The following is a 199,539-nucleotide window of genomic DNA, read 5'->3' on the forward strand; positions in this document are numbered from 1 at the left end:
AGTCAGTCGCCGCGCTGGAAAAGTGCATTGACTGGTTTTATGAGCACAACAAGGATTTGGATCTGAGTAGTTGGCAATATGCGGATACGCCCATGGCCTGGGAAGATCGGGTGCTGCCCAATTTCCGGATGATCTCCGAGGGCATACGGGAGGGTATCGAAATGCATAAAAAAGGTGATTCCGATTACATTTGCGATATATCAAACAATATGATGTCGCTGTCCAAGGATATGGATGTCATGGGTGATCTGTGGTTTGACTATATCCCGAAAGATCTGGCTTACAGTTGTGGCAAGCCCGAGTACGAAGCAAGGCAAATGGCAAGGAACATTTATTACACTGTCGGCGAGTACTGGCGCCCGGGCTCCATTCTGAAAGAAACCGTTACCGGCCCCATCGACGAACAGGACCTGCTCCGTTACCTCAGGCCCGGGGAAAGTCCGGACTGAGCACGGTCTGGAAACAACTCTATAGCACAGGGTGTTTGCACCGATAGGGACGAAGCATGGCTTCATCGCACTCACAAGGACGTGAACACGACACTCATACTCAGCCGCAGGCCGCACCAAAGCCCGTGCTTTCACTTTGCCACTTAACAGAAGGATCTGAGCATGTCACCGGAAATGAAAGCCACCCTGCTCAAACGGAAGTTTTCGAGCATCGAATACATGGAAGAGATGGAACGCCTGTGGAACCAGTCGGTCGCCGCGCTGGAAAAGTGCATTGACTGGTTTTATACGCACAACAGGGACACGGATCTGAGTAGTTGGCAATATGCGGATACGCCCATGGCCTGGGAAGATCGGGTGCTGCCCAATTTTCATCGTCTCTCAGAATCGATTCGCCGCGGAATAGAGAATGCCCGCAAGGGCAATACCGATACCATTCAGAGCGTAACAGGCAGCATGATGGGGTTGTCAAAAGACATGGATGTCATGGGAGACCTGTGGTTTGACTATATCCCGAAAGATCTGGCTTACAGTTGTGGCAAGCCCGAGTACGAAGCAAAGCAAATGGCAAGGAACATTTATTACACTGTCGGCGAGTACTGGCGCCCGGGCTCCATTCTGAAAGAAACCGTTACCGGCCCCATCGACGAACAGGACCTGCTCCGTTACCTCAGGCCCGGGGAAAGTCCGGACTGAGCGCGGCCTGGAAACAACTCTTTTGCAAACGGCGAATCACCAGGACGTAACCATGACACTCATACTCAGCCGTAGGCCGCACCAAAGCCCGTGCTTTCACTTTGCCACTTAACAGAAGGATCTGAGCATGTCACCGGAAATGAAAGCCACCCTGCTCAAACGGAAGTTTTCGAGCATCGAATACATGGAAGAGATGGAACGCCTGTGGAACCAGTCAGTCGCCGCGCTGGAAAAGTGCATTGACTGGTTTTATGAGCACAACAAGGATTTGGATCTGAGCCGTTGGCAATATGCGGATACGCCCATGGCCTGGGAAGATCGGGTGCTGCCCAATTTTCATCGTCTCTCAGAATCGATTCGCCGCGGAATAGAGAATGCCCGCAAGGGCAATACCGATACCATTCAGAGCGTAACAGGCAGCATGATGGGGTTGTCAAAAGACATGGATGTCATGGGAGACCTGTGGTTTGACTATATCCCGAAAGATCTGGCTTACAGTTGTGGCAAGCCCGAGTACGAAGCAAAGCAGATGGCAAGGAACATTTATTACACTGTCGGCGAGTATTGGCGCCCGGGGGAAATCACGGATGAAGAGGTTACCGGCCCCATCGACGAACAGGACCTGCTCCGTTACCTCAGGCCCGGGGAAAGTCCGGATTGAGCGCGGCCTGGAAGCAACTCTTTTGCAAACGGCGAATCACAAGGACGTGAATATGTCACTTGACTCAGCCGCAGGCAACACCAGAGCCTGCGAATCGGTGAAACTGGGGGTGGAAAACAATCAGGAAATCAATCAGGAGCCGCAGGCAACACCAGAGCCTGCGAATCGGTGAAACGATACAGATCAGGGTACTCAAGGTTGAGGGTGACCTCGTGACTCCGGGCATAGAGGCAGACTGATCTTACCCAGCAATAGTGGACACCTCATTAAGCGAGTACACTACGCTACAGAGGTGAACCATGGCAAGAAAGAACACACAAGGCAAATCAACACGCAAGCGCTACTCCGAGGACTTCAAGAAGGAGGCGCTGGCGTTGGCTGACAGCGTTGGCATCAGTGCGGCAGCCAAAGACCTGGGATTGCACGAATCACAGCTGTATAACTGGCGCAGCAAGGCCAGGCAGGCCCAGGGCCAGAGCGAGGCCGAACAGCAGCTCGCCGCGGAAAACGCCCGCCTCAAGCGGCAACTGGCACAACAGGCAGAGGAGCTGGCCATTTTAAAAAAGGCGGCGGCGTACTTCGCCAAGAGCCTGAAGTGAAGTACGTGTTCATGCAGGCACATGAAGGAGAGTTCCGCCTGAAAACGATGAGCCGTGTTCTGTGTGTTTCACGCAGTGGCTATTACGCCTGGCGCCGCAGGCAGGTGGCACGCTCTGCGCGTCAGCAGCGCCGTGAAGCAACAGATCAGGCCGTCAGTGAGGCCTTCTGGCAGAAAAAGGGACGTTATGGTGTTCCCGGCTGGTGGCAGAAATGGCCGAAAACGGACATGCCCTGAATCGCAAGACCATCGCAAAGAGCCTGCAGCGACAGGGCTTGCGTGCCAGAGCTGCCAGGAAGTTCAAAGCGACCACACAGTCGAAACACAATCTGCCGGTTGCCCCGAATCTTCTGGAGCAGAAATTTGAGGCGACGGCACCCAACCAAAAGTGGGTGGGTGACATCACATACCTGTGGACGGACGAAGGATGGCTGTATCTGGCAGTTGTGATTGACCTGTTCAGCCGGATGGTTGTGGGCTGGAGCATGTCTGAGCGCATGACAGCCGACCTTGTCTGTAATGCGCTTGGTATGGCGCTGTGGCGCAGGGGCATGCCCGAAGGCATGATCGTTCATTCCGACCGGGGAAGCCAGTATTGCTCCCGTGATTACCAGAAGCTGATCAGGGTGCACAATCTCAGGTGCAGCATGAGTGCGAAAGGCAACTGTTACGACAACGCCTGTGCCGAAAGCTTCTTCCATTCCCTGAAAGTGGAAGCCATACACGGGGAGCAATTCAGAACCCGAGAACAGATGCGAAGGGCTGTGTTTGAATACATTGAGGTGGATTACAATCGGGATCGCAGACACAGCGCCAACGGCAATCTGAGCCCGGCAAAATTTGAGGCACTTAAAGTCGCTTAGTTGAGTGTCCGTTGTTGGTGGGTAGGATCAGACTGCCCCGTCCCGGTTCACAGGGAAGAGTGTTTGACGGCAAGCCGGATTGGTAGGGACGGCTTCTCGGCGACTGAATCGGGGCGTACAGTCCGGCAAACCGGTTCCACGCAAAATACATGCTGAAGGACTAAGACATGGACTGGAGCAGGATTCAAATTCTACCCGAGTGGCCGCTGATAGAGCCTGAAAACACACCCGCAGGCTATACATTGTTAGGAGAGTATTTGTTTCCTAACTGGGGGAGGGACGCTATCCATTTCGTTTTTTCTATCATAATCATCATCTCGTTTTGATCAAGAAACATCCTCTGCAAATTATTGACCCCTTTAAAGGTGGGGCGCCACGAACGGAGGTGGTACATAATCAGCTGGAGTTCCCCATCCAGGCAACTCGTTGGTTCGTCGAGGCTATCCGACGCTGCTTTCTGCCGCCGGACGATCCCCGTGCCATGAAGCCTGGCGCCATGGCCTTTCTGGAAAAGGTCAATGGGGAATGGCTGCACTTGACTCGCGGTTTTCACTGCGGAGGGCATAACATCCCCGGGTATTCCTTCTCAAATGTCAGCAGGCTTGAACACGATGAGCAGCCCATGATGAAGCAATCTCTTGAAATCGGCGACCCGGAAATCTTTGATCGTATCGATGGCAAGCCCGTCATCAGCCCGGACAAGTTTGCCGGCTTTATGGAGCGTATTGCCGAGCGCTACGAGTCGGGCGAATTCGGCCCGCCGGTCCCCATGAAAATAGAGGACAGCATGTGGTGAACCGGAGCCCGTGCTTTCATGTTGCCACTTAACAGAAGGATCTGAGCATGTCACCGGAAATGAAAGCCACCCTGCTCAAACGGAAGTTTTCGAGCATCGAATACATGGAAGAGATGGAACGCCTGTGGAACCAGTCAGTCGCTGCGCTGGAAAAGTGCATTGACTGGTTTTATGAGCACAACAAGGACATGGATCTGAGTAGTTGGCAATATGCGGATACGCCCATGGCCTGGGAAGATCGGGTGCTGCCCAATTTCCGAATGATCTCCGAGGGCATACGGGAGGGTATCGAAGAATACCAGAAGGGTGACCCGGGCTATATCAGATCCATTGCCAACAATATCATGGCCTTGTCCAAGGATATGGATGTCATGGGTGACCTGTGGTTTGACTATATCCCGAAAGATCTGGCTTACAGTTGTGGCAAGCCCGAGTACGAAGCAAAGCAAATGGCAAGGAACATTTATTACACTGTCGGCGAGTACTGGCGCCCGGGCTCCATTCTGAAAGAAACCGTTACCGGCCCCATCGACGAACAGGACCTGCTCCGTTACCTCAGGCCCGGGGAAAGTCCGGATTGAGCGCGGCCTGGAAACAACTCTATGGATCTGACCTTGCCTGATTCCGGGACTCACGATAGGAGCGGTAATAACCAGTACCATACCGGCAACGGGCTGACCCTCAACCGTATTGCGGAGTCGGGTAGTCAATAGGGTGCAGTGGAAAGCGGATGCGGCTGCGAGCGGCCGGCTCGGACACCTCTCCGGAACGCTGCCTGGACATGCTGACCCGCATTCAGAAGCACCGGATTACGGTGAATGGAAAGCTGCTGACCGGCGTGACTACGCTGGATGCAACACAACTTGAATTCTTAAAGAGCCTCAAGGTGCCGAAGCCTGCGGCCTGAACCTGGTCATAAAACGCTCAATATAGTGAGGCGTTTGAAATTCAACACTCAATAAAACAACAGGTTACGAATTTTTATGTCGAACTCGGGCAAACAGGACGAAATAAGTACGGAGTTATTGAATACTTGCTTTATGACGCCAAGCCTAAGTCCATTGGCGAGATGGAGAAAACGGGTGTGGTTAAGAAATATGTATTAAAGGGTAATATGGATGAATAATGAAACAATAGAGACTTTAGCACCCATCCCTTTGCTTGATCTTGAGGCTCTCCCACATGACAGCCACATGATCGGTGAATATTCTCTGCCTAATTACAACAAGGGCCGTCAGCCATTAAAGTTCATTATCTACAAGCGTTGGCTCGTCATTGCGGCATTATTTGAATTTTCACTTGTTCCTCATGGTGAAAAATTAGAACGTGACTTCGTTGATCACTTTCAAGTGGAATTCCCCATTCAGGCTGCCCGGTGGTTTGTAGAAGCCATTCGCCGCTGTTTTTTGCCGCCGGGCGATCCCCGTGCCATGAAGCCCGGTGCCATGGCCATCCTGGAGAAGGTCAATGGTGAGTGGTTGCACCTGACGCGCGGCTTTCACAGTGGCGGCCACAACATTCCCGGCTATTCCTTCTCAAATGTCAGCAGGCTTGAACACGATGAGCAGCCCATGATGAAGCAATCTCTTGAAATCGGTGACCCGGAAATCTTTGACCGTATCGATGGCAAGCCCGTCATCAGCCCGGACAAGTTCGCCGGCTTTATGGAGCGTATTGCCGAGCGCTACGAGTCGGGCGAATTCGGCCCGCCGGTTCCCGTAAAAATAGAGGACAGCATGTGGTGAACCGGAGCCCATGCATTGACCTTGCAGCTCAACAGAAGGACCTGGCCATGTCTGATCCCGGGATTCACGATCAGAGCGATAATAACCAGTACCATACCGGCAGCGGGCTGACCCTCAACCGTATTGCGGAGTCGGGTAGTCAATCCGGTGCGGTGAAAACACCGAACTTCGAGCGCCACGAAATCAACCTCAGGCTGGCGTCTCCCCATTTTTTCAGAAGGCGCCATTCAACCTTTTGACTTTAAAGGGAAAAACGTGATGTGGTAACGGAATCGGGGTTTCCCTCCAGGTACAATGTGATTGCCTATAAGTCACTGAACCCAAAGGAAAACCCCGATGCCTTACCATGCCACAGATCGGACAAAATGGAAAGCCCGCCTCTGCAGCCTGATTGACCAGGCACCTGAACAGATCACACGGCCTGTGAGAAAACTCATGGCAGAGGTCACTTTCGGCATCCTCACTTCCGGTTCCCTCACGCAGGCAGAGATTGCCCGCACACTCAATGAGCCATGCAGACTGCACCATACCCAGAAGCGCATCTCCCGCATGCTGGCCGGACACAGTGAAGTGGCCTGGGCCGCAGAGCAGGTGCAGCTTGCGCACGTCAGCCGGCACGTCACGCAGGACATGATCCTGGCCATTGATCCGGGCGATCTGAACCGTGACGGCGCACCGAAAAGTGAATGGCGGGGCCGCGTCAGGGACGGCGATACCGGAGAAATTGTCGGCGGATATCCGCTGATGACTGTGGTGGCACGGGATGTCCGGCGCGGGAAGACGCTGCCGTTGCTGACCCGCCTGAACACCCCGCAGCGCACGGCATTCAGAAGCGAGAACCATGACATTCTCTCGGTGATGGATGAAGTGAGCCGGCATATCCGGAAGGATCTGCTCTGGGTGATAGACCGGGGAGGCGACCGGGGCATCCTGTGGGATGCCTGGATCCGGTGTGAGCGACAGGTGCTGGTCAGAGCGGCCAATCAGCGCTACTGGTGCTGGCGGGACCGTCATAAAACAGCGCAGCAGATTGCCCGTGAACTGCCGCTGAAGCACCAAGGGCAGCTCAGACGGGGAGCCCCCGCGTCAGGTTCGGTATCACCCGGGTGATGCTGCGAGAGCATCCGGACAGCCCCTTGTGGATGATTGTCGTCCGCCATGACCGGCCGGAACCTCTGGTGCTGGTTACCACGCGTCCGGTGCGCGGAAGGCGACAGGGAGAACGCATGATCCATGCCTACATGGACCGCTGGGCCTGCGAGGAAGGCTACCGCTTTACCAAGCAGGGCTTTGCGCTGGAGTCTGTGCCGGCACGGCGCTTCACCACACTTCAGAATCTGGTTGCGCTGGCGAGTCTGGCCTGGGGACTGCTTGCCGTCTGGCAGGACCGGGATAGCTGTCTGATCAGAAGTTCACGCCGTCAAAAGCCAGACAAGGCGCTTAAGTTCCCGTTCTACAGCCTGCTCAAGGGATGGCAGAACCTGTTCAGAGGTGCACGGGTGCTGTTCTGGCCACTTTGGCGCAAACGAAAACCACGAAGTCTGATTGATGACTTGTTTGCCCGAAATGGTTCTCTCGCCACGGGGCCGGGGTAAAAAATGGGGAGACGCCAGAACCTCAGGACCTTCCGCGAAGCGGGAGCCATTGAAATCATGGAGATCAAGCCCTGATGAGCCTCTTGCAACCCAAGTATCCACTGAAGGATCCTTTGCCCAAGATTGAAGACCCGGATCATTTGCCGGAGGGGGCCAGGCTGCTTGCGATCTTTGAGGAACAGCCTGACAAATACTATTACTACTTTGTCCAGCGCGGTGACAAGCTGCTTTTCCTGGATGTACGCAAGAATACGCCCCTGGGATTGCTTGTTCATCAGAAAGTATTCCCACTCAGAGTGTTGTCCTGGTTTCCGAAAGCGCTGGAGGCGTTTGGCAAGCCTCCTGCGGAAGGCGGTCTGCATGCCGGAGCGATGATGGCGCCGGCAGAAGATGTGGACGGTGAGATGCTTGCAGTGGGTAGTACTATTGATGGCTATGACATCACTAACTTCTCCAGAAGTACCAGCACCCATTACTATAATCCGGCTTCGATCGCATTAACTTGGGAACAACTCTATGAGATGGGCTTGCTGGAACTCTGGAAATCGCTGGGTGAGAAATACGAAAAGGGCGATCTGTAGCACAGGATACCTGCACCGGGAAGGATGAAGCATGGTTTCATTGCGCTTACAAGGACATGACCATGACACTCATACTCAGCCGCAGGCGGTACCAAAGCCCTTGCTTTCACTTTGCCACTTAACAGAAGGATCTGAGCATGTCACCGGAAATGAAAGCCACCCTGCTCAAACGGAAGTTTTCGAGCATCGAATACATGGAAGAGATGGAACGCCTGTGGAACCAGTCAGTCGCTGCGCTGGAAAAGTGCATTGACTGGTTTTATGAGCACAACAAGGATTTGGATCTGAGCCGTTGGCAATATGCGGATACGCCCATGGCCTGGGAAGATCGGGTGCTACCCAATTTCCGGATGATCTCCGAAGGCATACGGGAGGGTATCGAAATGCATAAAAAAGGTGATTCCGATTACATTTGCGATATATCAAACAATATGATGTCGCTGTCCAAGGATATGGATGTCATGGGTGACCTGTGGTTTGACTATATCCCGAAAGATCTGGCTTATACAGTTGGCATACCAAAGAGTCAGGCCCGCCAAATGGCCAAGAATATCTATTACACCGTAGGCGAGTACTGGCGCCCGGGCTCCATTCTGAAAGAAACCGTTACCGGCCCCATCGACGAACAGGACCTGCTCCGTTACCTCAGGCCCGGGGAAAGTCCGGATTGAGCATGGTCTGGAAACAACTCTATAGCACAGGGTGTTTGCACCGATAGGGACGAAGCATGGCTTCATCGCACTCACAAGGACGTGAACACGACACTCATACTCAGCCGCAGGCCGCACCAAAGCCCGTGCTTTGATGTTGCCACTTAACAGAAGGATCTGACCATGTCACCGGAAATGAAAGCCACCCTGCTCAAACGAAAGTTTTCGAGCATCGAATATATGGAAGAGATGGAACGCCTGTGGAACCAGTCAGTCGCCGCGCTGGAAAAGTGCATTGACTGGTTTTATGAGCACAACAAGGATTTGGATCTGTGTAGTTGGCAATATGCGGATACGCCCATGGCCTGGGAAGATCGGGTGCTGCCCAATTTCCGGATGATCTCCGAGGGCATACGGGAGGGTATCGAAATGCATAAAAAAGGTGATTCCGATTACATTTGCGATATATCAAACAATAGGATGTCGCTGTCCAAGGATATGGATGTCATGGGAGACCTGTGGGTATTCCCCCCGAAAAAAAGCGGTGTTCATAAGTGGAATTTTCCAGTAACTTACAGACAGGAGATTCCACATGCGTAAATCACGATTCACAGACAGCCAGATCATCAGCATCCTGAAACAGGTAGAGGCCGGGACATCGGTTCCTGAGCTGTGCAGAGAGCATGGGATGAGCAGCGCCACGTTCTACAAGTGGCGCTCAAAATACGGTGGTATGGACGCGTCCATGATGAAGCGCCTGAAGGAGCTTGAGGCTGAAAACGCCCGGCTCAAGAAGATGTATGCCGAAGAGCGCCTCAAGGCCGAGTTGCGCAAGGATGCCCTGGAGGGAAAGTTGTAAGGCCATCTCACCGCAAGGAGATGGCCAGACGCGTCGTCAGGGAGCGAGGCATCAGTATCCGCCTGGCCTGCGAAGTCTTCGGCATCAGCGAAACATGCTACCGCTACAAACCGGTTCTGAGCTCAGAGAACGCAGAGATCGCCCATTGGTTGCTCAGGCTCACTGCCGATGAGCAGAACTGGGGATTTGGCCTGTGTTTCTTTTACCTGCGCAATGTCAAGGGGTTCAGATGGAACCACAAGCGCGTCTACCGGATATACAAGGAACTGGAGCTGAACATGCGCATCAGACCGCGCCTGAGAATCGTGAGGCAAAAGCCGGAACCGCTGGCCGAGCCTGAACGCGTCAATCAGGTCTGGTCCATGGACTTCATGCACCATGAGCTTGAAAACAGGCGTAAATTCAGGCTCCTGAATGTCATTGATGACTACAACCGGGAAGGGCTGGCAATTGAAGTGGACTTCTCACTGCCATCAGAGCGTGTGACACGAGTTCTGGATCAGGTCATCGAATGGCGGGGCAAGCCTGAGAAAATCCGGTGTGACAATGGCCCGGAATACATCAGCCAGACAATCATGGAGTGGGCAGAGAAACGCGGAATAGAGCTGATGCATACTCAGCCGGGGAATCCGCAGCAGAATGCATATGTCGAGCGCTACAACCGCACCGTCCGCTATGACTGGCTGAATCGGCATCTGTTTGAAACACTCGAAGAGGTACAGGACTTCGCGACCAAGTGGCTATGGAAGTACAATAACGAGCGGCCGAATATGGCCCTTGGCGGTGTACCGCCCCGATACAAGCTGCATAAGGCAGCCTGACTCCACTTTTGCGCACCTCTAAAAATGGGGGGAATACCTGTGGTTTGACTATATCCCGAAAGATCTGGCTTATACAGTTGGCATACCAAAGAGTCAGGCCCGCCAAATGGCCAAGAATATCTATTACACCGTAGGCGAGTACTGGCGCCCGGGGGAAATCACGGATGAAGAGGTTACCGGCCCCATCGACGAACAGGACCTGCTCCGTTACCTCAGGCCCGGGGAAAGTCCGGACTGAGCACGGTCTGGAAACAACTCCGATCAAAAAAGCAATTTTGACGTTCCTGAAATTTACCGAAATGATTCAGGATGTAAGGCTCTGGCTTCAGACCCTTATCATAACGGAAGTATTTTTTTTAAGACACGAATAGAGCCATATCGGGGTTAGAGGCTGAGCTCCAAGGCTTACTAGTTGGGCCGATAAAACGGGAGCCTAAAAATATCGAGTTCTTTGATTCTAATGGTAATCTGTGGGATGTGAAAATGCCTCAAACTACTATCCCTGATAGGCCTCATTTTAAATTCAAGATTAGCCAAGTGGGCAAATCTATAAAAGCTGAGCTGACGAGGAAAGGCAATCCATCAGGAACATATCCTGCCCAACTTGCTTCTTGATCAGTTCAAATAAGAGTAATTCTGAATGCAACGTATCTTAATGAAGCAGACTACTCATCTCTAAAAAATTGGTTGAGAAATAATCTATCTGATGATGAACTGTCTAGAATAATTGAAGTTATTACCTTGGATTAGGAATCTTTTATATGTCTGATAAAGAGATACTAAGCAATCAAAGGCTGCAAGAGCTGGTTGCGGATCATGAGATGTATATAAAGTTAGCGGGGCGGAAGGGTAGTCAACTGGATTTTTCTGATCTGGTTTTAAAAGGGATTATATTTGATGGCATGGATTTGTCTGGTGTTCACTTTGTGGGCTCATGCATTGAACAGAGTAGTTTTTGCGGTGTCAATTTGTCAGACTGTGTTTTTCATGATGCCGTTATAAAAAACTGCAATTTTCAGAATTCATTGATAGCGAAGGCTGAATTTTATGAGGCGGCAGTCCTCGGCTGTACATTTGATGTGGCGCACTTGAACCAGGTTGAATTTATAGACTGTATGATTAAAAATTGTAGCTTCAGAAAAGCGAATATAATTTATTCTGTATTTGTAGATAATGAAATGAATAATAATGATTTTTCTGGTGCTAATTTTGATGGGGTGGATATCAATAGTTTAAGGTGATCCTTTGGGGTTTTCTGAAAAAGCCCATGAGAATAATACTTTTAAATGGAGCGATATTCGGAGGGCACAATTTTCAATATAAGGAACCTCTGAAAAATTCCCCGAATCTGGGATAATACGCCATCAGTTACCGAAACGGCCAGGAGAACCCGATGGATTACCAGCCCACCTTCGCGGAGTTTTTCAGAGGTTCCTTAGGTGATGTTGTCTGAAACTAGCATTTTAATTGATAAATTGAAAGACGTCAGAGATTCGATTATCAGTCGACATGATTTTTCGGTGTGGCTTGAGCAGAATAAATTACAGCTTCAAAAGTCTGTCTCCAGATGGCAATACCTGAAGTTAAGGCGAGGAGACGGTAGTGCCTTGGTTGATGTTTTAATACAGTTGACAGAGCCATGTGAGAAGTGTGCCCATATATATCGTCCCGGTGTTTTCTCGAATGCAGGAGATTTTGATGTTTGTAACGATATGTTAGAAAAAAGCATGGCTGACATAATTCTTGTAAGTATCGATAAGCCACATTATATTTTCGGTGCTGTACCACAATGCGTGATGTGCGAGTATTTCAAGTGTCGGAAGTGTGGAAGTATATGGGAGCTGGCTATCCCAGATAGAGAGTTTGCAGGAAGTTGGACCAGGGTTGGTTAGATGGACATAGTTAGAGTAAATGAGAAGTTTCCTTATAGTGAATGCAAGCCTGGAGGTGTGCTTTCTTCGAGTGTTATAGGAAAGTCATTCAATTATGACGCTCTTAGGCCATTTGAAGGGTTGAGTGCTGCCAGTGGAATTGACATAGCCAAACTGGCAGATTTGTTAGGGTTTGAAGTAAAGACGCTGGCAGGTTTTAGTCTTTATTCTGGAAGCAAGCCCGGTTTAGAACCGTATTGCTTTCTTGATGATGAGAGTAAAGAGCTGTACGTTTTTTCAATTGGTGAATACCAGCCGGGCCGGATGCTATGTGTTCTGGATGCGCTCATTCGAATATGAATGAGCCTTTATCTCCAACTAAAGATAGATGCTATAGCTTCGAGGTATTTTTTTCAGAGTCGTGGAATGACGCAAAGGGAAATTGATCTGCTTGTCAGTCGAATGCAGATGCACGATAAGGTCGGCAATAACCAGTATTACACCGGCAATGGGTTGACCAAGAACCTGATTGCAGAGTCGGACAGTCAATATGGTGTGGTGGAAACACTGAACTTCGAGCGCGGCGAAATCAACCTCAGGACCTTCCGCGAAGCGGGAGCCACTGAAATCATGGAGATCGAGCCCTGATGAGCCTCTTGCAACCCAAGTATCCACTGAAGGATCCTTTGCCCAAGATTGAAGACCCAGATCATTTGCCGGAGGGGGCCAGGCTGCTTGCGATCTTTGAGGAACAGCCTGACAAATACTATTACTACTTTGTCCAGCGCGGTGACAAGCTGCTTTTCCTGGATGTACGCAAGAATACGCCCCTGGGATTGCTTGTTCATCAGAAAGTATTCCCACTCAGAGTGTTGTCCTGGTTTCCGAAAGCGCTGGAGGCGTTTCGCAAGCCTCCTGCGGAAGGCGGTCTGCATGCCGGAGCGATGATGGCACCGGCAGAGGATGTGGACGGTGAAATGCTTGCAGTGGGAAGCACCACAAGTGGATATGACATCACCAACTTCTCCAGGAGTTCCAGTCCTGAACACTATGACCCGGAAAGGGTGTCTCTGACGTGGGAGCAACTGTACGAAATGGGTCTGCTTGAACTCTGGAAATCGCTGGGTGAGAAATACGAAAAAGGCGAGCTATAGCACAGGATGCTTGAACCGGAAGTGACGCACATGGCTTCATCGCACTCACAAGGACGTGAACATGACACGCATACTCAGTCGCAGGCGACGCCAGAGCCTGCGAATCGGTGAAACGATACGGATAGGGTACTCAAGGTTGAGGGTGACCTCGTGACTCCGGACATAGAGGCAGACTGCTCCGTTCCGGTTCACAGGGAAGCGTGTTTGACGGCAAGCCGGATCGGTAGGGACGGTTTCTCTGCAGCGGAATCGGGGCGTACAGTCCGGCAAACCGGTTCCATGCAAAAATACATGCTGAAGGATTAAACATGGATTGGAGCAGGATCGAAACATTGTCCGAGTGGCAGTTGATAGAACCCGATGCACCGCCGGAAGAATATGTCTATCTGGGGCAATATTCTTTGCCCAACTATTGGCAAGGGAATTTTCCTTTTAAATTTTTCTATTATGACCATCACTTGGTTATTGGAAAGAAACACCTTGCCGAAATACCGGATTTCGACGATTTGAGTATTATCCGAAAGACCGTTATTCACAGTCAGCTCGAATTTCCCATCCAAGCCGCCCGCTGGTTTGTGGACGCGATTCAACGATGTTTCCTGCCCCCGGATGACCCGCGCGCCATGAAGTCCGGTGCGATGGCCTTTCTGGAGAAGGTCAATGGTGAGTGGTTGCACCTGACGCGCGGCTTTCACAGTGGCGGGCATAATATCCCCGGGTATTCGTTTGCCAACGCAAGCCGGCGTAGTCATAAGAAAAGCCTTCCCAAAAAACAATCTCTTGAAATCGGCGACCCGGAAATCTTTGGCCGTATCGATGGCAAGCCCGTCATCAGCCCGGACAAGTTTGCCGGCTTTATGGAGCGTATTGCCGAGCGCTACGAGTCGGGCGAATTCGGCCCGCCGGTCCCCATGAAAATCGAGGACAGCATGTGGTGAACCGGAGCCCGTGCTTTCATGTTGCCACTTAACAGAAGGATCTGAGCATGTCACCGGAAATGAAAGCCACCCTGCTCAAACGGAAGTTTTCGAGCATCGAATACATGGAAGAGATGGAACGCCTGTGGAACCAGTCAGTCGCCGCGCTGGAAAAGTGCATTGACTGGTTTTATACGCACAACAAGGATTTGGATCTGAGTAGTTGGCAATATGCGGATACGCCCATGGCCTGGGAAGATCGGGTGCTGCCAAATTTCCGGATGATCTCCGAGGGCATACGGGAGGGTATCGAAGAATACCAGAAGGGTGACCCGGGCTATATCAGATCCATTGCCAACAATATCATGGCCTTGTCCAAGGATATGGATGTCATGGGTGACCTGTGGTTTGACTATATCCCGAAAGATCTGGCTTATACAGTTGGCATACCAAAGAGTCAGGCCCGCCAAATGGCCAAGAATATCTATTACACCGTAGGCGAGTACTGGCGCCCGGGGGAAATCACGGATGAAGAGGTTACCGGCCCCATCGACGAACAGGACCTGCTCCGTTACCTCAGGCCCGGGGAAAGTCCGGACTGAGCGCGGCCTGGAAACAACTCTTTTGCAAACGGCGAATCACAAGGACGTGCATAGGTCACCTGACTCAACTGCAGGCAACGCCAGAGCCTGAGATTCCTTGTGTCTCCGCGCATGGATTAGTCCTGCTGCTTGTCTCGGCTAGTCTGTATGACCAATTTGAGGGAGCAATCCACGTCGTTAAAATCGCACACGGAGTTTGTTAGTCGCTGAACTGAAGGCGGCTTGACCGTGGCAGATGATATCTGGCCATGATTTCGTAGCAAGGAACAGGAGTTGGCTAGTATGAAAAAAACAATGATTCCACTCGTACTGACGGGGTTGATTTCAGGTTCAGCAATCGCTTCCGGAACTGGAGCAGAGTGGGGCTATACGGGTGGAAATGGGCCTGATAATTGGGATAAGTTGTCGTCAGCATATGAGATGTGTGGGAAGGGAAGGAATCAGTCACCAGTCAATCTGACGGATATGATTGAGGGAGATTTGCCACCTCTTGAGCTCAGATACCAGCGTGATGGGCGTGAGATCGTTAACAACGGGCACACCATACAGATCAACTACGCTCCGGGAAGCACGTTATCGGTAGCAGGCAAGGCCTATGAGCTCAAGCAGCTACATTTCCATGCCCCGAGCGAGAATCAGATTGGCGGGAAATCTTTTCCCATGGAAGCACACTTCGTTCATGCTGATGCGGCGGGCAATCTGGCGGTATTGGCTCTCATGGTCGAAGAAGGATATGAAAACAAGGCGCTGAAAAATGCGTGGTCTCATATGCCGGAAAAAGCAGGTGAAAACCATGCATTGAGCAAGCCGTTCAATGCAAGCGAATTGCTGCCTTCATATGATGATGACGAGCTGGAGTACTATCGCTTCAATGGCTCGCTCACGACACCACCGTGTTCGGAGGGTGTGGTATGGATGGTTCTCAAGGAAACTGTACAAGCTTCTGCCGATCAGATTGAAAAGTTTGCTCACATCATGCATCACCCCAATAACCGTCCTGTCCAGCCAATAAATGCTCGCGTCATCGTTCAATGAGCGGGTAAAACTCGCGCCCGGTCCGCCAATCCACTACTATCTTCATCAGAAGTGGAAAACAAGGCGGACATGGGCGAAGCGTTTGTATGGCGTAGTCCGGCCGGAATCTGGCTGGGGATGAATCAGAGTGCACCCGTTGGGCAACCCCAGCGGGTGGAACGCTATGCCGGGCTCACCCTGCCGCCGGGTATTCCCGTCACCCATGAAACACTGCCCCGCATTGCCCGCGATGGCCTGGACATCATCATCGGCAGGCCCGCCCGCTGCTGGGGCGCAAGTATGGGAGCCAATGAGGCCGGCGTAGCGGGCAGCGTCATCCGGGCGGACAATCGTTGGCATTTCCGTTCGTCGCTGCTCAAGGAAGACCTGCTCCGGCTCGCCCTCATGCAGGCGACTTCCGCCAAGGCTGCCGTCGGACTCGTGAGTCTCTATGTGGAGCGCTTTGCCCGCAGTGGCCGGCGGAGCATGGAGCCGGCCGTCTTTACCTTCGCGGACGGGGAGGCCATCTGGGTGATGGAGACCCGGGGCCGGGCCTGGTGGGCTCAGTCCGTGGGGCATTTTACCGCACTGACCGGTGCGCCGGCCTGGTCAGGCGACGCGAGGCTGCACTCGGCCAACGCCGACGAGGCGTCCCGGCCAGCGTGTCTGCCCGCAGCCATGGAGCGTCGTCAGCGCGCACTGGCCAGGGGGCTGGCCCATGTCATCAATCACCATGAAACGGGTGACTTCACGCTTCTGGCCAACATCCTGCGCGGAGACATCTCCGAACACTGGCAGCACCAGGACGATGCCATCTGTCGCCATGGCAGCCTGTGGCACCGGGAAACGGCCAACTCGTTTCTCGCATTGCTCACACCCGGCGAACGCCCTCAACTCTGGTTCACCGGATCCAGCCGGCCCTGCATCTCGTTGTTCAAGCCTGTCAGCTGGGATGCGGAACCCTGGTTCAGCCGCCACATGCACTTCTGGGAAAACTGGCGCAAGGCGGTCAGGCTGGCTCAGCGCTCGCCCGTGATCCGGGAACGGCTGATCCGGCTCCATGCAGAACTGGAAGGCCAGTGGCCCCGGTTCCTGCAGGAGGATATCAACGTGGTGATCCGGCTTGAGCAGTGGTGGAATGCGGTGATCCAGATCCTGAAACAGGCGCCGTAGTACCGGAATACTACCCGCCTGCTGTTTCCGGAGCGTAGGCTGTGTTGGCTCACACAACAAGGAGAAAGATCATGAGCCAGCACATTCTGATTCTCACCGGTGACTACGCCGAAGATTATGAACTGATGGTGCCCTTTCAGGCGCTGCAGGCCTGTGGCTACCGGGTGACGGCCGTGTGCCCCGACAAAAAGTCCGGTGACACCGTCATGACGGCTATCCATGACTTTGAAGGTGCCCAGACCTATTCCGAAAAACCCGGCCACCGCTTTACCCTCAATGGGGACTTCGACCGCGCAGACGAACCGGAATTTGACGCACTGCTGCTGCCGGGCGGACGCGCTCCCGAGTATCTGCGGCTGAACCCCGTCGTGTTGTCCAGGGTTCAGGCATTTGCCCGGGCCGGCAAACCCATTGCAGCCATCTGTCATGGTGCCCAGATTCTGACGGCGGCGGATGTCATCCGTGGCCGGCGCATTTCAGCCTATCCGGCCTGTGCGCCGGAGGTGCAGCAGGCCGGTGCAGAGTATGCACAGATCGGGATCGACGAAGCCGTGACCGATGGTCAGTTCGTCACTGCGCCCGCCTGGCCGGCACACCCCGCGTGGCTCGCCCAGTTCATGGCACTGCTGCGTCAGCGGGCGTAACGGGCAGCGTGTCCGGGGGCTGGCGACCCGCCCAGCAGGTGCAGATGACCCGCAGCAGCGAGGCAAAGTTGTCCGGCTCCCGGCCTTCATCCAGTATTTCGTCGTAAAGCTCGGTGATGAAGCGGGGTGTGGTGTACCCCTGAGCTTCGGCGATACGGTCGAGAATCTGCCAGTAGAGCATTTCCAGCGCAATGCTGGTGACATGGCCGTGGATGCGAAGGGAGCGACGCTCCCGCCGGTAAAGACGTTCGGGTGTGGATGAATAAATATGACACATGAGACACCTCCCTGTGCCAGCATGCGCCCCTTGTTCCGATTCCGAAATCAGACTTTGGTGGGAAGGTGCTGCTGAACCCATTGCATCAGCTGCGGTTCAGGCAGTGCACCGGCAATCCGGGCCACTTCACGTCCCTTGTGGAAGAGGGCAAGTGTCGGAATGCTGCGAATGCCGAGCCGGGCTGAAAGGGCCTGGGCCGTTTCGGTGTTGACCTTCGCCAGCCGTACCCTTGGTTCGAGCTTGCCCGCGGCCGCTGAGAATATCGGCGCAAACATGCGGCACGGCCCGCACCATGAGGCCCAGAAATCCACCAGAACGGGCAGATCCTGTTCCTGCACGAAGCGGTCGAAACGTGCTTCCGTCAGTTCGACCGGCTGCCCGGCAAAGAGCGGTTGTTTGCATTGTCCGCACTTGGGGCCGTCACCGAGCCGGCTGGCAGGCACCCGGTTCCTGGCGTCACAGTGTGGACAGATGATCATCAGGTTGTCAGTCATGAGTGTGCATCCCCGTCAGGTTCAGATGTATACCTATATGGGGATGCAATTATAAAAGCCAAGCCCTGGTCAGCGCTGATACACATAGGTGCCCGGCGCATCACAGATGGGCGGATAGCCGGCTTCCGTGTTGCCCAGGGGCGGAGGTGCCACCCTCTTGCTGTCGCTGTGGCGGGCAATCCAGTCCTGCCAAGCCAGCCACCAGGACCCCTCGTGCCGTTCCGCAATGGTTTTCCACTCTTCCGGACTGTAGGTGCGGTCCCCACTGTGACGTGTATGAATCAGGTAATCCCGGTTGGGGTGGCCCGGTTCGCTGATGATGCCGGCGTTGTGTCCGCCCTTGGCAAGACAGAACGTCACCTCCGGTGAACTGGTCAGACGACGGATCTTGAACACGCTGGGCCAGGGGGCCACGTGATCCTTGGTGGCACCGACTGCGAAGATGGGCAGACGCAGGTCACGCAGGAAAATGGGCCGTCCGTCCACATCGTAGCGGCCTTCTGCCAGATCATTGTTCAGAAACAGCCGGCGCAGATACTGGCTGTGCATGGTGTAGGGCATGCGCGTGCTGTCGGCGTTCCAGGCCATCAGGTCGTTGAGTTGCGGGCGCTCTCCCTTCATGTACTCGTTGATGAGGCGTGACCAGAGCAAGTCCTTGGATCGCAGCATCATGAAGGCGCCGGACATCTGTTTGGCATCCAGATAGCCCTGTTCCCACATGATGTCTTCCAGGAAGGTGAGCTGACTCTCGTTGATGAAGAGCATCAGCTCGCCGGCTTCCTTGAAGTCGGTCTGTGCGGCGATCAGCGTCATCGTGGCGAGACGCTCGTCCCGCTCCCGGGCCATGGTGGCCGCGGCGATACTGAGCATGGTACCGCCCAGACAGTAACCTGCAGCGTGAATCTTGCGGTCGGGCACGATGGCATTGATGGCCTTGATCGCATCCATCACGCCCATTTCCCGATAATCGTCCATGGAAAGATCCCGGTCATCCGGGCCCGGATTGAACCAGGAGATCATGAACACCGTATGCCCCTGCTCCACCAGCCACCGCACCAGGGAATTGTGTGGCGAGAGATCCAAAATGTAGTATTTCATGATCCAGGCGGGCACGATCAGAATGGGCTCCGCGAACACCTTGTCCGTGGCCGGACTGTACTGAATCAATTCCATGATCCGGTTGCGGTAGACCACCTTGCCCGGTGTGACGGCCAGATTTTCGCCCACCTTGTAGGCTTCGGCCCCGACCGGCGGTTCATTGTTGATCGTCCGGCGCACGTCTTCCAGCCAGTTCTGGAAACCCTGAACGAAATTGCGCCCTCCGGTCTTGCGGACGGTTTCGATCACCTCCGGGTTGAGCCAGGGCAGGTTGGTGGGGGAAAACATGTCGAGTATCTGGCGTGCGCCGAACTCCACCATGTTCTCGTTCCGCGGGGAAACCCCGGGAATCCGGGTCGTGGCATAGTGCCACCACTGTTCCTGCATCAGGAACATCTGCTGAATCAGGCTGAAGGGCAGCTTCTGCCAGTCGGGATGACGAAACCGGTAGTCCTGCGGCAACGGGGTGTAGGGTGGTTTGACGTCCTTGCCGGACAGACGGCTGAAACCGTACAGGGAAACCCGGCCGAGGCTGCGCATCGCATTCTCTGCCAGCTCGACCTGCTTGCCCGGCGCGCAGGCGGCGTGGCTGGCCCAATCCTGCCAGGCCTGATACAGGGCGATGGGAGACATGCCGCCGGTCAGTTTGCCGAGTGAGGCATGAACCAGACGGTCAATGGCGCGGGAGCTTTGGCTGATGGTGTCGGCTTGCATAGGGGTCTCCTTGGGGAAATGTACGGGGTATCCGATACCCTCCAGCCGGTACGGCATGCGCTGGAGACGATCACAGTCTACCGCGATTGCATGGCAGACACACTACGGCTTTGGGCAAATGCCGGTTAAATCTGCTTCAGGTCAACTGTTGCGGTCCGGTGTGCGCAAGGCGGGCAGAATGCGCAGAACAGCAAAGGCCAGGACGCTGAACAGGACGATGGCCGGGCCGGCCGGCCAGTCGCCGAACCAGGCTGCCGAGAGACCCAGGCAGACGGACACCATGCCGGTGAGGCTGGCGTGCAGGGCCATGCGTTCCGGAGTCCGGCTCACCGGGCGGGCTGCGGCGGCCGGAATGATGAGCAGTGCCGTGATGAGCAGGACACCGACGACCTTGATGGCAGAGGCGATGACGGCGGAGAGCAGCAGTGTGAACAGGGTGCGGACCCGTCCGGTTGCTATGCCTTCCACCTGTGCCAGATCCGCGTGCAGGGTCAGCATCACCAGATCTCTCCAGAACCGAGAGAGGAGGATCAGGGTGAGTGCGGCCACCACGGCTGCAAAGATCACATCTGCTGGACCGGCAGTCAGAATATCGCCAAGCAGGAACGCTTCAAGGCTGACGCCGGGCTGCGGGTTCAGACTGATGGCAATGAGTCCGGCAGCCAGCGTGCCATGGGCGAGAATGCCCAGAACCGTGTCCGCAGCCAGTTGCCGTTGCTTCTCGAGCATGGTGAGCAACAGGCCAACGGCGGTGGAGACAGTGACCACGGTCCAGGTGGGGGAGACCTGGAGAATCAGACCCAAGGCAACTCCAAGCAGGCTGGCATGGGCGAGGGTGTCGCCGAAGTAGGCCATGCGCCGCCAGACCACGAAACAACCCAGGGGGCCGGTCACCAGCGCCAGCAGCAATCCGGTGGCCAGTGCATACAGGATGAAGCTCATGGCAGGGGCGCCTCCGATGTATCGGTATCCGGATCGCAGGCCTTGTGGTGCTTGTGGTCGTGGCGGAACAGAGCATAGCGATGGCCCTGTGCGCCGAAGAGTGCGTTGAAATTCGGATTGCCCACCAGGCTGTGCGGCTGACCGCTGCAGCAGATATGGCCGTTCAGGCAGATCACCTCGCTGGTGGATGACATGACCCAGTGCAGGTCATGGGAAATGAGCAGCACACCGCAGCCGAGCCGGCTGACCGCCTCCTCGACCAGTTCGTAGAGCAGGGTCTGGCCGGCCATGTCCACGCCCTGGGCCGGTTCGTCCAGCACCAGCAGTTCGGGTTGCCGTCTCAGGGCCCGGGCCAGCAGGACCTTCTGCAGCTGACCGCCGGACAGTGCACTGAGATCGTGGCGCGCCAGTGCATCCAGGTGCAGGGGAGCCAGCATCCGGTCAAGGTCGGGTCGGGAAGGGCAGTCCGACAGGAACCGGTCCACCGTCAGTGGCAGGGTGGAATCCACGTGAAAGCGCTGAGGGACGTAGCCCAGCCTGAGACCCGGCTTGCGTACCACACGACCGTGGCACGGGGACAGAAGTCCGAGTACCACGCGTGCCAGCGTCGATTTGCCCGCCCCGTTGGGGCCGATGACCGTGGTGATGCGTCCGGGCAGCAGCTCCAGATGGATGTGCTGCAGTATCGTCTTGCCGGACAACCGCACGCAGACGTCAGAAAGCTGGATCAGGGGCGGTGTCATGGGGTGGCCGCATCCCGGCAGGCCCGGCAGATGCCGGTGATTTCCAGCGTCGCGTGCGAGACATCGTAGCCCTCCTCACGGCTGGCCTGAGCCATGGCCCGTTCCAGCGCATCGGACTGAATCTCGCGTGCACTCTGACAATGGCTGCAGATCAGAAAACACCCCCGGTGGGGCTGTTCCGGCTCGCAACACCCCATGTAGGCGTTGATGCTCGCCAGCTTGTGCACCAGGCCGTGCTGAACCAGAAAATCGAGCGAGCGGTATACGGTGGGCGGTGCCGTTTTCTGACCGGCCTGATTCATGGCTTCGATCAGATCATAGGCACGGACGGGATCATGGGAGGCCCAGACCCGCCTGAGAATGTCGCGCCGCAGGGGGGTCAGGCGTGCACCGCGGGCACGGCAAAGGTCCTCCGCACGGGACAGCGCGGAGGTAATGCAGTGTTCATGATCCGGTGCATCACAGCCTGTGGTCATGGGTTACAGTATAACATAACCAAAAGGCCGCTTCAGTGCATCGCCATGACGTCAGCCGTGATGCGCTCCAGGTACTCGATATCCGGGATGTGCAGAGTCTGGTCCTCGAACAGCACCAGTGCCTTGTCTGCCGGACCGGTCGGGCCGTCTTCGACCGGTTTCAGGTCGGACTCGATGACCCGTGCCAGCCGCGGCAGACCCTGGGTGACAAAACCGATGAAGGGGATGCGCTCATGGTTGGGGCCGATCGTGTTGAGGATGGCGATCCGCTTGTCGCCTTCGCCCATGTTTTGCTGATTGGCACCTTCCCAGGAGATGACCGGTATCCGCGTGCCGCGCCAGCGGATATAACCGAGGAACCATTCCGGGGTGCCGGGGATGGCCTCCGGCTCCTGGTAGTCCGTCACCTCGGCCACGGCCGTATTGGGCAGTAGCAGGGTGGCATCGGTGACCGGTATTCTCAGGCATGCAATCTGTGCCGGCTGTGTCATGGTATCTCCTTCAGGTCAGGCCAGGCCCCTCAGGCGCCTGTCACGAATTTCGGATTCAATGATGCGTACAAGTTCGGCCGCCAGGGCTTCCGGGGGCCCACGGAAGCTGACGGCCCCCGTGTCTGCCACGGCATCGGGCATGGAGGCGCTGGCGCAACTGGCGCTGTCCTGGGCCCAGATGTGCGAGCCGTAAGCACGCATCATGGGGGCGGCAACGGCGCCGTCGTTGCCCATGCCGCTGAACAGGATGGCATGAGCGCGATGCCCGTAGTAGTTGGCAATGTTCAGCATGACCTGGTCAATGGACGGCCCGTAGGGTCCCGGCCAGGGCGTATCACGGAAAACAAAGCAGCCTTCTTCATCCAGCACGACTTCCCGGTCTACCGGCATCAGGGCCACGCGACCGTTTTCAAGCCGCATCCCCGGTTTGGCCTCGAACAGCTCGAAGGCCGAATGGCGACCGAGCACCCGGGTCAGTACGCTGACCCCGGCCGCGTCGATATGCTGGGCATAGACGAACGCCACCGGCAGCCCCTTGGGCAGGGCATCCAGAAAAGCCTTGACCGCCTGAGGCCCGCCAAGGGAAGCGCCGAGAATCCAGACGCGATCCACCGTGCTGCCCGGCAGAGCCGTGGGGATGGTTTCCGGCAGGCTTCGCGGAACAGTGTGTGCCTCTGCGGAAGGCTGCATCGCCCACTGGCTCAGGTTTTCCCCGTGCTCCGCAAGCGGTTCGATGATGCCCACCAGGTCGCGCAGCTTGGTATACAGCCGGCGCTCCCAGCGCGGGTACTCGGGGCTGTGGCGGGGTGGCGCCTCACCCATGCCGAACAGGATGGGGGCGTCGGTCGCCTCGATGAGACGGTCGATGGACTCGGACCACTGTTCCTCGTCGGCCAGGTCAACCACCCAGGCTTCCGCCTCGCCGGCCTGACGCAGCAGGCCTTCGTTGAGACGCGACGGGTCACAGTTGAGCCAGATGCCGAATCCGTAGCCGCGCAGGGCATGTGCCAGCACATGCCGCTGCAGCGGACAATCGGAGACGATCCCAATCTTGCGCGTGTCCACCTTGGCTCCGGCGTCAGGTATCGGTCAGGCGCTGGATGGTCTCCAGAAGATTGGCTTCCTGGAAGGGCTTGCCCATGTATTCATTCACACCAATGGACAGGGCGCGTTCGCGGTGCTTCTGGCCCGTCCGGGAGGTGATCATGATGATGGGCACATCCTTGAGCCGGTCGTCGTGGCGAACCAGCGACGCCACCTCGAAACCATCCATTCGCGGCATTTCGATATCCAGCAGGATGACATCGGGGATGACATCCTGGAGCTGGGCGATGGCATCCACCCCATCCTTCGCGGTCAGCACCTCCATGCCATGGCGACTGAGCAGGCGTGAGGTGACCTTGCGCACGGTGATGGAATCGTCCACGACCATGACCGTGGTGGGACGCTCCTCGCGACGCTTGCCCGACACCTCGGAGGCGGACTCGTCAACAATATGACCGGTGATATTGGCGCGAACCATGGCCGGCAGGTCGAGAATGACCACCACGGAGCCGTCACCCAGGATGGTGGCACCGGATACGCCGCGCACGCCGGCAAATTGCGGCCCCAGGCTCTTGACCACGATTTCACGTGAACCCATGAGGGCATCCACCTGCAGCGCCAGCGGTTCGTCGCCGCCGCGTACCAGAATTACCGGCAGCGGCAGGGGAGAGCCCTGGAGCTTGGGATTGTGCTCCGCATTCAGCATGGTGCCCAGGTAGCGCAGGCGGTATTTCTTGCCGGCGTATTCGTACAGGGGCGCATCCGGCTTGTAATACTCCTCCAGCTCGTAGGGGCTGACGCGGACGATACCTTCGATGGTGTTGAGCGGAATGGCGTAGTAGTCTTCGCCCGTGGACACCATCAGCGCCCGGTTGACGGATACGGTGAACGGCAGGTTGACCACAAAGCGGGTGCCCTTGCCACGGGTGGAATCAATACTGACGCGACCACCGAGCTGCTTGATTTCACTGGCCACCACGTCCATGCCCACGCCGCGACCGGAAATCTGGGTCACCTTCTTGGCGGTACTGAAGCCGCTCTGGAAGATGAACTGCAACACGTCGCGGTCGGAAATGCGCGTATCCCTGCGGATCAGGCCCTGCTTGATGGCCTTCTCCCGGACAGCCTGGACGTTGATACCGGCACCATCATCCGCGACGGTCAGAACGACGTCACCCCCTTCGCGGGCCACGGACAGCTCGATGGTGCCCGTCTCAGGCTTGCCGGCCGCCTTGCGCTCTTCGGGCATTTCGATACCGTGGTCCACCGCATTGCGCAGCATGTGTTCAAGCGGTGCCACCATGCGCTCCAGCACGGTACGGTCCACCTCGCCTTCGGCGTTGTAGACGTTCAGTTGTGCCTTCTTGCCCAGTTCTCCCGCCACCTGGCGCACAATCCGGCGCAGACGCGGCACGATGGAGTTGAACGGTACCATCCGCGTCTTCATCAGACCTTCCTGCAGTTCCGTATTGATACGGGACTGCTGCAGGAGGATGGTTTCCGCATCCCGGGCCTTCTGTACCATGGTGTCACGAAGGTCCTGGAGGTCCGAGGCGGATTCGGACAGGGCGCGCGACAATTGCTGGATGGAGGAATAGCGGTCCATTTCCAGCGGGTCAAAGTCCTCGTACTCCGGGCCGCCTTCCTTCTCGAGGCGGTACAGTACCTGGGCTTCGGTTTCGATTTCCATGCGCCGCAGCTGTTCGCGCAGACGCTCAATCGTGGCTTCCATTTCCTCCAGGGTGAAGGTGAAGTCACTGATCTGCTGTTCCAGACGGCCACGGGCGATACTGGTCTCGCCGGCCAGGTTGACCAGCGTATCCAGCAACGGTGCGGAGACCCGGATCGTTTCCTGTGAAGCTGCCGCCTTCTGTGCCGGAGTGGCCTTCTGGGGTGTGGGAACCGGCGCCTTCTGGGGCATGGGTTCGTTGCGCTGCAGAGCAACCAACTGCTCACTCGGGGTGGCGGCACGCGCTTCCTGTTCCCGAGGCTGGGCCTCGGCAGGACGTGATGAGGCCGCCCCCGATGCTTCATGGAGATTGCGGACCCGGTTCACCTTGTTGCGGATGCGCTCGAGGAGCGTATCGATCTCGGCTTCGAGCGTGGCGTCCAGCTCCTGATGATGCGCATGGGCATCCTTGCAGGTGGCTTCCAGCTCCTGGGCCAGGTCGCCGATATCGGTCAGGGTGGCCAGGCGGGCGCCACCCTTGAGCGTGTGCAGTGCCCGGTGCATGACTTCGGCGTGGGCAACATGACGGCGATCGGCCTTCCAGTCTTCGAATTCGCGGGTCAGCGTGTTGAGCAGTTCACTGGCCTCTTCCACGAAGACCTGCAGGATTTCCGGATCAATATCCAGTGCCTTGGGTCGCTCCAGCTGGTCTGTGGACACATCCACGTCCAGCCGCTGCAGCTCGCCAATGAGATCGCGGGGTGTTTCGGCGTCTTCGCCTTCCTCGATCGCATCCAGCAGGCGGTTGATGTTGCGGACGCCGCGCTCGATGAGATTGACCAGCTCGTCAGTGATCAGGGGCTGGCGGGCCACGATGAGTTCGACCCGGTTGTACAGGGCATCGCAGAGCTCGGCGACGCTCTCCACCTGTGCCAGGCGTGCGCCCCCCTTGAGGGTGTGCAGCTCCCGGAGCATGGGTTCCAGCAGACTGATCTGATCTGGCAGTTCACGCCACTGGGACAGAACGTCCTGAACCACTTCCATGATGTCGCGGGCCTCATCGAGGAAGATGCCGGTGAGGTCGTCGTCCGCAGCAGCAAGGTAGCTTTCTGTCGCAGAGGTGGCCTGTGAAGGCGCTTCTGCATTGATTTCAGGTGCCGGTTCCTCGAGATCCTCCGCGGAGGGCGCTTCTTCCTGTGTCCAGGGGGATTCACCCAGATCCATGGGAGCGGCTTCCCCGGCGGTTGTGTCTGAAGTGTCTCCGACGCGCTCGCCATGAATCAGGGCCTGAATTTCAACCACCAGATCCGGTCGCGCCTTCAGTGTCTGGCGATTGGCGGTCTGCTCCACCATGGTGGCCAGGGCATCATTGCAGCGCTGCATCAGGTCACCCAGACCCTGTGTGGGCTCGAGCTGTCCTTCGGCAATACCTTCAAACAGGTTCTCGAGCTCGTGAGACAGGTCGCCGATGGGCTTCAGTTCGGCAAGCCGTGCACCGCCCTTGAGCGTGTGCACAACGCGCTGCAGCTCGGCAAAGGGTGTCTTGTCGTGGGGGGCATCCAGCCACGCCTGAAGCAGTTCGCCGGAGCGATCCACCAGCTCGATGGCTTCTTCCAGGAAGATTTCCAGCAGCTCCTCGTCGAGCTCGGCGGTGTTGATGACCTCGCCTTCAGCAGGGGCTTCGCCGGCCTCGTATCCGGCAACCGCTTCGTCTGTTGTGTCTTCACCGGCCTGATCTTCCGGTTCCGTGATCTCTTCCGCCCGGGCTGCCGGGGTATCTTCCGTGATGTCTTCCTGTGCGTCCGGAGTAACCGGCGTATCGGTTTGCGTGACAACATGGTCGTCACCCGCTGCGTCTTCAGTGACAGCCCGGTGCAGGGCAGCAATCAGGTCGGTTGCCTCTGCCGGTACGTCGCCGGCTGCGACCCGATCGACCATGACGGCCAGCGCATCGTGACTTTGCTGCGCCAGTTCAATCAGTCCGGGACGGGGCTGAAGCTGCCCTTCCACAAGCTTTTCAAAGAGTGTTTCCACCTCGTGGGCGAGGTTGCCGATGGCCGTGACTTCTGCCATGCGGGCACCCCCCTTGAGGGTATGCAGTTCACGCTGGAGAGCCTGCAGGGTTTCGGCGTTGTCGGGCTGCTCCACCCACAGTTCCAGCAATTCCGAAGTACGGTGAATGATGTCCTGGGCTTCCTCCAGGAAAATTTCCACCATTTCGGGATCCAGACCCGCATCCTGTGCGCTGTCGCCGGCCTCTTCGAGGGTCGGGATGAAGTCATCTTCTCCGACTTCCGGCAGCGGCGGCAGGTCTGCTTCAACGTCTGTTGCTTCGGTCTCTTCCGATCCGGCTTCGGTGGATGCCGCATCTTCGCCTTGCCAGGATTCCAGCGCTGAAATGAGGTCGTCGGCGGAGGCGGGCATCTCGCCGTTGGCGACGTGTTCGATCATGTCGGCCAGCGTGTCATGGGTGACGGTTGCCAGATTCAGCGCATCTTCGCGGACGCTGCACTCGCCATTGACCATACGCTCGAGGAGTGTTTCCAGCGCGTGGGCCAGATTGCCGATGGCATTGAGCTGGGCCAGGCGGGCCCCCCCTTGAGGGTATGCAGATCCCGTTGCAGAGCTTTGACGGCTTCCAGATCCTCCGGGTTGGCGGACCACTGCTGCAGGGTCTCGGAAGAGCGATCAATGATATCGCGTGCTTCCTCAAGGAAAATTTCAGTCAGTTCCGGATCAAGGGCTTCCGGAATTTCTTCCGGGGCTTCAGCGCTTTCGGCCAGGTCACCTGGCCGCTCATCGCTCTGAGCACCCATCGTGTCTGCTGCGTCAGGCACACCCGGCTCAGTCAGTACAGGGACTTCATCAGTTCCGGTATCCGCGCTCGCTTCCTCCGGTACCGGCCCTGCCAGTGCACGAAGCTGCGCCAGCAGGTCTTCATGGCGCTGTGCGGCCAGCCCGGCAGCGACCTGATCCATCATGGTCAGCAGAATTTCGTGGGCCTGGCGGAGCGTATCCGTGACACCATCTTCAGGTGTCAATTGCCCTGACTGAATGTGCTGATAGACCTGTTCGAGATGATCACAAAGCTCGGCGATGTTCTTCAGGCCTGCATGACGTGCGCCGCGGGCCAGTGTGGCAATCTCTTCCGCCAGCCGGTTGAGGTTGTCATCAATGGCCGGCTCCTTGCTCCAGGCATCCAGAATGTGTTCGGCGTCCAGCAGGATGTCCAGTCCCTCTGCCAGGAATACCGCCACGAGATGAGGATCCGTGAGCGTTGATTCCTCTGCTTCAGTTGCTGGTGCGCGCCCTTCACTGATACGGGCATGGGCTTCGGCGATGTCTGCCAGCAGCGATTCCGTACCATCCAGATTGGCCTGCGGAGTGGTATCCAGCTGGCGGATACCCCTCTCGATGATATCTGCAGCACGGGACAGCAGTCCGGCCATGTGTGTGTCGGCAGGGAGATGGCAGGCTCGTGCTTCCTTGACGTAGCGCTCCAGTGGTACAGCAACCCTGGCGATGGGATTGATGCTGGCGGTATTGGCGCTTCCCTTGAGGGTGTGCAAAGCCCGTGAAACAGCGTCGGTAATCGGCTGTGCCTGATTGGAGTTCAGGATTTCGCTGGCAAAGGCACGCAGTGTTTCCAGATGCCCGACGGTTTCCTGTCGGAAAATGTCCAGCAGTACCGGATCAGTCTCCATGTCGGCCATCTGATTGGATGGTTCGGTGATTTCAGGCGTGGCGACGTCTGCGGTCGGCTGATCCGGCGTCTCTCCCCGGGCCCAGGCGTCAGCTGCGGCCATGAGCGCTGAGGGGTCAACGGACGGCTTGCGACGATTCTCGAAATCGCTGACCAGTGTGGGCACCGTCTCCACCACCTGACGAACCAGTTCGGCAATCCCTTCATTCATGGAGATGGTGCCGTCAATGATGCGGTTCATCATGTTTTCGACGGACCAGGCCAGCTCACCCACGACACTGGCACCCACAAGACGGCCGCTGCCCTTGAGCGTATGGAAGGCGCGGCGGACTTCGGTCAGCGCTTCCTTGTTCTGGAAATCGCCAAGCAGGATGGGCAGGTAGTGACTGATGGTATCCAGGACTTCGCCGGCCTCTTCGACAAAGATCTCGATGATTTCATCATCTACCAGATCATCGTCCGATTCGGACTCTGCCTCGGCGCTGACCGGCGCAGGGCCCGTTTCCGATGCGGATTCGGCAGCATCGGCTTCCGTCTGCTCCGCGGGTCCGGTCTCTTCCAGCACAATATCATCGACAACCGGGACGGCGTCCTCCCCGGAGGGCTCTGCGGCAGTTTCCCCGGCCGTCTCGTCAGCTTGAATCCCGGAATCCGGTGCAGCTTCTGCCTGGTCGGCTGCATCATCCCCCAGCAGATCACGAGTCTGGGTCCGGGAAGCTGCCAACGCGTCGGCACGGGCCGAGAGCGGGGTCAGATCACCCACGGCCTGACCCTTGCTGAAGGCCTCGATAAGCTCGGGAAGGCGGCCGATGACCTCGTCCAGCAGGTCCAGCATCTCCGGCACGACTTTGACGGTGCCGTCAATGACACGGTTGAGCATGTTCTCAACTGACCAGGCCAGCTCGCCGATATCGGTGGCACCCACCAGACGGCCGCTGCCCTTGAGTGTGTGAAATGCGCGGCGGATTTCGGTCAGCGCGTTGTCGTTCTCCAGATCATTGCGCCATGCCGGGAAGCGTTCGTTGAGAGTTTCCAGAACTTCACCGGCTTCTTCCACGAAAATTTCGATGATTTCATCATCCACCAGGTCTTCAGTAGAAGAGACCGGCTGTGCGGAAGGTTGGTCCGCGCGCTGTTCCGCAGGGGATTCCGGGCTCTCTTCTGTCTCGACGACCTGCTGATCCGCTGTGCCTTCCAGTGCGTTGAGGCTGTCCTCGGCAACCTGAAGGATCAGGTCATTGTCCTGAGCGCCTTCAGCCATGCGTTCGAGATAGTACTCGATGCTGGTGATGGCGTCGGCCAGTGTGTCCAGCTGCGACCATTCCGGCTTGGCATCTGCGCCGAGGAGTCGGGTTTCGATGAATCTTGCTGCGCGGTCGAGCAGGGATGCAGCCTTTTCCAGAGGAATAATCTGCAGACCGCCACGGATACTTTTCAGAAGCTGGGGAACCGCCTGAATCTGGTTCTTGTCCCAGTGAGAGGCAATGTATTCGACAATGTCCGTCTTGGCCTGTTCCAGGCCGTTACGGGCTTCACGGATCACTGCCTCGTGGGCCTGGGCGACCTGCTCGCGTGGAACGGGGCTGTCGTCGGTGTGTTCGGCTTGCGGAGTCTGATGTTCATCGGCAAGGCCGGACAGGGTGGCCTCCACATACAGCAGGGCACCGGCGATATCCATGAGGACCCCGTCATCGGCCTGCTCCTGGCTACTGACGATTTCTTCCAGCAGGCGAACCTGGTCATCAATGACTTTTCGGGGACGCCCAGTCCCAGTACGGCCATGGTATTGCTGACCTGAACAAGCCCGGGTATGAGCTCTTCCAGGTCCTTGTTGTCGCGAAACTCTCCGCGGACGAACAGGTCCAGCTGATCCTTGATACGGGCCAGCTCTTCGTTAAGGGCCTGTACCACGGAGCCCATTGCGGACTTGTCGGGCCCTGCCAGTTGCTGGCGGGCCTCGTCCACTTCCTCTTCGCTCGGCAGCGCCGCGTCAAGACCATAGGCCTCCCGCAACGCCCGGGCGGCCGCAGTGTCATAGCCCGAGCGGGCAATGTAATAAAGCAGGTGCTTGACCAGATCTTCCGGCGCAGGTTGCACCAGGATGTCGATATTTTCGTCAATCAGTTTCTTGATGCGCTTGTCGAGCTGGCTCAACAGATGCTTGGTTGCCGAGCTCAGCTCAATGGCGCCATTGGCCAGGGCATCGATAAATACGGAGGCGATGGTCCAGAGCTGTCCCTGGGCCGTGTCCTTGCACAGGCGTGCCAGGCGGACCACCACCTTGTCCAGATACCCGTAATGTTCTTCCAGATTCTGTTCGCGGATGATGTTGATCAGCGCGTACTGGTACATCTGACGCAGCTTGCGCAGCTGCTGGATCACCCGGTCATCATGCAGACGCAGGTTGACCCCCTTGGGCGGGGTGACTTTCAGCGGTGCCAGATTGGGGGTGAAGAGCGAGGTATCGGAAAGCAGTCCCTCACCCCGGCTGGCCCGGAGGTCGTTGAGCAGCGGGAGCAGAACGACCGGCATGTCACGATGGCTGGACTGTAACCGCTCCAGATAGTTGGGCAGTTGCAGGATTCCGCGCATCAGGACTTCAACACACTCCTCCGGGTGGGCGACGGCATTGTTGAGCATGGCCGTGGCCAGCTTTTCCATTTCTTCGGCCAGCAATGCTGCGCCGTAGAATTCGACCATTTGCAGTGTGCCGTGAACCTGATGGAGGTAATTCAGGCAAAATCTCAGCCGGGAGCTGTCCTCCATGTTGTCGGCATAGGCTTCAAGTGCCTGCTGTGCCTGTTTCAGCGTGTCTTCAATTTCGCCTCGCACCCATTCAAGTGCGACGTAGTCATGGGAGCCCGCCATAACCTCTCCACCGGTTCGGTATTCAGTTTGCTTGCTTGATGAACGCAAGGGTATTTTCACTGGGGATGCGCTGCAGTTGCGGATGCGCCCAGTCTGTAATTTCACCCAGCCCAAGTATGAGTAACCCGCCAGGTTTCAGCCGCTCCGCGAGCCGGCTGATGATGTCCTTGCGTCGCCATCTGCGGAAATAGATCAGCAGATTCTGGCAATAAATCAGATCCATGCCGTGCATCGGTGCCTGTCGCAACTCAAGGACGTTGATGCGTGCGAAGCAGACCCGTTCACACAGCGCCGGCCTTACCCGCCATTTTCCGCCCGGAATCGCCTCGAAATAGCGATCACGGTAGTGTTCCGGCAAGTCTGCCAGCCGCCGTTCGCCATAAACGGCCTTGCGCGCCTTTTCCAGTGCCGGCGTACTGATGTCGGTACCGGTAACGCCATAGTAGCGGGCCAGCCCGACGGAACGGAGACAGTCATCAATCACCATGGCCAGCGTGTAGGGTTCTTCCCCTGTGGCACAGCCGACACTCCAGACCTCGAAGGGCGCCCGGCTGAGCTGTTCGGGCGGCCGCGTGAGGACGTAATCCCGAACCAGCTCAAGTGCCGCCGGATCCCGGTAAAAGCGGGTTTCCTGGACGGTCAGCCGGTCCACCAGAACGGCCCACTCCATCATGGCCTTGGGTCCGCTGGTCACGCACTCGTAGTAGTCTTCGTAGGAGTCGCAGCCGATTTCACGCATGCGCATGGCCAGACTGGTTTCCAGAAAGGTCTTGCGCTGCGGGCCGAGTGTCATGCCGGTCCGGTTCTCCAGCAGCGACCGCCAGCTGTCAAATTCCTCGGCAGTCATGGAGGGGAGCTTTTTCAGCTCCCAGTAACCTGATGCCATGCACTGAGACTCAGCCATGGTGATCAACCTTCAAGCCGGCGCGGAGCGGTCAGGCCGCATCCGCTTCCTTCTGATCCTGGCTTTCGTCATCGGTTTCTTCCGGCGCATTCTGTTCGGGCAGTTTGAAGCCCGCGACGGAATTCCGCAGCTGGTTGGCCAGTTCGGCCAGTTTACCGATGGACTTGGCCGTAGCCGTGGTCCCTGCGGAGGTCTGCGACGTGATCTCCTGGATGACGTTCATGGTGTTGGAGATATGGCCGGCAGACGACGACTGCTGCCTTGCCGCGTTGGAGATGTTCTGGATCAGATCGGCCAGGTTCTTCGATACGTTCTCGATTTCTTCCAGTGCTACACCGGCGTCCTGAGCCAGCCGTGCACCCCGGACCACCTCGGCGGTAGTCTGTTCCATGGAGATGACCGCCTCATTGGTGTCGGACTGGATGGTTTTGACCAGTGCTTCAATCTGCTTGGTTGCTGCTGAGGAGCGTTCTGCAAGGCGCTGAACTTCGTCCGCAACCACCGCAAAACCGCGGCCCGCGTCACCGGCCATGGAGGCCTGGATGGCGGCGTTCAGAGACAGAATGTTGGTCTGGTCGGCAATGTCGTTGATCAGAGAAACGATGTCGCCGATTTCCTGGGAAGACTCACCCAGTCGCTTGATCCGCTTGGAGGTTTCCTGAATCTGCTCGCGGATGTTGTCCATGCCGCGGATGGTGGCCTGTACGATTTCGGCACCCTTCTTGGCGATGGCAACCGAGCGCTCGGCAACCGCTGCGGACTCGGCAGCGTTGGAGGAGACCTGGTCGATGGACACGGCCATTTCGTTGATGGCCGCAGAGGCACCGGCAATTTCCTGTGCCTGGTGTTCAGAAGCGTCCGCCAGGTGCATGGCGGTGGCCTGGGTTTCCTGGGCCGCGGCAGCAACCTGTACAGCCGTTTCGTTGATGGCTGCAACCAGCTGGCGCATCTGGTCGATCGCGAAGTTGATGGAGTCGGCGATGGCACCGGTAAAGTCCTCGGTTACCGTGGCCTCCGTGGTCAGGTCACCGTCCGCCAGGTCGGCCAGTTCGTCCAGCAGTCGCAGGATCGCGTTCTGGTTCTGCTCGTTCTGGGCCGCCTCGGCCTCGAAGCGCTTGCGGGCTTCACGGTTACTGGTGTATCCGATGACACCAATCGCGGCAATGATGATCAGCAGGAGCACATAACCCATTTCGTCACTGACGAGCCGGTTTTCGGCCTGAGCCTGTACAGCCTGGTTCAGCTGGGTCAGCTCGTCGAGGAGGTCCTGGGAGGTGGTGAAGATGGTATTGGCGGCTTCGCGCACCCGGAACAGTTCGGGTGAATTGTCGAGGATGGTGTCCACATTCTGCTTGACGAAGTCGAAGAGTTCGACGACAGCCTCCAGGCCATAGATGGCATCCTCATCCTCGACCTTGGTAATGCCCATGACTTCGTTGCCCTCGAGCATGCCGTTGAGTACCCGCCCGAAGAGTTCCACGTCACGTCCGAAACGGTCCGCGGCCGTGACGGCATCCTCGCCACCGGCCAGGACCTTGTTGACAGACTGCACAATCCGCTCGGCCAGCAGTGACTGACGCTGGGCGATGGCGACCTGGTCCGCCGGCGCGCCGTTCTCGAGCAGGATCTGGACGATGTCGTCATATTCCACCTGCATCTGCGGGATGGTGTCGTTGAGGGTCTTGGCCACTTCATGAAGGGTCAGTACGGTTTCCTGTGCAGCCAGGATCTGGTCGGCACTGTCCTTCACCGTATCCCAGGATTTCTGGGCCGCCGGCATCAGTTCGAGTTCGAGCGGCGGCAGGTCCTGATTGGGATCACCCTTGCTCAGATAGTTCCAGAGGCGCTGGTATTCGTCCCGCGAGCGCTTCAGCTGTTCGAAGGCGTCTGCCTTGCCGTCCGCAGCCTCTGCGGCGTTTTTCGCAATTTCCTGCGAAAGTACACGCAGTTCACTGGCATAACTGATCTGCAGTTTGTCGCGCGCTGCGTCACGGTTTACCGTGTACAGTACATACAGCAGTGCGACAACCGCTGCTGCGACCACAAAGTACATGGCCATCTGCAGAGGATTGGTTCTCTGCTCAGCTTTGCTTTTGCCTGTTGGTTTCATGGTTGGCTCCCGGCCTCTGTTTACTGATGGTGTCTGTTGATTCGTGCTGTACTGCCTTTACCAGGCAGCGATGTCCATAAACGCCTGGCTGTCCACCAGCGCAAATGTACTGAAAACGTACCAGCGTTCGTCGCTGCGCACGTAGCTGCCGCGCACGAACGGCTTGACCGGATCCGGCAATCCCGATGCCTGATCCTCGAAACTGTCCACTGGAAAGTATTGCATGCCGAGAACGTCATCGACGATCAGGCCGCTGAAAATGTCGCCGTGTTCCACGACAAGCACACGCTGATCGCGGCGCGTGCGGGCACTGACGGGCAGGTTGAGAAAATCGGCCAAGCGCACCATGGGCAACAGCCGGCCACGCACGTTGGCGACGCCGTAAAGCCAGGCACGCACGCCTGGCACCTGTGTGGCCCGTGGTACATGGAGGATTTCAGCGACTTCGCCCATGGGGGCGACATAGCGTTCACCCCCGAGCATGAAGCCGATACCGTTCCACAGCTCAACAACTTCTTCCTGCTCGGGCAGGCCGGCCGCCCGTTCGCGGCAGCGTTGCTCGAGTTCGGCAAGCAGCCGGTACGGGGAGGGACGTTCCGTTGTGGTGGCTGAGGTCACGCGCAGTTACCCTACCAGCTGGTTGATGGTATCGATCAGTGCCTTTTCGTCCACGGGCTTGACAAGATAGCCCTTTGCGCCCTGACGGGTACCCCAGACCTTGTCCGTCTCCTGGTCCTTGGTGGTCACAATGACAACCGGAATATGAGCGGTTTCTTCGGCACGGGTCAGCTGACGCGTCGCCTGAAAGCCGTTCAGTCCGGGCATGACCACGTCCATCAGCACCAGATCGGGGCTTTCCGAGCGTGCCAATGCCACGCCGTCCGCGCCGTTGTCGGCCGTCAGGATCTCGTGGTTGTATTTTTCCAGAATGCTTGTGATCTTGCGGATTTCCGTAGGTGAGTCATCCACAACAAGAATACGAGCCATTATGTCCCCCGGTAGATTGCAATGTCATCAAAGAAAAGCTGACGGGCGTGCACTTGTGGTGCTCAGGCGCCCTCCTTCCGTTTGGCGTGTTCCCTGATGGTGCCCAGCAGCTCGTCCTTGCTGAATGGTTTGGTCAGATACTGGTCAGAGCCGACAATCCGTCCCTTGGCCTTGTCGAACAGGCCGTCCTTGCTGGACAACATGATCACCGGCGTGTTGCGGAAAGCGCTGTTGTTCTTGATCAGGGCGCAGGTCTGATACCCGTCCAGCCGTGGCATCATGATGTCCACAAAGATGATGTCCGGGTGTGAGTCCGCAATCTTGGCCAGCGCGTCAAAACCATCCGTCGCAGTAATGACCGTACAGCCCACTTTCTTGAGCAGTGTTTCGGCGGTCCGACGAATCGTCTTGCTGTCGTCAATGACCATGACCTTGAGGTTTTCGAAGTTATCTTCCATCTCGGTTGGACCCTGAATTGCCTTGATTGACTGCAATGGTCTGGCGTCAGTTGAATGCACCCGGCACAGCCTGCCTTCAGCCGGCTCTGTCTCAACCGTGCTGTTTTAACATAGAATTACGGCGCATTCTACATGCCGTTTGTGTATTTATAGTTCACCCGCCGGTGAAGGGAAAGGAAAGTTTTGTATATGAATTGTCAAATGTGCCACTTTCTTTTACCTTGATCCCGGCGATGCGCGGGGTGCTCCGGACGCCAGTCCGCTCGTAAACCCCCTATCCTAAGTAAAGCACACAGAGAGACATATAGGCCAATGGACATAAGACTGGGTGTCATCATGGATCCCCTGGATCAGATCAAGCCAGCCAAGGACAGCACGCTGGCCATGATGCTGGCAGCACAGAAGCGGGGCTGGACGCTCTTCTGTCTGACCCAGGCGGATCTGATGATCCGACAGGGCGAGGCATGGGGCGTCATGAGGCCTGTCACGGTCCGGGATGACGTGCGGGACTGGTACACGCTCGGAGATCCGGTGCGGGCGCCGCTGAGCACACTGGATGTCATCCTCATGCGCAAGGATCCGCCCGTGGATGACCAGTACATCTATACCACACAGATTCTGGATCTGGCCGAGCGCGATGGGGTCTGTGTCGTGAATCGGCCGCAGGCCCTCCGGGACTGCAATGAAAAGCTGTTTGCGACCCATTTTGCGGAGCTGTGTCCGCCGCTTCTGGTCAGCCGGAATGATGCCGAATTGCGGGCCTTCCATGCCGCGCATGGTGATGTGATCTGCAAGCCGCTGGACGGGATGGGGGGGCTTCCATCTTCCGGGTGGGGCCCGGTGGTGAGAACCTGGGTGTGATTCTGGAAACGTTGACCGCGCACGGGCAGCGTCAGATGATGATGCAGGCGTTCATACCCGAAATCCGTGAAGGTGACAAGCGCATTCTGATGATCCGCGGTGAGCCGGTACCCTACGCCCTGGCACGCCTGCCCGCAAAAGGGGAGCACAGGGGAAATCTGGCTGCCGGGGGACGGGGCGAGGGGCGCCCACTGAGTGAACGGGATCGTGAAATTGCGGCACGCGTCGGGCCTGAACTGGTGCGCCGTGGTATTCTGTTTGCCGGGCTGGATGTGATCGGTGACTGGCTGACGGAGGTCAATGTCACCAGCCCGACCTGCATCCGCGAACTGGATGCGGCATTTGGACTGGACATTGCGGGTCAGCTGATGGACGAAATCGAAAACGAGGTGCGCTAGATGGCCGGACCCGTTGCGGCGGCTACAGTTTCAGCCAAGGATAGAATGGCCTTCGCCCTGTTTCTGGCTGCGGCAGTGCATGCGGTTCTGGTGCTCGGGATCGGATTTGATCCGGAACCGCCCAAGCCTGCCAGCCAGACGATTGAAATCACCCTGGCCCAGTATGAGGACGAAACGCCTCCCGAGGATGCCGACTACCTGGCCCAGAGCAACCAGAAGGGCAGTGGCGAACTGGAGGAAAAGCAGGTTCTGACGACCACCGAAGAGGCAGACTTCATGTCCGACGCGCCTCAGCCGGTGCAGCAGCAGGCACCGGTGCCACCGCCGGCACCGGACAAGCCTCAGCCCCAAAAGCGGATCACCACGGTGGCCAGTGCCGACACGTCTGCCTCGGCCGAGGATCATGAAGAGCCGGTTGAGCCCGCTCAGGATGTGCCGCGCGAATCCCTTCTCCAGAAGAGCCTGGAGATTGCCAGCCTGCAGGCACAACTGGACAGCCAGCGGCGCGCTTATGCCAAGCGTCCGCGGGTGACTCGTCTGGATTCTGTTTCGGCCCGCAAAAGTGTCAGTGCCGCTTATGTGGACCAGATGGTGCGCAAGCTCGAGCGTCTGGGTAACCTGAACTATCCGACAGAAGCGCGGACACAGCGCCTGCATGGCAAGGTCCGGGTGGTCATCGTGGTGGAGCCTGACGGGCAGGTTGCCGACGTGGAAATACTGCAGTCTTCGGGCCACAAGGTGCTGGATGACGCTGTCCTGAATATTGTGCGGCAGGCAGGTAATTTCGGCCCCTTTACGGAAGAAATGCGCAAGGAAATGGACCGGCTGGAAGTGATCCGGACCTTCTCGTTTCAGGAGAAGCGTATTTCCAGCTTCTAGGTTACAATGGTCGCATGAACCACTCGCTGAAAAACCACTTTCTCATTGCCATGCCGCACCTGAAGGATCCTCACTTTCAGGGGACGGTAACCCTGTTGTGTGACCACGACGAAGACGGTGCCATGGGCGTCATCGTCAACCGGGTGCTGGATGTGCAGCTGAGCGAGATTCTTGACCAGCTGGACATCCATCCGCTGCGTCATGACGAACCGGTGTATTTTGGTGGTCCGGTGCAGCTGGAGAGGGGCTTTGTCCTGCACCGGGAGCCCGGCCCCTGGAAATCCACGGTTGAGGTCTCCGACGGCATCCATATCACCACCTCGCGCGACATTCTCGAGGCGATTGCGGAAGGCTGGGGGCCGGCCGAGCATCTGGTGGCGCTGGGTTATGCAGGCTGGACAGCCGGTCAGCTTGAGGAGGAGCTGGCCCGCAATGCCTGGCTGACCTGTCCGGCGACCCCTGAAGTGCTGTTCAACGTGCCTCCGGATGGCAAGCTGGGTTACCTCATGGGGCAGCTGGGCATCGACTATCGCATGCTGACGGATCAGGCGGGACATGGCTGAACCCCTCGGAACCGTTCTCGCCTTCGATTTCGGGATGAAGCGGGTGGGCGTGGCCGTGGGGCAGGACGTCACCGGCACGGCCAGTCCGCTGGTCGTGCTGCCGGCCCGTGACGGACAGCCCGACTGGAATGAGGTGGCGCGCATTCTGGAGACATGGAAACCGGTTCGCCTGGTGGTGGGGCTGCCCCTGAACATGGACGGCACGGATACCTCCATTACGCCCAACGCACGCAAGTTCGGCAAGCGGCTGCATGGTCGCTTCGGACTGCCGGTCTCCTGGGTTGACGAGCGCCTGACCACCCGGGAAGTCCGGCATGATATCGAACAACGTTCGCCCGCCCGTGGTCAGCGCCACCTGAAGGTGGATGCCATGGCGGCGGCGGTGATTCTGGAAAGCTGGTTCAGACAGGCCCGAGAGGAGGCAGAGTGACAAACAATCTGGAATTCAGGCTGGCCATGGAGACCCTGACGGAGCGCGTCCGTCATCTCGTGGCCGACTGGCCGCAGCCGCCGGTTCTGGTCGGCATCCGCACCGGTGGTGTCTGGGTCGCCAATGCCCTGCGCGAGGCACTGGGCTGGGAGATCGAAACCGGCGAGCTGGATATTTCCTTTTATCGTGACGATTTTTCCCGCAACGGACTCAACCCGACCGTTCGGCCCTCCCGCCTCAGCGACAATCTGGATGACCGGACGGTGTTGCTGGTGGATGACGTGATTATGAGTGGCCGGACCATCCGGGCAGCGATGAATGAACTGTTCGACTACGGACGTCCCGCCTGTATCCGGCTGGCTACCCTGGTGGATCTGGGCCGGCGGGAACTGCCCATACAGCCGGACGCGGTGGGCGTGACCCTGCAGCTTGCCGAACACGAGCGCGTCAAGCTGACGGGGCCGGACCCGCTGGCGCTGGAACTGCGAACCCTCAACTCCTGACAAGGCAACACGACATGATGGTGGCCCACGACGATGTAACCCGGGTGCAACTGAACCGGTTCGGACAGTTGCGCCATTTCCTGACCCTGGAAGGCCTGAACCGGGAGATGCTCAACAGCATTCTGGATACGGCCGAATCCTTCATCGAGGTGGGGAGCCGGCAGATCCGCAAGGTTCCCCTGCTGCGCGGCAAGACCGTTGCCAACCTCTTCTTCGAGCCCAGCACCCGCACCCGAACCACCTTCGAGCTGGCGGCGCAGCGTCTTTCTGCCGACGTGCTCAACCTGAACATCAGCACCTCATCCACCACCAAGGGTGAGACCCTTTCCGACATGCTACGCAACCTGGAATACATGAAGGTGGACATGTTTGTTGTGCGCCATGGCCAGAGCGGTGCCCCGCATTTCATCGCCTCGCGGGTGTGCCCGCACGTGTCGGTGATCAATGCCGGTGATGGTCGTCACGCCCATCCGACCCAGGGCATGCTGGACATGCTGACCATCCGCCAGTACAAGCAGAAATTCGAAGGTCTGACGGTGTGCATTGTCGGTGACATCCTCCACTCCCGGGTGGCGCGCAGTGACATTCATGCGCTCAATACGCTGGGGGCAAATGTTCGCGTGATTGCGCCGGCCACGTTGTTGCCTCCGGAAATCGGGTCAATGGGGGTCGAAGCATTCGAGGACATGGAAGCCGGGCTGGAAGGGGCGGACGTGATCATCATGCTGCGGCTCCAGAAGGAACGGATGGATGGTGCCCTGCTGCCCAGTGAACGTGAGTTCTTCCGGCTCTATGGCCTGACCCGGGACAAACTGCGCCATGCCCGGCCGGATGCCATCGTCATGCATCCGGGACCCATCAACCGGGGCGTCGAGATTGCGTCGGATGTGGCCGATGGCCCCCAATCCGTGATTCTGCCGCAGGTCACCAATGGCATCGCCGTGCGCATGGCGGTCATGTCCATGGCCATGAGTGGCCAGATCGCCGAGCTGACAGCGGATGAGGAGGTCTGACATGACTGAATTTGTGATTCGCGGTGCACGGGTGCTGGATCCTGCACACAATCTGGACCGGGTCATGGATGTCCATGTCCGGGACGGCAGAATCGTTGCAACCGGTGACAGATTGCCTGCCTCGGGCGAAGAAGTGGATGGACGTGGCCGCTGGCTGCTGCCGGGGCTGGTGGACCTGTGTCACCATCTGCGCGAGCCGGGTCAGGAAGACAAGGGCACGCTGGAGACGGAATTGCGCGCCGCGGCACGGGGCGGCTTCACGCGGATTGCCTGCCCCCCGATACCAGGCCGGTCAATGACAGTGGAGCCATCACCCGGCTGATATTGGAAAAGGCGGCGGCCCGGCAATCGGTGGAGGTACTGCCCCTGGGTGCCCTGACCAAGGGGCTGGCCGGAGATCAGCTCAGTGAAATGCACGGACTCTGCCAGGCCGGGTGCGTGGCCCTGACCCAGGCCCGCCATCCTGTTCGCGATCTGCGTGTCCTGCGTCGCTGTCTGGCCTATGCGGCGTCCCGGGGGATCCGGGTGTTTATCGGGCCGCAGGATGCGGCGCTGGCCGCCGATGGTGTGGCTCACGAAGGTGCCGTGGCAAGCCGGATGGGACTGCCCACCATTCCGGCAGTTGCCGAAACGATTGCGGTATCGTCCCTGTTGCTGCTTGCCGAGGACACCGGGGCGACCCTGAACCTGTCCCAGCTGACCTGTGCCCGCTCGGTGGAACTGGTCGCCCAGGCACGCCAGCGCGGACTGTCCGTGACCGCAGATGTGGCGGTGCACCACCTGATACTGGATCACGAGGCGATCACGGGATTCAACAGTCAGGCCTGCTTTCAGCCGCCGCTGCGCACGCCGGAGGACCGGGATGCCCTGCGGCAGGCCGTCCGTGACGGGATCATCCAGGCCGTGGTATCCCAGCATCAGCCCCATGACGAGGCAGCCAGGCACATGCCCTTCGCGGAGTGCGAACCCGGCGCCACGGCGGCCGAGCTGGTGCTCCCGCTGCTCATGCAACTGGTTCAGGAAGGGTGTCTCCCCCTGATGCAGGCACTGGCGGCCGTGACTTCGGGGCCTGCGTCAGTGCTGGGGCTGGAGTCAGGTATCCGTGAGGGCGCACGAGCTGATCTGGTGTTGTACGAGCCCAATGCGCCCTGGCGTGTCAGTGCAGAGACGCTGGTTTCGGCGGGCAAGAATACCCCGCTGGCCGGCTGGTCCCTGCCCGGGCAGGTGGTGCGGACCTGGCGCGCCGGTGCGTGCATTTGGCAGGACGGAGGTCTGGCGTGAGCCTGTCTGCAGACTGGAACTTCATCCTGCTCTGTGCCACCTCCCTGTTCGTGATGATCAACCCGTTCGGCATCGCGCCGGTCTATCTGTCCCTGACCCATGGCATGACCCCCGTGGAGCGGCGCTTCGTGGCCGGGCGGGCATCACTGACGGCGCTGGTCATCATGGTGATCTTTGCTGTCGCCGGGAATTTCATTTTCGACTTTTTCGGGGTCCGCATCAGCAGCCTGAAAATTGTCGGCGGGATCATCTTCTTCATGCTCGGGTACGATCTGCTGAATGCACGACTGTCGTCCATCAAGAATGAGTCGGTGAGCGCGCGGCAGGAGTATTCGCGGGACATCGCGATTACCCCGCTGGCCATCCCCATTCTTTGCGGGCCGGGCGCGCTGGCCAATGTGGTCATTCTGGCGCACGAGGCCGCCAACCCGGTGCAGAAGGCCGGTCTGCTGGCGGCCGCAGTCACGGTGATCGGGATCAACTACGTGGGACTGGTGGGTGCCTCGACCCTGTTGCGCTGGCTTGGCGAGAGCGGCAACAAGGTGATGATGCGCATCATGGGGCTGATCATGATGGTCATTGCCGTCGAATTTTTCTTTGCCGGGCTGGTGCCACGCTTGCAGGAGCTGGGCACCGCACTGCAAAATGGGTCCTGAGCGAACAGAAAACAAAAAAGGAGTCGAACATGGGGTTTATCGGATTTCTCATGGGTATTGCCATCATCTGGCTGCTCTGGAACATCATGCGCAACACCTCGGACGCGCTGGACAAGCAGACGGCCCTCCAGTATGAAGTGGTGGCACTGGAAAAGCGGGTGGACGAGCTGCTGGAAGCCCTGCGCAATCAGGCGGAAGCCCGGGCAGAAGTGCGCCCCATGCGTCTGAATGTCAATACGGCCAGCATGACGGCACTGACCGGGTTGCCGGGAATCGGCCGGGTGCTGGCCAAACGGATCGTGGACGGGCGGCCCTGGGCATCCGTGGATGACCTGGCCAGGGTTGAAGGCATGAACCCCGAACTCCTCGACAGCCTTCGCGATCGCCTCGAGGTCTGATCAGTCCCCGGTATTGATCGCGTCCCGCAGCGCCTTGCCGGGACGAAAGGTCACGCTGCCATGGGCCGGAACATTCAGGGGTTCTCCCGTTTGCGGGTTGCGCCCCTGGCGTGCCGGTCGCTGGACGACCCGGAACTGGCCGAAACCGGTCAATCGGACGTCACGACCGGATGTCAGGGCCCAGGTGAGGGTGTCCGTCAGGGCGGTTACGACCTCTGCAGCCTTCTTGCGACTGAGTCCGGTTGTTTCCGCAATGGCCTCGGCCAGTTCCTGTTTTTTCATGTCTTCCCCTTTCAAAACAGCGTATTAAGGCGGGCTTGAGCCACATCACGGGCGGCAAGGGTGTGCCCGACAATGTAACAAAGCGAACTTTCTTGTGTATTTGTGCCAACTTTCGTTTCGCTTTGTGTTGCTTTTCTCACAAATATGGATCGGCTTTGGTCATAATGCCAGCCATGAAATCAAACGACTGTTTGACCGTCTGACACGACAAGAACAAAGGAGAGGCTAACGTGAGGGGTGATCAAAGGCAAGCCGTACGCTGGCTGCGTCATGTGCTGGTCGTGATGCTGGTGCTGGGCATCACCGGATGTGCACAAGTCCGCAAGATGATGTACAAGACGACCGGGGACGTGATGTTCATGTTCGCGGAAGAAGTCCAGGTGCCCTACATGCTGACCACCGATGATGTGGACATGAACTGCGGCATGTCGCGCTCCCTCACCCCCCTGCTGATGTCCTTTGGTGAAGTGACGGCAGCGCCCGACAAGCTGGGCGTGATGGTGTACTCCTCTGCGGGGATCTGTGCCGAGGCGCGGGCCCGGGAAGAAAACCTGCGCTACCTGCGGGCCATCAAGGCGCAGGATGCCAACGAAGCCGAGGATGCGCTGGCAGCCCAGAAACGCTGGCATGTGGTGGCAGCGAAGCGGAACTTCGTTGCGTACAAGCATCTGGTCAGTGCCTTCGGCGAGCCGGGTGGCGAGTGCCCCGCGCTTGACAACGAATTTGATCAGCTGATTTACCTGATGGGCCTGCTGTCCGGCCTGCAGGCCCTGAACAACGAGATTGCTTCCACGACAGCCATCGGGGTGCCCAAGAATGTGGCGGCCAAGGCGGAACGGGCCTCCAGCTGTCTGGATGACAACCGCTGGTGGGGTGCGCCCATGGCCCTGAAGGCCACGATCTGGGCCATGCTGCCCGGGGCGACGCCCAAGGGAGAGGACCCCTGGCTGAGACTGGAGAATGCCGCAAAGAAAGGCGAACGTGCACGCGTTCGGCTGGCACACGTTTTCTGGGCGCTCGCCGCCTACTCGCAAGGCAAGACGGACCTGGTGAAGGACATAATCAGACGGCACGCCAAAGAAAAACAAAAGCACATGGCAAAGCCGCAATACCGCTTCGTGGACGAACTGGCCACCCAGATTCTGATGGCGCTTTCGGATGAGATGTGGACGGAAGCGACCGGCCACCGGACGCCGATCGGCGCATTCGGAACCTTCTGGGATGATCAGAAAGCGGCCCCGGCGGAAACCATCAATCTGGATGACCTGCTTTGAGATATCACCCATTACGAGGACGCATCATCATGTCACATATCAAAACTCTGCTGCGCAAGACGACAGCTGCCTGTGTACTGGCCGGCGTTGCGGCCACGTCTGCCCAGGCAGAATTGCCCACCCGTTCCTTCTGTATCTTTGACCCGATTGGTGCCAATGGCCCGCTGTTCAACGTCATGAAGTCGGCCAAGCCGGCGGCCCTCAAATGGGGTGTGGCACTGGAACTCAAGGCCTACACCGATGAAAAGATCGCTGCGGAGGACTTCAAGGCCGGGCAGTGTGACTCCGTTCTGCTGACCGGTACGCGTGCCCGTGAGTTCAACAAGTTCACAGGGACACTGGAGGCCATGGGGGCCATCAAGACCGACGAGCAGATGAAGATGGTGCTGGATACGCTGGCCAGTCCGAAAGCCGCCAAGCTGATGCGCAGCGGCGAATATGAGGTGGCAGGTATCCTGCCGGCCGGCGCTATCTATCTGTTTACCCGTGACCGCTCCATTGACACCGTGGAAGAGATGCAGGGCAAGAAGGTGGCAACCCTGGATTATGACGAAGCCTCGCTGACCATGGTCCGGAAAGTGGGCGCATCGGTGGTGGGTGCCAGCTCGGCCAACTTTGCGGGCAAGTTCAACAATGGCAGTGTGGACATCGCCTATGCGCCGGCCGTGGCGTACACCCCGCTGGAACTGTACAAGGGAACCCAGCCCAACGGTGGTGTGTTCAATTACAAGATTGCCCAGATGAACTTCCAGATCATCATCCGTCCGGATCGCTTCCCGGAAGGCTACGGGCAAAAAGTGCGTGAATATGCGGCAAGCCGTTATGAAGAGGCCTACGACATCATTCGCAAGGCGGAAGCCGAGATCAAGCCCAGCGAGTGGATTAACCCGGATCCCGAGAAAGTGGCTGGCTATGACAAGCTCCTGCGTGAAGTCCGGATCGCGCTGCGTGACAAGGGGGTCTATGACGCCAAGGCATTGCGCCTGATGCGGAAGGTGCGCTGCAAGAGCAACCCGACGGCTGCCGAGTGTACCCAGGCTCTCGAATAATCCATTTGCGAAACAGGTAGTACGCAGGCATGGCTCAACGGGAATACGCCAATCGCACGACACGGGAGTGGGTTTCCACACTCCCGGCCTTTCTGCTGCTGTTCAGCGTGGTGGTTTTCAGCACCAGCAGCGATATCCACAACAAGCTGCTGCAGCTGGGGCAGTTTATCTGGGACGGATACTATGAGCTGCGCACCGACCCGGTGCCGCCCACCTGTGATCCCGATCCGGATATCGAAGCCCGGCTGAAGACATTGCTGGCAGAACAACAGCAGGCCAGTGAAGATGATCTGGGGCTGTTCGAGGAAGAACCGGTTTCTCCGGAGATTCTTCGCAAAAGCCTGGAAAACGCCCGGGATGCCTGCCGCGAAAAATTCGCCAAATATGAGGACACCAAAAACAGGATTACACCAGGTGTTCGTATCTATCGCGCTGTGGAGCAGTTCATCGCCAACATCATCGCCTTTGGTCTGACCTCGCAGCGCTTCATTCTGGCTTTCCTGGTGCTGGTGTGTGCGGCCACGGCCACCTTCACCCGGCACCACATTGCCATGCGCCCCATGGAAACCCAGCTGGATCATACACTGTCATCGACATTGCAGTTCGTGGCCAACAGCATGCTGTTTGTGTCAAGCTGGGCCTTCAGGGATCTGTCGCACACCGGTGGCAATGATGTTGCCCTGGACAAGGAGTTCCTCCATGTCCTGTGGATCATCGGCTTCGGCATCATCACGCTGGTCAGCGGGATTCAGATTTTCAGGCTTCCCCGGATGCCAAGCCTGGCGGCACGCTGCATCATGCATTGCTGTCCGTGCCCCTGTACACGACCATGTGCCTGATTTCAGGAACCTACTTCATGCTCGGTGGGCATGTGGCCGGTGTGGGGATCTATCTGGACAAGATGATGGATCTGTCCGACATGTTCCTCAATGTGGGCCTCTACGTCTGGATCGGCATGCTGCTCAAGGAGACGCGTCTGGCCCAGCTCATGTTCCGGGTATTCGAACCTTGGAAGATGCCGCCTGAATTGCTGGCAGTGGCCATCATTGCCGTGGCGTCGATTCCGACAGCCTATACCGGAGCATCGGGGATCTTTGTCATCGCGGCGGGTTCGGTGATTTATACGGAGCTGCGTCAGGCGGGTGCGCGCAGGCAACTTGCGCTGGCGGCTACCGCCATGTCGGGCTCGCTGGGTGTGGTGCTGCGGCCCTGTCTGCTGGTGGTCATCATTGCCTACCTGAACCGTGAAGTGACCACGGATCAGCTGTTTGGCTGGGGCCACAAGGTATTCTTCCTTACCATGCTGCTGTTTGCCATCGTATCACTGACCCTCAACCGTCAGTCGAAACTGACGGTGGCACCGGTCGCTGAGGCCTTCCCCAGGATGGTCGAGGCGATGCGTCCGCTGGTACCCTATGTGGTGCTGATTGCCGCTGTGGTGCTGTTCTACCGCTGGGTGCTGGGTGTTCATCTGAGCGAATTCTCTGCGCCACGTATTCTCCCGGTCATGATGTTGGCCATTCTGGTGTATGAGCACATTTCCTTGCGTCATACCCGCAGTTCGGTCGGGGGTGAGTTTCATCATGAGGGACTGGAAAAGGCGGTACGGGTTGCCACCAGTGAAACCACCGTACATATCGGTGCACTGCTGTTCCTCATGGGCTTGTCGGTCAGTATCGGTGGTGTGATCGAGCGCTCCGGGATCATGGAATCCTTCCCGCAGACCTTTGCCAGTACCTGGACCGTGATGCTGCTGCTGGTCGTCATTCTGGTCATCATTGGCATGATCATGGATCCTTATGGTGCGGTGATTCTGGTCAGCGCTACCATTGCGAAGATTGCCTATGACAATGGCATTGACCCGATTCATTTCTGGATGGTGACGCTGGTTGCCTTCGAGCTGGGATATCTCAGTCCGCCGGTGGCACTCAACCACCTGCTGACACGGCAGGTGATTGGTGAAAGCGAGGTGTCTGCTGCGGATGCCGAGGGCAGTACCTTCTACCAACGCCACGAGCGTATTCTGATGCCGCTGATCGTGATGGGGATAGCACTCATCCTGGTCGCCTTTGTCCCGCTGCTGGTTCAGGATCTGATGGGCAGCGGTCAGGGCTCACCCGAGCAATTGTCCTGGTATCAGGAAGGCATGCGCACGCTCGTGAGTGCGTTGTCTCCGGCGCACGGTTGATCCGGTAACGCTGCCCGCGTGACAAGACGTGGGCAGATCTGCGGGAATCCCATAACAAAACGCCCGGCTCAAGGCCGGGCGTTTTCCACTTCGGGCGGGACTCAGCGCATCAAAGCTGGGGTCCCGCCTTCACGATGGCTTCGGAGACGTCAAACTTCCTGAAGTTTTCGGTAAACTGACGAATCAGCTCTTCGGCCTTGGCATCATAGGCGGCCTTGTCTTCCCAGGTATCGCGCGGGTTGAGCAGTTTGCTGTCCACCCCCGGCACGGCTACCGGAATGTCCAGATTGAGCTTGTCCAGATGAACCGTTTCCACGCCGGCCAGATCGCCATTCTGGATCGCGGCGATGACTGCGCGCGTGGTGGGGATGTCGAACCGCTTGCCCACGCCATAGGGACCACCCGTCCAGCCGGTATTTACCAGATAGACCTTGCTGCCGAAAGCGTCCATCCGCTTCATCAGCAGTTCGGCATATACCCCTGCGGGGCGCGGAAAGAAGGGCGCACCAAAACAGGTGGAGAAGGTGGACTTGAGCTTTGCGGAAGAGCCCATCTCGGTGGAGCCGACCAGGGCCGTATAGCCGCTGAGGAAGTGATAGGCAGCCGCTTCACGGGACAGGATGGACACGGGCGGCAGGACGCCGGTCATGTCACAGGTCAGGAAGATGATGGCGGACGGTTCGCCGGCACGGTTCTCGACGACGCGTTTTTCAATGTGCTCAAGCGGATAGGCGGCACGCGTGTTCTCGGTCAGGGAGGTGTCGGAGTAATCCGGCGTGCGGGTTTCATCCAGCACGACGTTTTCCAGCACGGCGCCGAACTTGATGGCGTTCCAGATCACCGGCTCGTTTTCCTTGCTGAGGTTGATGCACTTGGCGTAGCAGCCGCCCTCAATGTTGAATACAGTGCCGGGACCCCAGCCGTGCTCGTCGTCACCAATCAGATAGCGGGTCGGATCGGCGGAGAGCGTGGTTTTTCCTGTGCCGGAAAGTCCGAAGAACAATGTGGTCTGCCCGTCTTCGCCCACGTTGGCGGAGCAGTGCATGGGCAGTACGTCCTTTTCGGGCAGCAGGAAGTTCTGCACGGAGAACATGGACTTCTTCATCTCTCCGGCGTAGCGCATGCCGGCGAGCAGTACCTTGCGCTGGGCAAAGTTGATCATGACCGTGCCGTCACTGTTGGTGCCGTCACGTGCCGGATCGCAGACGAATCCCGGTGCGTTGAGAACCTGCCAGACTTCCTTGCCGGAAGGATTGTAGCGCTCCGGACGGATGAACAGGTTGCGTGCAAACAGATTGTGCCAGGCCGTTTCGGTGGTGACCTGAACAGGCAGGTAGTGCTCGGGATCGGCGCCGACGTGCAGGTGCGAGACAAAGCGGTCACGTTCGGCGATGTAGGCCTCAACACGGTCCCACAGGGCATCAAAGATTTCGGGTTTGACCGGGCGGTTGATGTTGCCCCAGTCAATCTCGTCCATGGTGCTGGGCTCCTGAACGATAAAACGGTCCATCGGAGACCGGCCCGTGCGGACGCCGGTTTCGGCAACAAAGGCGCCGTTGGAAGCCAGTTTGCCCTCATTGCGTTGAATGGCCTGCTCGATCAGCTCGGCAGATGTCAAATCAGTAAATGTCGTGCTCACGTCGACCTCGCCCTCATAGTGATGTCTTGCAACGGAAAGTGCTCCCCAAATCGTCTGTCCGGACATCGCCCTGCCATTCTGTCAGCTGGTCTTTTTGTGGATTGCGGACGCCGGCGCTGGGAATCGCGGCGCCATTATGCCAGAAAACACCTCTCAGTGCAGCGTGGGATCGGCAAACAATTGCTCGATTCTTGGGCGGTCGAAACGGTAGGTCTGGTTGCAGAACTGGCACTGAACTTCAATATGTCCCCGCTCGTCCAGAATCTGCATGGCCTCGTCGCGACCCAGCTCGCGGATCGCCTCGAGAGTTCTCTGCTCAGAGCAGGTACAGGCATAGTGCACGGGAACCGGATCAAAGATGCGGGCTGACTCGTCATGAAACAGCCGGTACAGAACTTCCTGAGACGGCAGATGAAGGAGCTCGTCCTCCGTGATGGAGTCGGCCAGTGTGGTCAGGTGAACCCAGTCATTTTCATCCTGCCCGGTATCTGCCGGGAGAACCTGCAACAGCAAGCCTGCGGCGCGCTGGTCGTCTGCGGCAAGCCAGAAGCGCGTGGGCAACTGTTCGGACTGCAGAAAGTATTCTTCCAGACAGGCAGAGAGCGTGGCGTTTTCCAGAGGCACCACGCCCTGGTAGCGCTGGCCTTCGCGTGGTGTGATCGTCACGGCCATGCGGCGCTCCTGGCCCAGCAGTTGGCGAAGATCGCTGCTTTCCGGATTGCCGGCAAGGCGGACCAGTCCGCGGACGCTGTGCTGATCGGTGGCTTCGGCCATCAGCAACCGCAGCGCACCGTTGCCCACTGCCTGAAGCGCGAGGGCGCCCTGAATCTTGAGGTGCGTACTCATGAGCAGTGTGGCGCAGAGCGCCTGACCCAGCAGCTCCCCGGTGAGGGTGTCGCCCTTGTGACGTTGCAGGGCTTCGGCGTAGGTTCTGTCCAGCTGGACGATGGCGCCGCGCACATTGGCGTGGTCGAAGGTAAAGCGATAGAGCAGGTCGGACATGAGGATCACTCCGGATTCTGAGAATGTTTCAGTGCCTGAAGGTGACGCCTTTCCCGCTTGTTGGGGCGGCGTGCGGGGGGATGCTGGGACAACAGCATCGCCTTGCGTTCAATGGCCATGCGGGCCCGCTTTTCCTTGCTGGCTTCGGTTTCTTCGTAAAGGGCCTGGGCCAGTGGTGCGCTCAGGCGCTTTTCGGACAGCGCCAGCACGATAACCGTCCATTCTTCCCAGCCCCGGCGAATGGTCAGCTCGGTGCCGGGTTCAATGGAGCGGCCGGGCTTGGCGCGCTGGCCGTTGCAGTGCACCTTGCCGCCTTCGATGGCTTCCTTGGCCAGTGTCCGTGTCTTGAAGAAACGGGCGGCCCAAAGCCACTTGTCCAGCCGGACGCGTTCCGGTTGTGTCGTGCTCATGGATTCTCCGCGGGCAGGATTTCGCTGAACGACAGGATACCATTAAATGGCCCGGGTGGCTGAGGGGCCTGTCGGCTGTCCGGCGTGCGAACGTGAATCAGATGCCTGATGCCGTACCTGTGGGCGGCGTGCAGCACGGGCAGGCTGTCGTCAACAAAAAGCGTGCGTTCCGGGTTGAAAGGCTCAATCTTGTGCAGGGCGTGCCAGAACGCCTGATCTTCCTTGGGAGCGCCCAGATCGTGGGACACGACAATGCGATCCACCCATTTGTCCAGACCCGTGCGCTGCAGCTTGAGTCTCACCACCTTGCCGTGGGCATTGGTGGCGAGGACCACACGTTTGCCCATCTCGTGCAGCTTTTCGAGAAAATGACGGGCATCTTCCCGGTAGCGGATCAGGTGGCTCACTTCCATCTTCAGGCTGAGGATGTCCAGCCCGAGCTCGCGAGTCCAGTAGTCCACACAGTACCAGTTGAGTGTGCCCGCCTCGCGGGTGTAGGCTGCCTTGAGCCGGTTGCGGGCCTCTTCTTCCGGTATGGCCCTGAGCTCCGCGTAGCGTCGCGGCAGGTGGCTGAGCCAGAAGTGGTTATCAAAGTAAAGATCCAGTAGAGTACCGTCCATGTCCAGCAGGACGGTATCAATATGATTCCAGTCTGTCATGCGCGTGTTGGCCCGAGAGAAAACCTGCATGATGGCAAAGTGTACGTGGAGGCTCAAGTCAGGTGAACCCGGAACAGATCAGCAGTCTGGTGGGTGAGGTGGAAGCGCTGGTGCAGCAGGCCGGTCGTGCCATCCTTCCCATCTACAGTGACGAATCCCGCTGGCAGGTGGAAACAAAGGCGGACGACTCTCCGCTGACGCAGGCGGACCTTGCCGCGCACCGGATTCTCGACCCTGGGCTGTCCGCGCTGGGCGCCGGCTGGCCGGTGCTGTCGGAAGAGTCCGAGTCGGTGCCCTGGCCGGAGCGCCGTCAGTGGACCACCTACTGGCTGGTCGATCCCCTGGATGGCACGAAGGAGTTTGTGGGGCGCACCGGCGAATTCACCGTCAACGTGGCGCTGATTCATGACCACCGGCCGGTTCTGGGAGTAGTGGGGGTACCGCTGGACGGCACGCTCTATACCGGAGTCAACCTGGGTTCGCCCGTTGCTTGGCGTCTGCAGGAAGGAAAGCGGGCGCAAATCAGGGTCTCGCCGCCTGCATCACCGATCCGGCTGCTGGCCAGCCGGCGCAGTGGCGTGGATGCGGTGGATGACTTGCTGGAGCGCCTTCAGTCCCGCGGGCAGTCCGTGGAAAAGGTCAGCGCCGGCAGCTCGCTCAAGTTGTGCCGCATTGCCGAAGGTCGGGCCGATGTCTATCCCCGGCTGGCACCCACGAGTGAATGGGATACGGCAGCGGCGCAGGCCGTGCTGGAAGCCGCGGGCGGCCGGGTCACGGATCTGCAGGGGGAGCCGCTGCGCTACAATACGAAAGACAGCCTGCTCAACCCGCACTTTATCTGTACGGGAGGCAGGCCGGATCTTTGGTCAGTCTGGCTGGACGGGCTGTTTACTCACCCGTGAAAATGACTTCCTTCTTGCGGCCGACCTTGGTGCAACCCAGGCAGCGCACGAAAGTGGCCTTTGCGGGGCCGGTCACCAAGGTGTCCGCAGCTTCCTTCGCATTGCCGCCGGCCAGTGAGAAAGGCAGTGATACCACGTAGACGGCCGCACCGGCGACTGTGGTTGCCAGCAGAACGGGCCGTGCAAAGACGGCGTCACCCAGCATGGCCAGGGCAGAAGGTTTTTCCTCCAGGACTTCCGAATAGCCGGTTGTCGGCAGCACCAGAACCAGTGCGGCCATCAGGGGAAGGATTCGGCGGAGGGAACGCTTGATCATGTGTAGTCTCCCAAAGTGCTCCATGACGTCTGAATCTAACTATAACAGGTTCGCGACCGAATGCTATTTTTCTGCAATCCCTTTCGGGTTTCTTTCTGTAACACTTTGACCGCCTTCAAACTTTTGAGGTGCGTTCGTCCCCCTCAGCGCTGGCAGGCGGGGCAAAAGACGGAGGCCCTGCCCCCCAGCCGGACAAGTCTGAGCACATGGCCGCAGGTGATGCAGGGCTCCCCTTCACGCCCGTAGGCCTGAAGTGTCTGGGCAAAGTAACCCGGCTTGCCGTCGCTCTGCACGAAATCCCTCAGGGTGGTACCGCCCTGTGCCAGTGCTTCATGCAGCACGGTCCTGATGACTTCGGCGAGGCGGTCGTAGCGGGCGGCACTGATGCGGCCTGCGGCCCGGTCCGGACGGATGCCGGCGCGAAACAGTGCCTCGGTGGCGTAAATGTTGCCCACACCGACCACCACGCGCTGATCCATGATGAAGTTCTTGACCGGCTGCCGCCGGTTGCGTGACAGCCGGTACAGGTGCTCGCCCGAAAATGCCGTCGACAGGGGTTCGGGGCCCAGATGGGCCAGCAGGGGATGTGCCGGCAACGTCTCGGACCGGGTCAGGACAAAACCGCCAAAACGGCGCGGATCGTGATAGACCAGATGCGTCGTGCCGAAAGACAGGATGACATGATCATGGGGGCGGAGATCCGGCGTCCGGGTCTGAATGCGCAGTGATCCCGACATGCCCAGATGTACGATGAGCGTGTCCGGGCCGAAGTCCAGCAACAGGTACTTGGCCCGGCGCCCGACAGTTTGCAGCCGGCTTCCACGCAGGGCGTCCAGCGCCGCAGGATCCGGAGCATGTCGCAGGCGCGGGTTGCGGATCCGGACGTCCGTCAGGACCTGTCCGGCAACATGGGGGAGATGCCGGCACGGGTGGTTTCAACTTCGGGCAGTTCAGGCATGGTGGCGAGGGCTGTTAGCAACAAATAGAACTGTCCGGTTTTGTAGCACATAAACTGTCCGCTTTGGGTCCACTGATGATCAGACTTGGCAGCGGACGTTGGCCGGTGCCTGATCAATAGGTTCGAGGGGGTCGAAGGGCAGGCCTTCTGGGGTGTAACTGGCCAGTCTTCTGGGGCCGTGGAAGATCGCCAGGGAGCGATCAGGATAACGGTGTACCCGAACCTTGGCCTTGACGTAATGGCGCCGATAGCGGTCGGCAGGGATCTGCAGCTTGAGTCCCTCGAACGAGACGCAGTTGTCCTTGTTCACGGTGCGTTCGTACTGCTCACACAGGATGTCGTCCAGTCCAGGGCCGATGAAAGGCACGAAGGCGCTGCCCTCGACGGCGGGTTTGACGCAGAACTCCCGGTTGAAGGCCGGCAGGTAGTGCTCCCGAAGGTAGCGGTTGGCCGCCGCCATGGTGGTAATGCCCTGGGCTGCAAGTTCCTTGGGCAGGCGTCCCTGATGGGTGGCGAACTGGCGCTCACAGCGGCCCCGGGCCTCGGGGGAATAGGCGGGGATCATCTCGACCCCGAGCTGGGCCATGGCCCTGCCGAACTGGGTGAGGTTGGACTTGTCGACCTTGCCGCCGGCCTTGGGGGTGTGCCAGTAGTGACTGCCCCGGTCGGTATAGAGGCTCGAGGGAAGGCCGTGATCGGTGATGACCTCTCGCATGGCCTGGAAGCTCGAAGCCGTGCCTTCCTCCTCGACGAAGAACATGGAGTAGTGCTCAGAGGTGGCGTCATCGAAGGTGATGATCAGATCCCAGTGGTGGCCGGGAACCCATTCGTGGGTGGAGCCATCCTGGTGGAGCATCATGCCGACCATGGGCGCCCGCTCGCGGCGTCGACGATGCTTACCCCGAGCCGGTGCCTTCTTGACCAGGCCTGCCTTCTGCAAGGTGTTCCGTACCCAGGTATAGCTGCGTGTGCCGCCGTGACGGTCGCGGTAGAAGCTGTAGAAGTGTTTGATGTTCCAGCCGTCGTAGCGCTCCTTGTAGAGCGCCTCGAGGCGTAGAACCTCATCCACCGGGGCCTTGCGGTGGGAAACCTGACTCAGGCGCTTGTCGATCAGGCCGTCGAGGCCCTCCTCCTCGTAGCGGTCGATATAGCGCCGGAAGGTCCGCTCACAGACCCCCAGCAGCCGCGCCGCCTCTTCCTGGGTCAGCCGTTTCTCGGTCCATCCCGTATAGGCTTCTTCGAATCGCATTTTCCGGATCTCCTGTAGCAGTTCTGTCCGTCTCATGGCTCACCTCCTTGGTGATCATGAAACCGGACAAATCACGTGCTACAAGTCCGGACAGTTTATTTGCTCCCAACAGGCATGGTGGCGAGGGCTTTTCCTTCAGGGGCTGTGAGTTTAACCTGTTGCTCCGGATCTGAAAACGGGAGACAACCAATGCGGCGCATACGGCTGGGCGTGGATACCGGCGGCACCTTTACGGATTTTGTGGTACTGGATGACGACGGCATTCGTGTGCACAAGGTGCTGTCCACTCCCGAAGCGCCCGAGCGTGCCATTCTGCAGGGGATTCGTGAACTGGGGCTGGAGGCCGCCATGCAGGCCGGGCACATCCATATGGTGCATGGCTCCACCGTGGCGACCAATGCGGCCCTGGAAAACAAGGGGGTGCCGGTAGCCTGGGTCACCAATGCCGGATTCGAGGACATACTGACCATCGGTCGTCAGGCCAGGCGAACCCTTTACGATTTCCGGCAGGCGGCCGAAGCGCCGCCCGTCCCCCGTTCCCACTGCATCGGGGTCGCCGCCCGCATGGACGCCCGGGGGCAGGAGGTGGTTGCGCTGTCGGCTGACGAGGTGGCGGCGGTGATTGCCGCCGTGCGTGATCTGGGCGTGCGGGCCGTTGCCATCTGTTTCTTGTTCAGCTGGCAGAATCCGGAACATGAGCAGAGGCTGGCCGAAGCACTGCGACGCGCCTTGCCTGATGTGTTTGTCTGTGCCTCCCATGAGGTGCTGCCGGAAATACAGGAATACGAACGGGGCATGGCCACCTGGATGAATGCCTGGCTGGGCCCGGTGGTGCGCGGCTATCTGCAGCGTCTGCGGGACGCCGTGGCGCCCTCCCGGGTGGACATCATGCAAAGCAGTGCCGGTGTCGGCGACGTGGATCAGGTGGCCGACAGGGCAGTCAATCTCCTGCTGTCGGGACCGGCCGGGGGGCTGGCCGCCGCGCAGGCCGTGCAGCGGCAGCTTGCGCTGCCAGGCATGTTGACGTTTGACATGGGAGGCACGTCCACGGATGTGGCAATGCTGCAGGAAGGCCTCACCCTGACCCGGGACGGGCGCATCCGCGACTGGCCCGTGGCGGTACCCATGGTGGACATGCATACCATCGGTGCGGGCGGCGGCTCCCTGATCTGGCTGGATGCGGGCGGTATGCTTCAGGTCGGGCCGGAATCGGCGGGCGCCCTGCCTGGACCGGCCTGCTATGGTCGCGGCGGCATGCAACCGACCATAACGGATGCTCATGTGGTGCTGGGCACGCTGCCTGCCTTCACGCGACTGGGCGGCCACATGACTGTGGACGTGGATGCCGCACGCAGGGCATTCGCTCCCCTCGCGGCCGCCATGCAGACCGACGTGGAGACAGTGGCTGCCGGCGCGCTGGCCATTGCCACGGAGCACATGGCCCAGGCGCTGCGGGTGATTTCGCTGTATCGGGGACACGACCCGCGCGCGTATGCCCTGTGCTGCTTTGGCGGTGCAGGCGGACTGCATGTGTGTGACCTGGCCGAGGCGCTGGGCATGCAGCGTGCCGTGGTGCCGGAGATGGCCGGCGTGTTGTCGGCGCTGGGGATGCTGGCCGCGCCCAGGGAATATGTCCTGACACATAGTGTCAATCAGCCCTGGCCGCCGGACGAGCAGACCCGGAGCCGGATGCGGGAACTGAGGGAGACGCTGGTTCAGACCGGCCGCCGCAGGCTGGGGCATCCGGAGGCTGAAGTCCGGGTCAGGCTGCACCTGCGCTATGTGGGTCAGACGCATGCGCTGGTTGTACCGGCCGATGACTGGTCGGCGGTATCCGAGCGGTTCCGGGACGCGCATCAGAGCGCATACGGGTTTGTGATGAACCGTCCCATCGAGTGTGTCAGCATGGAGGTGGCCGTGCGTGAGGCCTCGCCATCCCTGACCTGGCCGGTCACCGTGGTGCCCGGGCGCACACCACAATTTCAGACGGTTCATGGTCAGGCACGGCCGGTTCCGGTATGGCCGCGGCAGGCGCTGGCACCGGGACAGACGCTCTCCGGGCCGGCCATCGTGACCGATGCAGTGGGTACGCTGTGGCTGAAACCGGGGTGGATACTGGCGCGGCACGCATTGGGTCATCTGCAATTGCGGCGCGACCGATAACCAAAAATTCATGGTCGTTTTCCGGATTTCAGCGTACACTTGTAAACTCAAGCAACACTGAAATCTGGAGAACACCTTGTCTATTCTGGAAGGTCTGTTGGGTCTGAGTCCCTGGCAGGTCGCAATCACCGGTCTGATCGCCGTTCAGATCACCATCCTCAGCATTACCCTCTATCTGCATCGACACAGCGCCCACAATGCTCTTGAGCTGCATCCGGTGCTGAGTCATTTCTTCCGGTTCTGGCTGTGGCTGACCACCGGCCAGAACACCCGTGAGTGGACAGCCATTCACCGCAAGCACCATGCCCGCTGCGAAACCGATGAAGATCCCCACAGCCCGGTGGCCAAGGGGATCTGGACAGTGCTGTCCAGGGGTTACGAGCTTTACAAGGCCGCAGCCACGCCCGAAACGCTGGAGCGCTATGGCAAGGGGACGCCGGATGACTGGATCGAACGCAACGTCTATAGCCGTTATCCCACACTGGGCGTGGTTCTGCTGCTGGGTATCGACTTGCTGCTGTTCGGCGTTTACGGCATCACGCTCTGGGCCGTCCAGATGCTGTGGGTGCCCATCCATGCGGCGGGCATCATCAATGGTCTGGGCCACTGGGTGGGGTATCGCAACTTCGAAACCGCTGACAATGCGCGCAACCTGATTCCCTGGGGGCTCTGGATCGGCGGTGAGGAACTGCACAACAATCACCATGCCTATCCCAACTCGGCCCGTCTTTCCGTAAAGCGCTGGGAAGTGGATATCGGCTGGCTGTGGATCCGCCTCTTCCAGATGCTGGGGCTCGCCCGTCCGCGGTTTGTCGCACCCGTCGCCACCTATGTACCGGGACGCACGGAGCTGACGGAGGATACCCTGGCAGCCATTCACAATCATCGCTACGAGATTCTGGCCCGCTTCCGCAAGCAGGTCTATGCGCCCATGGTGAAGCAGCGCCTGAGGCAGCTCTCCAGTGAGCATGTGGGTGCCCCGCTGCGTCGCCTCAAAAAGCAGCTGCTGAGCTTCCGGGAGGTGCCCGATCCCGTGCTGGTGGCACCGGTACTGGAGTCGGACCGTGTACTGGATACCCTCTGGCAGGCCCGTCAGGCGCTGCTGGATATCTGGATGAACCGCAAGATGGGTTACAAGGCCAAGCTGGAGGCCTTGCATGCCTGGTGCCAGCAGGCAGAGGCCAGTGGTGTGGAAACGCTGGAAGAGTTTGTCGTGTGGATGAAGGGGTATACGCTTTCACCCCGGACGGCTTGATCTGAACTCGGGGCATGGGGTAGTGTGCCGTTAATAATAACGATCACAAGGAGCCCCTATGTCCCCGAAGGAAACTGTTTCCGAACCCCTCGAATACTCAGTGGTGTATACCAGCCGCGCGCTGAACCACATGTCACCACGCTTTCAGCAGGTCATGCGCGACATTTCGCGGACGCTGAAAGAGGTCTATCAGGGCCATGCCGTCGCCATTGTACCGGGCGGGGGCACCTTCGGCATGGAAGCCATTGCCCGCCAGTTCGCGACCGATGAGCGCTGCCTCATCCTCCGCAATGGCTGGTTCAGTTACCGGTGGACCCAGATTCTGGAGCAAGGGAAGATTGCCAGGGAGAGCCATGTGCTCAAGGCACGCCCGCTGTCTGCGGAGGTGGATGCAGCCTGGATACCGGCTCCGGTGGAAGAGGTGGAGGCCGCCATCGAAACGCACCGGCCGGCCGTCGTGTTTGCTCCCCACGTGGAAACCGCTTCCGGTATTCGTCTGCCCGATGACTATGTGCGCCGTGTGGGGGAGGCCACCCGGCGCGTGGGTGGCCTGTTTGTGCTGGATTGCGTGGCGTCCGGTACGGATTGGGTGGACATGAAGGCTCAATCCGTTGATGTGCTCCTGTCCGCGCCGCAGAAAGGCTGGTCATCGTCACCGGGTGCGGCGCTGATCGTGCTGAGCGAGCGTGCCGAAGCCCGTCTCGGGGACACCACCAGTACCAGCTTCGCCGCCGATCTCAAGCGCTGGCGTCAGATCATGGCGGCTTACGAGGCGGGCGGGCATGCCTACCATGCCACCATGCCGACAGATGCGTTGGCCAGATTCCGGGATGCCATGCTGGAAACCGGCTCTCATGGCTGGGATGAGATCAGGTCTCGTCAGCATGAGGTGGGGGCCTGTGTCCGGAGCATGCTGGCCCGGCACGGGTTCAGGAGTGTGGCGGCGGACGGGTTTGGTGCGCCGGGAGTCGTGGTCTGTCATACCTCGGATCCGGCCATGCAGAGCGGGCAGGCGTTTCTGAGCGTCGGCATTCAGGCCGCAGCCGGCGTGCCGCTCATGTGTGACGAACCGGAGGGATTCTCGACCTTCCGGATCGGCCTGTTCGGTCTCGACAAGCTGTCAGATCCCCAGGGTACGGCGGAGCGCCTGGAAGCGGCGCTCAGGAAACTGGAGTCGGGTTCACGGTGACCCGGCACAGCGTGCCGGTCACCTGGCCGGCATGTTGCCTTCGGTGCAGTACCCAGCCTTCCGGCAGGATGGGATCCAGTCCGGCCTCGTGTTCCATGTAGATGAAGCTGCCCTCCCGCACCCACTGCGGCGAAGCCAGCCGTGGCAGGATCCTGTCGAGCCAGCCTTGCCGGAAGGGGGGATCCATGAAAATCACGTCGAAAGGCCGGGCGGGGGGCTGGCTCAGCCAGTGCCCGACATCCGTGCAGTTGACCTGAAGGCGTGACGCTTCACCCAGTTGCTCGCCCAGCGTGCTCAGATTACGGGTGAGCAGCCGGGACTGATCCACGGCGGTTGCGGAGGAAGCCCCCCGGGACAGCGCTTCCAGGCTGAGTGCGCCGCTGCCGGCGAACAGATCCAGGCACCGTGCATCACGAATCACGGGCATCAGCCAGTTGAACAGTGTTTCACGCACCCGGTCGGGAGATGGGCGTACGTCATCCACGGCCGGGAAGCTCAGCCTGCGCCCCCGGTGTGAGCCTCCGATGATGCGCAGCATGCCCGCGGGGGCTGATGCCGGACGTTTGTGGCGTGGCCGGGCCATCCTCTCTCCTGTCTGTCATGGAAGCGGGAACCAAAGGCCGCTAGAATAGGCCCCTGATCATTCAAATCAAGAGATAAGGATACTATGGACGCATTGCTGGCGAACAGTATGCTATTGCTTCTGGGACTGCTGGTCCTGTTTTTTGTTGCAGATGTGGTCGGACGCAAGCGCCGGCAGCCCAGGCCGCCGCGCATCGAATTGCGCCCGCCTGCTCCGGCGTCGGGAAAAAAGGCTGCTGAAGCCGTGCCGGAAAAGCCGGCTGGTCAGGCTGAGGCGGTATCGGAGACGCCCGAAGCGCCCGTCCAGCCGGTTGCAGAGACCCCGGTGGCCCCTGCAGCCCCTGCAGGTGAAGTCGCCGGGGAGGTGGCACGCGAAGTCCGGCCGGAAGCCGCGCCCGAGGTCGTGCCCGAGGCGGCTGAAAAGGCACCGTCCCTGTTTGCCCGCATACGCTCCGGTCTGAGCAAGACACGCGCCGGCCTTGCCGATCAGATCAAGGCACTGGTGGGGGCAAGCAAGAAGATTGACGAAGATCTGCTCGAAGAGATCGAAACCATCCTGCTGACGGCTGACGTGGGTATTGAAGCCACCAGCGCCATCATCGAGTCGCTCACTGAAAAGCTGGAGCGCAATGCACTGAAGGACAGTGCTGCACTCAACGAGGCCCTGCGCGAAGAGCTTCGGGCTATGCTCAGACCCTGCGAACAGCCGCTGGAAATCACCGGCCACAAGCCCTTCGTGATTCTGGTGGTGGGCGTCAATGGCGTCGGCAAGACCACGACCATCGGCAAGCTGGCACGCAAGTTCCGGGACGAGGGCAAGACCGTGCTGCTGGCCGCCGGGGATACCTTCCGGGCTGCGGCGGTGGAACAGCTTCAGGTCTGGGGTGAGCGCAATCAGGTGCCTGTGGTGGCTCAGCATACCGGGGCAGACAGTGCCTCCGTCATTTTTGACGCCATCGCAGCCGCCAAGGCCAGGAACATTGATGTGGTGATTGCGGATACGGCCGGACGCCTTCAGAACAAGGACAACCTGATGGCAGAGCTGGAAAAGGTGGTTCGGGTCATTCGCAAGCACGATGAAACCGCGCCCCACGAAGTCCTGCTGGTGCTGGATGCCGGCACAGGACAGAATGCGCTCAGCCAGGCCTCCCTCTTTACTCAGGCAGTCGGTGTCAGCGGACTGGTGGTGACCAAGCTGGACGGCACTGCCAAGGGCGGCATCCTGTTCGCCATTGCCCGCAAGCTCGGTACGCCCATCCGCTTCATCGGCGTGGGCGAGGGCGTGGAGGATCTTCGTCCGTTCCGGGCTGACGAGTTTGTGGATGCCCTCTTTGACGATCAGGACAGCGATCAGGCGTGATTGTCTTTGACCGGGTGAGCAAACGCTATCCCAGCGGCCAGGATGCCCTGCTGAATGTCTCCTTCCGGCTTCAGCGGGGCGAAATGGCCTTTCTGACCGGCCACTCCGGCGCGGGCAAGAGCACGCTGCTCCGACTCATCATGGCCATGGAAACGGCCACCGGAGGACGTATCGAGGTGGGCGGGCGTGACATCAGCCAGTTGCGACGCCCGCAAATTGCCTATTACCGCCGTCACATCGGCGTGGTGTTTCAGGAGCACCACCTGCTGTTCAACCGTACCGTATTTGACAATGTCGCCATGCCGCTGAAGATCGCCGGCTACACGCCCCGTGAAACGGCGCGGCGGGTGAGGGCGGCACTGGACAAGGTCGGCCTGCTCAGCAAGGAAAAGGCCTATCCCATCGCACTGTCCGGAGGTGAGCAGCAGCGTGTGGGGATTGCCCGGGCGGTGGTCAACCGTCCGCCCCTGCTGCTGGCGGACGAACCCACCGGTAACCTGGACCCGGATTTGTCCGCTGAAATCATGAATCTCTTCCGGGAGTTCAATCAGGTGGGCACGACCGTATTCATCGCCTCCCACGACGTGGCGCTCATCCGCCGGATGGGATGCCGGGTTGTCCATCTCGAGCAGGGACGACTGGTTTCGGAGGGGGCAACATGAGCACACCTCAGGCCAGCCCGCGCACGCGGGGCGCGGAAACCAGCCGGCAGGCTCCCTGGGAGGCCTATCTGGCCCACCACCGGGAAAGCGCGCAGACCAGTCTGCGTGATCAGCTCGCGCATCCCTGGGCGACACTTCTCACGGCACTGGCCATGGCCATTGCGCTGGCACTGCCGGCACTGATGGCAGTCGGACTGGGCAATATCGGCGCACTGACGCAGGCCCTGGACAGCACCCGGCAGGCCACACTGTACTTTGCCGAACCACCGGATGATGCAACGGTTCTGCAGCTCAGGACCCGGCTGCAGAAAGATGCAGATGTACAGTCGGTGGTCTATGTCTCACCGGAGAAGGCACTGGAACTGTTCCGGGCATACAGTGAAGCGGCCGATCTGCTGGCGGGACTGGACAGCAATCCCCTGCCGGCGAGCCTGCAGATCACGCTCCGGCCGGAAACCCCTCTGGATCGCCTGCGGGCACTGAAGGCCGGTTGGCAGGCGATTCCGGGTGTGGAGTCCGTGCAACTGGATACGGTCTGGCTGGAGCGCCTGCATGCTTTCGAGTCGCTGGCCAGTACCGGATTCGGGTTGCTGGCCGTACTGCTGGGGCTGGCCGTCGTGCTGTTCATGGGTAACACCATCCGCCTGGCCATTGAAAATCGCCGTGACGAAATTCTGGTGGCGCGGCTGGTCGGGGCTACCGATGCCTGGGTGCGGCGGCCGTTCCTGTATCTGGGGGCGGGTTACGGCCTCTGGGGCGGGTTGCTGGCCGTGGTGCTTGTTCATGCCTGCCTGCTGGCCCTCTCCGACAGCGTGGCACAGCTCTCCGCTGCCTATGCCAGCGATTTCAGTCTGGTCTGGCCGGGGTTCAGCGGCAGTTTGCTGATTCTGCTGACGGGGGTGGTGCTGGGCTGGGCCGGTGCCTGGCTGACGGTACTCCGTCAGTTGCAGGACGTGGAACCCCGATAGAAATTTTCCGAAATGTCACTTGAAAAATGGCACGTAATCCCCAAAGATTGTCATTGCCCGAGGGGTATATTGTTCGGGCGGGTCACTTTGCGTCATTTAAAAGGGAACTTTTTGCGACAGGGTGTGTCCAAGGAAGTATCAATAACGCAAGATCCGTATATTGGAGGGTGAGCAATGAGTGCAGCAACAGCAAAAGCCATGAGGCTTCCGGTTCCCGTCGGCAACTTGGAGAGCTATATTCAGGCTGTCAATGCCATCCCCGTTCTGAGTGCGGAAGAGGAACGTGACCTCGCTCTGCGATACAGAGAGCAGAATGATCTGGAAGCTGCCCGTCAGCTGGTGTTGTCGCATCTGCGCTTTGTGGTGCATATTGCGCGAAGTTACGCAGGCTATGGCCTGCCTCAGGCCGATCTCATTCAGGAAGGCAACATCGGTCTCATGAAGGCCGTCAAGCGCTTTGATCCGGCATTTGGTGTTCGGCTGGTGTCCTTTGCCGTGCACTGGATCAAGGCCGAGATTCATGAATTCATTCTGAAGAACTGGCGTATCGTCAAGGTGGCCACCACCAAGGCGCAGCGCAAGCTGTTCTTCAACCTCCGTGGCGCGAAGAAGCGCCTGGCCTGGCTGACCAATGACGAAGTCCGGGCCGTGGCGGAGGATCTGGGTGTGGATGAGCGCTCTGTCCGGGAGATGGAAAGCCGTCTGGCCGGGCAGGACACTTCCTTTGATCCCGGCGTGGACACTGATGATGACGATGCCTGGCAGGCACCGGTCGCCTACCTGGAAGATCGTCGCTACGATCCGGCCACGCTGGTGGAGAACGAGGAGTGGAGTGATGATTCCACCGGCAGGCTCTATGAGGCGCTGGAGGAATTGGATGAGCGCAGCCGGACCATCCTTGAGCGTCGCTGGTTGTCTGACAACAAGGCGACCCTGCACGATCTGGCAGACGAATTCGGTGTATCCGCCGAACGCATTCGCCAGATTGAAAAGGCAGCCATGAAGAAGGTGAAGAAGCGGATGGCCGAGGCCGCCTGATTTCGTCGTCGACAACTGTTCTCAACGCCCGCGCAAGCGGGCGTTTGCGTTTGTATGCGACCTGAGTTGTAGCGCATGCAGTGCACCGATGCCTGTGGTAAAATGCGGCCGCAATATCCTCACAAACAATGAAGGAAGGCGTGATGAAACAACCTGTTCGCGTAGCGGTGACTGGTGCCGCTGGTCAAATCTGTTACTCTCTGGTTTTCCGTATTGCTGCCGGTGAAATGCTGGGCAAGGATCAGCCGGTGATCCTGCAACTGCTCGAAATCACTCCGGCACTGAAAGTGCTGGAAGCGGTCAAGATGGAGCTGAACGACTGTGCGTTCCCGCTCGTGCATGACATCATCGTGACCGATGATCCGAAGGTTGCGTTCAAGGATGCGGACATTGGTCTGCTGGTGGGCGCGAAGCCCCGTGGTCCCGGCATGGAGCGTTCCGACCTGATCAAGGACAACGGCAAGATCTTCTCTTCTCTGGGCAAGGTCATCAATGAAGTGGCCAACCGGGATATCAAGATCTGCGTGGTCGGCAACCCGGCCAACACCAACGCCTACATCCTGGCCAAGAACGCCCCGGACATCAATCAGCGCAATATCACGGCCCTGACGCGTCTGGACCATAACCGTGCGGTTTATCAGCTGGCCGAGAAGACCGGTACTCAGGTCACCGCCATCCGCAAGATGACCATCTGGGGCAACCACTCCACGACTCAGGTTCCGGATATTTCTCATGCCACTGTCAATGGCGAGCCGGCTCTGAGCAAGGTGGAAGAATCCTGGTGGAAAGAATGCTTCATGCCGAAGGTGGCCAAGCGTGGCGCAGAAGTCATCGCGGCCCGCGGCTCCTCTTCAGCAGCTTCCGCTGCCAATGGCGTCATTGATCACATGCGCAGCTGGGTACTGGGTACCGAGGAAGGTGACTGGGTTTCCATGGCTGTACCGAGTGATGGCAGCTACGGCATTGAAGAAGGCCTGATCTACAGCTATCCGGTAGTCTGCAAGAACGGTGACTACGAAATCGTGACCGGCCTGGAAGTCAGCGAGTTTGTTCAGGGCAAGATGAAAGAGTCCGAAGACGAACTCAAGGCCGAGGCCGAGCAGGTCAAGGATCTGTTCTGAGTCTGCTCTCCGGGGACTTTGACAGATCCCGGAAACGGAAAGAGGGTCGCTTCGGCGGCCCTTCTTTTTGCGCGTCAGCCCGGCACCTGACCTGACGGCCGGCTGACCCGTCTCCCGCCGCGGCCGAAGGCGGTTGTGATGCCTTCCATGACGCCCGGATTCACGACTTCACCGCAGTGCCAAGGGAGGCGGCACATGTGTTGCCAGGTGGGCGCTGTCCTTGAACACTTTGCGGTTTTCGGGCACAAAAAACCCGGCCGAAGCCGGGTCAGAAACCGGAAGGAGGTTGTCCTCAGAGCAGATGCTTGAGAATCTCCTCCACGCATGCCTTGGCATCGCCAAAGAGCAGCGAGGTGTTTTCCTTGAACAGCAGCGGGTTCTGTACACCCGCATAGCCGGTGTTCATGGAACGTTTGATGACCACAACCTGCTTGGCCTTCCACACTTCCAGAACCGGCATGCCGGCAATGGGGCTGTGCGGATCTTCGGCGGCAGCCGGGTTGACGGTATCGTTGGCACCGATGACCAGTACCACGTCCGTGTCTTCGAAGTCATCGTTGATCTCGTCCATTTCCAGAACGATGTCATACGGAACCTTGGCTTCCGCCAGCAGCACGTTCATGTGGCCGGGCAGGCGGCCAGCGACCGGATGGATGCCGAAGCGGACCTTGACACCCATCTTGCGCAGACGCTCGGTCATTTCGGCCACGGCGTACTGAGCCTGAGCGACGGCCATGCCGTAGCCCGGAGTGATGATCACGCTGCGGGCATTCTTGAGCATGTCAGCCACCGCATCCGCTGAAGTCTCGTGGTATTCGCCGTAGTCCTTATCGTCGCCACCCGTCTGGCCATCGGTACCGAAGCCGCCGGCAATAACGCTGATGAAGGAGCGGTTCATGGCCTTGCACATGATGTAGGACAGGATGGCACCTGAGGAGCCCACCAGTGCGCCGGTGATGATCAGCAGGTCATTGGCCAGCATGAAACCTGCTGCAGCCGCTGCCCAGCCGGAATAGGAGTTGAGCATGGACACCACGACCGGCATGTCGGCGCCACCGATGGAAGCGACCAGATGCCAGCCAAAGGCCAGGGCAATGACCGTCATCACGATCAGGGCTGCGGTGCTGCCACCCTCGGAGAGGAACTGGCTCATCAGCCAGGCGCTGACCAGAACAGCGGCCAGGTTGAGCTTGTGACGATGGGGCAGCATCAGCGGCTTGGAGTTGATCAGGCCACGCAGCTTGCCGAATGCCACGATGGAGCCGGTGAAGGTAACCGCACCGATGAACACGCCGAGGAAGACCTCGGAGAGGTGGATGTTGCGCAGCACCTCGGCTTCGGACGACACCTTGGCGGCCACCTGCAGGGCGGCATTGGCCAGCGTTTCATCGTGTGCATCCAGATAGCTGTTGTAACCCACCAGCACTGCGGCCAGGCCCACAAAGCTGTGCAGAATGGCCACCAGCTCTGGCATTTCGGTCATTTCCACCTTCATGGCGAGGCGGATACCGATTGCGGCACTGACAGCCATCACGACCAGAATCAGGCCCACATTGGTGACTTCAGGCTGAAACAGGGTGGCGATCAGGGCGATGGCCATTCCGGACATGCCGAAGATGTTGCCACTGCGTGCGGTTTCCTGTTTGCTCAGCCCCGAGAGAGCGAGGATGAAGAAGACGCCGGAAACCAGGTAGGCGCCGGTAATCAGACCTTGTGACATGTTTACTGCCCCTCCTTCCGGAACATCTTCAGCATGCGCTGGGTCACGGCAAAGCCGCCGAACACGTTGATACTGGCCACCAGAACGGCTGCAGAGGCCAGTACGGTCACCAGTGTATTGTCACTGCCCACCTGCAGCAGTGCGCCCACGACAATGATGCCACTGATGGCATTGGTCACACTCATCAGCGGTGTGTGCAGGGCATGGGTCACGTTCCAGACCACGTAATAGCCGACCACGATGGAGAGCACGAAGACGGTGAAGTGAGACAGGAAGGCGGCGGGTGCCACGGAAGCCACCCAGAGGAATGCCAGTGAGGCGGCTGCCACACCCACGGGCTTGACCCACGCCGGCGTCGGTTTCTCTTCCTTCACTACCGGCTTGGCATCCGTCTTGGCCTGGGGAGCGGCACTGACACTGATGGGAGGCGGCGGCCAGGTGATTTCACCGCTCTTGACGACAGTAACGCCACGAATGACTTCGTCGTCAAAGTTGATGACGATTTCACCGTTCTTCTCGGGCGTCAGCAACTTGATGAAGTTGGTCAGGTTGTTGGCAAACAGCAGGCTGGACTGCTTTGGCAGGCGCGAGGGCAGATCGGTGTAACCAATGATCTTGACACCATGCACCTCGTAAACCTCACCCGGACGGGTCAGTTCGCAGTTTCCGCCACCGGCGGCAGCCAGATCCACAATGACGCTGCCCGGCTTCATGGATTCCACCATTTCCCTGGTGATGAGTCGGGGGCAGGCTTGCCCGGAATCATGGCGGTGGTGATGATGATGTCCACTTCCTTGGCCTGCTGCGCAAAGAGCTCCATTTCCGCCTTGATGAAGGCTTCACTCATCACCTTGGCATATCCGTCGGAGCTTGAGCCATCTTCCTCGAAGTCCAGCTCAAGAAACTGTGCGCCCATGCTTTCGATCTGTTCCTTGACCTCGGGACGGGTATCGAATGCGCGGACAATGGCGCCCAGGCTCACGGCTGTGCCAATGGCGGCCAGGCCGGCGACACCTGCACCGATGACCATGACCTTGGCGGGCGGTACCTTGCCTGCAGCGGTGATCTGGCCGGTGAAGAAGCGGCCGAATTCGTGAGCAGCCTCGATCACGGCACGGTAACCGGCGATATTGGCCTGGGAGCTGAGAATATCCATGGACTGGGCGCGTGAAATCCGGGGTACGGCGTCCATGGCGAACACGGTCAGGCCCAGTTCGGCGGCCTTCTTGAGCAGCGCCTCGTTCTGAGCAGGCTGAATGATGCTCATGAGGGCGGCACCGCGCTTCATGCGCTCCAGCTCCTGCTCCGTGGGCTTGTTGACCTTGATGACCAGATCCGACTGCCAGGCCTCGTCACCGCTGACAATGCGGGCGCCGGCTTCCACGTACACCTCATCTTCAAAGCCGGCCTTGGTTCCGGCCCCGGCTTCCACCACGACCTCGTATCCCAGCTTGATAAGCTGCTCGACCGAGGGCGGGGTACCCGCAACGCGGCGTTCACCCGCCAGCGTTTCTGAAACGATACCGATTTGCATGATTTTCCTCGTAGACCGCTGAGTCATGTCCAGTTGTGTGATTTTCGGAGTACGTATAATTACATAAGCGAAAGGGAAGTCAAGGAAAGGCGTTACGATCTGTAACGGCATTACAGAGACTGGATATTTTCGACGTTTTCCGCCACATTGGAGCGGGCGGTTGTAAATATTTTACAAGGCTTGGGAGAATATGACATGCGTATCGCCTGGCTTGGAACAGGATTGATGGGGCAGCCCATGGCCAGCCGGCTGGCTGCCGCCGGCCACGAGCTGATTTTGTGGAACCGCACCCGGGAAAAGGCCCGGGCGCTGGCGGACCGTATTGGCGCGCAGGTGGCGGACACTCCCGCCCGTGCCGTCGGGCATGCGGAGGTGGTATGCACCATGCTGGAGAACGGGCCGGTGGTGGAGCAGGTGCTGGTGGAAGGGGGTGTCCTGGATGCGGTGGCTGAAGGCACGCTGCTGGCAGACATGAGTTCCATCGAGCCCGCACGGGCACGGCGCCTGCATTCGCTGGCGCTTGAGTCGGGCGGCCGGTTTGTGGACGCGCCGGTTTCCGGCGGGACGGTGGGGGCTGAAGCCGGCCGGCTTTCCATCATGGCCGGCGGCCTGAAAGCGGATGTCGAGGCGCTCGAACCCGTCTGGCGCTGTCTGGGGAAGATGACGTATATCGGTCCGCCAGGCAGCGGGCAGCTGGCCAAGCTGGCCAATCAGGCCATTGTCGGCATCACCATTGGGGCGGTGTCCGAGGCTCTGTTGCTGGCGGCGGAGGGTGGTGCGGACCCGGCAGCCGTTCGGGAAGCCCTGATGGGGGGCTTTGCTTCCAGTCGTATACTGGATCTGCACGGACAGCGCATGCTGACGCGCAATTTCGAACCCGGCGCGCCGGCAAGAATTCAGCTCAAGGACATGCACATGATTCTGGACGAGGCAAGACAGCAGGGCCTGACGCTGCCGCTGAGTGCCCGGGTTCTGGAACTCTATCGGGAGCTGGTGGCGGATGGACGCGGAGAGGTGGATCACAGTGGCCTGCTGCTGGCGCTGGAGCATCTGAACGGCACCCGGTTGCCCGACGCTGGCGGGATGAACGAACAGTAATGGCAGGGGATATTGCAACGCAGTAAGGTTCACCCCACATATATATCACGCATACCGAGGATACTGTATTGAGCTGGTGGGGCAAGGTTCTGGGAGGCTCGCTGGGGTGGGCGCTGGGCGGACCGCTCGGTGCGCTCATTGGCGCGGCACTGGGGCATACCTGGGATCGCGGGCTGTCGGATATGCCCGAATGGGCGGCACGCGAGAATGTCGCACGCCAGGAACGCATACAGGCCGCATTCTTTACGGCCCTGTTCGGCGTGCTGGGGCACCTGGCCAAGGCGGATGGCCGGGTCAGCAAGGATGAAATCGACGCGGCCAGCCAGATCATGGATCAGCTGGGGCTGGATACGGAGCAGCGGGCATTTGCCCGGAATCTGTTTCGTGAAGGCAAGTCGCCGGACTTTGACCTGGATGCGGTGCTGACCCAATTCCGTGCGGAGGCGGGGCGCCGTGTGAGCGTCAATCAGGCCTTCATGGAGGCCCTTCTGGTGCTTGCGCTGGCGGACGGGGAGCTTCACCCGGGCGAGCAGGCCATCCTGCTGCGGGTTGCCGATGCGCTGGGCTTCAGCCGATTCCAGTTTGAAGCACTGCTTGCCATGGTGGTGGCCCGGCAGGGTTACCGGTATCATCAGTATCAGGGGTATTCCGAACGTCATGTGCCGGAGCCGGATATCCGTCAGGCCTATCAGGTGCTGGGGGTAGAGGAAACGGCCTCGGATGACGAGATCCGCAAGGCGTACCGCCGGCTCATCAGCCAGCATCATCCGGACAGGTTGATCGCCAGGGGCGTGCCGGAAGAAATGATCCGGCTGGCCAACGAACAAACGGCCCGCATTCGCGAGGCCTACGAGCAGATACGTGCCCATCGCAAGAGGAGACACTGAGATGGCTCGAATACTCATTATTGAAGACGACAAGGAAGTGGCCAACTACCTGCGCAAGGGGCTGGAAGAATCCGGCTACAGTGTGGACTGGGCGGATAACGGCAAGGATGGGCTCAGCATGGCGACCAGCGAGGACTATGACACCCTGATCGTGGATCGCATGTTGCCGGGTCTGGATGGCCTCAGCGTGATCCGCATGCTGCGTGCCGGCGGCAAGAATACCCCGGTACTTGTGCTCAGTGCGCTGGGTGAAGTGGATGACCGGGTCGAGGGACTCAAGGCCGGCGGTGACGATTACCTGACCAAACCCTTTTCGTTCAGTGAGCTGCTGGCACGGATCGAGGCGCTCAATCGCCGCAAGGCCGCTTCTGCTGATGTGGTCACCAAGCTCAGGGTGGCGGATCTGGAAATGGACCTGCTGGCGCGGACGGTCAAGCGTGCCGGCAAGAAAATCGACCTGCAGCCGCGGGAATTCAGACTGCTGGAATACTTCATGCGCAATCCGGGACAGGTGCTGACCCGAACCATGTTGCTGGAGAAAGTCTGGGACTACCATTTCGATCCCCAGACCAACGTCATCGACGTGCATATCAGCCGCTTGCGGGCCAAGATCGACAAGGAGTTCGATACACCGCTGCTGCATACCATCCGCGGTGCGGGGTACGTCCTGCGTGAAACGCCCTAAGCTGCTCGCCAGCTCCACGTTTCAGCTGACTCTGGTCTATATCGTCCTGTTCGGGGCCTCGGTCATGCTCCTGATGGGGTACCTGTACTGGGCCACGATCGGCTTCATGTCGGACCAGATTGACGCCACCGTGGAGGCGGAAATCAAGGGATTGGCCGAGCAGTATCGTCGTCAGGGCATCGGTGGGCTCATCAGTGTCATCAACGAACGCGTGTTGCGCAATCCGAAGGGGGAAGCCCTGTATCTGCTGGTCAACCGGGACGGGTTTCCGCTGGCCGGCAATCTGGAGCAGTGGCCTTCGGCCGTCGAGGACGGGGATGGCTGGATCAGTTTCTATCTCACGGGGGCCCCGTTGGGGTCCGAGCTGCCTCATGTTGCCCGGGCCCGTGTGATCAATGTGCAGGGCCACTATCAGCTCCTGGTGGGGCGGGATATCTACAATCTGCTGGCTGTCCGGGCACTGATTGAGCGCTCGCTGGTCTGGGGCGTGGGGATCACCGTGGCACTGGCGCTGCTGGGCGGTGCCTTCATGGCGCGGAGTGTGCGCCGCCGGCTTGAGGTGATCAATCAGACAACACGTCGAATACGCAGTGGGGATCTGTCCTTGCGGATTCCGCGTACCCACAGCGGAGACGAGTTCGACGAGCTGGCAGAACACCTGAACAAGATGCTGGATCAGCTTGAGCAGCTCATGGAGGGCATTCGTCATGTGACCCACAATATCGCACATGACCTGCGTACACCTCTGACCCGTCTGCGCAACCGGCTGGAATTTCTGTCACGGGAACCGGCATCGGAGCAGGTGAGGGAGCAGATCGGCGAGATCATCGAGGAAGCAGACCAACTGCTCAATACGTTCAATGCCCTGCTGCGCATCAGCCGGATCGAGAGCGGCGGCTACGCTTCCCAGTTTGAACGGGTGGAGCTGGGGCCCTTGTTGTCCGATTGTGCCGAGCTTTATGAAGCGCTGGCAGCCGAAAAACATCAGACGCTGGTTCTGGACCTGCAGAGCGGTATTTACGTCATGGCAGACCGGGATCTGCTCTTTCAGGCTGTGGTCAACTTGCTGGACAATGCCATCAAGTATTCACCCGAGGGGGGCAGCATTGGCCTTCAGCTGAGAGGCTTCAAAAACGCCATCATCAGCGTCTGGGATCAGGGAGAGGGGATACCGGAAAGCGAACGTTCAAAGGTGACCGAGCGTTTCTACCGGATCGACAAGGATCGCAGCACGCCGGGAAACGGGCTGGGCCTGAGCATGGTGAAGGCGGTTGTGGAAATGCACGGCGGTACACTGGAGCTCAAGGACAACGACCCCGGGTTGCGGGTCAATATCATCCTGCCCCGGGCAGAAGAAAGCGGGCGGCCGAATGGCCGGGGCGAAACACCGGCACTGCCGCCCACTCAGGCCTGAAGGAATCAGTTCAGGCGGGCACGCACGGTTTCAACGACGGTGCGGGCCGGCATAAGCGCCAGGTCTGCTGCCTTTTCAACCAGATTTTCCACATCCTGACGGGTTTTTTCCACCGTATAGCGGATGCGGTCGATCTTCGCCTGGGCACTGTCCAGCTCGCCTTCCAGTCGCTTCTGCTCTGCCATGACGAAGGCAATCGCCGTGTGACGGTTGAAGTTGGGCGTGATGCCGAAGCGATCCAGTTCATAACCCAGCGTATCAATGCCTGAGAGCACCTGATCGGCCAGTTTCTTGATGTTCATTGTCGTATGTCCCCATTCTTTGTCTCTACTGCGGTTACCCTATCCTGCGCCATTAGGTGACGCAACCTAATTGCACCGGGAGCTGTCCGATTTGTAACGCTCAGGCAACCTTGCGGCAAGGTGTCCCGTGTTCTAATGACAATCAAGAGGTGCAAGGTGTTGTCAGGCACGCCCTCTGGTTGAGTTGAGCACGCAAGCCACTGCCGAGAGATTGCCCCCGGATGATTGCCGGGGTTTTTTTTGCGTGGAGAATATGGAGTACAATACCCGGCCCTCAGGAGCTCCGGACGCATGAACAAGACACTGAATTACAGAGCCGTACTGGCCGGGCTGGCCGTCAACCTGCTGGGATCGTTCATCGGATCGATCCTGGTGCTTAATGTCTATGCGTCACGGCTGGTCAGCAGCGGCATGACCACGGCCGAGGTGGAAAAGGCGATCATGGATGCACTCATGAATCCGAATGATCATGCCGGACTCTTTCTCGCCCTGCTGGCAACCGGAGCCGTGTTCGACGCCCTGTCCGGCTACGTCACTGCCCGCCGGGCGGGTTATCTGGAACTCTGGCATGTGCTGGCTCTGGTCGGATTGCTGGCGGTGATGCAGGTCGGAGCCGGCGTGGTGGGTGGAGGTGTGACGGTCTGGTACTGGCTGGCACTGATTTCCACCATTGCTGCCGCATTCTGGGGTGGCTGGCGCGCCAAGATCCGGCGGCTGAAAGTGGAGTCCGGGACATGAGTCAGCCGCGCTACATCACCCCGGAAGGGGAACGCAGGCTGCGCGAGGAGCTGCAGTATCTGTGGAAGGTGAAGCGTCCTGAAGTGACTCAGGCGGTGCGTGAGGCGGCCGCCATGGGTGATCGTTCCGAGAATGCGGAGTACATCTACGGCAAGAAACAGCTCCGGGAGATTGACCGCCGCATCCGCTTCCTCAGCAAGCGACTGGAAGAAGTGCAGGTGGTGGATCGCCTGCCGGACGATACGTCACGCGTGTTTTTCGGTGCCTGGGTCACCCTCGAAGACGAGGATGGCAACACACACCGTTATCGTATTGTGGGGGCGGACGAGCTGGATCTGGCCCGGGGCTATATCAGCGTGAACTCCCCGCTGGCCCGGTGCCTGCTCAAGCGCACCGTTGATGATGAAGTGACCGTGCGCACCCCCGAAGGCGAAAGGACGTACTGGATCCTGGCGGTTGACTATACGGCGCCGGAAGACTGACATGTGGTCTGTCACCTGGCTGCTGCGGGTGACCCTGGTCATTGTCGTCCTGCTGCTGCTCTTGCTGGACATTGGCCCGACGGCGGCGGACAGCCGCCTCTATCAGACCCTCTGGGACTTCGGTCATCCCCTCGCCTTTGGCCTGCTTGCGGTGCTCCTGCCGCGCCGCTGTCTGTTCAAGGGCGGGCTGGCGCTGGTGTGTCTGGCAGCCGTGGTGGAGGTGGTTCAGGGCTGGACGGGGCGTACCCCCTCATTGCACGACGTGCTGACGTCCGGAGCAGGCACTGCTGTGGTGGTGGCGTGGCGCTCTGGGCACCGTATGCTCGTGATGACCGCACTGGCGGCTCTGGCGCTGGCCACGGGGCCGCTCTGGCGCAATCTGGCGGATGAATGGATGATGCGACGGGAGCTTCCGGAGCTCATCTCTCCCGACTCCCCCTGGGCGGCATCGCGGTGGCGGCGGCCCCTGGAAAAGGTCTCCGGCCCGGATGGCCGTGTGGCCTGGGTTACCCGGCTTGAGAATCGTTACAACGGTGCCTGGTTGCGTCACCTGTATCCGGACTGGCGTGGCTATCGGGCTCTCGAGATCCGACTGATCCTGGATCAGCCGGTATCACTGACCCTCCGCATTGATGACCGTCAGCACTGGGACAACGGCCAGCCGGTGACGGACCGTCTCAATCTCACCTGGGCGCTGGCGGCAGGCGAGCATCGGCTTCAGGTACCGCTGAACCAGATCGCGCAGGCGCCTCAGGGGCGGTTGATGGATCTGTCCCGGATTCAGTCGGTGTATCTCTTTGTGCCGGCTGCACCGCAAAAACCCGCGCGACTTCGCATCCTGGGGCTCAGACTGATTAAATGATGCACGCTTGTGCGCTGAATCACAGAAACTTGCCCCGGATCGTCAAAAAATTGAACCCGTGAAAATAGTACGCGTGTTCAATTCATTTCGGGAGAGGCATCATGGCCAATCGTCACCTGTTCTTGCTGGGAATCTGTCTTGGCGCCGCGGTGCAGGCATGGGCCGGCAGCACGGATCTGCTGGAAGATGAGGCAACACGCCGTTTTGAAAAGTCCACTCCGGAAACCATCCCGTTCCAGCCGCTGGAAGGGGAAGCGCTGGCCGATGCGGCGATTGACGGTGCACTGGATGCGCCGGCTGCGGGGGAATCACTGGAGGTTCCTGATGCGCTGAAGCCTGACGCTCCCAGCCGCGAGGAAGTGGTGCCGGATCAGTCGGTGAATCAGGACCGGCGCTTCATTCCGGTGAAGTTTGACCTCCGTCCCCCTCCCATGCCCGTGGAAGGCCGCACCTACAACCAGGTTTACCGAACTCGCCAGTACTGAAGTCAATCCGGAGCCAGGTACACCCGCCGTTACCCCTTTCATGAAACGGGCAGCGGGGCGGCCTGTTCCTCTTGGGAAACGGCGGTGTCTTCAGGCGCTGAGACTGTTCTCTTCGTCCAGTTGGGCGGAGAGTCTGGGCCGGATGATGGAAAAGAAGTACTGAAGTGCCCGGAGCGCCTGCTTCTGCCTGGCCTGGGAGGCGCTCAGCTGCTGCCTGACATGGTGCATGAATCCGTTGACATCCTGCTCGTCGAGCCGCTCGATGGGCTTGCCCTGATTCAGCCACAGAAAACGCTCAATCCAGTGCGTGTAGGTGTTGACGGTGCGATCCTGCAGGTGCTCGGCCTGCAGCAGTTCGCGAATGGTGCGGATAACCTGATCGTTCAGAACGTCAGCACTTTGCGGCATGTTCCCTTAACCCCATTGACCTTGTTGTTATCATTTTGGACCGCATTCTATTACAGGCATCCGGCCCTGTCCAAAACATGACGGCTTTTTCATCCTCATGTGAGTTGGTGCACATTTTGAAAAATTGAACAAACGCAAAAACGGGGCTGTTCGCTGACACAGCGTTCAGGATCAGTGAGTTAGGCGCCTCATCCGTTGGGACTATATCCCCCGTCCGATACGATTCTTTCAGCAATCTCTGTAACCTGATGATATATAAATAAAAATGTATCGTTGTGTGAACGGGCTGTAACTAAATGTATCCACAAAAATGTGGAGCATTTTTCATTTATTGACATGAATTGTCTGAAATGTGAGCAAGGTGGCAAACGGGAAAAGTGCCCCCTTTGAAGACAGCGCAACCGGTTTAACAATGATGAATATCAAAAATAAAGGTGTGGGATCAGCTGTACACCATAAAAGGAGGCTCAACATGAAGTGGACACGTATCCTGCCGGGACCCTGGTGGATCCTGCTTGTCACGGTCCTGATCGGAGGCTGCGGGGGCAACTACTCCGGCATGCCTGAAACGGAAACGTCGACCGATGCGACGGCCGTACTCTGTGATACCCCCACAGCGGTGACCTCGGTGACGTCCGTCATTTCGGGGCCGGGGCAGTCACTGTACGCCGAGCAGTGCGAGAGCTGTCATGGCAGTCAGGGAGAAGGTACGGCCAGCGGACCCAGCCTCAAGGGCTGTACGTCCTGTTCCGATGCGGATACCCTGACCAATCGCATCGCGACCACCATGCCCACGGCGGATGTGAGCCAGTGTGATGTGGACTGTGCCAAGGCCGTGGCCGATTACATCCTGGGCAGTTTCTCCAGCCAGAATACCGCTCAGGCGGCGGCCTGTGTGGCCACCAACTTTACCCTGGCGGACGAGCAGGAGACGCTGTACAAGGCATCGCTCAACCTGACGGGCGAACTGCCTCCGGCCAGTGTGGGTTCTGCCAGGGCGGTGGCGTCCGCAGACCTGGATCAGGCGCTGGACGAGATCCTGAATCGTCCCGGATTCTACGAGCGCCTGATGGAGATCTATAACGATCTGCTGCATCAGGACAAGTACCTGCCCTGGGAAGATGCCCTCAATCTGCTGGACAGCAACGACTGGCCCACCCGCAAGTGGTACAACGATGCGGTCAGCTCCGAAGGCTTTGAAGGCGATGAAAAGAGATGGCGTGACAACCTGCGCAACTGGCTGCGCAAGCAGACCAATGAAGCGGTGGCGCGTGAGGCCCTGCAGCTGATCGCCCATGTGGTGCGGGAGAACCGTCCCTTCACGGAAATTCTTACTGCCGATTACACTCTGGTCAATGCCTATTCGGCACGTGCCTATGGGCTGAACGTGAGCGGGTTCCGGCGCCTGGAAACACCCCCCTTTGAAGGTTACGAGAATCTGCCGCCGGAGCTGCAGGCACTGGCCCAGTATGATCCGACCGATTTCCGTGAGGTCAGGCTGACCATTGCGGGCGGAGACTATGCCGGCACACCCATTCCTCATGCGGGCATTCTGACTTCTGCCATGTTTCTCAACCGCTTCCCCACAACGCGGACCAACCTGAACCGTCACCGTGCACGGATGGTCTTCCAGTTTTTCCTGGATACGGACATTCTCCAGATTCCCGGTGCGCGCCCCGATCAGGCGGTGGATACCGAGAATTCTTCTCCGACACTGACCAACCCGTCGTGCGTGTCCTGTCACAAGATCATGGATCCGGTGGCTTCCACCTTCCAAAACTGGGATGAGCGGGGTCGGTACCGCAAGCGTCGCCTCTCCCGTGATGGCTGGCCTTCGGACATGTACTATCGTGGTCTGAACGGCAAGCTGATGCCCATCGAGCAATACATTGACTCTTCGCTGGTCTGGCTGGGCAAGGAACTGGTCAAGGATGCGCGGTTTGCCCGTGCCACGGTCAAGACCCTGTTCACGGGGATCACGGGCCAGGAGGTGCTGCTGCCACCGGGCGATGATGTGCCTGCGGAGGATCCGAAACGTGTGGCCTATGAGGCACAGCGTGCGCATCTGGCCGAGGTGGAGCGGGCACTGATTGAGTCGGGATGGAATCTCAAGGCTGCAGTCAAGTCCATCATCAAGGGGCCCTTCTATCGCGCCAAGGCGGTTGTGGGCAATGCAGAAAAGTTCGCGCTCGTGGGCGGCGCACAACTGCTGACACCCGAGATGCTGGATCGCAAGATCACCGCGGTGACAGGCTATCCGTGGAAAGACAGCTGGGCTTCCCAGACCAAGCTGGACAAGCTCAACAGTGGTGGATACAACGCCTTGTACGGTGGCATGAACTCGGATGAAACCACCACCCGCCTGCGCCATCCCAACGGGCTCATGGCGGCCGTCCAGAAGCGCATGGCCAGCGAGGTGGCCTGCAACGTGCTGGCCAAGGATTTCCATAAGCCGGTTGCCCAGCGCCTGCTGTTCCCGCATGTGGAAACCACCACCGTTCTCTACGATGAGAATGGCAACTATCTGCCGGAGAACGAGGCGCTGATTCGCAAGAATCTGGCACATCTGATGTGGCAGCTCTGGGGTCAGAAGCCCGAAGAAAGTGGACAGGATATCGACGATGCCTTCAGCCTGTACCGCTCCGTGGTGGATACCGGCAGGGCAGCCATCGAGGCAGAGCCTCGCAACTGGGGGCTGAAGTATCTGCATGGTGCCTGCAGGCTGACCAAGGATCCGGAAACCGGTGAGGCGCTGGCGGACGAGGACAAGATCGAGCGGGATGACGATTTTGCCCTGAGAGGCTGGCAGGCCGTGCTCAACTACATGCTGGCCGACTACCGGTTCCTGTACGAATAACGCCGCAAGGGAGACAGAAAAATGAATCGCAGACTTTTCATGAAACTCATGGCGGCGACGGGCATGGCGTTCTCCATGCCGCTGACCTCCCGGCCGGCGCTGGCCGCCACACCGGATCGCTTCTGGGTCATGGTTCACGCCGGCGGTGGCTGGGATCCCACCAGCCTGATCGATCCCAAGGGGGATGCGGAGCGCGAAGATGGTCGTGGGCCGGTCAACCACTATGCCGCTGCAGATATCCGCCAGGTGGGCAATGTCCGTTACGCACCGGTACCGACAACGGGTGTGAACAATGCTGCGGCCATCCAGCAGGTGTTTGATGACTTTTTCAGCACCCTGGGGCCGAACCTGCTGGTCGTGAACGGGATTGATACCCAGACCAACAGCCATACCATTGGTACGCGCACCGTGTGGAGCGGCTCCAACAACATGGGGCAGCCTGCCTTTGCCGCGATGGTTGCCGCGGCGTCTGGTGGTGACCTGCCCATGCCGTTTGTCACCAATGGCGGCTATGACCATACGGACGGGCTGGTGGGCGCGTCCCGGGTTTCCGGCAGTGGACAGTTCACACGACTGGCCTACCCGAATCGCTACAATCCCGGCCGCGATAATGACCTGTATCTGCCCGGCGAACTGTATGCCCTGGTTGAAGAGGCGCGTCAGGACAGGCTGCGTGCCCTGCAGCAGCGGGAGCCCTTGCCCCAGCGCCGCCGGCTGGTCAGCGAACTCTTCGGCGCCCGGGTGGGTGACAACAGTCTGGAGCGCATTGTGGACAAGCTGCCTTCGCGCATTTCCGGCGGGATCAAGGGGCAGGCGGAAATGGCCGCTGCATCCTTTGCCGCGGGGCTGGCGGTCAGCGCCAACCTGGTGACGGGCGGCTTTGACACCCATGGCAACCATGACAACAACCACTATCGTTCGCTGTCCACCTTGCTGGACGGGCTGATGCACCTCTGGAGCGAGCTGGAGCGTCAGGGTGTGGCAGACCGGACGACCGTTCTGGTCGGCTCGGACTTTGGTCGCACACCCTACTACAACGGTGGCAATGGCAAGGATCACTGGAACGTGACCAGCATGATGGCCTTTGGTGCGGGGATTAGCGGCAACCGTGTCATCGGCGGGACGTCAGCCGACTTCCGGGCGCTCAGGGTGAAGAACACGTCTACACTTGAGTTGGAACCGGATCCCAAGGGTGACGGGTTGACGCTGACCACCGCTCACATCCACAAGTCGCTGCGGCGTGCTGCAGGGCTCGAGGGAACGGAGCTGGACCGCAAATATCCCATCGGTGTGGAACAACTGGCCCTTTTCGGCTGAATACGCAAGGCAGGAGACAACGTGTTGAAAACATTCTGCAAACCCGTACAGGCCATCCTGATGGTGGTCTTTCTGCTGGTCGGTTTCGCGCAGGCGAAACCCGCCCCCGACTTCGATCTGCCCGGCCTGTATGGCGAGCGCGTGAGGCTCGCTGATTATCGCGGCCAGGTGGTCTACGTGGACTTCTGGGCCAGCTGGTGTGGCCCCTGCCGCAAGGCGCTGCCGGCGCTGAACGTGCTCAGACAGGAGTTGAAGCAGAAAGGGCCGTTCGAGATTCTGGCGATCAATCTGGATGAAACACCGGAAGATGCGCTGCGTTTTCTGAAAAAGTATCCGGTGGATTATCCGGTTGCTTCGGACAAGGATGCCACGCTGCCACCGCGTTACGGGCTGATCGGCATGCCCACATCCTATCTGGTGGATCAGCAGGGCAATATCGTGGCGGTGCACGAAGGCTTCCGCTCCGCCAATCTGGACGAAATCCGCGAAGCCGTCTTCAAACTCTGGGCGAGGCAGTAAAACGTGAAATCCTTTGTTGTCTGTGCATGTCTGGTCAGCGCGCTGCTGGCCGGGTGTGCGGAAGTCAAGCCGTGGCAGCGCGGTGAGCTGGCACGCACCGAAATGGCGTTTGATCCGGATGCCATGCAGTCTTCCCTGAAAGACCATGTGTACTTCAGCAAGGAAGCCTCCTCCGGCGGGGCGACAGCGGGAGGTGGCGGCTGTGGCTGTAACTGAGACGTCGGGAAAGACCCTGCTGGCGCTGGCCAGCGCAGCCATGGCATTACCCGGCATGCCGACTCAGGCGCGGGCGGACAGCCCGCCTGAAGTGACGACTCTGGGCTATCGCTACTCCCTCTATCGCGAAGATGACATTGAGCCGGGCAAGCTGGCCAGTGGTTCGGGTGAGCGCTACGATATCAACATCCACCAGTTCAGCCTCGGCACTGCCCTGGGGGACGACTGGGGGCTGGCCGTGAACTATCAGCAGGAATCGCTGACGGGGGCATCACCTTTCGGCACCTCGGCGGGTACGGACGGGCAGCCGAAGGTGGTCATGACCGGCGCCAGCATCGAGGAGTTGCGGCGTGACCTGAATGTATCGGCGCGCCGCTACTTCGACTACAGCCAGTTGGGCATGGCACTGGGATACTCCGCCGAAGATGACTATACTGCTTACAGCGTTTCCGCGGATGGCCAGACTACCAGCGAAGACCGGCTCAATACCTGGGGGCTCGGTCTGACTGTCAGTGACGACACCCTTGAACCGACCCAGCAGACCGGCTTCACAAGAGTGACCCGGGAAGACAAGCAAGCCGTGTCCGTGGCGGCCAGTTATACGCGCGTACTGAGTCAGGTGGCCCAGATTCAGACAGGCGTCTCTCTCAAGCGCCTGAGCGGATTTCTGTCGGATCCCTACAAGGCGGTCGATGTGCGGCCTGACGAACGTGTGAGCTGGGCATGGGCGACACGCTACCGGCGCTTCTTCAAGGATCAGAACGCCGCGCTGCATGCGGATTACCGTCTCTACAGTGACGACTGGGGTATCATCTCCCATACCGTGGATCTGGCCTGGTACCAGAACCTGGATGCGAACCTGAGAGTGGTGCCGAGCTTCCGCTATTACACCCAGAGTCAGGCGGATTTCTACTTTCCGACGGACAAGACCAGCCGCACCGGCTATCAGTCCTCGGATCACCGGCTGTCACCCTTCGGTGCCGTGACGGCGGGCATCCGGGTGGAAGCGCATGCCCTGAACTGGAAGGTGGTGATCGGCGCGGAACGTTACATGGCCGATGGCGCCCTGGCACTGGGATCGGTGGAGGTGGAGCATCCGGCCCTGCTCAGCTTCACGCTGGTCACGCTTGGCATGGATTACAGCTTCTAGGTGAGCACCTGTCATCACGTCAGATTCCGGGCGCTGGGCAGCCCCTGTCAGCTGCATCTCTACGGCGATGCCGTCAGGGTGCAGCAGACCGTTGTCCGCGTCCGGGACTGGCTGCGGACCTTTGAGCAGACCTATTCCCGTTTCCGGACTGACAGCCTGCTGGCGCGTATCAACGACCATGCCGGCTCGGACTGGGTCTGTGATGACACGACCGCGGCCCTGATTCAGTACGGGCATGCACTCTGGGAGCAGAGTGACGGGCTCTTTGATCTGACCTCCGGCGTGCTCAGCCGCTGCTGGGATTTTCATGGTCACCAGCTGCCGGATCCCGGGAGGCTTCGGGAAGCCTTGTCTCGCTGTGGCTGGGCGCATGTGCGCTGGGCACCGCCGGTATTGCACATGCCAGAAGGCTTTGCGCTGGACTTCGGGGGGATCGGCAAGGAGTACGCGGTGGACGTGGTGGTCAACCTGTGCCGGGAGCAGGGGATCGAGCATGGCCTGGTGGACTTCGGCGGCGACATTGGTGTCATTGGCCCCCATCCGGATGGCACCGCCTGGCGGATCGGCATCCGTCATCCCCGGCAGCCGGACCGCCCCTGCCTTCACCTTGAACTGGAGGCGGGTGCCATTGCCACGTCGGGTGACTATGAACGCTACCTTGAAGTGGAGGGGGTGCGTTACTGCCACATCCTCAACCCGAAGACCGGCTGGCCGCCGTCCACCTGGGCCAGCATGACCGTTATTGCCGGAAGCTGTCTGATCGCGGGCAGTCTGGCAACGGTGGCCATGCTCAGGGAAGCCGACGCCCCCGGCTGGCTGAACGATACCGGACTGCCCTGGCTCGGCATCCGCCCCGACCTGTCGCGGGCCGGGCCTCTGGCGGATCAGTCCTCCAGATAGGTGTAGCCTGCCAGGCCTTCGTTCACTGCAGTCAGGATGGACTGGGCCGTTTCCGGATCCAGACCCGACGCCCGGATCTTGGCCTCCAGGCGCTCGCGCAGCCGCTCCGGGTCCACGTGCACGTAGCGCAGCACCTTCTCCACGTTGTCTCCCGGCGTGGAACCATTGAGTTCGAAGTCTCCGTCCGGGCGCAGGCGCACGTTGACAGCGTGGGTGTCGCCGAACAGGTTGTGCATGTCGCCCAGAATTTCCTGATAGGCGCCCACCAGGAAGAATCCGTACAGGGCGCCGGGTTGGCACTGACTTTCCGGCACAGGCAGGGTGGTTTCGATCCCGTCGCCATCCACGTACATGTCCAGGCGTCCGTCCGAATCGCAGGTCATGTCCTGAATCACCACGCGCCGGGTCGCCGGTTCGTTCAGATGGGTAATGGGCAGCACCGGAAAGATCTGGTCAATGCCCCAGACATCGGGCAGCGACTGGAACAGGGAGAAGTTCAGGAACAGCTTGTCTGCCAGCTTTTCATTCAGTTCGTCCAGTACCTCCCGGTGGTTGCGGTTGCGAGGGGACAGTTGTGCCCGGACCCGGCTGCAGATGATGCGGTACAGGCGTTCGCCTTCGGCACGGTCGGCCAGGGATGCACTGCCGTGAATGAACAGGGTGTACAGGTCGGAGACGGACAGAGTGGCGTCGTGGTAGATTTCCAGCGGCGAGCGGGTACTGCCGGGAGCGAGCGCCTGACAATCCTCCCAGAGGTTGTGCAGGGGCGCCGGCGCGTCCTCTCCGGGCGGTTGGATGGTGCCGCGGTCGGGCAGGGCGGGCTCGCAGTCCACCACCTGAGTGAGGAGCACGGCATGATGTGCGGTCAGTGCGCGTCCTGATTCGGAAATGATATCCGGTTCCGGCAGCCCGGCCTCGTGACACTGCATCCTGAACGTACGCAGCACATGATACGCGTACTCCGCGAGGGTATAGTTCACCGAGCAGATGGAGCGCGAGCGCGTACCCTCGTAATCCACACCCAGTCCACCGCCGATATCCACGACCCGGATCGGGGCGCCGGCCTCGTACAGCGCACTGTAGAAGCGTGCACATTCACTCAGCCCGGTCTGGATGTCGCGGATGTTGGCGATCTGGGAGCCCAGATGGAAATGGAGCAGCTGTAGGGCGTCCAGATTGCCGGCGTCACGCAGTTTGTCCACAACCGCAAGAATCTGTCCGGCGGACAGGCCGAACTTGGACTTCTCTCCGCCCGTGTTCTGCCAGTTGCCCTTGCCGATGGAGGCCAGCCGGGCACGCAGGCCGAGGCGGGGCTTGACGCCAAGACGGGCGCTTTCTTCCAGCACATAGTCCAGTTCGGTCATCTTCTCCAGGACAATGTACACCTTGTGGCCAAGCTGCTCGCCCATGAGGGCCAGGCGGATGAATTCCCGGTCCTTGTAGCCGTTGCAGACCAGCGTGCTGCCCGCCGGGGCCTTGCCCAGAATGGCCAGAAGTTCCGGCTTGCTGCCGGCTTCCAGCCCGACCTGACCGTTTTCACTGGCGGGTGGACTGTCGATCAGGGTGCTGATGACGTGTTCCTGCTGGTTCACCTTGATCGGATAGACGACCGTGTACCGACCCTCGTATTCCAGCTGTACCCTGGCTTCGTTGAAAGCGGACACCAGGCTGTTGACCCGGTGATGCAGGACGTCATCGAATCGCACCAGCAGCGGCAGGGAAAGTCCAAGCTCGGAGCGTGCCCGGCGGATAACCTCGTCCAGCGGGATCTGCACACTCTTGCGTGCCGGGTCGGGCAGCATGCACAGGCGGCCTGCTTCATCCACTGTACAGTAACCGTTGCTCCACCAGGGGATGTTGTAGGCGTTGAGGACATGGTGATCGGGCATGGTGCGCTCCTGATGTCTGGGCAGGCTATTCTACCGCGGGATCCGGAAGACGCGAAAAGAAAATGATACCTACGGGCAGCCCGCTGCCGCTACAATAGGCCATCACCCAGGAATGCGAATGGAGCAAATGCAGATGAGCGAAATCATGCCGGGCTGGTTTACCGAAATCTTTCAGGACGAGGGGACCGGTTTTTCCCTGAAAATCAAGAAGAAGCTGCATGAAGAGCAGACGCCGTACCAGAAACTCGAGATCTACGAGACCGAAACCTTTGGCAATCTGATGGTACTGGATGGCTGTGTCATGCTCACGACACGGGACAACTTCCTCTACCATGAGATGATGACGCATCCGGCGCTCTTCACGCACCGCAACCCCAAACGGGTGGTGATCATCGGTGGGGGCGACTGCGGCACCCTGAAGGAAGTGCTCAAGCACGACGGCGTGGAAGAAGCCTGGCAGGTGGAGATTGACGAGCGTGTGACCCGCGTTTCCGAAATCTACTTCCCTGAGCTGTGCACCAGCAACGACGATCCGCGCGCCCATTTCTTCTTCGGTGACGGCGTGAAATGGATGCAGGATGCGGTGCCCGGCAGCTTCGATGTCATCATCGTGGACTCCACGGATCCGGTCGGCCCGGCAGAGGGGCTGTTTGCGGAAGATTTCTATCGCACCTGCTGGACGGCGCTGGCAGACGGGGGCATTCTGGTACAGCAATCCGAATCGCCGCTGCTGCACACGGGCACCCTTATCCGCAAGATTCACAAGGACATGCTGGCTGCCGGTTTCGACGCCGTCCGGACGCTGCCGTTCCCGCAGGTAGTTTACCCGACGGGCTGGTGGAGCTGCACCCTGGCCGGCAAGGGCGTTGAGCTGACCGCTTTCCGCGAGGATGACGCGGAAAACCGCGGTTTCCCCACCGAGTACTACAACGCGGGTATCCACCGCGGCGCACTGGCGCTTCCGGAATTCATGAAGCGCGAGCTGACCCACGACTGACAAGGCTCGGTCTCGCCGCCGGCCCGCATCGGCATGTGGAGCCGGCGGCTTGCCCCGCCTTTCTTACCGGCCTTCTGCCGTCTTGCCCCGGGCTGGCCACCGTTGCCGGCCGAGCCGACCTTTGTCCAATAGACGCTTGTCGGGGCCCTGCCTACCATTTCAGCCTCGGAACACTGTCAAACAGAATTCATACAGAACGTGTACTCTGAGCGCTGATAAAGTATTATTCGGCGTACAGGTGTACGCTGAAAGGAGAGCGACGTGATTGAGGCAAAGGTGAGTCCGGAAACAACCGGCAGAACGGAACAGTTTGACCGGCCGGCGCTTGAAGCCAGCGGGCAGGGCGAGCTGTTCGGACCCGGTTATCCGAAACTGCCAACGGGTCCCATGCTCATGGTGGACCGGGTCACGACCATTACGGACGCGGGCGGCAAGTACGGCCTGGGTTACATTGAAGCCGAGCTGGATATCCGGCCCGATCTCTGGTTTTTCCAGTGCCACTTCAAGGATGATCCGGTCATGCCCGGCTGTCTCGGGCTGGATGCCATGTGGCAGCTGGTCGGCTTCTTTCTGGCGTGGAAAGGCCACAAGGGCAAGGGGCGCGCGCTGGGTGTGGGTGAAGTGAAGTTCACCGGTCAGGTATTGCCCGACGCCCGCAATGTCCGCTACCGTATTGATATCAAGCGCGTGATCGCCCGCAAGCTGGTGATGGGGCTGGCGGATGGCGAATTGTACGTGGATGGCGAGCGCATATATACTGCACACGATCTGAAGGTCGGGCTGTTCGCCGACTGACCCGGTCCGACAACGCACAGGTAACGAGGTAAGGCATGAAGCGAGCAGTGATCACCGGTATCGGGATTGTTTCCTGTATCGGGCACAATCAGGACGAAGTGGCGGCCTCCCTGAAGGCGGGCCGCTCCGGTATCCGGTTCAACGAATCCTACAAGGAAGTCGGGTTGCGCAGTCAGGTCAGCGGCTCCATTATGGGCCTGGATCTGGAGGCGCACATTGATCGCAAGCTGCTGCGGTTCATGGGGGATGGCGCGGCCTACGCCTATATCGCCATGCAGCAGGCCGTGGCGGACGCGGGGCTGGACGAGTCACTGATCCGCAGCCCCCGGACGGGCATCATCTGCGGCTCCGGTGGTGCTTCCACCAGCAATGTGGTGGAGTCCGTGGACATCCTGCGCGAGAAGGGCGTCAAGCGCGTCGGTCCGTACCGGGTGCCGCGCACCATGAACAGCTCCGTCAATGCCTGTCTGTCCACGGCCTTTGGCATTACCGGTGTCAATTACTCCATCACCTCGGCCTGCGCCACCAGTGCGCACTGCATCGGTCATGCCTGGGAACAGATCCAGCTGGGCAAGCAGGATATCGTCTTCGCCGGTGGCGGAGAGGAGGAGCACTGGACACTCAGCGTGCTCTTTGATGCCATGGGCGCGCTGTCCAGCAAGTACAACGATCGCCCCGAAGCGGCCAGCCGGCCCTATGATGCGGATCGTGACGGCTTTGTGATCGCCGGTGGCGGTGCCATCGTGGTGGTGGAGGAACTGGAGCATGCCCTGCGTCGCGGGGCACCCATCTATGCGGAACTGGTGGGCTACGGTGCCACTTCTGATGGTGCCGACATGGTGGCGCCTTCCGGTGAGGGCGCTGTCCGCTGCATGAAGCAGGCACTGGCCACGGTCAGGACACCGGTGGACTACCTGAATACCCATGGCACCAGCACCAAGGTGGGGGATATCACGGAGCTCAACGCTGTCCGTGAGGTCTTTGGTGAAAATCTGCCGGCCATCAGTTCGACCAAGTCCATGACCGGGCACAGTCTGGGTGTGGCAGGGGCGCATGAGGCCATCTACAGTCTGCTGATGATGAAGCACGGCTTCATCGCGCCATCCATCAACGTGGAGACGCTGGATGAAGGTGCCGAAGGCGCGCCCATCGTGACCGAGCCGCGGGATGCCACGCTCAATACGGTGATGAGCAACAGCTTCGGTTTCGGCGGCACCAACGCCTCGCTGGTATTCAGCCGTTACGAGGGCTGAAGCAGCACGCCGCGGGCGGCCTGTCCCGTCAGGTGGGCAGCCGGTTCAGGCCGGGGAAACCCGGCCTTGCTGATTGGAAGCCAGAGTGGAAGAAAAAACACTGGTCGACAACGTCACCCGTATTTTGCTGCCCGCAGATCCCGCGGACTGAACCCTTGCGCACGATGCCGGGCCTGGTCTAATGTACAGACATGCTGAAACGTGCAGTACGCGTCTGGACTCTCTGCCTTGCCCTGCCGGCCCTTGCCGGTGCGGGGGAATCGCTTGTGCAGCGCCACGAAGCGACCGCGGGTGAACCCGCACAACTGGCCATGCTGGATCAGGCACCCGTTGATCTGGTGCGGGTGGTCAAGCATGAGCGCATTCTCTACCTGATGTCCGGCGGAGTGCCCGTGCGGGCTTATGCTATCGCGCTTGGCGACCAGCCCGAGGGGCACAAGCTGCAGGAAGGCGATGAACGGACGCCCGAGGGGCGTTACATCATTGACTGGCGCAATCCGAACAGCCAGTTCTACCGCTCCCTTCACATCTCCTACCCGAACGAGGACGATCGGGCCCGTGCCGGGGCGCTGGGCGTGGACCCCGGCGGCATGATCATGATTCATGGCTGGCCCAATTCGCTGGGAGGAGAGGAGGATATCGCCCGTCTGCTCTATACGGACTGGACAAACGGATGCATAGCGCTGACCAATACGGCCATGAAGGAAGTCTGGGAGCGGGTGCCGGACGGCACGCCCATCGAGATCCTGCCCTGATCAGCCGTGGCGGATCTTCATGACGAGCACGCAGCCGGCCAGCAGCAACGTGATCACGTTCGCGGCAATGATCGGCCAGGCACCGAGCAGGATGCCGTACACCAGCCAGCATGCCACGCCTGCGGTGAAAATTGCATACATGCCCAGGGACAGGCTGCGGGTATCCCGGGTGCGCAGGGTATGAATGACCTGGGGCAGAAAGGAAACGGTAGTGAGTACGGCGGCAAGTATGCCGAAAATATCCTGAATCATGCGGGCTCCGTGTCTGACAGGGTGAAGTATACGGGAGATCGGCTGCGCACGGCAGTGGGTTGAAACCGAAATACAGGCATCAAAAAGGGGCATCCGTGGATGCCCCGAAATGATGGCGATGTGCCCGCTTACTTGTTGGCGAATTCCGGATAGGCTTCCATGCCGCATTCTGCCAGGTCCACACCTTCGTACTCTTCCTCTTCGGAGACGCGGATGCCCATGACCGCCTTGAGGAGGCTCCAGACAATCAGGCTGGTACCGAAGACCCAGACGAAGATGGTCAGCGCGCCGACGATCTGGCCACCCAGGGTGGCGTCAGCATTCGTCACCGGCACCAGCAGCAGACCGAGCAGACCACAGATACCGTGGACGGAGATGGCACCCACCGGATCATCAATCTTCAGCTTGTCCAGCGTCAGGATGGAGAAGACCACCAGAATGCCGCCCAGCGCGCCCCAGAGAGTTGCCTGCAGGGCAGAGGGTGTTGAGGGTTCCGCGGTGATGACCACCAGACCGGCCAGCGCACCGTTGAGCAGCATGGTCAGATCCGCCTTGCCGAACATCAGCCGGGCGGTGATCAGCGCTGCGACGGCACCACCGGCTGCAGCCGTGTTGGTGTTCAGGAAGACCATGGCGACGCTGTTGGCGCTGGCAATATCCCCCAGCTTGAGCACGGAGCCGCCGTTGAAGCCGAACCAGCCCATCCACAGGATGAAGGTACCCAGGGTCGCCAGCGGCAGGTTGGCACCCGGAATGGCGTTGATCTGACCGTTCGGGCCGTACTTGCCCTTGCGTGCACCCAGCAGGAGGACGCCCGCCAGGGCTGCGGCAGCACCGGCCATATGAACGATGCCGGAGCCGGCGAAGTCCACGAACTTCAGTTCATAAAGACCGAAAACCGACTTGCCGCCCCAAGTCCAGCTGCCTTCCATCGGGTAGATGAAACCGGTCATGACCACGGCAAAGGCCAGGAATGCCCAGAGCTTCATGCGCTCGGCAACGGCACCGGAGACAATGGACATGGCCGTGGCCACGAAAACGACCTGGAAGAAGAAGTCTGACGCGCCGGAGTAGATGGCACTACCCTCGATGCCGTTTTCACGTTCGGCAAAGGACTTCAGCGTCTCGGTGGCATCGACCGTCTGAATGCCGGTCAGGAAGAATTCGCCGCCGTACATGATCGCATAGCCGGTGACCAGGTACATGAGGCAGGCGATGGCATACAGCGCCACGTTCTTGGTCAGGATTTCGGTGGTGTTCTTGGCCCGTACCAGGCCCGCTTCGAGCATGGCAAATCCGGCCGCCATCCACATGACCAGGGCGCCACATACAAGAAAGTAGAATGTATCGATTGCATACTGCAGGTGAAAAACTGCGTTTTCCATAAAAAAGCCCTCCGCACCAGGCTTGAATGTTGGAAGATATGGTGAAAGTTGACGACCGGGATCAGATCGCGTCTTCGCCGGTTTCGCCGGTCCGGATCCGGATGACCTGCTCCAGGTTCTGGACGAAGATCTTGCCGTCGCCGATCTTGCCGGTGTTGGCAGCCTTCATGATGGCTTCCACCACCTGATCGAGCAGGGCATCGCCGATAGCGACTTCCACCTTGACCTTGGGCAGGAAGTCCACCACATATTCGGCACCGCGATACAGCTCGGTGTGACCCTTCTGACGGCCGAAACCCTTGACCTCGGTGACGGTGACGCCCTGAACGCCGATTTCGGACAGTGCTTCACGAACGTCGTCGAGCTTGAATGGCTTGATGACTGCTGTGACCAGTTTCATAAATGTTCTCCTGTTTGGCATCGATGATGGAGTGCAAAACCTCCGATCCCGTTCATGCACACCGGGCGATACCCGGGTGCGGAATCTGTGCATGAATGAGCGAAGGTTGTGCCAACTCCTGTTTCTGACGTGAATTCAGTATGTTGCGTTAGAGTGGATCCGTTCCTCTGGATGATGTGCTCCATTATAGCGCACAAGACCTGTGCACCACACTGCTGCCTGCGCCGTTGTGGTGCATGAGGCGGGTGACTTCTCCCGCGTGTCATTTCTGTTAGAATGTGCGCTGAATCCAGAACCCAGAGTCCGCACATGTCACCGAATGATCTGTTTTCCACCTTGCAACAGCAACTGGGCAGTGTGTTGCCCGAGCTGGCCCGCAGTGCCCACGAAGATGTTCAGCAGCAGCTCAAGGCTGCGGTGATGAGCGTCATCACCAAACTGGATCTGGTGACGCGCGAAGATTTCGAGATCCAGACCGAGGTTCTGCGACGGACCCGTGAAAAGGTGGATCAGCTGGAGGCACGCGTGGCAGATCTCGAGCGTCTGCTGAACGCCAGCACGGACGCGTAATTTGCATGGCCCCGGGACGGGGCATCCGGGCAGGGAAGCACAACTGACAAGGAGGCGTCATGTCACTCGCCATTCTCTATTCCCGCGCCACGCAGGGCATGCGTGCGCCGCTGGTTGCAGTGGAAACCCATCTCGCCAACGGGCTGCCGGCCTTCAACATCGTCGGCATGCCGGAAACGGCCGTCCGCGAAAGCAAAGATCGCGTTCGCAGTGCGATTCAGAACGCCGGATTCGAATTTCCCGCAAGGCGCATCACGGTCAATCTTGCTCCCGCCGATCTGCCCAAGGAAGGCGGGCGCTATGACCTGGCCATCGCGCTGGGGATTCTGGCCGCCAGCGGCCAGATCAGTGCCGACGGTCTCAGAACCTATGAAGTCTACGGGGAGCTGGCGCTGGGCGGTCAGGTCCGGCCCGTTCGCGGCTTGCTGCCCAGCGCGCTCCAGTGTCACCGGGTGGGCCGGCGGATGCTGCTGCCGGTCCGTTCCCTGTCGGAAGTGGCGCTGGTGCGGGAACTGGAAGCCTATCCGGTCACGGATCTGAGACAGGCAGTGGAACATCTGGGCGGTGCGGTGACCCTTGAGCCGGCTGAAATGATCCGGCCGCAGCAGCTGCGCACCGGGCAGGTGCCCGATCTGGCGGATGTGCGCGGCCAGTATCAGGCCCGCCGGGCGCTGGAAGTGGCGGCTGCCGGGGGGCATCACCTGCTGTTCTTTGGCCCGCCCGGAACCGGCAAGACCATGCTCGCCAGCCGTCTGCCCGGCATTCTGCCGCCGCTGACCGAGGATGAGGCCCTGGAGGCCGCGGCCATTGCCTCCATTGCCGGCCTGGATGTGCGGCCGGACACCTTCCTGCAGCGTCGTTTCCGGGCGCCTCACCATACGGCCACACCCGCCGCCCTGGTGGGCGGTGGCAGTCCGCCGCGACCGGGCGAGATTTCCCTGGCCCACCGGGGCGTGCTCTTTCTCGACGAGTTGCCCGAGTTTGACCGCAAGGTGCTGGAGGTATTGCGAGAGCCGCTGGAATCCGGGGAGATTGTCATTACCCGGGCCCGGCATCAGGCCCGCTTCCCGGCCCAGTTCCAGCTGGTCGCAGCCATGAACCCCTGCCCCTGCGGGTATGCCGGCCATCCTGACCGGGCCTGCGAATGCACGCCGCAGCGCATCGAGCAGTATCGTCAGAAACTGTCCGGTCCGCTGCTCGACCGGATCGACATGCATGTGGAAGTCCCTGCCGTACCGGCCGCTGCGCTGCAGGATGACACGCCCATGGAAGATTCCGCTGCGGTGCGTGAGCGGGTCATGGCGGCCAGACAGCGCCAGCTGGTCCGTCAGGGCTACCCCAATCAGTGGCTCGAAGGGCGCTGGCTCGATACTTACTGCAAGCCCGACAACGCGGCCCAGCGGGTGCTGTTGCTCAGCATGGAAAAGCTTGGCCTCTCGGCGCGGGCCTATCACCGCATTCTGCGTGTGGCACGCACGGTGGCCGATCTGGCCGGATCCGCGACGATCCGCGACACCCATGTGCTGGAAGCCATCAGCCTGCGTGCACTTGACCGGCCGGTGCAGGGCAGGGAAGTACACTCGGGCTGACACCGGCGTTACAGTATGACATCAGACCAGCCACTCCGGAGGCGGCTTTCATAGCCGGCTGTTGTCAGGCGCCAGAGATGTATCCAGTCATGTTCCAGCAGGTGCCTCAGGATCTCATGTCTGCTCAGGATGCTGTCGATGGTCTCCCGGCGTGCATCAATGAGGACTGTCAGGCGAACAGGCTGGTGTCGCCAGTCATCGCGGGTGTAGACGGATTGCCGGGGCAGGCCAATGCGGAGATCTCCTCCGTTGCCCTCGAAGACGCCGATACCTCCGCCGACCACATTGTGCAGTAACTTGTTGCCGCTGCCGAGGTGCTCCGGATCGCAGGTGGACGCGTGGTATTGCCAGTTGATCCAGTGGGTGACCAGCAGGGGGCCGGTCAGGATCGTTTCCAGAATGGTTCCGTCAGGATCGGAGTCTGGCTGGTAGTCATGAAGGAATACCCGTCCCTCCAGATCAGAATTTCGCGTTCTGGATCCCGGCGCGATGATGAAGGCGGCGTTGTTGGCCAGTCCCCACTCGTGAACGAGCTGAGCCCCGTCGTTCGCCCGGCGGCGCAACTGCCGGAGCAATGCGGGGGCCGGCAGGCGGGGATCCACGCCCAGTCCGGAGGCCCGCTTCCGGCGTACCTGGTCGCTGGCATGGGCCCACACTTCCTGAAACCGCTGCCATCGTGCTGCGGCCGCAGCGGGAAGCAGGTCCGTATCGAAGGCCTCCAGCTCATCGGTCGTGGTATTGTGAAGCGCTGCCATGAACCAGGTCTCTTCTGGGATCTCAAGGCCCGCGGTCTGCAGGCACTTCCTGACTTCAGCATCATTGAGCACGGCGGCCATTGCCCGGGCATTCACTTCACCGCTGTGCCCTCCGCACGCGCCACATTCCAGCGCTGCCGCATGAGGGTTGTTGGCGGACTGGCTGCCGTGGCCGATCAGCAGGATCAGGGGGGCCAGTCCTTCCGTCAGGCCGAGACTGCGGAGCAAGCCTTCAGCGAGGCGGGCTTTTTCTTCACGGCTCAGGTTGACGATCCGCGGACGCCAGGCGTGACGTTCCCCGCTGGTCAGCCCTGCCTGATGAACCGTCTCCCGCGGCTGATCTGGTGGAAATACCCATTGCCAGAGTTGGACCAGACGAAGGAAGCCTGCATTTTCTGCATAGGAGAAGGCCGTGCCGGGCCATCGGCTCGCATCATCCCACAAGGCTGAAATGCTGAGGCGGCGTTGCCGTGCGGTTTGCAGGCGAGTGGGATCGCGGTGCGTGCCGGGTGCATCCGGGCCGGGCACGCACTGATCCGTGATGTCCGCCGTGGGTGCAAGCAGACCAGGAAGGATGTCGTACTGCGCAGCGGTACCCAAAGGATGATAACGAGCGGGCAGGCCAAAGAAGCCGGCCACGCCCAGCGTCCGGATACCGGGCCAGACGTTTTCCAGTGCGCGTCGGATGGGTTCGCTGCGCACATCAATACAGAATGCGGCCTGAATCTCGGGGCGTTCTGGCGCAGAAATCTGAGGCATGGGTACCAACCGCCGGGTTAACTGGCGCTGAAACGAAATGTCCAGAGCCAGTTGCCAGATCTCATCCACCTGCAGCTCCGATTCGGCCCAGGCGAGGCGTTGGGGAGCTTCGTGCCAGGCCTTGTGCAGGATTTCCCGCTCCCGGTTGATGGCATCATCATCACAGCACTCCAGCAGCAGGGCACCCCATGCCAGCCGGACCGCCAGCAGCTCCCGGAGGTGATGGTCATCTTCGTGCCTGAGCCGTGCCCGCCATCTGAGGCCTGCACACCAGGAGGCCCAGCCGTTGACGGTGAGCAGCACCGCTTCCAGATAATCTTCCATCACTGTTTCAGGCAGCCGGACATGCTCGGCAACCCAGCACTCCGCATCTTCAAGGGTCTCGGGCAAGGCATGCAGGGCCTCACCGAGCCGGGGCAGACCGATGAGCGCCCCGATCCCGTGATCGTGCCGGAGGGTGTCACGCCAGAAGCGATAGAGGCCGGCCTGACGGCCGGGGGAGTGCCAGTCGCTCTGATGGGTGTCAAAGTAAGCTGCACACGTCTGACTGATCTGGAAGGTGATGGCGTATCGCCAGGTCAGTCGCCGGTTGCGTTCGGGGGCATTGTCCAGCAGGTCGATCAGCAGCGGCAGATGTGTCACGCGCGGCGGATGCCGCAGGGCCTGAATGCAGGTTTGCGCATCGGGCACGGTGTGACCTTGTGCATCGAGCCGGGTCAATGCCGCATCCAGATCCTGCGTGTGGATCTGATGGGTATCCCAGGCGCGACGGATCTGATCCCGTGGGGGAAAGACACGGATGTTGCCCAGAACCGCCAGGCGGGCGGCCACCTTTCGCAAGGGCATGTCGATCCGTCCCCAGTAAGGATTGACGGCAATGGCCTGATGCAGGGGCCAGATCGGTGCGACGCGCTCGCAGACGCGACGCAAAGCTTCTTCGGCCTGAGGCGGCAGACCATGACGGTGTGTCGCCAGACGAGGGTTCCGGGTGTGATCAGACATGGGGAAGTCCTCCGGGAGTACGTTCGGTTTCGCCAAACCGGACAAACGGCGCGGTGGCGGCGTCAGGCACCCAGCGTCGCGGCCAGATGCGCAGTGCAAAACGAGTGAAGTATTCATCCAGGTAGAAGCCGGCATAACAGGCGCGCCGCCAGCCTTCCAGTCTGTGCGGACTCAGGTGGATGCCCGCCAGAATGCCATAGAGACAAGCCAGCCCTGCCGCAGCAAACATGCCCGAGGCATGATCCGGCTGATCTTCAATGACTGCCAGGGGCGCATGAAAAATCCATGCGAGGGCAGCCAGTCCGGTGGTGAGCAAGGTTCGGCCGGCCAGTACGGGCCATGCGACCTGCCAGGGCTGATGACGGTCGACCCAAAGCAGAGGCGCCCAGTTGAAGCCCAGTGCCACGCTCCACCACCATGGCCACAGAGGGAAGCCCGGAAGAAGACTGATGGCCAGTACTATCGGGATGGACAATGCCGGTGCCAGCAGGTAGGTCACGGGTCTGGGCGAAATGGTGCCCCGCAGGTGGGTGTATTGCGTCTGGCGTACAGCCGATGATGCCGAGAGAAACGCGTGAGCCTTGTAAAGGGAGTGACCAATGAGGTGAAGGATTGCCAGGGTATAAAGTCCAAGACCGATCTCAAGTAGCATGAAACCCATCTGGGCGCAGGTGGACCACGCCAGGCGCACCTTGATGCTGATCCGTGTCAGCAGCACCATGCCTGCCAGGACCGCGGTGAGCAGGCCAGATCCGGTCAGCAGCAGGCGGGCCGGCTCGGAGGCCTCCAGCAAGGGCGCAAAGCGGACCAGCACGGCGGCGCTGAGGTTGACCACACCGGCGTGCATGAGCGCGGACACGGGAGTGGGGGCCTCCATGACCTGAATCAGCCAGCCATGAACGGGCAGCAAGGCCGTTCGCAGCACCGCAGCCAGAACCACCAGCACCGCACACACCTGCAATGCCGGCGTCATGCCTCGGGTCGCAACATGATCCATCAGCCCGCTGAGCGACCCGGAGCCGCTGGCCTGCCATGCCAGGATGGCCGCAGAGACCAGGAGAATGTCTGCCATCCAGTCTGCAATCTGTTTCTTGTGTGCCGCTAGCAGTGCAAAGGGGCGCTCCGGGTAGAAACAGAGCAGGATGTTCAATGCGAGGCCGACCATGGCCCAGCTGCCGATGAAGAGTACCCAGTGATCGGCAATCAGCAGCAGGTGCACCGCGGTGAGGACCCAGGCCAGGCCGCTGATGTAGCGCCTTTGCCGGGGCTCGTCGGCAAGGCTTGTCCGGGAGTTGAACGCGATGACTGTTCCGAGTATCTGCACGAGAACCGTGATCAGCGGGCTGACCGGCGTGATCCGGACCCAGCCGTTGCCGACGGGCACCTGGAAAAGACCGCCGGAGATAAGGAGAGCCTGAAGCAGTGTGAAAACCAGTGCGGTCACGCTGAGACGGATCAGGGGATCCCAGCTTGTTTTCCGGTGGGCGGGTGAAGCCAGTGTCCGGAGCGCTGCAATCGCCATGATGAGTGCAGGTGCCAATGCCAGCATCAAAGTCAGTTGAGTGGGCAGTGCCATGGTCATCCTCGTGTTGGATCCGACTGACCCTATGTTGCGCACAGACAATCATTCTGTAAAATACATATAAAACATATTATTGATTGATAAAAAAGAATGATTGGGATTGAACAGGTCAACTTCAGGCATCTGCTGTATTTCTGGCGGGTGGCGAGAACCGGCCACCTGACACGGGCAGCACAGGCACTTCACATTTCTCAATCTGCGCTGTCCACGCAGATCCGGCAACTGGAGGAGCGTCTCGGTGCAGAATTGTTTGTTCGCTCCGGGCGCAGGCTGGAGCTGACAGAAACCGGACGCCTGGTGCTGACCTATGCGGACGAAATTTTCGGGCTGGGCACGGAGATGCTCGGGCGCCTGCAGGGTGCCGGGCCTGATACCAGGCATATCCGCGTGGGCAGCGTATCGAACCTTTCCCGGAACTTTCAGGAGAACTGGCTTCGCCCCCTCTTGGGTGGCCCGGATCTGATGCTGACGCTGGAATCCGGTGATCTGGAATCATTGCTCTCCCGTTTGCTCGATCACCGGCTTGATGTGGTGCTGGCCAACGAGTCTGTACCCGTGGACCGGGAGAAACGCCTGTATTGCCGGTTGCTGGAAAGTCAGCCCGTGGCGCTTGTCGGGGCGTCAGACCGGTGGGCGGCGGACAGTCTGCGCATCCCGGAGGACCTGGCCGGTCAGCCTTTGGCCGTGCCCGGACCGGGGCATGCGGTCCGCGGTACTTTCGAAGCCCTTTGCGCAGCGAAAAATGTGGCGCTCAGGGTGCGTGCCGAGGTGGATGACATGGCCATGTTGCGACTGATCGCGCGGGACAGCGGATGGCTGACCCTGCTGCCTGAAGTGGTGGTGCAGGATGAGCTGGCATCCGGCGTGCTGGTGAGGGTGGGGCGGGTGCAGAATCTCTATGAGCACTTCTATGCCATCACCACGCTCCATGAGCACCGGCTGAAATTGCTCGGTTCGCTGTTTCGGGAATAAAAAAGGAGCCTGTCCACAGGCTCCGTACAAGGGGTTTAGGAAGACAAAATGCCGAACGCCTCAGCTTGGGATACGTCGGCAATTATCATTTTACGTCAGAATCGCCGATAAAACGGTTAAATAATGTACAATTTTCCCATAATGTGATCTCCGTTGCCCGGCAGGGCCGGATGAAGCAGGAGTGAGCGGGGTGTGGTCTGTGCTGACTTGCGGGGCCGGGCCCGGGTGTCTATCATGCCGCCACGTATCAACGGGAGGACCAGGCATGAGCGAAGTATCCACACAGCGCGGTATCCGGAGCTTTGTGATCCGGGGCGGGCGCATGACCGCCGCACAGCAGAAGGCCTGGGACCTGTACTGGCCGCAGTGGGGGCTGGAGCCGGAAAACGGAGAAATCAATCCGGCAGAGGTGTTCGGGCGCGAGGCGCCGCTGGTGCTGGAAATCGGATTCGGCATGGGGCAATCGCTGGCCCGGATGGCGGCAGAGGCCCCCGGGAAGAACTTTCTGGGCGTGGAAGTGCACCGCCCCGGGGTCGGCTCACTGTTCCGGCTTGCGGCAGAGCAGGGACTGTCCAATCTGCGGGTGTACTGCTGTGATGCCAATGATGTGATTGACCGTTGTCTGCCGCCGGCCTCGGTGGACGTGGTGCAGCTGTTCTTTCCCGATCCCTGGCACAAGAAGCGCCACCACAAGCGGCGTCTGGTACAGCCGGAATTTGTGGCCCGCCTGCGGCGCATTCTGAAGCCGGGTGGTGTCTTTCACATGGCCACGGACTGGCAGCCCTATGCCGAGCACATGCTGGAGGTGATGACAGCGGCAGAAGGCTACGAAAACCTGTCGCCCACCGGTGACTATATCCCCCGTCCTGCACACCGGCCGGAGACCAAGTTCGAGAAACGGGGTGCCCGGCTTGGACACGGGGTCTGGGATCTCATGTTCCGCCACGTACCGGTGGGGACGGAGCCGGATCAGGATGCCTGATCCAGGCGTGACGCCGTCGTGCCTTCCGGGCGGCGGCGTTTCATGGCCTGCACCATGATCAGCCACACCAGCCCCGTCAGCAGAACGCCCCACTTCAGCGTCGCGAAGTAGTACACCGCACGCAGGACATTTTCCGCCGGGGACAGCACCAGCGCCCAGAGCGCGGCAGTCTTGATGAGATCGCAGAAACCGGCCAGCGCAAATGCGGCGAGGAAGAGGTCCCGTCTCCGCCTCCTGTATCCGAGACCGGCAGCGATCAGCCAGCCCGCATAGGCCAGGATGAACGGAAACTGCAGGGTCAGCGTGAGGTACAGGAGGGTGGAATCTTCCGCTTGCCATGCCGAGAGGGCGGCGTTCACCCCGGTCAGATGACGGCTCAGTTCCACACTGATCAGTCCCATGGGGGCCGCAGGGTGGGTGAGTCCGAGGTTGAGCAGCGCAAGTATTGCGCCCAGAATCAGGGTAGCGCGTGCCAGTGGCCGCGCGGGTGTCGATCGATACCGACTGTCGGCATCGTCCATGGTCAGGGTGCTCCTTCAGTATCCGGAATCAGTGAGGCCAGGATGTCGTTGAGAAAGCGGAATCCCTCTGCCGTACACTGCCAGCGGCCCGGCACCAGCCAGCCGCGGTCGATCCAGGGTTGCAGCAGGGGACGCACGGTTTCCATCTCCAAGCCCGTACGTTGTTTGTACAAAAATTCATCAGCGCCGTCAACCAGCCGCAGCACATTCATGGCAAATTCAAACGGCATGTCCTCGTGCCGGATCGGGGCTTCCTCGGCCACATAATGGCCCACGCGCGCCAGATAATGCCGCGGCAGCCGGGTCTTGGCGCGGCGGATCAGGGTGCCGTCGGGCCGGGTGAGCTTGCCGTGTGCCCCGGCTCCAATGCCGATGTAGTCCCCGAACAGCCAGTAATTGAGATTGTGGCGGCTGTGCTCGCCGGGCCGGCTGTAGGCCGACACTTCGTACTGACGGTAACCTGCCGAGGCCAGCCGTGCCTGACCCGCCTCCTGAATGGCCCAGAGGTCGTCGTCATCGGGCAAGGGTGGCGGGTCGGAGTAGAAGATCGTGTTCGGTTCCAGAGTCAGCTGATACCAGGAGAGGTGCTCGGGACCGAGGCCGATGGCCGTGTCCAGATCGGCCAGGGCGTCTTCCGGCGTCTGGTCGGGCAGGCCGTGCATCAGGTCCAGATTGATGCGGCGGAAACCGGCCTGACGCGCGGCCTCAAACGCGGCCAGCGCCTGCCCGCCGTCGTGAATCCGGCCCAGCGCCTTGAGGTACGGGGTCTGAAAGCTCTGTACGCCGATGGACAGCCGGTTGACGCCGGCCTGACGGTAGCCGGTGAAACGCCCGGCATCCGATGCGCCGGGATTGGCTTCCAGGGTGATTTCAATGTCCGGTTCGAAGCCGAGGCGGGCTCTGGCACCGTCCAGAATGGCGGCGATGGCGTCGGGACTGAACAGGGAAGGCGTGCCGCCTCCGAAAAAGATGCTGTGCAGGGGGCGGCCGCCGGCATCCTCCAGTTCCGTGTCCAGATCATTGAGCAGGGCCCTGACATAGGCGGCTTCGTCCACGGATCCGGCCGTATGGCTGTTGAAGTCGCAGTACGGGCACTTGCGCACGCACCACGGAATATGGACGTACAGGGCCAGGGGTGGCAGGGTCATCCCAGCCGGGCCTGCATGGCAGCCAGCAGCGCCTGCATGGCCCGCCCCCGGTGGCTGAGGCGGTTCTTTTCCTCGGCAGAGAGTTCGGCGGCGGAGCATCCGCGCTCGGGCAGCCAGAACAGGGGGTCGTAGCCGAAGCCGCCTTCGCCGCGCGGCGCCTCCAGGATCACGCCTTCCCAGCTGGCATGGCAGATGAGCGGTACCGGATCTTCCGCATGACGCAGGAACACCAGTACGCAGTGATAGCGGGCGCTGCGCTGATCCGCCGGGATGCCCGCGAGCGCCTTCAGCAGCGCCGTGTTGTTGTCCCCATCGCTGGCCTCCGGCCCGGCGTAGCGGGCAGAGCGGATGCCCGGCGCGCCATTGAGGGCATCCACCTCCAGCCCTGAGTCATCGGCCAGGGCAGGCAGGCCGGAAAGCCGGCTGGCATGGCGGGCCTTGATGAGGGCATTTTCCACGAAGGTCAGGCCGGTTTCCTCCACCGATCCGATCCCGAGGCTCTTCTGGGGCACCACGTTCAGATCAAACGGATTGAGCAGCTGATTGAATTCGCGGATCTTGCCGGCATTGTTGCTGGCGAGGACAACCTGTTGCATGACTTACTCCGGAAACAGGGAGGTGGTGAAGGTGAGCGGGAAGGGTTGGCCACCCGGTTCGGCCCAGACCTGCAGATCCATGCGCAGGGGCTCCCCGGCACTGAACCAGAACTGGGCGATGCTGTAGCTGGCCCCCCGTTCATCCACCCGCTGGAAGGACAGCACCCGCTGCTGTTCCACTTGGTTGGTAGCCGTGCCCTGAACCAGGGCGGGGACCGGTTCCGTCCTGCCGTCCTGGCCTTCCCTGCGCACGGACACGTTGATCACGCCAATCCCCTTGCTGCGCTGAATGCCCAGCGCTTTCGCCACATCCGGCTCCAGAAAGGTGGATGGAAAGGCAATGTAATGAATCTGGTAGGGCCCGTAGCGCACCAGTTGTTCCGCGCTCGCGCTGGCTGCGGACAGCAGGCCCCAGAATGCGGCCAGAAGTCCCGCCAGGATCAGGCGGCTGCCGACACGCCGACGCCCCCGTGCCGAATCATGCCGGCGGGCCGGAAAACGATCAGCGGCTGACATGATAGAGCGCAATCTGGCCCAGCATGTTGGGCCACAACTGAATGAACCAGCGGTCCCGGTGTTCATCATCCACCACCATGCGTTTTTCGATGCGTACATTCTTGTCCAGGCACAGGGCCTCGAAATCCTTGAAGGTACACAGGTGAATATTGGGCGTATTGTACCATGCATAGGGCAGGGTTCTGGATTCGGGCATGCGGCCCTTGGTCATGAGCCAGGTACGCAGACGCCAGTAACCGAAGTTGGGGAAGGTGACGATGGCCTCGCGCCCGACACGCAGCATCTCGTCCAGCAGCAGATCAGGCCGGCGCACGGCCTGCAGGGCCTGGGTCATGATCACCAGATCGAAGGACTGATCCTCGAAATTGCTGAGACCGGCCTTGTCCAGATCCTGCTCGATGACGTTGACCCCCTTCTCAATACAGGCCGTGATGTTGTCGGGATTGATTTCCAGCCCATACCCGGTCACCTGACGGGTGGTCATGAGGTGGTGCAGCAGGGTGCCGTCGCCACAGCCCAGATCCAGTACATGGCTGCCGGGCCTGACCCAGGTGCTGATGATTTCCAGATCGGCACGCATGTCAGTTCACCTCCCGGGCAACTCGGTCCATCCAGGCATGGAAAACTTCCATGTAGCGGGGAGACGGAATGAGGAAGGCATCATGGCCATAGGGGGCATCAATCTCCGCATAGCTGACGTCCTTGCGCGCCCGGATCAGGGCATTGACCAGCTCCCGCGAACGCTCCGGCGAGAAACGCCAGTCGGTGGTAAAGGAAATGGTGAGAAAGCGCGCCTGGGCCCGGGAGACGGCCGCCACCAGATCGCCGCCATACTCCCGTGACGGGTCAAAGTAGTCCAGCGCCCGGGTCATGAGCAGGTAAGTGTTGGCGTCAAAGCGCTTGGAAAAGCGCTCGCCCTGGTAGTTCAGGTAGCTTTCCACCTCGAATTCCGTGTCCAGCACCCCGTACCTGAATGACTGGTTGCGCAGCTCGCGGCCGAATTTTTCGCCCATGGCGGCATCGGACAGATACGTGATGTGCCCGACCATGCGCGCCAGCATCAGCCCCCGGCTGGGAATGGTGTTGTGGCGATAGTACCAGCCGCCGTGAAAATCCGGGTCCGAGGTGATGGCCTTGCGGGCCACCTCGTTGAAGGCGATGTTCTGGGCGGTCAGTTTGGGCGTGGAGGCAATCACGACTGCATGGCGGACGCGCTCCGGCAGGTCGATGGCCCACTGGAGGGCCTGCATGCCGCCGAGACTGCCGCCGATGACGGCCGCCCAGGTGCCGATGCCCAGCCGGTCTGCCAGCATGGCCTGGCTCTTCACCCAGTCCTTGACGGTGACCACCGGAAAGTCCGGTCCCCAGGGCTCGCCCGTGGCCGGGTTGAGGGTGTTCGGACCTGTACTGCCCGCGCAGCCGCCTAGATTGTTCAGGCTCACCACAAAGAAACGGTTGGTGTCGATGGGCTTGCCGGGGCCGATGCAACTGTCCCACCAGCCGGGCTTCTTGTCCGATGGATGGTGCTTGCCTGCAGCATGATGATCACCGCTGAGGGCATGGCAGATCAGCACCGCGTTGGTGCCCGCCGCATTCAGCTCGCCATAGGTCTCGTACATGAGCTCGAACGCGGGCAGGGTCTTTCCGCACTCGAGCGTGATGGGGGTGTCGAAGGTCGCCTTGTGGGGCACGACAATGCCCACTGAGCCCTCTTCATGCATGGCGTCTCGTATCTCCTGTTCAACGAGCCAGTCGGGGCAGACTATGGAAAGGCGAAGTCTATAAGGGGGGCAGCAAAGCGCAACTGCCCCCGTCAGGATCAGGCCGGACCACCGGCGCCCGGCAGGCTGACCACCTTCTGTCCGGCGGTCTGGGGCGGCGGCCGGCGCAGGCGGCGCTGAATGGTGTCCGCTTCCTCGATCTGGGCGCGGATGTCGGCCACCATCATTTCGATGCGCTGCATCTGGCTGCGGGTATCCCGTGCGGTGCCGGCCAGTTCCTTGAGCCTGCGGATCTGCAGCTCCAGCATCTGCTTCTGTTCCAGTGTGTGCTGGATGATGGGCAGCAGGGCTTCCTGGGGCCAGCGCTGGGTTTCCTTGCGGATCTGCACATAGATGCGGCGGGCTTCGGCAACGAGCGTATTGAAAAACCGCTTCACCACCAGTGTCTGCTCCGTCAGGATGGTCTTGATGGAGCTGCGGAACTGGTCGGCCCGCTGCTTCAGCTGTTGCAGCTCATCCAGAGAGCGGCGGATATTGAAGGGGCTGGGCTGAAGCTGCGGCGTGCGATCGTCGCTGGCATAGCGCTGGTAGATGGAGTGCACCATCTTCTCCGCCAGCCGGGCTTCGTGCTGCAGGTTGGCCATGTCATGTTCGATGGCGGTGAAGAAACCGGCGATGGCCCGGGACATGCCCACGGTGGTCCAGCTGTTTTTCAGCTCTTCGTAGGTATGGCGGGCATGGGATTCGAAGCGTTCTTCATGAATGATCTTGTCCAGGATCTGGGCCTGGGAGCGCATCAGCCGGCGGCTGGAGCGCAGGGTGAAGAGCTTCTTGTAGTAATAGTTGTAGTCTTCCTGGGTCTTCTCCGTCAGCTCCTTGAGGAAGGAGGGGCTGATGCCGCGCTCCCGGTAGGTATCCAGGCGCTCCTGCAGCGACTGTTCGCGTGACTGGAGGATGGCCTGACTGGTCTGGAGCATGCCCAGCATGTCGTTGATCATGGTCTGGGTGATGAGCCGTTCCTTCTGGGCCAGGATGCGCTCGCTGAGCAGGGCTTCCAGTGCCTGCAGGTTGCTGCGCCGCAGCAGTGCCTCGTCACCCCGGATGCGCGCGTGCAGGGCCTGCTTGGCGGACAGGGTCAGGATGTCCTTGGGCAGCAGGCCGAGCTGATCGGCGGTCTTGGTGCGCACGGCCTCGATGGAGCTTTCCGTGAAGGCATCGCCCTGAATGTCGTCCCAGAGGATGTCGATCTTGTTGAGCACCGCAAAGCGGCCGGCCTGGTGGGCCGACTGGTCATTGGCGATGAAATCCTTCCACATGCGCATGTCGCTGGCGGTGACACCGGTATCGGCACCCAGCAGGAAAACCACGGCGTGGGCATGGGGGATCATGCTCAGGGTCAGTTCCGGTTCCGAGCCGAGGGCATTGAGGCCCGGAGTGTCGAGGATGCGGATACCCTGTTGCAGCAGCGGATGATCGAGGCTGATCAGGGCATGGCGCCAGGCCGGGATGATGTAGTGTCCGGGCTGGTTGGGATCCCGTTCGAGGGTATCGAGCTGAAAACCGTACTTGCGCGCCTCGTCCTCTGTGACCGAGCGGGTGCGGGCCACATGGGCCAGGCTCTGACGCATGGCTTCCGGCGAACTGTCATCCAGCGGGTAGTGCACCCAGTGCTCGGCCACATTCCGGTAATGGGAAAGTGAGCGGTCATGTGCCCGGGTTTCGATGGGCAGGAGCTTGAGATAGGTGCTGTCCTGCTGCCGGTCGTAAAAGAGTTCCGTGGGACACATGGTGGTGCGGCCAGCCTGGGAGGGCAGCATGCGCTGGCCGTAGTCGGCGAAGAACAGGGCGTTGATCAGCTCCGTCTTGCCGCGGGAGAATTCGCCGACGAAGGCGATGGTCAGCTCATCCTCGCGGAGCAGGGCGATGCTGCGCTGCAGCTTGGCATGCAAGTCGTCCGAGTACAGGTCGTTCTTGCGCAGCCAGCTCTGGTAGCGCATGATTTCGCGGATGATGTCCTGTTTCCAGGCGTGAAACGCCTGAACCTGCTGGGAAAGTCCACTGCCTGCCATAGTTAGGTTCCCTTTGGAATCGGCTCAAATGACACTTCGGGTGATTCTGAATACTATGCCTAAAGGTTTGAAACAGAACAAGGCAACTGTGTCACGAAATGTAGGATTTGAGTAATTCCGGGACGCTGTTCAAATTATGAACGGCGATTCGCTTGTGGCGGGAGGTGTCACCGGAGAGCAGTTCCACATCCCGTTTGCGGACACCGAAGGTCTTGGCGATGAAGGCCAGCAGGTGAGCATTGGCCTTGCCGTCCACGGGCGGGGCGGCAATGCGGATCTTCAGGGCATCGCCGTGGAGGCCGGCGATTTCATCCTTGCGGGCACCGGGCTGGGCGTGGCAGGTCAGAATCAGGACGCCATCCTGCCAAGTACAGAAGGATGTGCTCATGCCCCGGCCTCAGAGTATCGTACCCAGGCTCCGGGCCAGGTGGTGCAGCATGACTTCCAGAACGTTGATGACGAGGAAGACCAGAATGGGGGACAGGTCCAGCCCGCCCATGGGGGGCAGCACCTTGCGGAAGGGCTGCATCACCGGCTCGGTGATCTGGGCGAGCAGTCGCGCAGCCGGGTGTATCGAGCCGGGGGCAATCCAGCTCAGGGCGATCACTGCGATGATGGCCCAGAAGTAGATCTGCAGCAGGGCATTGGCCAGTTTGATCAGTGCCAGCGCGGCGACAAAACCCGGATTGAACGGATAGCCACTGATGACGGTCAGCAGTCCGAGCATGGTGGCCATGACCAGCCAGCCCAGAACCAGCGAGGCGAGGTCCAGACCGCCCAGGCCGGGTATGATGCGACGCAGCGGCAGAAGCAGGGGGTTGGTGGCCTTGACGACAAACTGGGAAATCGGGTTGTAGAAATCTGCCCGGGACCACTGCAGCAGAAACCTCAGCAGTACCAGGGTGGTGTAGAAGCTGCCTGCGAATTGGATGACCAGCGCCAGTATCTCTTGTGCCATGAAACCTGTCCTCGTTGTTCCGGAGTACATCATGGGGCCGGACGGGGTGCTTTTCCAGTCCGGCGTCCTGTTCAGTCGTTGCCGTGTGCAGGCGGGGTGTCACCGGCCAGCTCGAAGCCCCGGGCCCAGGCGGCGCGCACGGCCTGCCTGACCAGCTTTTCAAAGCCGCCGGTTTCAAAGGTGCGGATGGCCTGTTCGGTGGTGCCGCCCGGGCTCATGACACGGCGCTTGAGCTCGCCTGGTGGCAGATCCGACGTCGCGGCCAGTTCCGCAGCGCCGGCCAGGGTCTGGATGGCGAGGCGGCGTGCCTTGTCTGCGGGCAGGCCGCAGGCCACTCCTGCGGCCTCCAGGGCCTCGATGAAGAGAAACACGTAGGCCGGACCACTGCCGGAGAGGGCCGTGACTGCATGGAGCTGCATCTCGTCATCAAACCATTCGGTGATGCCCACGGCGCGGAAGATCCGGTCGGCCTGTTCCCGCTGCGGTTCACTGACGCGGGGGTTGGCAAAGAGGCCCGTGGCCCCCTTGAGGACCTGGGCGGGGGTATTGGGCATCACCCGCACCACCGGCAGGTCGCCGCCCAGCCAGGTTTCGATCCGGGAGGAGGACAGCCCGGCGGCAATGGAAATGATGAGCGGGCGGCGTTGCTGGACGGTATCGCGCAGGCCGGCACAGACGCTTTCCATGATCTGGGGCTTGACCGCCAGAACCACGATATCCGCACTGGCGGTGAAACGGGTGTTGTCGGTGGTGGTGGCGATGCCGTATTCGGCAGAGAGCGTGTCCAGTTGCGCCGTATCGGGGCAGCTGGCGGAGAGCTGCGCAGCGCTGAAGCCGCTGGCCAGCAGGCCCTTGATGATGGCCGACGCCATGTTGCCGGCGCCGATGAAGGTGATCTGTGGTGCGGTCATGATTCGGTCCTCGTGTCTTTGGGCGGGCGCTCTCCGAACAGGGCAGTCCCCACGCGCACAATGGTGGCGCCGGCCCGGATGGCCGGCTCCAGGTCATCGGACATGCCCATGGAAAGGGTGTCCATGTTCAGCCCGCAGCGCCGGTTGAGGTCGTCAAGCAACCGGGCCATGCGGCGGAAGGTGGCTTCGGCTTCCGTTTCGTCCTTCTTGGGTGCCGGAATGCACATGAGGCCGCGCAGCCTCAGGCGCTCCAGGGACCGGACGGCTTCCACCAACTCGGGCAGCGCGTCGGGCAGCACGCCGGCCTTGGTGGGTTCGGCATCGATGTTGACCTGCAGGCAGATGTTCAGGGGCGGCAGGGTCGGCGGCCGCTGTTCGCTCAGTCGCTTGGCGACCTTTGCCCGGTCCACGCTGTGCACCCAGTCGAAATGTCCGGCAATGGCGCGGGTCTTGTTGGACTGAATGGGGCCGATAAAATGCCAGATCAGGGGCAGATCCGCGAGCGCCGGCTGCTTGTCCAGCGCTTCCTGCAGGTAATTCTCTCCGAAGTGGCGGAGTCCGGCGGCATGTGCCGCCCGGATCTCGTCCGGCGAGCGGGTCTTGCAGACGGCCAGAAGTGTGACGGCGTCCTCCGGACGGCCCGCGTCAGCTGTTGCTTTTTGTATCCGCCGGGTTACGGATCGGATGTTGTCTGCTATGCTGATCATACACCTGTATGCCTCTTGTGCCGGTCCGTGATTGTACCCCAGATCGGCGCAAAGAAAAGGCGGGTTCCCAACGAGATCATCTCAACTGTTTCACGGAGTATCCGATGGATATTACTGAACTGCTTGCGTTTTCAGCCAAACAGGGCGCTTCCGACCTTCACCTCTCTGCCGGTCTGCCACCGATGATCCGTGTGGACGGCGACGTGCGTCGGATCAACCTGCCGCCACTGGAGCACAAGGAAGTCCACGCGCTGATCTACGACATCATGAACGACAAGCAGCGCAAGGATTATGAAGAGTTTCTGGAGACGGACTTCTCCTTCGAGGTGCCGGGTGTGGCGCGTTTCCGGGTCAATGCCTTCAACCACAACCGGGGTGCGGGGGCCGTGTTCCGGACCATTCCTTCCAAGGTGCTGACCATGGAAGATCTGGGCATGGGACAGGTGTTCAAGGATATTGCCCTCAAGCCGCGTGGTCTGGTGCTGGTCACGGGGCCGACCGGTTCGGGCAAGTCCACCACCCTGGCGGCGATGATCGACTTCATCAACGAGACCCGTTACGACCATATCCTGACCATCGAGGACCCCATCGAATTCGTGCACGAATCCAAGAAGTGTCTGGTCAACCAGCGCGAAGTGCACCGGGATACGCTGGGTTTTGCCGAGGCACTGCGTTCGGCCCTGCGGGAAGACCCGGACATCATTCTGGTCGGTGAGATGCGGGATCTGGAAACCATTCGTCTGGCCCTGACGGCGGCGGAAACCGGTCACCTGGTATTCGGTACCCTGCACACCACCTCGGCGGCCAAGACCATTGACCGGGTGGTGGACGTGTTCCCGGCGGCGGAGAAGGAGATGGTGCGCTCCATGCTCTCCGAGTCCCTGCAGGCGGTCGTTTCACAGACACTGCTGAAGAAGAACGGTGGCGGTCGCGTGGCGGCTCACGAAATCATGATCGGTACGCCGGCCATCCGCAACCTGATCCGCGAGGACAAGGTGGCGCAGATGTATTCCGCCATTCAGACCGGCGGTTCGCTGGGCATGCAGACGCTGGACCAGTGCCTGCAGAACCTGGTGGCCAAGGGCATCATTTCCCGTGATGTGGCCCGCGAGAAGGCCAAGATGCCCGAAAACTTCTGATTACGGACTGCAACAAGGACAAGGCAATGGACTTTGACAAGCTGCTGAAAATCATGGTTGAAAAGGGGGCGTCAGACCTCTTCATCACGGCGGGCGTGCCGCCCAGCATCAAGGTGCACGGGCGCATGCTGCCGGTGACCAAGACGCCGTTGTCACCGGAGCAGACACGCGAGACCGTGTTCTCCATCATGACGGAAAAACAGAAACGCGAGTTCGAAGACACGCACGAGTGCAACTTTGCCATCAGTGCGCGCGGCATCGGCCGTTTCCGGGTGAGCGCCTTCTATCAGCGCAACCTCTGCGGCATGGTGCTGCGGCGCATCGAGACCAACATTCCCAAGATCGAGGACCTGGGCCTGCCGGAAGTCATCAAGAAGCTGGCCATGACCAAGCGGGGGCTCATCATCTTCGTGGGAGCCACCGGCACCGGCAAGTCCACCTCGCTGGCGGCCATGATCGGCCACCGGAACCGGAACTCCAAGGGTCACATCATTTCCATCGAAGACCCCATCGAATACATTCACCAGCATCACGGCTGTATCGTGACCCAGCGCGAGGTGGGCATTGACACCGAGTCCTTCGAGGTGGCGCTGAAGAATACCCTGCGTCAGGCACCGGACGTGATCATGATCGGTGAGGTGCGGACCAAGGAAACCATGGAGTACGCAGTGACCTTTGCGGAAACCGGTCACCTCTGTCTGGCAACCCTGCACGCCAACAACGCCAACCAGGCACTGGACCGGATCATCAACTTCTTCCCGCCCGAGCATCACAATCAGGTGTGGATGGATCTGTCCCTGAACCTCAAGGCCATCGTGGCACAGCAGCTGGTTCCGACGCCGGACGGCAAGGGCCGCCGGGCGGTGGTCGAGGTGCTGCTCAATACGCCGCTGGCGGCGGACATCATCCGCAAGGGCGAGGTGCACAAGCTCAAGGAGCTGATGAAAAAATCCACCGACCAAGGCATGCAGACCTTCGATCAGGCCCTGTATATGGCCTACAAGGCCGGCGAGATCACCTACGAGGATGCGCTGGCCTATGCGGATTCGGCCAACGATCTGCGCCTGATGATCAAGCTGGGTGTGGATACGGACTCCAACAAGCTCAATGCCCAGGCGGACAATCTGCGTCTGAGTGACGATCTGGATTTCTGAGGGCGCACTGAGCGCCCGCTTCAGGTCGCCAGACAGGCGTCAGTCGCGCTCCTCAATCCAGTTGAGCAACGCGGGGCCATCAAAGGGCGCCTGCCCGATGGCCTCTTCCATCATTGAACGCTGGTGTGCCGGTAATGCGGCATAGCGTGCCCGCATGGCATACCATACCGCACTGGGCGACAGCAGTGTACTGATCTGGTCGCTGACCACTTCGCCGGGGTGAATCCCCTGTTCCTTTGCAATACTGAGGTAGTTCAGCCAGGCGAGTGCCAGTTCACCCTTTGCGCCGGCTTCACAAAGCCGGATATTGCGGGCTGCCAGAAACCCCACTCCCGTCAGGAGAGCCGCCTTGGGCACCTTCTGTCCGAGGGCTTCGATGTCGTGTTTCAGCTCCCCTGCTTGCCTTTTCAGCGCCTGGCAGCGCTGAATCTCCGTATCGAGCCTGTGCAAGGCGTTTTCGTAATCCTGTCTGGCCAGGGAGAGCGCATCGGCCAGCGGTGCCGTGTCGGCATATGTCATTCCGCTCAGCACAGCGCAGAGCAGTACCAGCCCCGGAATGGGTTCACATTTTGCCACTCTGAATGCTCCCTGTGATATTTCCGTCCGTTGGTATTTGGCATTATGGGGACGCGACTTTGAACCCGTCAAGTTTTATGCCACACTCGAAAACAAAAAGGGGAGAAGTGGACTTGAGTGAATTCAGGCCCAAAGAGACACTGACCGAGCAGGTGGCCCAGCATCTGGAGATGCAGATCGTGACCGGCATGCTGCACTCCGGTGAACGCATTCTGGAAAGTGCCATGGCCAAGAAACTCAGCGTCAGCCATGGCTCGGTGCGCGAAGCGCTGTTGTTGCTGGAAAAACGTTATCTGGTACGCAGCGAGCCGCGCAAGGGAACCTTCGTGCGCGAGCTGGATGAAACCTTTGTGCGCGGACTGTACGAGACGCTGTTGCTCATTCTCAGCCATACGAGCCGGAAACTGGTGCGCAACTGGACGGAGGCCGACATGGCCCGCATGGAAGGGCTGTACCAGCAGATGCGTGCCTGCCAGCAGCGCAACGATCTGGTGAGCTTTCTCAATCTGGGGGTGGAGTACACCCAGGCATCACTGGCCTATGCGGACAATCCCTTCCTGGTGACGCTGATTCAGGATCTCTGGCCGTCTGCCCGGCGTTGCAGTTTTCTGGCCCTGCGTCAGGGGAATGATATCATTGAGGACAACCTGGCCTACATGCGGGACTCCCTGGACGCCATCCGGGCGCGCGATGAACCCCGGCTGCTGGATATTCTGGAGCGATACGCCCATCAACAATGCGAGCAGGTACTCTCATGTGTCCGAAAGGAATCCGGTCGCGGGCCGGCATCTTCCTCACAGGACTGATGCTCGGGTTGGGCGGCTGCGCCCAGAAGCCGGCTCAGCCACCCGCACCCCCGGTGCCACGGACACCCCCGGCCGATACGGGTACCCCGGAAAAACCGATGCCGGCACCGTCCCCTGCCGGCAAGGCAACCGCTGCGCCCGCCGAAAACACGCCCTGCGCCTACCATGAGCAGCGCGGTATTGCGCAGATCGTGACGCTGTCCGGTGAGAAGGCCGGATTTCTGTTCTTTCCGGGGGAGCGGCGACAGGCACTGCCTGTTCGGCCGGGCTGGGTGCCTGGACTGGAATTCCGGGCGTTGTGGCTGGAGCCGGATGCGGCGCAGCCACACTGCGCGCCGCATCTGGAACTGGTGGAGCCGATCGGGCCCTGAAATCAGGAGAGCTTGCTTTTCAGGTCTTCAATGGCGTTGACGTAACGCTGCATGGCCTCTTCCTTTGACAGCCCCTTGAGCGCAGCCCAGGCGTCGTACTTGGCGCGGCCGACGAAGTCCATCATGCCCGGGCGCTTGCCCTGTACATCGCCTTCCGTGGCCTGCTTGTAAAGGCCGTACAGTTCCAGCTTGAGTTCATTGGACGGCTTGAAGTCGCCTTCGGCAGTCTTGACCAGGTTGACCGCTTCTTCGAATTTCTGCTTCAGATCGCTCATGATGTCATATCCCTTGTGAATGATACGTGTCAGTCTGTCGCATTATAGCGGCAAACCCGGCGGGGTGTGAGTGCCGCGGTGGCGCGAGCGGCTGTCAGGGCGGCCAATGCGCTCAGAACTCGAAGCGATACAGCACGTTGAGCAGGTTCTCCACGCCGCTGACCGCTTCCAGGTACAGGTTCTTCGAAAGCCGGTAGCGGGTGGTCAGGGTGTTCACGGGGGTGAAGACACCGAACCCGTACTCCACATACAGGCGGGGAGACAGGTAGCCGCTGACGCTGATGGCCGTTTCATCGCCCTGTCCGGTGGTTTCAATGCCAAACCCTTCGATCCCGAAGATGTCGGCCATTTTCTGTGTCAGCGGGGTGGCGCCGTAAAGGCCGATGCTCAGCATGGCGCGGCTGACCATGGCCTTCTCGCTGGCGGTGTTGTCCCCGGGTGCACGACCGGTGAGCAGGTAGTACATGACATGATCCGGCGGCAGCGCAGGCTCCGAGAAGGGCGTGGCCACCGGGGCCGAAGCGGGGCCTTCGAGACGGATGCCGGCGACCACCGGCGGGACTTCCCGAATGGCCTCCAGACGTATCCAGGGATCGGTGACCGGGCCGCTGAACTGCACCTGGCCGCTGCGCAACTGCAGTTTCTGGCCATACTTTTCAAAGCGTCCTTCTGTCAGCGTGAGGGTGCCGTATCCGCTGGGCACGCTGTCCGGCGTCTGCAACAGGGTGACGCTGCCCCTGAGCTTCAGGTCTGCCCCGTAACCCTGCACGCTGAGCGGCTTCACCACGTTCAGGACCACCGTGGCCACAAAATCCGGGCCCTTGTCTTCCGGTACCTCACCCGAAGCGGCCTGCCGGACCACAACGATGTCCGGGGACAGGTCCACCCGGTCGGGATTCTGATCCAGCCTGAGCAGGCCATCCGTAATATCCAGACGACCGGACAGCACCACGGTTTCGGCGGTGGCCGTCAGGGTGAGCGCGGGATCCATGCGCGCAGTCAACCGCGGTGGCTGCCGTACGTCCACATCCTTCCCGTCCAGCTGGACCTGCATGTGCCAGTCAGCCCCCAGTGCGCCGGTGCCGGACAGTTGCAGCTGACCCTTGCCGCTGCGCGCCTCGCCATTCAGGGCAAGCCTGTCCTGATTCACATTCAGGGTCAGGTTCACCGCCTCAAGCCCCACGGGGAGGGTGGGGCTGGCGACCCGGCCGTCGCTCAGACGGATCGCCGCATTCACATCATTCAATGGCCATATCCCCTGCCAGGTGCCCTCGGCCGCCACCCGGCCTTCCAGCACATTCAGGCGGGGAAGAAGGGATGCAGCACCTGCAGGCTGAAGTTATCCAGTCGGAACTGACCGCGCAGGGCCTCCGGGCTGGCAACCGGCATGTCCAGACGGGCGTTGAGGGTGCCCAGGCGGTCTGACTGCATGACCACCTGCCCGCGGATCGTGCCGTTCTCCCGCCCGGCCGAAGCGGAAATGCGCCGGATGTCCAGCACCAGCGGCGGATCATCCCGGCGATCCAGGGTGATCTGAACGGTATCCAGCTCTGCCGAGGTGCTGGCACGCAATGGCTGACCCTGCCGGTGCTCCAGGGCCAGTGTGACGTTGAGCATGCCGCTGGCGGAAAGCCCGGGCGGCAACTGACTGGCCAGCAGCGGCGCGGCGGGACCACTCAGGGTGAGCCGGGCCTCACCGTCACCGCCGGCGCCCCGGGTCGTGCCCTGAACGCACAGGTGATGTTCGCCTGCCGTCCAGCAGGCGGGCTGAAGCCGGGCCTCACCGGTTTCGGTCCAGGACAGCCGCAGGGGAGCGTCCGGTTGCCAGTCCAGGTCCGGCCAGGTGCCGAAACGCAGTGACAGGGTGGCTTCGCCGGGCACGATATCCAGACGGCCATTGAGGTCGCTGATCCGGGAAAGCGGCTGATCCGGCAAGGCAAAGGCCCCGTCCCGGACTTCAATCCAGCCCTCCGGTCGGGGGCGTGACACCGGGCCTCTCAGTTTCAGGCGGGCGTTCGCCACACCGGACAGGCCGGCAGCCGCCTTGTCTTCCGGGCGCAACAGACCGGCGAGCCGGGCAAGGTCAAGCTGTGCCAGTGTCAGCGTCGCATCCAGGGCCTGGCCGGAAACATCATAGGAACCGGCCGTGCAGACGCGGGCGGCACCGGAGGCCAGGCAGAGTTCGCCGGCGGTCACCCTTGTCAGCGTGTGCTGTTCCGGAGACAGGAGAAGGCTGAGCGCGGCGGGCGCGGTCTGGGCAGCCTGCAGATCGCCCTGAGTGAGGGTCAGGTTGCTGAGGGTGCCTGTCCACTGGCGGAAGTCATCCGGGAGGGTGCCCGTCACGTTCAGTGCGACCCCGGTACCGGCCCGTTTCAGCGCCAGCTCCAGGGTGTGGGAGGCGCGCCTCCCCGACGCCTTCAGCCGCAGATCCTGCACTTGCTGATCCTGCCAGCCCAGTGTCCGGCTGTGCAGATCCAGACTGACCACCGGATCCCGGAGGGGCCCGGAAAGCTGCCAGCGCCCGGACAGATCGCCGCTCAGGCCGGGCCAGAGGGTGTCCAGACGGGGCAGGCTGGCCTCACCCCTGAGATCCCAGCGATGGTTGAGAGTGCCGGCGAGCTGTGTCCGGTTGTCTCCCCAGCGAATGTCCGTATTCTGAAGCGACCAGACCCCGCCCCTGCTGCGGGAAAGTGCACCGCTGAAACCGAATGGTTTTTCACGGAGTGTGCCCGCCAGCCTGACACTGCGGGCATCCAGCATCCAGTCGCCGTTTTCAAACGCGGCCTGAACCCGGCCCGATCCCGAAAGCGTACCCGGCAGTTCGGCCAGCCAGAGGGCCGGATTCAGATGCTGCACCTTCAGGTCGCCGGCCCAGCGCAGCGTGCCGCCGACCCGGTTCAGCACCCCGGTCAGGGTGAGGGTGCCTTCGGGTAACTGCAGGGTCAGGGGCGCGACGGTCAGGGAACGGAGATCGGTGTGTCCCTTGAGTGCGAGGGTTACCGGTGGCTGGCCCGGTGCTTCCACCCGGCTGCCGGCCTCGATGTCGAACTGTTTCAGCAAGGCGCCTTCCAGACGCACGGAGGCTTCGCTCAGGCGGATGCCCTCATGGTGCAGTGGCGGCAGCGCACGGGTTTCCAGACGGAAGGGCAGCTCGGGACGGGTCAGATCGATCCGTCCGGTCAGTTCGCTGGTGTCTGCCAGCCGGAGATCCAGATTGAGGGCGTCCAGTGCACCGCTCAGGCGCAGCCGGTAGCGCTCAAAGGGCAAGTCGGTACCGGCCGGGTGCCATGTGCCTTCGAGGGTTGCGTTCAGTGGCCAGGTGCGGTGCATGCGCAGGTCACCGGTCAGGATCAGATCGGCCTGGCCCAGTGTGGGGGTGTCCGCCTGCCAGTGCACCTTCGTCAGGGTGAGCTTCTGGCCGAACCACTGGCCGCGAAGCTGCCACTGACCCAGGGCCAGCGGGGGCTGGTCTCCGCTCTGCCAGATCAGCTCGCCCACTTCCAGCGAGTTGACGCTCAGGAAGAAGGGCAGCGTGACGGTTCCCGGCTTCACGCCGGCAAAGGGGGCATCGTCCTCTGCCGCGTGCAGGCTCAGCCGGGTCGATGCCACCCGGTCCAGGCACAGGCGGGCGCGCAACAGGCAGGCCGGATCTGCCCGGACGCTCAGGTCCTCTGCGGTCACGGAGAAGGTTTCACCCTGCCAGCGCAGACGCTCCGCATGAAGACCGGACCACAGGGTGCCACTGAGTGCGTCGATCTCCAGTTCCGGGACGAGCGGTTGCGTGAGGGCGAGAAGCTGCCGGGCGGCCCAGGTACTGTTGAGCGCATACCAGGTGGCGCCGCCGGCCAGCAGAACCAGTACCAGCAGCAACAGGAGCGAACCCAGTGTCAGCCGCCTGAGGCAGCGTCGCAGGCGATGGCTCACAGTACTGTCCCCATGACCAGGTGGAGGCGGAACTTGCCGGTGTCCAGCGCCCGGGCCACATCCAGCCGGAAGACTCCGACGGGGGACAGCCAGCGGATGCCCGTCCCCACACCGGTATGACGTGGCGTGAAGGGTTCGGAGAACGCACCGCCATGATCGGCAAAGAGGGCCAGCTGCCAGTTATCCAGCACGCGGTACAGGTATTCGGCGCTGGCCACGGCCAGGTAGTCGCCGCCCGGCTTGTCGCCACTGCTGTCTTCCGGCGACAGGGTGTTGTAGTCGTAACCGCGGATGCTCTGGTCACCGCCGGTGAAGAAGCGGGCGCTGACCGGCACCTGCGTGAAATCATCCTTGAGCAGGACGCCAAGTTCGGTCCGCAGCAACAACTGATGGCGTTCGGCAAGCGGAATCAGCCACTTGGCGAGACCATGCAGGCGCAGGTACTGGGTGTCCGACTGCAGGGCGGGGTGGGAGAATTCCAGATCAAAGCTGAGAAAGTGACCGCGGGTGGGACGTAACCGGCTGTCACTCACCGACCGGGTAAAGCTGAGACCGGGTGAAAGATAGAAATCATCTTCCACCACCTGCCGCGCGCCGGCATTGTCGATCACGCCCCGCTCGCTGCGTATGCGGGTGAACAGGCTGCGTACCCAGCCACTGGGCAGGTGTGTCTGACGGTTGATCGTGACGGTGGTGGTACTCAGTTCATTGACGTCAAAGATATCGTTCACCCAGCCTGCCTGAAGCAGCCAGTAATCCTGATTGGGGGTGGTGACCGGAATTTTCCAGGACAGGGTGACTTCCTGCTTGTTGCGGGCAAGGTTGAACTGTGTGTCCAGACTGTGCCCGGCCGGATTCAGCACCGGCTTGTTCCAGTCCAGACTCAGGCGCGGCCCGCTGTCCGTGCCGTAACCCAGGCCGATGCTGACCTCGTTGGCAGGACGGTCTTCCAGATTGACCTGAACCGGCAGGGTGTGATCATTCATTTGGCTGCGATCGGGCTGAACGGTGACCGAGCGGAAGTAGCCGCTGTTCAGCAGGCGGCTGTTGAGATCGGCAATCAGTGCCTCATCGTAGCCGGTCCCCGGCGCAAACCGGACAAAGCGGGCAAGACGGTCGGGCGACAGCCGGCTTTTGCTGAAGAGGACCTCCCCGAAATGATAGCGGCTGCCCGATTCCCACTCGACATCGAGAGTGGCCTGGCGGCTGTCCGGGTCCACCTGAACAAGGCGTTTCAGGAAGCGGGCGTCGAAGTAGCCGCGGCGCTGGGCGGCGGCCTGGAGGCGGGTCTTGAAGTCCTCGTAGCGGCCGTGATGGAGCGGCTCACCCTCTCGCGGCGCATGCTCGCGGAGAACCTGGCGGATGGCTTCATCCTCTGCCGCGTCGCCGAGAATGCGGAGCGTCACCCGCTTCCAGCGCACCGGCTCGCCCGGCTGCACGTGCAGGGTGATGCGGTGCGCTTGGGCATCCGGTTCCACGCTGATGACCGGGCTGTAGTAGCCCAGCGCCTTCAGGGCCCGGGCCGCCGCGTTGCTCACCATTTCCTGCACCGCACGGGGGCGGGCCAGGTCCGGCGGCATCAGTGCCAGGCCCTCCACGTAGGCCCGGATGTTCTGTTCCTGTTCCGCAGAGACACCGCCCACCTTCAGTTCCACCTTGTCCGGGCCGGTATGGGTGGATGCCAGCGATGGAACGGCCACGACCAGCAGGAAGCAGAAGAGGCAGGCGTGGCAGATCGTGCGGAGAGACGGCAGCACAGGTGTCACCAACTTGGGGAAGCGTCGCGAAATGGCATGTGCGGCAGATTCTAACACGGCGGGACCGATAACCGACAACGTCTCATCCCGCCACCCCGGGGCTGGATATCCCGCGGACCTTCGGGTATCGTGCTTCGCGGAAAAAACCAAGCAGAGAGGAACCGAAATGGCCAAACCCATCAACCAGCTGGACGCCATCGTCAGCCAGATCAACCGCCTGCCCAGGATTGCCCGCGTGCCCGTGATGTCCATGTTTTTCCACAAGGCCGTCAAGTTCACCGGCACCGCCGGCATCGAGGTGGAGGAACTGACCTACAACCGCTGTGTCGTCTCCCTCAAGAACAAGAAAAAAGTCCAGAACCACATCGGCTCCGTGCATGCCGTGGCCAGCACCCTGATTGCCGAATCTGCCACCGGATTCATGGTGGGCATCAACATTCCCGAAACATCCGTCCCGGTCATCAAGACCATGAAGCTGGATTTCGTCAAGCGTGCCAAGGGTGACATGCGTGCCGAAGCCACCCTGACCCAGGAGCAGATCGACATGATGCGCACCCAGGAAAAGGGCGAAACCTCCGTCAAGGTGGTCATTACCGATGGCGAAGGCAAGGAACCGATCCTGGCGGAAATGATCTGGGCCTGGACACCCAAGAAGCGTTGAACCATCTCCGGTCCGGACAGTCCAATCCCGCAACGGAGGAGGACTGTCATGAACCGATTGTTTTCAGGGCTGGCCGGTATCGGGTTGCTGGCCAGCCTGGCGGTCGCCGCCACGGCACCGCCACGCACCTTCAACGGCTTTGTCATCGACGACCCGCTGGTTCCCGCCCAGGAAATCCTGCCCGGTGGCCCGCCCCGGGATGGCATTCCGGCGCTCACGCTGCCGCCCACCACCACTTCCGGCGAAGCCGACTGGCTGGCACCCCGGGACCGGGTGCTGGGCTTCGAGCATGGCGGCGAGGCGCGAGCCTATCCTGTCCGCCTGCTGAATTACCATGAAATCGTCAACGACCGGGTCGGCGGAGAACCGGTGCTGATCACGTTCTGCCCGCTTTGCGGAACGGGCATGGGGTTTCGGCCGGTGGTGAACGGCAAGCCTCTGGAATTCGGTGTCTCGGGCCTGCTCTACAACAGTGACCTGCTCATGTATGACCGGGCGACGGAATCCCTCTGGTCCCAGATCGAAGGGCGGGCCATCAACGGGCCCATGAAGGGCACCCGGCTTGAGCGCCTGTTCATTACGCACACCACCTGGGGTCAATGGCGGGAGGCGCACCCGGGCACACGGGTGCTGGCGCTGGATACCGGATACTGGCGGGACTATACCCGCTCGCCTTACGGCAGCTACGAGGAGTCGGAAAATCTCTATTTCCCTGTGAGCCATCTCGACCGCCGCTTTCACCCCAAGGATGTGGTGCTGGGTGTGGAATGGCAGGGCAAGGCGCTGGCCTTTCCGCTCAGAACGCTTGCCCGCACCGGCCGGTCCCGGCTGACGTACACCTGGCATGGCCAGACCTTCGAAGTCCTGCATGATGTGGAGGCGCGCACGGCGGAGGTGCGTCTGCCGGATGGTACCCGGCCTGACCAGATGCTGGTCTACTGGTTCGCCTGGGCCGCATTCCATCCCGATACGGACGTGTATGCCGCGCCCTGAAGCCGGCGCGGCGGCCGGTCAACCTTTTTCGGGCTCATGCGTTCAGTTCAGAAACGGTTAAGTTGAAGTGCCGTAGACTGCAACTGAACACTGGAGAAGGAGACCGGCCATGAAAAAACTGATTCTTGGTGCAACCGCACTGGCACTCATGACCGCCCCGCTGGCGGAGGCCGGCCCGCGTGGCCGCCACGACGGGCTGACCGACTATGCCAGGGTGGTCAGTGTGGAACCCATCACTCGCCAGATCGAGAACCGCACCCCCCATGAAAGCTGCTGGACCGAGCGCGTCCGGGTCGAACGTGAACGGGCGCCCCGGGATGAATCCGCCACCGGCACCATCGTCGGCGCCATCGTGGGCGGCGCACTGGGCAACGCGGTGGGCCACAGGAAAGAGAACAAGCGCATCGGCACGGCCGTGGGGGCCATTCTGGGGGCTTCCGTGGGGCATGACCTGTCACGGGACCGCACACCGGGCGGGACTGATGTATACTACAGGAACGAGCGCCGCTGCAGCACCACCTACACCGTGGATTACACCACGGAAACCGTGGGTTACTGGGTGACATACAAGTATCGCGGCGAAACTTTCACCACACGGATGGATCATGACCCCGGAGACCGGATCCGGGTGAGGGTCACCGTCGAACCCATCTGAGGAGCCCATGACACGCATCGTCCGGATACTGATGATCAGCCTGAGCATGATGAACCTGGCTGCCGCACTTGAGCCGGCAGCGACCGAGGACGATGCGGTACGCCAGATCCGCGAGGAGGGGCTGGGCAAGGTACTGAAGGTGGAGACCCGGGACGATGTCTACCGCATCCGGGTCCTGACGCCGGATGGCATCGTCCGGGAAGTGGATGTCCCGCGCAAGAGGAACTGAACATGCGCATACTGGTGGTGGAAGACGAACCCAACCTGCGCAGCCAGCTGGCTGACATGCTGGAAGCCGAAAGCTACGCCGTGGACACCTCCGAAGACGGCGTGGATGCGGAGTTCCAGGGCAACGAGATCGACTACGATGCGGCGGTCGTGGACTTGGGCCTGCCCGGCAAGAGCGGCCTGGAGGTGATCCGCAGCTGGCGCGGCAACGGGCGCCGTTTTCCCGTGCTCATCCTGACCGCCCGCGGACACTGGCAGGACAAGGTGGAAGGACTGGAAGCGGGGGCGGACGACTATCTGGTCAAGCCTTTCCAGCCCGAAGAGCTGCTGGCCCGCATGCGGGCACTGATCCGCCGTGCCAGCGGACTGGCCAGCCGCCGCCTGCGTGCCGGACCGGTGGAGATGGATCTGAGCGCACGGGAACTGCGCCTCAACGGCGAGCGCGTGGAGCTGACCAACTATGAATTCCGCACCCTGGAATACCTCATGCTGCATGCCGGCGAAGCGGTCTCCCGCACGGCCCTGAGCGAGCATATCTATGCCGAGGACCAGGAGCGCGACAGCAACACCCTGGAAGTCTTTGTCGGCCGCCTGCGCAAGAAACTGGATCCGGGCAACGCGCTGGGCCTGATCGAAACCCAGCGGGGGTTCGGCTATCGCTTCACCCTGCCGGTTGAATCGGTGTAATGGCGCGGGTCAGCCTGCGCAAACGCCTTCGGCTGGTCTTCATCACGCTTGCCAGCAGTCTGGCCATTCTGGCTTTCGCCCTGGTGCAGGGTTACCGCTCGGCACTGGCCCAGAGCTGGCAGACGCAGGCCGATGGTCACCTGCTCAGCCTGCTGGCCGAACTGGAATGGACGGGGCAGGGCTTCACCCTGAAAGACCCGGTACTGGACGCCCGCATGGTTCAGCCCGGATCCGGGCTCATGGCGGCCATGCGCGAGAACGGCCGCATCTTCTGGCGCAGCGAATCGACACTGGGTGAACCCTTGCCGGAAACCGTATCCTTCGACGCCCCGCCCGGAGAGGTGCGTCGCAGCGTCGAATCCCTCGGTGATCAGCTCTACTGGGTCACCCGCATGCTGGTGCAATGGCAGGATGACAGCGGCGCCCTGCACCCCCTCCTGATTGAAGTCTGGCTCAGCCAGGCCACCTATGAAGCCCAGTTGCGCAGCTTCTACCGGGATCTGGCCGCGGGTGTCGGCAGTGTGCTGATCCTGCTCCTGGGAATCGCCCGGGTACTGAGCCGGTTTGCCTTTCAGCCCATGTCGCGCCTCATCAACGAGGATCTGGAACGGGTGAAATCCGGCGTCACGAGCCGTCTGGAAGGCGAGTATCCGGAAGAAGTGGAACGACTGGTGGAAGCCTTCAATCAGGTCCTGGACCAGGAACAGCGCCGTCAGCAGCAGATGCGCCACAAGCTGGACGACTTCGCCCACTCCCTGAAAACCCCCCTGGCCGTCCTGCGTGGCGAGCTGGCCCGCCCCGAGCCCGACCGGGCCGTAATGCAGCAATCCCTGCAGCGGCTGGATGAATCCGTCCAGTACTACCTGCAGCGGGCTTCCGCCTCCGTGCAGCCAGCCTTCGGTGTGCGCACGCCGGTGGCCACCACCGTTGCCCGGCTGACCGGTGTGCTTGAAAAGGTCTATCGGGATCCCCCGGTCCGCTTCGAATGCGACATTGCACCCGAACTCACCGTCGCCGTGGCCGAGGGTGACCTGATGGAAATGCTCGGCAACCTGCTGGACAATGCCTGCAAGTACGGCCGTGGCAGGGTGGTCGTTCGTGCAGACAAGACCGCTGACGGGCGCCTTGGCATCACCATTGAGGACAACGGCCCGGGCATCCCCGAGCGCGCACGGGGCAAGGTGCTCCGGCGCGGTCAGCGACTGGACGAATCGGCACCGGGACAGGGTATCGGCCTGGCGGTGGTGTCAGAGCTCGTGCACAGCTACCACGGCACCATCGAGGTGGGCCAGTCGGAAACGCTGGGCGGGGCGAGGATGAGGGTGGTGTTGCCGGGGTGAGGGAAAAGGCGCGTCTGTTTTTGAATTTTTGAGTGTTCTGGTCTAACTTGAAGTCTGTTACATCAGTTTGTAGGCCGTAACAGAATCCGTGAGATTAATATGCCAGGGACGAGCATGACGCCTGCTTTTCGAAACTCATCCGTGCACATTTCCGGCTCACCCAGCCCGGGGTATATTCATGGTTGAAGTGCCCGCCTATTTCAAATACTGGGGGAAGTGTTCAAAAGACGAAAGTCGCCAGTTCCATCTTCTGGCATTTCATAGTCTGGATGTGGCCGCAGTAGGTTGGCTGCTGCTTGATCCTGCGAAACCGTTATGCAGGAGACTGGCATCTCAGCTGGGCGTGGAGCCGGAATGGCTCCGCCACTGGTTTGCATTTCTCCTGATGTTCCATGATCTGGGTAAGTTCGCGAGAGGCTTCCAGAATCTTGTGCCGGAGAAAACAGGTAGTCTGGTGCCGGCAGATCAGAGATTTTGTTACGACATCCGGCATGACAGTCTTGGTTTGCTCTTATGGCGGAAAAAGCTGTCAAAAAATCTGGGGAGCAGAATACCTGATTTATGGTTGGAGGTCGTGACGGGGCATCATGGCGAGCCACCCCTGCGTGAACGCCGGGGTTTTGATGCCCATTTCCACCCCGAAGACGTTGACGCAGCCGAAGCCTACGTTAAGGAACTGCTCGACTGGTGGCGGCCAGACCTGGCGCCTTTGGAGGGTGTTGATGAAAAAGTGCTCAGGCGTGTGTCATGGCAGTTGGCCGGACTGTCAGTACTTAGCGACTGGCTGGGCTCGAATCAGGATATTTTTACTTATCGGTCAGATGTGATGCTGCTGCCTGAATACTGGAGAGAAGTCGCATGCCCCACCGCACCGCGGGCGATCAATCTTTCACGGTGGGGCACTGTCCGGGTATCTGAGTACCAAGGCATTACTCAGCAATTCCCTTTTATAGAAACACCCACACCGCTTCAACGCATGGCGCATGAAATCCCGATAGGGGAGGGGGCACAGCTTTTCATACTCGAAGATGTGACCGGGGCCGGCAAGACTGAAGCTTCCATGGTACTGGTACACCGCTTGATGGCGGCGGGGCTCGGGAAGGGCCTGTACGTAGGGCTGCCAACCATGGCAACTGCGAATGCCATGTACGATCGACTGAGGCAAAGCTATCGGGCACTGTACACTCCTGACCAAACACCCTCCCTGATTCTGGCACATGGTGCGGCCATGCTGGACGACCGGTTTACCGAGTCCGTCATCATGAATCCGGTGAGACCGGAAGCCGATTACAAGGAGCACGAACAGAGTGCGGGGGCATGGTGCAGCTACTGGCTGGCAGATAACCGGAAAAAAGCGCTGCTTGCTGATGTAGGGGTTGGTACCGTTGACCAGGCGTTACTCGGAGTGTTGCCGGCAAGGCACCAGTCACTTCGGCTTTTGGGGCTCAGCGATAAAGTATTGCTGGTGGATGAAGTCCATTCTTATGACCCCTATATGCGACGGCTTCTGGCCAGTCTGCTCGAGGCCCATGCGCGTCAGGGTGGGAGTGCCATATTGCTGTCCGCGACTCTGCCTCAGCAATTCAGATCAGAGCTGCTGGCAGGTTTTTGCAAGGGACTGGGCCGCGAGACACCAGAAATCCAACATACAGGATACCCGTTATTAACTCACATGGGTAAAGGCGGCTTACGTGAAGTTGAACTTGAAACCCGGCCAGAATTGAAACGCCGTATCCAGGTTCGTCGTCTGGATAGTGAACAATGTGCATTTGAGCTGATCCGTGAATCCGTGAAGGCAGGCATGGCTGTTTGCTGGGTCAGAAATACCGTGAATGACGCGCTGACAAGTTATCGGCAGTTGATACAGGAAGGCATATGCGGCACTGAACGAACAACGCTGTTTCATAGTCGGTTTGCGATGGTTGACAGGCAGCGCATTGAAGCAGACGTGATCCGGCGCTTTGGCAAGGCAGCAGGAGCCGCAGAACGACCAGGGCAGGTGCTGATTGCAACGCAGGTGGTTGAACAAAGCCTTGATCTGGACTTTGACCTGATGATCACGGATCTGGCGCCGATCGATCTGATTGTTCAGCGGGCGGGCCGACTGCACCGCCACGTAAGGGATGCAAGAGGAAACCCGTCGCCAACGGGACAGGATGAGCGGCCGGAGCCGACCTTGTATGTACTGTCCCCGGATCCGGCCACAGTTGACAGTCCTGACTGGCTCAAAATCTTGCTCCCCGGTACGCAGGCTGTTTATCAGCATGTAGGCCAGCTCTGGCTTACGGCTCATGTACTATTCAGCAAGTCGTACTATCGCATGCCTGATGACGCGAGAAAGTTGATCGAAGGAGTTTATAGTGACTCTGCTCAGACACTGATCCCGGAAGATCTTCTGGAGTTGGTGTGGAGGGCAGAAGGGACGGATCGCAGCCGGCAAAGCATGGCAGAGTTTAATTGCCTGAGACTGGACATGGGTTACACGCGGAAGGCAGGTTGTTGGGATGATGAAATCCGGATTCCGACCCGGCTGGAAGAGTCACCCAGTGTTACGGTTGCACTGGCCAGATATGAAAATGATGAATTAGTCCCTTACGCCAATGTAAAGCGACACGCTTGGTCGCTTAGCCAGTTAAGCTTGCCAGAAAGACAGTGGAAACAAGTCGCAGGTAGCATACCCGACACGCTGAATCACAAGATTGAAAAACTGAAGGCAGAACAGCCCGCCTTGCGCTGGTGCGAAATAATGCCATTGACGACTGAATTGAAGAGCCTCTATAGCAATGCAGGGGGCTGGAACCCAGGAGGATGGACACATGAACCTGATTGAGGATGCCTGGATACCTGTAATCCGGCAGGATGGGACGCGCTGCACGATTCGACCCGACCAGATCGCTGAGACGGATAACCCGGTTATGGAGCTTGCTGCACCCCGGGCTGATTTTCAGGGAGCACTTTACCAGTTTCTGATTGGATTGTTGCAGACAGCGTTTGCCCCGGAAGATCATGACGATTGGTTGCGGTACTGGGAGGCGCCACCAGCCCCGGCAGATTTACAGGAGCGTTTTCAGGCATTCAGGCCAGCCTTCGGGTTGAATAACGATTCAGCTCCCGCATTTATGCAGGACTATGATTTGCCCGAGGGGGAGTGTAAGCCTGTCGAGGCACTTCTGATTGATGCACCGGGAGCAAAGACCCGCCGGGATAATCTGGCCCACTTTGTGAAAGGGCTGCCTGACGGTGGATTCTGTCCGGGTTGCGCAGCGACGGCGCTTTTCACTTTGCAGATTAACGCCCCTTCCGGGGGGCAAGGTCATCGTGTGGGATTACGGGGAGGTGGTCCGCTGACGACCTTGGTCATACCGGAAGAGGATGATGTACTTTGGCGAAAGTGCTGGCTGAATGTGCTGGAATCCGAGAGCTTGGATGTGACGGACGCACCCTGTGATAGCTCCGTGTTTCCATGGCTCGGACCCACACGTGTATCGGACAAGGGTGGAAAACCCACCTTGCCCGGGGATGCGTCACCGCTTCAGATGTACTGGGCGATGCCACGCAGGATTCGTCTGGAATTCATGACTGCTGAAGACGCTGAGTGTGCTGTTTGCGGTAAGGCCTCCAGTCAGATTGTCAGTCGTTTCCGAACTAAAAACTTTGGCATCAACTACGAAGGCCCCTGGGTCCACCCACTCACGCCCTACCGGTTCGATCCCGACCACAAGAATCCCCCGCTAAGCCTGAAAGGGCAGCCCGGTGGTATTGGCTATCGTCAGTGGCTTGGGCTCACGCTGCAGGATACATCAACGGGCGATCAGGCTGCACTGGTGGTGCAGAGATTCAATGATGAAAGAGCTGTGGATGTATCCCCTTCCAGTTTGGCCCGGTTATGGTGTTTTGGTTATGACATGGACAACATGAAAGCGCGTTGCTGGTATGAATCCCTGATACCCGTAATCAGGGTGCCGGAAGACAAGCGTGAACGGTTTGTTGATCGCGTAGCGGTTCTGATTGATGCAGCCAGGGATGCTGCTGATCTGCTCAGGAATAGTGTTAAAGCTGCTTGGTTCAAGCGCCCCAAAGAGGTTAAAGGTGATATGTCAGTCATCCCCTTGTCCTTTTGGGCGCAAACGGAAGCTGATTTTTACCGCTGCCTTGGCATGTTAGCCAATGACCTGGATGTTCCGGGTGTCATGCCGGCTGAACCGGCAATTTTCTGGTACCGGACGGTTTGCAAGACGGCGGTGAACATCTTTGACCACTGGTCGCTCGAAGGAGATGACGATGAAGTGGACATGAAGCGGGTCATCAGGTCCCGGAATGAACTGAAAACCAAACTCAGAAGCTCCAAGCATTTGAAAGTGCTCAGAGCATTCACTGCTAAGGACGGAGAGGCTGCATGACAGACTTATACCAACTCAAGAGCCCCGAGGACCGTGAAGCCCTGATGAATTGGTGGAAGGGGCTGGGCGAAAACAGGGGAGCAAGGGCAATCCTTCGCAGAGCGTCAAAACCTGATGATGTACTGCTGACGTCTGCCTTTTCTGATTTTCTTAAACAAATGCCCGATAGTTGGCACAATCCCGGGAGGCTGCTTGATTCTGCCATCGTGGCGGCGGCACTATCGCACGTCAGAGAAAATGACTCTGCGCTCAGCTTTGCTCAGGCACTTGCCAGTCCGCGTGGGGCCGCGACCAAGGCTGCAATGAGTGAACTGCGGTTTCTGCAACTGCAGAAAAGCAGGGATCCGGACGAGTTTTACCGGCGTATCCACCGCGCAATTGCCCTGTTGGGAGGGCGGGTAAATGTGCTCTCTATAGCTGACGGCATTCTTCACTGGATGCAGGAGTACCGCAGGATTGTGGACCGGGAGCCAGCCAAACGGTTGGCTGTGCGTTGGGCAAGCGACTACTACACAACTTTAAAAGACTAAATCAACGTTAAGGAGAACATACCATGACACAGTTCATTCAACTTCACATCCTCACTGCCTATCCGCCCGCCAATCTCAATCGGGATGACCTCGGCCGCCCGAAAACTGCAAAAATGGGTGGAGTGGATCGTTTGCGCGTATCTTCGCAAAGTCTCAAGCGCAACTGGAGAGTGTCTGATCTTTTTCAGGAGGCCATGGGGCGTCATATCGGAACACGTACCAAACGTTTGGGCACACAGATCTATGAGCGCATGGTTTCCCGGGGGGTGAACGAAAAGAAAGCACTGGAATGGGCAAAAGCAATAGCAGGTGAATTCGGCGCGCTCAAAAAAGACAAGAAGAACCCGCTGAATGAACTTGAGATAGAGCAGCTCGTGCACTTGGCGCCCGAAGAGGTTGAAGCGGTTGACCAGTTAGTCGAAAAACTGATTGATGAAGACCGAGCCCCTGAAAAGGAAGAACTGGACCTGCTCAGAAGTCAAAGCCGGGCAGTGGATATTGCCTTGTTTGGCAGGATGCTGGCCTCCAAACCTTCTTTCAATGTTGAGGCAGCCTGCCAGGTCGCTCATGCAATTTCAGTTCACCCGGTAACTATAGAAGACGACTATTTTACAGCGGTCGATGACCTGAATGATCACAGTGAGGATGCAGGCGCTGCACATATCGGTGAGGCGGGCTTCGCTGCGGGGTTGTTCTACAGTTATGTCTGTATTAACCGGGATCAGCTCATTGAAAACCTTGATGGCGATGTGGTGCTGGCAGACAAGGCCATTCGTGCGCTCACTGAGGCTGCGGTGAAAGTTTCTCCCAGCGGCAAGCAAAACAGCTTTGCGTCCAGAGCTTATGCTTCATTTGTACTGGCCGAGAAAGGTGAGCAACAACCTCGCTCATTGTCTGTGGCATACCTGAAACCCATAGATCAGCGAGTGAGTGATGATTTTGCCAGAGACGCCATTACTGCTCTGAAGAAGCAGGCTGAAAACTTCGATAAAGTCTACGGACCTTGTGCAGATGACCGGTATGAGTTGAATGTGGTGGATGCAGAAGGCACGCTTCCTGACCTGCTGAACTTTGTGGCGCCCGCGGCTAACCAGGCTTAGGCCGGGAGGTGGGTATGGAATACCTGTTATTTCGGTTATATGGGCCAATGGCCAGTTGGGGTGAAATCGCGGTAGGCGAAATGCGTCACAGTGATATCAAACCATCCAAATCAGCTCTGGTGGGGCTCCTTGGGGCTGCTTTGGGTCTGGGCAGAGATGATGAAGAAAATCAATCGATGCTTGCCGCCAGCTATCGGTTTGCTGTCAGAATGCACGCAACAGGCCAGTTGATGCGGGATTATCATACGGCCCAAGCGCCTGACTCTGCGGGTAAATTCTCCTACAAAACCCGGCGAGATGAGCTGGTGGTGGGGCGGCATCGTCTTGGCACAGTCCTGTCCACACGTGAATATCGAACGGACTCAATGGCGATTGTTGCACTGGCCGCCGGAACTGCTGCGCCATGGAGCCTCGCAAAATTGAAGGGAGCACTCCTGAAACCGCGGTTCCACTTATATCTGGGCAGAAAGTCGTGTCCGCTTGCAGCGCCCCTGAATCCTCAGATTGTGCAGGCTGATGGTTTTCTGGAAGCATTTGAGCAATACCAGCCCGGAGATTTGTTGATGGACGAGCGGCCCTGGTGCAGTGATGAACGGTGGCTGCCACCGGATACTGTTCAGCATTATTACTGGGAGGGCAGTATTGAAGATTTCTCTTCTGATGGTGGCCAATTTGATCGTACGCAGGTGCGGGAGCTCAGGCGCCTTGATCAACCCTTGTCCAGGCAGCGCTGGCAGTTTGAGCCGCGCAAAGAATTCCACTGGATGAAAGCCATGGAGAGCAGATAATGTATCTTTCACGTATACGGCTGCGTCCTGAAGTCGAGGCAGTGCAGCTGGGACTGCTACTTAAAGACAGAAGTGGATATGGGCTGCATCGTTTGTTTTGGGGGTTGTTTTCGGATAACAACGCTACGGAATGCAAGCGAAATTTTCTGTTCAGAGAAGAAGTCGCCGCGGAGCAGGATGGAAGAAACAGCCCACGATCAGCGAGTGGCAGAAAGGGTGATCCTGTTTACTATGTGCTCTCTGCTGCGCCACCACAGGAAAACCCGCTTTTCGACATTCAAACCAAGCACTATGCGCCCAGGTTGGCCGAAGGAGATCGACTGGCATTCAAACTTCGCGTAAACGCAGTTGTGTCCCGCCGAACCGGAGAGAATCAATCCGGTGGCAAGTCCCGGGTAGTACGGCACGATATCGTCATGGATGCCCAACACCAGTGGATTCAGGATCAGTTGGATATACTCGGCTTGCAGGACGATGGCGCCAAAAAGATACGCATCAGACGCATTCTGGATTATGCCACGGACCAGCTGGTTAGTGAATGGCGCCACTTTGTGGCACAGGGGCCATATGCTGAAAGGCTTGAGGCCCGGCTTGGCAGACAAGCACTTCTTCAATGGGCGATGAGAACAGCTGAATCCCGGCGTGTTCTCAAGTGGTGGCAGGATAAGGCAGCCAACCACGGTTTTGAAGTGGGTATGGGTAAGTCAGGCTTGCCAGCACTGGAAGTGAGTGGTTATCGCTGGCATCCCTTGCCGGAGAAGCATCGCACCGCTGGTTTCAGCTCACTCGATCTTTCAGGAGAAGTGCGGGTCAGGGATGCAGACAAGTTCACTCACATGTTGATGACAGGGATCGGCCCTGCCAAGGCATTTGGATGTGGATTGATGCTGGTCAGACGAGTGTGACCGGGTTGGCTCATGGCTAAAAGTATTCCGCTGCCGCCCATTAAACCTTTGCCGATAAAAGACAGGCTATCAATGATCTTCGTGTACTACGGGCGCATTGATGTAAAGGATGGTGCATTTGTTGTTGTCGATGAGGCAAATGGTGAGCGCAAGCACATCCCGGTGGGCTCGGTTGCCTGCATCATGCTCGAACCGGGTACACGCGTCAGTCACGCTGCAGTCAAGCTTGCGGCCGTGACTGGCACGCTGTTGATCTGGGTAGGTGAAGCCGGAGTACGTCTCTACTCCGCTGGCCAGCCTGGCGGTGCCCGCTCTGACAAGCTGCTGTACCAGGCAAAACTGGCTTTGGATGAAACGCTTCGTCTGAAAGTAGTCCGAAAGATGTTTGAAATCCGGTTTGGAGAACCGGCACCGGAAAGGCGAAGCGTGGATCAGCTAAGGGGTATTGAAGGTGCCCGCGTACGGAAAATGTACGAAATGCTGGCCAAACAGTATGGCGTTAAATGGCAGGGAAGACGTTATGACCCGAAAAACTGGGATGCAGGCGATGTGGCCAATCAATGTTTGAGTGCCGCAACGTCATGTCTTTACGGTGTTACCGAAGCGGCAGTGCTTGCGGCGGGCTATGCCCCGGCAATCGGTTTTCTGCATAGTGGTAAGCCTTTGTCATTTGTTTATGACATAGCAGATTTATTCAAATTTGAAACCGTTGTGCCCGTTGCGTTTAAAATTGCGGCAAAGGCACCTCGCCTGCCTGATCAGGAAGTCCGGATTGCCTGCCGGGATGTTTTTCGCTCAACCGGACTTCTCAAAAAAATTATTCCCACTATTGAGGAGGTTCTGGCCGCCGGAGGCATAGATCTACCTCCACCACCTGAAGATGCTCAGCCACCGGCAATCCCCACGCCGCCATCAATCGGTGACGCAGGCCACCGGAGCAAATAAATGAGTTTTCTAGTTGTGGTGACGGAAAATGTACCGCCCCGGCTCCGAGGCCGCTTGGCGATCTGGTTGCTCGAGATCCGTGCAGGAGTGTACGTGGGGGATGTGAGTAAGCGTGTTCGTGAAATGATATGGCAGCAAGCCTGTGAGTTGGTGGGCGACGGGAATGTCGCCATGGCTTGGGCCACAAATACGGAATCTGGTTTCGATTTTCAGACAGTCGGCCGCAACAGGCGCGTGCCGGTTGATTATGATGGTTTGAGGCTGGTTTCATTTAAGCCACAAGAGGAAAGCTGATCGCTCTTTAAAAAGCTGGTAGATTTTGCAACGGCCAAAAAAACATTTGGAAACAAGTGTATACTTTTAGAGTGTTCCCCGCGCCTGCGGGGATGAACCGCCGGTCTGGTCATTCCGTGACGCGACCGTGCTGTGTTCCCCGCGCCTGCGGGGATGAACCGCGCGCGCGCCTTGGGGTGCATATTGAGCTGTCGTGTTCCCCGCGCCTGCGGGGATGAACCGTGAAAGAGGTGGACGTGTCTGGCGCTGATGTGGTGTTCCCCGCGCCTGCGGGGATGAACCGTTATATCGGCAGCGTGGCGCAGGCGCTGGGCGGTGTTCCCCGCGCCTGCGGGGATGAACCGGTATTGAAAAACAGGGAGTGGTCGTGGCTTGGGTGTTCCCCGCGCCTGCGGGGATGAACCGCAGAAAACATTTTTGAATTGATGGGCAAACACGTGTTCCCCGCGCCTGCGGGGATGAACCGCCATAGAAGGCGTTGCTAGAGTTGTTGAAAAAGTGTTCCCCGCGCCTGCGGGGATGAACCGTGCCCAGCGCCAGCATCAGACTTGTCTTAAATGTGTTCCCCGCGCCTGCGGGGATGAACCGTGTTTGTAGGCTACGATGCGTCAGGACTTGAAGTGTTCCCCGCGCCTGCGGGGATGAACCGTTTTGTTTCCGGATTAAGAATAATCTCCCGCAGTGTTCCCCGCGCCTGCGGGGATGAACCGCGGAGAAAATCACGATTTTTGAGCGGTGGGAAGTGTTCCCCGCGCCTGCGGGGATGAACCGAGTGCCTTCAACATTCATTACAGGCTGGAAAAGTGTTCCCCGCGCCTGCGGGGATGAACCGTGAGGCTATCGAAATGAAATGGTATCAGCGCAGTGTTCCCCGCGCCTGCGGGGATGAACCGGCGAAATTCGCGTGAATACCGGCATCCAGGGCGTGTTCCCCGCGCCTGCGGGGATGAACCGCAATTTCCCCCATCACAATCATCCTGCTGCTGGTGTTCCCCGCGCCTGCGGGGATGAACCGGCCGGATGATTGGGACTGGTTCCCAAAATCAGGTGTTCCCCGCGCCTGCGGGGATGAACCGATTCGCGCGGGCTCACATGCTGGCAGAGTATGGTGTTCCCCGCGCCTGCGGGGATGAACCGATGTCGGGATGGGGATGGAGGGAACGGACAGAGTGTTCCCCGCGCCTGCGGGGATGAACCGCGATACAGTCGGCCATGTCTGATGCGTCCGGCGTGTTCCCCGCGCCTGCGGGGATGAACCGCACCAGCTGACAGAAATCGGCAAACGCCTGACCGTGTTCCCCGCGCCTGCGGGGATGAACCGATGTCGGGATGGGGATGGAGGGAACGGACAGAGTGTTCCCCGCGCCTGCGGGGATGAACCGGTGGAGAGTCTGGACGATGCGCGGGAAAAAACGTGTTCCCCGCGCCTGCGGGGATGAACCGGATTGGTTCATAAGTAAAAAAAGCCGCGCAATGCGCGGCTCAAAGTAGCAAGGTAAGTTCACCATTCCGGTGAAGCGGACTAGTTCAGAGACACTAATCAACGCGATCTATTCTGCACATTTGTCTGGTTTTCCAGAAGGTCATCAGTCCGGCTAAAAACGGTCATTTCCGGACAACAGGTTTGGGAATGGGTTGATATACATCAAAATGAGACGGGCATCACAGGTGTACACTGTGCGCATTCGGACTGGAGAGATGTCATGATGCCACAAGAAGACGAAGGCTTGGGGTTGCGGGCGGTGCTGTGGGCGTCCGTCGTGCTGGTGTTTACGGTGACCCTGCTCTGAACTGAACAAATCCTGTTCAATTCTAGGTTGTAAAGCCTAGGCGCTTCACTAGAATAGTGCAAAAGCTCTAACTGAGCTCTGGCACGGAGTGAAGCATGACAGTGGATGCAGGCCGGAAATGGGTGGCCGCCAGCGACGAGATGATTCTTGCCCATTACGGCGAAGTCCTGCGGCAGCTGGTGGTCGAGCGCGTGGGCAGTGACGAGGCGCTGCTGGAAGGCACGGGCATCGAGCGCCACATGCTGACCGACGATCATCACGGACTCACCTATGCCCAGTACATGGCGCTGGCCCGCAATGCACTGCGGGTCACGGGGGATCCGGCGCTGGGCCTCGAATACGGTCTGCGGCTCACCCCCCTGACCCATGGCGCCCTGGGGCAGGCCACGCTGAGTGCCCCGTCCATCCGCGTGGCGTTGCAGCTTCTGGAACGCTATTACCGCACACGTCTGTCTCCCGTCACCTTCCGGTTCTTCGAGGAAGGGGACGATGCGGTGATCCAGATTGACGTTCAGCTCAACCTGGGCGACCTCACGCCGTTTCTCATCGAAACCCTGTTCGGCACCCTGCTGGCGGTCAACCGTCTGCTGTTCGGCGACAAGCTCAGCCGCGACGGCCGCTGCCTGCTGGCCTATCCGGAGCCTCCCTATGCCGACCGCTACCGCAAGTTCGGCAAGGTGGAATTCGGCATGGGCGTCAACCAGCTCCGCTTCCGGCGCGAGTTTCTCGACCTGCCCATGGTCATGGCCAACGAGGCGGTCAAGAATCTGGCGGTGCAGCAGTGCGAGGAAGAGCTGCGTGCGGTGGAGGCCCGGCATCGCTCGCCCGTGGTGGCCCGCGTCAAGGCCATGATCGAAGCTGCCGAGACCCTGCCCAGCATGGAGGACGTGGCCCGCAAGCTGGGTGTCACGGACCGGACGCTGCGCCGCCAGTTGCAGCAATATGGTCTGACCTATCAGGAACTCATTGCCGACTACCGCCATCAGCAGGCCTGCCGTCTGTTGCGTGAAAGCCGGCTTACCATCGAGCAGATTGCCTGGGAGCTGGGCTATGCCGACCCCTCCAACTTCGGCCGTGCCTTCCGCAAGTGGGAGGGCATGAGTCCCAAGGCCTATCGCCGGCAGGCCCGGGCGAACTGAAAATTTTTTCTCCTGTTGTGTCAACCGCGCGCCGGCCGGTGCGTTGGTAAGGGTACACAATGGCTGTTGTGTCCCGACTCAGACCTGAACACACAACAAGGAGAACATCATGAACACCCTGACACGTACACTCTGGTCAGCCAGCCGCTGGCTGATGGCAGCCGGGCTGGGCGCCACCCTGCTCACCGGCTGCGGCGGCAGTGCCGGCACCTCCGGCACCTCCGGTAGTGCCACGGAAGAAGGCACCCTGACGGTCAGTCTGACGGACGCGGAAGGTGACTTCCTCGGCTATACCGTCACCGTCAGCTCCCTGAAGCTTACGCGCGCCAATGGCGATACGGTGGAAACCGTGCCCAATGCCACACGGGTGGACTTCGCCCAGTATACGGATCTTTCCGAGTTCTTCACCATTGCCAGCGTACCGGTGGGCAACTATACCGGTGCCGAGCTGCGGCTGGACTACAGCGATGCAGAGATCATCATTCAGGATGAAAACGGTCAGGCCCTGGAAGCCGAGGCCGTGGATGCGGACGGCAATCCCGTTACCACGCTGAATGTGCACATCGACTTCAATGACGGCAAGCTGCTCAAGGTCCGGCCCGGTGTGCCGGCAGCCATGATGGTGGATTTTGACCTGGATGCCAGTAACCGGATTGTCTCCACGTCGCCGGCCAAGGTGCAGGTGGAGCCCTTCCTGATCGCGGATCTGGAGCTGGATGAGGAGAAGGTGCACCGTGCCCGCGGTCTGCTTGGAGAGGTGAATACGGACGATCGGCAGTTCACGCTGAAGGTGCGTCCGTTCCACGTGCGGTTGCACCATTTCGGCAACCTGACCATTCAGGTGGATGACAGCACCCATTATGAAATCAATGGTGTGGCCAGCGAGGGTGCTGCGGGTCTGAGTGCCCTGGCCGTGCTGGATGCCCGGACACCGGTGGTGGCGGAAGGCACTATCACGTCCGGTCAGGGTTTCCGGGCCACCCAGGTGCTGGCCGGCAGCAGTGTACCCTGGGCCAACAAGGACTATGTCCAGGGCACGGTCATCGGCCGCAGCGGTAACACGCTCAGGGTGCGCGGCTTTGCGGTGAACCGGGATGATGGCTATGCCGTCTTCAACTCCGATCTGACCGTGAATCTGGATACGGACGTGCGTGTGACCCGGGTGGGCACCACCGACACCCTGCTCAATACGGATGACATTTCCGTCGGTGCCGGCATCACCGCACTCGGCACGCTGAGTGGGACGGGGGATGATCTGGTGCTGGACACCTCCGCAGATGACGATCTGGTTCGCCAGTGGCCCACCACCCTCAAGGGACGGGTCAATACCGCCGGGCCGCTGGAAGTGGATGTGGACTTCATCAACGGCCGTCGTGCGAAAATCTTTGATTTCTCCGGGACGGGCGTGACGTCCGGTGAGGATTCCGACCCGGCGCACTATGCCATTGACACCGGCAGCCTGACATTGAGCACCATCGGCCTCAATGACATCATCAAGGTGAAGGGCTATCCGGTCGCCTTCGGCACGGCAGGGTCAGAGGATTTCACGGCAATTTCCGTGATTGACCTGAACACGGACATCCGCGGTGCCGGTGTGGGCGTTCGCTGGAGTGGCGAGAGCAGCGGTCAGGTCACCAGTGCCAGCGACTCGGAACTGGTGCTGGATGTGAGCGGTGCGGCAGAAGCCCGCCTGAAGGTGGCCGGTGTGGATGTGGGCCTGGATACGTCGGTGGAGACCCTGACGTTGCGCGCACTGGCCGCCAGCGGCAAAGGACGCTACGCTGTGAAAACACGCGGTGTCCACGGCATTCAGATGTTCCACAGCCTGACGGATCTGGCCGACGAGATCACGGCCCGGCAGGCGGAAGGGCAGAAACTGATTGCACTGTTCAGCCATGGCCGCTATACGGGCGAGGTGAACACGCTGGAAACCGCCAACATCACACTGCTGTTTGAACGTTGACACATGGGGGGCATTGCCCCCCCGGTACGGAGTGCCATGAACCGGTTTCTGGCATCAATCGAAAAGAAGGCGTACAACATGGCCCTGATGGCTACTGGACATCGCGAGGATGCGCTGGACATTGTGCAGGATGCCATGCTGACCTTGGTGCGCCGTTATGGCGACCGGCCACGGGACGAATGGAAGCCGCTCTTTTACCGGATTCTCAACAACCGCATCATGGACCACTACCGGCGCAGCAAGGTGCGCCGGATCATGGGGGGCTGGCGTGACTGGTTCCGCCACCATGACGAGGAAGACGGACCTGAGCCCGGACCCGACGCGGTGGCCGGCCCGTCGCCCGATCCGGCCCGGCAACTGGAAAGCGAGCAGGCGCTGGACAGGCTGGCGGAGGTGATCCGGGAATTGCCGCCCCGGCAGCAGCAGGCCTTTCTGCTGCGCACGCTGGAGGGCATGGATGTGCGGGAAACCGCAGCGGCCATGGGGTGCAGTGAAGGCAGCGTCAAGACGCATCTGTCGCGCGCCATGCAACATCTGAACACACGAATGGAGGGTTGGCTATGACCCACCACGATGAACAGTCATCAGCGAAGCTGGAGGCCCTGGCCAGCAGGCTTGACCGGGAGCTGGATGCAGAAACCGCCGCAGAACTGGCCCGTATCCGACGCGTGGCTGCCGCTGAATGGGCGGTACGGCAGAGCCGGCCGGCGCCCCGGGGATGGTGGCCGGCGGGACTGGCCACGGCAGCCGTTCTGGTGCTGGCCGTGGCTGTCACTCTGTGGCCTGCGCGCGAGACAGACGGCCCGGATGGTGAAACCCTGGCACTGCTGGCGTCGGATCTGCCGGCCATGATGGAGCCGGTTCTGCTGGAAGAGATGGACGAACTGATGCTCATGGATGCGGAAGCACTCCTGCTTGAGGAGGCGGATGAAGGGGATAACCCGGCATGAGGTGGCCCGCCGCGGTGTTGTGGGGCTGTCTCATGCTGCAGGCAGTCCAGCCGGCCCGGGCGGATGAGTCCGCCGACGAGATGCCGGACCTGGACATGCTGATTTTTCTGGGGGAAATGGTGGCCAGTGGTGACCAGTGGCTCGACCCCCGTGATGTGGAAGAACTGGAATCGCTGGCTGGTGACGACACCCCCGACGCGGGTGAGGCGGCACCGGCAGAGGAGGCGCAGACCGATGCGAATTGAAAAACTGACCGGGATCCTGTTGCTGCTCCTTGCGCTGGCAGGCCAGACCCTTGCGGACACGCAGTGGGAAAGCCTCCCCGAAGCGGACAGGACGCTGCTCAAGCCCTGGGCCGAGACCTGGAAAACGCTGCCGGAAGCGCGTCGTCAGGCGCTGCTTGAAGGGATTCATCGCTGGAAGAACATGACGCCGGAACAGCGTCAGGCGCTCAGGAAGCGCTATGAAAGCTGGAAGCAGTTACCGGAAGCCCGGCGGGAAGCGCTGAGGCAACGCTTTGAACGCTTCCGCCAGCTGCCGCCGGACGTGCGTCAGCAAGTTCTGGAGCGTTATCAGCGCTGGAAAGCGCTGCCGCCAGCGGAACGGGAAGCCCAGCGCCAGCGCTGGCAGTCACTGAGTCCGGAAGACAAGGCACGCTTGCGGGAGCGCTGGCTCAGCAAGACCCCCGCGCAACGACAGCAATTGCGCCAGCGCTGGCAGAAACTGAGTCCGCAGCAGCGTCAGCGCATCCTGCAGCAGGCCAGAAAGCGACGCGGGAACTGAAGCCCGTCAATGGCCGCCGGAGGGCTCCTCGGGAACCAGAGACAGATGGCTGATATCCGGCTCAGGAATCGGGGTGTTTCCCGGGGTTCCACCAGGCGCACGCCCGGGGGCGCCAGCGACCAGTTCACCTCGGGCACCGGGCGTGGCGGGGACTGGTTGCGGCCGGATTCGCCAAGTGTGGTGCCTGGCGGGGCCAGGGACCAGTCCAGTCCGGACAGAATGGCATCCACCTTCTCGCCTGCCAGCGGCAGGGCATTGGGGTTGGCCGCCGGTGCCCTGCGTGTTCCGGGGGAGGCATCTTCGAAGCGGCAGCGGGCGCAGCAGAAGCCTGTCCGGTGTCGGCGTTGCCGGCAGTTGCGGACGCGGTGCCGCTTTCTGCCGCATCCAGATGGCGGAAGAAGGGATTGGCCGGCCGGGAAGATTCACCGGGCTTGACTGCCGCAGACGATGCCGTGCTCGCCGGTGCGGCGGGCGTCGCGGCGGCCGGGGACTGTGCTTTCGCGGTGGGCAGGGGTTCTCCCTGCCGGCGGATGTGAACGATGGCACCCTGCTTGCCGATGATCTGCCGGAACTTCTCCGCCATGGCCGCATCCAGCCCGTTTTTCAGCACCACCGGGCGGCCGGAGAACATACGATCCAGCTGGGCATCCGTGGCCCGGAACAGTTTGGCCATGTTGGCGCGCACCTGAACGAGGGTAAAGCCCTCCACCAGTTCGCCCTGAAATACAAGCTCCAGATCTGACACGTCTCACCCGTTGCGACAGCCTTTCGTATCAGATTAGCCTGAATTCTTCGTTCAGACCAGTCCCGGCTGTTGGTCAGGATTTTCCGGCGCCCGGTTTCGAGCGGCTGCGCCGGGCCAACTGCACGGCTTCAATCCGGGCCATGGCCTCCAGCAGTTCGTGGGCCGCCTTGGGGTAGTCAAAACGGTCCGTGGCCTGTCTGAGGTGCCGGAGCGCGGCCTCACGTGCTTTCTGGGCAGCTTCCAGATCGATGTCATCGGCGCGGAGGACGGTATCCGCCAGAATGGTGACGCTGTTGGGCTGCACTTCCACAAAGCCGCCTTCCACGAAGTACACGTGTTCGTCATGATGCACATCAACAATCCGTACGTGTCCGGGGGGCAGTGCGGTGAGCAGTGGCGCATGACCGGCTGCAATGCCCAGTTCGCCCTCGCAGCCGGTGACGGCCACAAAGGTCGCCGGCTTGTCGTAGAGGATGTTTTCGGCGCTCAGCAGGGCGCAGTGCAGGGTGGTCAGGGCAGTTTTCATTGCAGCCTCCGGCATGGCTTCAAGCCGCTATCCTAAGCCCATTGCCTTGACCGGGCAACTCCGGTCTAATAGTCGTTCAGGGTCAACAGGAGAACAGAGCCATGAGTGGTTGGGACGAAGCAGCAGCGAGCGCCTGGCTGGAAGACATGAATGCCGGTCATGGTGAAGCGCTGATCTGTCTGGCGCGCTATTTCGGCGGCATTGCGGATCCGCTGGTGGTGGAGGCCACGGGCCTGAACCGGGACGAACTGCATCTGCGCGTGGACGGTCATGGCCTGTCCTGCACGCTGGCGGTCCCCTGGCCGGAACCGGCGCGTACACTGGAGGATGTCAGGCGCATGGTGGTCGACATGACCCGGGAGGCCCGGCGTGGCGCGCGTGAGGAGGGTCTGCTGCCTGACGGCGACGCATGCTGACTGGCAAGCTGCTGGTCACCCTGGCCACGGTGCTGGGGCTGAGCTGGGTGGCGGAGCATGTCAGCACCCGCTGGGCTGGTGTGCTGGCCGGCTTCCCGCTCGGTACGGCCATTGCCCTGTATTTTATTGGACTGGAACAGGGTGCCGGCTATGCCGGTGAAGCGGCCCGTTTTACCCTCAACGGTTTCGTGGCCGCACAGGTCATGGCCGGTGTGTATGCCGGACTGGCCGGTAGAGTGCCCGTCGCACTGACGGTTGTCGCCGCCGTGGCGGCATTCATGGCGGCGTCGGCCCTCACCCGGGTGCTGGATGGGCCCCTGTGGCTCCATGTGGCGGTGGTGGCGGGGCTGACGGTACTGTGTGCACGCCTGTTCCGGCGTATCCCTGATGTGGCCATCGACCGGCCGGTACGGCTGACCTGGTCACTGCTGGGGATCCGTGCCCTGGCGTCGGCCGCCATCATCCTCGCCGTGACCGGCAGTGCCGGGCTGCTCGGCAAGGACTGGGCCGGTCTGCTGTCCGCCTTCCCCATCACCTTCTTTCCCATGCTCGTGCTGATTCATCTGGGGTACGGCGCTCAACCGGTGCGCACCCTCATTCGCTACTACCCGGCAGGGCTGGGGGCGCTGATCACGCACGCCACCGTCGTGGCGCTGGCGTATCCGGTATGGGGGGTGAACCGGGGCACCCTGCTGGCGCTGGTACTGGCCACGGGCTATGTGCTGGTGTACCAGATGCTCAGCCAGCGCCTGCAGGGCAGGGCGGACTAGTATTCAGGGCAGGCAGTCATACTGGCTGCGTTCGTCAAATGCGACGGACACCATGTCGTAACCGGCCCGGGAAAGATCGCTCACCAGATTGCGGTTTGCCAGGACCGTCCGGCAGATGCGGTCAATACTGGCATAAAGGTCCTTTTCGCCCGGAACCGGACCCTCGAAGCGGAAATCCAGCAACATGTAGCTGTGACCATCGCCCGCAGCGGCGGGAATGCTCTGATAACCGATAAAGAACAGATCATCCTGAATGTGTTCCAGCTGGGCGAGCGCCATGCGGATCCGGCTGTCGGGGCCGGGTTCCGCCTGTGTGATCCCGGAAAACGCCAGCAGGAGCACGAGGCCTGCGAGAAGTTGTTTCATGTCCGCACTCACTTCTTGCCTGTGAATCTCACCTGATTGTAGCGCGTGTGTAACAGAATGTGTGCGGATGTTGCGCGGTTTGACGTAAAGTTTGCAGGATTTAACAGTTCGGGTGGGCTTCCTGGGTCAGCCGCTCGATCTGCAGGGGGAATTCACCCAGCTTATTCTGCAGCTTTTTCAGGTGAAATTGCTGCCCGGCACTCAGGAGCGCCTGTGCATAGCTTTTCAGGGGTTCATCGGCTGCCTGTTGTGCCAGAGACTCCAGGTTCTTCGCAAAAGCCTGAATACGGGCCAGATCGCCACTGTCACGAATGGCTTCCCACTCCTCCCGGACCGGGCCGGTCAGAATATCGGTGAGCTGGCGAAGTGACAGTTTGGGTGTGCTGTCCGACCTGGCATGTTTCGGACGGCTGCCGGTATCGCGCTTTGGCAGGTAGCGGCTGACCACCGCAAAAAGCACGGAACGTTCAACCGGCTTGCGCAGCGCATCGGCAAAGCCCAGTTGACGCACCCGGGGCATTTCATCCGCGACAGCAGACCCGGTCAGGGCAATGACCGGAATGTTGCGTGTGCGACGGTCCGACTTGAGCAGGCGGATGGCATCCCGGCCATCCAGACGGGGCATGCGCAGATCCATCAGAATGAGATCCGGCTTGTGCTGGCGCGCCATGCTGACGCACTGCTCGCCGTCGACGGCCTCCAGAATCCTCACCGGCGTGCCGGCAAAGTGTTCGCGTAGCAGCACCCGGTTGAGTTCCACGTCGTCAGCAACGAGCAGGGTGCCCGGGGCAAAATCCGGCACTTGCACCGGCTCATCACTGACGGGGCGGATTTCCGGCCGGTCGGAGACGGCAACCTGATGCAGGCGCACTTCGAACCGGCTGCCCTTGCCGGGCGCACTGATGACGCCGATATGCCCGTTCATCATCTCTACCAGTTTCTTGGAAATGGCCAGCCCCAGCCCGGTACCGCCATACTGGCGGTTGCTCTGCCCCTCATGTTGCTCAAAGGCCTGGAAGATGCGCTGCTGCTGATCCGGCGCGATGCCGATTCCGGTATCTTCCACCGTGATGACCAGCTCCACCCTGCGATTGTCCTGAGGATCGGCCGGGGCGGCAATGGTGAGCCGGATGTGGCCCTCATGGGTAAACTTGATGGCGTTGGCGAGCAGGTTGAAGAGAATCTGGCGCAGGCGCACTTCATCCAGCAGCAGGGTTTCCGGCAGATCCGGGTCGATGACGACGTCGAATTTCAGCCCCTTCTGCTGAATGCGGGCGGAAAAGATATGGGCGATATCCTCGATGAGCCGGCGCGGATTGACGGGCACCCACTCCAGGTGCATCTTGCCGGATTCGATCTTGGACAGATCCAGAATGTCGTTGATGATGGTCAGCAGCGCCCGCGAGCCTTTCTTGATGGCCTCCAGATAGCTGCGCTGGCGTTCTCCGGTGACCTCATTTTCCAGCAACTCCGTGTAGCCGATGACCGCATTCATGGGCGTGCGGATCTCGTGGGACATGTTGGCCAGAAACTCGCTCTTGGCCCGGTTTGCCGCTTCCGCTTCCTTGGCCAGATGCTCGGCCTGGCGCATGGCCTGACGCAGTTTGTCCTCACTGCGGCGCAGGGCCTCTTCGGAACGGATCCGTTCGCTGACCTCCCGGCTCAGCTTGCGGTTCCAGTACAGGAAGATGAACACCACGATGGCGGCCACCGCCACGATGCGCCAGACCAGCGCATAGTCGATCCGTTGCTCGTAGCTGAAGCGGATCCACTTCTTGTAGATGGCCTCATGTTCGGCTTCGGTGATGGAACCCAGGGCCTTGTTGAGGATGTTGACGAGGATGGGCCAGTCCTGACGTACGCCCATGGCCACCTCGTAGGTGTACGGGGTAATGCCGGTAATCTTGATGTTGCTCAGCCCCAGCTGGTTCACCAGATAGCTGATGCTGGGAATGTTGCTGATGAGCACGTCCACCTCACCGTTGGACAGCTTGAGCAGCCCTTCCTCCAGCGAGCGCACGAACTCCATGTTCAGATTGGGATGACTGATGAGCAGGTAGTCCGCCGTGGCATAATCTTTCACCACCGCCACGCGTTCGTTGTCCAGTTCCTCGAGTGCACCCACGAAGGGCATGTCGTCCCGGACGGCCATGACGATGGGAAAGTTGAAGAAGGTGTCCGTAAACAGCATGCGGCCTTCCCGGCGCGGGGTGATAGCCACCGAGGCCAGCACATCCACCTGATGCTCGGCCATGGCATCCAGGGTGTCGGTCCAGCTGTTGTAATGGACGTGCGTGAAGGTATAGCCCAGCCGCTCTTCCACCAGCCGGACATAATCGGCCACCATCCCCTGGTAGCTTTCTTCTTCATCAAACATTTCGAAGGGGGGCCAGTGGGGATGGCCGGCCATGCGGATGTTGGGATGCTGCTGCAGCCATTCGCGCTCGAAGGGCGTGAGCAGATCGGCAGGCGTGACGTCTTCTTCCGCGGTGACGGAGGCAGGCAGCACAAGGCAGAGCAGGAGCAGGAAACGGAGGATCACGACAGGCCCTGTATCCGGTTTTGGATAAGCCTAAACCAACGGTGGCTGAGGTCAATAGCCGAGGTGGCCGTACGGAGAATTTGCTAACATAGGGCGTTCGGGAGAAACAGGACAGGAGAACAGGTGTGCCGGGCAGGATGGGACGTCGTCTGATGGCAGGATGGCTGGTCTGGCTGATGCTGGGCGGCATGGTGGCGGGCGTGTTCTGGGGCGTCCGTCAGGCGGAGGTGCTGCGGGATCACTGGGTGGGGCAGATCCTGAGGACGCCGGCCGAAGCCCTGGGCGCGACCCTGAGCGATGCGGTGCTCCCGGTGGCCGGGCTGCGCGAGCAGGATGTCCGGACCGGCGCGGTGCGCGTGATTCAGCGGCTGCCGGATCCGGTCGATGCACCTGACTGGGCGGGTCCTGTGGGCGATTGGCTGATCCGCGGTCTGCCCGTGGAGCGCCGGCTGGGCGAGACCGGCGTGCTGGCCTGGCAGTGGCATTCCGGCATGGCCGCCGGGCTCTGGTGGCAGGCGGTTCTGCCGGGGCTTCAGAGTCTGCTGTTCGTGCTGATCTGGGCGCTGGCGGGCATGCTGCTGGCGTACCATCTGTGCATCCAGCGTCGTCTGGCACGTCTGACCGGGTTTCTGAACCGGGTGGATTACCGCCAGCCGGCCCGGTCGCTGGCGCCCTACCGTTCGGCACTCTCGGCCCAGGATGAACTGGATGCGCTGGCCATCGGCATCAACCATGTCCTCATCGCCATGCAGACCAGCCTGGATCGCCGGCAGGAAGTGGAGGCCGAACTGCGCGAGAGCCGGCGCACGCTGGAGAAACGGGTGGAAGCGCGCACACGGGAAATCACCGAGCTGAACAAGAAGTTCGTGCGCCAGCAGTTCGAGGCCAAGATGGCGGCCCTGGAGGCCCGGCAGGCACGCTGGGAGGCGGAGAAAGCCAATCAGGACAAGACCCGGTTCCTGGCTGCAGCCAGCCACGACCTGCGCCAACCGCTGCATGCCATGAATCTGCTCCTGGAAGCGCTGCGGCCCCATGTGGAAGGGGAGCGCGGCAGGCAGATTTTCGCCAATCTGGAGCGCTCGCTGGATACCATGAAACAGCTCTTCAATGCCCTGCTGGACATTTCCAAGCTGGAGGCCGGTGTCATGAAGCCCGAGCGCAGCCACTTCTGCCTCGACCGGCTCTTTGACCGGCTGGAAGTGCTCTACCGGCAGGAAGCGGACGAGAAGGGGCTGGACCTTCGCATCGTCCGCAATCGCTACCACGTGTATTCTGACCCGCGGATGCTGGAGCAGGTGCTGGTGAATCTGGTGGGCAACGCCATCAAGTACACTCAGTCAGGGTGGGTGCTGGTCGGGGTACGCTACGCACGCAGCCATGTGCGTCTGGTGGTGTGGGATTCCGGTATCGGTATTCCTGCCGAGGCGCAGTCTCAGGTATTCAAGGAATTCGTTCAGCTGCACAATCCCGAGCGTGATCGTTCCAAGGGGCTCGGTCTCGGTCTGGCCATTGTCAACCGTACCTGCCAGCTGCTGGGACACAGTCTGAGGCTGACCTCCCGTGAAGGTTGGGGTACCCGTTTCGAGGTGGCCATTCCCCTTGGTGACAAGCCACGTCGTACCGAGCCGGTGGTTGCCGTTCCGCATTCACTGGTCCGGCCCGGCCAGCGGGTGCTGGTAGTGGATGATGATCCGGCCATTCTGGTGGGGATGAAGGCCTTGCTGGAGTCCTGGGGGCTGGAACCCATGCTGGCCAAGACCCTGGAGGAAGCGCTGACGTTCTGCCGGCAGACCCGTTTCCCGCCGCGGCTGATCATTTCCGATTTTCGTCTGGCGCCGGATCTGACGGGGATTGATGCCATCCGGGAAATCCAGAAGGTCATCGGACAACAGGTGCCGGGCCTGCTCATTACCGGTGACACGGATCCGGACCGCATCCGTCTGGCGGCATCCAGTCCGTATCCGCTCCTGCACAAGCCCATCCGGCCGGCGCATCTGCGGGCGGTGTGCATGGGTGCACTTCAGGGGGCAGATGCCCGGCAGATCCGGGGCTGATGCCCCGGCTTGCGAAATAAATACATAAGGCGAAGCGGAACGAAGGTCCTGCCGATGCGCCGGGGCGGGTTCAGATCAGCCGCAGCTCGCGTGCCCGGTGTACTGCAGCCGTGCGGTTGACCACGTTCAGTTCCCGGAAGATGGCGGCAATGTGCGCCTTGATGGTGCCGGGCGCAATATTGAGTTCCGTGCCAATCTGCTTGTTGGACATGCCTTCGGCCAGCAAGGCCAGCACTTCAAGCTGCCGTGGCGTCAGGTTGACATCCTGGGGCAGGGGCATGCCGTCTTCGGCGTGGGCCAGCAACTCGTGGGGCACGTAAATGCCGCCGTTGAGAATGAGCTGGATGGCGCTGGCAATGACCGCATTGGGGGCAGACTTGGGGATGTAGCCCTGTGCACCGGCACGCAAGGCCCCCTGGATCAGGGAGGCTTCCTCGGAGGCCGATATGACCGCAATGGGCATGGCGGGCCAGGTGCGCTTCAGTTCGAGCAGCAGGCCGAGCCCCTGACTGTCAGGCAAGGTCAGATCCAGCAGCAGCAGGTCAACCGGACCGCTCGCTTCCAGCTTGTTCAGGGTTTCCTGTGCCGAGGCGGTTTCCACCAGCTCGACATCGTCGAAGAGACCATTGAGGATGGTGCTGATACCGCAACGGAATACACCGTGATCGTCCGCGATCAGAAATTTCATGGTATGCGTCACTGCAGGGGCTTGTGGATTTCCGGAAGCCAATGGTACACCGCTTTTCCAGATTTGCCTACCGGGCAGACTGCTCATGCACGTATCCCTTCTGAACGTGAGGTCCGGGGTGTGATCAGGTCGGCAATTCGCCGCGCCAGTCGCTTTTCCCACTCGCCCTGAGGTACCGTATCGGCCGGGTCAGGCTCCAGCGGCAGGCCGGTAATGACCGGCGCATCGCTCAGGCGGTCCAGTTCTTCCAGCACCCGGTCACACAGGGCCGGGGTCGTCACCTCCACCAGCCAGCCATCCAGTGGCGTGTTGCCCTCCAGCATCAGCCAGTGTTCCAGCTGCTCCGGCCGGCCGCTGATGGCGACATGGAATCCGTGACGGGAAAGCAGGCGCCGCAGCATCCACCGTGTCTTGTCATTCTCCACCACGACACCCACCGAACCACGATGACGGACGGCCCGTTCCGGCTGCTTCAGCGAGCAGAACTCCGACAGGGTGCGATAGAGGCCGAACAGGGTGAACGGTTTGAGCAGGTAGTGGTGGATATTGAGCCATTCATTTTGGCTGAGATCCAGGCGCGTATCATCCTGTGCCGTGAGCACCACGGGCAGGTTCTGCCCTTCGGGCAGCTTGCGCAGGCGCGCCACCAGTGCTTCGGCGGGGATGTCCGGCAACTGGGTATCGATCATGGCAACGGCACAGGGGGTGGTGCGGAGGATGGCCAGGGCCTGACGTCCGTCGGCCGCCTCGATCACTTCCAGCCCCAGTTTGGTGAGCAGGGCTGCCAGCGTCTTGCGCAGTTCCGTACGGCTTTCCGCAATCAGAATGCGTTGGGCCGCCCGGGCGTGTCCCGAGGCCTCCGGGCGGTGGGTTTCGGGCATGCGCAGACTGTCCGGCGGCTCGATGGGCGTTTCCGGATCCAGGGGATCGGGTGCCGGGGCGGACCGGTGGCGCAGGGGACGGAACTCCGCACTGCCCTGAGGCGCGAAGGCGGCGGCCCCGCTCACTTCGGTGACGTGCTGGGTTGTGAGTACGCGCAGGGCATCCTCGGCACTCATCTCCCATTCGATCTCTTCCTGTGTCCGCTGCCGGCCCCGCGGCGGGTTGTGCCCGCCGGCGTTCCGGCGCTTGCGGGTGAGGCGGCTGATGATGCTCAGGATCGGCCGTTCGGCATCCGGCTTGTGGCTCATGCCCGTGACTCCATGGCGTTGCGGTGAATGGTAAAGATCGGATTGTGTGGTGGAGTCTAAAAAATGAACAGGGTGATGCCAATCGGCCTTTTTGCCTATCTTTTCAGGTGTGTGACGGCGCGCACTGTACCTGATTGCGTCCGTTATTCTTGGCCTCGTAGAGCGCCTTGTCTGCCGCTTCCAGACATTCGCTGATTGTCATGTTGCCGGAGAAGGCACAGATACCGAACGACATGGTGATCTGAACCCGCTGCTTGCGGAAGTGGAACGGCATGCGGCTGATCATGTCCCGCGTGGCGTCCATGACCTGGGCTGCGGTGGTGGCCTCGGTTTCGGGCATGATGATCACGAATTCTTCACCGCCGTAGCGGGCAATGAAGTCCGTGGTACGGATCCGTCTGGCCACCTCGCGGCCAATGAGGCGGATGACCTTGTCTCCGGCAAGATGGCCGTACTCGTCATTGATGCGCTTGAAGTGATCGATGTCGCCGATGACGAGGGTCGTGGGATTGCCGTAGCGCTTCCAGCGTTCGTATTCGAGCGTGATGCGCTCCTGAAAGGCTTCCCGGTTGGGCAGGCCGGTCAGGGGATCCGTGCGTGCCTTCTTCTGTTCGGTCTGCAGACGTTCCTGAATGTCGCGGGATTCGGCTTCCATGCTGTCCAGGCGGGCCTTGAGCGCGGCCAGTTCTTCCTGGCGCTCCGCTTCGCGCGTCTCTTCCTCGCGCCGGAACTGGTCCATGGCGGCAATGATGTGATCAATGTGCGTATTGATGGCGGTCTTGAGGGAATCCAGGTCCTGTGCATTGCGCACGCTGTCGGAAATGGAGCTGACCTGTGTACGGACGTCCTCCTGCAGGCGCGTCTGGGCCTGATGGTTGGCGGACTGGCGCGCTTCGCTGTTTTCGAGATAGGCGTTGAGCAGTGACAGCCGTTCGTCCAGGTTCTTGAGAAACTGCTCGAAATCCCGCTGTCCCTTGCCCACGGCCGCCAGGACCAGGTTGGCAATGTCGTCCAGTACCGGGATGAGCTCGTACCAGTTGAGGCCCGCCTCGATGCGCGCCAGAATCCGACGGGCTTCGTGCTGCGCCAGTTCGGGCAGGTCCAGCTGGCGGATCAGGTGGGTCAGTGTGGCGCTGACGTGATCGGCAATGGCGGCAAATCCGGGCTCGGGCGGCATGTCCGCTTCCGGCAGTTCCAGACTTTCCGTTTCGCTGTCCGCGTCCGGCGGTTCGGTGCCGGTGCCGGGAAGCGCCGGGGCTGCGGATGCGGCCGCATCCGCTTCATCCCGGATGACCTCGGGTTCTGTCTGCGCTTCGCCTGCCGGCGATTCGGTGCGCTTGCCGAACAGGCGCTCCAGAAAGCCCGGCCCGCTGGTGTCCGTGCCGGCCAGCCGGGATTGCAGGGCGGTCAGGGCGTCCTTCTGCAGTCTGGCCACGTCCTGCATCAGTTTCGGGTGCTCGCGCAGTGACTGGATGCGGCCATTGAGCGACTTGGCAAAGCGTCGCAGATCCTTGCGGACGGTTCGGGGCAGGTCGAGCCGGCCCAGTTGTTCCACCAGGTCGGTGAGTGCCTGAAGCAGGGCATCCTGGGCATCGCTGCGTGCGGTATCCAGCTTGTGCAGGGTGTTTTCAAGCGCATCCAGCTGACGCTTGAGCTCGCTGGCCGGCAGGGGGTCTTCGCGCATGAGTGTCCGCAGGCTGGCCAGTTGCTTGTCCAGTTCCGAGTCCAGACCATCCGCCGCCAGACTGACCCGGACCACGGCGCGCTGCAGCAGATGAGTCTGGTTGCGGAAGCGGTTCTCCAGCTCATCCAGCTCATCCAGCTTGTTCAGGTATTTTTCTTTCCAGCGTTGGGCGTCTGTGCTCATGCGGCCGTTCCCGGCAGAAGTTTGGGTAGAGTATAGACCAGTTTGCGTTATTTGCCGGTTTTGCGCCGGGCTCTGGGGTGGGTCTTGTCGTACACTTCGGCAAGGTGCTGAAAATTCAGGTGGGTGTAGATCTGGGTGGTGGAGAGGTTGGCGTGTCCGAGGAGCTCCTGGACGCCGCGCAGGTCGCCGCTGGATTCGAGGATATGGCTGGCAAAGCTGTGGCGGAGCATGTGGGGATGGAGGTGAACCCCGCTGCCGTGCAGGGTGGCCCAGCGCCGCAGGCGGACCTGCACGGTGCGCGGATGAATGCGCTGCCCGCGCTGGCTCAGGAACAGGGCCTCGCCACTGTCTGCGGTCTGCCACCGGGGCCGCACTTCCAGCCAGCGGTCCAGTGCCTGTTGCGCCGCCCGGCCGAACGGAACGATGCGCTCCTTGCGCCCCTTGCCGGTGACGCGCAGGGTGCCCTCGCTGCGGTTCAGGGCGCCCAGATCCAGGCTGACCAGTTCGGACAGACGCAATCCTGCGCCGTAGAAGAGTTCGGCCATGGCCAGATCCCGGATGTCATGGGGATCCTCCGGCACCGCGCCGAGCATGGCATTCATCTGGTCCACGTCCAGCACCTCCGGCAAGTGACGCCCGCGCTTGGGGGCACGCATGCCGGCGACCGGATTGCGTGTGACCACGCCGGTCTGCATCAGATAGCGGAAGAAACTGCGCAGGCTGGACAGCCACCGTTGTGCCGTGGCAGGAGCATGGCCCTTCTGCATGTCGGCCATCAGGGCACTGCGCACGTGATCGCTCGTCAGTTCACCGACGTGGTCGACGGCCATGCCCCTGGCCCGCAGATGCTGCAGGAGCTTGTCCAGATCGCGCCGGTACGCGGCCAGAGTGTGCGGACTGGCCCGGCGCTCCACCCGCAGGTGTTCCAGATAGCGGTGGATGGCCGTTTCCGGGTGCATGATCAGGCGTGTCGCGTCCGGCCCGGGCTGGCGCGTCCCTGAATCAGCCTGGGCAGTATGCGGGCCAGGCTGTCGCTGATGTAGCCGAGAAACATGGAGCCCATGCTGCTGTCGAAGTAGGCCGGATCCCGGTGACCGATGGCCAGAATGCCCAGCGGCTCGCCGTATTGCACGGGAATGAGGGCGGCGGAACCGACCGTTTCGCGATCCCGGCCGAACAGCAGGGTCATCTGGGCATCCGGGAAGCGGCCACAGCGGGCACGGTTGTCTGTCAGCAGGCGCGGGAAGACTTCGTCGACGGCTTCCTGAGCATGCCAGTGCACGTGCTGGATCGGCAACTCCCGGGGAGGTCCGAACAGGGTCAGGCTGAAGGTGTGCACGTTGAAATCGCCGAGGAAGCTGTCTTCCAGCACGATGACGGCCTCTTCCAGCGTCTGGGCTTCCAGCAGGTTCATGATCAGGCGCTTGCTCTTCTCGAAGAAGCGGTCATTCTGCCGGGCCGTTTCAATCAACGCGCGCAGCTGGCGGTCCAGATTGTCCCGCTGCTCGCGGAACAGGGCCACCTGGCGTTCGACCAGGGAGATGGCGCCTCCGCTGGCGTGGGGCAACCGGATTTCATTCAGGAGATAGTCGTGCTCGATGAAGAAGTCCGGATGGCTGCGCAGGTAACGAACCACCTGCTCGTCGGTCAGTGCGGGCGCTGTGTTCTTGTTCTGGGTTGTCTCTGTCATGGTACCGCTCATTCAGATCCGTATCTGGCCTTCGTAGACCGTGGTTGCGGGGCCGGTCATCATCACCGGTTCGCCCTCGCCTGCCCAGCGGATGCGCAGACTGCCTCCGGGAAGCTTAATCTCTGCTTCCTCATCCAGCAAGCCGCGCAGGCGTGCGGCCACCATGGCGGCGCAGGCACCGGTGCCGCAGGCGAGCGTTTCGCCCACGTTGCGTTCGTAGACGCGCAGCTTGGCAAAGCGCGGATTGACCACCTGCAGAAAGCCCACATTGGCCTTTTCCGGAAAGCGGGGGTGGCTTTCCAGCTTGCGGCCGAGCTTGTGCACCGGCTCCCGGTTGATATCCCGGCTGTAGACCACGCAGTGGGGGTTGCCCATGGACACGGCACTGATTTCCAGCGTCTTGCCATCCACTTCAATGGGGTAGGTGATCTGGCGCTGGTCGGCGATGAAGGGGATTTCGGCCGGCTCCAGGCGGGGTGTGCCCATGTTGACCGTGACCGTACCGTCGGGGTTGAGATGCAGCAGGATGATGCCCTTCATGGTCTCGACGCGCACGGGATTGCGGTCGGTGAGGCGGTGATCATGCACGTACTTTGCGAAGCAGCGTGCGCCGTTGCCGCATTGCTCCACTTCGCTGCCATCGGCGTTGAAGATGCGGTAACGGAAGTCCACGTCCGGGCGGCCGGGGGGCTCGATCAGCAGCAGCTGGTCAAAGCCGACGCCGAAATTGCGGTCACCGAGGCGGCGGATCTGCTCGGGCCGCAGGTGGACGTGCTGGCTGATGGCATCCACCACCATGAAATCGTTACCGAGCCCATGCATTTTGGTAAAGCGCAGCAGCATCAGCCCGGCTCCCCCGGCAGCAGGGATTCGGAGGCAAAGAGATCCTCCAGGGTTTCACGGCGGCGGATCAGGTGGCACCGGTCTCCGTCCACCATGACCTCCGGCGGACGCGGCCGGCTGTTGTAATTGGAGGCCATGACGAATCCGTAGGCACCCGCGGAACGCACGGCCAGCAGGTCACCCTCTTCCAGTGCCAGTTCCCGGTCCTTGCCCAGAAAGTCGCCGGTTTCACAGACCGGGCCCACCACGTCCCAGGTTCTGACCGGACGGTCCCCATGCAGCTCACAGGGCACAATGGCCTGCCAGGCGCTGTAAAGGGCGGGCCGGATCAGGTCGTTCATGGCTGCGTCCACAATGGCAAAGCGTTTGTGGGGCGTTTCCTTCAGGTATTCGACCCGGGTAAGCAGAATGCCGGCATTGGCGGCGATGGAGCGTCCGGGCTCCAGGACCAGTGTCAGCCCCCGATCCTTCAGGCGTCCACGGAGCTGATCGATGTATTCACTGGGGTGGGGCGGGGTTTCGTTGTTGTAGCGCACGCCCAGTCCGCCACCCAGGTCGATGTGCTGCAGCCGGATACCCTGATCCTGAAGCCTGTCCACCAGTGCGAGCACACGATCCAGTGCATCCAGGAAAGGTGCGGTCTGGGTGAGCTGGGAGCCGATATGACAGTCGATGCCAATGACGTCCAGGGAGGGTTGCTGTGCGGCCCAGGCATAGAGCGCCTCGGCTTCCTCCATGGTGATGCCGAACTTGTTTTCCTTGAGGCCGGTGGAGATATACGGATGGGTCTGGGCATCCACGTCCGGATTGACGCGCAGGGAAACCGGGGCCACCATGGACTTTTCTGCCGCGATGCGGGCGATGCGGCGCAGTTCCGGCCCGGATTCCACATTGAAGCAGTGGACGCCGGCATCCAGTGCCTGGCGGATGGCGTCTTCCGTCTTGCCCACACCGGAAAACACCACTTTGGCCGGATCACCGCCTGCTGCCAGCACCCGGGCCAGTTCGCCTTCGGAGACGATGTCAAAGCCGGCTCCCAGGCGTGCCAGAAGATTGAGCACGGCCAGATTGGAGTTGGCCTTGACGGCATAGCAGGTCAGGTGAGGCAGGTCGGACAGGGCATCTTCCCAGGCCCGGAAATGGCGTTCGAAGGTGGCGCGCGAGTAGACATAGCACGGGGTGCCGAAGCGCCCGGCAATGGTCGCTGCCGGCACATCTTCCGCGTACAGGGTGGTGCCGCGGTAGTTGAAGTGATCCATGGTTCTCCCGGTTCAAGGTTGGGGTGCGGAGGCATCCTGTGCTGGTTTCGGGCTGTCATCGGGCAGATAGAGGTCGCCCTTTTGTCCGCAGGAGGCACCCATCAGTACCCACGCGACAATGATCGCCAGCCCAAGCCGTTTCATGGCCAATCTCCGCACATGTTCAGTTTCAGACCGGGCAGTATAACCCGTTCGGACGGTGATTGAGTAGATGCAGCGGTACCGGGAAGGCCGGGTCAGTCAGGCCGTGGCGTCGTTGGTGTGCGTGCCATGGCATTCATCAGCCGGGTTTCGAGATCCAGCTTGACGCGCAGGTAGTCGATGGTTTGCAGGCCCCGTGCGCTGTCATGCCCGGGCATGTCGTGGGGCAGGCTGAGGTCGGTGATGTAGACCGGATAGCGTTCGCCCGAAGCGCGCCGGCTGAGGATGTAATGGGCCAGTGCCGGGAACAGCTGGCTGCCATATTCGAGGGAGGAAAATTCCTGGTGGTCATAGTAGAGGGTGTAATGGAGCTGGCCGTTCTCCACCGTGGCCACCGCCTGCAGCTCATGGTAATGCACCCGGCCCTGGCCACCGGGGACCCTGATGGGCTGGGCCGTGTAGCGGTTGCTGTTGGGTTGGCGGCTGAGGCTGTAGTATTCGGTCTGGCTGATCGGCGCGTCGTCCAGCCCGGCATGCATCAGGCGGCGCTCCTCCACCGCCGCAAGGAACCGGATCAGGGGCATGAGAATGCGTTCGGGCGTGTCGGCCGGCCGGCAAAAGCCCAGCAGGGAACCCTTTTCATCCCGCACATAGAGGTGAGCTGTGTCGTCCTCCAGCGCGATGAAGACCTGCAGGGTCTGGGATTTCTGTTTCTCGGCGATGGCCGCCAGCGGATCATCCCGGAGGGCATAACCATCCAGCAGGATGGGGCTGTATCGGGCCTGTGGCGCGGCCAGTGCATCCAGCAGCGCATCACGCGAGGGGTGGGCCTGTATCCGCGGACGCCCTTCCCTGAACTGAATGACGTAGAACTGGTGCTCGATCTGGAGGATGTAGCGCCCCGCGTGCTGAACCGGATGGGTGAAGAAACAGCGGCTGATCTGACGGAACAGGTGCTCCACGCGCCGGGCAATGGCCGTTGCCCGGGTGGGGCAGTAACAGTGGACGCTCACTGCCGGCAGGCTGGCCCCCCACTGACCGCCTTCCAGAAGCAGGGTCATGTAGTTGGTCAGGCACTGGATCAGGGTATCGCCGAGCCGGTAGCGCTGGACGCTGACTTCGTTCCAACTGTTGAGCAGCACCATGTCCAGCGTCCGCACCAGATTGTGACGGTCGGCACTGTAACCCAATGAGTCCGTCTGGTCGCTGATCTTGTGCAGTCCCTTGCGGGTCAGGGGCTGCATGGGGTCAACGCCGACGTTGACGAACAGCAGGACGCGCGTCACCTGGCGGGGCCGGGAAAAGGCATCCTGCGGCACATCGGGCAGGGGCAGGGGCAGATGCTGGCCCAGTGCGGAAACAATCTGCTGAAGCTCATACTGGGTGGCATCCGTTTGCCCGGGCGCCAGGGCGAGGCTGGTGGCCGGTGTCAGGATCTGGTTGAGCCAGGCCCAGACGACCAGCTCGATCAGGCTGTGAGAACGCTTGAGCACGGGGTGCAGCAGTGCCTCGGCAGCCGAGGGCAGGTTGCGGTAAAGCAGCCAGCCGTCATGGGGAATGTCCGGATTCTGGGTGGTCAGATGGTGAAAGGCCAGCTGGGGCTCGGAAATGTCCGGTGCGATGTTGGGGTTGATGCGTTCGATCTTGCCCGCCTTGCGCTGGAAGGCGGCGTGGAGTTTCCGGCCCAGCAGATTCATGTCGCGCTGGCTGATGGCGTGGGTCAGCTTGCGCTCGCGGACAAAGAGGGAAATGAAGCGGTAACTGGCGGTGAGTTCATTGACCACACGGCGCCGCTCCGCCAGCACCTCGTCCACCTTCCACTGTGCGCGCCGGTCCAGGTGGCGCAGGGTGGATTCTGGCCATTGCCAGCTTTCCACCAGACGGCTCATCACCTCGCGGCGCCAGCCCGGCTTGCGCTGTGGAAGGGAAAGTTTCTCGCCCACCTTGAGATAGAAGGCCCGCCGAACCAGTTCCAGGCGTTCCGGAGGGTTGTCCTGTTCCAGATAGCCGGCAAGCTTGTGATACACCATGACATAAGGATCCACATCCAGTGGTTCGGTGCGATCCTCGTACACGGTCTGCTTGAACATCAGCGAGAGATTCTGCGTGAACGGGAACTCATGGGCGTACACCTCGGTGAGCATGAGTTTCAGCACCGACTTGTAGGGTGCATCAATCCCCTTGTAGAGTTGCCAGAGGCCGGCACCGATGAATTCGCTGGCCGGGATCCGCGCCACACCGCCAAAGTCCACGAACTGATCCCGGCGGATGAACCGCTTGCCGACCAGCATCTGTGTCAGCGCTTCGTAGTCCTGCTCCTGATCGGCCGGAATGAGCCACCACAAGGGCCAGGCACCGCCCAGCCAGACGCTGGTGCGGTAGAATTCGTCCAGCAGGAGATAATGCTGTGCGGTGCCACAGTCTTCCTGATCCACTTCCGCGTTATGCCGCCCGTGACGAAAGTCTTCCGCATTGACCAGAAAGATGTGCATGTCGAGACCGAGTGTCCGGGCATGAGCGCAGATGGCGTTCGCCTTGTCGCGCAGAAGGCGTTGTGCTTCGCTGTCCAGATCGCTCCGGTGGCACAGCCACACGTCCACGTCGCTGCCCCCGGAATGGGCCACGGTACCGATTGATCCCATGAGAAAAAGCGCCACAATATCCGTCCTGCCTGCCGGATCAGGATGATAGACAAAGCTTCGTGCAAAGCGCCGGGTTTCAGCGATGAGAGTCTTGTCCGGGCTGAAATTGGCCAGCCCGTGCGGCGTGTCCGCATGGACGTAGCCCGGCAGCAGCGGATGATGGCAGTGAAAGAGCATGGGCAACTGGCGGACGAGATGCATCTGTTTGTGCGACAATACATCACCCATGCGCTGAAGACGTTGCTCGCTGATCCGGCAAAACCGGTTCACGAGCGCCTTCAGCGTTTTGCGGTCCACGCCGTCGTGGTAGTTGGTGCGGATAATCCGTTGCAGGCCCATGGCGGAAGTATAGAACAGGATATGCTAGGCTGAAGGCATGAAAGCTTGGGGTGTGTTACTGATTCTGCTGAGCGTGCTGGCCCTCCCGGCCCGGGGGGATCATTTGCCACCGTTGAGGATAGCTGTACCGGCCTTTGCACCCTTCGCCTGGCAGGATGATGCCGGTCGTCTGCATGGTGCGCTGGTCAGGGTTGTCAGGCAGATCCAGGCCCATTACAGCGAGCGGATGGATGTGGTGCTCATGCCCTACGCCCGGTTCCTGGAGCAGTTGCGCAAGGGCCAGCTGGATGCGGCCCTGATATTCGACAATCCCGCGCTGGAGAATCACGTGATCCGACTGGGGCCGGTCAGCCGGTCACGGGTGTTGCTGTTCTGCAGCAGCGTGACACCGGGCGTGACGCCAAAGAATCTGGATCCTCTCGGCCCGCTGGCCGTGATCCAGGGGGCCAGTTTCGGCCCCGCCGTGGATGACAATCCGGGCATCCGCCGCGTGGAGGTGGCCACCTACCGGCAGGGCTGGCGCATGTTGCAGCTCGGGCGTGTCAACGGTATCGTGGGGCCCGAGGAAGGCCTGCTGTACGCAGCCGAAGAAGCCGGTATTTCACTGAAGCAACTGCCGCCACCCATGTTGCTGGGGGAGAAGGAATGGATACTGCACCTGTCCCGCCAGTCGCTTCATTATGGCAACTGGGCCGAGCTGGACAAGGCCGTGAAGGCTGTTGCCCGGCCCGCACTGATCCGTGATCTGGTGGCCGCCGAACCGGCGCCCGAGCCCCGCCCCTGAACACTGAACCTGCTGGAATTTCTGGAGAGAATCCATGACTGCACCCGGACAACTTTATATCGTCTCTGCGCCCTCGGGCGCCGGCAAGACCAGCCTGGTGGCTGCACTGCTGGAGCGTGACCCGCGCATCTGTGTTTCGGTTTCCCATACCACGCGCCCCATGCGCCCCGGCGAGCAGGATGGCGTCAATTACAACTTCGTCAGCAAGGACGATTTTCTGGAGCTGGCCGGACAGGGCGTGTTTCTGGAGCATGCCGAAGTGTTCGGCAACTATTACGGCACGTCGGAACTCTGGGTCAACGATACCCTGGCACAGGGCAAGGATGTCATCCTGGAAATTGACTGGCAGGGGGCTGCACAGGTTCGCCGCAAGCGCCCGGATGCCCTGAGCATCTTTATTCTGCCCCGTCCATGGAGGCGCTGGAAAAACGGCTGCGTGGACGGGGGCAGGACCCGGAGGACGTGATCCGCCGGCGTCTGTCAGAAGCACGCTCGGAAATGAGTCACTATGCCGAGTTTGATTTTCTGGTGGTCAACGATGCGTTTGACGAGGCGGTGGCCGATTTGCTGGCAATCTTCAGGGCTCAGCGCCTGAGAGTGAGCCGGCAGCAGGTGGTTCAGGCGGCCCGTTTGCAGGAATTGTTGGCGGGGTGAATCGCTTGGTGTACAATTGCCGGTTCCGAATATTCTGGCAAGTTGATGAGTGGGGCAAGATATGGCGCGAGTCACCGTAGAGGATTGTTTGCAGAAGAAAAACAACCGGTTTGAGTTGGTCATGCTGGCGACCAAGCGTGCGCGTCAGTTGCAGATCATGGGCCAGGAGCCCAAGGTGCCCTGGGAAAATGATAAGCCCACCGTGGTCGCCCTGCGTGAAATTGCAGCGGGCCTGATTGATGAAGAGACCATCGACGCCGAAATGCTCTGACGCGGGCGCTACGAATGCAAACGCCACCTTCGGGTGGCGTTTTGCGTTAGGGGCCTTGCCTTTTCAGTCACTTGCCCGCACACTGAGGCAAGAGTCACGACATGGGAACAGGGGCGCCCGAGCGTGCCGGATATTGACGCATTGGCAGAACGCCTGAGCAAACATTTCGAGCCGCACCAGGTTCAGCTGGTGCAGCGGGCCTATTACTACGCGGAGCAAGCACACGAGGGGCAATACCGCCGCAGCGGTGAACCCTATGTCACCCACCCGTTGGCCGTCGCCAACATTCTGGCGGAACTGGGGCTGGATCACGAAACCCTGGCGGCCGCCATGCTTCACGACGTGATTGAAGACACGGGCATTCCCCGCGAAGCCATTGCCCGCCAATTTGGCGAGACGGTGGCGCATCTGGTGGACGGGGTCAGCAAGCTCACCAAGGTGGAAGACCGTACCCGCGAGGAAATGCAGGCGGACAACTATTTCAAGATGATCCATGCCACCAGCACCGATCTTCGGGTCATTGTTGTCAAGCTGGCCGACCGCCTCCACAACATGCGAACCCTGGGCGCCATGCCCGAGAAAAAGCGCAAGCAGAAGGCCCGGGAAACGCTTCAGGTCTTTGCGCCCTGGGCCCGGGCCCTGGGGATGCACATGCTCTATACCCAGCTCGAGGATCTCAGCTTTCAGGCGATGTACCCGATGCGCGCCCGGTCCATCGAAGCAGCCGTCCGCAAGCGCCGGGAAAGCGAAGCTCATCTGCTTGAAGATGTGGCACAGCGCGTGTCTGCCGAACTGGAGCGGCGCGGCATCCCGGCGCGGGTGCAGCACCGCGAAAAGCACCTGTATTCCATTTACCGGAAGATGCGTGAGAAGCACCGCGCGTTTGACGACATCATGGACATGTTTGCCTTCCGCATCATTACCGACACGGAAGACAACTGTTACCGCACGCTGGGTGTGATCCACAAGCTGTACCGGCCGCGCTGGGACCGGTTCAAGGACTACATCGCCATTCCCAAGCGCAACGGCTATCAGAGCCTGCACACCACGACAAAATATCTGCGTGAGCTGCATCTGGAATTCCAGATTCGCACCGAGGAAATGGACCGCGTCGCCAACACCGGCGTAGCGGCCCACTGGATGTACAAGGGGGGCGAGTCGGTGCTGGCGCGCAACCAGCTCGAGAAGGTGGCCAAATGGGTCCGGAATCTGCTCGAGATGCGCGAAGGGGCGGAAGACACGCTGGAGTACATGGACTATGTGCAACAGGATCTCATTCACGATGAGATATACGTGTTCACGCCCAAGAACAAGGTCATCGAACTGCCGGCAGGTGCCACACCCATTGATTTTGCCTATGCCATTCACACCGATGTGGGCAACCGCTGTTTTGCCGCACGGGTCAACAACAAGCGTGTGCCCCTGACCACGCCGCTCAAGAGCGGCTCCACGGTTGAGATCATCACTTCTCCCTCTGCCCACCCTCAGCCGGACTGGCTTTCCCATGTGGTGACCGGCAAGGCCCGTACGGCATTGCGTCAGTATTTCCGCAAGCAGGCCCGCGAGCTGGGTCGTAACCTGATTGAAAAGTACCTGAGGGAGTACGGTCGCTCGCTGGAGAGCATCAGCGAGGCCCATGTCCGCAAGGTCCTGGAGCACAACAACCTGGAAAGCCTGGAGCAGATGTTCGAGGAGGTGGGTGAAGGACGACGCATGCCCTACGTGCTGGCCAGCCATCTGACTTCGGACGGCATCCAGCCGTTGCAGCCTCGCGAGAATCCCGAGGCGGAACATGAAGTCCTGATCCGGGGCACGGGCGGCAAGCCCTGGCGCCTGGCCAGCTGCTGCTATCCGTTGCCCGGTGATACGATCGTGGGTGTGGACGGGGCGGATGGCAAGCTGGTGATTCACCGCAATGGCTGCTCGCGCGTACAGCGCCAGCTCTCCCGCGGTGAGTTTCGTGAACTCTACTGGGACAAGCAGGCGGAAGGCGAGTTTGCGGTGGCCCTGGTAGCACGGGTTGAGCGCCAGCGAGGTGTGCTGGCTGATGTGGCCGGTGCCGTATCCCAAAGTGATGCCAACGTGGAAAACGTCACAGTGAAGGATCTTCCGGGCGGCCTGAGTGATATCACGGTTGTCATGCGGGTACGCAGCCGTGCCCATTATGCCCGCGTGCTGAGACGGTTGCGCCGCCTGAAGGTGGTCACCAGTCTCCATCGCAAGTAAACGATCCGGAATACCGACCAGACAGGAGTGAACATGACCAACAAATGCATCATCCAGACCGAACAGGCCCCCAAGGCCATTGGCACCTATTCACAGGCCGTCAAGGCAGGGGGGACGGTTTACCTCAGTGGGCAGATCCCGCTGGACCCGGAGACCATGAACATGGTCAGTTCCGAATTCAAGGAGCAGGCCATCCAGGTGTTCCGGAATCTCCGGGCAGTTTGTGAGGCTGCCGGGGGAGCCTGGACGATATCGTCAAGCTCAACATCTATCTGACCGATCTCGACAACTTTGCCATGCTCAACGACGTGATGGCGACCTTCTTCAGGGAACCCTATCCCGCCCGGGCCGCGGTGGGTGTGAAGTCGCTGCCCAAGGGCGCGCTGGTGGAAATGGACGCCATCATGGTGCTCGGTTGAGGCGCGCCAGCATCTCGCTGTAGCCTTCCCGCCAGGTGGGGTAGCGAAACGCATACCCCGCTGCGCGGATCCGGGCATTCGACAGCCGCTTGCTGCCCCCGCGTGCCGGCCAGGAGGCTTCCGGATCCGGTGTCATGTGCTCGCCGGCGGCTTCCAGAATCCAGTTGGCCAGGACATGGCGCTGAACGGGCTCGCAATCGGAGCCAATGTAGAGCGGTGCCAGATCCTGCCCCGCAAGGGCACGGTTTGCGAGAAAGGCCAGAATGCCGGCCGCATCGGACTCGTGTATCCGGTTGGTCCAGGGGGAGGGCGGGGTGACCGGTACCTGACCGGTCAGCACCGCATCCAGAAAGGCTGTGCGATGGCCGCCGTAGATCCCCGAAAAGCGCACGATGGTGACCGGATGCCCCGAGTCCAGCAACTGCTGTTCTGCCCGGCGCAGGATACGTGACTGGGGCCGGCGTGGCACCGCCGGACTGTTTTCATCGACCCAGCTGTCGTCATCCTGCGCATAGACACTGGTTGACGAGACAAAAAGGATTCTGCCGATGCGTCCCACCGGCCAGCGGGCCAGCAATTGGCGGATAGCCAGCCCGAACACGGCTTCGTATGCCTCTTCACCGCCACCGGACGGGCTCAGACAGTAGACCAGTACATCCAGGTGACCGGGCAGGTTCCGGAACGCAGCGGGGCGCGTCACGTCCACGACCTGATGTGCCACCTGATCGGGCAGGGTTTCCGGCGCATGGCGGCTGACGGCCACCACCGGCTGGCGGGTTTCGAGCAGGGCGGGAAGCCGGCGGTTCAGGGCGCCCCAGCCGACAAGGAGGATGCGGCTCAGAGTGAATCTCCGTCTATCAAAGGCTGATATGTTGATTTATAGTATCAATCAAACGTCATCCTGTCAGGCCAGAGGCGACAAGCGCACCCATGACCCTTACAGAACTCAGATATATTGTCACACTTGCCGAGTACCGTCACTTCGGGCGGGCGGCAGAGAAATGTTTTGTCAGTCAGCCGACGCTGAGCGTCGCGGTCAAGAAGCTGGAAGAGGAACTGGGCGTGACACTGTTCGAGCGCAGCCGCGGACAGGTGACCGTCACCGATACCGGTGCCCGGGTGATCGAGCAGGCCCGCCGCGTACTGGATCAGGTTCAGCAGATCCGCGACATCGCCCTGAGTGGGCGGGATCAGCTCAGTTCACCCCTGCGCATCGGTGCCATCTACACGGTAGGCCCCTATCTGTTTCCCCATCTCATGCCCCAGCTGCGCCGGGAAGCACCGCGCATGTCCCTCTATATCGAGGAGGGCTATACCTCCGTGCTGCGGGAAAAGCTCCGCCATGGGGAGCTGGACGCCATCGTGGTGGCCCTGCCCTTTGATGAACCGGAAGTGCTGACCAAACCCCTCTATGACGAACCCTTTGTGGTGCTCATGCCCAGGGATCACCCGCTTGCCGCCAAAGCGGAAATCGCTCCCGAATGGCTGCGTGACTACGACCTGCTCATGCTCGGCCCGGGCCATTGTTTCCGGGATCAGGTGCTGCAGGCCTGTCCGGGGCTGGACGCGGTGGTCTCCGGACGGGCGGATAGCCGGGACGGCGGGACAGGCAAGCTGGTCACGGAAGGCAGCTCGCTGGAAACCATCCGGCACATGGTGGCTTCCGGGCTGGGGATCACCGTCCTCCCCAATCCGCCGTGCAGGCGGGTGACGATGGCGGGCTGCTGACCACCCGCCCGTTTACCTCGCCGGCACCGTCCCGCACGGTCGCACTGGCGTGGCGGGTAACCTTTCCGCGGCCGAAGGCGATTGATCTGCTGGCCCTGGCGGCGGGACAATGTCCGGTCAACTGGAACCCGGGATTGAAAAAGAGCGCCTGATGACGCTGACCGTGGATCATCTGGCGGCCGAGCCGGTCACCTGCCTGAAAGGGGTGGGCGCGGCGCTGGCCGCCAAACTGGAGCGGCTCCACATTTACACGCTTCAGGACCTTCTGTTCCATTTGCCGCTGCGTTACGAGGACCGGACACGCCTGCAGTCCGTGGCTTGGCTGCGCCCGGGGCAGTCTGCGCTGGTGGAGGGTACGGTCATCGATGCCCGGGTGGAAATGGGGCGGCGTCGCAGTCTGCTGGTGTTGCTGGATGACCGGGGTGCCCGGCTGGGGCTGCGGTTCTATTACTTCAATGCAACTCAGAAGCAACGCTGGTCCCCGGGGGCCTGCCTGCGGGTATTTGGTGAGGTGCGTCCGGGCCGCAGTGGTCTGGAAATGTATCATCCCGAGGTCACGGTTCTGCCGCCGGGCGAAACGGTACCCGTGGACGGTGCACTGACGCCGGTGTACCCCACCACCGAGGGGCTGCCCCAACGCCGGCTGCGGCAGCTCATTCAGGAGGCGCTGCGCTGGCTGGACCGGTGTCGGCCCGAGGATCTGCTGCCGGATGATCTGGTACCGGGCCTGCCTCCCATGTCACTGGAAGAGGCCTTGCGGTATCTGCATCAGCCGCCGCCCGACGCCGATCTCCGGCTCCTGGGCGAAGGGGCTCATCCCTGGCAACAGCGTCTGGCCTTTGAGGAGCTGCTGGCGCATCACCTGAGTCTCCTGCGTGTGCGCCAGACGGTGCAGGCCCGGGGGGCGCCCGTACTGGACCACACGGCGCTGCTTTCAGCCTGGCGAGAGCGACTGCCCTTTGCCCTGACCGGTGCTCAGGCCCGGGTGCTGGACGATATTCGCCGTGACATGGCTCAGGACCGGCCCATGCTGCGCCTGGTGCAGGGGGATGTGGGCTCGGGCAAGACGGCCGTGGCAGCGGCTGCGGCAGCGATTGCGGCGGGGTCCGGCTTTCAGGTAGCCATCATGGCACCCACGGATGTACTGGCCGAGCAGCATCACCGTCAGTTCGAAGCCTGGTTCGGGCCGCTGGGGCTGCAGGTGGTACGGCTCAGTGGCACCATGAAGGCGCGGGAACGGCGCGAGGCGCTGGCCGCCCTGGCATCCGGTGAGGCGGCCGTGGCCGTGGGCACGCACGCCCTGTTTCAGGACGATGTGCGCTTCAGCCGGCTGGGGCTGGTGATCATTGACGAACAGCACCGGTTCGGCGTACACCAGCGGCTTGCGCTCCGGGACAAGGGACAGCAGGGTGACCGGGTGCCTCATCAGCTGGTCATGACCGCCACCCCCATCCCCCGCACGCTGGCCATGAGTCTCTACGCGGATCTGGACACTTCGGTCATTGATGAGCTGCCGGCGGGGCGTCAGCCCATTACCACGCTGGTGGTCTCGGATACCCGCAGGGAGGAGGTCATGGCACGCATGCGCGCGGTCTGCCAGAGCGGACGCCAGGTATACTGGGTCTGCACGCTGGTGGACGAGTCTGAAGTGTTGCAGTGTCAGGCGGCCGAGGCCACGGCGGAAATGCTGGCCGCCGCCCTGCCTGACCTGCGCATCGGGCTGGTTCACGGCCGCATGAAGACCGCCGACAAACAGGCGGTCATGGCCGCCTTTGCCGCCGGTGATATACAGGTGCTGGTGGCCACCACGGTGATCGAGGTGGGCGTGGATGTTCCGAACGCGACCCTCATGGTCATCGAAAACCCGGAGCGTCTTGGCCTGGCCCAGCTTCACCAGCTGCGCGGTCGGGTGGGGCGGGGGCAGCATGCCAGTTTCTGTGTCCTCATGTATCATGCGCCCCTGTCGGAGACAGCGCGGGCGCGGCTGGAGGTCATGCGCGAAACCACAGATGGCTTCCGCATTGCGGAGAAGGATCTGGAAATCCGCGGGCCGGGAGAGGTGCTCGGAACCCGTCAGACCGGCATGGTCCAGTTTCGTATTGCCGATCTGCAGCGGGATCAGGGCTGGCTGCCCAGGGTGAGAGACGCGGCACACGCCCTGCTTGACGACCGGCGTCGTGTGGATGCGCTGATCGCCCGCTGGATTGGTGCCCGGGAAACCTATGCACAGGTTTGAGCAACACCCCGTGACAAAACGTCACAACAAGGCAAAATTCCGGCTCCCGATCCCCGTGCACTCCTGACAGACCGTGCTACGCTGTAAGAAAGACGCGTGAAAGGGAGTACTGTGCATGGTCGCCACCCCACTTCAACAACTTCTGGACGGCTGGCGTCAGGAGGACGCCGCCTTGCAGGCAGAAATTGATGGTCTCGCTCCGGTTCCCGCCCTGGAGGCCGATCCGCTGAACCGTGTGCGGACCACCGTGCTGGAAGATGAACTCGGGCGGGTTCAGGTGGTGTCACCGGACCGCTCGCTGCTGGATCTGGACAGCCTCTGTGGCCGGTTGGGCCGGGAATTGCGGCCGCTTCCCGGTGAGGCGCTGCAGACACTGGCCCGGCGGTTCCGCCTGGACGAATTGCCGGCGCTGCCCGAACTGACGGGCATGACGGCGGTGATTGATCCGGCGGTGACCCGGCTGGATCATGTGTACGTCCAGGCCGGTGACGGGGAGCACTATCTGCGTTTCAGCCAGAAACTGTTTCAGCGGGCGCTGGGCAAGCATACAGAATCGTTGCCCTGTTCCGTCCCGGTGACCCGGATTCAGGTCAACCATGATGACCCCTCTCGGGATCTTCAGCAAATTAACACCGCGATCAGTCAGTTCACCTCATTGCGTATCTGCCAGCGGCTGGAAGACACGCTCGAGATGCCGCCGCTGCCGGACACGGCGCAACGCATCATCAACCTGCGCTGTGACCCCAACGCAGGCGTGCCCGAGCTGGCGGATCTGGTGGAGACGGACCCCAGTCTCGCTGCCCAGGTGGTCAGCTGGGCCTCGTCATCATTCTACGCGGCCCCCGGCAAGATCAACTCGGTTCAGGATGCCATCGTCCGGGTGCTGGGCTTTGATCTGGTCATGAACCTGGCCATGGGGCTCGCCCTGGGCAAGACGCTCAAGGTACCGGAGGACACCCCGGAAGGCTTTGTCCCCTACTGGGAGCAGGCGGTCTGGACGGCCACCCTGGCTGGCGCACTGAGCGCCAAGGTGGGCCGCAAGCCCCGTCCGCAATACGGACTGGCCTACCTGGCGGGCCTGTTGCACAACTTCGGTTATCTGGTGCTCGCCCACGTGTTTCCGCCCCACTTCAGGCTCATCCAGCGCTATCAGCGGGTCAATCCTCATCTGGATGTGGAGCTGGTGGAGCATTTTCTCATCGGTATCACCCGCGAACAGATCGCCAGCCAGCTCATGGATGTCTGGAACATGCCGGAAGAGGTGATTGTCGCCCTGCGGCATCAGAAGAATCCCGGCTATGCGGGGGAGCATGCGGATTACAGTCGCCTGTTGTACGTGGCCACACAGCTGCTCCGTGCTCACGGTCTGGCCAGCGGGCCGGCCCGGTCCGTACCGGAAGGCCTCTGGCAGGCGCTGGAGCTGAGCCCGGTCACGGCGGAGGAAACCCTCATCCAGTTGCTGGAACTTTCCGATGAGATGGCGGGATTGGCGGACATGCTGGAGCAAGGCTGATCCCGCCCCTGGCGGACTGGCTACCCTGGCGGTGACTTGCCGGCGCGACCGGGGGCGGTCAGGTGTCCTGCCAGACCCATACGGGACCTCCTCAGGCCTTCAGGAATTGTGCCAGCACCCGCCAGACAACTGTGCTCGCCATACCAAAGATACAAAAAGTGATGAAAAAACGAATTTTGATGACCAAAAAGTAACCTGATGGAGTGGCAGCCCGGGATGGCTGAGCTAAGCTTGAAGATACAGGCAAGGTCAATCACTACGGGGGCACCATGAACCAGCTCATTTTCAATCAGGCGAGCATTTTCCACCTGCAACAGCTTGAGGTTCAGTTCCGCAAGCGTCAGGGGGTCCGTCACCGGCTGTCGGATGAGTCATCACGGCTGGAGCTGATCAGCCAGAGCAGCCAGAGCAGCGACATCATCATTCAGAAGTATTTTCGACGCTTCGCCCACGAGTTGGAGCCGGAGCTGGTGGAAGAGCTGATCGCCCGGGGTATTGTCAAGCCGGACAGTTGGGTCTGACCGGTACGGGATAAGCCCCGTGTTGTTTCATTGTTTGTTGTGTTGTTGTCGTCCAGTGTCATACTGCGCCCCCTGACGGGGGCTTTTTTTCGGGCGCTCAAAGCTTTTCCAGCAGCACGCGGGCGGCCGCCTGCAGCGCGCTCCTGTGTTCCTCTTCTATCTTCCAGCGCTTCTTGTCCTGATCAAAGGTTTCCTGCTTGCTTTGTGCCTTGCGCGCCGAATGGGTCGGGAACTCTTCCAGCAGTCCGTAAACGGTGGCAAAGATTTTCAGTCGCTCATCCGCCTGCCAGTCCGGATCCAGGTGATCCAGCAATACCTTGATGCGGATGCAGCCCTCGGACAGCTCGATCTGCTCCGTGACCATGCAGGTGGCCAGTACCTTGATGCTTTCCCGGGCATCCAGCAAATGGGGGGAGCGCTTGTGTTCGGGGGTAAACACTTCCACCTTTGGTGCCGCCGGAGGCTGATGAATCTGGCGCCACTGTTTGATGATGTAGCGAATCAGAAATCCACAGGCGATCAGGCCTGTAACAATCAGAACCCATTGAAGTACCAGCAAAATTCACCTCTCTGTAACGACTGTTAAATAGTTACGGCTTCAAACCCGGCCGGTGTGGATGAGTCAGTTGAGCCATTCTACAGGATTCCGGAAGAAAATTTGTCTGAATGATTGAGTACCCGTGCCGCTACTACCTTCGGGGTGGCGAGGAAATCGGGGGGCGACTAACCTTGGCAGACAGGAATCTGTCCAGCCTGCTCCGTCGACTATTTGGGGGACGCTTGAATGAAAGCACATTTCCGGTTCGTACTGCCCTTGCTCTGGGGGCTCAGCCCGGCGGTCTGGGCCGTGGGGCAGGGTGACCTGACGTTAACGCTCGGTGCGGGCCTGGAGCGGGCGCATCTGGACTGGAATCTGGCGGACGCCGACGGTTCTCCCGATGTGTTGTCCGAACTGACATTTGACGACCAGCGCCTCGTCCGGACGGATGGCGAACTGGCACTGGATGTGAACAGCGGACCCTTTGCCGGTCTGGCCGTCCGGGTGAACGGTCACTTTGTGGATGTCCGCAGCGGTCAGGTGACGGACCGTGACTGGAACCAGGACAACCGGCAGGGCCTTTTCAGCGAATCCCGGTCCGCGCTGGAGGGCGACACGGGCCGCGGCGGCCGCATCCTGCTGGGGTACCATTTGCGGCTGGGAAGAGTGGATCTGGTACCCCTGGCGGGCTGGGCCACCCGGAAGCGTACCCTGCGTATCCGCAACGGCACCCAGATTGTCGGGACGGCGAGCCTGGAAGGACTCGACAGTACCTATGCCACCCGCTGGTCCGGCCCCTGGCTGGGTGCAGAAATCCGCGCGACACATGGCCGCTGGGCAGCACAGCTCAGACTGGGCACACTTTTTGGTGATTACGAGGGTGAAGGGGACTGGAACCTGCGGACTGATCTGGCCCATCCGGTCAGCTATCGTCACCGGGGCAACCGGGCCTGGCTTGCAGAGGCCCAGTCCATGCTGGCTTATCAGAGCGAACGGGGCTGGCGTCTGGGCGTGACCCTGGGTTATCAGGCCGGTCGTCTCGAGTCCGGGACGGACACGCTGTTCATGGCTTCCGGCACAACCATCGAGAGCCCGCTCAACGCGGTACGTCAGCATTCGGTCTGGGGGATGCTCAACGCCGGCTGGCAGTGGCATTGATTGGCGGCTTCGGTGGTGCCGACAGTGTCGGAGGAAAAAGTCCTCCTGCCCACGCGGGGCAGGAGGTGTATTCACCGCCAAATGAACACAGAGCGCATTCCGGCGCCGGCCGGAATGCTCAGCATGATTAATGCAGAAAACAGGCCATCATTACAAAGAATAATAAAAACAATTGGATAGAGTTTTTGTGCTTCGTGCGTCACCGGCATGGTTGTAAAATCTTTCAACACTTGGGTGCTGCTCCTGCGTCAACCGGCCATCGGGCATCGGGGGCGGTACAGACTGGCGTTTTGCCGGTCACGTGGTAGACTCCGCAGCAAATCTGCCCGGTGATGAATATGCGTGTTCTCGGTATAGAAACCTCCTGCGATGAAACCGGTATCGCCCTGTACGACAGCGAGAGAGGGCTGCTGGCCCATCGCCTCTACAGTCAGATCAGCCTGCACAAGGCGTATGGTGGCGTCGTGCCCGAACTGGCCTCCCGTGACCATGTCAGGAAGGCAATTCCGCTGATCGAGGCGGTGCTGGCGGATGCCGGCTGCACGTTGAAGGAACTCGACGGTGTGGCCTACACACGGGGGCCCGGTCTGGTGGGCGCGCTGATGGTCGGGGCCACCATTGCGACAGGGCTGGCCTGGTCGCTGGGCATTCCCGTGGTGGGCGTCCATCACATGGAAGGTCACCTGCTGGCACCCATGCTGGAACCCGAGCCGCCCTCCTTTCCGGCCGTGGCGCTGCTCGTCTCCGGGGGGCATACCCAGCTGGTGGATGTGGAGGCGGTGGGGCGCTACCGGTTGCTGGGCGAATCCATTGACGATGCGGCCGGCGAGGCCTTCGACAAGGTGGCCAAGATGATGGGGTTGCCCTATCCCGGCGGGCCGCACATTGCGAAGCTGGCAGAAGCGGGCGATGACAGCCGTTTCCGCTTTCCCCGGCCCATGACTGACCGTCCCGGCATGGATTTCAGCTTCAGCGGTCTGAAGACCTTCACCCTGAATCTTCTGGAAAGGGAGGCTGACGGGTGCAGGGCCGATGACCCGGTGCGGGCCGATATTGCCGCGGGCTTTCAGTCCGCGGTCGTGGATACGCTGGTCATCAAGTGCCGCAGGGCACTGGAGGCGACGGGCCGGCGTCAGCTCATCATGGCCGGCGGTGTCAGTGCCAACAGGGTGCTGCGGACCCGCCTCGAAACCATGGCCGCAAAGCTGGGTGCCCGGGTGTTTTACGCCCGGCCGGAGTTCTGTACCGATAATGGGGCCATGATTGCCTATGCCGGGTGGTACCGGCTGATTCATGGTGAGCGGGCCGGACTGGGGGTGGAGGTGCGTCCACGCTGGCCGCTGGATGAGCTGAGCCCGCCGCCGGAAGCCTGAAGCGGCTCAGAGGATCGGCGCTTCCTCCCGGTTGGCGAGCCGTACCAGATTTTCCCGGTGCCGCACGAGGATGAACAGGGCCAGAATGGCAAACAGGGGAAACTGATCCGGCTCGAACCAGAGGGCCAGCCAGGGCGCAAAGAAGGCCGCGGTCAGTGAAGCCAGCGCGGAGATGCGCTTCCAGAACAGCATGGCAAACCAGATGAGGGTCAGCCACAGGGTCGTCACCGGGGCCAGAACCAGGCCCGCACCAAGGGTCGAGGCCACACCCTTGCCGCCCCGGAAGCGGTGGAAAACCGGCAGAACATGACCGACAATGGCCGCCAGGGCAATCGCCCACAGGGTCTCGCGAGGCAATTCCGCCTGCACGCCCAGCCACACCGGCAGGGCCGCCTTGGCGGCATCCCAGGCCAGGGTCAGGAAGGCGGCCTTGAAGCCTGCCAGACGATACACATTCGTGGCGCCCGGATTATGAGAGCCATAAAGCATCGGATTGGGCTCGTTCAGCCAGCGGCAGACCCAGATGGCACCGAGCAGCGAGCCACTGAAGTAGGCGAGGACAATGAGCGCCAGAGACAGGAAAAGTGTTGATCCATCCATGATGTGGCTATTTAATCAGCAAACTGCCCCACACGCAACGGTTCCGGAGGACTGATGGACATTGTCACCATCCGCGCACTGCAGGTGGACACCCTGATCGGTGTCTACGAATGGGAACGGACCCAGCGCAGGCCCTTGCTCATCACGCTGGACATGGGCTGGGATACCCGGCCGGCCGCGCAGTCTGATGACCTCGGGCTGGCGCTGGACTATGCCGCCGTGGCAAACCGGGTGAGAGGGCTGTGCCAGTCGCTTCAGGTGCAGCTGATCGAAACCCTGGCAGAACGTGTGGCAGATTGTGTCCAGGCCGAGTTCGGTGTGCCCTGGATCCGGGTATCGGTGGAGAAGGCGGGTGCAGTATTGCATGCCGCACACGTTGCCGTGGTCATCGAACGGGGGCAGCGTGGCTGTTGAGGTGGTTCTGGGGCTGGGCAGCAATCTGGGGCCGGACCGGCACATTCCCCGCGCCTGCGACACCCTCAGGGGATGGCTCGCCGGCTGCCGCTTTTCGCGCGTCTATGCCTGTCCGCCCGTTGGCTTTGAAGGGCCGGATTACTGGAATCTGATCGCCTGCGGAGCAACCGACCTGCCCCTGTCGGCGCTCAAGGCCCGTCTGGTGGCGCTGGAACGGCAAAGCGGCCGAACGGGCAACGAGCCGCCCCTGACCGGCCGGACGCTGGATATCGATATCCTGTTCTACGGTGACTGGCAGGGTCGCTTCGGGGATATTGAGCTGCCCCGCCCGGGCATGCTGTCTCATGCCTACACGCTCAGGCCGCTGGCCGAGCTTCTGCCGCAAAGGGTACACCCCGGAACGGGGCGTACCCTGGCGGATCACTGGGCCGACTATCCGGGTCCGGACGATCTGGTTCCGGTCAGCTACGTGCCCTGAGATAGCGCTCCACCTGCCGGGCCGTCGACGGATCCAGGCCCTCGGCGGCCTGCGCCCCGGTCAGGGCCGGCAGCAGCCGGTCAGAGAGTTCCTTGCCCAGCTCCACGCCCCACTGGTCGAAGGCGTTGATATCCCAGGTCAGAGCCTGAACAAAGACCTTGTGTTCATAGAGTGCAATCAATGCCCCCAGATGCCGGGCATCCAGCTGCGGCATGACAATCAGGTGGCTGGGACGGTTGCCGGGAATCACCCGGTGGGGTGTGCCCGCTTCCTCCAGCGAGCGTCCGACCATCAGGGCCTGCGCCTGGGCCAGACAGTTGGACACCAGATAATCGTGATGGTGAGCCAGCGGGTGTACGGGACGTCTGGCGAGAATGAAATTCACGGCAATCCTGCGTGTACCCTGATGGATCAGCTGATGGTAGGCGTGCTGACCATTGGTGCCCGGGCCACCCCAGAGAATGGCGCCGGTCGGCATGCTGACCGGCCGGCCATCCCGGTCCACGGACTTGCCGTTGCTCTCCATGTCCAGCTGTTGGAGATGGGCGGTGAGATCTGCCAGGGTCTGATCATAGGGGATGACCGCCTCGCTTTCATAACCCAGGAAGTTCTGGTACCAGACGCCGAGCATGCCCAGCAGCACCGGCAGGTTGCGGGCGCTGTCCGCTTCCAGGAAGTGCTGGTCCATGGCCCGTGCCCCGTCCAGCAGCTCGCGGAAGCAGGCCATGCCCACCTGGCAGGCAATGGGCAGTCCGATGGCGGACCAGAGACTGTAGCGGCCGCCCACCCAGTCCCACATGGGAAAGATGGCCGATTCCGGCAGCCCGAAGGCCAGCGCCTTGTCCACATTGGCGGTGACACCCGCCAGATGCCGGGAAATTTCCTGGCCCCGTATGCCGGCCTGTGCCAGCCAGTCGAGTGCGCTGCGGGCATTGAGCAGGGTTTCCTGGGTGCTGAAGGACTTGGACTGGATGATGAACAGGGTGGTGGCCGGATCGAGATCTTTCAGTGTCCAGTACAGATCATTGCCATCCACGTTGGAGACAAAGTGCACGCGGACCTGTTCCACCCAGCGGGGGCGCAGGGCATCCACCGCCACCTTGGGGCCGAGAAAGGAGCCGCCAATGCCGATGCTCACGACATCCCGGATGGGTTGGCCCGTAGCGCCTCTCAGCTCACCCGCGTGCAGGGCGCGCACAAAGGTTTCCATCTTGTTCAGCGCTTTCCGCACCTCGGAACGGGCATCCTGACCATTGACCATGACCGGCTCGCCCTCGGGCGCACGCAGCAGGGTGTGCAGCGCAGGGCGGCCTTCGGTGTGATTGACGGCCTTGCCGCCGAACAGGGCTTCGCGCGCGTCGCGGAGGCCCGCAGACTCGGCCAGACGGATCAGCAGACCGAGAATCTCGGGCGTGACCGGTGTCTTGCTGAAATCCAGCTCCAGTCCGGCACCCTCGGCAACAAACCGGTTCAGGCGATCGGGATCTTCAAAGAGTGCGGCAATGCTCAGGGGCTGACGGGCCTGCTGTTGCAGGGACGTCCACAGCCCCTGGAAGTCGTCGTGACGACTCCAGTAACGTGAGGGAAGTGTGTTCATGTCTGTCCGTCCTATTTCTCCAGTGTCAGAGACAGGTTGTCGATCAGGCGGGTACTTCCCAGAAAGAATGCGGCGAGCAGCGTGATGTCACGCGTTTCCGCCGTGGCCGGTGCCAGTGTATGGCTGTCCACGATGTGGAAATAATCCTTCCGGAAGCCCTTGCCCTCCAGTCGCTCCACTCCCTCATTTTCCAGCACGGCAAAGCGTCGGTCGCCGCCGCGGATCTTGTCCGCGATGGCGGTCAGCATCTTGTAGAGTTCGGGTGCTGTCTGACGCTCGGATGCCGAGAGATAGCCATTGCGCGAGCTCATTGCGAGCCCGTCGGCCTCCCGGACAGTTGGCAGCCCTTCGATGGTGATGGGCATGCACAGATCGCGCACCATCTTGCGGATGACGGCGAGTTGTTGAAAGTCTTTTTCCCCGAAAACGGCCACATCCGGCTGCACCATGTTGAACAGCTTGGTGACGACCGTGGCCACGCCGGTGAAATGGCCCGGCCGGCTGGCACCGCAGTGCCCTTCGGAAATGCCCGGTACGACGACACGGGTCTGCACCTCCATGCCGTCGGGATACATTTCCTCCACATCCGGATGAAAGAGCAGATGGTTGCCGGCATTGACCAGCTTGTCCTGATCCGCCTTGAGCGTGCGCGGGTACTTGTCCAGATCCTCGTTGGCCCCGAACTGCATGGGATTGACGAAAATGGACGTGACCACGTAATCGGACAGCTCCAAAGCGCGGCGAACGAGCGCCAGATGCCCTTCATGCAGGTTGCCCATGGTCGGGACAAAGCCGATCCGCTTGCCCTGTTCGCGTTGACGCTTCAGTGTCGCGCGCAGATCCTTGACAGTCGTGACAGTTCTCATCGTGTAAACGCATGCTCCTGGGTGGGGAAGGCGCCGCTCTTGACGGCATCCACATACGCTTTCAGGGCGGCCTGAATGCTCGGTTGCCCTTCCAGAAAATTCTTGACGAAGCGTGGCCGGCGGCCTGAACCCAGGCCCAGCAGATCATGCAGGACCAGCACCTGGGCATCCGTATGGGGGCCGGCACCGATGCCGATCACCGGGACGCGTGCATTGGCGGTCAGTTCTGCGGCCACCTCGGTCGGTACGCATTCCAGCAGCAGCAGGTCCGCTCCCGCATCTTCCAGTGCCCGGGCATCTTCCAGCATCTTCAGGGCCGCCGCCTCATCCCGGCCCTGCACCTTGTAACCGCCGAACTTGTTGACGGACTGGGGCGTCAGGCCCAGATGGGCGCACACGGGAATGCCCTGATACGCCATGCGTTCAACGGTTTCGCAGAGCCAGGCGCCTCCTTCGAGCTTGACCAGGTGGGCGCCGGCCTGCATGAGAATCCGGGCGTTGTCCATGGCCGTGTCCGGATCGGGGTAGGTCATGAAGGGCATGTCCGCCATGATCAGTGCGCCCTGATTGCCGCGCCTGACACAGGCCGTGTGGTAGGCCATGTCCTCGATGGTCACGGGGAGGGTGCTGTCATGTCCCTGCAGGACCATGCCCAGAGAATCTCCCACCAGAATGACTTCCACGCCGGCACTGGAGACCTCGTGCGCAAAGGTGGCATCGTAGGCGGTCAGAACCGCGAATTTTTCACCATTGGCCTTGTGCTGGTGCAGTGTGGTCAGTGTGACGGCCATTCAATGCTCCTGTCGGCTTTCTGTGCATAGACTAAAAGGATTTGTGTCCGGAATAAAGGCCCGGGTTCACTCAATGTTGATCGGGGGCAAGCTTTTCCAGTCCGTCGGATCCGAGACTGGACTGGACGTCCGCCAGGCGCTCTCCCGTTTCCGGATGGATCAGATCCGGGGCAATTTCCAGCAGCGGTACCAGGACGAAATTGCGCCGGCACATCTCCGGGTGCGGCACGGTCAGACGCGCACTGCGGATCAGCTGATCACCATACAACAGCAGATCCAGATCCAGCGTACGAGGCCCCCAGCGGACCTCCCGGACGCGCTGATGTGCGGCCTCGATGGCCTGAAGCGCGTCGAGCAGGGCTTCGGGTGCCAGCCGGGTATCCAGTGCCGCCGCCGCGTTGATGTACCAGGGCTGATCACCGGGACCGAGCGGACGGCTGCGATACAGGGAAGACGCCGCCCGCAATTGCGTGCCGGGCAGTGTGGCCAGCTCGGCAAAGGCCTGCAGAACCTGCTCTGCGGGACTGTCGAGATTGCTGCCCAGACCGATGTATGCGGTGATCATGGTGCCGGCCGTTTGCGTGGACGCCGTCTTCTGCGGCGTGGTCTGGATTCCGGTTCGGTACTGGCCGTATCCGGGCGTCCGGCCTGCATGGTCGTCCACCAGTCGCCCAGTCCGCCCAGCTGCTCACCGGCAGCTTCACGCAGCAGGAGAAAATCATAGGCCGCGCGGAAGCGCGGATGGGCCATGAGTGACTCCGCGCGCTTGCGGTTCTTGCGCGCCAGCCTCAGCTGCATTTCCCAGATTTCCTTCATGGGCAGGCTGAAGCGTTTGGGCAGGGCCGTGCTGCGAATCTGTGTGCCGATGACTTCCGACGCGGCCTCATGCAGGGCCTGCATGGGCGGCAGGCTTTGCCGGGCTTCAAGGTCGGCCTGCCTTGCGCTGACCACGGGCCAGAGTAGTGCCGCATAAAGAAATGCCGGGGTCACGGGCTTGTCCTGGCGGATACGTTCGTCCGTATTCGACAGTGCGATGCGGATCAGTTTTTCGGCAAGGGTGTTACCCTGGTCGAGCAGTGCATCGGTCTGGGGAAACAGCGGCGCAAAGAGTCCGTATTCGCGCAGCAGCCCGAAGCTGCGCACACCGTGCCCGGACAGGAACAGCTTCAGCACTTCTTCGAAGAGGCGGGCCGGGGGGATGTTGTCCAGCAAGGGTGCCATGTCGCGGATCGGTCGTGCAGTGCGGGGCTCGATTTCAAAATCCAGTTTGGCTGCAAAGCGGATCGCCCGGAGCATGCGGACGGGGTCTTCCCGGTACCGGGTTTCCGGATCACCGATCAGACGCAGCCGGCGTGCCTGAATATCTTCCATGCCACCGGCATGATCATGGATGGAGAAGTCTTCGACGCTGTAGTAGAGGGCGTTGATGGTGAAGTCGCGCCGCAGGGCATCCTCTTCCTTGGTCCCCCAGACATTGTCACGGGTAATCTGCCCCTCGTCGTTGACGGCGGCATCACCTTCTGTATTGTCGGGGTCTGCCAGCAAGGCGCGGAAGGTGGCCACCTCGATAATTTCCCGGCCGAAATGAACGTGGGCCAGGCGAAAGCGGCGACCGATCAGTCTGCAGTTGCTGAACAGGGCTTTGACCTGCTCCGGCGTGGCACTGGTGGCCACATCGAAATCCTTGGGCGGATGTCCCAGCAGTATGTCACGTACACCGCCGCCCACGATATAGGCTTCATGGCCGGCCTGGTTCAGGCGATACAGTACCTTCAGCGCGTTGGGGCTGATCAGTTTGCGGGAAACCGGGTGCTGGTCTCGCGGAATGATGCGGAGCTTGGGCTGTGGTGCGGACGCATTGCCGGTCACCCAGCGCATGATTTTCTTGATCATGATCTCTGTGGTTTGACTGCCTGATATACGGTGTCAACGGTGTGCGGCAGTGTACATCCTTGCTGGCTGAAATGCGAGTCGTGCGCTGCCTTCAAAACAGAAGAAGCCGGAGAGGCTTGCGCCTGTCCGGCCGGGAATCATGGCAGTGTTGTTGTTATTGTTGCCGGTTGTTGTCAGTAGCCGTCCCCACACTTGGGGCCCTCTGAAATTGCGCAAATTGAACGCTTTGAATACGTTGAGCAGCAGTTTGTCTGTCCAGCGATTCTGGTGCACTGCGAGCGGCTGGGGCCGTCTTGTTCTTCTTGTGCACTTCGTTGTCCAGACTGTTGCGAGCTGCTTAAAAAATCAGCATCCAAAACACTCAACTCGCTACCCTTGTTCTTGTTTTTGTTGCCGGGCTTCTTGTTGTTGTGCTGCCTTGTTGTTTTTGTTTGATGGCAAGTGAGTTTCTTTTGTTGTTTTTGTTTTCGCTCTGATAGATTGCAGGCGGGATGCCAGAAAATGAAATAATCATGTAAAACAATAGGATATGGGTTATTGCGGAATTCTCGTAGGGAAGATTACCTAGGTAAGTGTTACCTCGCGTCACTATGTTGATGTGATATGTTTCGCAAGGTAACACTGCGCCGGGTAACACCCGGTAACACAAATGGGTCAGCTGGTCTTTTTCTTTTTGGGGCGGGGGATGCCCAGGCGCTGCCGGCGTTCCCACAGGCTCTTGCGGCTGATGCCCAGGCGCTTGGCCAGTTCCGTTTCGCTCATGGTGTCCTGATTCTCCAGGACAAAGTGCTGGAAATAGTCTTCCAGGGACAGGTCCTGCGGGCGCGAGTGGGTGGTGCCGGATGGGTTGTCCGTATTCACCAGAGAGCTGGGGATGGCCGTGTCTTCATCCACTTCAATACCCAAGGCCTGTGCGTCGATGGCATCCCCTTCCGCCAGAATGACGGCCCGCTCGATGGCATTCTCCATTTCACGCACGTTGCCCGGCCAGCGATATCGGGAGATGGCCGCCTTGGCGGAGTCCGAAAAATAAAGGCCAGACCGCCCCATATTGGCGGCTGTACGCGCCAGAAGCATGTTGGCCAGACCGAGTATGTCCTCCTCACGCTCGCGCAGCGCCGGCATCTGCAGTTGCATCACGTTCAGCCGGTAGTAGAGGTCTTCGCGGAATTCGCCGGTCTGGCACATGGCTTTCAGGTTACGGTGGGTGGCGGCGATGAGGCGGACATCCACCTTTTTGGACTGGGTGGAGCCCACGGGACGAATTTCACCTTCCTGCAGTACACGCAGCAGGCGGGCCTGGGCTTCCAGAGGCAGTTCGCCGATTTCATCCAGAAACAGGGTGCCCCCATCGGCTGCCTCAACAAGTCCGGTCCGGTCGCTGACTGCGCCGGTGAAGGCACCCTTGATGTGTCCGAACAACTCCGATTCAATCAGTGTTTCCGGTATGGCTGCACAGTTGACACTCATCATGGGCTTGTCACGTCGCGGGCTCAGGGAGTGGAGCGCCTTGGCGGCCAGCTCCTTGCCCGTGCCGGATTCGCCCTGAATGAGAACGGTACTCTGTGTCGGCGCGATCCGCTCGATCAGGCGGAACAGCCGCTGCATGGCTTTGCAACGGCCGTAAAGAATTCCGGCAAAGAGACCCTGCTCATCCGTTGTGGCTTCAGGCATGGGTTGAGCGGAAGAAGGTGTGGTGCGTGCCGGTACATGCGGTTCCGGGGCGGCGGGCGTATGCCGCTCGAGAATTTCCCTGACCGATGCCAGTAGCTCCTCGTGGTCGAAGGGTTTGGCGATATAGTCCACAGCTCCCTTTTTCATGGAGTCCACGGCGGAACGCAGGCTGGCATAACTGGTCATGATGAGAACCGGCACGCCATCCAGAGCACCAATCAGGTCGGTACCGGGACGACCGGGCAGGCGCATGTCGGTAATGATCAGATCCGGCCGGTCGCGCTCTGCCAGCTCCAGGGCCTGTTCCACCGACTCGGTATCACTGACCCGGTAGCCATTGTGTTCCAGCAGCCGCTTCACCGCAGAGCGGATGATCCCTTCGTCTTCAACAACCAGAATGTGTGACGTCATGGTGTCTTGTCCACTGCCTCATGTTGGGGAGTCGGCACTTCGGCGGCAGGTAATTCGATCACCACCCGTGTCCCCTTTCCTGTCACCGGATTGGCGGGGCTTTCGTAACGGATGTTGCCATAGTGCTCTTCTACAATACTGTAAACCAGTGACAAACCCAAGCCGGTGCCCTGGTCGGGGCCCTTGGTGGTAAAGAAGGGCTCGAAGATGTGATCCAGTTGATCCTGGGGAATGCCGCAGCCTTCGTCTTCCACCTCAATATGGGTGATATAGCCGCGGCGCTCGGCCGTAACCCGGATGTATCCGCCTTCCTCGCTGGCGTCCCGGGCATTGGAGAGCAGGTTGATGAATACCTGAACCAGCCGCTGATCGTCGCCCAGCACGATGAGATCATCCGGTACCAGATTCTCGAAGACCACCCGTGGCCCCTTGTCAGAGAGGGACAGCAGGTGAATGGCATCGTCCACACACTTGCGCAGGTGGGTGGGCTCGTGAAACGACGCCTGCACATGGTTGCCCGAACGGGCAAAGTTCATCAGCGTCTGCAGAATGCGCGAGATACGCTGTGTCTGTTCCAGAATCTGCTCGGCAGTCTCCAGCACTTCCGGCTCCCGGGTCATCAGTTTGAGATTTTGTGCCAGACAGGCAATGCCCGTCACCGGATTGCCCACCTCATGCGCCACACCGGCGGCAAGCCGGCCAATGGAAGCCAACCGCGAGCTGTGGACCAGTTCTTCTTCCAAAAGCTGGGTTTCAGTGTAGTCCTCCACCAGAATGACCTGGCCCGGCATGGGATCATTGGTGTTGTCGTTGATGGTGGATTTGTGCAGGTTGAACCAGCGGGGACGCCCCTGCACATCAATCCGTTTTTTCGGAATGCGTTTCTGAGGTAGCTTGGCAAAGCTGTAGAGCAGGGTGGCCCAGGGGGCAGGGATGCTGCTCACGTGGGAGCCGATGACCTCGGAGGCAGGAATGCCGGTCAGGGACTCCATGGCCTGGTTCCACATCAGGATTTCAAAATCCTCCCCCAGCGAGCATGCTGCCATGGGCAGATGCTGAAGGGTTTGCCGGTGGTGCCGGCGCAGGGTATCCAGTTCGGCGGCCAGGCCGGTGAGCTGGTCCTGGTAGGTTTCCAGCCGGGTTTCCACATAATGAATGTCCTGAGCCGGGCTGACACTGCCGGCGGATTTGAATCCCAGCGACCGGCGTACAATGTCCTGTGCAATGGCCGGACCGAGCAGGCCGGAGAGGTTGGCTTCGATCTGATCTCGCAGGCGTCGCAGGGCATAGGGGCGGTATTCCACCTCATTGAGCCCGAGTTGCATCAGGGCGCGATTGACTTCCCGCTCCGCGGTCTGGCGTCCCAATGGCTCCGCCAGAAAATCCTTGAACTCTTCCGATGAGGTGGCAATGAGTTCCCGGCGCGACGGACGCATCAGTGTGTCCACTGAACAGGCCTGCGCTGCACTCTGCTCGGCCCGGCTGGTTTCCGTGAACAGGGTGACGACTACAAACATGACCACGTTTACCGTCAGCGCGGTCATCACATAGATATGCCAGTCGTCGACGCGGGTCACGTATCCGTCCGGTCCCGAGATCAGCGCCAGCACATCCACGTTGAGCAGCTGGGGCAGCGGCAGCGTCACCAGCCAGATGACAAAGCCGCCCAGGATGCCGGCAAGCAGCCCCTTGCGATTGCCCTGCGGCCAGTAGATGACCGCCAGCACGCCGGGCAGAAACTGCAGGGCGGCAGAAAAGGAGATGATGCCGAGCTCGGAAAGCTCGAAGTAGGGGCTCAGTTGCGCCGCATACAGATAAGCGCCGGCGAAAATGGCAAGAATGAGGATGCGCCGGGTCCAGTTCAGCCAGGTATAGATGTTGTCCCGTGAGAGGGGCTGATATACCGGCAGCACCAGGTGATTGAGTGCCATGGCGGCAAGTGCCAGTGTGGTGACAATCAGCAGTCCGGATGCTGCGGCAAGGCCGGCCAGGAACATGAGCAGGCTGACGAAGGGAGAGCCGGTCATGGCACCCAGGCCGAGCGGGAAATACTCCGGCGAGGTCGGGATGCTCAGGTGAATGCCGCCCCAGAGATACACCGGCACCGGCAGCGCGATCAGCAACAGGTACAGCGGAAAGCCCCAGCTGGCACGGTAGAGCGCCTTGCTGTTCAGATTCTCGGTGAAGGTCATCTGAAACATGTGGGGCATGACGAGTGCCGAGGAAAAGAACAGCAGCAACATTGCTCGCCACGGGCCGTCACTGAGATGGCGATCCATGGCACTGATGCGTGTGGCGTTTTCCTGTATCCATTGATCCATGGCCAGGGGGCCGCCGAAAAATTCCCATACCAACCATATACCGGCACCCAGATAGACCGCCAGCTTGAACAGGCTTTCAAAGGCAATGGCAGTGACCAGTCCGGGATGACGGTCGGAGCGGTATTGTCCCCGGGCACCGAAAATGACTGTGAACAGGGCAATGGCCACGACAAAGATCAGACTGACCCATTCGTCCTGCTGCCCGGGTGCCAGGGTCTGCACAATGCTGGTGACCGCCTGGATCTGGAGTGCCATCAGTGGCAACGCGGCAATCAGCATCAGCAGGGTGGTGATGGTGCCGGCCAGCTGGCTGCGGTAGCGGAACGTGAAGAGGTCGGCCAGGGAGCTGAGCTGATAGGTGCGGGTAATCTTGAGGACCGGTACCAGCAGGACGGGAGACAGCAGCCAGGCTCCGCAAACACCGAGATAGAAGGCCAGAAAGCCATAGCCGTACTCGTAGGCCATGCCGACGGTGCCGAACAGCGCCCAGCTGCTGGCATAGACGCCGAGCGACAGGATGTAGGTCAGCGGAGAGCGAACCCAGCGCTCGGGGATGCGGCCGTTGTCGGCCAGCTGGGCGATGAGGTAGAGCGCGCCCAGGTAGCCCAGCCCCAGTGCCAGCAGAACCCAGACGTTAAAGTTCATTCGGGTCCCTCAGCCGATCAAGCCAGATGGCGACTCCGATCAGGCCGGCCCAGATGAGGTAGGGCCGGTACCATGCACTGCCCGGCTCGATCCACCAGTCCATGATGACCGGTGAAAAGGTGTAGATACTGAGTATGAGCAAAAAAACCAGGCGGTAGATGTACATGCATCGTGTCGGTCTGCGGGTATTCGGCCAGTGTACTGCGAGGACCCGGTCAGCGTAAAGTCGTCAGCCCAGCGGGATGTTGTGTCGCCACAGGGCCGGCCAGCAGGGCCAGTACGCAATGGCAGTGGCCAGCAGGCGCTCAGGGGTGCGTTCGGCGTGTACCTCCGGGTGCGTGATGCCCAGCCAGAGGAGTACCTGCCGCAGATTGTCGGCCGGGGTGCGCTTATCGACGGGCTCGGCAAGGTTCTGCTTGGACAGCTTCTGACCGCCGCGGGTAATCAGGGGCAAATGCATGAATTCCGGGGCGGAGGCGCCCAGGAAGCGAAACAGGCGGATCTGTGCATGGGTACATTCCAGCAGATCCTGACCGCGAACGATATGCGTGATGTGCTGATCAAGGTCGTCACACACCACGGCCATCTGATAGGCCCAGAAACCGTCCCGTCGCCGGAGGACAGGATCCTGAGCAGGCGGTGCAGGGGGCAGGTGACAGAGGCCACGGATGCGATCACGGAAGACCACATGTTCAGATCTTCCTCCCAGCCGCCAGGCCACATCCTTTTCCCGCCCGGAAGGACAATCCGGTCGATGGTGTCCTTGAGAGAGCGCCTTGCGGCTGCACGGACACGCATAAACATGACCTTGTCGGATCAGGCTGTCCAGTTGACGCTGATACAGGGTGTGGCGTCCGGATTGCCAGATCACCGGTTCATCACTGGTCAGCCCGTGAGCAGAGAGCGTGTCAAGAATGTCTTCACCCCATTCCCGGCGACAGCGCAGACCGTCCACATCTTCCATGCGGATCAGCCAGGTGCCGTCGTGCGAACGTGCATCCAGCCATGAGGCCACGGCAGTATAGAGGGAGCCCCAGTGCAGCGGGCCGGTGGGGGAGGGTGCAAAGCGCCCCCGGTATCGGGAGCGCCCGGAAGCAGACGGAGCCGGCATCAGCCCCCGATCTGTTTTTCCTTGATTTCCGCCAGGGTCTTGCAGTCAATGCACAGCGTGGCGGTGGGTCGTGCCTCAAGGCGACGGATGCCGATCTCGATGCCGCAGGAGTCGCAATAGCCGTAGTCGTCACGGTCAATGCGCTCGATGGTCTGGTCGATCTTCTTGATCAGCTTGCGCTCCCGGTCACGGGTGCGGAGCTCCAGGCTGAATTCTTCTTCCTGGGTGGCCCGGTCACTGGGATCGGCGTAGTTGTTCGCCTCTTCCTTCAGATGCGAAACGGTCCGGTCCACTTCCTCCATCAGTTGCTGTTTCCAATCCATCAGAATCTTGCGGAAGTGAGCGCGCATCCGCTCGCTCATGTATTCCTCACCCTCTTCGGGTTCGTAGGGCGTAAACAATGTAAACTTGTCGAATCCTGCCTGTGGCATGGTCTGCCTCACTCTTTAACCTGAAGTTCAGTCTTGGCTTCTGAACGATTTTGTGTTGCCTTCCCTCAGTCAAGGCTGCGAACATTAGCAGATTCTGTCTGACGGTGCTATCCCTGCCATTCACCGCGACTGAAACTGACTTATCCGAAGAGTGTAGATGTAAAGCCATGACGACGCAAAGCCTCCTTTGGGCGTACACGCCGCCACTTGAACGGGGTCAATTGATCCGGCGCTACAAGCGGTTTCTCGCCGATATTGAAACCGAAAACGGCGAGACGCTGACCATTCACTGCCCCAACACGGGATCGATGCGGGGGCTTGCGGAGCCCGGAACCGGCGTCTGGTACAGCGTGTCGGAAAATGCCAAACGAAAATATCCGAATACCTGGGAGCTGGCGGAGCCCCGGCCCGGCGTGCTGGCCTGTGTGCATACCGGGCGCCCGAATCAGGTGCTCTGTGAGGCCCTGAGGCTCGGGCTCATCCCGCCCTTGCGTCACTATACACAGGTCAGGCCCGAAGTCACCTATGCGCCGGGTTGCCGGGCTGACGCGATGCTGAGTGCGGAAGGGCAGCCCGACGCCGTGGTGGAAATCAAGAATGTCACCCTGCTGGAAAAGGGGCAGGGATACTTTCCGGATGCCGTCAGTGTGCGTGCCCACAAGCATCTGGCCGCACTGGCAGACGTGGCGCGTTCCGGCCGGCGAGCGGTATTGTTGTATGCCGTCAGCCACTCGGCCATCCACAGTGTGGCACCGGCGGTACATATCGATCCGGAATATGGCCGGGCACTTCAGTCTGCGCGTGCGGCCGGCGTGGAAGTGATGGCCTGGCGACTGGCACTGTCGGTGGCGGGGATCGGTCTGGGGGATCAGGTACCGGTGGTGGGCAGCTGAATGAGGATGTGGTTGCCCTGAAGCCTCACCGGCACGGACTGCAGCCGGTCACCCTGGCAGGGTCCGAAGATGCATTCGCCGGTGTCCGGGAGAAGAGGGCACCGTGCATGGTGCACTGCACATACTGGTGTTCAGGATCCCAGAACCGGTGAGGTTGCCAGTTCAGTTCCACGCCCTGATGCGGACACTGATTCAGCCACGCCCGGAGGCCCTTTGGTGTCCGGATGACAAACACGGACTGCCCGTCCAGCGTGCCTCCCCAGGCACCGGTCCCATCCAGGTCATCCAGCAGGCAGAGCTTGTGGTACTCACACACGGTCGGTTCTGGCTTGTCCGGCAAGTCTGCGGTTGAGTTCACCGATAATGCGTGCCAGATCCCGCATGACCTGCATGGCCGTGTCCGGGTGTGCGCCCAGGAGCGCCACAAACTGCTCTTCAGGCACGGCCATCACGGTGCAATCTTCCCGCGCCACCACGGTTGCCGTCCGGGGTGACTGCTGAATGGCGGCCAGAGTGCCGAACATTTCACCATCCCGTATGGTTCCGACCTCCACGCCATCCACCAGCACGGACGCGGAACCCCGCATCATGGTATACACGTGCTCGATGGGATCATTCTGCTGGAGGATGGTATCGCCGGCTCTGAAGCGGATGAATCCGGCCTGAGGGCGATGCTGATCCTTGATGGTGTCGGTGTAGGCATGGGCAAACAGGGCGCAGACTGCAGTCAGGTAATCATTCCAGAGCCGGGTACGGCCAATGTCGGCGCTCAGCCACGCATGGAAGGCCTCGGTTTCGTAGCACATCAGTGATACGGCCTCCTCGGCGTGATAGGTCATCTCGTGCGAGTCGTGAAGCCCCTCGAAACCGAAGATGTCACCGGCCTGATGAATGTAGCCCACCCGCCCGCCAAGCGCCGCGGTCACGGTCCCCGAACGCAGGACGATCACCTGGCCTTTGGGAATATGGTCCAGCAGTGCGGTCCCGGCCATGAAATCAAAGGCCAGGCCCTTGTCGGGCAGGGAGCGGGTGAGCGCCTGACAGGCCGTATTGGCCGCACGCAGCAGACCATTGACGGCAGGTGAATGTTCGCCCAGCAGATACATGGTGTTCCGATTCCCTTTCTGGAAGACGGTGGCTGTTTGAGGGGCCGGTCAGGCCCGTATCACCGAAGTATAGTGCACGGGCCGCGGGACGTCTGTTTCCGTTTTTAACCGAACTGGACGCCCAGACGCTCAGCCAGCACGTGAATGGCCTTCAGATCCTGTGTGTCCACGCTCAGACAATGCCGGTTCTCTTCTTCAGACAGGGCTTCCATGGCGGTTTTCTGCTTGCGGAAAACGTCCACATCCGCTTCGGCCGGATCCTCACCCCGTGCCTTGCGTTCGGTGAGCCATTTTTCGATCAGCGCCTCGGGTGCGGTGCAGCGTACCAGGACAAAGGGTACCGCCCGATCCTCGGCCACCTGCTCGATGGTTGCGCGCTCTGCCCGCCTCAGGTAGGTCGCATCGGCAATGACCGGATAGCCGCAGTCAAGCACCTGGCCTGCCAGTTCCGCCACCCGGTCGTAGGTTCTTTGAGTGGCTTCCGGGGTATAGATGTTCTTGCCCGCGGCCTGACTGTTGTCCCGCGGCGACAGCCCGAACAGGCGCTTGCGCTCCACGTCGGAACGGATGCGGATGGCGTGCATGGTCTCCAGCAGTTCGCCGGAGACAGTGCTCTTGCCGGACCCGGAAAGACCGCACATGGCAATGCAGAATCGTTTCGGCAACTGCATGTAGCGCTCCGCCAGCTCGATATAGTTGGTGTAGCGAACCTCCAGCTCCCGTCGGGAATCCGGGCCGAGTTCCGGGTTGGCCAGCGTCAGCAGGGCAATCTTGCAGCGCACCATGGCTCTGTAGGACTTGTAGAAGGCGAGAAGCTGCAGCCCCTCGTAATCGCCCGTTTGTTCGAGATAGCGGTTCAGCACGCGGCTGGCAAGGTCATCACGGCCCCGGTCTTCCAGATCCATCAGCAGAAAGGCCAGATCACACCAGGTATCGGTCCAGCGGAAAGACTCATTGAACTCGATGCAGTCAAACAGGCGGATATGATTGTCCACGCAGGCCACATTGCCCAGATGCACATCGCCGTGGCATTCGCGGACAAATCCGCGCGCCTTGCGTCCGGCCATCAGCGGAGCCAGGCGCTCGAACGTGTCACGTGCCCAGGCGGCGATATTCTCCAGCCGGCGACGCTCCTGATCATCCTGCAGCAAGGGTGAAATCTGCTCGAAATTCTGCTGGACAGGAGCCCAGACCTCATCCGGATCACCAAAGCTCACGGACCCGTCCGCCACGCTGGCCGAGGCATGCAGGGCAGCGAGGGTATCGGCCAGCTCGTCCATCCAGCGGGGCATGTCGGGATGGTCAATCGGCACCTCATCCAGCACCTCGTCCGGGCGGAACTGCTTCATGCGGATGCCGTACTCGAAGGCATCGTCGCGGATGCCTTCATGAATCACCGGAGACTCCGGGGTGCCGCAGAAGCTCACGATGCACTCATACAGCTCGGGCGCCGTGCGGCGGTTGAGACGTACCTCCTCTTCGCAGTAGTATCGGCGTGCTTCAAGTGTGGTAAAGTTCAGAAACCCGAAATCCATGGGTTTCTTGATCTTGTAGGCGTGTGTGCCGGTCAGCAGTACCCACGAAATATGTGTTTCCACGCGCTGAACCGCTTCGGCGGGGTGGGGATAGACGGCCGGGTTTTCCAGCGCGCGAATCAACGTATTGTTCAAAGGGTATTCCTCTTGCCTGAAATGGAAGTGTTCATGTTCTTGTTGTTGTCCGCGGGTATGATAAAGCCATGACCCGCGCCCGTAAACGGAAGCGGCCCCAAAAGCCTGCCGGTAAAAACCGCAAGGTCCGCAAGCCGTCACCACGATGGGGACTGCGTGTCCTGCTCGTCACCCTGATCCTGTTACTGAGCTGGGTGGTCTGGCTGGACGTGACCGTCCGCTCGCAGTTTGAAGGGCGGCGCTGGCAGGTCCCCGCCAGAATCTTTTCCAGTCCCCTGATGCTGTATGAAGGTGCAGCGCTCGCCACCGGGGATCTGGAACAGTACCTGAAAGTACTGGGCTACGAGCGGTCCGGCGATCCCTCCGTGCCCGGGACCTGGCGTCGGTCGGGGAACAGCGTGGATCTTTATCTTCGCCCGTTCCGCTTCGAAGATGGGGACCAGCCCGCCAGGCGGATTCATCTTGAAGTCTCCGGCGGGCAGGTCGTGTCCCTGGACGCCGGAGGCCAGTCACTGGTCCGGGTGGAGCCACTGGAAATCGGGCGTTTCTATCCCAGGTCCCGCGAGGATCGCATACTCGTCTCGCGCAGCGACTTGCCCGACACGCTGGTGCAGGCGCTTCTGCTCACGGAGGACCGGGACTTCTACACCCATTTCGGTATTTCCCTGAAGGGCATTGCCCGTGCGGCCTGGGCGAACATCACGGCGGGCCGGGTTGTGCAGGGCGGCAGCACGCTGACCCAGCAGCTGGTGAAGAACTTCTATCTGTCCTCGGAGCGCACCTTCTGGCGCAAGCTCAATGAAGTGGTCATGGCGCTACTGCTGGACGCCCACTATGACAAGGACACCATTCTCGAAGCCTATGCCAATGAAGTCTACCTGGGGCAATCCGGCAGCATTGCCGTGCACGGCTTTGGTCGGGCGAGCCTGTTCTGGTTCGGCAAGCCGCTGTCTGCCCTGACGCTGGAGCAGCAGGCGCTGCTGGTGGCAATGATCCGGGGGCCGGCCTACTACCATCCCGCCCGGCACCCGGATCGGGCCAGGGCACGTCGTAACCGGGTCCTGGCATTGCTTGGCGAGGCCGGCATTGTGGCGCCGGAGGTCGTGCGCCAGGCCCAGTCCCGCCCACTGGGCATCACGCGCAATCCGCGCCTGACAGACAGCCTCTACCCGCATTACGTGCAACTCGTTCGCCGCCAGTTGCTCGAGTTTTACCCGGAAGAGGTGCTGGAAAGCGAGGGGCTCAGAATTTTTACCCCGCTCAATCCCGCCCTTCAGGAGAGTGTCCAGCGATCCGTATCGGAGTTTGCCGGTCGCCGCAAAGGACTGCAGGGGGCGGTGGTCATGACGGAACGGGAGAGTGGCGAAGTGGTGGCCCTTGTTGGGGATGTCAGGAGGCAGATAGCTGGCTTCAACCGGGCACTGGATGCCCAACGGCAGATCGGCTCGCTGATCAAGCCCTGGATACTGGTGACCGCACTCGCTGATCCCGGCAGATACACCCTTGCCACCCTCGTGGACGATACACCGTTCCGGCTTGAATTTGACGATGGACAAACCTGGTCACCGGAAAACTTCGATGGCAAGTCGCTGGGGCCCATTCTGCTGGAAGAGGCACTGGTGCGCTCGCGTAATCAGGCCATGGTCAGGGTGGGGCTGGATGTGGGCGTCAGCCGCGTTCTGGAGAGCATGCGCAGCGCCGGTCCCGAGATTCAGGTCAGGCCCTGGCCCGCTGTCCTGTTGGGTGCCGTACCCTTGTCTCCGCTGGACGTGGCCAGGCTGTATACGGCCATTGCGGCGGGTGGTGTCGCACCGCCGCTGCGCTCCATTCGGGCGGTCACGGACGCGCAAGGCAATTTGCTGCAATCCTTTGACTACAAGCCGCGTGCAGTCATTCCGCCGCGTGTGGCCTATCTGATTCAGACCGCATTGCTGGATGTGATGCAACGGGGAACCGGCGCCTCAGCGTACAGAATCTTTCCGCGTGACTACTATGTCGCGGGCAAGACAGGGACCACCAATGATGGCCGTGACAGCTGGTTTGCCGGTTACAATGGACGCTATCTGGGGGTCGTCTGGCTGGGACATGACGATAACCGGCCTACCGGACTGACCGGCGCATCGGGGGCATTGCAGGTCTGGCTGGATGTGTATCGCCGGCTGCCGGCCGAGTCCTTCGTGATGGCCCAGCCGGAAGGGATCGAATGGGCCTGGGTGGACACGCGCACAGGAAAACGACTGGACGGTGAATGTGAGCACGGCATTCAACTGCCATTTATTGCAGGTTCGATGCCGCAGGAAACGGTGGCCTGTCAGTCGGGCAGGCGCTCGCTGGGGGGCTGGCTGAAACGATGGTTCGGAGGAGAATGACGTGTTGAGCATCCATGATCGAAAAACAAGGGTGGGTGTGTACCTGGCGTTGGCGGTCAGCCTGGCAGCGTGCAGTGGCGGGCCGACACCCAGAGTGCAGTCGACGCCGCCCGAGCAGACCCAGGCAAGCCCGGCACCGCGGGGAGCGACCGGCTCGGCGCATATTGCCATGCAGGTGCAGCGGGTGAAGCCATTGCCCGCTGCAACCGCGTTGATTGCTCAGAGCCGGGTTGCCCTGCAGGAGGGTGCTGTTCAGCGTGCATGGCAGCTTGCCGAGCAGGCACAGCGGATCTCGCCCCAGGCAGCGGAAGTCTATCTCGTGATGGCCGAGGTGCGGCTGGCGGAGGGCAGCAAGGCACAGGCCCGCTACCTGCTTCAGAAGGCCAGGTCACTGGCGGGGCAGGATGCACGCCTGCTGGCCCGGATCGGGGACCTCAGCCAGCAGGCGCAATGACGTCAGAGCGACTTCATCACCTTGCGTGCCGCTTCCAGTGTCCGGGCAATGTGTTCGTCCGTATGGGCACTGGAGACGAATCCGGCCTCGAAGGCGGACGGCGCGAGGTAGATGCCCTCGTTCAGCATGCCATGGAAGAATTTGCGGAACCGCTCCTGGTCGCACGCCATGACATCCTCATAGCGTGAGACCCGGGGCTGATCGGTGAAGAACAGGCCGAACATGCCACCCACCTGCTGCGTTGTGAATGGAATGCCCGCCTCCCGCGCTGCAGCGCGGAGCCCCGAAGTCAGTGCCTCAACCCGGGCGGCCAGTTGTTCATGGAAGCCCGGTACGCTGATCAGGTTCAGCATGGTCAGTCCGGCACGCATGGCCAGCGGATTGCCGGACAAGGTGCCTGCTTGGTAGACCGGGCCAAGCGGCGCGATGTGAGACATCACATCCTTGCGTCCGCCGAAGGCGCCGACGGGCAGGCCCGCACCGATGACCTTGCCCAGGGTGGTCAGATCCGGGGTGATGCCATAGAGTCCCTGGGCACAACTGGCGGCGACCCGGAAGCCGGTCATCACCTCGTCAAAGATCAGCAATGCACCACTCTGGTCGCAGACCTCCCGCAGTGTTTCCAGAAATCCGGGCTCGGGAGGAATGCAGTTCATGTTTCCGGCAACCGGTTCCACGATCACGCAGGCCACCGTATCGCCTTCCTTTGCAAAGAAATCGCGAACCTGAGCGGCATCATTATAGGTCAGCGTAATCGTATGCTCGGCAACGGATGCGGGTACACCCGGCGATGTGGGCACGCCCAGGGTCAGCGCACCCGACCCGGCCTTGACCAGCAGGCTGTCGGCATGGCCGTGATAGCAGCCTTCGAACTTGACGATGCGGTCCCGGCCGGTGAAACCGCGTGCCAGACGGATGGCGCTCATGGTCGCTTCGGTACCCGAGTTGACCATGCGGACCATCTCGATGCCGGGAACCATCTCCACCACTTTCTCGGCCATCTCGATTTCGACCCGGGTCGGTGCACCATAGCCCACACCCTGTGTCAGCTGATCCTGAATCGCGGCAATGACCTCAGGATGGTTATGGCCCAGAATCATCGGGCCCCAGGAACCCACGTAATCGATATAGGCCTTGTCATCCTCATCATACAGGCAGGCACCCTCCGCGCGCCTGAAGAACACCGGGGTACCCCCCACGCCCTTGAAGGCTCGTACGGGTGAATTGACACCGCCCGGAATGACCCGGCTGGCACGCTCAAACAATTGCTCGGAAATACTCATCAGGAAACCTCTCCAAACCAGCTTTCAATTTCAGAAACAAATACCCCGGCACGCCTGCAGACCTCTTCGGCAGACGCAGCACCAAACAGCGCACCGGACACGACAACCAGATCCGCCCCGGCTTCAAGCACCCGTCTCGTGCGCTCCGGCGTAATGCCTCCGATGGCCGCCACGGGGCACGCCAATGTCCGGCGGGCGGATCGCAACACGTCCAGGGAGGCGGGCGGTGCCTCCGGCTTGGTTGCGGACGGAAAAAGCGGCCGAATGCCACGTAGCTCGCCCCCTGCGCCACGGCAACCCTGGCCAGACGGATATCATCATGGCAGGTGACGCCAATCATGGCGTCCGCCCCCAGTATCTGACGCGCCTCGTCTGCGTGCATGTCCTGCTGCCCCAGATGAACCCCGGCGGCTCCTGCCTGTCGGGCCGCGCTGACATCATCGTTGACCAGCAGCGGGACGCCATGCCGGACCGCCAGTGACTGTAGCGCCTGTGCCCGCTCAGTGCGGATGCCGTGCGTCGCGGTCTTGTCCCGATACTGCAGCAGTGCAATGCCCGATGCAAGGGCGGCTTCGGCGTATTCCAGCAGCCGTGCCGTGGAATGTCCTTGCGCATCAAGCAGGGCATACAGTCCCCGAAGCCGAATCAATCCTGCCATCTCCTGTTCAGCAGTCCCACATCTTCAGTCAACGCAAAGGCACCTGAAATCGCACGTGACACGAACGTCTGCGCCTGTTCAATACTGGCTTTCAGCGGCAGGCCGACCGCCAGACCTGCGGCAATGGCACTGGCCAGTGTACAGCCCGTCCCCCGGTAGCGTCCCTGAAAACGGTCAAGACGCCATGTCATGGGCTGATCGCCAAACAGCTGGTTGATGACGTCTGGCGTCTGTGCGTCGCCGCCGGTGACGAGTACATGCCGCACGCCCTGTGCCAGCAGACACCGTGCGGCCCTGGCCGTATCGGCTTCACCCGTCAGCGCGGACAATTCCAGAGGATTGGGCGTCAGCAGGAAGGTTTGCGGCCAGAGTATCTCCCAGGCTGCCGGATCCGGTTCCGAGAGCTGCCCGCCCCCACCGGCGGCCAGAACCGGATCCACCACCCAGGGCACATCGCGGGGCAGGGTGTCCAGGACATCCGGACTCCATATTCCGCCTGCCGCACCCAGCTTGACCGCGCGCACGTCAAAGCGGCGACGGAGGGCGCGAACCTGCCCGGCAACCAGGGCTGGGGGAACCGGGTGGCTGGCCAGGCATCGCACGCCGTCCTGCACGGTGAGACAGGTGGCCACGGGAAGGGGATGACAGCCCAGCGCCGTGAGCGTCTGGATATCGGCCTGCAGGCCTGCACCACCGGAGGGATCCAGCCCTCCCAGAACCAGGACAGCTGCCGGCATCAGAACGGTCTGACCACCACAAGAATGGTGGCGCCGATCAACCCCAGGGTGGGCAGCTCATTGAACCAGCGGTAGAACACATGCGTACGTGTATTGGCATCGGCCGCAAACACCCTGATCAGGCGACCGCACCAGAAATGGTAGACCACGAGCAACACCACAATGAGCATCTTGGCGTGAAACCAGCCGGCAGAGAAGTACGCCTCCGGCGCCAGTGAAACCATCCACAGTCCCAGCACAATGGTCGCCACCATGGCCGGGGTCATGATGCCGCGGTACAGCTTGCGCTCCATGATCTTGAAGCGCTCACGACCCGGCTGATCCTCCGTCATCGCGTGGTACACGAACAGGCGCGGCAGATAGAACAGACCGGCAAACCAGCTGACCACCGCCATGATATGAAACGCCTTGAGCCACAGCATTCAATCCGCATCCTTTATTTTTGCTAACCGAAGGGGCTCCAGTATAATCATCCCGGCAGCCACTCACCAGAACCCCGGAGCGGAGGACGCCCTTTTTCATGCCCTCATTTGATTTCCATCAGTATCAGCGCCGGTTGAAGACGCGTCTCGGTCACAAGGACGACTGGAAACTGCGGGTCATCTTCTGGGGCGGAGCGCTGATGGTGGGGCTGATCATCTCGCTGTTTGTCTTTCTGGCCGAGGAAGCGGCGCACTACTTTGACCAGATCTATCACCGGGTGACCTGGGCGCCGCTGATTCTGACCCCTGTCATGTTTGTGGCCATCACCTGGCTGATGCGCAAGACCGGGCCTCAGGCCTCCGGGAGCGGGATCCCGCAGGTCATCGTGGCGCTGAACTCGCAGCATCCGGCCCTGCGGGACAAACTGCTCGCGTTCCCGACCGGCATTGTGAAGATGATCCTCACCAGTCTGGCGCTGCTGGCGGGCGCCAGTGTGGGGCGTGAAGGGCCCAGTGTTCACATCGGTGCCGCCATGATGTATCAGATTGGCAAACGCGCCGGAGCCAAGTTCGCCTACATGCGCACCGCATTCATACAGGCCGGCGGAGCTGCCGGTGTCGCCGCGGCATTCAACGCACCGCTTGCCGGGATCGTGTTCGCCATCGAGGAACTGGCCCAGGCCTATGAAGCCAGAACCAGCGGAACACTCATTCTGGCCATCATCATCTCGGGTATTGTGGTCGTTTCCATCTACGGCAACTACACCTACTTCGGGGTGACCAGCGAAACCCTGCATCTGGTTCAGGACTGGCCCGCCGTACTGGTGGTTGCACTGGTAGGCGGTGCCGCGGGCGGCCTGTTTTCCCTGCTTCTGCAGGAGGGCAACCGGCGAGTCGCACCCATTGTCGAAACCATGCCCTATCGCTGGGCACTGCTCATGGGGCTGCTCGTCGCGGCAATCGGCGTATTCTCCGGTGGTCTGACCTTCGGTTCGGGTTACGAACAGGCCAGCCGTTACCTGGCCATCAATGCCGAGGAAGGCAGTGCCGCCTTCCCCCTGCTCAAGTTCATCGCCACGCTGCTGTCCTATCTGAGCGGCATCCCCGGAGGCATATTCTCGCCCAGTCTTTCGACCGGAGCCGGCCTGGGCGGCTGGCTCGCCGGATTCTTTACCCAGGCACCGGTCCAGGCACTGGCCATTCTGGGCATGACGGCCTTCCTCAGTGGAGTTGTGCAGCGTCCCATCACATCCTTCGTCATTGTCATGGAGCTCACCGGCGAACAGAGCATGCTGCTGCCACTCATGATTGCTGCCGTCCTCTCCAACGGTGTGTCCCGAGTCATCTGCCAGCCTCCCATCTACCATGGGCTGGCGCAAAACCTTCTGAAAAAACCGGAAAACAGCGAAAAGGCCAAAACACATGACACAACGGATTAAGGCTGCCATTGTCGGCGGAACCGGCTACACGGGCGTTGAACTGATCAGGCTGCTGCTTGCCCATCCCGACGTGGAACTGACAGCCGTCACCTCGCGTACCGAAGCAGGACAGGCCGTCGCGGACATGTTTCCCAACCTCCGCGGGCATACGGACCTGCGTTTCACCACCCCGGACGAATCCGAGCTGACGGAGCAGAACGTGGTCTTCTTCGCCACACCCAACGGCGTGGCCATGAAGGAAGCCGGTGCCTTGCTGGCAGCCGGTGTCCGGGTCATCGACCTTTCTGCCGATTTCCGGATCAGGGACGTGGCAGAATGGGAACGCTGGTATGGTCAGTCCCATGCTGCACCGGAACTGATCGGGGAGGCGGTTTACGGACTGCCCGAAATGTATCGTGATCAGTTGCGTGGCGCGCGCCTGGTAGCCAATCCGGGCTGCTACCCCACGGCTGTCCAGTTGGGTTTTTTGCCGGCGCTGGAATCCGGCCTCGTTGACCCCGCGCATCTCATCGCTGACGCCAAGTCCGGTGTCAGTGGTGCAGGCCGCCAGGGCAAGGTTGCCAATCTTCTTGCCGAAGTGAGTGAAAGCTTCAAGGCATACGGGGCCAGCGGTCATCGTCACCTGCCCGAAATCCGCCAGGGACTGGGCAAGATGACGGATCGTCCGGTGGGGCTGACCTTTGTTCCGCACCTCGTCCCCATGATCCGCGGCATCGAGGCGACGCTCTATGCCCCCTTCCGGGGCAGCCTCAAAGACATGCAGGCCCTTTATGAAAAGCGTTTTGCCAGCGAACCGTTCGTGGACGTCATGCCGCCGGGCAGTCTGCCGGAAACCCGAAGCGTGCGGGGGACGAATCTTTGCCGCGTCGCCCTGCATCAGCAACCCGGCAGTGATCAGTTGATTGTGGTGTCCGTCATCGACAATCTCGTCAAGGGCGCAGCGGGTCAGGCCGTGCAGAACATGAACCTCATGTTTGACCTGCCGGAAACCGCGGGTCTGGTCAGCGTACCGGTCCTGCCGTGAGCCGGCTGAAGATTGTCGAGGAAGAGCCGGGCAGGCAGCTTCGGTCTCACCTGTACGCCTGGCTGGCCATTCTCATTACGCTGGTGGCCTCTGCGGCAGCCGGCTGGCGGGTGGGTGCCGGTCAGCTTGAACAGGTCCGGCAAGAGGCCGCGGAAATGCGCGAGCAGCTCGGGGCACTCCAGTCCGAACGGGCGACACTGATGACCGAGGTGGCCCGGCTTGAGCGTCTCCACGAAGTGGATCAGGTGGCGTTGGACGAATTGCGCCAGAGCCTGGAAGCGCTTGAGAGTGAGCGGCGCCAGATGCAGCAGGACATTGCCTTCTACAAGGGGATCATGGCACCCTCGGATGGCAAGACCGGGCTCGCCATTCAGAAATTTGAGCTCCGGAAGGGGGAAAGCCCACGCCACTGGCGCTACAAATTCGTGCTTACCCAGCTCGGAAACAATGGGAAACGCATTTCCGGGCAGGTCACGCTGAGTGTGGTCGGGGAACAGAATGGCGAGACACGTATTCTGTCCCTGCGAGACCTTGCCGGTGCGGAAAAGCTGGGCATGCCGTTCAGATTCCGCTATTTTCAAGAGTTTACAGGCGAGCTGACCCTGCCGGAAGCATTCGAACCGGGGCAAATACAGATTGTTGCCCAGGGACGGGGAAAGAGAGCCACCAAAATTGAAAAAGCCTATGACTGGCCAAAGGAGCACTGAGTCATGTTTGGCAAACGCAAATCAAAGAAAACTTCCACCTTGCAATTTGATACCCTGATCGCCAATACGACACGGATTGAGGGCGATATCCGTTTCTCCGGAGGCATTCATCTGGATGGCGTCATCAAGGGAACCGTTCGTGCGGACGACGAGAATGCCGTTCTCCGGATCAGCGAAGCGGGGCAGGTGATTGGCGACGTCATCGTTCCCACGCTGATTATCAACGGTCGGATTCAGGGGGACGTCTATGCATCGCGACACGTTGAGCTGGCAGAGAAGGCATCGGTGACGGGGAACGTATACTACAACCTGATTGAAATGGCCATGGGGGCTGAGGTCAACGGTGCCCTGGTGCACCAGTCCGAACAGGCTGTTGGTGTGGGGCTGGCCGGAGACCGGGAGGAAGATGATGTTTCGGATGGCGGGCAGGATAATGAGTTGAGTGGCCCTGCAGCCTGAAAGGTTGACCTTCTTACTGGGAATTGGTGATAATGCTGGCATAACCCGGGAGGCACCATGACCGTTGCAGAAGTATTTGAACCCACTCCATTGCTGTTTACGGACCTTGCGGCAGAAAAGGTTCGTGATCTGATTCGTGAAGAGGGGGACGATAATCTGGTGCTTCGGGTCTTTGTGACTGGCGGAGGCTGCTCCGGCTTTCAGTACGGCTTCACCTTTGATGATCAGGTCAACGAGGATGACACCGTAGTCGAGAAGGGTGGCGTGCGCCTGGTTGTGGATCCGTTGAGTTATCAGTATCTGGCTGGCGCCACGGTCGACTATGTCGAAGGCCTTGAAGGTGCGCGCTTCGTGGTCAGAAATCCCAATGCCCAGACCACCTGCGGATGCGGCAGCTCATTCTCGATCTGAAGCCTTCCCCAGTACGTATTCCAGCCCCCAGACCCCGGCCGAAACCGTATCCCGGCTCGCACCCGTCACAGATGCACGGGCCGTTGGCACGCCGGCCAGTGCCTGAATGCCCAGCCACGCAAAGGCGGTGGCCTCCAGCAAATCAGCCGGAATGCCGAAGTCATCCGACATGCCCACGGGTGCCGGACTGAGGGCCTTGAGCCTGCCCATCAGAGTCTGGTTGTGCACGCCGCCGCCACACACCACCACCTGTTCGCACTCCGAGAGGTAGCCGGCAATGGTTCGTGCTGTCAGCTCCACCAGTGTTCTCAGCACATCTTGCGGCTCCGCTTCACAGGCAGGAAGCCGTGTCTGCAGCCATTCCAGACTGAACATCTCGCGTCCGGTGCTTTTCGGGGGCGGTAACGCAAAGTACGGATCGGCCAGCCACTGCTCCAGAACGTCTTCCAGTACCCGGCCCCTTGCGGACAGCGCACCGTCACGATCGTAGCTGCAGCCGAGCCGGTCAGCGCACCAGGCGTCCAGCAGACCATTACCGGGGCCGGTATCGAAGCCCGTGACTGTATCACGCTCACGGCCACACAGGGTGATATTGGCAATGCCCCCGATATTGACGACCGCAACCCGGTCGGCCAGATGCCCGAACATGGCCGCATGAAAAGGGGGAACCAGCGGCGCACCTTGTCCGCCGGCGGCCACATCCCGGCGCCGGAAGTCAGCAACCACGGCGCAATTCAGTCGCTCGGCGAGCAACCCGGGGTTCAGCAGCTGAAAGGTAAAAGGTTCTGCACCTTCAGGCTGGTGCGCCAATGTCTGGCCGTGGCACGCGACCGCATCGAGCTTGCCGAGATCCCAGCCCCGGGCCCTGGCGGTTTCGCGGACCGCCACAGCCAGCCACTCGGAATAGGCTGTTTCAGTCTGGCCCAGTGACCGAAGGTCTATGGAAGGCGCGTTGGCAAGTCGTGACAGCCTGTGTCTCAGGTCGTCGGGAAAAGGTATCAGCGTACCGTCCACAAGGGAAAACGGGTCTGATTCCACCCACGCCAGATCTAGGCCGTCCAGGCTGGTGCCCGTCATCAGCCCAAGGACAGAGGCCATTGTCAGTGCGTGGCCGTTTCGGAGTCCGTGGTGGTGGCCCGGGCGATCTGCATGCTGCCGCCGAGGCTGTCCAACTGCTGCAGGGCCAGGCTGGCGACCTGTTCGAAGCGCTTGCGCTCCGACTTGGGTACCGGTGCGGCTTCAGGCAGCGCAACAGTCATGGGATTCTTGTGCACACCATTCACACGGAACTCATAGTGAAGGTGGGGACCCGTGGCCAGGCCTGTGCTGCCGATATAGCCGATGACCTGTCCCTGGCGTACCGTCTTGCCGGAACGTATGCCGCGCGCAAATTTCTGCATGTGGGCGTAAAGGGTTGTGATGGCCTGGCCGTGCCGGATGATAACGGTGTTGCCGTATCCCCCTTTGCGTCCGGCGAAAATGACCTTGCCATCCCCGCTGGCCTTGATGGGAGTGCCACGGGCTGCGGCATAGTCGGTGCCCTTGTGGGCCCGGATACGGTTGAGTACGGGATGCTTGCGGCGCAGATTGAATCCGCTGGAGATCCGGGCAAAATCCACCGGCATCCTCAGGAAGGCCTTGCGCATGCTGCGGCCATCCGGGGTGTAATAAGCGGTACGTCCATTGCTGTCCGTATAGCGAATGGCCTTGTAGCTTTTCCCTTGATTGACGAACTCGGCTGCCACGATGCCGCCGAGTCCGATTTTCTTCTCACCCAGATACTTTTCCTCATAGACGACGCGAAACCGGTCGCCTTCACGAATATCCTGAATGAAGTCAATGTCCCAGCCAAAAATGTTGGCCAGCTCCATGATCAGCTTGTCCGGCAAGCCCGCACGTGACGCATCCACGAACAACGAATCGCGGATTTCCCCCTCGGCATAGGCCAGCTGAATGTCCGGCTGCCTGATAACCTGCTTGCCTTCAAATCCGGAGCCATTCCACGAGACTTCAAACTGTTCGAGTGGAGAGCGGTGCAGCGTCAGGGCCTTGAGCTTGCCGTCGCTGTCAAAGCCAAAGACCACCTTTTCGCCCGGATACAATTTTGCCCAGCCGCGGTCCTTCATCGCCTTGTCGATGGTCAGCAGCTCTGCGGCAGAAGCGCCTGCCCGCTGGAAAATGACGGACAGGCTGTCTCCCTTGCCGACGGTTTCCGTGCGAAAGGTCAGTGCAGCCGGCGCGGGATGAGCGTCCGGGGCTACCGTTTCCTCTGTCGCACTGAAGGTTGCAGAAACCGTTTGGGCAGCGTCGCCCTCATCAGAGGATGCCACGGCAACGGCATCGCCTCCCCCGGTCTGAACAGCGTCCGCTGCGGGCGGAACTGCGGGCGTCTGATAGTGCAGGGTGGAACCGGGAGCACTGACTGTGTCGGCGGCACCCGCCGGGGTGAC

General features: G+C 60.6%; 198 protein-coding genes, 8 pseudogenes and 1 CRISPR repeat array (2 of these 207 cut by a window edge). Of the genes and pseudogenes, 119 read left to right on the forward strand and 87 right to left on the reverse strand.

Going from position 1 to position 199,539, the window contains the following annotated elements:
- The 26 genes and pseudogenes from AAIA72_RS12975 to AAIA72_RS13100 form a co-directional block, all read left to right on the forward strand.
- Positions 1-449, forward strand: partial view of a hypothetical protein gene (locus AAIA72_RS12975; protein ID WP_369600731.1) — the 3' portion only. 85 nt of this gene lie to the left of the window's left edge; the window shows 449 of its 534 coding nt (coding positions 86-534); its start codon lies off the left edge, out of view; the stop codon is at positions 447-449.
- Positions 450-611: 162 nt separating this feature from the next.
- A complete protein-coding gene (locus tag AAIA72_RS12980) occupies positions 612-1,145 on the forward strand; it encodes a hypothetical protein (RefSeq protein WP_369600732.1) in 534 nt (177 codons plus the stop codon).
- 127 nt (positions 1,146-1,272) lie between these two features.
- Positions 1,273-1,806 carry a hypothetical protein gene (locus tag AAIA72_RS12985; protein WP_369600733.1) on the forward strand — a complete coding sequence of 178 codons (534 nt, stop codon included), beginning with the start codon at positions 1,273-1,275 and terminating at the stop codon, positions 1,804-1,806.
- 131 nt (positions 1,807-1,937) lie between these two features.
- Positions 1,938-2,045 (forward strand): carbon storage regulator, encoded by a 108-nt coding sequence (locus AAIA72_RS12990; protein ID WP_369603006.1) that lies wholly within the window; start codon positions 1,938-1,940, stop codon positions 2,043-2,045.
- A gap of 60 nt (positions 2,046-2,105) precedes the next feature.
- A pseudogene (locus AAIA72_RS12995) lies at positions 2,106-3,267 on the forward strand (IS3 family transposase).
- A 622-nt stretch (positions 3,268-3,889) separates the two neighbouring features.
- Positions 3,890-4,063 carry a hypothetical protein gene (locus AAIA72_RS13000; RefSeq protein ID WP_369600734.1) on the forward strand — a complete coding sequence of 58 codons (174 nt, stop codon included), beginning with the start codon at positions 3,890-3,892 and terminating at the stop codon, positions 4,061-4,063.
- Between the two features lie 47 nt (positions 4,064-4,110).
- On the forward strand, positions 4,111-4,644 hold the full coding sequence (locus tag AAIA72_RS13005) for a hypothetical protein (protein ID WP_369600735.1): 534 nt from the start codon (positions 4,111-4,113) through the stop codon (positions 4,642-4,644).
- A gap of 149 nt (positions 4,645-4,793) precedes the next feature.
- The gene (locus AAIA72_RS13010; protein ID WP_369600736.1) at positions 4,794-4,970 is read left to right on the forward strand and encodes a hypothetical protein; all 177 of its coding nucleotides are present in this window, start codon (positions 4,794-4,796) and stop codon (positions 4,968-4,970) included.
- A gap of 211 nt (positions 4,971-5,181) precedes the next feature.
- Complete coding sequence (locus AAIA72_RS13015) at positions 5,182-5,808, forward strand: hypothetical protein (RefSeq protein WP_369600737.1); 627 nt, start codon at positions 5,182-5,184, stop codon at positions 5,806-5,808.
- Positions 5,809-5,855: 47 nt separating this feature from the next.
- Entirely contained in the window at positions 5,856-6,047 is a 192-nt protein-coding gene (locus AAIA72_RS13020) for a hypothetical protein (RefSeq protein ID WP_369600738.1), read from the forward strand.
- Between the two features lie 196 nt (positions 6,048-6,243).
- The gene (locus AAIA72_RS13025) at positions 6,244-6,918 is read left to right on the forward strand and encodes a hypothetical protein (RefSeq protein WP_369600739.1); all 675 of its coding nucleotides are present in this window, start codon (positions 6,244-6,246) and stop codon (positions 6,916-6,918) included.
- Complete coding sequence (locus AAIA72_RS13030) at positions 6,918-7,403, forward strand: hypothetical protein (protein ID WP_369600740.1); 486 nt, start codon at positions 6,918-6,920, stop codon at positions 7,401-7,403. The genes AAIA72_RS13025 and AAIA72_RS13030 overlap by 1 nt, the downstream gene beginning before the upstream one ends.
- A gap of 74 nt (positions 7,404-7,477) precedes the next feature.
- Positions 7,478-7,984, forward strand: a complete 507-nt coding sequence (locus AAIA72_RS13035) for a hypothetical protein (RefSeq protein WP_369600741.1) — start codon at positions 7,478-7,480, stop codon at positions 7,982-7,984.
- Positions 7,985-8,121: 137 nt separating this feature from the next.
- Positions 8,122-8,655: a hypothetical protein gene (locus AAIA72_RS13040; protein ID WP_369600742.1), complete on the forward strand. Its 534-nt coding sequence runs from the start codon at positions 8,122-8,124 to the stop codon at positions 8,653-8,655.
- A 162-nt stretch (positions 8,656-8,817) separates the two neighbouring features.
- Positions 8,818-9,234: a hypothetical protein gene (locus AAIA72_RS13045; protein WP_369600743.1), complete on the forward strand. Its 417-nt coding sequence runs from the start codon at positions 8,818-8,820 to the stop codon at positions 9,232-9,234.
- A protein-coding gene (locus AAIA72_RS13050; protein ID WP_369600744.1) for an IS3 family transposase occupies positions 9,227-10,314 on the forward strand; the annotation gives its coding sequence in 2 pieces (ribosomal slippage) (positions 9,227-9,482 and positions 9,482-10,314; 1,089 coding nt in all). Before AAIA72_RS13045 ends, AAIA72_RS13050 begins: the two co-directional genes overlap by 8 nt.
- Before the next feature lie 106 nt (positions 10,315-10,420).
- Positions 10,421-10,552 (forward strand): hypothetical protein, encoded by a 132-nt coding sequence (locus AAIA72_RS13055; protein ID WP_369600745.1) that lies wholly within the window; start codon positions 10,421-10,423, stop codon positions 10,550-10,552.
- Between the two features lie 523 nt (positions 10,553-11,075).
- The gene (locus tag AAIA72_RS13060; protein WP_369600746.1) at positions 11,076-11,555 is read left to right on the forward strand and encodes a pentapeptide repeat-containing protein; all 480 of its coding nucleotides are present in this window, start codon (positions 11,076-11,078) and stop codon (positions 11,553-11,555) included.
- 651 nt (positions 11,556-12,206) lie between these two features.
- Entirely contained in the window at positions 12,207-12,545 is a 339-nt protein-coding gene (locus AAIA72_RS13065; RefSeq protein WP_369600747.1) for a hypothetical protein, read from the forward strand.
- A gap of 66 nt (positions 12,546-12,611) precedes the next feature.
- The gene (locus AAIA72_RS13070) at positions 12,612-12,833 is read left to right on the forward strand and encodes a hypothetical protein (protein ID WP_369600748.1); all 222 of its coding nucleotides are present in this window, start codon (positions 12,612-12,614) and stop codon (positions 12,831-12,833) included.
- The gene (locus tag AAIA72_RS13075) at positions 12,833-13,339 is read left to right on the forward strand and encodes a hypothetical protein (protein WP_369600749.1); all 507 of its coding nucleotides are present in this window, start codon (positions 12,833-12,835) and stop codon (positions 13,337-13,339) included. Before AAIA72_RS13070 ends, AAIA72_RS13075 begins: the two co-directional genes overlap by 1 nt.
- A gap of 308 nt (positions 13,340-13,647) precedes the next feature.
- Positions 13,648-14,277 carry a hypothetical protein gene (locus AAIA72_RS13080; protein ID WP_369600750.1) on the forward strand — a complete coding sequence of 210 codons (630 nt, stop codon included), beginning with the start codon at positions 13,648-13,650 and terminating at the stop codon, positions 14,275-14,277.
- A gap of 47 nt (positions 14,278-14,324) precedes the next feature.
- Positions 14,325-14,858 (forward strand): hypothetical protein, encoded by a 534-nt coding sequence (locus AAIA72_RS13085; RefSeq protein ID WP_369600751.1) that lies wholly within the window; start codon positions 14,325-14,327, stop codon positions 14,856-14,858.
- 282 nt (positions 14,859-15,140) lie between these two features.
- The gene (locus tag AAIA72_RS13090; protein ID WP_369600752.1) at positions 15,141-15,893 is read left to right on the forward strand and encodes a carbonic anhydrase; all 753 of its coding nucleotides are present in this window, start codon (positions 15,141-15,143) and stop codon (positions 15,891-15,893) included.
- Between the two features lie 69 nt (positions 15,894-15,962).
- On the forward strand, positions 15,963-17,045 hold the full coding sequence (locus tag AAIA72_RS13095; protein ID WP_369600753.1) for a hypothetical protein: 1,083 nt from the start codon (positions 15,963-15,965) through the stop codon (positions 17,043-17,045).
- 68 nt (positions 17,046-17,113) lie between these two features.
- On the forward strand, positions 17,114-17,689 hold the full coding sequence (locus AAIA72_RS13100; protein WP_369603007.1) for a DJ-1/PfpI family protein: 576 nt from the start codon (positions 17,114-17,116) through the stop codon (positions 17,687-17,689).
- Here the strand turns inward: AAIA72_RS13100 and AAIA72_RS13105 are convergent.
- The 16 genes and pseudogenes from AAIA72_RS13105 to pilG form a co-directional block, all read right to left on the reverse strand.
- Positions 17,661-17,966, reverse strand: coding sequence for a ribbon-helix-helix domain-containing protein (locus AAIA72_RS13105; protein WP_369600754.1), 306 nt, complete (start codon positions 17,964-17,966; stop codon positions 17,661-17,663). The genes AAIA72_RS13100 and AAIA72_RS13105 overlap by 29 nt on opposite strands.
- A 47-nt stretch (positions 17,967-18,013) precedes the next feature.
- Positions 18,014-18,460, reverse strand: coding sequence for a thioredoxin TrxC (gene trxC / locus AAIA72_RS13110; protein ID WP_369600755.1), 447 nt, complete (start codon positions 18,458-18,460; stop codon positions 18,014-18,016).
- A gap of 69 nt (positions 18,461-18,529) precedes the next feature.
- On the reverse strand, positions 18,530-20,272 hold the full coding sequence (locus AAIA72_RS13115; RefSeq protein ID WP_369600756.1) for a PHA/PHB synthase family protein: 1,743 nt from the start codon (positions 20,270-20,272) through the stop codon (positions 18,530-18,532).
- A gap of 141 nt (positions 20,273-20,413) precedes the next feature.
- Positions 20,414-21,214 (reverse strand): iron chelate uptake ABC transporter family permease subunit, encoded by an 801-nt coding sequence (locus AAIA72_RS13120; RefSeq protein ID WP_369600757.1) that lies wholly within the window; start codon positions 21,212-21,214, stop codon positions 20,414-20,416.
- Positions 21,211-21,957 (reverse strand): ATP-binding cassette domain-containing protein, encoded by a 747-nt coding sequence (locus AAIA72_RS13125; protein ID WP_369600758.1) that lies wholly within the window; start codon positions 21,955-21,957, stop codon positions 21,211-21,213. The genes AAIA72_RS13120 and AAIA72_RS13125 overlap by 4 nt, the downstream gene beginning before the upstream one ends.
- Positions 21,954-22,433 carry a Fur family transcriptional regulator gene (locus AAIA72_RS13130; protein ID WP_369600759.1) on the reverse strand — a complete coding sequence of 160 codons (480 nt, stop codon included), beginning with the start codon at positions 22,431-22,433 and terminating at the stop codon, positions 21,954-21,956. Before AAIA72_RS13130 ends, AAIA72_RS13125 begins: the two co-directional genes overlap by 4 nt.
- 32 nt (positions 22,434-22,465) lie before the next feature.
- On the reverse strand, positions 22,466-22,924 hold the full coding sequence (locus tag AAIA72_RS13135) for a chemotaxis protein CheW (RefSeq protein WP_369600760.1): 459 nt from the start codon (positions 22,922-22,924) through the stop codon (positions 22,466-22,468).
- Positions 22,925-22,939: 15 nt separating this feature from the next.
- Positions 22,940-23,989, reverse strand: coding sequence for a chemotaxis protein CheB (locus AAIA72_RS13140; RefSeq protein WP_369600761.1), 1,050 nt, complete (start codon positions 23,987-23,989; stop codon positions 22,940-22,942).
- 13 nt (positions 23,990-24,002) lie between these two features.
- Positions 24,003-28,301, reverse strand: coding sequence for an Hpt domain-containing protein (locus AAIA72_RS13145; protein ID WP_369600762.1), 4,299 nt, complete (start codon positions 28,299-28,301; stop codon positions 24,003-24,005).
- 845 nt (positions 28,302-29,146) lie between these two features.
- Positions 29,147-30,601 (reverse strand): annotated as a pseudogene (locus tag AAIA72_RS13150) (Hpt domain-containing protein); the annotation flags it as partial.
- 278 nt (positions 30,602-30,879) lie between these two features.
- Positions 30,880-32,208, reverse strand: a complete 1,329-nt coding sequence (locus AAIA72_RS13155; protein WP_369600763.1) for an Hpt domain-containing protein — start codon at positions 32,206-32,208, stop codon at positions 30,880-30,882.
- Positions 32,209-32,230: 22 nt separating this feature from the next.
- Positions 32,231-33,112, reverse strand: coding sequence for a protein-glutamate O-methyltransferase CheR (locus tag AAIA72_RS13160; protein ID WP_369600764.1), 882 nt, complete (start codon positions 33,110-33,112; stop codon positions 32,231-32,233).
- Between the two features lie 31 nt (positions 33,113-33,143).
- Positions 33,144-35,222, reverse strand: a complete 2,079-nt coding sequence (locus tag AAIA72_RS13165; protein WP_369600765.1) for a methyl-accepting chemotaxis protein — start codon at positions 35,220-35,222, stop codon at positions 33,144-33,146.
- A 57-nt stretch (positions 35,223-35,279) separates the two neighbouring features.
- Positions 35,280-35,840 carry a chemotaxis protein CheW gene (locus tag AAIA72_RS13170; protein ID WP_369600766.1) on the reverse strand — a complete coding sequence of 187 codons (561 nt, stop codon included), beginning with the start codon at positions 35,838-35,840 and terminating at the stop codon, positions 35,280-35,282.
- Between the two features lie 6 nt (positions 35,841-35,846).
- Positions 35,847-36,209, reverse strand: a complete 363-nt coding sequence (gene pilH, locus AAIA72_RS13175; RefSeq protein WP_369600767.1) for a twitching motility response regulator PilH — start codon at positions 36,207-36,209, stop codon at positions 35,847-35,849.
- Between the two features lie 62 nt (positions 36,210-36,271).
- Positions 36,272-36,667: a twitching motility response regulator PilG gene (pilG, locus tag AAIA72_RS13180; protein ID WP_369600768.1), complete on the reverse strand. Its 396-nt coding sequence runs from the start codon at positions 36,665-36,667 to the stop codon at positions 36,272-36,274.
- A 312-nt stretch (positions 36,668-36,979) separates the two neighbouring features.
- Between pilG and gshB the strand changes: the two are divergent.
- The 10 genes and pseudogenes from gshB to AAIA72_RS13230 all read left to right on the forward strand — a co-directional run bounded on the left by gshB (position 36,980) and on the right by AAIA72_RS13230 (position 43,649).
- A pseudogene (gene gshB, locus AAIA72_RS13185) lies at positions 36,980-37,926 on the forward strand (glutathione synthase).
- Positions 37,927-38,805 carry an energy transducer TonB gene (locus AAIA72_RS13190; protein ID WP_369600769.1) on the forward strand — a complete coding sequence of 293 codons (879 nt, stop codon included), beginning with the start codon at positions 37,927-37,929 and terminating at the stop codon, positions 38,803-38,805.
- Positions 38,806-38,819: 14 nt separating this feature from the next.
- Complete coding sequence (locus AAIA72_RS13195) at positions 38,820-39,368, forward strand: YqgE/AlgH family protein (RefSeq protein WP_369600770.1); 549 nt, start codon at positions 38,820-38,822, stop codon at positions 39,366-39,368.
- Complete coding sequence (gene ruvX, locus AAIA72_RS13200) at positions 39,361-39,798, forward strand: Holliday junction resolvase RuvX (RefSeq protein WP_369600771.1); 438 nt, start codon at positions 39,361-39,363, stop codon at positions 39,796-39,798. The genes AAIA72_RS13195 and ruvX overlap by 8 nt, the downstream gene beginning before the upstream one ends.
- The gene (gene pyrR, locus AAIA72_RS13205) at positions 39,795-40,301 is read left to right on the forward strand and encodes a bifunctional pyr operon transcriptional regulator/uracil phosphoribosyltransferase PyrR (RefSeq protein ID WP_369600772.1); all 507 of its coding nucleotides are present in this window, start codon (positions 39,795-39,797) and stop codon (positions 40,299-40,301) included. The genes ruvX and pyrR overlap by 4 nt, the downstream gene beginning before the upstream one ends.
- 17 nt (positions 40,302-40,318) lie before the next feature.
- Positions 40,319-41,314: an aspartate carbamoyltransferase catalytic subunit gene (locus AAIA72_RS13210; RefSeq protein WP_369603008.1), complete on the forward strand. Its 996-nt coding sequence runs from the start codon at positions 40,319-40,321 to the stop codon at positions 41,312-41,314.
- Between the two features lies 1 nt (position 41,315).
- A complete protein-coding gene (locus tag AAIA72_RS13215; protein ID WP_369600773.1) occupies positions 41,316-41,636 on the forward strand; it encodes a hypothetical protein in 321 nt (106 codons plus the stop codon).
- Positions 41,637-41,665: 29 nt separating this feature from the next.
- Positions 41,666-42,595: a dihydroorotase gene (locus AAIA72_RS13220; protein WP_369600774.1), complete on the forward strand. Its 930-nt coding sequence runs from the start codon at positions 41,666-41,668 to the stop codon at positions 42,593-42,595.
- Positions 42,592-43,251, forward strand: coding sequence for a MarC family protein (locus tag AAIA72_RS13225; protein ID WP_369600775.1), 660 nt, complete (start codon positions 42,592-42,594; stop codon positions 43,249-43,251). The genes AAIA72_RS13220 and AAIA72_RS13225 overlap by 4 nt, the downstream gene beginning before the upstream one ends.
- A 29-nt stretch (positions 43,252-43,280) precedes the next feature.
- A complete protein-coding gene (locus AAIA72_RS13230; protein WP_369600776.1) occupies positions 43,281-43,649 on the forward strand; it encodes a ComEA family DNA-binding protein in 369 nt (122 codons plus the stop codon).
- Here the strand turns inward: AAIA72_RS13230 and AAIA72_RS13235 are convergent, their stop codons facing one another.
- On the reverse strand, positions 43,650-43,931 hold the full coding sequence (locus AAIA72_RS13235) for an HU family DNA-binding protein (RefSeq protein ID WP_369600777.1): 282 nt from the start codon (positions 43,929-43,931) through the stop codon (positions 43,650-43,652). It lies immediately after the preceding gene.
- Positions 43,932-44,161: 230 nt separating this feature from the next.
- Here AAIA72_RS13235 and AAIA72_RS13240 point away from each other — a divergent pair, with 230 nt between their 5' ends.
- From AAIA72_RS13240 to AAIA72_RS13255, 4 genes are read left to right on the forward strand one after another with little or no spacing between them, the layout of a single operon-like run.
- Positions 44,162-45,205 (forward strand): hypothetical protein, encoded by a 1,044-nt coding sequence (locus tag AAIA72_RS13240; protein WP_369600778.1) that lies wholly within the window; start codon positions 44,162-44,164, stop codon positions 45,203-45,205.
- A gap of 29 nt (positions 45,206-45,234) precedes the next feature.
- A complete protein-coding gene (locus AAIA72_RS13245; protein WP_369600779.1) occupies positions 45,235-46,254 on the forward strand; it encodes a putative solute-binding protein in 1,020 nt (339 codons plus the stop codon).
- A gap of 29 nt (positions 46,255-46,283) precedes the next feature.
- On the forward strand, positions 46,284-47,093 hold the full coding sequence (locus AAIA72_RS13250) for a hypothetical protein (protein ID WP_369600780.1): 810 nt from the start codon (positions 46,284-46,286) through the stop codon (positions 47,091-47,093).
- Positions 47,094-47,110: 17 nt separating this feature from the next.
- Positions 47,111-48,442, forward strand: a complete 1,332-nt coding sequence (locus AAIA72_RS13255) for a TRAP transporter large permease subunit (RefSeq protein WP_369600781.1) — start codon at positions 47,111-47,113, stop codon at positions 48,440-48,442.
- Positions 48,443-48,551: 109 nt separating this feature from the next.
- Here the strand turns inward: AAIA72_RS13255 and AAIA72_RS13260 are convergent, their stop codons facing one another.
- The 4 genes from AAIA72_RS13260 to yrfG all read right to left on the reverse strand — a co-directional run bounded on the left by AAIA72_RS13260 (position 48,552) and on the right by yrfG (position 52,152).
- Entirely contained in the window at positions 48,552-50,147 is a 1,596-nt protein-coding gene (locus AAIA72_RS13260) for a phosphoenolpyruvate carboxykinase (protein ID WP_369600782.1), read from the reverse strand.
- Positions 50,148-50,234: 87 nt separating this feature from the next.
- Complete coding sequence (gene hslO, locus AAIA72_RS13265; protein ID WP_369600783.1) at positions 50,235-51,083, reverse strand: Hsp33 family molecular chaperone HslO; 849 nt, start codon at positions 51,081-51,083, stop codon at positions 50,235-50,237.
- A gap of 5 nt (positions 51,084-51,088) precedes the next feature.
- Positions 51,089-51,493, reverse strand: a complete 405-nt coding sequence (hslR, locus tag AAIA72_RS13270) for a ribosome-associated heat shock protein Hsp15 (protein WP_369600784.1) — start codon at positions 51,491-51,493, stop codon at positions 51,089-51,091.
- Complete coding sequence (gene yrfG, locus AAIA72_RS13275; protein ID WP_369600785.1) at positions 51,490-52,152, reverse strand: GMP/IMP nucleotidase; 663 nt, start codon at positions 52,150-52,152, stop codon at positions 51,490-51,492. Before yrfG ends, hslR begins: the two co-directional genes overlap by 4 nt.
- A 62-nt stretch (positions 52,153-52,214) precedes the next feature.
- On the opposite strand from yrfG, the gene cysQ reads away from it, so the two are divergent.
- On the forward strand, positions 52,215-53,054 hold the full coding sequence (gene cysQ, locus AAIA72_RS13280; protein WP_369600786.1) for a 3'(2'),5'-bisphosphate nucleotidase CysQ: 840 nt from the start codon (positions 52,215-52,217) through the stop codon (positions 53,052-53,054).
- Here cysQ and AAIA72_RS13285 read toward each other — a convergent pair.
- From AAIA72_RS13285 to AAIA72_RS13295, 3 genes are all read right to left on the reverse strand, one after another.
- Positions 53,041-53,370, reverse strand: coding sequence for a hypothetical protein (locus AAIA72_RS13285; protein ID WP_369600787.1), 330 nt, complete (start codon positions 53,368-53,370; stop codon positions 53,041-53,043). The genes cysQ and AAIA72_RS13285 overlap by 14 nt on opposite strands.
- 143 nt (positions 53,371-53,513) lie before the next feature.
- A complete protein-coding gene (gene mutM, locus AAIA72_RS13290) occupies positions 53,514-54,263 on the reverse strand; it encodes a bifunctional DNA-formamidopyrimidine glycosylase/DNA-(apurinic or apyrimidinic site) lyase (protein WP_369603009.1) in 750 nt (249 codons plus the stop codon).
- Between the two features lie 144 nt (positions 54,264-54,407).
- On the reverse strand, positions 54,408-55,577 hold the full coding sequence (locus tag AAIA72_RS13295) for an ISNCY family transposase (protein WP_369600308.1): 1,170 nt from the start codon (positions 55,575-55,577) through the stop codon (positions 54,408-54,410).
- A 189-nt stretch (positions 55,578-55,766) separates the two neighbouring features.
- On the opposite strand from AAIA72_RS13295, the gene AAIA72_RS13300 reads away from it, so the two are divergent.
- The 3 genes from AAIA72_RS13300 (at position 55,767) to AAIA72_RS13310 (ending at position 60,184) form a co-directional block, all read left to right on the forward strand.
- On the forward strand, positions 55,767-57,740 hold the full coding sequence (locus AAIA72_RS13300) for a hydantoinase/oxoprolinase family protein (RefSeq protein WP_369600788.1): 1,974 nt from the start codon (positions 55,767-55,769) through the stop codon (positions 57,738-57,740).
- A 76-nt stretch (positions 57,741-57,816) separates the two neighbouring features.
- On the forward strand, positions 57,817-58,995 hold the full coding sequence (locus tag AAIA72_RS13305) for an acyl-CoA desaturase (RefSeq protein ID WP_369600789.1): 1,179 nt from the start codon (positions 57,817-57,819) through the stop codon (positions 58,993-58,995).
- 58 nt (positions 58,996-59,053) lie between these two features.
- Positions 59,054-60,184 (forward strand): alanine--glyoxylate aminotransferase family protein, encoded by a 1,131-nt coding sequence (locus tag AAIA72_RS13310; RefSeq protein ID WP_369600790.1) that lies wholly within the window; start codon positions 59,054-59,056, stop codon positions 60,182-60,184.
- Here the strand turns inward: AAIA72_RS13310 and rsmD are convergent.
- Complete coding sequence (gene rsmD, locus AAIA72_RS13315; protein WP_369600791.1) at positions 60,156-60,767, reverse strand: 16S rRNA (guanine(966)-N(2))-methyltransferase RsmD; 612 nt, start codon at positions 60,765-60,767, stop codon at positions 60,156-60,158. The genes AAIA72_RS13310 and rsmD overlap by 29 nt on opposite strands.
- Before the next feature lie 108 nt (positions 60,768-60,875).
- Between rsmD and ftsY the strand changes: the two genes are divergently transcribed.
- From ftsY to AAIA72_RS13340, 5 genes are all read left to right on the forward strand, one after another.
- The gene (gene ftsY, locus AAIA72_RS13320) at positions 60,876-62,126 is read left to right on the forward strand and encodes a signal recognition particle-docking protein FtsY (RefSeq protein WP_369600792.1); all 1,251 of its coding nucleotides are present in this window, start codon (positions 60,876-60,878) and stop codon (positions 62,124-62,126) included.
- The gene (gene ftsE, locus AAIA72_RS13325; protein ID WP_369600793.1) at positions 62,123-62,788 is read left to right on the forward strand and encodes a cell division ATP-binding protein FtsE; all 666 of its coding nucleotides are present in this window, start codon (positions 62,123-62,125) and stop codon (positions 62,786-62,788) included. Before ftsY ends, ftsE begins: the two co-directional genes overlap by 4 nt.
- Entirely contained in the window at positions 62,785-63,756 is a 972-nt protein-coding gene (gene ftsX, locus AAIA72_RS13330) for a permease-like cell division protein FtsX (protein WP_369600794.1), read from the forward strand. Before ftsE ends, ftsX begins: the two co-directional genes overlap by 4 nt.
- A gap of 174 nt (positions 63,757-63,930) precedes the next feature.
- Positions 63,931-64,794, forward strand: coding sequence for an RNA polymerase sigma factor RpoH (gene rpoH / locus AAIA72_RS13335; RefSeq protein ID WP_369600795.1), 864 nt, complete (start codon positions 63,931-63,933; stop codon positions 64,792-64,794).
- Positions 64,795-64,937: 143 nt separating this feature from the next.
- The gene (locus AAIA72_RS13340) at positions 64,938-65,915 is read left to right on the forward strand and encodes a malate dehydrogenase (protein WP_369600796.1); all 978 of its coding nucleotides are present in this window, start codon (positions 64,938-64,940) and stop codon (positions 65,913-65,915) included.
- A gap of 292 nt (positions 65,916-66,207) precedes the next feature.
- Here the strand turns inward: AAIA72_RS13340 and pntB are convergent, their stop codons facing one another.
- Together pntB and AAIA72_RS13350 are read right to left on the reverse strand one after the other, a co-directional pair.
- Entirely contained in the window at positions 66,208-67,635 is a 1,428-nt protein-coding gene (gene pntB, locus AAIA72_RS13345) for a Re/Si-specific NAD(P)(+) transhydrogenase subunit beta (RefSeq protein WP_369600797.1), read from the reverse strand.
- Between the two features lie 2 nt (positions 67,636-67,637).
- A pseudogene (locus AAIA72_RS13350) lies at positions 67,638-69,169 on the reverse strand (Re/Si-specific NAD(P)(+) transhydrogenase subunit alpha).
- A gap of 195 nt (positions 69,170-69,364) precedes the next feature.
- On the opposite strand from AAIA72_RS13350, the gene AAIA72_RS13355 reads away from it, so the two are divergent.
- The 4 genes from AAIA72_RS13355 to AAIA72_RS13370 all read left to right on the forward strand — a co-directional run bounded on the left by AAIA72_RS13355 (position 69,365) and on the right by AAIA72_RS13370 (position 73,253).
- Entirely contained in the window at positions 69,365-70,267 is a 903-nt protein-coding gene (locus AAIA72_RS13355; RefSeq protein ID WP_369600798.1) for an NAD(P)-dependent oxidoreductase, read from the forward strand.
- Between the two features lie 68 nt (positions 70,268-70,335).
- Complete coding sequence (gene djlA, locus AAIA72_RS13360; RefSeq protein WP_369600799.1) at positions 70,336-71,154, forward strand: co-chaperone DjlA; 819 nt, start codon at positions 70,336-70,338, stop codon at positions 71,152-71,154.
- Between the two features lies 1 nt (position 71,155).
- Complete coding sequence (locus AAIA72_RS13365; RefSeq protein ID WP_369600800.1) at positions 71,156-71,839, forward strand: response regulator; 684 nt, start codon at positions 71,156-71,158, stop codon at positions 71,837-71,839.
- Positions 71,826-73,253 (forward strand): ATP-binding protein, encoded by a 1,428-nt coding sequence (locus AAIA72_RS13370; RefSeq protein WP_369600801.1) that lies wholly within the window; start codon positions 71,826-71,828, stop codon positions 73,251-73,253. Before AAIA72_RS13365 ends, AAIA72_RS13370 begins: the two co-directional genes overlap by 14 nt.
- A gap of 5 nt (positions 73,254-73,258) precedes the next feature.
- Here AAIA72_RS13370 and AAIA72_RS13375 read toward each other — a convergent pair whose 3' ends face one another.
- Entirely contained in the window at positions 73,259-73,555 is a 297-nt protein-coding gene (locus AAIA72_RS13375) for a hypothetical protein (protein WP_369600802.1), read from the reverse strand.
- Between the two features lie 291 nt (positions 73,556-73,846).
- On the opposite strand from AAIA72_RS13375, the gene AAIA72_RS13380 reads away from it, so the two are divergent.
- The 4 genes from AAIA72_RS13380 (at position 73,847) to AAIA72_RS13395 (ending at position 76,122) form a co-directional block, all read left to right on the forward strand.
- A complete protein-coding gene (locus AAIA72_RS13380) occupies positions 73,847-74,293 on the forward strand; it encodes a hypothetical protein (protein WP_369600803.1) in 447 nt (148 codons plus the stop codon).
- On the forward strand, positions 74,290-74,775 hold the full coding sequence (gene greB, locus AAIA72_RS13385; RefSeq protein WP_369600804.1) for a transcription elongation factor GreB: 486 nt from the start codon (positions 74,290-74,292) through the stop codon (positions 74,773-74,775). Before AAIA72_RS13380 ends, greB begins: the two co-directional genes overlap by 4 nt.
- Position 74,776: 1 nt before the next feature.
- Positions 74,777-75,637 (forward strand): hypothetical protein, encoded by an 861-nt coding sequence (locus AAIA72_RS13390; RefSeq protein WP_369600805.1) that lies wholly within the window; start codon positions 74,777-74,779, stop codon positions 75,635-75,637.
- Positions 75,638-75,738: 101 nt separating this feature from the next.
- On the forward strand, positions 75,739-76,122 hold the full coding sequence (locus AAIA72_RS13395) for a hypothetical protein (RefSeq protein WP_369600806.1): 384 nt from the start codon (positions 75,739-75,741) through the stop codon (positions 76,120-76,122).
- Between the two features lie 90 nt (positions 76,123-76,212).
- Here the strand turns inward: AAIA72_RS13395 and AAIA72_RS13400 are convergent, their stop codons facing one another.
- On the reverse strand, positions 76,213-76,530 hold the full coding sequence (locus AAIA72_RS13400; protein WP_369600807.1) for a site-specific integrase: 318 nt from the start codon (positions 76,528-76,530) through the stop codon (positions 76,213-76,215).
- Between the two features lie 472 nt (positions 76,531-77,002).
- Here AAIA72_RS13400 and AAIA72_RS13405 point away from each other — a divergent pair, with 472 nt between their 5' ends.
- The 6 genes from AAIA72_RS13405 to AAIA72_RS13430 are packed head-to-tail and all read left to right on the forward strand — an operon-like array spanning position 77,003 to position 83,489.
- Positions 77,003-79,387, forward strand: coding sequence for a DUF1588 domain-containing protein (locus AAIA72_RS13405; protein WP_369600808.1), 2,385 nt, complete (start codon positions 77,003-77,005; stop codon positions 79,385-79,387).
- Positions 79,388-79,408: 21 nt separating this feature from the next.
- On the forward strand, positions 79,409-80,704 hold the full coding sequence (locus AAIA72_RS13410; RefSeq protein WP_369600809.1) for a DUF1501 domain-containing protein: 1,296 nt from the start codon (positions 79,409-79,411) through the stop codon (positions 80,702-80,704).
- Positions 80,705-80,725: 21 nt separating this feature from the next.
- Complete coding sequence (locus AAIA72_RS13415) at positions 80,726-81,223, forward strand: TlpA family protein disulfide reductase (protein ID WP_369600810.1); 498 nt, start codon at positions 80,726-80,728, stop codon at positions 81,221-81,223.
- A 3-nt stretch (positions 81,224-81,226) separates the two neighbouring features.
- Positions 81,227-81,439: a DUF4266 domain-containing protein gene (locus AAIA72_RS13420; protein ID WP_369600811.1), complete on the forward strand. Its 213-nt coding sequence runs from the start codon at positions 81,227-81,229 to the stop codon at positions 81,437-81,439.
- Positions 81,426-82,589, forward strand: coding sequence for a DUF3570 domain-containing protein (locus tag AAIA72_RS13425; RefSeq protein WP_369600812.1), 1,164 nt, complete (start codon positions 81,426-81,428; stop codon positions 82,587-82,589). Before AAIA72_RS13420 ends, AAIA72_RS13425 begins: the two co-directional genes overlap by 14 nt.
- Positions 82,590-83,489 (forward strand): FAD:protein FMN transferase, encoded by a 900-nt coding sequence (locus AAIA72_RS13430; protein ID WP_369600813.1) that lies wholly within the window; start codon positions 82,590-82,592, stop codon positions 83,487-83,489. It abuts the gene before it with no gap.
- Here AAIA72_RS13430 and speA read toward each other — a convergent pair.
- Positions 83,474-85,378, reverse strand: a complete 1,905-nt coding sequence (gene speA / locus AAIA72_RS13435; protein WP_369600814.1) for a biosynthetic arginine decarboxylase — start codon at positions 85,376-85,378, stop codon at positions 83,474-83,476. The two genes, AAIA72_RS13430 and speA, sit on opposite strands and share 16 nt — an antisense overlap.
- Positions 85,379-85,511: 133 nt before the next feature.
- Here speA and speE point away from each other — a divergent pair, with 133 nt between their 5' ends.
- The 4 genes from speE (at position 85,512) to AAIA72_RS13455 (ending at position 89,178) form a co-directional block, all read left to right on the forward strand.
- The gene (speE, locus tag AAIA72_RS13440) at positions 85,512-86,375 is read left to right on the forward strand and encodes a polyamine aminopropyltransferase (protein WP_369603010.1); all 864 of its coding nucleotides are present in this window, start codon (positions 85,512-85,514) and stop codon (positions 86,373-86,375) included.
- A gap of 276 nt (positions 86,376-86,651) precedes the next feature.
- Positions 86,652-87,170, forward strand: coding sequence for a bifunctional 3-hydroxydecanoyl-ACP dehydratase/trans-2-decenoyl-ACP isomerase (gene fabA, locus AAIA72_RS13445; RefSeq protein WP_369603011.1), 519 nt, complete (start codon positions 86,652-86,654; stop codon positions 87,168-87,170).
- A gap of 35 nt (positions 87,171-87,205) precedes the next feature.
- Positions 87,206-88,423, forward strand: coding sequence for a beta-ketoacyl-ACP synthase I (fabB, locus tag AAIA72_RS13450; protein ID WP_369600815.1), 1,218 nt, complete (start codon positions 87,206-87,208; stop codon positions 88,421-88,423).
- Between the two features lie 191 nt (positions 88,424-88,614).
- On the forward strand, positions 88,615-89,178 hold the full coding sequence (locus AAIA72_RS13455) for a murein L,D-transpeptidase family protein (protein ID WP_369600816.1): 564 nt from the start codon (positions 88,615-88,617) through the stop codon (positions 89,176-89,178).
- Here AAIA72_RS13455 and AAIA72_RS13460 read toward each other — a convergent pair whose 3' ends face one another.
- The 3 genes from AAIA72_RS13460 to glnK all read right to left on the reverse strand — a co-directional run bounded on the left by AAIA72_RS13460 (position 89,179) and on the right by glnK (position 91,215).
- The gene (locus AAIA72_RS13460) at positions 89,179-89,430 is read right to left on the reverse strand and encodes a SemiSWEET transporter (protein WP_369600817.1); all 252 of its coding nucleotides are present in this window, start codon (positions 89,428-89,430) and stop codon (positions 89,179-89,181) included.
- A 128-nt stretch (positions 89,431-89,558) separates the two neighbouring features.
- Positions 89,559-90,815 carry an ammonium transporter gene (locus tag AAIA72_RS13465; protein WP_369600818.1) on the reverse strand — a complete coding sequence of 419 codons (1,257 nt, stop codon included), beginning with the start codon at positions 90,813-90,815 and terminating at the stop codon, positions 89,559-89,561.
- A 61-nt stretch (positions 90,816-90,876) separates the two neighbouring features.
- On the reverse strand, positions 90,877-91,215 hold the full coding sequence (gene glnK / locus AAIA72_RS13470) for a P-II family nitrogen regulator (RefSeq protein WP_369600819.1): 339 nt from the start codon (positions 91,213-91,215) through the stop codon (positions 90,877-90,879).
- Positions 91,216-91,524: 309 nt separating this feature from the next.
- Here glnK and AAIA72_RS13475 point away from each other — a divergent pair, with 309 nt between their 5' ends.
- Positions 91,525-91,785, forward strand: a complete 261-nt coding sequence (locus AAIA72_RS13475; protein ID WP_369600820.1) for an accessory factor UbiK family protein — start codon at positions 91,525-91,527, stop codon at positions 91,783-91,785.
- A 59-nt stretch (positions 91,786-91,844) separates the two neighbouring features.
- Positions 91,845-93,374, forward strand: coding sequence for a YifB family Mg chelatase-like AAA ATPase (locus tag AAIA72_RS13480; protein ID WP_369600821.1), 1,530 nt, complete (start codon positions 91,845-91,847; stop codon positions 93,372-93,374).
- Positions 93,375-93,382: 8 nt separating this feature from the next.
- Here AAIA72_RS13480 and AAIA72_RS13485 read toward each other — a convergent pair whose 3' ends face one another.
- Positions 93,383-95,890, reverse strand: a complete 2,508-nt coding sequence (locus AAIA72_RS13485) for a YbcC family protein (protein WP_369600822.1) — start codon at positions 95,888-95,890, stop codon at positions 93,383-93,385.
- A complete protein-coding gene (locus AAIA72_RS13490) occupies positions 95,883-97,466 on the reverse strand; it encodes an NADH-quinone oxidoreductase subunit L (RefSeq protein ID WP_369600823.1) in 1,584 nt (527 codons plus the stop codon). Before AAIA72_RS13490 ends, AAIA72_RS13485 begins: the two co-directional genes overlap by 8 nt.
- A 96-nt stretch (positions 97,467-97,562) precedes the next feature.
- Here AAIA72_RS13490 and AAIA72_RS13495 point away from each other — a divergent pair, with 96 nt between their 5' ends.
- Both AAIA72_RS13495 and trmB read left to right on the forward strand, forming a co-directional pair.
- Positions 97,563-98,444 carry a LysR family transcriptional regulator gene (locus tag AAIA72_RS13495; RefSeq protein WP_369600824.1) on the forward strand — a complete coding sequence of 294 codons (882 nt, stop codon included), beginning with the start codon at positions 97,563-97,565 and terminating at the stop codon, positions 98,442-98,444.
- Between the two features lie 265 nt (positions 98,445-98,709).
- Positions 98,710-99,426, forward strand: coding sequence for a tRNA (guanosine(46)-N7)-methyltransferase TrmB (gene trmB, locus AAIA72_RS13500; RefSeq protein ID WP_369600825.1), 717 nt, complete (start codon positions 98,710-98,712; stop codon positions 99,424-99,426).
- Here trmB and AAIA72_RS13505 read toward each other — a convergent pair.
- The 11 genes from AAIA72_RS13505 to AAIA72_RS13555 form a co-directional block, all read right to left on the reverse strand.
- Positions 99,414-99,947, reverse strand: a complete 534-nt coding sequence (locus tag AAIA72_RS13505; RefSeq protein ID WP_369600826.1) for a hypothetical protein — start codon at positions 99,945-99,947, stop codon at positions 99,414-99,416. The two genes, trmB and AAIA72_RS13505, sit on opposite strands and share 13 nt — an antisense overlap.
- Before the next feature lie 2 nt (positions 99,948-99,949).
- Positions 99,950-101,095, reverse strand: a complete 1,146-nt coding sequence (hemW, locus tag AAIA72_RS13510; RefSeq protein WP_369600827.1) for a radical SAM family heme chaperone HemW — start codon at positions 101,093-101,095, stop codon at positions 99,950-99,952.
- On the reverse strand, positions 101,092-101,691 hold the full coding sequence (gene rdgB, locus AAIA72_RS13515; RefSeq protein ID WP_369600828.1) for an RdgB/HAM1 family non-canonical purine NTP pyrophosphatase: 600 nt from the start codon (positions 101,689-101,691) through the stop codon (positions 101,092-101,094). Before rdgB ends, hemW begins: the two co-directional genes overlap by 4 nt.
- 3 nt (positions 101,692-101,694) lie before the next feature.
- Positions 101,695-102,207, reverse strand: a complete 513-nt coding sequence (locus AAIA72_RS13520; protein ID WP_369600829.1) for a DUF4426 domain-containing protein — start codon at positions 102,205-102,207, stop codon at positions 101,695-101,697.
- Positions 102,194-102,787: a methionine biosynthesis protein MetW gene (metW, locus tag AAIA72_RS13525; RefSeq protein ID WP_369600830.1), complete on the reverse strand. Its 594-nt coding sequence runs from the start codon at positions 102,785-102,787 to the stop codon at positions 102,194-102,196. The genes AAIA72_RS13520 and metW overlap by 14 nt, the downstream gene beginning before the upstream one ends.
- 1 nt (position 102,788) lies before the next feature.
- A complete protein-coding gene (locus AAIA72_RS13530; protein WP_369600831.1) occupies positions 102,789-103,928 on the reverse strand; it encodes a homoserine O-acetyltransferase in 1,140 nt (379 codons plus the stop codon).
- Between the two features lie 98 nt (positions 103,929-104,026).
- Positions 104,027-105,997 carry a dynamin family protein gene (locus AAIA72_RS13535; protein ID WP_369600832.1) on the reverse strand — a complete coding sequence of 657 codons (1,971 nt, stop codon included), beginning with the start codon at positions 105,995-105,997 and terminating at the stop codon, positions 104,027-104,029.
- Positions 105,998-106,088: 91 nt separating this feature from the next.
- On the reverse strand, positions 106,089-106,385 hold the full coding sequence (locus AAIA72_RS13540) for a DUF167 family protein (RefSeq protein ID WP_369600833.1): 297 nt from the start codon (positions 106,383-106,385) through the stop codon (positions 106,089-106,091).
- Positions 106,386-106,394: 9 nt separating this feature from the next.
- Complete coding sequence (locus AAIA72_RS13545) at positions 106,395-106,955, reverse strand: YggT family protein (protein WP_369600834.1); 561 nt, start codon at positions 106,953-106,955, stop codon at positions 106,395-106,397.
- A gap of 71 nt (positions 106,956-107,026) precedes the next feature.
- Positions 107,027-107,866: a pyrroline-5-carboxylate reductase gene (proC, locus tag AAIA72_RS13550; RefSeq protein ID WP_369600835.1), complete on the reverse strand. Its 840-nt coding sequence runs from the start codon at positions 107,864-107,866 to the stop codon at positions 107,027-107,029.
- Positions 107,863-108,573 carry a YggS family pyridoxal phosphate-dependent enzyme gene (locus AAIA72_RS13555; RefSeq protein ID WP_369600836.1) on the reverse strand — a complete coding sequence of 237 codons (711 nt, stop codon included), beginning with the start codon at positions 108,571-108,573 and terminating at the stop codon, positions 107,863-107,865. The genes proC and AAIA72_RS13555 overlap by 4 nt, the downstream gene beginning before the upstream one ends.
- A gap of 104 nt (positions 108,574-108,677) precedes the next feature.
- Between AAIA72_RS13555 and AAIA72_RS13560 the strand changes: the two genes are divergently transcribed.
- A complete protein-coding gene (locus AAIA72_RS13560) occupies positions 108,678-109,712 on the forward strand; it encodes a type IV pilus twitching motility protein PilT (RefSeq protein ID WP_369600837.1) in 1,035 nt (344 codons plus the stop codon).
- A 26-nt stretch (positions 109,713-109,738) separates the two neighbouring features.
- Positions 109,739-110,866: a PilT/PilU family type 4a pilus ATPase gene (locus tag AAIA72_RS13565; RefSeq protein WP_369600838.1), complete on the forward strand. Its 1,128-nt coding sequence runs from the start codon at positions 109,739-109,741 to the stop codon at positions 110,864-110,866.
- 39 nt (positions 110,867-110,905) lie between these two features.
- Here the strand turns inward: AAIA72_RS13565 and AAIA72_RS13570 are convergent, their stop codons facing one another.
- The gene (locus tag AAIA72_RS13570; RefSeq protein WP_369600839.1) at positions 110,906-111,442 is read right to left on the reverse strand and encodes a hypothetical protein; all 537 of its coding nucleotides are present in this window, start codon (positions 111,440-111,442) and stop codon (positions 110,906-110,908) included.
- Positions 111,443-111,555: 113 nt separating this feature from the next.
- Here AAIA72_RS13570 and AAIA72_RS13575 point away from each other — a divergent pair, with 113 nt between their 5' ends.
- Positions 111,556-112,248, forward strand: coding sequence for a GntR family transcriptional regulator (locus tag AAIA72_RS13575; protein WP_369600840.1), 693 nt, complete (start codon positions 111,556-111,558; stop codon positions 112,246-112,248).
- A gap of 98 nt (positions 112,249-112,346) precedes the next feature.
- A complete protein-coding gene (locus AAIA72_RS13580) occupies positions 112,347-112,619 on the forward strand; it encodes a hypothetical protein (RefSeq protein ID WP_369600841.1) in 273 nt (90 codons plus the stop codon).
- Between the two features lie 2 nt (positions 112,620-112,621).
- Here the strand turns inward: AAIA72_RS13580 and AAIA72_RS13585 are convergent, their stop codons facing one another.
- From AAIA72_RS13585 to AAIA72_RS13600, 4 genes are all read right to left on the reverse strand, one after another.
- Positions 112,622-112,894, reverse strand: a complete 273-nt coding sequence (locus tag AAIA72_RS13585; protein WP_369600842.1) for an acyl-CoA-binding protein — start codon at positions 112,892-112,894, stop codon at positions 112,622-112,624.
- Between the two features lie 112 nt (positions 112,895-113,006).
- Entirely contained in the window at positions 113,007-114,176 is a 1,170-nt protein-coding gene (locus AAIA72_RS13590; RefSeq protein ID WP_369600843.1) for a translocation/assembly module TamB domain-containing protein, read from the reverse strand.
- A gap of 17 nt (positions 114,177-114,193) precedes the next feature.
- Positions 114,194-116,818 (reverse strand): hypothetical protein, encoded by a 2,625-nt coding sequence (locus AAIA72_RS13595; RefSeq protein ID WP_369600844.1) that lies wholly within the window; start codon positions 116,816-116,818, stop codon positions 114,194-114,196.
- The gene (locus tag AAIA72_RS13600) at positions 116,815-118,575 is read right to left on the reverse strand and encodes an autotransporter assembly complex family protein (RefSeq protein ID WP_369600845.1); all 1,761 of its coding nucleotides are present in this window, start codon (positions 118,573-118,575) and stop codon (positions 116,815-116,817) included. Before AAIA72_RS13600 ends, AAIA72_RS13595 begins: the two co-directional genes overlap by 4 nt.
- 166 nt (positions 118,576-118,741) lie before the next feature.
- On the opposite strand from AAIA72_RS13600, the gene AAIA72_RS13605 reads away from it, so the two are divergent.
- The 20 genes from AAIA72_RS13605 (at position 118,742) to AAIA72_RS13700 (ending at position 138,726) form a co-directional block, all read left to right on the forward strand.
- The gene (locus AAIA72_RS13605; protein WP_369600846.1) at positions 118,742-119,236 is read left to right on the forward strand and encodes a DUF4442 domain-containing protein; all 495 of its coding nucleotides are present in this window, start codon (positions 118,742-118,744) and stop codon (positions 119,234-119,236) included.
- A gap of 48 nt (positions 119,237-119,284) precedes the next feature.
- A complete protein-coding gene (locus AAIA72_RS13610) occupies positions 119,285-120,229 on the forward strand; it encodes a DUF3179 domain-containing protein (protein ID WP_369600847.1) in 945 nt (314 codons plus the stop codon).
- Positions 120,230-120,338: 109 nt separating this feature from the next.
- A complete protein-coding gene (locus tag AAIA72_RS13615; RefSeq protein WP_369600848.1) occupies positions 120,339-120,884 on the forward strand; it encodes a glycine zipper 2TM domain-containing protein in 546 nt (181 codons plus the stop codon).
- Positions 120,885-120,891: 7 nt separating this feature from the next.
- Entirely contained in the window at positions 120,892-121,113 is a 222-nt protein-coding gene (locus tag AAIA72_RS13620; RefSeq protein WP_369600849.1) for a PepSY domain-containing protein, read from the forward strand.
- 2 nt (positions 121,114-121,115) lie between these two features.
- Positions 121,116-121,799 carry a response regulator transcription factor gene (locus AAIA72_RS13625; protein WP_369600850.1) on the forward strand — a complete coding sequence of 228 codons (684 nt, stop codon included), beginning with the start codon at positions 121,116-121,118 and terminating at the stop codon, positions 121,797-121,799.
- Positions 121,799-123,139: an ATP-binding protein gene (locus AAIA72_RS13630; protein WP_369600851.1), complete on the forward strand. Its 1,341-nt coding sequence runs from the start codon at positions 121,799-121,801 to the stop codon at positions 123,137-123,139. The genes AAIA72_RS13625 and AAIA72_RS13630 overlap by 1 nt, the downstream gene beginning before the upstream one ends.
- Before the next feature lie 178 nt (positions 123,140-123,317).
- Positions 123,318-125,969, forward strand: coding sequence for a CRISPR-associated helicase Cas3' (gene cas3 / locus AAIA72_RS13635; RefSeq protein ID WP_369600852.1), 2,652 nt, complete (start codon positions 123,318-123,320; stop codon positions 125,967-125,969).
- Positions 125,956-127,539, forward strand: a complete 1,584-nt coding sequence (gene casA, locus AAIA72_RS13640) for a type I-E CRISPR-associated protein Cse1/CasA (protein WP_369600853.1) — start codon at positions 125,956-125,958, stop codon at positions 127,537-127,539. Before cas3 ends, casA begins: the two co-directional genes overlap by 14 nt.
- On the forward strand, positions 127,536-128,069 hold the full coding sequence (gene casB / locus AAIA72_RS13645) for a type I-E CRISPR-associated protein Cse2/CasB (RefSeq protein ID WP_369600854.1): 534 nt from the start codon (positions 127,536-127,538) through the stop codon (positions 128,067-128,069). Before casA ends, casB begins: the two co-directional genes overlap by 4 nt.
- 23 nt (positions 128,070-128,092) lie before the next feature.
- A complete protein-coding gene (cas7e, locus tag AAIA72_RS13650) occupies positions 128,093-129,169 on the forward strand; it encodes a type I-E CRISPR-associated protein Cas7/Cse4/CasC (protein ID WP_369600855.1) in 1,077 nt (358 codons plus the stop codon).
- Between the two features lie 14 nt (positions 129,170-129,183).
- Positions 129,184-129,957, forward strand: coding sequence for a type I-E CRISPR-associated protein Cas5/CasD (gene cas5e, locus AAIA72_RS13655; protein WP_369600856.1), 774 nt, complete (start codon positions 129,184-129,186; stop codon positions 129,955-129,957).
- A complete protein-coding gene (gene cas6e, locus AAIA72_RS13660) occupies positions 129,957-130,862 on the forward strand; it encodes a type I-E CRISPR-associated protein Cas6/Cse3/CasE (RefSeq protein WP_369600857.1) in 906 nt (301 codons plus the stop codon). The genes cas5e and cas6e overlap by 1 nt, the downstream gene beginning before the upstream one ends.
- 12 nt (positions 130,863-130,874) lie before the next feature.
- On the forward strand, positions 130,875-131,807 hold the full coding sequence (gene cas1e / locus AAIA72_RS13665) for a type I-E CRISPR-associated endonuclease Cas1e (protein WP_369600858.1): 933 nt from the start codon (positions 130,875-130,877) through the stop codon (positions 131,805-131,807).
- Positions 131,808-132,101, forward strand: a complete 294-nt coding sequence (gene cas2e, locus AAIA72_RS13670; RefSeq protein ID WP_369600859.1) for a type I-E CRISPR-associated endoribonuclease Cas2e — start codon at positions 131,808-131,810, stop codon at positions 132,099-132,101.
- Between the two features lie 71 nt (positions 132,102-132,172).
- A CRISPR array of direct repeats spans positions 132,173-133,544; the repeat unit is 29 nt; unit sequence GTGTTCCCCGCGCCTGCGGGGATGAACCG.
- A gap of 442 nt (positions 133,545-133,986) precedes the next feature.
- Complete coding sequence (locus tag AAIA72_RS13675) at positions 133,987-135,030, forward strand: AraC family transcriptional regulator (protein ID WP_369600860.1); 1,044 nt, start codon at positions 133,987-133,989, stop codon at positions 135,028-135,030.
- A 109-nt stretch (positions 135,031-135,139) separates the two neighbouring features.
- Positions 135,140-136,993: a DUF4382 domain-containing protein gene (locus tag AAIA72_RS13680; RefSeq protein WP_369600861.1), complete on the forward strand. Its 1,854-nt coding sequence runs from the start codon at positions 135,140-135,142 to the stop codon at positions 136,991-136,993.
- A gap of 36 nt (positions 136,994-137,029) precedes the next feature.
- Positions 137,030-137,557, forward strand: coding sequence for an RNA polymerase sigma factor (locus AAIA72_RS13685; RefSeq protein WP_369600862.1), 528 nt, complete (start codon positions 137,030-137,032; stop codon positions 137,555-137,557).
- A complete protein-coding gene (locus tag AAIA72_RS13690) occupies positions 137,554-137,943 on the forward strand; it encodes a hypothetical protein (RefSeq protein WP_369600863.1) in 390 nt (129 codons plus the stop codon). Before AAIA72_RS13685 ends, AAIA72_RS13690 begins: the two co-directional genes overlap by 4 nt.
- Entirely contained in the window at positions 137,940-138,188 is a 249-nt protein-coding gene (locus tag AAIA72_RS13695) for a hypothetical protein (RefSeq protein ID WP_369600864.1), read from the forward strand. Before AAIA72_RS13690 ends, AAIA72_RS13695 begins: the two co-directional genes overlap by 4 nt.
- Positions 138,178-138,726, forward strand: a complete 549-nt coding sequence (locus AAIA72_RS13700) for a DUF3106 domain-containing protein (RefSeq protein WP_369600865.1) — start codon at positions 138,178-138,180, stop codon at positions 138,724-138,726. The genes AAIA72_RS13695 and AAIA72_RS13700 overlap by 11 nt, the downstream gene beginning before the upstream one ends.
- Positions 138,727-138,850: 124 nt before the next feature.
- Here the strand turns inward: AAIA72_RS13700 and AAIA72_RS13705 are convergent, their stop codons facing one another.
- On the reverse strand, positions 138,851-139,471 hold the full coding sequence (locus AAIA72_RS13705) for a hypothetical protein (protein ID WP_369600866.1): 621 nt from the start codon (positions 139,469-139,471) through the stop codon (positions 138,851-138,853).
- A gap of 73 nt (positions 139,472-139,544) precedes the next feature.
- Entirely contained in the window at positions 139,545-139,997 is a 453-nt protein-coding gene (locus tag AAIA72_RS13710; RefSeq protein ID WP_369600867.1) for a F0F1 ATP synthase subunit epsilon, read from the reverse strand.
- Between the two features lie 101 nt (positions 139,998-140,098).
- Between AAIA72_RS13710 and AAIA72_RS13715 the strand changes: the two genes are divergently transcribed.
- Positions 140,099-140,413 (forward strand): DUF2470 domain-containing protein, encoded by a 315-nt coding sequence (locus tag AAIA72_RS13715; RefSeq protein WP_369600868.1) that lies wholly within the window; start codon positions 140,099-140,101, stop codon positions 140,411-140,413.
- Entirely contained in the window at positions 140,407-141,183 is a 777-nt protein-coding gene (locus AAIA72_RS13720) for a hypothetical protein (protein ID WP_369600869.1), read from the forward strand. The genes AAIA72_RS13715 and AAIA72_RS13720 overlap by 7 nt, the downstream gene beginning before the upstream one ends.
- Before the next feature lie 3 nt (positions 141,184-141,186).
- On the opposite strand, the gene AAIA72_RS13725 is transcribed toward AAIA72_RS13720, so the two are convergent.
- Together AAIA72_RS13725 and AAIA72_RS13730 are read right to left on the reverse strand one after the other, a co-directional pair.
- Entirely contained in the window at positions 141,187-141,549 is a 363-nt protein-coding gene (locus AAIA72_RS13725) for a hypothetical protein (protein ID WP_369600870.1), read from the reverse strand.
- 100 nt (positions 141,550-141,649) lie between these two features.
- Positions 141,650-144,091, reverse strand: coding sequence for a transporter substrate-binding domain-containing protein (locus AAIA72_RS13730; protein ID WP_369600871.1), 2,442 nt, complete (start codon positions 144,089-144,091; stop codon positions 141,650-141,652).
- A 137-nt stretch (positions 144,092-144,228) separates the two neighbouring features.
- On the opposite strand from AAIA72_RS13730, the gene AAIA72_RS13735 reads away from it, so the two are divergent.
- Entirely contained in the window at positions 144,229-146,145 is a 1,917-nt protein-coding gene (locus tag AAIA72_RS13735) for a hybrid sensor histidine kinase/response regulator (RefSeq protein ID WP_369600872.1), read from the forward strand.
- 70 nt (positions 146,146-146,215) lie between these two features.
- On the opposite strand, the gene AAIA72_RS13740 is transcribed toward AAIA72_RS13735, so the two are convergent.
- The 9 genes from AAIA72_RS13740 to AAIA72_RS13780 all read right to left on the reverse strand — a co-directional run bounded on the left by AAIA72_RS13740 (position 146,216) and on the right by AAIA72_RS13780 (position 156,804).
- The gene (locus tag AAIA72_RS13740; protein ID WP_369600873.1) at positions 146,216-146,833 is read right to left on the reverse strand and encodes a response regulator; all 618 of its coding nucleotides are present in this window, start codon (positions 146,831-146,833) and stop codon (positions 146,216-146,218) included.
- An 83-nt stretch (positions 146,834-146,916) separates the two neighbouring features.
- Entirely contained in the window at positions 146,917-148,023 is a 1,107-nt protein-coding gene (locus AAIA72_RS13745) for a response regulator (protein ID WP_369600874.1), read from the reverse strand.
- Positions 148,024-148,126: 103 nt separating this feature from the next.
- Positions 148,127-149,890, reverse strand: coding sequence for a diguanylate cyclase (locus AAIA72_RS13750; RefSeq protein WP_369600875.1), 1,764 nt, complete (start codon positions 149,888-149,890; stop codon positions 148,127-148,129).
- 47 nt (positions 149,891-149,937) lie between these two features.
- Positions 149,938-150,849: a tyrosine recombinase XerC gene (xerC, locus tag AAIA72_RS13755; protein WP_369600876.1), complete on the reverse strand. Its 912-nt coding sequence runs from the start codon at positions 150,847-150,849 to the stop codon at positions 149,938-149,940.
- Between the two features lie 2 nt (positions 150,850-150,851).
- Entirely contained in the window at positions 150,852-151,580 is a 729-nt protein-coding gene (locus AAIA72_RS13760; RefSeq protein ID WP_369600877.1) for a DUF484 family protein, read from the reverse strand.
- A gap of 12 nt (positions 151,581-151,592) precedes the next feature.
- A complete protein-coding gene (dapF, locus tag AAIA72_RS13765; protein WP_369600878.1) occupies positions 151,593-152,423 on the reverse strand; it encodes a diaminopimelate epimerase in 831 nt (276 codons plus the stop codon).
- Complete coding sequence (gene lysA / locus AAIA72_RS13770; protein WP_369600879.1) at positions 152,423-153,682, reverse strand: diaminopimelate decarboxylase; 1,260 nt, start codon at positions 153,680-153,682, stop codon at positions 152,423-152,425. Before lysA ends, dapF begins: the two co-directional genes overlap by 1 nt.
- A 12-nt stretch (positions 153,683-153,694) precedes the next feature.
- Positions 153,695-153,826: a lipoprotein gene (locus AAIA72_RS13775; RefSeq protein WP_369600880.1), complete on the reverse strand. Its 132-nt coding sequence runs from the start codon at positions 153,824-153,826 to the stop codon at positions 153,695-153,697.
- Positions 153,827-153,918: 92 nt separating this feature from the next.
- Positions 153,919-156,804, reverse strand: coding sequence for a class I adenylate cyclase (locus AAIA72_RS13780; RefSeq protein ID WP_369600881.1), 2,886 nt, complete (start codon positions 156,802-156,804; stop codon positions 153,919-153,921).
- 37 nt (positions 156,805-156,841) lie between these two features.
- On the opposite strand from AAIA72_RS13780, the gene AAIA72_RS13785 reads away from it, so the two are divergent.
- From AAIA72_RS13785 to AAIA72_RS13805, 5 genes and pseudogenes are all read left to right on the forward strand, one after another.
- Positions 156,842-157,588 (forward strand): substrate-binding periplasmic protein, encoded by a 747-nt coding sequence (locus AAIA72_RS13785; RefSeq protein WP_369600882.1) that lies wholly within the window; start codon positions 156,842-156,844, stop codon positions 157,586-157,588.
- A 34-nt stretch (positions 157,589-157,622) separates the two neighbouring features.
- A pseudogene (gene gmk, locus AAIA72_RS13790) lies at positions 157,623-158,242 on the forward strand (guanylate kinase).
- A gap of 61 nt (positions 158,243-158,303) precedes the next feature.
- Complete coding sequence (gene rpoZ, locus AAIA72_RS13795) at positions 158,304-158,513, forward strand: DNA-directed RNA polymerase subunit omega (RefSeq protein WP_369600883.1); 210 nt, start codon at positions 158,304-158,306, stop codon at positions 158,511-158,513.
- A 123-nt stretch (positions 158,514-158,636) separates the two neighbouring features.
- A complete protein-coding gene (locus tag AAIA72_RS13800; protein ID WP_369600884.1) occupies positions 158,637-160,739 on the forward strand; it encodes a bifunctional (p)ppGpp synthetase/guanosine-3',5'-bis(diphosphate) 3'-pyrophosphohydrolase in 2,103 nt (700 codons plus the stop codon).
- 33 nt (positions 160,740-160,772) lie between these two features.
- A pseudogene (locus AAIA72_RS13805) lies at positions 160,773-161,158 on the forward strand (RidA family protein).
- On the opposite strand, the gene AAIA72_RS13810 reads toward AAIA72_RS13805, so the two are convergent.
- A complete protein-coding gene (locus AAIA72_RS13810) occupies positions 161,142-161,924 on the reverse strand; it encodes a nucleoside-diphosphate sugar epimerase (RefSeq protein WP_369600885.1) in 783 nt (260 codons plus the stop codon). The pseudogene AAIA72_RS13805 and the gene AAIA72_RS13810 overlap by 17 nt on opposite strands.
- Positions 161,925-162,088: 164 nt before the next feature.
- Between AAIA72_RS13810 and AAIA72_RS13815 the strand changes: the two are divergent.
- From AAIA72_RS13815 to AAIA72_RS13830, 4 genes and pseudogenes are all read left to right on the forward strand, one after another.
- Positions 162,089-163,038 (forward strand): annotated as a pseudogene (locus tag AAIA72_RS13815) (hydrogen peroxide-inducible genes activator).
- On the forward strand, positions 162,996-165,122 hold the full coding sequence (recG, locus tag AAIA72_RS13820; RefSeq protein ID WP_369600886.1) for an ATP-dependent DNA helicase RecG: 2,127 nt from the start codon (positions 162,996-162,998) through the stop codon (positions 165,120-165,122). The pseudogene AAIA72_RS13815 and the gene recG overlap by 43 nt, the downstream one beginning before the upstream one ends.
- A gap of 115 nt (positions 165,123-165,237) precedes the next feature.
- The gene (locus tag AAIA72_RS13825; protein WP_369600887.1) at positions 165,238-166,635 is read left to right on the forward strand and encodes an aminoacyl-tRNA deacylase and HDOD domain-containing protein; all 1,398 of its coding nucleotides are present in this window, start codon (positions 165,238-165,240) and stop codon (positions 166,633-166,635) included.
- 269 nt (positions 166,636-166,904) lie between these two features.
- Positions 166,905-167,156 carry a hypothetical protein gene (locus tag AAIA72_RS13830; RefSeq protein ID WP_369600888.1) on the forward strand — a complete coding sequence of 84 codons (252 nt, stop codon included), beginning with the start codon at positions 166,905-166,907 and terminating at the stop codon, positions 167,154-167,156.
- Positions 167,157-167,253: 97 nt separating this feature from the next.
- Here AAIA72_RS13830 and AAIA72_RS13835 read toward each other — a convergent pair whose 3' ends face one another.
- Positions 167,254-167,715 (reverse strand): DUF2489 domain-containing protein, encoded by a 462-nt coding sequence (locus AAIA72_RS13835; RefSeq protein WP_369600889.1) that lies wholly within the window; start codon positions 167,713-167,715, stop codon positions 167,254-167,256.
- Between the two features lie 225 nt (positions 167,716-167,940).
- Here AAIA72_RS13835 and AAIA72_RS13840 point away from each other — a divergent pair, with 225 nt between their 5' ends.
- On the forward strand, positions 167,941-168,852 hold the full coding sequence (locus AAIA72_RS13840; RefSeq protein ID WP_369600890.1) for a hypothetical protein: 912 nt from the start codon (positions 167,941-167,943) through the stop codon (positions 168,850-168,852).
- A 71-nt stretch (positions 168,853-168,923) separates the two neighbouring features.
- On the opposite strand, the gene AAIA72_RS13845 is transcribed toward AAIA72_RS13840, so the two are convergent.
- Positions 168,924-169,082: a hypothetical protein gene (locus tag AAIA72_RS13845; protein ID WP_369600891.1), complete on the reverse strand. Its 159-nt coding sequence runs from the start codon at positions 169,080-169,082 to the stop codon at positions 168,924-168,926.
- A gap of 108 nt (positions 169,083-169,190) precedes the next feature.
- Between AAIA72_RS13845 and tsaD the strand changes: the two genes are divergently transcribed.
- Entirely contained in the window at positions 169,191-170,225 is a 1,035-nt protein-coding gene (gene tsaD / locus AAIA72_RS13850) for a tRNA (adenosine(37)-N6)-threonylcarbamoyltransferase complex transferase subunit TsaD (RefSeq protein WP_369600892.1), read from the forward strand.
- A 6-nt stretch (positions 170,226-170,231) separates the two neighbouring features.
- On the opposite strand, the gene plsY is transcribed toward tsaD, so the two are convergent.
- Positions 170,232-170,825: a glycerol-3-phosphate 1-O-acyltransferase PlsY gene (gene plsY, locus AAIA72_RS13855; protein WP_369600893.1), complete on the reverse strand. Its 594-nt coding sequence runs from the start codon at positions 170,823-170,825 to the stop codon at positions 170,232-170,234.
- 54 nt (positions 170,826-170,879) lie between these two features.
- On the opposite strand from plsY, the gene folB reads away from it, so the two are divergent.
- Entirely contained in the window at positions 170,880-171,239 is a 360-nt protein-coding gene (gene folB / locus AAIA72_RS13860) for a dihydroneopterin aldolase (RefSeq protein ID WP_369600894.1), read from the forward strand.
- Entirely contained in the window at positions 171,229-171,717 is a 489-nt protein-coding gene (gene folK, locus AAIA72_RS13865; protein ID WP_369600895.1) for a 2-amino-4-hydroxy-6-hydroxymethyldihydropteridine diphosphokinase, read from the forward strand. Before folB ends, folK (AAIA72_RS13865) begins: the two co-directional genes overlap by 11 nt.
- Here folK (AAIA72_RS13865) and pgi read toward each other — a convergent pair.
- From pgi to dksA, 10 genes are all read right to left on the reverse strand, one after another.
- The gene (pgi, locus tag AAIA72_RS13870) at positions 171,701-173,314 is read right to left on the reverse strand and encodes a glucose-6-phosphate isomerase (RefSeq protein ID WP_369600896.1); all 1,614 of its coding nucleotides are present in this window, start codon (positions 173,312-173,314) and stop codon (positions 171,701-171,703) included. The genes folK (AAIA72_RS13865) and pgi overlap by 17 nt on opposite strands.
- Positions 173,315-173,325: 11 nt before the next feature.
- Positions 173,326-174,180 carry a pantoate--beta-alanine ligase gene (gene panC, locus AAIA72_RS13875; RefSeq protein ID WP_369600897.1) on the reverse strand — a complete coding sequence of 285 codons (855 nt, stop codon included), beginning with the start codon at positions 174,178-174,180 and terminating at the stop codon, positions 173,326-173,328.
- Complete coding sequence (gene panB, locus AAIA72_RS13880) at positions 174,177-174,971, reverse strand: 3-methyl-2-oxobutanoate hydroxymethyltransferase (protein ID WP_369600898.1); 795 nt, start codon at positions 174,969-174,971, stop codon at positions 174,177-174,179. The genes panC and panB overlap by 4 nt, the downstream gene beginning before the upstream one ends.
- A 70-nt stretch (positions 174,972-175,041) precedes the next feature.
- Complete coding sequence (folK, locus tag AAIA72_RS13885; RefSeq protein ID WP_369600899.1) at positions 175,042-175,536, reverse strand: 2-amino-4-hydroxy-6-hydroxymethyldihydropteridine diphosphokinase; 495 nt, start codon at positions 175,534-175,536, stop codon at positions 175,042-175,044.
- Entirely contained in the window at positions 175,533-176,864 is a 1,332-nt protein-coding gene (pcnB, locus tag AAIA72_RS13890) for a polynucleotide adenylyltransferase PcnB (protein ID WP_369600900.1), read from the reverse strand. The genes folK (AAIA72_RS13885) and pcnB overlap by 4 nt, the downstream gene beginning before the upstream one ends.
- A 654-nt stretch (positions 176,865-177,518) precedes the next feature.
- The gene (locus AAIA72_RS13895) at positions 177,519-178,949 is read right to left on the reverse strand and encodes a sigma-54-dependent transcriptional regulator (RefSeq protein ID WP_369600901.1); all 1,431 of its coding nucleotides are present in this window, start codon (positions 178,947-178,949) and stop codon (positions 177,519-177,521) included.
- Positions 178,946-181,915, reverse strand: a complete 2,970-nt coding sequence (locus AAIA72_RS13900) for an ATP-binding protein (RefSeq protein WP_369600902.1) — start codon at positions 181,913-181,915, stop codon at positions 178,946-178,948. The genes AAIA72_RS13895 and AAIA72_RS13900 overlap by 4 nt, the downstream gene beginning before the upstream one ends.
- Complete coding sequence (locus AAIA72_RS13905) at positions 181,905-182,081, reverse strand: hypothetical protein (protein WP_369600903.1); 177 nt, start codon at positions 182,079-182,081, stop codon at positions 181,905-181,907. The genes AAIA72_RS13900 and AAIA72_RS13905 overlap by 11 nt, the downstream gene beginning before the upstream one ends.
- Before the next feature lie 63 nt (positions 182,082-182,144).
- Positions 182,145-183,026: a tRNA glutamyl-Q(34) synthetase GluQRS gene (gluQRS, locus tag AAIA72_RS13910; protein WP_369600904.1), complete on the reverse strand. Its 882-nt coding sequence runs from the start codon at positions 183,024-183,026 to the stop codon at positions 182,145-182,147.
- Positions 183,026-183,457: an RNA polymerase-binding protein DksA gene (dksA, locus tag AAIA72_RS13915; protein WP_369600905.1), complete on the reverse strand. Its 432-nt coding sequence runs from the start codon at positions 183,455-183,457 to the stop codon at positions 183,026-183,028. The genes gluQRS and dksA overlap by 1 nt, the downstream gene beginning before the upstream one ends.
- Positions 183,458-183,624: 167 nt before the next feature.
- On the opposite strand from dksA, the gene sfsA reads away from it, so the two are divergent.
- On the forward strand, positions 183,625-184,350 hold the full coding sequence (sfsA, locus tag AAIA72_RS13920; protein ID WP_369600906.1) for a DNA/RNA nuclease SfsA: 726 nt from the start codon (positions 183,625-183,627) through the stop codon (positions 184,348-184,350).
- A 25-nt stretch (positions 184,351-184,375) separates the two neighbouring features.
- Here the strand turns inward: sfsA and AAIA72_RS13925 are convergent, their stop codons facing one another.
- The 3 genes from AAIA72_RS13925 to AAIA72_RS13935 all read right to left on the reverse strand — a co-directional run bounded on the left by AAIA72_RS13925 (position 184,376) and on the right by AAIA72_RS13935 (position 187,126).
- The gene (locus AAIA72_RS13925) at positions 184,376-184,666 is read right to left on the reverse strand and encodes a Rieske (2Fe-2S) protein (RefSeq protein ID WP_369600907.1); all 291 of its coding nucleotides are present in this window, start codon (positions 184,664-184,666) and stop codon (positions 184,376-184,378) included.
- A complete protein-coding gene (locus AAIA72_RS13930) occupies positions 184,659-185,456 on the reverse strand; it encodes a Crp/Fnr family transcriptional regulator (protein ID WP_369600908.1) in 798 nt (265 codons plus the stop codon). The genes AAIA72_RS13925 and AAIA72_RS13930 overlap by 8 nt, the downstream gene beginning before the upstream one ends.
- A gap of 104 nt (positions 185,457-185,560) precedes the next feature.
- Positions 185,561-187,126 carry an AAA family ATPase gene (locus AAIA72_RS13935; RefSeq protein WP_369600909.1) on the reverse strand — a complete coding sequence of 522 codons (1,566 nt, stop codon included), beginning with the start codon at positions 187,124-187,126 and terminating at the stop codon, positions 185,561-185,563.
- 68 nt (positions 187,127-187,194) lie between these two features.
- Here AAIA72_RS13935 and mrcB point away from each other — a divergent pair, with 68 nt between their 5' ends.
- Both mrcB and AAIA72_RS13945 read left to right on the forward strand, forming a co-directional pair.
- A complete protein-coding gene (mrcB, locus tag AAIA72_RS13940) occupies positions 187,195-189,495 on the forward strand; it encodes a penicillin-binding protein 1B (RefSeq protein ID WP_369600910.1) in 2,301 nt (766 codons plus the stop codon).
- Between the two features lie 4 nt (positions 189,496-189,499).
- Positions 189,500-189,949, forward strand: coding sequence for a hypothetical protein (locus AAIA72_RS13945; RefSeq protein ID WP_369600911.1), 450 nt, complete (start codon positions 189,500-189,502; stop codon positions 189,947-189,949).
- 2 nt (positions 189,950-189,951) lie between these two features.
- On the opposite strand, the gene hemL is transcribed toward AAIA72_RS13945, so the two are convergent.
- From hemL to hemJ, 4 genes and pseudogenes are all read right to left on the reverse strand, one after another.
- On the reverse strand, positions 189,952-191,232 hold the full coding sequence (hemL, locus tag AAIA72_RS13950) for a glutamate-1-semialdehyde 2,1-aminomutase (RefSeq protein WP_369600912.1): 1,281 nt from the start codon (positions 191,230-191,232) through the stop codon (positions 189,952-189,954).
- Positions 191,232-191,890 (reverse strand): annotated as a pseudogene (gene thiE / locus AAIA72_RS13955) (thiamine phosphate synthase). Before thiE ends, hemL begins: the two are co-directional and overlap by 1 nt.
- Positions 191,878-192,627 carry a hydroxymethylpyrimidine/phosphomethylpyrimidine kinase gene (locus AAIA72_RS13960; protein WP_369600913.1) on the reverse strand — a complete coding sequence of 250 codons (750 nt, stop codon included), beginning with the start codon at positions 192,625-192,627 and terminating at the stop codon, positions 191,878-191,880. The pseudogene thiE and the gene AAIA72_RS13960 overlap by 13 nt, the downstream one beginning before the upstream one ends.
- Positions 192,627-193,049: a protoporphyrinogen oxidase HemJ gene (hemJ, locus tag AAIA72_RS13965; RefSeq protein WP_369600914.1), complete on the reverse strand. Its 423-nt coding sequence runs from the start codon at positions 193,047-193,049 to the stop codon at positions 192,627-192,629. Before hemJ ends, AAIA72_RS13960 begins: the two co-directional genes overlap by 1 nt.
- Positions 193,050-193,147: 98 nt before the next feature.
- Between hemJ and AAIA72_RS13970 the strand changes: the two genes are divergently transcribed.
- Genes AAIA72_RS13970 through erpA form a run of 5 tightly spaced genes read left to right on the forward strand, consistent with a single transcriptional unit; the run spans position 193,148 to position 197,089 of the window.
- Entirely contained in the window at positions 193,148-194,488 is a 1,341-nt protein-coding gene (locus AAIA72_RS13970; RefSeq protein ID WP_369600915.1) for a chloride channel protein, read from the forward strand.
- Positions 194,472-195,512, forward strand: a complete 1,041-nt coding sequence (gene argC / locus AAIA72_RS13975) for an N-acetyl-gamma-glutamyl-phosphate reductase (RefSeq protein WP_369600916.1) — start codon at positions 194,472-194,474, stop codon at positions 195,510-195,512. The genes AAIA72_RS13970 and argC overlap by 17 nt, the downstream gene beginning before the upstream one ends.
- Positions 195,509-196,219, forward strand: a complete 711-nt coding sequence (locus AAIA72_RS13980; RefSeq protein ID WP_369600917.1) for a DUF6776 family protein — start codon at positions 195,509-195,511, stop codon at positions 196,217-196,219. The genes argC and AAIA72_RS13980 overlap by 4 nt, the downstream gene beginning before the upstream one ends.
- 3 nt (positions 196,220-196,222) lie before the next feature.
- Positions 196,223-196,678 carry a polymer-forming cytoskeletal protein gene (locus tag AAIA72_RS13985; RefSeq protein WP_369600918.1) on the forward strand — a complete coding sequence of 152 codons (456 nt, stop codon included), beginning with the start codon at positions 196,223-196,225 and terminating at the stop codon, positions 196,676-196,678.
- Positions 196,679-196,735: 57 nt separating this feature from the next.
- The gene (gene erpA / locus AAIA72_RS13990; RefSeq protein WP_369600919.1) at positions 196,736-197,089 is read left to right on the forward strand and encodes an iron-sulfur cluster insertion protein ErpA; all 354 of its coding nucleotides are present in this window, start codon (positions 196,736-196,738) and stop codon (positions 197,087-197,089) included.
- Here the strand turns inward: erpA and AAIA72_RS13995 are convergent.
- Both AAIA72_RS13995 and AAIA72_RS14000 read right to left on the reverse strand, forming a co-directional pair.
- Positions 197,075-198,187 carry an anhydro-N-acetylmuramic acid kinase gene (locus tag AAIA72_RS13995; RefSeq protein WP_369600920.1) on the reverse strand — a complete coding sequence of 371 codons (1,113 nt, stop codon included), beginning with the start codon at positions 198,185-198,187 and terminating at the stop codon, positions 197,075-197,077. The two genes, erpA and AAIA72_RS13995, sit on opposite strands and share 15 nt — an antisense overlap.
- Before the next feature lie 2 nt (positions 198,188-198,189).
- Positions 198,190-199,539: the 3' portion of an OapA family protein gene (locus tag AAIA72_RS14000; RefSeq protein ID WP_369600921.1), read on the reverse strand. Its footprint extends 126 nt past the window's final position; 1,350 of the gene's 1,476 nt are visible here — the last part of the coding sequence; its start codon lies off the right edge, out of view — the gene reads right to left on this strand; the stop codon is at positions 198,190-198,192.

It is taken from the genome of Thermohahella caldifontis (assembly GCF_041153465.1).
GTDB lineage: Bacteria > Pseudomonadota > Gammaproteobacteria > Pseudomonadales > Oleiphilaceae > Thermohahella > Thermohahella caldifontis.

Bases quoted from the DNA above. Each gene is read 5' to 3' on its own strand.
- trxC (WP_369600755.1), bottom strand. From the start codon at position 18,460: ATGACTGACAACCTGATGATCATCTGTCCACACTGTGACGCCAGGAAC.
- AAIA72_RS13580 (WP_369600841.1), top strand. From the start codon at position 112,347: ATGCCGGCACCGTCCCCTGCCGGCAAGGCAACCGCTGCGCCCGCCGAA.
- cas2e (WP_369600859.1), top strand. From the start codon at position 131,808: ATGAGTTTTCTAGTTGTGGTGACGGAAAATGTACCGCCCCGGCTCCGA.
- AAIA72_RS13045 (WP_369600743.1), top strand. From the start codon at position 8,818: ATGTCACCGGAAATGAAAGCCACCCTGCTCAAACGAAAGTTTTCGAGC.
- AAIA72_RS13055 (WP_369600745.1), top strand. From the start codon at position 10,421: ATGGCCAAGAATATCTATTACACCGTAGGCGAGTACTGGCGCCCGGGG.
- AAIA72_RS13545 (WP_369600834.1), bottom strand. From the start codon at position 106,955: ATGGCACAAGAGATACTGGCGCTGGTCATCCAATTCGCAGGCAGCTTC.
- AAIA72_RS13970 (WP_369600915.1), top strand. From the start codon at position 193,148: ATGCCCTCATTTGATTTCCATCAGTATCAGCGCCGGTTGAAGACGCGT.
- AAIA72_RS13710 (WP_369600867.1), bottom strand. From the start codon at position 139,997: ATGAAAACTGCCCTGACCACCCTGCACTGCGCCCTGCTGAGCGCCGAA.
- AAIA72_RS13700 (WP_369600865.1), top strand. From the start codon at position 138,178: ATGCGAATTGAAAAACTGACCGGGATCCTGTTGCTGCTCCTTGCGCTG.
- AAIA72_RS13740 (WP_369600873.1), bottom strand. From the start codon at position 146,833: ATGAAATTTCTGATCGCGGACGATCACGGTGTATTCCGTTGCGGTATC.
- gluQRS (WP_369600904.1), bottom strand. From the start codon at position 183,026: ATGCCGGCTCCGTCTGCTTCCGGGCGCTCCCGATACCGGGGGCGCTTT.
- AAIA72_RS13830 (WP_369600888.1), top strand. From the start codon at position 166,905: ATGAACCAGCTCATTTTCAATCAGGCGAGCATTTTCCACCTGCAACAG.
- AAIA72_RS13520 (WP_369600829.1), bottom strand. From the start codon at position 102,207: ATGTCAGCCGCTGATCGTTTTCCGGCCCGCCGGCATGATTCGGCACGG.
- AAIA72_RS13760 (WP_369600877.1), bottom strand. From the start codon at position 151,580: ATGACAGAGACAACCCAGAACAAGAACACAGCGCCCGCACTGACCGAC.
- AAIA72_RS13085 (WP_369600751.1), top strand. From the start codon at position 14,325: ATGTCACCGGAAATGAAAGCCACCCTGCTCAAACGGAAGTTTTCGAGC.
- panC (WP_369600897.1), bottom strand. From the start codon at position 174,180: ATGAGAACTGTCACGACTGTCAAGGATCTGCGCGCGACACTGAAGCGT.
- sfsA (WP_369600906.1), top strand. From the start codon at position 183,625: ATGACGACGCAAAGCCTCCTTTGGGCGTACACGCCGCCACTTGAACGG.
- AAIA72_RS13030 (WP_369600740.1), top strand. From the start codon at position 6,918: ATGCTGCGAGAGCATCCGGACAGCCCCTTGTGGATGATTGTCGTCCGC.
- fabB (WP_369600815.1), top strand. From the start codon at position 87,206: ATGAAGCGAGCAGTGATCACCGGTATCGGGATTGTTTCCTGTATCGGG.
- tsaD (WP_369600892.1), top strand. From the start codon at position 169,191: ATGCGTGTTCTCGGTATAGAAACCTCCTGCGATGAAACCGGTATCGCC.
- folB (WP_369600894.1), top strand. From the start codon at position 170,880: ATGGACATTGTCACCATCCGCGCACTGCAGGTGGACACCCTGATCGGT.
- AAIA72_RS13715 (WP_369600868.1), top strand. From the start codon at position 140,099: ATGAGTGGTTGGGACGAAGCAGCAGCGAGCGCCTGGCTGGAAGACATG.
- ruvX (WP_369600771.1), top strand. From the start codon at position 39,361: ATGGCTGAACCCCTCGGAACCGTTCTCGCCTTCGATTTCGGGATGAAG.
- AAIA72_RS13725 (WP_369600870.1), bottom strand. From the start codon at position 141,549: ATGAAACAACTTCTCGCAGGCCTCGTGCTCCTGCTGGCGTTTTCCGGG.
- AAIA72_RS13260 (WP_369600782.1), bottom strand. From the start codon at position 50,147: ATGTCCGGACAGACGATTTGGGGAGCACTTTCCGTTGCAAGACATCAC.
- glnK (WP_369600819.1), bottom strand. From the start codon at position 91,215: ATGAAACTGGTCACAGCAGTCATCAAGCCATTCAAGCTCGACGACGTT.
- plsY (WP_369600893.1), bottom strand. From the start codon at position 170,825: ATGGATGGATCAACACTTTTCCTGTCTCTGGCGCTCATTGTCCTCGCC.
- AAIA72_RS13230 (WP_369600776.1), top strand. From the start codon at position 43,281: ATGGGGTTTATCGGATTTCTCATGGGTATTGCCATCATCTGGCTGCTC.
- AAIA72_RS13555 (WP_369600836.1), bottom strand. From the start codon at position 108,573: ATGATCAGCATAGCAGACAACATCCGATCCGTAACCCGGCGGATACAA.
- AAIA72_RS13825 (WP_369600887.1), top strand. From the start codon at position 165,238: ATGGTCGCCACCCCACTTCAACAACTTCTGGACGGCTGGCGTCAGGAG.
- hslR (WP_369600784.1), bottom strand. From the start codon at position 51,493: ATGAGCACGACACAACCGGAACGCGTCCGGCTGGACAAGTGGCTTTGG.
- AAIA72_RS13390 (WP_369600805.1), top strand. From the start codon at position 74,777: ATGTGGTCTGTCACCTGGCTGCTGCGGGTGACCCTGGTCATTGTCGTC.
- AAIA72_RS13010 (WP_369600736.1), top strand. From the start codon at position 4,794: ATGCGGCTGCGAGCGGCCGGCTCGGACACCTCTCCGGAACGCTGCCTG.
- rpoZ (WP_369600883.1), top strand. From the start codon at position 158,304: ATGGCGCGAGTCACCGTAGAGGATTGTTTGCAGAAGAAAAACAACCGG.
- AAIA72_RS13680 (WP_369600861.1), top strand. From the start codon at position 135,140: ATGAACACCCTGACACGTACACTCTGGTCAGCCAGCCGCTGGCTGATG.
- AAIA72_RS13960 (WP_369600913.1), bottom strand. From the start codon at position 192,627: ATGCCGGCAGCTGTCCTGGTTCTGGGAGGGCTGGATCCCTCCGGTGGT.
- AAIA72_RS13690 (WP_369600863.1), top strand. From the start codon at position 137,554: ATGACCCACCACGATGAACAGTCATCAGCGAAGCTGGAGGCCCTGGCC.
- AAIA72_RS13475 (WP_369600820.1), top strand. From the start codon at position 91,525: ATGTCACCGAATGATCTGTTTTCCACCTTGCAACAGCAACTGGGCAGT.
- AAIA72_RS13930 (WP_369600908.1), bottom strand. From the start codon at position 185,456: ATGTATCTGCTGGGCGAACATTCACCTGCCGTCAATGGTCTGCTGCGT.
- yrfG (WP_369600785.1), bottom strand. From the start codon at position 52,152: ATGACAGACTGGAATCATATTGATACCGTCCTGCTGGACATGGACGGT.
- AAIA72_RS13190 (WP_369600769.1), top strand. From the start codon at position 37,927: ATGGCCGGACCCGTTGCGGCGGCTACAGTTTCAGCCAAGGATAGAATG.
- AAIA72_RS13720 (WP_369600869.1), top strand. From the start codon at position 140,407: ATGCTGACTGGCAAGCTGCTGGTCACCCTGGCCACGGTGCTGGGGCTG.
- AAIA72_RS13610 (WP_369600847.1), top strand. From the start codon at position 119,285: ATGAACCGATTGTTTTCAGGGCTGGCCGGTATCGGGTTGCTGGCCAGC.
- AAIA72_RS13685 (WP_369600862.1), top strand. From the start codon at position 137,030: ATGAACCGGTTTCTGGCATCAATCGAAAAGAAGGCGTACAACATGGCC.
- AAIA72_RS13620 (WP_369600849.1), top strand. From the start codon at position 120,892: ATGACACGCATCGTCCGGATACTGATGATCAGCCTGAGCATGATGAAC.
- AAIA72_RS13530 (WP_369600831.1), bottom strand. From the start codon at position 103,928: ATGCATGAAGAGGGCTCAGTGGGCATTGTCGTGCCCCACAAGGCGACC.
- AAIA72_RS13130 (WP_369600759.1), bottom strand. From the start codon at position 22,433: ATGACCACAGGCTGTGATGCACCGGATCATGAACACTGCATTACCTCC.
- AAIA72_RS13065 (WP_369600747.1), top strand. From the start codon at position 12,207: ATGGACATAGTTAGAGTAAATGAGAAGTTTCCTTATAGTGAATGCAAG.
- AAIA72_RS13540 (WP_369600833.1), bottom strand. From the start codon at position 106,385: ATGAGCACATCCTTCTGTACTTGGCAGGATGGCGTCCTGATTCTGACC.
- hemJ (WP_369600914.1), bottom strand. From the start codon at position 193,049: ATGCTGTGGCTCAAGGCGTTTCATATCATGGCGGTGGTCAGCTGGTTT.
- lysA (WP_369600879.1), bottom strand. From the start codon at position 153,682: ATGGATCACTTCAACTACCGCGGCACCACCCTGTACGCGGAAGATGTG.
- AAIA72_RS13560 (WP_369600837.1), top strand. From the start codon at position 108,678: ATGGATATTACTGAACTGCTTGCGTTTTCAGCCAAACAGGGCGCTTCC.
- AAIA72_RS13080 (WP_369600750.1), top strand. From the start codon at position 13,648: ATGGATTGGAGCAGGATCGAAACATTGTCCGAGTGGCAGTTGATAGAA.
- hemL (WP_369600912.1), bottom strand. From the start codon at position 191,232: ATGAGTATTTCCGAGCAATTGTTTGAGCGTGCCAGCCGGGTCATTCCG.
- AAIA72_RS13490 (WP_369600823.1), bottom strand. From the start codon at position 97,466: ATGGCACTGCCCACTCAACTGACTTTGATGCTGGCATTGGCACCTGCA.
- rdgB (WP_369600828.1), bottom strand. From the start codon at position 101,691: ATGCAACAGGTTGTCCTCGCCAGCAACAATGCCGGCAAGATCCGCGAA.
- AAIA72_RS13165 (WP_369600765.1), bottom strand. From the start codon at position 35,222: ATGAAACCAACAGGCAAAAGCAAAGCTGAGCAGAGAACCAATCCTCTG.
- greB (WP_369600804.1), top strand. From the start codon at position 74,290: ATGAGTCAGCCGCGCTACATCACCCCGGAAGGGGAACGCAGGCTGCGC.
- AAIA72_RS13400 (WP_369600807.1), bottom strand. From the start codon at position 76,530: ATGCCGCAAAGTGCTGACGTTCTGAACGATCAGGTTATCCGCACCATT.
- cas6e (WP_369600857.1), top strand. From the start codon at position 129,957: ATGTATCTTTCACGTATACGGCTGCGTCCTGAAGTCGAGGCAGTGCAG.
- AAIA72_RS13605 (WP_369600846.1), top strand. From the start codon at position 118,742: ATGGCCAAACCCATCAACCAGCTGGACGCCATCGTCAGCCAGATCAAC.
- pilG (WP_369600768.1), bottom strand. From the start codon at position 36,667: ATGGAAGATAACTTCGAAAACCTCAAGGTCATGGTCATTGACGACAGC.
- AAIA72_RS13625 (WP_369600850.1), top strand. From the start codon at position 121,116: ATGCGCATACTGGTGGTGGAAGACGAACCCAACCTGCGCAGCCAGCTG.
- AAIA72_RS13000 (WP_369600734.1), top strand. From the start codon at position 3,890: ATGATGAAGCAATCTCTTGAAATCGGCGACCCGGAAATCTTTGATCGT.
- AAIA72_RS13785 (WP_369600882.1), top strand. From the start codon at position 156,842: ATGAAAGCTTGGGGTGTGTTACTGATTCTGCTGAGCGTGCTGGCCCTC.
- AAIA72_RS13395 (WP_369600806.1), top strand. From the start codon at position 75,739: ATGGCCAATCGTCACCTGTTCTTGCTGGGAATCTGTCTTGGCGCCGCG.
- recG (WP_369600886.1), top strand. From the start codon at position 162,996: ATGTCCGGTCAACTGGAACCCGGGATTGAAAAAGAGCGCCTGATGACG.
- AAIA72_RS13380 (WP_369600803.1), top strand. From the start codon at position 73,847: ATGAACAAGACACTGAATTACAGAGCCGTACTGGCCGGGCTGGCCGTC.
- AAIA72_RS13195 (WP_369600770.1), top strand. From the start codon at position 38,820: ATGAACCACTCGCTGAAAAACCACTTTCTCATTGCCATGCCGCACCTG.
- AAIA72_RS13375 (WP_369600802.1), bottom strand. From the start codon at position 73,555: ATGAACATCAAGAAACTGGCCGATCAGGTGCTCTCAGGCATTGATACG.
- AAIA72_RS12980 (WP_369600732.1), top strand. From the start codon at position 612: ATGTCACCGGAAATGAAAGCCACCCTGCTCAAACGGAAGTTTTCGAGC.
- AAIA72_RS13300 (WP_369600788.1), top strand. From the start codon at position 55,767: ATGCGGCGCATACGGCTGGGCGTGGATACCGGCGGCACCTTTACGGAT.
- AAIA72_RS13995 (WP_369600920.1), bottom strand. From the start codon at position 198,187: ATGGCCTCTGTCCTTGGGCTGATGACGGGCACCAGCCTGGACGGCCTA.
- AAIA72_RS13015 (WP_369600737.1), top strand. From the start codon at position 5,182: ATGAATAATGAAACAATAGAGACTTTAGCACCCATCCCTTTGCTTGAT.
- AAIA72_RS13900 (WP_369600902.1), bottom strand. From the start codon at position 181,915: ATGAACTTTAACGTCTGGGTTCTGCTGGCACTGGGGCTGGGCTACCTG.
- speE (WP_369603010.1), top strand. From the start codon at position 85,512: ATGAGCGAAATCATGCCGGGCTGGTTTACCGAAATCTTTCAGGACGAG.
- cas3 (WP_369600852.1), top strand. From the start codon at position 123,318: ATGGTTGAAGTGCCCGCCTATTTCAAATACTGGGGGAAGTGTTCAAAA.
- pgi (WP_369600896.1), bottom strand. From the start codon at position 173,314: ATGAACACACTTCCCTCACGTTACTGGAGTCGTCACGACGACTTCCAG.
- AAIA72_RS13025 (WP_369600739.1), top strand. From the start codon at position 6,244: ATGGCAGAGGTCACTTTCGGCATCCTCACTTCCGGTTCCCTCACGCAG.
- AAIA72_RS13780 (WP_369600881.1), bottom strand. From the start codon at position 156,804: ATGGGCCTGCAACGGATTATCCGCACCAACTACCACGACGGCGTGGAC.
- erpA (WP_369600919.1), top strand. From the start codon at position 196,736: ATGACCGTTGCAGAAGTATTTGAACCCACTCCATTGCTGTTTACGGAC.
- AAIA72_RS13585 (WP_369600842.1), bottom strand. From the start codon at position 112,894: ATGAGCGATCTGAAGCAGAAATTCGAAGAAGCGGTCAACCTGGTCAAG.
- AAIA72_RS13840 (WP_369600890.1), top strand. From the start codon at position 167,941: ATGAAAGCACATTTCCGGTTCGTACTGCCCTTGCTCTGGGGGCTCAGC.
- AAIA72_RS13125 (WP_369600758.1), bottom strand. From the start codon at position 21,957: ATGACACCGCCCCTGATCCAGCTTTCTGACGTCTGCGTGCGGTTGTCC.
- AAIA72_RS13020 (WP_369600738.1), top strand. From the start codon at position 5,856: ATGTCTGATCCCGGGATTCACGATCAGAGCGATAATAACCAGTACCAT.
- hemW (WP_369600827.1), bottom strand. From the start codon at position 101,095: ATGACCCTGCCACCCCTGGCCCTGTACGTCCATATTCCGTGGTGCGTG.
- AAIA72_RS12985 (WP_369600733.1), top strand. From the start codon at position 1,273: ATGTCACCGGAAATGAAAGCCACCCTGCTCAAACGGAAGTTTTCGAGC.
- AAIA72_RS13480 (WP_369600821.1), top strand. From the start codon at position 91,845: ATGTCACTCGCCATTCTCTATTCCCGCGCCACGCAGGGCATGCGTGCG.
- AAIA72_RS13285 (WP_369600787.1), bottom strand. From the start codon at position 53,370: ATGATCAAGCGTTCCCTCCGCCGAATCCTTCCCCTGATGGCCGCACTG.
- AAIA72_RS13365 (WP_369600800.1), top strand. From the start codon at position 71,156: ATGGCTCGAATACTCATTATTGAAGACGACAAGGAAGTGGCCAACTAC.
- AAIA72_RS13005 (WP_369600735.1), top strand. From the start codon at position 4,111: ATGTCACCGGAAATGAAAGCCACCCTGCTCAAACGGAAGTTTTCGAGC.
- AAIA72_RS13160 (WP_369600764.1), bottom strand. From the start codon at position 33,112: ATGGCTGAGTCTCAGTGCATGGCATCAGGTTACTGGGAGCTGAAAAAG.
- AAIA72_RS13695 (WP_369600864.1), top strand. From the start codon at position 137,940: ATGAGGTGGCCCGCCGCGGTGTTGTGGGGCTGTCTCATGCTGCAGGCA.
- AAIA72_RS13565 (WP_369600838.1), top strand. From the start codon at position 109,739: ATGGACTTTGACAAGCTGCTGAAAATCATGGTTGAAAAGGGGGCGTCA.
- cas7e (WP_369600855.1), top strand. From the start codon at position 128,093: ATGACACAGTTCATTCAACTTCACATCCTCACTGCCTATCCGCCCGCC.
- AAIA72_RS13250 (WP_369600780.1), top strand. From the start codon at position 46,284: ATGGCTCAACGGGAATACGCCAATCGCACGACACGGGAGTGGGTTTCC.
- AAIA72_RS13455 (WP_369600816.1), top strand. From the start codon at position 88,615: ATGCTGAAACGTGCAGTACGCGTCTGGACTCTCTGCCTTGCCCTGCCG.
- AAIA72_RS13735 (WP_369600872.1), top strand. From the start codon at position 144,229: ATGGGACGTCGTCTGATGGCAGGATGGCTGGTCTGGCTGATGCTGGGC.
- trmB (WP_369600825.1), top strand. From the start codon at position 98,710: ATGAGCGAAGTATCCACACAGCGCGGTATCCGGAGCTTTGTGATCCGG.
- AAIA72_RS13215 (WP_369600773.1), top strand. From the start codon at position 41,316: ATGACTGAATTTGTGATTCGCGGTGCACGGGTGCTGGATCCTGCACAC.
- AAIA72_RS13675 (WP_369600860.1), top strand. From the start codon at position 133,987: ATGACAGTGGATGCAGGCCGGAAATGGGTGGCCGCCAGCGACGAGATG.
- casB (WP_369600854.1), top strand. From the start codon at position 127,536: ATGACAGACTTATACCAACTCAAGAGCCCCGAGGACCGTGAAGCCCTG.
- AAIA72_RS13135 (WP_369600760.1), bottom strand. From the start codon at position 22,924: ATGACACAGCCGGCACAGATTGCATGCCTGAGAATACCGGTCACCGAT.
- AAIA72_RS13120 (WP_369600757.1), bottom strand. From the start codon at position 21,214: ATGAGCTTCATCCTGTATGCACTGGCCACCGGATTGCTGCTGGCGCTG.
- AAIA72_RS13630 (WP_369600851.1), top strand. From the start codon at position 121,799: ATGGCGCGGGTCAGCCTGCGCAAACGCCTTCGGCTGGTCTTCATCACG.
- casA (WP_369600853.1), top strand. From the start codon at position 125,956: ATGAACCTGATTGAGGATGCCTGGATACCTGTAATCCGGCAGGATGGG.
- AAIA72_RS13235 (WP_369600777.1), bottom strand. From the start codon at position 43,931: ATGAAAAAACAGGAACTGGCCGAGGCCATTGCGGAAACAACCGGACTC.
- AAIA72_RS13245 (WP_369600779.1), top strand. From the start codon at position 45,235: ATGTCACATATCAAAACTCTGCTGCGCAAGACGACAGCTGCCTGTGTA.
- dapF (WP_369600878.1), bottom strand. From the start codon at position 152,423: ATGCTGCTGCGCTTTACCAAAATGCATGGGCTCGGTAACGATTTCATG.
- AAIA72_RS13060 (WP_369600746.1), top strand. From the start codon at position 11,076: ATGTCTGATAAAGAGATACTAAGCAATCAAAGGCTGCAAGAGCTGGTT.
- AAIA72_RS13105 (WP_369600754.1), bottom strand. From the start codon at position 17,966: ATGTGTCATATTTATTCATCCACACCCGAACGTCTTTACCGGCGGGAG.
- AAIA72_RS13745 (WP_369600874.1), bottom strand. From the start codon at position 148,023: ATGAGCCACAAGCCGGATGCCGAACGGCCGATCCTGAGCATCATCAGC.
- AAIA72_RS13410 (WP_369600809.1), top strand. From the start codon at position 79,409: ATGAATCGCAGACTTTTCATGAAACTCATGGCGGCGACGGGCATGGCG.
- rpoH (WP_369600795.1), top strand. From the start codon at position 63,931: ATGAGTGCAGCAACAGCAAAAGCCATGAGGCTTCCGGTTCCCGTCGGC.
- AAIA72_RS13495 (WP_369600824.1), top strand. From the start codon at position 97,563: ATGATTGGGATTGAACAGGTCAACTTCAGGCATCTGCTGTATTTCTGG.
- pilH (WP_369600767.1), bottom strand. From the start codon at position 36,209: ATGGCTCGTATTCTTGTTGTGGATGACTCACCTACGGAAATCCGCAAG.
- AAIA72_RS13750 (WP_369600875.1), bottom strand. From the start codon at position 149,890: ATGAGCACAGACGCCCAACGCTGGAAAGAAAAATACCTGAACAAGCTG.
- dksA (WP_369600905.1), bottom strand. From the start codon at position 183,457: ATGCCACAGGCAGGATTCGACAAGTTTACATTGTTTACGCCCTACGAA.
- AAIA72_RS13090 (WP_369600752.1), top strand. From the start codon at position 15,141: ATGAAAAAAACAATGATTCCACTCGTACTGACGGGGTTGATTTCAGGT.
- AAIA72_RS13485 (WP_369600822.1), bottom strand. From the start codon at position 95,890: ATGTCTGATCACACCCGGAACCCTCGTCTGGCGACACACCGTCATGGT.
- AAIA72_RS13460 (WP_369600817.1), bottom strand. From the start codon at position 89,430: ATGATTCAGGATATTTTCGGCATACTTGCCGCCGTACTCACTACCGTT.
- AAIA72_RS13310 (WP_369600790.1), top strand. From the start codon at position 59,054: ATGTCCCCGAAGGAAACTGTTTCCGAACCCCTCGAATACTCAGTGGTG.
- AAIA72_RS13895 (WP_369600901.1), bottom strand. From the start codon at position 178,949: ATGACGTCACACATTCTGGTTGTTGAAGACGAAGGGATCATCCGCTCT.
- AAIA72_RS13905 (WP_369600903.1), bottom strand. From the start codon at position 182,081: ATGTACATCTACCGCCTGGTTTTTTTGCTCATACTCAGTATCTACACC.
- hslO (WP_369600783.1), bottom strand. From the start codon at position 51,083: ATGTCCGACCTGCTCTATCGCTTTACCTTCGACCACGCCAATGTGCGC.
- proC (WP_369600835.1), bottom strand. From the start codon at position 107,866: ATGACCGCACCACAGATCACCTTCATCGGCGCCGGCAACATGGCGTCG.
- AAIA72_RS13615 (WP_369600848.1), top strand. From the start codon at position 120,339: ATGAAAAAACTGATTCTTGGTGCAACCGCACTGGCACTCATGACCGCC.
- metW (WP_369600830.1), bottom strand. From the start codon at position 102,787: ATGCGTGCCGATCTGGAAATCATCAGCACCTGGGTCAGGCCCGGCAGC.
- pntB (WP_369600797.1), bottom strand. From the start codon at position 67,635: ATGTCACAAGGTCTGATTACCGGCGCCTACCTGGTTTCCGGCGTCTTC.
- AAIA72_RS13465 (WP_369600818.1), bottom strand. From the start codon at position 90,815: ATGGAAAACGCAGTTTTTCACCTGCAGTATGCAATCGATACATTCTAC.
- rsmD (WP_369600791.1), bottom strand. From the start codon at position 60,767: ATGGCCCGGCCACGCCACAAACGTCCGGCATCAGCCCCCGCGGGCATG.
- cas1e (WP_369600858.1), top strand. From the start codon at position 130,875: ATGGCTAAAAGTATTCCGCTGCCGCCCATTAAACCTTTGCCGATAAAA.
- AAIA72_RS13535 (WP_369600832.1), bottom strand. From the start codon at position 105,997: ATGGCAGGCAGTGGACTTTCCCAGCAGGTTCAGGCGTTTCACGCCTGG.
- AAIA72_RS13355 (WP_369600798.1), top strand. From the start codon at position 69,365: ATGCGTATCGCCTGGCTTGGAACAGGATTGATGGGGCAGCCCATGGCC.
- ftsX (WP_369600794.1), top strand. From the start codon at position 62,785: ATGAGCACACCTCAGGCCAGCCCGCGCACGCGGGGCGCGGAAACCAGC.
- AAIA72_RS13115 (WP_369600756.1), bottom strand. From the start codon at position 20,272: ATGCAAGCCGACACCATCAGCCAAAGCTCCCGCGCCATTGACCGTCTG.
- AAIA72_RS13340 (WP_369600796.1), top strand. From the start codon at position 64,938: ATGAAACAACCTGTTCGCGTAGCGGTGACTGGTGCCGCTGGTCAAATC.
- AAIA72_RS13210 (WP_369603008.1), top strand. From the start codon at position 40,319: ATGGTGGCCCACGACGATGTAACCCGGGTGCAACTGAACCGGTTCGGA.
- AAIA72_RS13095 (WP_369600753.1), top strand. From the start codon at position 15,963: ATGGGCGAAGCGTTTGTATGGCGTAGTCCGGCCGGAATCTGGCTGGGG.
- ftsY (WP_369600792.1), top strand. From the start codon at position 60,876: ATGCTATTGCTTCTGGGACTGCTGGTCCTGTTTTTTGTTGCAGATGTG.
- folK (WP_369600899.1), bottom strand. From the start codon at position 175,536: ATGATCACCGCATACATCGGTCTGGGCAGCAATCTCGACAGTCCCGCA.
- AAIA72_RS13405 (WP_369600808.1), top strand. From the start codon at position 77,003: ATGAAGTGGACACGTATCCTGCCGGGACCCTGGTGGATCCTGCTTGTC.
- AAIA72_RS13505 (WP_369600826.1), bottom strand. From the start codon at position 99,947: ATGGACGATGCCGACAGTCGGTATCGATCGACACCCGCGCGGCCACTG.
- AAIA72_RS13985 (WP_369600918.1), top strand. From the start codon at position 196,223: ATGTTTGGCAAACGCAAATCAAAGAAAACTTCCACCTTGCAATTTGAT.
- AAIA72_RS13155 (WP_369600763.1), bottom strand. From the start codon at position 32,208: ATGGCGGGCTCCCATGACTACGTCGCACTTGAATGGGTGCGAGGCGAA.
- AAIA72_RS13035 (WP_369600741.1), top strand. From the start codon at position 7,478: ATGAGCCTCTTGCAACCCAAGTATCCACTGAAGGATCCTTTGCCCAAG.
- AAIA72_RS13070 (WP_369600748.1), top strand. From the start codon at position 12,612: ATGACGCAAAGGGAAATTGATCTGCTTGTCAGTCGAATGCAGATGCAC.
- AAIA72_RS13255 (WP_369600781.1), top strand. From the start codon at position 47,111: ATGCTCGGTGGGCATGTGGCCGGTGTGGGGATCTATCTGGACAAGATG.
- AAIA72_RS13075 (WP_369600749.1), top strand. From the start codon at position 12,833: ATGAGCCTCTTGCAACCCAAGTATCCACTGAAGGATCCTTTGCCCAAG.
- AAIA72_RS13040 (WP_369600742.1), top strand. From the start codon at position 8,122: ATGTCACCGGAAATGAAAGCCACCCTGCTCAAACGGAAGTTTTCGAGC.
- mrcB (WP_369600910.1), top strand. From the start codon at position 187,195: ATGACCCGCGCCCGTAAACGGAAGCGGCCCCAAAAGCCTGCCGGTAAA.
- argC (WP_369600916.1), top strand. From the start codon at position 194,472: ATGACACAACGGATTAAGGCTGCCATTGTCGGCGGAACCGGCTACACG.
- pcnB (WP_369600900.1), bottom strand. From the start codon at position 176,864: ATGATCAAGAAAATCATGCGCTGGGTGACCGGCAATGCGTCCGCACCA.
- xerC (WP_369600876.1), bottom strand. From the start codon at position 150,849: ATGCACCCGGAAACGGCCATCCACCGCTATCTGGAACACCTGCGGGTG.
- AAIA72_RS13775 (WP_369600880.1), bottom strand. From the start codon at position 153,826: ATGAAACGGCTTGGGCTGGCGATCATTGTCGCGTGGGTACTGATGGGT.
- AAIA72_RS13295 (WP_369600308.1), bottom strand. From the start codon at position 55,577: ATGCGATTCGAAGAAGCCTATACGGGATGGACCGAGAAACGGCTGACC.
- panB (WP_369600898.1), bottom strand. From the start codon at position 174,971: ATGGCCGTCACACTGACCACACTGCACCAGCACAAGGCCAATGGTGAA.
- cas5e (WP_369600856.1), top strand. From the start codon at position 129,184: ATGGAATACCTGTTATTTCGGTTATATGGGCCAATGGCCAGTTGGGGT.
- speA (WP_369600814.1), bottom strand. From the start codon at position 85,378: ATGCCCGATCACCATGTCCTCAACGCCTACAACATCCCCTGGTGGAGC.